The 222,807-nt window shown below is 66.1% G+C and carries 221 protein-coding genes, 6 tRNA genes and 5 pseudogenes (2 of these 232 cut by a window edge); 140 read left to right on the top strand and 92 right to left on the bottom strand.

Annotation, left to right across the window (positions count from 1 at the left end; translation table 11 throughout):
* The 3 genes from P4826_RS11620 to P4826_RS11610 all read left to right on the top strand — a co-directional run.
* Positions 1–391: the 3' portion of a helix-turn-helix domain-containing protein gene (locus tag P4826_RS11620; protein ID WP_317700550.1), read on the top strand. Its footprint begins 290 nt before the window's first position; the window shows 391 of its 681 coding nt (coding positions 291–681); its start codon lies off the left edge, out of view; its stop codon occupies positions 389–391.
* A 130-nt stretch (positions 392–521) separates the two neighbouring features.
* A complete protein-coding gene (locus tag P4826_RS11615; RefSeq protein ID WP_317700549.1) occupies positions 522–1,403 on the top strand; it encodes a DMT family transporter in 882 nt (293 codons plus the stop codon).
* A 10-nt stretch (positions 1,404–1,413) separates the two neighbouring features.
* Positions 1,414–2,271: a M48 family metallopeptidase gene (locus P4826_RS11610; RefSeq protein ID WP_317700548.1), complete on the top strand. Its 858-nt coding sequence runs from the start codon at positions 1,414–1,416 to the stop codon at positions 2,269–2,271.
* Positions 2,272–2,339: 68 nt separating this feature from the next.
* Here the strand turns inward: P4826_RS11610 and P4826_RS11605 are convergent, their stop codons facing one another.
* The 4 genes from P4826_RS11605 to P4826_RS11590 form a co-directional block, all read right to left on the bottom strand.
* Positions 2,340–3,308 (bottom strand): hypothetical protein, encoded by a 969-nt coding sequence (locus P4826_RS11605; RefSeq protein WP_317700547.1) that lies wholly within the window; start codon positions 3,306–3,308, stop codon positions 2,340–2,342.
* Positions 3,305–3,982: a hypothetical protein gene (locus P4826_RS11600; protein ID WP_317700546.1), complete on the bottom strand. Its 678-nt coding sequence runs from the start codon at positions 3,980–3,982 to the stop codon at positions 3,305–3,307. The genes P4826_RS11605 and P4826_RS11600 overlap by 4 nt, the downstream gene beginning before the upstream one ends.
* A 122-nt stretch (positions 3,983–4,104) precedes the next feature.
* Positions 4,105–4,743 (bottom strand): MBL fold metallo-hydrolase, encoded by a 639-nt coding sequence (locus P4826_RS11595; RefSeq protein ID WP_317700545.1) that lies wholly within the window; start codon positions 4,741–4,743, stop codon positions 4,105–4,107.
* 57 nt (positions 4,744–4,800) lie between these two features.
* Positions 4,801–5,580 (bottom strand): IclR family transcriptional regulator, encoded by a 780-nt coding sequence (locus P4826_RS11590; protein ID WP_317700544.1) that lies wholly within the window; start codon positions 5,578–5,580, stop codon positions 4,801–4,803.
* Between the two features lie 131 nt (positions 5,581–5,711).
* Here P4826_RS11590 and P4826_RS11585 point away from each other — a divergent pair, with 131 nt between their 5' ends.
* From P4826_RS11585 to P4826_RS11545, 9 genes are all read left to right on the top strand, one after another.
* Positions 5,712–6,713 (top strand): Bug family tripartite tricarboxylate transporter substrate binding protein, encoded by a 1,002-nt coding sequence (locus tag P4826_RS11585; RefSeq protein ID WP_317700543.1) that lies wholly within the window; start codon positions 5,712–5,714, stop codon positions 6,711–6,713.
* 98 nt (positions 6,714–6,811) lie between these two features.
* Positions 6,812–7,498, top strand: a complete 687-nt coding sequence (locus P4826_RS11580) for an RraA family protein (RefSeq protein ID WP_317700542.1) — start codon at positions 6,812–6,814, stop codon at positions 7,496–7,498.
* On the top strand, positions 7,495–8,424 hold the full coding sequence (locus P4826_RS11575; RefSeq protein ID WP_317700541.1) for an NAD(P)-dependent oxidoreductase: 930 nt from the start codon (positions 7,495–7,497) through the stop codon (positions 8,422–8,424). The genes P4826_RS11580 and P4826_RS11575 overlap by 4 nt, the downstream gene beginning before the upstream one ends.
* A 37-nt stretch (positions 8,425–8,461) precedes the next feature.
* Positions 8,462–9,430: a Bug family tripartite tricarboxylate transporter substrate binding protein gene (locus P4826_RS11570; protein WP_317700540.1), complete on the top strand. Its 969-nt coding sequence runs from the start codon at positions 8,462–8,464 to the stop codon at positions 9,428–9,430.
* 61 nt (positions 9,431–9,491) lie between these two features.
* Positions 9,492–10,481, top strand: a complete 990-nt coding sequence (locus tag P4826_RS11565; protein ID WP_317700539.1) for a Bug family tripartite tricarboxylate transporter substrate binding protein — start codon at positions 9,492–9,494, stop codon at positions 10,479–10,481.
* A gap of 22 nt (positions 10,482–10,503) precedes the next feature.
* Complete coding sequence (locus P4826_RS11560; protein ID WP_317700538.1) at positions 10,504–11,475, top strand: Bug family tripartite tricarboxylate transporter substrate binding protein; 972 nt, start codon at positions 10,504–10,506, stop codon at positions 11,473–11,475.
* Complete coding sequence (locus P4826_RS11555; RefSeq protein WP_317700537.1) at positions 11,472–12,335, top strand: amidohydrolase family protein; 864 nt, start codon at positions 11,472–11,474, stop codon at positions 12,333–12,335. Before P4826_RS11560 ends, P4826_RS11555 begins: the two co-directional genes overlap by 4 nt.
* 12 nt (positions 12,336–12,347) lie before the next feature.
* Positions 12,348–13,271, top strand: a complete 924-nt coding sequence (locus P4826_RS11550) for an SMP-30/gluconolactonase/LRE family protein (RefSeq protein WP_317700536.1) — start codon at positions 12,348–12,350, stop codon at positions 13,269–13,271.
* A 75-nt stretch (positions 13,272–13,346) separates the two neighbouring features.
* Entirely contained in the window at positions 13,347–14,546 is a 1,200-nt protein-coding gene (locus tag P4826_RS11545; RefSeq protein WP_317700535.1) for an acyl-CoA dehydrogenase family protein, read from the top strand.
* Between the two features lie 66 nt (positions 14,547–14,612).
* Here the strand turns inward: P4826_RS11545 and P4826_RS11540 are convergent, their stop codons facing one another.
* Genes P4826_RS11540 through P4826_RS11530 form a run of 3 tightly spaced genes read right to left on the bottom strand, consistent with a single transcriptional unit; the run spans position 14,613 to position 16,093 of the window.
* The gene (locus P4826_RS11540) at positions 14,613–15,077 is read right to left on the bottom strand and encodes an ABC transporter substrate-binding protein (protein WP_317700534.1); all 465 of its coding nucleotides are present in this window, start codon (positions 15,075–15,077) and stop codon (positions 14,613–14,615) included.
* Positions 15,078–15,120: 43 nt separating this feature from the next.
* Positions 15,121–15,399, bottom strand: a complete 279-nt coding sequence (locus tag P4826_RS11535) for a TFIIB-type zinc ribbon-containing protein (protein WP_317700533.1) — start codon at positions 15,397–15,399, stop codon at positions 15,121–15,123.
* A gap of 16 nt (positions 15,400–15,415) precedes the next feature.
* Positions 15,416–16,093 carry a Bax inhibitor-1/YccA family protein gene (locus P4826_RS11530; RefSeq protein WP_317700532.1) on the bottom strand — a complete coding sequence of 226 codons (678 nt, stop codon included), beginning with the start codon at positions 16,091–16,093 and terminating at the stop codon, positions 15,416–15,418.
* 98 nt (positions 16,094–16,191) lie between these two features.
* On the opposite strand from P4826_RS11530, the gene P4826_RS11525 reads away from it, so the two are divergent.
* Complete coding sequence (locus tag P4826_RS11525; protein ID WP_317700531.1) at positions 16,192–17,073, top strand: LysR family transcriptional regulator; 882 nt, start codon at positions 16,192–16,194, stop codon at positions 17,071–17,073.
* A gap of 21 nt (positions 17,074–17,094) precedes the next feature.
* Here the strand turns inward: P4826_RS11525 and P4826_RS11520 are convergent, their stop codons facing one another.
* A complete protein-coding gene (locus tag P4826_RS11520; protein WP_317703760.1) occupies positions 17,095–17,895 on the bottom strand; it encodes an exodeoxyribonuclease III in 801 nt (266 codons plus the stop codon).
* Between the two features lie 10 nt (positions 17,896–17,905).
* Here P4826_RS11520 and pyrE point away from each other — a divergent pair, with 10 nt between their 5' ends.
* Positions 17,906–18,604 (top strand): orotate phosphoribosyltransferase, encoded by a 699-nt coding sequence (gene pyrE / locus P4826_RS11515; RefSeq protein ID WP_317700530.1) that lies wholly within the window; start codon positions 17,906–17,908, stop codon positions 18,602–18,604.
* A 57-nt stretch (positions 18,605–18,661) separates the two neighbouring features.
* Complete coding sequence (locus tag P4826_RS11510; protein ID WP_317700529.1) at positions 18,662–19,318, top strand: DUF4124 domain-containing protein; 657 nt, start codon at positions 18,662–18,664, stop codon at positions 19,316–19,318.
* Between the two features lie 57 nt (positions 19,319–19,375).
* Here P4826_RS11510 and gatB read toward each other — a convergent pair whose 3' ends face one another.
* The 3 genes from gatB to gatC are packed head-to-tail and all read right to left on the bottom strand — an operon-like array spanning position 19,376 to position 22,627.
* Positions 19,376–20,821, bottom strand: coding sequence for an Asp-tRNA(Asn)/Glu-tRNA(Gln) amidotransferase subunit GatB (gene gatB, locus P4826_RS11505; protein ID WP_317700528.1), 1,446 nt, complete (start codon positions 20,819–20,821; stop codon positions 19,376–19,378).
* 2 nt (positions 20,822–20,823) lie between these two features.
* Positions 20,824–22,317 carry an Asp-tRNA(Asn)/Glu-tRNA(Gln) amidotransferase subunit GatA gene (gatA, locus tag P4826_RS11500; RefSeq protein WP_317700527.1) on the bottom strand — a complete coding sequence of 498 codons (1,494 nt, stop codon included), beginning with the start codon at positions 22,315–22,317 and terminating at the stop codon, positions 20,824–20,826.
* 10 nt (positions 22,318–22,327) lie between these two features.
* Entirely contained in the window at positions 22,328–22,627 is a 300-nt protein-coding gene (gene gatC / locus P4826_RS11495) for an Asp-tRNA(Asn)/Glu-tRNA(Gln) amidotransferase subunit GatC (RefSeq protein WP_317700526.1), read from the bottom strand.
* Between the two features lie 217 nt (positions 22,628–22,844).
* Between gatC and P4826_RS11490 the strand changes: the two genes are divergently transcribed.
* The 4 genes from P4826_RS11490 to mrdA are packed head-to-tail and all read left to right on the top strand — an operon-like array spanning position 22,845 to position 27,316.
* Positions 22,845–23,888, top strand: a complete 1,044-nt coding sequence (locus tag P4826_RS11490; RefSeq protein WP_317700525.1) for a rod shape-determining protein — start codon at positions 22,845–22,847, stop codon at positions 23,886–23,888.
* Positions 23,889–23,917: 29 nt separating this feature from the next.
* Positions 23,918–24,835, top strand: coding sequence for a rod shape-determining protein MreC (gene mreC / locus P4826_RS11485; protein ID WP_317700524.1), 918 nt, complete (start codon positions 23,918–23,920; stop codon positions 24,833–24,835).
* Positions 24,832–25,353 carry a rod shape-determining protein MreD gene (mreD, locus tag P4826_RS11480; RefSeq protein WP_317700523.1) on the top strand — a complete coding sequence of 174 codons (522 nt, stop codon included), beginning with the start codon at positions 24,832–24,834 and terminating at the stop codon, positions 25,351–25,353. Before mreC ends, mreD begins: the two co-directional genes overlap by 4 nt.
* A gap of 19 nt (positions 25,354–25,372) precedes the next feature.
* Complete coding sequence (mrdA, locus tag P4826_RS11475) at positions 25,373–27,316, top strand: penicillin-binding protein 2 (protein ID WP_317700522.1); 1,944 nt, start codon at positions 25,373–25,375, stop codon at positions 27,314–27,316.
* On the opposite strand, the gene P4826_RS11470 is transcribed toward mrdA, so the two are convergent.
* The 7 genes from P4826_RS11470 to P4826_RS11440 form a co-directional block, all read right to left on the bottom strand.
* Positions 27,317–28,207 (bottom strand): DMT family transporter, encoded by an 891-nt coding sequence (locus P4826_RS11470; protein ID WP_317700521.1) that lies wholly within the window; start codon positions 28,205–28,207, stop codon positions 27,317–27,319.
* A 104-nt stretch (positions 28,208–28,311) separates the two neighbouring features.
* A complete protein-coding gene (locus P4826_RS11465; RefSeq protein WP_317700520.1) occupies positions 28,312–29,049 on the bottom strand; it encodes an amino acid ABC transporter ATP-binding protein in 738 nt (245 codons plus the stop codon).
* Entirely contained in the window at positions 29,046–29,828 is a 783-nt protein-coding gene (locus P4826_RS11460) for an amino acid ABC transporter permease (RefSeq protein ID WP_317700519.1), read from the bottom strand. Before P4826_RS11460 ends, P4826_RS11465 begins: the two co-directional genes overlap by 4 nt.
* Before the next feature lie 39 nt (positions 29,829–29,867).
* Positions 29,868–30,629 (bottom strand): ABC transporter substrate-binding protein, encoded by a 762-nt coding sequence (locus P4826_RS11455; protein ID WP_317700518.1) that lies wholly within the window; start codon positions 30,627–30,629, stop codon positions 29,868–29,870.
* 196 nt (positions 30,630–30,825) lie between these two features.
* Entirely contained in the window at positions 30,826–31,737 is a 912-nt protein-coding gene (gene rocF, locus P4826_RS11450; protein WP_317700517.1) for an arginase, read from the bottom strand.
* Between the two features lie 14 nt (positions 31,738–31,751).
* The gene (locus P4826_RS11445) at positions 31,752–32,510 is read right to left on the bottom strand and encodes a sulfite exporter TauE/SafE family protein (RefSeq protein ID WP_317700516.1); all 759 of its coding nucleotides are present in this window, start codon (positions 32,508–32,510) and stop codon (positions 31,752–31,754) included.
* 255 nt (positions 32,511–32,765) lie between these two features.
* Positions 32,766–34,460: a GMC family oxidoreductase gene (locus P4826_RS11440; RefSeq protein WP_317700515.1), complete on the bottom strand. Its 1,695-nt coding sequence runs from the start codon at positions 34,458–34,460 to the stop codon at positions 32,766–32,768.
* 244 nt (positions 34,461–34,704) lie between these two features.
* On the opposite strand from P4826_RS11440, the gene P4826_RS11435 reads away from it, so the two are divergent.
* From P4826_RS11435 to P4826_RS11415, 5 genes are all read left to right on the top strand, one after another.
* Positions 34,705–35,823, top strand: coding sequence for an MlaE family ABC transporter permease (locus P4826_RS11435; protein WP_317700514.1), 1,119 nt, complete (start codon positions 34,705–34,707; stop codon positions 35,821–35,823).
* 2 nt (positions 35,824–35,825) lie between these two features.
* The gene (locus tag P4826_RS11430; RefSeq protein ID WP_317700513.1) at positions 35,826–36,629 is read left to right on the top strand and encodes an ABC transporter ATP-binding protein; all 804 of its coding nucleotides are present in this window, start codon (positions 35,826–35,828) and stop codon (positions 36,627–36,629) included.
* Entirely contained in the window at positions 36,629–37,606 is a 978-nt protein-coding gene (locus P4826_RS11425; protein WP_317700512.1) for an MlaD family protein, read from the top strand. Before P4826_RS11430 ends, P4826_RS11425 begins: the two co-directional genes overlap by 1 nt.
* Before the next feature lie 217 nt (positions 37,607–37,823).
* Positions 37,824–38,456 (top strand): ABC-type transport auxiliary lipoprotein family protein, encoded by a 633-nt coding sequence (locus P4826_RS11420; protein WP_317700511.1) that lies wholly within the window; start codon positions 37,824–37,826, stop codon positions 38,454–38,456.
* Between the two features lie 15 nt (positions 38,457–38,471).
* A complete protein-coding gene (locus P4826_RS11415; protein ID WP_317700510.1) occupies positions 38,472–39,011 on the top strand; it encodes a hemerythrin domain-containing protein in 540 nt (179 codons plus the stop codon).
* Between the two features lie 35 nt (positions 39,012–39,046).
* Here the strand turns inward: P4826_RS11415 and P4826_RS11410 are convergent, their stop codons facing one another.
* The 3 genes from P4826_RS11410 to hemB all read right to left on the bottom strand — a co-directional run bounded on the left by P4826_RS11410 (position 39,047) and on the right by hemB (position 42,719).
* A complete protein-coding gene (locus P4826_RS11410; protein ID WP_425605167.1) occupies positions 39,047–40,396 on the bottom strand; it encodes a ferredoxin reductase family protein in 1,350 nt (449 codons plus the stop codon).
* 102 nt (positions 40,397–40,498) lie between these two features.
* A complete protein-coding gene (locus P4826_RS11405; RefSeq protein WP_317700509.1) occupies positions 40,499–41,671 on the bottom strand; it encodes a magnesium transporter CorA family protein in 1,173 nt (390 codons plus the stop codon).
* A 22-nt stretch (positions 41,672–41,693) separates the two neighbouring features.
* Positions 41,694–42,719, bottom strand: coding sequence for a porphobilinogen synthase (hemB, locus tag P4826_RS11400; protein ID WP_317700508.1), 1,026 nt, complete (start codon positions 42,717–42,719; stop codon positions 41,694–41,696).
* 59 nt (positions 42,720–42,778) lie between these two features.
* Here hemB and P4826_RS11395 point away from each other — a divergent pair, with 59 nt between their 5' ends.
* The 22 genes from P4826_RS11395 to P4826_RS11290 all read left to right on the top strand — a co-directional run bounded on the left by P4826_RS11395 (position 42,779) and on the right by P4826_RS11290 (position 58,217).
* Positions 42,779–43,483: a lipoyl protein ligase domain-containing protein gene (locus tag P4826_RS11395; protein ID WP_317700507.1), complete on the top strand. Its 705-nt coding sequence runs from the start codon at positions 42,779–42,781 to the stop codon at positions 43,481–43,483.
* A gap of 168 nt (positions 43,484–43,651) precedes the next feature.
* On the top strand, positions 43,652–44,080 hold the full coding sequence (locus P4826_RS11390; RefSeq protein ID WP_317700506.1) for a CopD family protein: 429 nt from the start codon (positions 43,652–43,654) through the stop codon (positions 44,078–44,080).
* A gap of 16 nt (positions 44,081–44,096) precedes the next feature.
* Positions 44,097–45,194 carry a VanZ family protein gene (locus tag P4826_RS11385; protein WP_317700505.1) on the top strand — a complete coding sequence of 366 codons (1,098 nt, stop codon included), beginning with the start codon at positions 44,097–44,099 and terminating at the stop codon, positions 45,192–45,194.
* Between the two features lie 11 nt (positions 45,195–45,205).
* Complete coding sequence (locus tag P4826_RS11380; RefSeq protein ID WP_317700504.1) at positions 45,206–45,547, top strand: (2Fe-2S) ferredoxin domain-containing protein; 342 nt, start codon at positions 45,206–45,208, stop codon at positions 45,545–45,547.
* A 73-nt stretch (positions 45,548–45,620) separates the two neighbouring features.
* Complete coding sequence (locus tag P4826_RS11375) at positions 45,621–46,256, top strand: alpha/beta hydrolase (protein WP_317700503.1); 636 nt, start codon at positions 45,621–45,623, stop codon at positions 46,254–46,256.
* An 82-nt stretch (positions 46,257–46,338) separates the two neighbouring features.
* Positions 46,339–47,502, top strand: coding sequence for a D-alanyl-D-alanine carboxypeptidase family protein (locus P4826_RS11370; protein WP_317700502.1), 1,164 nt, complete (start codon positions 46,339–46,341; stop codon positions 47,500–47,502).
* 130 nt (positions 47,503–47,632) lie between these two features.
* Positions 47,633–48,010, top strand: coding sequence for a 30S ribosomal protein S12 (rpsL, locus tag P4826_RS11365; RefSeq protein WP_317700501.1), 378 nt, complete (start codon positions 47,633–47,635; stop codon positions 48,008–48,010).
* Positions 48,011–48,181: 171 nt separating this feature from the next.
* Complete coding sequence (gene rpsG, locus P4826_RS11360) at positions 48,182–48,655, top strand: 30S ribosomal protein S7 (protein WP_317700500.1); 474 nt, start codon at positions 48,182–48,184, stop codon at positions 48,653–48,655.
* Between the two features lie 81 nt (positions 48,656–48,736).
* The gene (fusA, locus tag P4826_RS11355) at positions 48,737–50,845 is read left to right on the top strand and encodes an elongation factor G (protein ID WP_317700499.1); all 2,109 of its coding nucleotides are present in this window, start codon (positions 48,737–48,739) and stop codon (positions 50,843–50,845) included.
* A gap of 172 nt (positions 50,846–51,017) precedes the next feature.
* Entirely contained in the window at positions 51,018–52,208 is a 1,191-nt protein-coding gene (tuf, locus tag P4826_RS11350) for an elongation factor Tu (RefSeq protein WP_317700467.1), read from the top strand.
* Between the two features lie 24 nt (positions 52,209–52,232).
* Entirely contained in the window at positions 52,233–52,544 is a 312-nt protein-coding gene (gene rpsJ, locus P4826_RS11345) for a 30S ribosomal protein S10 (protein ID WP_317700498.1), read from the top strand.
* 225 nt (positions 52,545–52,769) lie between these two features.
* Positions 52,770–53,444, top strand: coding sequence for a 50S ribosomal protein L3 (rplC, locus tag P4826_RS11340; RefSeq protein WP_317700497.1), 675 nt, complete (start codon positions 52,770–52,772; stop codon positions 53,442–53,444).
* Positions 53,444–54,064 carry a 50S ribosomal protein L4 gene (gene rplD, locus P4826_RS11335; RefSeq protein WP_317700496.1) on the top strand — a complete coding sequence of 207 codons (621 nt, stop codon included), beginning with the start codon at positions 53,444–53,446 and terminating at the stop codon, positions 54,062–54,064. Before rplC ends, rplD begins: the two co-directional genes overlap by 1 nt.
* The gene (gene rplW / locus P4826_RS11330; protein ID WP_011803744.1) at positions 54,061–54,375 is read left to right on the top strand and encodes a 50S ribosomal protein L23; all 315 of its coding nucleotides are present in this window, start codon (positions 54,061–54,063) and stop codon (positions 54,373–54,375) included. The genes rplD and rplW overlap by 4 nt, the downstream gene beginning before the upstream one ends.
* Positions 54,376–54,378: 3 nt before the next feature.
* Positions 54,379–55,203, top strand: a complete 825-nt coding sequence (gene rplB / locus P4826_RS11325) for a 50S ribosomal protein L2 (RefSeq protein ID WP_317700495.1) — start codon at positions 54,379–54,381, stop codon at positions 55,201–55,203.
* 10 nt (positions 55,204–55,213) lie between these two features.
* Complete coding sequence (gene rpsS / locus P4826_RS11320; protein ID WP_024813777.1) at positions 55,214–55,492, top strand: 30S ribosomal protein S19; 279 nt, start codon at positions 55,214–55,216, stop codon at positions 55,490–55,492.
* A 9-nt stretch (positions 55,493–55,501) separates the two neighbouring features.
* A complete protein-coding gene (rplV, locus tag P4826_RS11315) occupies positions 55,502–55,834 on the top strand; it encodes a 50S ribosomal protein L22 (protein ID WP_011803747.1) in 333 nt (110 codons plus the stop codon).
* Between the two features lie 16 nt (positions 55,835–55,850).
* Entirely contained in the window at positions 55,851–56,720 is an 870-nt protein-coding gene (gene rpsC / locus P4826_RS11310) for a 30S ribosomal protein S3 (RefSeq protein WP_317700494.1), read from the top strand.
* Positions 56,721–56,722: 2 nt separating this feature from the next.
* On the top strand, positions 56,723–57,139 hold the full coding sequence (gene rplP / locus P4826_RS11305; RefSeq protein ID WP_013517326.1) for a 50S ribosomal protein L16: 417 nt from the start codon (positions 56,723–56,725) through the stop codon (positions 57,137–57,139).
* A gap of 11 nt (positions 57,140–57,150) precedes the next feature.
* A complete protein-coding gene (gene rpmC / locus P4826_RS11300) occupies positions 57,151–57,348 on the top strand; it encodes a 50S ribosomal protein L29 (RefSeq protein WP_187735275.1) in 198 nt (65 codons plus the stop codon).
* A 13-nt stretch (positions 57,349–57,361) separates the two neighbouring features.
* Positions 57,362–57,631: a 30S ribosomal protein S17 gene (gene rpsQ / locus P4826_RS11295; RefSeq protein WP_317700493.1), complete on the top strand. Its 270-nt coding sequence runs from the start codon at positions 57,362–57,364 to the stop codon at positions 57,629–57,631.
* Between the two features lie 79 nt (positions 57,632–57,710).
* Positions 57,711–58,217: a peroxiredoxin gene (locus P4826_RS11290; RefSeq protein WP_317700492.1), complete on the top strand. Its 507-nt coding sequence runs from the start codon at positions 57,711–57,713 to the stop codon at positions 58,215–58,217.
* 117 nt (positions 58,218–58,334) lie between these two features.
* On the opposite strand, the gene P4826_RS11285 is transcribed toward P4826_RS11290, so the two are convergent.
* On the bottom strand, positions 58,335–58,778 hold the full coding sequence (locus tag P4826_RS11285; protein WP_317703758.1) for a GNAT family N-acetyltransferase: 444 nt from the start codon (positions 58,776–58,778) through the stop codon (positions 58,335–58,337).
* Positions 58,779–58,879: 101 nt separating this feature from the next.
* Positions 58,880–59,545 (bottom strand): cytochrome b/b6 domain-containing protein, encoded by a 666-nt coding sequence (locus P4826_RS11280; RefSeq protein WP_317700491.1) that lies wholly within the window; start codon positions 59,543–59,545, stop codon positions 58,880–58,882.
* Between the two features lie 172 nt (positions 59,546–59,717).
* Here P4826_RS11280 and P4826_RS11275 point away from each other — a divergent pair, with 172 nt between their 5' ends.
* Positions 59,718–60,179 carry a c-type cytochrome gene (locus tag P4826_RS11275; RefSeq protein WP_317700490.1) on the top strand — a complete coding sequence of 154 codons (462 nt, stop codon included), beginning with the start codon at positions 59,718–59,720 and terminating at the stop codon, positions 60,177–60,179.
* 87 nt (positions 60,180–60,266) lie between these two features.
* Here P4826_RS11275 and P4826_RS11270 read toward each other — a convergent pair whose 3' ends face one another.
* On the bottom strand, positions 60,267–60,770 hold the full coding sequence (locus tag P4826_RS11270) for a TlpA disulfide reductase family protein (RefSeq protein ID WP_317700489.1): 504 nt from the start codon (positions 60,768–60,770) through the stop codon (positions 60,267–60,269).
* Between the two features lie 221 nt (positions 60,771–60,991).
* Between P4826_RS11270 and P4826_RS11265 the strand changes: the two are divergent.
* The 3 genes and pseudogenes from P4826_RS11265 to ptsP all read left to right on the top strand — a co-directional run.
* Positions 60,992–61,439 (top strand): annotated as a pseudogene (locus P4826_RS11265) (PTS sugar transporter subunit IIA); the annotation flags it as partial.
* Positions 61,411–61,680: an HPr family phosphocarrier protein gene (locus P4826_RS11260; protein WP_317700488.1), complete on the top strand. Its 270-nt coding sequence runs from the start codon at positions 61,411–61,413 to the stop codon at positions 61,678–61,680. The pseudogene P4826_RS11265 and the gene P4826_RS11260, both read left to right, overlap by 29 nt.
* An 18-nt stretch (positions 61,681–61,698) precedes the next feature.
* The gene (gene ptsP / locus P4826_RS11255) at positions 61,699–63,468 is read left to right on the top strand and encodes a phosphoenolpyruvate--protein phosphotransferase (RefSeq protein WP_317700487.1); all 1,770 of its coding nucleotides are present in this window, start codon (positions 61,699–61,701) and stop codon (positions 63,466–63,468) included.
* Here ptsP and lipB read toward each other — a convergent pair.
* Entirely contained in the window at positions 63,465–64,172 is a 708-nt protein-coding gene (gene lipB, locus P4826_RS11250) for a lipoyl(octanoyl) transferase LipB (RefSeq protein WP_317700486.1), read from the bottom strand. The two genes, ptsP and lipB, sit on opposite strands and share 4 nt — an antisense overlap.
* Complete coding sequence (locus tag P4826_RS11245; protein WP_317700485.1) at positions 64,169–64,465, bottom strand: YbeD family protein; 297 nt, start codon at positions 64,463–64,465, stop codon at positions 64,169–64,171. The genes lipB and P4826_RS11245 overlap by 4 nt, the downstream gene beginning before the upstream one ends.
* Positions 64,466–64,676: 211 nt before the next feature.
* Between P4826_RS11245 and P4826_RS11240 the strand changes: the two genes are divergently transcribed.
* The 9 genes from P4826_RS11240 to P4826_RS11200 all read left to right on the top strand — a co-directional run bounded on the left by P4826_RS11240 (position 64,677) and on the right by P4826_RS11200 (position 71,845).
* Positions 64,677–65,165: an ATP synthase subunit I gene (locus P4826_RS11240; protein WP_317700484.1), complete on the top strand. Its 489-nt coding sequence runs from the start codon at positions 64,677–64,679 to the stop codon at positions 65,163–65,165.
* 22 nt (positions 65,166–65,187) lie between these two features.
* Entirely contained in the window at positions 65,188–66,051 is an 864-nt protein-coding gene (atpB, locus tag P4826_RS11235; protein WP_317700483.1) for a F0F1 ATP synthase subunit A, read from the top strand.
* Positions 66,052–66,108: 57 nt separating this feature from the next.
* A complete protein-coding gene (gene atpE, locus P4826_RS11230) occupies positions 66,109–66,357 on the top strand; it encodes a F0F1 ATP synthase subunit C (protein WP_011803767.1) in 249 nt (82 codons plus the stop codon).
* Between the two features lie 38 nt (positions 66,358–66,395).
* Positions 66,396–66,866: a F0F1 ATP synthase subunit B gene (locus P4826_RS11225; protein ID WP_317700482.1), complete on the top strand. Its 471-nt coding sequence runs from the start codon at positions 66,396–66,398 to the stop codon at positions 66,864–66,866.
* 10 nt (positions 66,867–66,876) lie between these two features.
* Positions 66,877–67,419 carry a F0F1 ATP synthase subunit delta gene (locus tag P4826_RS11220; protein ID WP_317700481.1) on the top strand — a complete coding sequence of 181 codons (543 nt, stop codon included), beginning with the start codon at positions 66,877–66,879 and terminating at the stop codon, positions 67,417–67,419.
* Between the two features lie 45 nt (positions 67,420–67,464).
* Positions 67,465–69,024, top strand: coding sequence for a F0F1 ATP synthase subunit alpha (gene atpA / locus P4826_RS11215; protein WP_317700480.1), 1,560 nt, complete (start codon positions 67,465–67,467; stop codon positions 69,022–69,024).
* 19 nt (positions 69,025–69,043) lie between these two features.
* Complete coding sequence (gene atpG, locus P4826_RS11210) at positions 69,044–69,910, top strand: F0F1 ATP synthase subunit gamma (protein WP_317700479.1); 867 nt, start codon at positions 69,044–69,046, stop codon at positions 69,908–69,910.
* A gap of 17 nt (positions 69,911–69,927) precedes the next feature.
* Complete coding sequence (gene atpD / locus P4826_RS11205; protein ID WP_317700478.1) at positions 69,928–71,334, top strand: F0F1 ATP synthase subunit beta; 1,407 nt, start codon at positions 69,928–69,930, stop codon at positions 71,332–71,334.
* A 94-nt stretch (positions 71,335–71,428) separates the two neighbouring features.
* Positions 71,429–71,845, top strand: a complete 417-nt coding sequence (locus P4826_RS11200) for a F0F1 ATP synthase subunit epsilon (RefSeq protein WP_317700477.1) — start codon at positions 71,429–71,431, stop codon at positions 71,843–71,845.
* A gap of 101 nt (positions 71,846–71,946) precedes the next feature.
* Here P4826_RS11200 and P4826_RS11195 read toward each other — a convergent pair whose 3' ends face one another.
* Genes P4826_RS11195 through P4826_RS11185 form a run of 3 tightly spaced genes read right to left on the bottom strand, consistent with a single transcriptional unit; the run spans position 71,947 to position 74,062 of the window.
* On the bottom strand, positions 71,947–72,498 hold the full coding sequence (locus tag P4826_RS11195; protein ID WP_317700476.1) for a TPM domain-containing protein: 552 nt from the start codon (positions 72,496–72,498) through the stop codon (positions 71,947–71,949).
* A 25-nt stretch (positions 72,499–72,523) separates the two neighbouring features.
* On the bottom strand, positions 72,524–73,435 hold the full coding sequence (locus tag P4826_RS11190) for a TPM domain-containing protein (RefSeq protein ID WP_317700475.1): 912 nt from the start codon (positions 73,433–73,435) through the stop codon (positions 72,524–72,526).
* A 21-nt stretch (positions 73,436–73,456) separates the two neighbouring features.
* Positions 73,457–74,062, bottom strand: a complete 606-nt coding sequence (locus P4826_RS11185) for a LemA family protein (protein WP_317700474.1) — start codon at positions 74,060–74,062, stop codon at positions 73,457–73,459.
* Positions 74,063–74,203: 141 nt separating this feature from the next.
* Here P4826_RS11185 and P4826_RS11180 point away from each other — a divergent pair, with 141 nt between their 5' ends.
* Positions 74,204–74,650: a YybH family protein gene (locus P4826_RS11180; protein WP_317700473.1), complete on the top strand. Its 447-nt coding sequence runs from the start codon at positions 74,204–74,206 to the stop codon at positions 74,648–74,650.
* Positions 74,651–74,659: 9 nt separating this feature from the next.
* Positions 74,660–75,220: a DUF2946 family protein gene (locus tag P4826_RS11175; protein ID WP_317700472.1), complete on the top strand. Its 561-nt coding sequence runs from the start codon at positions 74,660–74,662 to the stop codon at positions 75,218–75,220.
* A 48-nt stretch (positions 75,221–75,268) separates the two neighbouring features.
* Here P4826_RS11175 and P4826_RS11170 read toward each other — a convergent pair whose 3' ends face one another.
* The 4 genes from P4826_RS11170 to P4826_RS11155 all read right to left on the bottom strand — a co-directional run bounded on the left by P4826_RS11170 (position 75,269) and on the right by P4826_RS11155 (position 82,128).
* Entirely contained in the window at positions 75,269–76,096 is an 828-nt protein-coding gene (locus P4826_RS11170; protein WP_317700471.1) for a c-type cytochrome, read from the bottom strand.
* A gap of 109 nt (positions 76,097–76,205) precedes the next feature.
* Positions 76,206–77,648 (bottom strand): efflux transporter outer membrane subunit, encoded by a 1,443-nt coding sequence (locus P4826_RS11165; protein WP_317700470.1) that lies wholly within the window; start codon positions 77,646–77,648, stop codon positions 76,206–76,208.
* A 25-nt stretch (positions 77,649–77,673) separates the two neighbouring features.
* Positions 77,674–80,829, bottom strand: a complete 3,156-nt coding sequence (locus P4826_RS11160; protein WP_317700469.1) for an efflux RND transporter permease subunit — start codon at positions 80,827–80,829, stop codon at positions 77,674–77,676.
* Between the two features lie 18 nt (positions 80,830–80,847).
* The gene (locus P4826_RS11155; protein WP_201397077.1) at positions 80,848–82,128 is read right to left on the bottom strand and encodes an efflux RND transporter periplasmic adaptor subunit; all 1,281 of its coding nucleotides are present in this window, start codon (positions 82,126–82,128) and stop codon (positions 80,848–80,850) included.
* A gap of 191 nt (positions 82,129–82,319) precedes the next feature.
* On the opposite strand from P4826_RS11155, the gene P4826_RS11150 reads away from it, so the two are divergent.
* The 22 genes from P4826_RS11150 to P4826_RS11045 all read left to right on the top strand — a co-directional run bounded on the left by P4826_RS11150 (position 82,320) and on the right by P4826_RS11045 (position 104,664).
* A complete protein-coding gene (locus P4826_RS11150) occupies positions 82,320–82,940 on the top strand; it encodes a TetR family transcriptional regulator (protein ID WP_317700468.1) in 621 nt (206 codons plus the stop codon).
* Between the two features lie 33 nt (positions 82,941–82,973).
* Positions 82,974–83,049, top strand: a tRNA-Arg gene (locus tag P4826_RS11145).
* A gap of 78 nt (positions 83,050–83,127) precedes the next feature.
* Positions 83,128–83,213, top strand: a tRNA-Tyr gene (locus P4826_RS11140).
* A gap of 48 nt (positions 83,214–83,261) precedes the next feature.
* Positions 83,262–83,335 (top strand) — tRNA-Gly (locus P4826_RS11135).
* Positions 83,336–83,372: 37 nt separating this feature from the next.
* Positions 83,373–83,447: transfer RNA gene (locus P4826_RS11130), tRNA-Thr, on the top strand.
* 74 nt (positions 83,448–83,521) lie between these two features.
* Entirely contained in the window at positions 83,522–84,712 is a 1,191-nt protein-coding gene (gene tuf / locus P4826_RS11125) for an elongation factor Tu (protein WP_317700467.1), read from the top strand.
* A 12-nt stretch (positions 84,713–84,724) separates the two neighbouring features.
* Positions 84,725–84,800, top strand: a tRNA-Trp gene (locus P4826_RS11120).
* An 89-nt stretch (positions 84,801–84,889) separates the two neighbouring features.
* Entirely contained in the window at positions 84,890–85,273 is a 384-nt protein-coding gene (gene secE, locus P4826_RS11115) for a preprotein translocase subunit SecE (protein ID WP_317700466.1), read from the top strand.
* Positions 85,273–85,863: a transcription termination/antitermination protein NusG gene (nusG, locus tag P4826_RS11110; protein ID WP_317700465.1), complete on the top strand. Its 591-nt coding sequence runs from the start codon at positions 85,273–85,275 to the stop codon at positions 85,861–85,863. The genes secE and nusG overlap by 1 nt, the downstream gene beginning before the upstream one ends.
* A 131-nt stretch (positions 85,864–85,994) precedes the next feature.
* On the top strand, positions 85,995–86,426 hold the full coding sequence (gene rplK / locus P4826_RS11105; protein WP_317700464.1) for a 50S ribosomal protein L11: 432 nt from the start codon (positions 85,995–85,997) through the stop codon (positions 86,424–86,426).
* A gap of 1 nt (position 86,427) precedes the next feature.
* On the top strand, positions 86,428–87,123 hold the full coding sequence (rplA, locus tag P4826_RS11100; RefSeq protein ID WP_317700463.1) for a 50S ribosomal protein L1: 696 nt from the start codon (positions 86,428–86,430) through the stop codon (positions 87,121–87,123).
* Positions 87,124–87,354: 231 nt separating this feature from the next.
* Positions 87,355–87,861, top strand: coding sequence for a 50S ribosomal protein L10 (gene rplJ / locus P4826_RS11095; RefSeq protein WP_317700462.1), 507 nt, complete (start codon positions 87,355–87,357; stop codon positions 87,859–87,861).
* A 54-nt stretch (positions 87,862–87,915) separates the two neighbouring features.
* The gene (gene rplL, locus P4826_RS11090; RefSeq protein ID WP_317700461.1) at positions 87,916–88,293 is read left to right on the top strand and encodes a 50S ribosomal protein L7/L12; all 378 of its coding nucleotides are present in this window, start codon (positions 87,916–87,918) and stop codon (positions 88,291–88,293) included.
* A gap of 275 nt (positions 88,294–88,568) precedes the next feature.
* The gene (gene rpoB / locus P4826_RS11085; protein WP_317700460.1) at positions 88,569–92,693 is read left to right on the top strand and encodes a DNA-directed RNA polymerase subunit beta; all 4,125 of its coding nucleotides are present in this window, start codon (positions 88,569–88,571) and stop codon (positions 92,691–92,693) included.
* A 131-nt stretch (positions 92,694–92,824) separates the two neighbouring features.
* The gene (gene rpoC, locus P4826_RS11080; RefSeq protein WP_317700459.1) at positions 92,825–97,054 is read left to right on the top strand and encodes a DNA-directed RNA polymerase subunit beta'; all 4,230 of its coding nucleotides are present in this window, start codon (positions 92,825–92,827) and stop codon (positions 97,052–97,054) included.
* A 261-nt stretch (positions 97,055–97,315) separates the two neighbouring features.
* On the top strand, positions 97,316–97,867 hold the full coding sequence (locus P4826_RS11075; RefSeq protein WP_317703757.1) for a LemA family protein: 552 nt from the start codon (positions 97,316–97,318) through the stop codon (positions 97,865–97,867).
* Positions 97,864–99,234 (top strand): 16S rRNA (cytosine(967)-C(5))-methyltransferase RsmB, encoded by a 1,371-nt coding sequence (rsmB, locus tag P4826_RS11070; protein ID WP_317700458.1) that lies wholly within the window; start codon positions 97,864–97,866, stop codon positions 99,232–99,234. Before P4826_RS11075 ends, rsmB begins: the two co-directional genes overlap by 4 nt.
* A 19-nt stretch (positions 99,235–99,253) precedes the next feature.
* On the top strand, positions 99,254–99,850 hold the full coding sequence (locus P4826_RS11065) for a DUF4390 domain-containing protein (RefSeq protein ID WP_317700457.1): 597 nt from the start codon (positions 99,254–99,256) through the stop codon (positions 99,848–99,850).
* A gap of 2 nt (positions 99,851–99,852) precedes the next feature.
* On the top strand, positions 99,853–102,135 hold the full coding sequence (locus P4826_RS11060; protein WP_317703756.1) for a sensor histidine kinase: 2,283 nt from the start codon (positions 99,853–99,855) through the stop codon (positions 102,133–102,135).
* A gap of 39 nt (positions 102,136–102,174) precedes the next feature.
* A complete protein-coding gene (locus P4826_RS11055; RefSeq protein ID WP_317700456.1) occupies positions 102,175–102,861 on the top strand; it encodes a response regulator in 687 nt (228 codons plus the stop codon).
* A 63-nt stretch (positions 102,862–102,924) separates the two neighbouring features.
* Positions 102,925–103,000 (top strand) — tRNA-Phe (locus tag P4826_RS11050).
* Positions 103,001–103,233: 233 nt separating this feature from the next.
* The gene (locus tag P4826_RS11045) at positions 103,234–104,664 is read left to right on the top strand and encodes a tyrosine-type recombinase/integrase (RefSeq protein WP_317700455.1); all 1,431 of its coding nucleotides are present in this window, start codon (positions 103,234–103,236) and stop codon (positions 104,662–104,664) included.
* A 124-nt stretch (positions 104,665–104,788) separates the two neighbouring features.
* On the opposite strand, the gene P4826_RS11040 is transcribed toward P4826_RS11045, so the two are convergent.
* From P4826_RS11040 to P4826_RS11030, 3 genes are all read right to left on the bottom strand, one after another.
* Positions 104,789–105,874, bottom strand: coding sequence for an IS630 family transposase (locus P4826_RS11040; protein ID WP_317700454.1), 1,086 nt, complete (start codon positions 105,872–105,874; stop codon positions 104,789–104,791).
* 550 nt (positions 105,875–106,424) lie between these two features.
* Positions 106,425–106,649 carry a helix-turn-helix transcriptional regulator gene (locus P4826_RS11035; RefSeq protein WP_317700453.1) on the bottom strand — a complete coding sequence of 75 codons (225 nt, stop codon included), beginning with the start codon at positions 106,647–106,649 and terminating at the stop codon, positions 106,425–106,427.
* 182 nt (positions 106,650–106,831) lie between these two features.
* On the bottom strand, positions 106,832–107,146 hold the full coding sequence (locus P4826_RS11030; RefSeq protein ID WP_317700452.1) for a single-stranded DNA-binding protein: 315 nt from the start codon (positions 107,144–107,146) through the stop codon (positions 106,832–106,834).
* A gap of 103 nt (positions 107,147–107,249) precedes the next feature.
* Here P4826_RS11030 and P4826_RS11025 point away from each other — a divergent pair.
* A pseudogene (locus tag P4826_RS11025) lies at positions 107,250–107,459 on the top strand (hypothetical protein); the annotation flags it as partial.
* Here P4826_RS11025 and P4826_RS11020 read toward each other — a convergent pair.
* Positions 107,411–107,641, bottom strand: coding sequence for a hypothetical protein (locus P4826_RS11020; protein ID WP_317700451.1), 231 nt, complete (start codon positions 107,639–107,641; stop codon positions 107,411–107,413). The pseudogene P4826_RS11025 and the gene P4826_RS11020 overlap by 49 nt on opposite strands.
* On the opposite strand from P4826_RS11020, the gene P4826_RS11015 reads away from it, so the two are divergent.
* Positions 107,640–108,281 carry a DUF6441 family protein gene (locus P4826_RS11015; RefSeq protein ID WP_317700450.1) on the top strand — a complete coding sequence of 214 codons (642 nt, stop codon included), beginning with the start codon at positions 107,640–107,642 and terminating at the stop codon, positions 108,279–108,281. The genes P4826_RS11020 and P4826_RS11015 overlap by 2 nt on opposite strands.
* Before the next feature lie 9 nt (positions 108,282–108,290).
* Here P4826_RS11015 and P4826_RS11010 read toward each other — a convergent pair whose 3' ends face one another.
* Both P4826_RS11010 and P4826_RS11005 read right to left on the bottom strand, forming a co-directional pair.
* Positions 108,291–108,701, bottom strand: coding sequence for a type II toxin-antitoxin system VapC family toxin (locus P4826_RS11010; protein ID WP_317700449.1), 411 nt, complete (start codon positions 108,699–108,701; stop codon positions 108,291–108,293).
* Positions 108,698–108,949: a type II toxin-antitoxin system Phd/YefM family antitoxin gene (locus P4826_RS11005; protein ID WP_317700448.1), complete on the bottom strand. Its 252-nt coding sequence runs from the start codon at positions 108,947–108,949 to the stop codon at positions 108,698–108,700. Before P4826_RS11005 ends, P4826_RS11010 begins: the two co-directional genes overlap by 4 nt.
* Before the next feature lie 71 nt (positions 108,950–109,020).
* Between P4826_RS11005 and P4826_RS11000 the strand changes: the two genes are divergently transcribed.
* Entirely contained in the window at positions 109,021–112,995 is a 3,975-nt protein-coding gene (locus P4826_RS11000) for a tape measure protein (protein WP_317700447.1), read from the top strand.
* 15 nt (positions 112,996–113,010) lie between these two features.
* On the opposite strand, the gene P4826_RS10995 is transcribed toward P4826_RS11000, so the two are convergent.
* The 4 genes from P4826_RS10995 to P4826_RS10980 form a co-directional block, all read right to left on the bottom strand.
* On the bottom strand, positions 113,011–113,928 hold the full coding sequence (locus P4826_RS10995) for a plasmid partitioning protein RepB C-terminal domain-containing protein (protein ID WP_317700446.1): 918 nt from the start codon (positions 113,926–113,928) through the stop codon (positions 113,011–113,013).
* Positions 113,925–115,418: a recombinase family protein gene (locus P4826_RS10990; RefSeq protein WP_317703755.1), complete on the bottom strand. Its 1,494-nt coding sequence runs from the start codon at positions 115,416–115,418 to the stop codon at positions 113,925–113,927. The genes P4826_RS10995 and P4826_RS10990 overlap by 4 nt, the downstream gene beginning before the upstream one ends.
* A 242-nt stretch (positions 115,419–115,660) precedes the next feature.
* Complete coding sequence (locus P4826_RS10985; protein ID WP_317700445.1) at positions 115,661–116,095, bottom strand: hypothetical protein; 435 nt, start codon at positions 116,093–116,095, stop codon at positions 115,661–115,663.
* 254 nt (positions 116,096–116,349) lie between these two features.
* Positions 116,350–116,961 (bottom strand): type IV toxin-antitoxin system AbiEi family antitoxin domain-containing protein, encoded by a 612-nt coding sequence (locus tag P4826_RS10980; protein WP_317700444.1) that lies wholly within the window; start codon positions 116,959–116,961, stop codon positions 116,350–116,352.
* 347 nt (positions 116,962–117,308) lie between these two features.
* Between P4826_RS10980 and P4826_RS10975 the strand changes: the two genes are divergently transcribed.
* Complete coding sequence (locus tag P4826_RS10975; protein WP_317703754.1) at positions 117,309–118,424, top strand: Fic family protein; 1,116 nt, start codon at positions 117,309–117,311, stop codon at positions 118,422–118,424.
* On the opposite strand, the gene P4826_RS10970 is transcribed toward P4826_RS10975, so the two are convergent.
* From P4826_RS10970 to rsmI, 3 genes are all read right to left on the bottom strand, one after another.
* On the bottom strand, positions 118,406–118,963 hold the full coding sequence (locus P4826_RS10970; RefSeq protein ID WP_317700443.1) for a helix-turn-helix domain-containing protein: 558 nt from the start codon (positions 118,961–118,963) through the stop codon (positions 118,406–118,408). The genes P4826_RS10975 and P4826_RS10970 overlap by 19 nt on opposite strands.
* Positions 118,956–119,348, bottom strand: a complete 393-nt coding sequence (locus tag P4826_RS10965) for a helix-turn-helix domain-containing protein (protein ID WP_317700442.1) — start codon at positions 119,346–119,348, stop codon at positions 118,956–118,958. The genes P4826_RS10970 and P4826_RS10965 overlap by 8 nt, the downstream gene beginning before the upstream one ends.
* A 317-nt stretch (positions 119,349–119,665) precedes the next feature.
* Positions 119,666–120,589, bottom strand: a complete 924-nt coding sequence (rsmI, locus tag P4826_RS10960; RefSeq protein WP_317700441.1) for a 16S rRNA (cytidine(1402)-2'-O)-methyltransferase — start codon at positions 120,587–120,589, stop codon at positions 119,666–119,668.
* On the opposite strand from rsmI, the gene P4826_RS10955 reads away from it, so the two are divergent.
* Genes P4826_RS10955 through P4826_RS10945 form a run of 3 tightly spaced genes read left to right on the top strand, consistent with a single transcriptional unit; the run spans position 120,589 to position 122,303 of the window.
* Positions 120,589–120,987, top strand: a complete 399-nt coding sequence (locus P4826_RS10955; RefSeq protein ID WP_317700440.1) for a YraN family protein — start codon at positions 120,589–120,591, stop codon at positions 120,985–120,987. The two genes, rsmI and P4826_RS10955, sit on opposite strands and share 1 nt — an antisense overlap.
* Positions 120,988–121,047: 60 nt before the next feature.
* The gene (locus tag P4826_RS10950) at positions 121,048–121,650 is read left to right on the top strand and encodes an SIS domain-containing protein (protein ID WP_317700439.1); all 603 of its coding nucleotides are present in this window, start codon (positions 121,048–121,050) and stop codon (positions 121,648–121,650) included.
* Positions 121,647–122,303: a BON domain-containing protein gene (locus P4826_RS10945; protein ID WP_317700438.1), complete on the top strand. Its 657-nt coding sequence runs from the start codon at positions 121,647–121,649 to the stop codon at positions 122,301–122,303. The genes P4826_RS10950 and P4826_RS10945 overlap by 4 nt, the downstream gene beginning before the upstream one ends.
* Positions 122,304–122,306: 3 nt before the next feature.
* On the opposite strand, the gene P4826_RS10940 is transcribed toward P4826_RS10945, so the two are convergent.
* The 4 genes from P4826_RS10940 to P4826_RS10925 all read right to left on the bottom strand — a co-directional run bounded on the left by P4826_RS10940 (position 122,307) and on the right by P4826_RS10925 (position 126,216).
* Positions 122,307–123,233 carry an NAD(P)-dependent oxidoreductase gene (locus P4826_RS10940; RefSeq protein ID WP_317700437.1) on the bottom strand — a complete coding sequence of 309 codons (927 nt, stop codon included), beginning with the start codon at positions 123,231–123,233 and terminating at the stop codon, positions 122,307–122,309.
* Between the two features lie 79 nt (positions 123,234–123,312).
* Complete coding sequence (locus P4826_RS10935) at positions 123,313–124,449, bottom strand: PilT/PilU family type 4a pilus ATPase (RefSeq protein WP_317700436.1); 1,137 nt, start codon at positions 124,447–124,449, stop codon at positions 123,313–123,315.
* Positions 124,450–124,473: 24 nt separating this feature from the next.
* Complete coding sequence (locus P4826_RS10930) at positions 124,474–125,103, bottom strand: cyclic nucleotide-binding domain-containing protein (RefSeq protein ID WP_317700435.1); 630 nt, start codon at positions 125,101–125,103, stop codon at positions 124,474–124,476.
* Positions 125,104–125,172: 69 nt separating this feature from the next.
* On the bottom strand, positions 125,173–126,216 hold the full coding sequence (locus P4826_RS10925) for a type IV pilus twitching motility protein PilT (protein ID WP_317700434.1): 1,044 nt from the start codon (positions 126,214–126,216) through the stop codon (positions 125,173–125,175).
* 47 nt (positions 126,217–126,263) lie between these two features.
* Between P4826_RS10925 and P4826_RS10920 the strand changes: the two genes are divergently transcribed.
* Positions 126,264–126,992 carry a YggS family pyridoxal phosphate-dependent enzyme gene (locus P4826_RS10920; RefSeq protein WP_317700433.1) on the top strand — a complete coding sequence of 243 codons (729 nt, stop codon included), beginning with the start codon at positions 126,264–126,266 and terminating at the stop codon, positions 126,990–126,992.
* Between the two features lie 46 nt (positions 126,993–127,038).
* Complete coding sequence (locus tag P4826_RS10915; protein WP_317700432.1) at positions 127,039–128,175, top strand: aminotransferase class V-fold PLP-dependent enzyme; 1,137 nt, start codon at positions 127,039–127,041, stop codon at positions 128,173–128,175.
* Positions 128,176–128,184: 9 nt separating this feature from the next.
* Here P4826_RS10915 and P4826_RS10910 read toward each other — a convergent pair whose 3' ends face one another.
* The 4 genes from P4826_RS10910 to purU form a co-directional block, all read right to left on the bottom strand.
* Entirely contained in the window at positions 128,185–128,883 is a 699-nt protein-coding gene (locus tag P4826_RS10910) for a MarC family protein (RefSeq protein WP_317700431.1), read from the bottom strand.
* A 34-nt stretch (positions 128,884–128,917) separates the two neighbouring features.
* Positions 128,918–130,429: an FAD-linked oxidase C-terminal domain-containing protein gene (locus P4826_RS10905; RefSeq protein ID WP_317700430.1), complete on the bottom strand. Its 1,512-nt coding sequence runs from the start codon at positions 130,427–130,429 to the stop codon at positions 128,918–128,920.
* A gap of 116 nt (positions 130,430–130,545) precedes the next feature.
* Entirely contained in the window at positions 130,546–131,439 is an 894-nt protein-coding gene (locus tag P4826_RS10900; protein WP_317700429.1) for a LysR substrate-binding domain-containing protein, read from the bottom strand.
* Positions 131,440–131,460: 21 nt separating this feature from the next.
* A complete protein-coding gene (gene purU, locus P4826_RS10895; protein WP_317700428.1) occupies positions 131,461–132,309 on the bottom strand; it encodes a formyltetrahydrofolate deformylase in 849 nt (282 codons plus the stop codon).
* Positions 132,310–132,404: 95 nt separating this feature from the next.
* Between purU and P4826_RS10890 the strand changes: the two genes are divergently transcribed.
* On the top strand, positions 132,405–134,675 hold the full coding sequence (locus P4826_RS10890; protein WP_317700427.1) for a putative bifunctional diguanylate cyclase/phosphodiesterase: 2,271 nt from the start codon (positions 132,405–132,407) through the stop codon (positions 134,673–134,675).
* A 9-nt stretch (positions 134,676–134,684) separates the two neighbouring features.
* Here P4826_RS10890 and P4826_RS10885 read toward each other — a convergent pair whose 3' ends face one another.
* Complete coding sequence (locus tag P4826_RS10885; RefSeq protein WP_317700426.1) at positions 134,685–135,557, bottom strand: ChaN family lipoprotein; 873 nt, start codon at positions 135,555–135,557, stop codon at positions 134,685–134,687.
* A gap of 229 nt (positions 135,558–135,786) precedes the next feature.
* On the opposite strand from P4826_RS10885, the gene P4826_RS10880 reads away from it, so the two are divergent.
* Complete coding sequence (locus P4826_RS10880; RefSeq protein WP_317700425.1) at positions 135,787–138,225, top strand: adenosylcobalamin-dependent ribonucleoside-diphosphate reductase; 2,439 nt, start codon at positions 135,787–135,789, stop codon at positions 138,223–138,225.
* A gap of 180 nt (positions 138,226–138,405) precedes the next feature.
* Here P4826_RS10880 and P4826_RS10875 read toward each other — a convergent pair whose 3' ends face one another.
* Entirely contained in the window at positions 138,406–139,491 is a 1,086-nt protein-coding gene (locus tag P4826_RS10875) for an IS630 family transposase (RefSeq protein ID WP_317700424.1), read from the bottom strand.
* A 125-nt stretch (positions 139,492–139,616) separates the two neighbouring features.
* Between P4826_RS10875 and P4826_RS10870 the strand changes: the two genes are divergently transcribed.
* Positions 139,617–141,368: a histidine kinase gene (locus P4826_RS10870; RefSeq protein ID WP_425605166.1), complete on the top strand. Its 1,752-nt coding sequence runs from the start codon at positions 139,617–139,619 to the stop codon at positions 141,366–141,368.
* Positions 141,365–142,033, top strand: a complete 669-nt coding sequence (locus P4826_RS10865) for a response regulator (RefSeq protein ID WP_317700423.1) — start codon at positions 141,365–141,367, stop codon at positions 142,031–142,033. Before P4826_RS10870 ends, P4826_RS10865 begins: the two co-directional genes overlap by 4 nt.
* Positions 142,034–142,285: 252 nt before the next feature.
* On the opposite strand, the gene P4826_RS10860 is transcribed toward P4826_RS10865, so the two are convergent.
* The 3 genes from P4826_RS10860 to P4826_RS10850 are packed head-to-tail and all read right to left on the bottom strand — an operon-like array spanning position 142,286 to position 144,064.
* The gene (locus P4826_RS10860; protein WP_317700422.1) at positions 142,286–142,627 is read right to left on the bottom strand and encodes a hypothetical protein; all 342 of its coding nucleotides are present in this window, start codon (positions 142,625–142,627) and stop codon (positions 142,286–142,288) included.
* Entirely contained in the window at positions 142,624–143,049 is a 426-nt protein-coding gene (locus P4826_RS10855) for a hypothetical protein (RefSeq protein WP_317700421.1), read from the bottom strand. The genes P4826_RS10860 and P4826_RS10855 overlap by 4 nt, the downstream gene beginning before the upstream one ends.
* Before the next feature lie 49 nt (positions 143,050–143,098).
* The gene (locus tag P4826_RS10850) at positions 143,099–144,064 is read right to left on the bottom strand and encodes a Bug family tripartite tricarboxylate transporter substrate binding protein (RefSeq protein ID WP_317700420.1); all 966 of its coding nucleotides are present in this window, start codon (positions 144,062–144,064) and stop codon (positions 143,099–143,101) included.
* A gap of 159 nt (positions 144,065–144,223) precedes the next feature.
* Here P4826_RS10850 and P4826_RS10845 point away from each other — a divergent pair, with 159 nt between their 5' ends.
* The 3 genes from P4826_RS10845 to P4826_RS10835 are packed head-to-tail and all read left to right on the top strand — an operon-like array spanning position 144,224 to position 147,444.
* A complete protein-coding gene (locus P4826_RS10845; protein ID WP_317700419.1) occupies positions 144,224–145,237 on the top strand; it encodes an ABC transporter substrate-binding protein in 1,014 nt (337 codons plus the stop codon).
* Positions 145,215–146,258 carry a cache domain-containing protein gene (locus tag P4826_RS10840; protein ID WP_317700418.1) on the top strand — a complete coding sequence of 348 codons (1,044 nt, stop codon included), beginning with the start codon at positions 145,215–145,217 and terminating at the stop codon, positions 146,256–146,258. Before P4826_RS10845 ends, P4826_RS10840 begins: the two co-directional genes overlap by 23 nt.
* Positions 146,149–147,444, top strand: a complete 1,296-nt coding sequence (locus tag P4826_RS10835) for an ATP-binding response regulator (RefSeq protein ID WP_317703753.1) — start codon at positions 146,149–146,151, stop codon at positions 147,442–147,444. The genes P4826_RS10840 and P4826_RS10835 overlap by 110 nt, the downstream gene beginning before the upstream one ends.
* Here P4826_RS10835 and P4826_RS10830 read toward each other — a convergent pair.
* Complete coding sequence (locus tag P4826_RS10830) at positions 147,432–148,076, bottom strand: response regulator (protein WP_317700417.1); 645 nt, start codon at positions 148,074–148,076, stop codon at positions 147,432–147,434. The two genes, P4826_RS10835 and P4826_RS10830, sit on opposite strands and share 13 nt — an antisense overlap.
* Positions 148,077–148,327: 251 nt before the next feature.
* Between P4826_RS10830 and P4826_RS10825 the strand changes: the two genes are divergently transcribed.
* The 10 genes from P4826_RS10825 (at position 148,328) to P4826_RS10780 (ending at position 160,597) form a co-directional block, all read left to right on the top strand.
* Complete coding sequence (locus P4826_RS10825) at positions 148,328–149,623, top strand: MFS transporter (RefSeq protein WP_317703752.1); 1,296 nt, start codon at positions 148,328–148,330, stop codon at positions 149,621–149,623.
* Positions 149,624–149,643: 20 nt separating this feature from the next.
* The gene (locus tag P4826_RS10820; protein WP_317700416.1) at positions 149,644–151,089 is read left to right on the top strand and encodes an MFS transporter; all 1,446 of its coding nucleotides are present in this window, start codon (positions 149,644–149,646) and stop codon (positions 151,087–151,089) included.
* Positions 151,090–151,177: 88 nt separating this feature from the next.
* Positions 151,178–154,975, top strand: coding sequence for a nitrate reductase subunit alpha (locus P4826_RS10815; RefSeq protein WP_317700415.1), 3,798 nt, complete (start codon positions 151,178–151,180; stop codon positions 154,973–154,975).
* An 18-nt stretch (positions 154,976–154,993) separates the two neighbouring features.
* Positions 154,994–156,517: a nitrate reductase subunit beta gene (narH, locus tag P4826_RS10810; protein ID WP_317700414.1), complete on the top strand. Its 1,524-nt coding sequence runs from the start codon at positions 154,994–154,996 to the stop codon at positions 156,515–156,517.
* A gap of 11 nt (positions 156,518–156,528) precedes the next feature.
* The gene (gene narJ / locus P4826_RS10805; RefSeq protein WP_317700413.1) at positions 156,529–157,227 is read left to right on the top strand and encodes a nitrate reductase molybdenum cofactor assembly chaperone; all 699 of its coding nucleotides are present in this window, start codon (positions 156,529–156,531) and stop codon (positions 157,225–157,227) included.
* A complete protein-coding gene (gene narI, locus P4826_RS10800) occupies positions 157,224–157,952 on the top strand; it encodes a respiratory nitrate reductase subunit gamma (protein WP_317700412.1) in 729 nt (242 codons plus the stop codon). Before narJ ends, narI begins: the two co-directional genes overlap by 4 nt.
* A gap of 96 nt (positions 157,953–158,048) precedes the next feature.
* Positions 158,049–158,882: a peptidylprolyl isomerase gene (locus tag P4826_RS10795; RefSeq protein WP_317700411.1), complete on the top strand. Its 834-nt coding sequence runs from the start codon at positions 158,049–158,051 to the stop codon at positions 158,880–158,882.
* Positions 158,883–158,985: 103 nt separating this feature from the next.
* Positions 158,986–159,642, top strand: a complete 657-nt coding sequence (locus P4826_RS10790; RefSeq protein ID WP_317703751.1) for a nitroreductase family protein — start codon at positions 158,986–158,988, stop codon at positions 159,640–159,642.
* Complete coding sequence (locus P4826_RS10785; protein ID WP_317700410.1) at positions 159,617–160,036, top strand: ribonucleotide reductase subunit alpha; 420 nt, start codon at positions 159,617–159,619, stop codon at positions 160,034–160,036. Before P4826_RS10790 ends, P4826_RS10785 begins: the two co-directional genes overlap by 26 nt.
* Positions 160,037–160,042: 6 nt before the next feature.
* Entirely contained in the window at positions 160,043–160,597 is a 555-nt protein-coding gene (locus P4826_RS10780) for a hemerythrin domain-containing protein (protein ID WP_317700409.1), read from the top strand.
* A gap of 205 nt (positions 160,598–160,802) precedes the next feature.
* Here the strand turns inward: P4826_RS10780 and P4826_RS10775 are convergent, their stop codons facing one another.
* Positions 160,803–161,093 (bottom strand): BTH_I0359 family protein, encoded by a 291-nt coding sequence (locus tag P4826_RS10775; RefSeq protein ID WP_317700408.1) that lies wholly within the window; start codon positions 161,091–161,093, stop codon positions 160,803–160,805.
* 147 nt (positions 161,094–161,240) lie between these two features.
* Positions 161,241–162,428 carry a DUF3108 domain-containing protein gene (locus P4826_RS10770; protein WP_317700407.1) on the bottom strand — a complete coding sequence of 396 codons (1,188 nt, stop codon included), beginning with the start codon at positions 162,426–162,428 and terminating at the stop codon, positions 161,241–161,243.
* A 77-nt stretch (positions 162,429–162,505) separates the two neighbouring features.
* Here P4826_RS10770 and P4826_RS10765 point away from each other — a divergent pair, with 77 nt between their 5' ends.
* The 4 genes from P4826_RS10765 to P4826_RS10750 all read left to right on the top strand — a co-directional run bounded on the left by P4826_RS10765 (position 162,506) and on the right by P4826_RS10750 (position 165,207).
* The gene (locus P4826_RS10765; protein ID WP_317700406.1) at positions 162,506–163,489 is read left to right on the top strand and encodes a fumarylacetoacetate hydrolase family protein; all 984 of its coding nucleotides are present in this window, start codon (positions 162,506–162,508) and stop codon (positions 163,487–163,489) included.
* A gap of 220 nt (positions 163,490–163,709) precedes the next feature.
* Positions 163,710–164,216: an SNF2-related protein gene (locus P4826_RS10760; RefSeq protein WP_425605165.1), complete on the top strand. Its 507-nt coding sequence runs from the start codon at positions 163,710–163,712 to the stop codon at positions 164,214–164,216.
* Between the two features lie 152 nt (positions 164,217–164,368).
* Entirely contained in the window at positions 164,369–164,833 is a 465-nt protein-coding gene (locus P4826_RS19735) for a KilA-N domain-containing protein (protein WP_425605164.1), read from the top strand.
* Positions 164,758–165,207 (top strand): IS1595 family transposase, encoded by a 450-nt coding sequence (locus tag P4826_RS10750; RefSeq protein WP_425605263.1) that lies wholly within the window; start codon positions 164,758–164,760, stop codon positions 165,205–165,207. Before P4826_RS19735 ends, P4826_RS10750 begins: the two co-directional genes overlap by 76 nt.
* 112 nt (positions 165,208–165,319) lie before the next feature.
* Here P4826_RS10750 and P4826_RS10745 read toward each other — a convergent pair whose 3' ends face one another.
* Genes P4826_RS10745 through P4826_RS10735 form a run of 3 tightly spaced genes read right to left on the bottom strand, consistent with a single transcriptional unit; the run spans position 165,320 to position 168,815 of the window.
* Entirely contained in the window at positions 165,320–166,246 is a 927-nt protein-coding gene (locus tag P4826_RS10745; RefSeq protein ID WP_013722040.1) for a glutaminase, read from the bottom strand.
* Between the two features lie 3 nt (positions 166,247–166,249).
* Positions 166,250–167,437, bottom strand: a complete 1,188-nt coding sequence (locus P4826_RS10740) for a M20 aminoacylase family protein (RefSeq protein WP_317700405.1) — start codon at positions 167,435–167,437, stop codon at positions 166,250–166,252.
* Positions 167,438–167,474: 37 nt separating this feature from the next.
* A complete protein-coding gene (locus P4826_RS10735) occupies positions 167,475–168,815 on the bottom strand; it encodes an MFS transporter (RefSeq protein WP_317700404.1) in 1,341 nt (446 codons plus the stop codon).
* 126 nt (positions 168,816–168,941) lie between these two features.
* Here P4826_RS10735 and P4826_RS10730 point away from each other — a divergent pair, with 126 nt between their 5' ends.
* Entirely contained in the window at positions 168,942–169,844 is a 903-nt protein-coding gene (locus P4826_RS10730) for a LysR family transcriptional regulator (RefSeq protein WP_013518723.1), read from the top strand.
* 129 nt (positions 169,845–169,973) lie between these two features.
* On the opposite strand, the pseudogene P4826_RS10725 reads toward P4826_RS10730, so the two are convergent.
* Positions 169,974–170,183, bottom strand: a pseudogene (locus P4826_RS10725) (IS1595-like element ISAte2 family transposase); the annotation flags it as partial.
* Positions 170,184–170,290: 107 nt separating this feature from the next.
* Here P4826_RS10725 and P4826_RS10720 point away from each other — a divergent pair.
* Positions 170,291–170,479, top strand: coding sequence for a hypothetical protein (locus P4826_RS10720; protein ID WP_317703750.1), 189 nt, complete (start codon positions 170,291–170,293; stop codon positions 170,477–170,479).
* Positions 170,480–170,510: 31 nt separating this feature from the next.
* Here the strand turns inward: P4826_RS10720 and P4826_RS10715 are convergent, their stop codons facing one another.
* On the bottom strand, positions 170,511–172,550 hold the full coding sequence (locus tag P4826_RS10715; RefSeq protein WP_317700403.1) for a molybdopterin-containing oxidoreductase family protein: 2,040 nt from the start codon (positions 172,548–172,550) through the stop codon (positions 170,511–170,513).
* A gap of 151 nt (positions 172,551–172,701) precedes the next feature.
* On the opposite strand from P4826_RS10715, the gene P4826_RS10710 reads away from it, so the two are divergent.
* A complete protein-coding gene (locus P4826_RS10710; RefSeq protein ID WP_317700402.1) occupies positions 172,702–173,913 on the top strand; it encodes a M20 aminoacylase family protein in 1,212 nt (403 codons plus the stop codon).
* 122 nt (positions 173,914–174,035) lie between these two features.
* Positions 174,036–174,293 (top strand): acyl-CoA-binding protein, encoded by a 258-nt coding sequence (locus P4826_RS10705; RefSeq protein WP_317700401.1) that lies wholly within the window; start codon positions 174,036–174,038, stop codon positions 174,291–174,293.
* A 2-nt stretch (positions 174,294–174,295) separates the two neighbouring features.
* Here the strand turns inward: P4826_RS10705 and P4826_RS10700 are convergent, their stop codons facing one another.
* Positions 174,296–175,411 carry an aminopeptidase gene (locus P4826_RS10700; protein ID WP_317700400.1) on the bottom strand — a complete coding sequence of 372 codons (1,116 nt, stop codon included), beginning with the start codon at positions 175,409–175,411 and terminating at the stop codon, positions 174,296–174,298.
* Positions 175,412–175,451: 40 nt separating this feature from the next.
* Here P4826_RS10700 and P4826_RS10695 point away from each other — a divergent pair, with 40 nt between their 5' ends.
* Positions 175,452–176,102: a DNA-3-methyladenine glycosylase I gene (locus P4826_RS10695; RefSeq protein ID WP_317700399.1), complete on the top strand. Its 651-nt coding sequence runs from the start codon at positions 175,452–175,454 to the stop codon at positions 176,100–176,102.
* Between the two features lie 43 nt (positions 176,103–176,145).
* Here the strand turns inward: P4826_RS10695 and P4826_RS10690 are convergent, their stop codons facing one another.
* Positions 176,146–176,307: a hypothetical protein gene (locus P4826_RS10690; protein WP_317700398.1), complete on the bottom strand. Its 162-nt coding sequence runs from the start codon at positions 176,305–176,307 to the stop codon at positions 176,146–176,148.
* A 258-nt stretch (positions 176,308–176,565) separates the two neighbouring features.
* Between P4826_RS10690 and P4826_RS10685 the strand changes: the two genes are divergently transcribed.
* Together P4826_RS10685 and P4826_RS10680 are read left to right on the top strand one after the other, a co-directional pair.
* A complete protein-coding gene (locus P4826_RS10685; protein WP_317700397.1) occupies positions 176,566–177,876 on the top strand; it encodes a class I SAM-dependent methyltransferase in 1,311 nt (436 codons plus the stop codon).
* A gap of 13 nt (positions 177,877–177,889) precedes the next feature.
* On the top strand, positions 177,890–178,216 hold the full coding sequence (locus P4826_RS10680) for a DUF1840 domain-containing protein (protein ID WP_317700396.1): 327 nt from the start codon (positions 177,890–177,892) through the stop codon (positions 178,214–178,216).
* Positions 178,217–178,237: 21 nt separating this feature from the next.
* On the opposite strand, the gene P4826_RS10675 is transcribed toward P4826_RS10680, so the two are convergent.
* The 9 genes from P4826_RS10675 to P4826_RS10635 form a co-directional block, all read right to left on the bottom strand.
* Positions 178,238–179,254, bottom strand: coding sequence for a Bug family tripartite tricarboxylate transporter substrate binding protein (locus tag P4826_RS10675; protein WP_317700395.1), 1,017 nt, complete (start codon positions 179,252–179,254; stop codon positions 178,238–178,240).
* 142 nt (positions 179,255–179,396) lie between these two features.
* Positions 179,397–180,386, bottom strand: a complete 990-nt coding sequence (locus P4826_RS10670; protein WP_317700394.1) for a tripartite tricarboxylate transporter substrate-binding protein — start codon at positions 180,384–180,386, stop codon at positions 179,397–179,399.
* Between the two features lie 157 nt (positions 180,387–180,543).
* Entirely contained in the window at positions 180,544–181,791 is a 1,248-nt protein-coding gene (locus P4826_RS10665; RefSeq protein WP_317700393.1) for a phenylacetate--CoA ligase family protein, read from the bottom strand.
* An 86-nt stretch (positions 181,792–181,877) separates the two neighbouring features.
* Entirely contained in the window at positions 181,878–182,687 is an 810-nt protein-coding gene (locus P4826_RS10660; protein ID WP_317700392.1) for an ABC transporter ATP-binding protein, read from the bottom strand.
* A gap of 208 nt (positions 182,688–182,895) precedes the next feature.
* The gene (locus P4826_RS10655) at positions 182,896–184,224 is read right to left on the bottom strand and encodes an ABC transporter substrate-binding protein (RefSeq protein ID WP_317700391.1); all 1,329 of its coding nucleotides are present in this window, start codon (positions 184,222–184,224) and stop codon (positions 182,896–182,898) included.
* A 43-nt stretch (positions 184,225–184,267) separates the two neighbouring features.
* A complete protein-coding gene (locus P4826_RS10650; protein ID WP_317700390.1) occupies positions 184,268–185,344 on the bottom strand; it encodes a branched-chain amino acid ABC transporter permease in 1,077 nt (358 codons plus the stop codon).
* 12 nt (positions 185,345–185,356) lie between these two features.
* A complete protein-coding gene (locus P4826_RS10645; RefSeq protein ID WP_317700389.1) occupies positions 185,357–186,286 on the bottom strand; it encodes a branched-chain amino acid ABC transporter permease in 930 nt (309 codons plus the stop codon).
* Positions 186,287–186,304: 18 nt separating this feature from the next.
* The gene (locus P4826_RS10640; protein ID WP_317700388.1) at positions 186,305–187,090 is read right to left on the bottom strand and encodes an ABC transporter ATP-binding protein; all 786 of its coding nucleotides are present in this window, start codon (positions 187,088–187,090) and stop codon (positions 186,305–186,307) included.
* A 10-nt stretch (positions 187,091–187,100) separates the two neighbouring features.
* Positions 187,101–189,032, bottom strand: coding sequence for an AMP-dependent synthetase/ligase (locus tag P4826_RS10635; protein WP_317700387.1), 1,932 nt, complete (start codon positions 189,030–189,032; stop codon positions 187,101–187,103).
* Positions 189,033–189,250: 218 nt separating this feature from the next.
* Between P4826_RS10635 and P4826_RS10630 the strand changes: the two genes are divergently transcribed.
* From P4826_RS10630 to htpG, 4 genes are all read left to right on the top strand, one after another.
* The gene (locus P4826_RS10630) at positions 189,251–190,945 is read left to right on the top strand and encodes an AAA family ATPase (RefSeq protein WP_317700386.1); all 1,695 of its coding nucleotides are present in this window, start codon (positions 189,251–189,253) and stop codon (positions 190,943–190,945) included.
* Positions 190,946–190,950: 5 nt separating this feature from the next.
* Entirely contained in the window at positions 190,951–191,673 is a 723-nt protein-coding gene (locus P4826_RS10625) for a general secretion pathway protein GspB (RefSeq protein WP_317700385.1), read from the top strand.
* Between the two features lie 131 nt (positions 191,674–191,804).
* On the top strand, positions 191,805–192,557 hold the full coding sequence (locus P4826_RS10620) for a Crp/Fnr family transcriptional regulator (protein WP_317700384.1): 753 nt from the start codon (positions 191,805–191,807) through the stop codon (positions 192,555–192,557).
* Positions 192,558–192,673: 116 nt separating this feature from the next.
* Complete coding sequence (gene htpG / locus P4826_RS10615) at positions 192,674–194,635, top strand: molecular chaperone HtpG (protein WP_317700383.1); 1,962 nt, start codon at positions 192,674–192,676, stop codon at positions 194,633–194,635.
* A 63-nt stretch (positions 194,636–194,698) separates the two neighbouring features.
* On the opposite strand, the gene lldD is transcribed toward htpG, so the two are convergent.
* Genes lldD through lldP form a run of 3 tightly spaced genes read right to left on the bottom strand, consistent with a single transcriptional unit; the run spans position 194,699 to position 198,358 of the window.
* A complete protein-coding gene (gene lldD / locus P4826_RS10610) occupies positions 194,699–195,832 on the bottom strand; it encodes an FMN-dependent L-lactate dehydrogenase LldD (RefSeq protein ID WP_317700382.1) in 1,134 nt (377 codons plus the stop codon).
* 10 nt (positions 195,833–195,842) lie between these two features.
* Positions 195,843–196,631 carry a transcriptional regulator LldR gene (gene lldR, locus P4826_RS10605; protein WP_317700381.1) on the bottom strand — a complete coding sequence of 263 codons (789 nt, stop codon included), beginning with the start codon at positions 196,629–196,631 and terminating at the stop codon, positions 195,843–195,845.
* Between the two features lie 32 nt (positions 196,632–196,663).
* The gene (gene lldP / locus P4826_RS10600) at positions 196,664–198,358 is read right to left on the bottom strand and encodes an L-lactate permease (RefSeq protein WP_317700380.1); all 1,695 of its coding nucleotides are present in this window, start codon (positions 198,356–198,358) and stop codon (positions 196,664–196,666) included.
* Positions 198,359–198,898: 540 nt separating this feature from the next.
* Here lldP and P4826_RS10595 point away from each other — a divergent pair.
* On the top strand, positions 198,899–199,891 hold the full coding sequence (locus P4826_RS10595) for a Bug family tripartite tricarboxylate transporter substrate binding protein (protein WP_317700379.1): 993 nt from the start codon (positions 198,899–198,901) through the stop codon (positions 199,889–199,891).
* A gap of 25 nt (positions 199,892–199,916) precedes the next feature.
* Here P4826_RS10595 and P4826_RS10590 read toward each other — a convergent pair whose 3' ends face one another.
* Positions 199,917–200,960, bottom strand: a complete 1,044-nt coding sequence (locus tag P4826_RS10590; protein ID WP_425605163.1) for a serine/threonine protein kinase — start codon at positions 200,958–200,960, stop codon at positions 199,917–199,919.
* Between the two features lie 61 nt (positions 200,961–201,021).
* Here P4826_RS10590 and P4826_RS10585 point away from each other — a divergent pair, with 61 nt between their 5' ends.
* Positions 201,022–201,462: a hypothetical protein gene (locus P4826_RS10585; RefSeq protein WP_317700377.1), complete on the top strand. Its 441-nt coding sequence runs from the start codon at positions 201,022–201,024 to the stop codon at positions 201,460–201,462.
* A gap of 6 nt (positions 201,463–201,468) precedes the next feature.
* On the opposite strand, the gene P4826_RS10580 is transcribed toward P4826_RS10585, so the two are convergent.
* Complete coding sequence (locus P4826_RS10580; RefSeq protein WP_317700376.1) at positions 201,469–202,899, bottom strand: bifunctional serine/threonine-protein kinase/universal stress protein; 1,431 nt, start codon at positions 202,897–202,899, stop codon at positions 201,469–201,471.
* Between the two features lie 4 nt (positions 202,900–202,903).
* The gene (locus P4826_RS10575; protein ID WP_317700375.1) at positions 202,904–203,662 is read right to left on the bottom strand and encodes a metallophosphoesterase family protein; all 759 of its coding nucleotides are present in this window, start codon (positions 203,660–203,662) and stop codon (positions 202,904–202,906) included.
* 198 nt (positions 203,663–203,860) lie between these two features.
* Here P4826_RS10575 and P4826_RS10570 point away from each other — a divergent pair, with 198 nt between their 5' ends.
* The 12 genes from P4826_RS10570 to pqqD all read left to right on the top strand — a co-directional run bounded on the left by P4826_RS10570 (position 203,861) and on the right by pqqD (position 213,043).
* Complete coding sequence (locus P4826_RS10570; protein WP_317700374.1) at positions 203,861–205,066, top strand: CaiB/BaiF CoA transferase family protein; 1,206 nt, start codon at positions 203,861–203,863, stop codon at positions 205,064–205,066.
* Between the two features lie 14 nt (positions 205,067–205,080).
* On the top strand, positions 205,081–205,545 hold the full coding sequence (locus tag P4826_RS10565; protein ID WP_317703749.1) for a MaoC family dehydratase: 465 nt from the start codon (positions 205,081–205,083) through the stop codon (positions 205,543–205,545).
* A gap of 23 nt (positions 205,546–205,568) precedes the next feature.
* Positions 205,569–206,552: a tripartite tricarboxylate transporter substrate binding protein gene (locus P4826_RS10560; protein WP_317700373.1), complete on the top strand. Its 984-nt coding sequence runs from the start codon at positions 205,569–205,571 to the stop codon at positions 206,550–206,552.
* A 187-nt stretch (positions 206,553–206,739) separates the two neighbouring features.
* Complete coding sequence (locus P4826_RS10555) at positions 206,740–208,107, top strand: histidine kinase (protein ID WP_317700372.1); 1,368 nt, start codon at positions 206,740–206,742, stop codon at positions 208,105–208,107.
* Positions 208,104–208,751 carry a response regulator gene (locus P4826_RS10550; protein WP_317700371.1) on the top strand — a complete coding sequence of 216 codons (648 nt, stop codon included), beginning with the start codon at positions 208,104–208,106 and terminating at the stop codon, positions 208,749–208,751. The genes P4826_RS10555 and P4826_RS10550 overlap by 4 nt, the downstream gene beginning before the upstream one ends.
* A 114-nt stretch (positions 208,752–208,865) precedes the next feature.
* Positions 208,866–210,011 (top strand): pyrroloquinoline quinone biosynthesis protein PqqE, encoded by a 1,146-nt coding sequence (gene pqqE, locus P4826_RS10545; protein WP_317700370.1) that lies wholly within the window; start codon positions 208,866–208,868, stop codon positions 210,009–210,011.
* Between the two features lie 101 nt (positions 210,012–210,112).
* On the top strand, positions 210,113–210,619 hold the full coding sequence (locus tag P4826_RS10540) for a urate hydroxylase PuuD (RefSeq protein WP_317700369.1): 507 nt from the start codon (positions 210,113–210,115) through the stop codon (positions 210,617–210,619).
* 9 nt (positions 210,620–210,628) lie between these two features.
* Positions 210,629–210,784 (top strand): hypothetical protein, encoded by a 156-nt coding sequence (locus tag P4826_RS10535; RefSeq protein WP_317700368.1) that lies wholly within the window; start codon positions 210,629–210,631, stop codon positions 210,782–210,784.
* 24 nt (positions 210,785–210,808) lie between these two features.
* Positions 210,809–211,708 (top strand): 3-phosphoserine/phosphohydroxythreonine transaminase, encoded by a 900-nt coding sequence (gene serC / locus P4826_RS10530; RefSeq protein WP_317700367.1) that lies wholly within the window; start codon positions 210,809–210,811, stop codon positions 211,706–211,708.
* A complete protein-coding gene (locus P4826_RS10525) occupies positions 211,705–212,526 on the top strand; it encodes a hypothetical protein (protein ID WP_317700366.1) in 822 nt (273 codons plus the stop codon). The genes serC and P4826_RS10525 overlap by 4 nt, the downstream gene beginning before the upstream one ends.
* Positions 212,507–212,713, top strand: coding sequence for a pyrroloquinoline quinone precursor peptide PqqA (gene pqqA, locus P4826_RS19730; RefSeq protein WP_425605162.1), 207 nt, complete (start codon positions 212,507–212,509; stop codon positions 212,711–212,713). The genes P4826_RS10525 and pqqA overlap by 20 nt, the downstream gene beginning before the upstream one ends.
* Positions 212,714–212,767: 54 nt before the next feature.
* Positions 212,768–213,043 (top strand): pyrroloquinoline quinone biosynthesis peptide chaperone PqqD, encoded by a 276-nt coding sequence (gene pqqD, locus P4826_RS10520; protein ID WP_317700365.1) that lies wholly within the window; start codon positions 212,768–212,770, stop codon positions 213,041–213,043.
* A 51-nt stretch (positions 213,044–213,094) separates the two neighbouring features.
* Here pqqD and P4826_RS10515 read toward each other — a convergent pair whose 3' ends face one another.
* Positions 213,095–213,943, bottom strand: a complete 849-nt coding sequence (locus P4826_RS10515; RefSeq protein WP_317700364.1) for a 3-hydroxybutyryl-CoA dehydrogenase — start codon at positions 213,941–213,943, stop codon at positions 213,095–213,097.
* A 280-nt stretch (positions 213,944–214,223) separates the two neighbouring features.
* On the opposite strand from P4826_RS10515, the pseudogene P4826_RS10510 reads away from it, so the two are divergent.
* Positions 214,224–215,680 (top strand): annotated as a pseudogene (locus tag P4826_RS10510) (NCS1 family nucleobase:cation symporter-1).
* Between the two features lie 23 nt (positions 215,681–215,703).
* On the opposite strand, the gene P4826_RS10505 reads toward P4826_RS10510, so the two are convergent.
* Positions 215,704–216,789 carry an IS630 family transposase gene (locus tag P4826_RS10505; RefSeq protein WP_317700363.1) on the bottom strand — a complete coding sequence of 362 codons (1,086 nt, stop codon included), beginning with the start codon at positions 216,787–216,789 and terminating at the stop codon, positions 215,704–215,706.
* Between the two features lie 109 nt (positions 216,790–216,898).
* On the opposite strand from P4826_RS10505, the gene P4826_RS10500 reads away from it, so the two are divergent.
* Positions 216,899–217,627, top strand: a complete 729-nt coding sequence (locus P4826_RS10500) for a GntR family transcriptional regulator (protein ID WP_317700362.1) — start codon at positions 216,899–216,901, stop codon at positions 217,625–217,627.
* A 32-nt stretch (positions 217,628–217,659) separates the two neighbouring features.
* On the opposite strand, the pseudogene P4826_RS10495 reads toward P4826_RS10500, so the two are convergent.
* The 6 genes and pseudogenes from P4826_RS10495 to P4826_RS19725 form a co-directional block, all read right to left on the bottom strand.
* A pseudogene (locus P4826_RS10495) lies at positions 217,660–217,876 on the bottom strand (ABC transporter permease); the annotation flags it as partial.
* A gap of 68 nt (positions 217,877–217,944) precedes the next feature.
* Entirely contained in the window at positions 217,945–219,297 is a 1,353-nt protein-coding gene (gene dsdA, locus P4826_RS10490) for a D-serine ammonia-lyase (RefSeq protein WP_317703748.1), read from the bottom strand.
* A 44-nt stretch (positions 219,298–219,341) separates the two neighbouring features.
* Complete coding sequence (locus P4826_RS10485) at positions 219,342–220,685, bottom strand: GntT/GntP/DsdX family permease (RefSeq protein ID WP_317700361.1); 1,344 nt, start codon at positions 220,683–220,685, stop codon at positions 219,342–219,344.
* Between the two features lie 211 nt (positions 220,686–220,896).
* Positions 220,897–221,868: a DNA-binding transcriptional regulator DsdC gene (gene dsdC, locus P4826_RS10480; protein ID WP_317700360.1), complete on the bottom strand. Its 972-nt coding sequence runs from the start codon at positions 221,866–221,868 to the stop codon at positions 220,897–220,899.
* 10 nt (positions 221,869–221,878) lie between these two features.
* Complete coding sequence (locus P4826_RS10475; RefSeq protein ID WP_317700359.1) at positions 221,879–222,691, bottom strand: ABC transporter permease; 813 nt, start codon at positions 222,689–222,691, stop codon at positions 221,879–221,881.
* A gap of 1 nt (position 222,692) precedes the next feature.
* Positions 222,693–222,807 carry the 3' portion of an ATP-binding cassette domain-containing protein gene (locus P4826_RS19725; RefSeq protein WP_425605262.1) on the bottom strand. 392 nt of this gene lie beyond the right edge of the window, so the window shows 115 of its 507 coding nt (coding positions 393–507); its start codon lies off the right edge, out of view; its stop codon occupies positions 222,693–222,695.

The raw sequence follows: 222,807 nt of genomic DNA, 5'->3' as shown, positions 1-222,807 counted from the left end.
CGGCGCGCCGCCGGCGGACGCGGCGGCCCATCTGGCCCTGCTGCTGCAGGCGCCGCGCGTGCTGGCGCGCCGGGGGCTGGATCTGGACCTGCTGCGCGCCGCCGTGGAGGGCGCGCTGCACCAGGACTGGCCGACGGCGCGCATGGCGGCGCTGTTCCTGCTGAGCCCACAACGCTTTCACGTGCGCCTGCTGGAGCTGACCGGCCACACGCCCCAGCAATGGCTGCGCGCGCGCCGGCTGGATGTGGCCGAGCGCGCCCTGGCCCGCGGCCAGTCGCTCGAAGCCACGGCCCTGCGCACCGGCTACGCCAGCGCCAGCGCCCTGGCCTACGCGCTGCGGCGCGAGCGCGGCCTGGGGGCGCGGGTGCTGCGGCGCGGTGACGCTATTTAATATATAGCTGTTAGCGCTTGATTGGCGGATGCAAAGGCCGTATTTTGCTTGGATCTTCCGCCGCCCAGGCGGCCCGCACTACGCGCGTTGCTCGATAGTTGCCCGCCAATCCGGGCGCAGCATGGCAGGCATGAACGACACACGACATTCCGCCCGCGGCATGGCCCTGGTGCTGCTGGCCGCCATGCTCTGGGGCACGACCGGCACGGCGCAAAGCCTGGCGCCGGCCACGCTCTCGCCCTACTGGGTGGGGGCGCTGCGGCTGGTGATTGGCAGCGCCTTTTTTGCCGTCCTGGCCTGGCGCGCACCGGCGCGCAGTGGCCCCTGGCCCTGGGCGCAGATGGCCCTGGCCGGCGGCTGCATCGCCGTCTACAACCTGAGCTTTTTTGCCGGCGTCAAGCAAAGCGGCGTGGCCCTGGGCACGGCCCTTGCCATTGGCAGTGGCCCCATCTGGGCCGGGCTGCTGCAGACGCTGTTGGCGCGGCGCCTGCCGCCCGCGCTGTGGTGGCTGGGCATGCTGGTCAGCGTGGCCGGCGGCGCCGCCATGGCGCTGGGCCAGGGTGGGGAGCTGCGGCTGAACGCCACGGGCGTGGCGCTGTGCCTGCTGGCCGGACTGGCCTATGCCAGCTACACCCTGGTGAACAAGCCGCTGGTGCTGCGCCTGGGCCCGGCGCGCGCCAATCTGGCGGTGTTTGCCGGCGCGGCGCTGCTGTCGGTGCCGGTGGCCTGGGTGTTGGGCGGGCCATTGCAGGCGGGGGCTGCGGCCTGGGGCGTGGTGCTGTTTCTGGGGCTGGTCAGCACCGGGCTGTCGTATCTGTTGTTCTCCAGCGGGCTGCGCCATATCTCGGGCACCACCGGCGTGACGCTGGCGCTGGGCGAGCCGGTGACGGCCTTTGTGCTGGCGGTGTGGGTGGTGGGCGAGCGCCAGCAGCCACTGGCCTGGCTGGGACTGGCCGGGGTGATCGCCGGGCTGTTGCTGGTGGTGTGGGCGGAGCTGCGCGCCGCGCCGTAGACTTGCGCGCATGAGCATCTTTACCACCGCTTCACTCTTGGACAGCTGCGGCTGCTGCACCGGCCGCATCTGGCACGCGCGCCGCGCCTTCCTGCTGGCCGCCGCTGGCGCCGCCGCCCTGCCGGTAGCGGCCCAGGTGGACGTGGGCAAGTCGTCGGCCATGCGCCAGCTGGTGCCGGCAGAGCAGCTGGAGACCTCGGCCACCCAGCAGTACGACCAGATGCTGGCCCAGGCCAAGGCCAAGCGCGCGCTGGCGCCGGACAACCACCCGCAGCTCATCCAGCTGCGCGCCATCGCGCAGCGCATCATTCCCTACGCCCAGCAGTGGAACAGCCGCGCCGGCAGCTGGCGCTGGGAGGTGAACCTGATCGGTAGCAAGCAGATCAATGCCTTCTGCATGCCCGGCGGCAAGATCGCCTTCTACACCGGCATCCTGGATCAGCTGAAACTGACCGACGACGAGATCGCCATGGTCATGGGCCACGAGATGGCGCATGCCCTGCGCGAGCACGCGCGCGAGCGCATCGCCAAGAGCCAGGCCACCAGCATCGGCCTGTCGCTGGGCGCGCAGCTGCTGGGCCTGGGCGAGCTGGGCAATATGGCGGCCAACCTGGGCACGCAGCTGCTGACGCTGAAATTCAGCCGCTCCGACGAGAGCGAGGCCGACCTGGTGGGCCTGGAGCTGGCCGCGCGCGCCGGCTACGACCCGCAGGCCGCCGTGACCCTGTGGCAGAAGATGGGCCAGGCCACGGGCAACGGCGGCATAGGATTTCTGTCCACCCACCCCACGGGGCCAGACCGCATCCGCGAGTTGGAGCAGAACGTGCCGCGGGTGGAGGGGCTGTATCGCGCGGCGCGGGGCGGGTGAGAAATCAAGACTGATCGACCTTCGGCTTTATAGGGAAAGCGCTGGCAGCTATAAAAATAGGGGCTTTATCAGCTTGTCCTTAGCATGAGGAGCGAGTTTTGCTGCTCCTGCTCCAGTGCGTTGACATATTCATCACCGGCAATCCTGCGGGTGCGCAGGTAGTCGATCAGATAGGGTTTGCTGGCGGCGGAATCGCTGATGTCGCGCAAGACCTTGACGGTGTTCAGGCCGTTTTCGACGGTGCCCTCGAAAGACATGGGTGTTAGCGGGTTGAACAGGCGTTGGTATTCCGATCCCACCGTTTCCGCGGTGCGCAGGGCGTATTTGAGTTCATTGCTGCGCATGTCGCAGTCGATACGCACGTTGTTGCAGAGCATCAGCGATTGCACCAGTTGCCAGAAAAAATCTACCGGGATGCGGTCTTTGGTTGACAGCGTGATAGAGAGTTCACCGTCGAAATAGGCGGCCTGGTCGGCAAGTGCCGAAGCCACTTCCCGGTATTCGGGCTGTGGATTGGAGAGATCCTTGGCATGCTCGGCACGTTGGATCAGCCCTTTGGTTCGAGACATCCGCGCACGCAGGTCTGCCTTGCGCTGATCTTCAAAAGCAGTGTTCATGGTGTCGATGATCTGGTCGAGCCGCCCGTCCAGGGCATTGAAACGCTTGCGCATGTAGAGGAAGCCCGCAACGCTCGCGCCTACGCCTGCCAAGGACAGGCCCAGCGTTGCGACCTGCAGGGACTGTAGCGTCTCAACCATGGTTTTGAGCTGGTTTATCTGGGTGCCAATCTGCCCCACTTGGACTGCCGTATATACGCCGGTGCTCGCATTGATCAGGCCAGATACCAAGGAAAGCGGTGTGGGCGCGCCCGAAACAAGTGATGACAGCACGGACTGCGCCACCCCTGTTTCTTGCAAGTGGGCGACGATTTTCCCGGTGCCCACATCCTTCAGAAGGCCGCCGTAACGGACAAGCTCCCCGGTCGCCAACTGGGCCGACCATTTGGTGGGAATCTCGAAGGGGATGGCGCTCATCATGCGTGAGTTTCCTGGGTGAGCCGTTCGGCCATGTGGGTGGCTTGGTCACGGAACTCGGCAACGAGTCCCCGGGATCCCAGCATCCAAGTTTCAAGCTCTCGGAGTAGTGTTTTGTGCTCCGAAGGTTTGAACTTCAGCCCTCTTAGATGGGTGTGTTCTGCAATGAGGAGCTCCTTGCGAAAATGCAAGTGACCTGCTTGCGTAGGCGCTTGTTCTTTCGCAAGAGCTGTCAGCGATGTTTCCAGGCGGGATAGGCAAGAGTTCATGGTTTGTTGAAGCCGCAAGGTGAATTCATGCTGAAGAACTTCATCCGCGGGGCGGCCAAAAAACCTGCCGAGTGGGCCTGCTTCCTTGAGCCTGCGATCGATGTGATTTCTGAAGGTTTGGTGCAGCGTGGTCATGGTCAACGTTATGTCGACGTGAGCCTCGTCACGCCAGTCGAGGACTTTTCGCTGGAAGGCGAGGGGTGACAGGCGGCGGATATCCAGCAGTGGTTCCATTGGAGGCTCGGTGGCGGATGCGGCAACGGGCGGATCACTTATCTCGTCTGCAATGTGATCTTTCGGCGGCTTTGCGCCGAAGAGCGTTGACACGACGCGCTTCAGGAAGGAGATGAATCCATCCAGCGCACTGCCGGGCGCCGGTGCTTCATGCTTGGATAGATCGGCTGACACGATTGGCTGACTCCAAGAATCCGGTTTTAAGTGACGCTGGAAACCCATTGCTTTGAGCACTCACGATTTGGGAGAGTACCTGCGCCGTCTTCAAAGGGGGCAGTGGGGCGGTTCTGTATCGCTTAGGTACCGCCCACATAAGGGTTGCTGCGCCGCTCGCGCCCGAACGTGCTCTCCGGCCCGTGGCCCGGGATGAACACCGTCTGATCCCCCATAGGCCACAGGCGCCCGGTGATGCTGTCAATCAGTTGCTGGTGGTTGCCCTGCGGAAAGTCGGTGCGGCCAATGCTGCCGGCAAACAGCACGTCGCCGACAAAGCAGCGGTCGATCTGCGGCGCGTGGAACACCACATGGCCGGGCGTGTGGCCCGGGCAGTGGCGCACGTTCAGTGTCTCGTGGCCAATGGTGACCGTATCGCCATCGTGCAGCCAGCGCGTGGGCGTGAAATGCAGGGCCGGCGGAAAGCCGAACATCTGGCTTTGCTGGGGTAGGCCATCGATCCAGAACTGGTCGCCCGGATGCGGGCCGATGATGGGCAGGCCGAGCTTTTGCGCCAGCTCGCCCGTGCCGCCGGCGTGGTCGATGTGTGCGTGCGTGAGCCAGATGGCCTTCAGGTGCAGGCCCAGGCGCTGCGCTTCGGCCAGCAGCAGATCGAGGTCGCCGCCCGGGTCGATGACGGCCGCCTCCATGGTCTGGTCGCACCAGACGAGGGAGCTGTTTTGCTGGAAGGCGGTGACGGGAATGGTCAGGTAGTGGAGCATGGGGGCAAGGTCGGAGGCAAATGGCCGGGCGAGTGTATCGGCTGGCTGGGCGTCGCCTTACGGATGCCAGACGCCCGGCGCCTGCGCCGCCGTGCTGGCGGCCTTGCCGGCCAGCGCGTAGGACAGCTGGTTGGCCGTCCTGATGATGGTCTGGGCCAGCGCCTCCAGCTTCTCCTGCGGTAGCCGTGACTGTGGCCCCGAGATGCACACGCAGCCCAGCAGGCGCCAGTGGCGGCCGAACACGGGAGCGGACACCGTGGCCACGCCCTGCTCGCGCTCGCCGATCGACCAGTGGTAGCCGCGCCGGCGGATCTCCTCGTAGACCTCGCCCGGCTCGCCCGAGAACGCCAGGATCACGCGGCCCGGCGAGCCCTTGTCCAGCGGCAGACCCTCGCCCATGCGCGCATGGTGGCGCAGTGCCTGCGGGCCTTCCACGCGCACCAGGCAGGTGCGCATGTCGCCCTCGCGCACATAGAACGCCGCGCTTTCGCCGGTGGCCAGGGTGAGCTCGCGCAGCACCGGCTCCAGCACGTTCTGCACGTCAAAGCCGGCCTGGTAGCGCGCTCCCAGCCAGCCCGCGGCCGGGCCCAGGCGCCAGTCGCCGTCCTCGCGCTGCACCAGGTAGCCCGACTGCGCCAGCGTGCGTGCCAGGCGCAGCACCGTGGTCTTGTGCAGCTGGCAGCGCCGGCTTATCTCGGCCAGCGACAGCTGGGACTCGCCCACGGCGAAGGACTCGAGCAGCCGCAGCGCGCGCGTCACGGCAATGACGCCACCGTCGCGTGCGCCCGCAGGCGTTGATTCATCGGCGGAGAGGGGGGGATTAGCGGGACGACTCATGTTGCTTACCGTGGGATATGTTTCGTTGTGCGCAACTCTATTGTATAGGTTGAAACGCTTTCTTAAAGTTGCGTCCCGATGCCTGCGCCTGTCTGCCGGCAGCGGTTCATCACTTACACGGAGACAAACCCATGGCCTTCTCTCGACGCTTTTCCCTGACCGCATCCCTGGGTGCGACGTTTCTTGGCCTGCTCGCGGCCGCCGTGCCCGCGACCGGCGCAATGGCGCAGACCGCCTACCCGGCCAAGCCCATCCGCCTGATCGTGCCCTTCCCCCCGGGGGGCGGCACGGACATGATCGCGCGCACGGTGGCGCAAAAGCTCACCGACCAGAATCGCTGGACCATCGTCGTGGACAACCGCCCCGGCGCCGGCGGCAATCTGGGCGTGGACGCGGCGGCCAAGGCAGCCCCCGATGGCTACACCCTGGTCGTGGGCCAGACCAGCAACCTGGCGATCAACCCCTCGCTCTACCCCAAGCTGCCCTACAACCCGCTGAAGGACCTGGTGCCGGTGGCGCTGCTGTCGTCCTCGCCCATCGTCATGGCCGCGCCGGCGGGCTCGCCCTACAAGAGCTTTGCCGACGTCGTGGCCGCCGCCAAGGCCAACCCCGACGGCATCACGCTGGGCTATTCCGGCAACGGCACGGTGGCCCACCTGTCGGGCGAGTTGGTCGAGAACGCCGCCGGCATCCAGCTGCGCCATGTGCCCTACAAGGGCGCGGCCCAGGCCATGACGGACCTGGTGGGCGGCCAGATCGACCTGTACATGTCCTCCGTTCCCACGCTGCTGGGCCAGGTGCGCAACGGCAAGCTGCGCGCCATCGTGCTGACCTCGGCCAAGCGCTCGGATCAGCTGCCCGGCACCCCCACGCTGGAGGAATCGGGTTACAAGGGTTTCGAGTCCGTCACCTGGTTCGGCCTGCTGGCGCCTGCCGGTACCCCTGCGGCCATCGTGCAGCAGTTGAACAAGGCCATCAACCTGGCGCTGCAGCAACCCGACGTGGCCGAGAAGCTGCGCTCAGAGGGTGGCGAGGTGCTGGGCGGCAGCACCGAGAAGTTCGACCAGCTGCTGCGCGCCGAACTGCCGCGCTGGGCCAAGACCGTCAAGGCCTCGGGCGTTAGCTTGGACTGAAGCGCTCATTTCCTGATCCGTTCCATGCGGCACGGCCACCTGCATCCTGCGTGGTGGCGGTTGTGTCGCACCGTTTTACCTTCACTGCCGAGATTTCCATGAACCAACTCCCCGAAGTGATCCGCACCATCGAGCGCGTCAGCCCCGACGTCGTGCAACAGGCCGCCACCTTCCAGGCCGCCATCCTCGCCGACGTGGCGGGCCGCCGCGGCACCATGCACGCCCGCGTGGCGCCGGTGCATGAACGCATGCGGCTCGCCGGCCCGGCCTTCACCGTCGAGGTGCGCCCCGGCGACAACCTGATGATCCACGCTGCCATCGCGCTGGCGCAGCCGGGCGACATCCTGGTGATCGACGGCAAGGGCGACCAGACGGCGGCCCTCATGGGCACGCTGATGCTCAGCGCCTGCAAGAAGCGCGGCCTGGCGGGCGTGATCGTGGACGGCTGCATCCGCGACAAGCTGGAACTGCTGGAGCTGGACTTCCCCGTCTTCAGCGCCGGCTTCAACCCGGCGGGGCCGACCAAGTTCGTGCCCGGCCGCGTGAACCACCCCATCGCCTGCGGCGGTGCCATGGTGCACCCCGGCGACCTGGTGGTGGGCGATGCCGATGGCGTAGTGGTGATCGAACGCGCCAAGGCGCCCGCCATGCTGGCCCTGGCCGTGAAGAAGGTGGCCGACGAGGCCGCGCGCATCGAATCAATAGCCCGCGGCGACACGGCTGCCAAGTGGCTGCCCGCCGCGCTGCGCGCCGCCGGCGTGCTGAAAGAAGGAGAAACGCTGTGAGCCGCGCCGCCATCCTCGTCACGGCGGCCGACCTCGCCCCGCAGGCGCTGGCGCTGCTCGTCGATTACGACATCGTCTATGCCGGCAAGACGCCCACGGAGGACGAAGTAGTCGCCCTGTGCCGCCGGCACAACCCCGTGGCCATCATCGTGCGCTACAGCAAGGTGGGCGCGGCGGCCATGGACGCGGCGCCGTCGCTCAAGGTGATCTCCAAGCATGGCAGCGGCACCGACACCATCGACAAGGCAGCGGCCCAGGCGCGCGGCATCGAGGTGGTGGCCGCCGTGGGCGCCAACGCCGCCGCCGTGGCCGAGCAGGCGCTGGCGCTGCTGCTGGCCTGCGCCAAATCGGTGCCGCAGCTCAACGAACGCATGCACGCCGGCCACTGGGACAAGGCCACGCACAAGAGCGTGGAACTCGGCGGCCGCACCATCGGCCTCGTCGGCCTGGGCGCCATCGGCCTGCGCTTCGCGAAGATGGCCGACGCCTTGGGCATGCGCGTGCTCGGCTTCGACCCGTTCGCCAAGAACCTGCCGGACTTCGTGCAGGCCGCCGACCTGGAAACCATCTGGCGCGAGAGCGACGCGATTTCGCTGCACTGCCCGTTGACCGATGACAACCGTGACCTGCTGGACGCCGACACGCTGGCGCGCTGCAAAAAGGGCGTGATCGTGGTGAACACCGCGCGCGGCGGCCTGATCGACGAGGCAGCACTGCTTGCCGCCGTGCACAGCGGCCAGGTGCGCATGGCCGGGCTGGACAGTTTCGCCGTCGAGCCCATGGCCGCAGGCCACCCGTTCCAGCACCAGAGCGGCTTCATCCTGAGCCCGCACATCGGTGGCGTGACCAGCGACGCCTACGTGAACATGGGCCTGGGTGCGGCGCGCAATGCGCTGGCGGTGCTGAACCGCACGGCCACGGCCTGATTCCAGCCCGTTTCAATTCCAAAGGAGACAACACGTCATGAACCGTCGCAATTTCAACGTGCTGGCCGCTGCGCTGGCGGCGTTCACCGCGATTCCCGCCACCGCACAATCGACCTGGCCGAACAAGCCGATCACGCTGGTGGTGCCCTACGCGCCGGGCGGAACGGCCGATGCCCTGGCCCGGGTGCTTGCCCAGCACCTGGGGACACGGCTCAAGGTGTCCGTCGTCGTTCTGAACAAGGCGGGCGCTAGCGGCGTCATCGGCGCGGCATCGGTGGCGCAGGCGCCTGCGGACGGCTACACGGTGCTGTACGACGCGACGCCGCTGTCCATCAACCCCCATCTGCAGAAGCTACCTTTCGATGCCGCCAAAGACCTGCAGCCGGTGGCGCTGGTGGGCGTGACGCCCATGCTGGTCGTGGTGCCCAAGAATTCGCCCTACAACACGCTGCAGGAGTTGATCGCGGCAGCCGCCAAGGCGTCCGGCAACCTGACCTTCTGCTCGGGCGGCCAGGGCACCGTGCAGTACATGGGCGCCGAGCTGTTCAACCAAGGCGTGGGCATCAAGATGCTGCACGTGCCGTATCGCGCTGGCGGACTGGCGCTGCAGGCGATTCTTGCGGGTGAAGTGGACATGGGTTTCTTCAACCTGCCGGCGCTCAGCAGCCACATCAAGGGCGGGGCGCTCAAGCCCCTGGCCATCACCTCGGCCAAGCGCAACCCCTTGTTCCCCAACGTTCCCACCATCAGCGAAGCCGGTGTGAAGAACTACGAGGTCTACGAGTGGAACGGCATGTTCGTGCCCAGCACCACGCCCGCTGAGATCGTGACGCGGCTCAACACCGCGGTGCGCGAAGTGCTGGCCATGCCCGAGGTCAAGGCCCGCTTCGACGCGCTGGGCTCAGAGATCGTGGGCTCGCAGCCGGATGAGTTCCGCAAGCGCCTCGCGGCGGAGTCCGCGCGGTGGGCCGAGACCATCAAGGCCGCAGGCATCAAGAAGGAGTAGGCGCGTTGGTGCGGCCTCCGCGCCCGCGCCCCCGCATGGATTGACTGCAAGGAGACTCAAAATGCTGAAGCAAAATCGGCTTCTGGCGCTTGCTGAAAAAGCGCTTACAGCTATTTTATTGGTAGCATCCGGCGCCTGCTTCGCGCAGGCGGGCTACCCCTCCAAGCCCGTGAAGCTGGTGGTGGGCTTCGCCGCCGGCGGCCCCACCGACGTGGTGGCCCGCGCCTTTGCCGACCATGCAGCCCGCGCGCTGGGCCAGCCCTTCGTGGTGGAGAACAAGCCCGGCGCCAACACGATCCTGGCCGCGCAGGCCGTGGCCAGCGCGCCGGCCGACGGCTACACGCTGCTGTTCGGCGCCACCAACCACACCATGATTCCCGCGCTCTACGGCACCAGGGTGAAGTTCGACGCGGTGAAGTCCTTCCAGCCGCTGTGCACCGTCGCTACCAGCCCGACGGTGTTGGTGGTGGGGCCGGGCATGCCGGTGAAATCGCTGGCCGACTACATGGCCCGCGCGCGTAAGGAGCCCCGCCGCACCACCGCGGGCACGGCGGGCGTGGGCAGCTCGGGGCACTTCGCCACCGAGATGTTTGCCCGTGCCAACGGCCTGCAGCTGAACCACGTGCCGTACAAGGGCGCCGCGCCCGTGGTCACGGACCTGATGGGCGGCCAGCTCGACAGCTCCTTCGCCACGCTGGGCTCGGTGCTGCCGCAACTGCGAGCGGGCAAGCTCGCGGCCCTGGCCGTGGCGTCGCCCAAGCGCTCGCCGCTGCTGCCCGGCGTGCCCACCTTCGCCGAAGCGGGCGGCGGCAACTATTCGGCCGACGCCTGGTACGGCGTGCTGGCCCCGGCCGGGCTGCCCCAGCCCATCGCGCAGCAACTGGAGAAGGCGGCGGGCGACTTCGCCGCCAGCACCGCCGCCGCCGAGAAGCTGCGCGGCCTGGGGCTGGATGCCGACTCCACCTGCGGCCTGGCGTTCGCGCAGCAGGTCGAGCGCGAAGTCGCCACCTATATGCAGATCGCCAGGGATCTGAACCTGAAGGCCGAATGAGCCCCACAAGGAGACAACACCCATGAACCGTATGAACTTCCCTCTGTGCGCCGCCCTGGCGCTGGCCTGCGCCGCCGCTGGCGTGCAGGCGCAAACGGCCTACCCGGACAAGCCCGTCAAGATCGTCGTGCCCTACCCACCCGGCGGCGCCGTGGACCAGGTGACGCGCCGCATCGCGCAAAAGCTGACCGAGCAGACCGGCCAGAGTTTCTTCGTCGAGAACAAGGCCGGCGCCACCGGCACCATTGGCGCCACGCAGGTGGCGCGCGCGCCCGGCGACGGCTACACGCTGATGGCGAACGACACCACGTACTCCATCCTGCCGCAGGTCTTCAAGAAGCTGCCGTGGGATTACGCGCACGACCTGGTGCCCGTGGCCGGCTTCAACTTCGCGCCCACGACAGTGGTGGTGGCCGCCAACTCGCCGTTCAAGACGCTGGGCGACATGGTGGCGTATTCGCAGGCCCACACAGGCAAGCTGAACTACGGCACCGGCGGCGCGGGCACCATGCCGCACTTCGCCACCGTGGCGCTGGAAGGCGTCAGCGGCCTGAGGGCCACCCATGTGCCGTTCAAGGGCGCGGGCGAGGCCACGCTGGCGCTGCTGAGCGGCACCATCGACTTCCAGATCGCCTCCACCCCCGGCGTCATGGGCCAGGTGCGCGGCGGCAAGGTGCGCCTGCTGGCGGTGAGCGGCGAGCAGCGCCTGAAGGCGCTGCCCGACGTGCCCACCTTCGCGCAGGCGGGTGCGCCCGACTACAAGGTCGTCAACTTTACTGGCCTGTGGGCGCCCAAGGGCACGCCCGAGGCGGTGCTGGAGACGCTGCGCAAGAACATCGCCAAGGCCATGGCCAGCGCCGACGTGCAGTCGTTCGCCAACGACCTGGGCGCGGTGCCCGGCGTGGTGAGCGGCCAGGCGTTCGCCGACAGGCTCAAGAGCGATGCTCAGCTGTGGGAGGCCGTGGCGGCCAAGGTCGGCATCGACAAGCAATGACTGCGCACACCGTGCCGCATTCCGTGGGCCTGAACCGGCCCGCGCGCCCGCTGCCGCCGTTGGCCTGCGACAGCCACATGCACATCTTCGATCCGCGTTTCGCACCGTCGCCGCACTGGAAGCGAACGCCGCCAGACGCGCCCGTGGCCGCCTACCGGCGGCTGCAGCAGCGACTGGGCACGCAGCGCACGGTGGTCGTCACGCCTTCTACCTACGGCACCGACAACGCCTGCACGCTCGATGCGCTGGACCAGCTGGGCGACGGCGCGCGCGGCGTGGCCGTGGTGGCGCAGGACGTGGGCGATGCCGAACTCGACCGCCTGCACGCGCGCCGCGTGCGCGGGCTGCGCGTGAACTTCGTCACGCCGCAATCCTGGGGCGAGACCACGCCGCAGATGCTGGCCACGCTGGCGCGCAAGGCCGCGCGCCTGCCGCTCTGGCACATCCAGGTCTTCATGCACCCGGAGCAGATCGTGGCCCTGGAAAGCGTGCTGGCCGCGCTGCCCGTGCCGCTGGTGATCGACCACCTGGGCCGCATCGATCCGGACGGGGGGCCGTCCGCCGACGGCTACGGCGCGCTGCGCCGGCTGCTGGACGGCGGTAACACCTGGGTCAAGCTCTCGGGCGCGTACATGCGCTCGACCGCGCCCGCATATGCGGATACGCTGGTGCTGGCTCAGGCGCTGGTGCGGGCCGCGCCCGAGCGTCTGGTGTGGGGCAGCGACTGGCCGCACACCACCGCGACGCCGGGCACGGTGAACGATGCCGACCTGGTGGACCTGCTGCGGGCCTGGGCCGGGTCGGACGCGGCCATGGACCGCATCCTCGTGGACAACCCGGCGCGGCTCTACGGCTTTTGAAAGGAATTTTTCATGTTTCTGCTGCAATCCCCCCAGGTGTGTGAATTGGAGCCGTTCACCTCCATGCCCGAGCCGCTGCGCCGCCGCGAGCGCAGCGACTGGGCCGATGCCAACCGCGGCGGCGTGGTGACGGACTCCTTCCTCGAAGGCCCGGTGTGGGGCGATGACGGCAACCTCTACGTGACCGACATCCCCTGGGGCCGCGTTTTCCGCATCGACCCGCAGGGCGCCTGGACGCTGGCGGCCGAATACGACGGCGAGCCCAACGGCATGAAGTTCCTCGATGCCGGCACGCTGCTCATCACCGACTACAAGAACGGCCTGATGCGCCTGGATCTGGCCAGCGGCCAGGTCAGCCCTTTTCTGGAGCGGCGCAACAGCGAACGCTTCAAGGGCGTGAACGACCTGGTGTTCGACAGCCAGGGCAACCTGTACTTCACCGACCAGGGGCAGACCGGGCTGCACGACCCCAGCGGGCGCCTGTACCGCCTGCGCACCAACGGCCAGCTCGACCTGTTGCTCACCAACGTGCCCAGTCCCAATGGCGTGGCGCTGTCGCCCGACGAGCGCGTGCTGTACCTGGCCGTGACGCGCGGCAACTGCGTATGGCGCGTGCCGCTGCTGCCCGACGGCAGCGTGGCCAAGGTGGGCCAGTTCTTCACCTCCTACGGCCCCAGCGGCCCCGACGGCCTGGCCGTGGACGCCGAGGGCCGCCTGCTCGTCGCCAATCCGGGCCTGGGCTATGTCTGGGTGCTCAACGACCGCGCGGAGCCGGTGCAGGTGATGCGCGGTCTGCCGGGCAGCTCCATCACCAACCTGGCCTTCGGCGGCGCGGACCGGGATCAGATCTACGTGACCGACTCCACGCATGGGCGCATCCTGCGCGCCACGCTGGGGGTGCCTGGCTTGCCCTTGCACCGGGCGGCGCGTCACTGAAATTCGGTGGCGGCGGAGTGCGGTAGAAAGCTTCCTATGCCGGTCACCCTGCCGGGCCTTATCACGAGGTAGCGCATGAATTTCTCTTTGCCCCCCGAACTGCGCGCATTGCGCGACAAAACCAGACAATTCGTCGCCGAACAGGTGATTCCGCTGGAAAACGACGAGCGCCAGTCGCACCACGGCCCCAGCGAGGCGCTGCGCAACGAGCTGGTGGCGCGCGGCAGGGCGGCGGGGCTGCTCACGCCGCACGCGTCGCCCGAGATGGGCGGCCTGGGCCTGAGCCATGTGGAAAAGGCCGTAGTGTTCGAGGAGGCCGGCTACTCCTGGCTCGGCCCGACGGCGCTCAACATCCACGCACCCGACGAGGGCAACATCCATTTGATGGAGGCGGTGGCGACGCCCGTGCAAAAAGAGCGCTGGCTGCGCCCGCAGGTGGCAGGCGCGACACGCTCCTGCTTTGCCATGACCGAGCCCGCGCCCGGCGCCGGGGCTGATCCGTCGATGCTGGCGACCACGGCACGGCGCGACGGCGACGACTACGTCATCAACGGCCGCAAGTGGTTCATCACCGGCGCCGAGGGCGCGCACTACGCCATCATCATGGCGCGCATGGAGGACGGCTCGGCGACCATGTTTTTGTCCGACATGGACCGGCCCGGCATCACCCTGGAGCGCAACATGGACGCCATGGACAGCTGCTTTGCCGGCGGCCACGGCGTGCTGCGCTTTGACGATCTGCGTGTGCCGGCAACGGATGTGCTGGGCGAGGTCGGCCAGGGCTTTCGCTACGCCCAGGTGCGCCTGGCCCCCGCGCGCCTGACGCACTGCATGCGCTGGCTGGGCCAGGCCCGGCGTGCGCACGACCAGGCCCTGGCCTACGCGCGCCGGCGCCAGGCCTTCGGCCGGCCGCTGGCCGAGCACGAGGGGGTGGGCTTCATGCTGGCCGACAACGACATGGATCTGCACACCGCGCGCCTGCATATCTGGCACACGGCCTGGCTGCTGGATCAGGGCGAGAAATGCAACTTTGAATCCAGCCGCGCCAAGGTCGTGTGCTCCGAGGCCGAGTGGCGCGTGGTGGACCGCAGCGTGCAGATCCTGGGCGGCCAGGGCGTGACCGGCGAGACGCCGGTGATGCGCATCTTTACCGACATGCGCGCCTTTCGCATCTACGACGGCCCGAGCGAGGTGCACCGCTGGAGCATGGCCCGCAAGCTGGTGCACATGGCCGAGCGCGCCGAGGCCGAGCTGCTGCGCGAGGGTGGGTTGTGAGCCGGCCGGGCGCCATCGGCTCGGGATGGCGCCTCGACACGCTATAATAAATATAGCTGTTGGCGCTTATTTGGCGGCCGCACGGGCCGCTTCGGCCTTTGCTTTGGCTTCATCGGCCTTGCGCTGCAGCTCCTGGGCCTCCTTCTCTGCCGCCTGTGCCTGGGCTTCGGCCTCCTTGGCCTTGGCGTCCTTGTCCGAAGGCAGGGCGCCGGCCAGCGCATTGCCGGCCATGGTGCCGGCCACGGCGCCCACGGCGGCCGCGCCCATGGTGCCCATCAGGCCGGGGCCGCGGGCGGTCGGGGCGGCAGCTGGCGCTGCGGGTGCTGCTGCTGCCGGGGTTGCGGGTGCCGTGGGCGCCGGGCTGGCCTTGGGGGCAACCGGCGCCGCCGGGGCGGGTGCGGTCTTGGCCAGGCTGCTGCGCTGCATCGGCTTGCCGCCGCCCAGGCGCTTGGCATGGGCCAGCGAGGGGGCGGCCAGGGCGGCTGCGGTCAGGGCGATCACGGTAGCGGTGGAGCGAAAAGAAGCGTTCATGGAGTTTTCCTGAGAAGAATGGCAAGGGTGGGGGAGAGGCGGCTTAATCGAAGATCTCGCTGAGCCAGGACTTGTGCTTGCGCTGCTGGCCGTGCGAGCCGTGGTGGCGAAAGTCCGAGTCCTCGAAGTCGGGCCGGTGCGTGGGGCGCTGGTAGGCTGGCTGCGGCGCCGCTGCCGGGCTGGCGTGGGCGCTGCGCTCGATCAGCTTGTCCAGCTCGCCACGGTCCAGCCAGACGCCACGGCATTGCGTGCAGTAGTCGATCTCCACGCCCTGGCGCTCGGCCATGACCAGGGTGACGTCGTTGCACTGGGGGCATTTCATAGGCTTTTCCTTGTGATCAGTCGTTGCTGCCAAAGCCGAACAGGCTCAGCAGGCTGGTGAACAGGTTGAACAGCGACACGAACAGGCCCACCGTGGCCAGCACGTAGTTGGTCTCGCCGCCGTTCACGATGCGGCTGGTCTCGAACAAAATCATGCCGGCCGACAGCAGTGCCACCATGGCCGAGACGGCCAGCGACAGCGCCGGCAGCTGCAGAAACACGGCGCCCAGGCCGGCCAGCAGGGCAATCACCATGCCGGCGAAGAGAAAGCCGCCCATGAAGCTGAAGTCGCGCCGCGAGGCCAGCACCCAGGCCGACAGGGCCAGAAAGGTCGCGCCCGTCGCGCCCAGGGCCAGCGCAATCGTCTGCGCGCCGCCGGGCAGCGCCAGATGTTTGGCCAGCACCGGGCCCAGGGTGTAGCCCATGAAGCCCGTCAGGGCGAACACCACGGGAATCGCCCAGCCGCTGTGCTGCAGCTTGTGCACGAGAAACAGCAGGCCAAAGTAGCCGACCAGGGTGATGACCAGGCCGGCCGGCGGCGCCTGCAGCGCCACCGCCAGCCCCGCAATGGCCGCGCTGAACAGCAGCGTCATGGACAGCAGGGCATAGGTGTTGCGCAGCACCCGGTGCCGGGCAATGCTGGCGCCCCAGCCGGTGCTGGCGCTGGGTGTTGAGAGAGCAAGAGGTCGGTTCATGGTGAATCCCGGGTAACGGAGAAGGGCGCCAGAATAGGGTGTTGATACCTTGCGAAAAAGCAGACAATCAGTGATTGAAAATCCTGTAAAAACTGAATATGAGCCTGGCCTTCAACTACCGCCATCTGTACTACTTCTGGGTGGTCGCCAAGGAGGGCGGCATGTCGCGCGCCGCCACGCGCCTGGACATGGCCATCCAGACGGTGAGCGCCCAGGTGCGCGAGTTGGAGCGTGATCTGGGCTGCCAGCTGCTCAAGCCCGCCGGCCGTGGCCTGGCACTGACCGAGGCCGGGGTGGTGGCGCTGCAGCAGGCCGAGCAGATCTTCCAGCTCGGTGAATCGCTGCCGGAGCTGGTGCGCGGCGCAGCCCAGGTGCAGGCCGTGCGCCTGACGGTGGGGATTGCCGACGGCCTGCCCAAGCTGGTGGTGCAGCGCCTGCTGCAGCCGGTGCTGGCCACGCCCGGCCTGCGGCTGGTGTGTCACGAGGGCGAGATGGCGGACCTGCTGGCCGACCTGGCGCTGCACCGGATGGACGTGGTGCTGTCCGACCACCCGGCGCCCTTCAACCCGCACCTGAAGGTGCACAACCACCCCCTGGGTGCATCGGCCATGGGCTGGTACGCGGCGCCGTACTGGTGGGAGCAGGCGCAGGACGGGTTTCCGGCCTCGCTCAACCGGGTGCCGGTGCTGCTGCCCACCACCCATTCCACGGTGCGCCGCCCGCTCGACCAGTGGCTGATCCAGCACCGGCTGCGCCCGCGCGTGGTCGGCGAGTTTGAAGACAGCGCCCTGCTGGAGACCTTTGGCGGCAGCGGCCTGGGGGTGTTCCCGGCCGCGCTGTCGGTGCAGGACGATTTGCTGCAGCGCCACCAGGCCCGGCTGCTCGGCCCCTGCGAGGGGGTGGAAGACCACTACTACGCCATCAGCACCGAGCGCCGCGTCAAGCACCCGGTGGTGCAGCAGCTGCTGGCCCGGGGCTGAGCCGCGCGCCGGCTCGATGCGTCACAAGACCAGGTCGTAGCCGACGGTGATCGGCGCATGGTCGCTGAATTTCTCGCCCTTGTAGATCGCCTCGCTGCGCGCCAGTTCGGCAAGCTGCGGCGTGGCCAGGTGGTAGTCCAGCCGCCACCCCACATTGTTCGCATAGGCCTGGCCGCGGTTGCTCCACCATGTGTAGCAGGCGTCGGTGGTCTCGGGCTGCAGGCGGCGGTACACGTCCACCAGGCCGCCATCGGGTTCGGCGCCCAGCAGCTTCGTCATCCAGGCGCGCTCCTCGGGCAGGAAGCCGCTGTTCTTCTGGTTGCTGCGCCAGTTCTTCAGGTCCGCCTGCTGGTGCGCGATGTTGATGTCGCCGCAGAGGATGAACTCGCGTTCGGCCTTGAGCCGCATCAGGTGCGGGTGGAATTCATCGAGGAAGCGGAACTTGGCCTGCTGGCGCTCCTCGCCAGAGCTGCCGCTGGGGAAGTAGGCGCTGATCAGCGACAGCCGGCGCCCGGGCCGGTCAAAGCGCAGCTCCACATAGCGGCCTTCGGCGTCGAATTCGTCGGAGCCATAGCCGATGATCACGTCGCTGGGCGCGTGGCGTGTGTAGATGCCCACGCCGGAGTAGCCTTTTTTCTCGGCAAAATGAAAATGGCCCGAGAGCCCCGCCAGCTCTTCAAAGCGCCCCTGCATGTCGGCGGACTGGGCCTTGAGCTCCTGCACGCAAATACAATCCGGGCGGTTTTGCGCCATCCATTCCTCCACGCCCTTGGACGTGGCCGAGCGGATGCCGTTGAGGTTAAGACTGGTTAATTTGAACAAGGATGCATCCATGGTGACAGACAACGCGCCGGCGCCGTATCAGGACGTCCTGGCACAGGAATTCGTGCGTTTTGCGGTGGAATCCGGCGTGCTGCGCTTTGGTGAGTTCAAGACCAAGGCCGGGCGCATGAGTCCATATTTCTTCAACGCCGGCCTGTTTGACGATGGCGCCAAGCTCGGGCGCCTGGCGCAATTCTATGCACAGGCGCTGCTGGCCAGCGGCGTGGGGTTCGACATGGTCTTCGGCCCGGCCTACAAGGGCATCCCGCTGGCCGCCACGGTGGCCGTGGAGCTGGCGCGGCTGGGCAGGAACGTACCCTTTGCCTATAACCGCAAGGAGGCCAAGGACCATGGCGAGGGTGGCACCCTGGTGGGCGCGCCGCTGGCCGGCCGCGTGCTCATCATCGACGACGTGATGAGCGCCGGCACGGCCGCGCGAGAGTCCATCGCCCTGATCCAGGCCGCCGGCGCCACGCCACACGCCATGGCGATTGCGCTCGATCGCCAGGAGAAGGCCACCGAGAACGGCCAGGACGTGGAGCACAGCGCCGTGCAATATGTGCGCCGCGAGCTGGGTATGCAGGTTTGTGCCATCGCCAAGCTGGCCGACTTGCTGCAATACTTGGCGGCTGACGGTGGCGACGCGCAAATGCACGCCCACCACGAGCGCGTGTTGGCCTATCGCCAGCGCTATGGCGTCAATGACTGAGGCATGGGCCGTGAGAGGGGCAATGGCTTGAAAACAAAGGCAGTGACGGGAGGGCTGATGACATGCGTTGCGCTGGCCGCGGCAGCGCAGGCCTGGGCGCAGCAGGCCAGGCCGCCGCAAGAGGTCTACACCTGCATCGACAAGCATGGCCGGCGCATCACCTCCGACCGGCCGATTGCCGATTGCGTGGATCGTGAGCAGCGCGTGCTGGACCACACCGGTACCGAGCGCCGCCGCATCGGCCCCTCGCTGACCGAGCATGAACGCGCGGCGCAGGAGGTGCAGCGCCGCAAGCAGGCCGAGGAGAGCGCCCGCATCGCCGAGGAGCGCCGGCGCGAGCGCGCGCTCACGGCGCGCTACCCCGACGAGGCCACGCACCAGGCCGAGCGCAATGCGGCGCTGGATCAGGTGGAAGAGGTTGTCGTCGTGGCGCACAAACGCGTGCAGTCGCTGAAGGCCGAACGCAGGCGGCTGGACGTGGAGCTGGAGTTCTACCGCGGCGACGTGACCAAGGCCCCCGTACTGCTGCAGCGCCAGATTGCCGACAACGAGCAGGCCCTGGCCGACCAGCAGCGCTTTCTGGCCACCCAGGAGCTGGAGAAGCGCCGCATCCACCAACGCTTCGATGCCGAGCTGGCGCAGCTGCGCCAGCTGTGGGCGGCGCAGCGCGCCTCGTCCACCCAATGGGGGCAGCTGCCGGCGCCGCAAAAATAAAGGCTCCTGCAGGAGCCTTTATTTTTGATAGCTGTTTGCGCTTGTCTGGCGGGCGTTTCAGGCCAATTTGGCCTTTAACAGCTCATTGACCTGCTGCGGATTCGCCTTGCCCTTGCTGGCCTTCATCACCTGGCCGACCAGGGCGTTGAAGGCCTTGTCCTTGCCGGCGCGGTACTGCTCCACGTTGGCCGGGTTGGCGGCGATCACCTCGTCGATGATTTTCTCCAGCGCGCCGCTGTCATTCATTTGCTTCAGGCCCTTGGCCTCGATGATGGCGTCCACCTCGGTGGCCTCGCCGTTCCACAGCGCCTCGAAGACCTGCCTGGCCGCGTTGTTGCTGATGGTGCCGTCCTGTATGCGGCTGATCAACGTGGCCAGCTGGCTGCTGGTGACCTTGACTGCCTCCATGCCGATTTCCTCGGCGTTCAGGCGCCGCGAGATCTCGCCCATGATCCAGTTGCTGGCTAATTTTGCCTGGCCGCAGGCCTGGGCTGCCTGTTCGAAGTAGGCCGCCATGGTGCGGCTTTGCGTGAGCGTGGTGGCGTCGTACTCGGGCAGGCCGTATTGCGCCACGAAGCGCGCCGCCATGGCGCGCGGCAGCTCGGGCATGGCAGCCTTGACCTCGTCTATCCAGCTGGCGGCGATGCGCAGCGGTGGCAGATCCGGATCGGGGAAGTAGCGGTAGTCGGCCGCGTCCTCCTTGGTGCGCATGGCGCGCGTCTCGCCGGTGTCGGGGTTGAACAGCACGGTGGCCTGCTGGATTTTGTGGCCGTCCTCCAGTTGTTCGATCTGCCAGCGGATCTCGTAGTCGATCGCCTGCTGCATGTTCCTGAAGCTGTTCAGGTTCTTGATCTCGCGGCGCGTGCCCAGCGGCGCGCCGGGCTTGCGCACGCTGACGTTGGCGTCGCAGCGGAACGACCCCTCCTGCATGTTGCCGTCGCAAATGCCAATCCAGGTGACGATCTGGTGCAGCGCCTTGGCGTAGGCCACGGCTTCTTCGCTGCCGCGCATGTCGGGCTCGGTGACGATCTCCAACAGCGGCGTGCCGGCGCGGTTCAGATCGATGCCGCTCATGCCGTGGAACTCTTCGTGCAGGCTCTTGCCCGCGTCTTCCTCCAGGTGGGCGCGCACCAGGCGCACGGTTTTTTTCTCGTCACCCAGGTAGAAGCTGACCTCGCCGCCCTGCACCACCGGGATCTCGAACTGGCTGATCTGGTAGCCCTTGGGCAGATCCGGGTAGAAGTAGTTCTTGCGGGCAAAAATGCTCTCTGGCGCAATGTGGGAGCCAAGAGCAAGTCCTAATTTGATAGCGCAGGCGACGGCCTCGCGGTTCATCACCGGCAGGGTGCCGGGCAGGGCCAGATCGACGGCGCTGGCCTGGGTATTGGGCTCGGCGCCAAAGGCGGTGCTGGCGCGGCTGAAGATCTTGGATTGCGTGGCCAGCTGGGCGTGCGTCTCGAAGCCGATGACGACCTCGTAGCCCTGGATCAGTTGCGTGCTCATGGTCAGAAGCCCTCCGGGCGGCGCAGGTGGTGGTCGGTGGCCAGCTGCAGCTGGTGCGCGGCATTGAGCAAACGACCCTCCTGGAAGTAGTTGCCTATCAGCTGCAGGCCCACGGGCAGGCCCGCGCCGCCAAAGCCCGCCGGCACGCTCATGCCGGGCAGGCCGGCCAGCGACGCCGGCAGGGTGTAGATGTCGGCCAGGTAGCTGCTCACCGGGTCGGTCTGCGCGCCCAGCTGCGGCGCCACGCTGGGCGCCACCGGGCCGGCGATCAGGTCGCATTGCTGGAACGCGGCCTGGAAGTCGTCGGCGATCATGCGGCGGATCTTTTGCGCCTGCAGGTAGTAGGCGTCGTAGTAGCCCTCGGACAGCACATAGGTGCCGATCATGATGCGGCGCTTGACCTCGTCGCCAAAGCCCTCGGCGCGGGTCTTCTTGTACATGTCCAGCAGGTCGGCGTACTTTTCGGCGCGGTGGCCGTAGCGCACGCCGTCAAAGCGCGACAGGTTGGAGCTGGCCTCGGCCGGGGCCAGGATGTAGTACACCGGCACCGACAGCGCGGTGCGCGGCAGGCTGATGGGCACCAGCCTGGCGCCCAGCTTTTCGTATTCCTTCAGGGCCGCCTCGACTGCGGTGCGCACGTCGTCCTGCAGGCCATCGCTGAAAAATTCTGCCGGCACGCCTATGCGCAGGCCGGCGATGGAGCCCTGCAGGCCGCGCGTGAAATCCTCGGCCGGGTGATCCAGGCTGGTGGCGTCGCGCTCCGGGTCGGGGCCGCAGATCTGGCTCAGCAGCAGGGCGCAGTCCTCGGCGCTGCGTGCCATGGGGCCGGCCTGATCCAGGCTGGAGGCAAAGGCGATCATGCCGTAACGGCTGGCGCGGCCGTAGGTGGGTTTGATGCCGGTAATGCCGCAAAAGCTGGCCGGCTGGCGGATGGAGCCGCCCGTGTCGGTGCCGGTGGCCGCCGGTGCCAGGCGCGCCGCCACGGCCACGGCCGAGCCGCCGGATGAGCCGCCGGGCACATGCCGCGGGTTCCAGGGGTTATGCGCGGGCTGGGGCGCGTCCAGCCCAAGGGCGGCAATGGCGGCCTTTTCGTTGCTGGCGCCCATGGCGAACTCGTCGCAGCTGAGTTTGCCCAGCGTCACGCAGCCTGCCTGCGCCAGACGCGCGACCACCGTGGCATCAAACGGCGAGCGGTAGCCGGCCAGCATCTTGCTGGCGGCGGTGGTGGGAAAGTCGCGCGTGACGAACACGTCCTTGTGCGCGATTGGCAGGCCGGCCAGCGGCGCCGCCTGGCCCGTGGCCAGGGCGGCATCCTGAGCGCGCGCCTGGGCCAGCGTCACGTCCTCGTCGATGGCCAGGTAGGCGGCCAGGCCCTGGTGCGCCTTGGCGCGCGCCAGGAAATGCTGGGCGGCCTCGACGGCGCTCACCTGTTTGGCGCGCAGTGCGGCGGCCAGCTGGGTCACGCCCAGGTCGTGCAGATCGGTGTTGTTGTTCATGGCTGCGCCCTCACTCGATGACCCTGGGCACCAGGAACAGCCCGCGCTCGACGGCCGGGGCGCTGCGCTGGTTGGCCTCGCGCTGATTGGGCTCGCTGGCCACGTCGGCCGCCAGGCGCAGGTGCACGTCCTGGATCACTGCCGCAGGGTGGGGCAGGGGGGTGACGCCGCTGGTGTCCACCGCCTGCATTGCCTCGACGATGCTGAAAAAGTCGTTGAGCTGCGTGAGCATGCGCTCGCTTTCCTGGGGGGCGAGCTCGAGCCGGGCCAGATGGGCGATGCGGCCTATGTCCTGGGGTGTCAGTGCCATAAGGGGAAAAAAGGACGGCGGGGCGTGGGCAACGGTATGTAAACAAACATCCGAGTCACGCTCCTGGGAGAGTTATTCACAGGGGATGCGTTATTATCCCGCCTTTGCCGCAATGCCAGCACATTGCCGGCCATTGCGCGAAAAATACCCACAAATACCCTGTAAAACCCGGCGATGGCAGGCCGAAGTGCATGCCGTGCCTGATGAGGATTCCTGCATGTTCGGAGCTTTCCGTCGGTATTTCTCCACCGACCTGGCCATTGACCTTGGTACCGCCAACACCCTGATTTTTGCCCGCGACAAGGGCATCGTACTGGACGAGCCATCGGTCGTCGCCATCCGTCACGAGGGCGGGCCGCATGGCAAGAAGGTGATCCAGGCCGTGGGCCGTGAGGCCAAGGCCATGCTGGGCAAGGTGCCCGGCAACATCGAGGCCATCCGCCCGATGAAGGACGGCGTGATCGCCGATTTCGTCATCACCGAGCAGATGATCAAGCAGTTCATCAAGATGGTGCATCCGCGCTCGGTGCTCACGCCCAGCCCGCGCATCATCATCTGCGTGCCCTGCGGCTCGACCCAGGTCGAGCGCCGCGCCATCAAGGACGCGGCCGAGGCCGCCGGCGCCACGGCGGTGTACCTGATCGAGGAGCCCATGGCCGCCGGCATTGGCGCTGGCCTGCCGGTGTCCGAGGCCTCGGGCTCGATGGTCGTGGACATCGGCGGCGGCACCACCGAGGTGGGCGTGATCAGTCTGGGCGGCATGGTCTACAAGGGCAGCGTGCGCGTGGGCGGCGACAAGTTCGACGAATCCATCATCAACTACATCCGCCGCAACTACGGCATGCTGATCGGCGAGCCCACGGCCGAGTCCATCAAGAAGCATATTGGCTCGGCCTTTCCCGGCTCCGAGGTCAAGGAGATGGAGGTCAAGGGCCGCAACCTGTCCGAAGGCGTGCCGCGCAGCTTCACCATCTCCAGCAACGAAGTGCTGGAGGCGCTGACCGAGCCGCTGAACCAGATCGTCTCTGCCGTCAAGACGGCGCTGGAGCAGACGCCGCCCGAGCTCGGCGCCGACATCGCCGAGCGCGGCATGATGCTCACCGGCGGCGGCGCGCTCTTGCGCGACCTCGACCGCCTGCTGGCCGAGGAAACCGGCCTGCCCGTGCTGGTGGCCGAAGAGCCCCTGACCTGCGTGGTGCGTGGCTGCGGCATTGCGCTCGAGCGCATGGATCGCCAGGGCAGCATCTTCACCAGCGAATAAGTCCACGCCGCCGCTGGCGCGCTGTTCGCATGCCCCTGGGAACCCTGGACCGCTCGGCGCCCACGCTGTTCAAGCATGGGCCTTCGCCGCTGTCGCGCCTGGCCCTCTACAGCGCCCTGGCGCTGTTTTTGATGGTGGCCGATGCGCGTTTTCGCATCACCGAACCGCTGCGCAAGGTGGTGGCCACGGCGCTGTATCCGCTGCAATGGCTGATGCTGCAACCCGTGGAGCTGGCCGACAAGGGCCTGGGCTACCTGCAGTCGCTGCAGGCCGCGCAGCAGGCGGCGGACGCGGCGCAAAAGCAGATGGCGCAGATGTCGGTGCGCGCCGGCGAGACCGACCAGCTGCTGCGCGAGAACGCCGAGCTGCGCCAGCTGCTGGCGCTGCGTGCGCGCCTGGACACGCCGGCCCAGGCCGCCCAGGTGATTTATGACACGGCCGATCCGTACACCCGGCGCGTCATGGTCGATCGCGGCCAGCTTGCGGGCGTGCAGGCCGGCGCGCCCGTGGTCGATGCCTCCGGCGTGCTGGGGCAGGTGACGCGCGTCTATCCCATGCTCAGCGAGGTCACCTTGCTGATAGATCGCGACCAGGCCATTCCCGTGCTCAACGTGCGCACCGGCGCGCGCAGCGTGGCCTATGGCGACCCGGTAGCCGGGCTGGGCGGTGGCATGGAGCTGCGCTTCACGCCCGGCAACGCCGACGTGCAGGAGGGCGACCTGCTCACCACCAGCGGTGTCGATGGCCTGTACCCGCCGGGCCTGCCCGTGGCGCGCGTGGTGCGGGTGGAGCGCCGCGCCGACTCCACCTTTGCGCGCATCTACTGCGCGCCCCTGGCCCAGGTGTACGGCGCGCGCCATGTGATGCTGCTCGAGCCGCTGGCGAACGACCTGCCGCCCCGCCCCGCGCCCGAGCCGGCGACGCAAAAGCGCGGAGGGCACAAATGATCATGCCCAAGGGCCAGCAGCTGCTGCTGCCGGTGAATCCCGTCTTCATCGTCGCCAGCCTGGTGCTGGCGCTGGCGCTGAACCTGCTGCCGCTGGGCCGGGTAGTCTGGACGCCGGACTGGGTCATGGTGCTGCTGGTGTTCTGGGGCATACACCAGCCGCAGCGCGTCGGTCTGGGTGTGGCCTTTGCCATGGGCCTGTGCATCGATGTCGCCCAGTCGGCCCTGCTGGGTCAGCATGCGCTGGTGTACTGCGGCGTGATGTTCGGCGCGCAGCTGGCGCACCGGCGTCTGCTGTGGTTCGGGCCGCTGTGGCAGGCGCTGCAGCTGCTGCCGCTGTTCTTTGCTGGCCATGCCGTGGAGCTGGCGCTGCGCGTGGTCGCCGGCGGCGGCACCCTGCCCGGGCTGGAGGGCCTGGCAGCGCCGCTGCTGGAGGCCGTGATCTGGCCGCTGGCCAGCTGGGTTCTGCTGGCGCCGCAGCGCCGTCCGCCGGATCAGGACGACAATCGTCCTCTGTAACCGGGTTGGAGCACGAGCCATGACCGAGCTGCGCAATGTGGAGGCCGACGCCAGACGGTTTCGCCTGCGCGTGTTCGTGCTTGGCGTGGTGGTGCTGCTGGCCTTCCTGCTGATCGTGGCGCGCCTGCTGGTGCTGCAGGTCGAGCGCCACGACGACCTGGCCGAGCAGGCCGAGAGCAACCGCACGGCCATCGTCCCCATCGTGCCCAACCGCGGCCTGATCATGGATCGCAATGGCGTGGTGCTGGCCACCAACTATTCGGCCTACACGCTGGAGATCACGCCCTCGCGCGCGATCGACCTGGAGGGCACCATAGACCAGCTGGCGCAGATCGTGGACATACAACAGCGCGACCGGCGCCGCTTCAAGCGCCTGCGCGAAGAGTCGCGCAGCTTCGACTCGCTGCCGATACGCACGCGCCTGTCCGACGAGGAGGTGGCGCGCTTTGCCGCGCAGCGCTACCGCTTTCCCGGCGTGGAGATCAAGGCCCGGCTGTTTCGCACCTACCCCATGGGCGAGGTGGCGAGCCACGCCATCGGCTATATCGGCCGCATCAACCAGCGCGAGAAGGAGCGCATCGAGGACTCGGACGACGCCGCCAACTACCGCGGCACGGACTACATCGGCAAGCTGGGCGTGGAGCAGAGCTTCGAGCCGACGCTGCACGGTCAGACCGGTTTCGAGCGCATGGAGACCTCGGCCGGCGGCCACGCCGTGCGGCGCCTCAATAGCCACCCGGCGACGCCCGGCAACACGGTGATGCTGTCGCTGGACATCAAGCTGCAAAAGCTCATCGAGGAGATGTTTGGCGAGCGCCGCGGCGCGCTGGTGGCGCTGGATCCGCGCAATGGCGAGGTGCTGGCCCTGGTCTCCAAGCCCACCTTCGACCCGAACCTGTTCGTCGAGGGCATAGACCAGGAAAACTGGCAGGCGCTGAACGAGTCCATCAACAAGCCGCTGCTCAACCGCGCGCTGCGCGGCACCTACCCGCCGGGCTCGACCTACAAGCCCTTCATGGCGCTGGCGGCGCTGGAGCTGAAAAAACGCTCGGCCACCCAGGTCATCAGCGACCCGGGCTTCTACAACTACGGCGGGCGCACCTTCCGAAGCCATGAAGGCGGCCTGGGCGGCGTGGACATGCACCGCGCCATCCAGTATTCGAGCAACACCTACTTCTACTCGCTGGGCGTGGAGATGGGCGTGGACGCCATCCATGACTTCATGAAGCCGCTCTCCTTCGGCCAGATCACCGGCATCGACTTAGGGGGCGAGGTGCGCGGCGTGCTGCCCAGCATGGAGTGGAAGCGCAACACCTACAAGCGCCCCGAGATGAAGCGCTGGTACTCGGGCGAGACCGTGTCGCTGGGTATTGGCCAGGGCTACAACAACTTCACCATGCTGCAGCTGGCCGTGGCCGAGGCGACCCTGGCCAACGGCGGCACGCGCCACCGCCCGCATCTCATCAAGGCCGTCAAGGACCAGGTCACTGGCCAGGTGACCGAGGTGCAGCAGCCGCCCGGCGAGAACCTGGGCTACAACCCGAAGAACGTGGCCATCATCAACAACGCCCTGATGGCCGTGAACCAGGCCGGCACGGGGCGGCGCGTGTTCCTGGGTGCGCCCTATACCTCGGCCGGCAAGACCGGCACGGCCCAGGCCGTGGCCTGGGGCCAGAACACCAAGTACAACGCCCGGCTGCTGGAGGAGCACAAGCGCGACCATTCGCTGTTTGCCGCCTTCGCGCCCGTGGAAGACCCCAAGGTGGCGGTGGCCGTGATCGTGGAAAACGCCGGCTTTGGCGCCGCCGCAGCCGCCCCCATCGTGCGGCGCGTGTTCGACTACTGGCTGCTGGGCCAGTACCCCAGCGAGCAGGATCTGGCCGCCGTGTCCAAGGGCCAGGCCGCTGCGCCCATCGGCGTGCCGCGGCGCGCAGACGATGTACCGCTGACGCCCGAGCCCTGATCAGGCCAGCGTGGCCGCGCGCGGCGGCTGCAGCTGGCTGACGATGAGCGCGGCGACGATCAGCGCCGCGCCCAGCAGGCCCACCGCGCCCAGGCGCTCGCCGATCAAGAACCAGGCGGTGGCGGCGGCAAACACCGGCTCCAGGCCAAAGACGATGGCGCTGCGCATGGCGTCCACGCGCTGCTGGCCCCAGGCCTGCAGCGTGACGACGAGCACGCTGGCAATTACGCCCAGATAGGCCAGCGCCGTCAGCGCCGGGCCGGGCAGCGTGGCGATGGCGTCCCAGGTGCCGGCAAACTCGCCATGGCGTGCCAGCATCAGGGCGCCCGACGCCACGCACATCACCAGCGCCTGGCTGGCGGCCATGCGCGTGGCGCGCAGCGGAGCGCTGGCGGTGCGGCGCGCGCATTCTTCCAGGCCCAGGATGTAGACGGCGTAGAACAGCGTGCTGGCCAGCGTCAGTGTGTCGCCCAGGTTCCAGGGTGCGTCCTCGTGGAACATCAGCGTCATGCCGACCAGCGCCATGGCGCACGCGGCCCACAGCGCCAGCCCATAGCGCCGGCCCAGCGCCAGCATGGCCAAGAGCGGCACCACCAGCACGTTGAGCCCGGTGACGAAGGCGTTGCGGTTGCTGCTGGTGCGCGCCAGCCCCTCGGTCTGCAGCCAGAAGGCGATGAACAGCAGCGCGCCCAGCAGCAGGCCCCAGTGCAGCTCGGTGCGGCGCATGCCGCGCCACATGGGCAGCAGCACCAGCAAGGCGATGGCAAAGCGCGCCCAGATGATCTGCAACGCGTCCAGCTGCGCCGACAGCAGCTTCATGGTCGGGAAGGTGGTGCCCCAGACGGCCACCACGATGAGCAGGGCCATCAGCCCCTGGCGTTCGGAACGCATACGCTTACTATCAAAAAAGAAGCTGTTTGCGCTTTATTGGCAAGGGCTATGGCAACGATTCGTGCCACATTGCCCGCACATCAAGCGCAAGCAGCTATGTTTTTTCAGCCGCCTACGCGGCCAATGAAGGCGCGGATGCGCTCGTTGGCCGGATTGGCGAAAAACTCGGCCGGCGGCGCATCGTGCGCGATGCAGCCCTGGTCGAAGAACATCACGCGGTCGGCCACCTCGCGCGCAAAGCCCATCTCGTGCGTGACCACGATCATGGTCATGCCGCCGCGCGCCAGCTCGCGCATCACGTCCAGCACCTCCTGCACCATCTCGGGGTCGAGGGCGCTGGTCGGCTCGTCAAACAGCATCACTTTGGGCTGCATGGCCAGCGCGCGCGCAATCGCCACGCGCTGCTGCTGCCCGCCCGATAGCTGCCAGGGGTATTTGTGCGCATGGTCCTGCATGCCCACACGCTTGAGCAGCACCATGGCCTGCTCGTTGGCGGCGGTGCGCGGCGTGCGGCGGATGCGCCTTGGCGCCAGCGTCACGTTGTCGAGCACGCTCATGTGGCCAAACAGGTTGAACTGCTGGAACACCATGCCGACCTCGCTGCGCTGCTTTTGCAGCGTGCGCTGGTCGTCGCTGACCTCGACACCGTCGATGGTGATGCTGCCGCTGTCGTGCGGCTCCAGCCGGATGATGGCGCGCAAGAGCGTGCTCTTGCCCGAGCCCGAGGCGCCGATGATGACGGTGACCTGGCCGGTCTGGAACTCGGTCGAGACGCCCTTGAGCACCTCGTGCTCGCCAAAGCGCTTGCGCACGTCGCGGCAGACGATATAGGCCTTGCTCATTTGGCGCGCCCCTCGACGTCGAAGCGGTACTCGACCGCGTGCGTCACCTGCGTCACCAGCGTGGTCAGGATCAGATAGGTGATGGCCACCGTGGTCAGCGTGGCCACCGGCTGGAAGGTGGCCGACTGGATGCGGTTGCCGACGTTGGTCAGCTCGACCACGCCGATGGCGTAGGCCAGCGACGAGTCCTTGAGCAGCGCGACAAAGTTGCTTACCAGCGGTGGCAGGGCGATCTTGAAGGCCTGCGGGAACACCACGTCGAGGAACACATGGCCGTGGCCCAGGCCCAGCGCGCGCGCCGCCTCGGTCTGGCCGCGTGGCACGGCCAGCAGGCCGGCGCGAATGGCCTCGGCGTTGTAGGCGCCGACGTTCAGGCCCAGCGCCACCACGGCGGCGGCAAAGTCGGGCAGGTTCAGCCCCGGCACCAGCACCGGCAGGGCAAAGTAGACGAACAGAATCTGCACCAACAGCGGCGTGCCGCGTATGGCCCAGATGTAGAAGCTGGCCACATAGCGCAGCCAGGCCAGGCGCGAGGTGCGCGCCAGCGCCGCGCCCGTGCCCAGCACCAGGCCGGCGGCGCCGCTGACCAGGGTCAGGTACAGCGTGGTCAGCGCGCCATCGGCAAACAGCGCGGCGTTGGAGCCTATGGGTTCAGGAAAGAACGACAGCAGCTGGCCCAGCAGGGACAGTACCAGCGCCATCAAAACCAAAGCCGCCACCAGCGTCGCATTGCTGCGCTGGGAGCGGCTCCAGTGGTCGGGCCAGAGAGCGAGAAGCATGGGCAAGGCGGGCCGGGCGCGCAGGCCCGGCGCTGCGGGTTATTTGCAGGTGACGTCTTCTTGGAAGTACTTCTGGCTGATCTTGCCCACGGTGCCGTCGGCGATCAGCTCCTTGAGCGCCTTGTTCCAGGCGTCGGCCAGGCCCTGGTTGCCCTTGGTGACGGCGGAGGCGACCTGCTCGATGAACAGCATGTCGCCGATCTTGAAGCCGGCCTTGGGCAGCTTGGAGATCATCTCCTTGGCGACGAAACGGTCGGTCACCCAGGCGTCCACGCGCTTGCTGCCCAGGGCGTTGCGGGCGGCGTCATCGGTCGGGAAGTTCTTCACCTCCTTGACGCCGGGCACCTTCTTCACGGCGTCCAGGTAGGTCGTGCCGGTCTGCACGGCGACGGTCTTGCCGGCCAGGTCGGCGGCCTTGGCGATGGCCGGCGTCATGCTGACGATCTGGCCGCCCGAGCAGTAATGCGGGGCCGTGAAGGTCACGGCCTTGGCTCGCTCTTCGGTGATGGCGTGGCTGGCGATGACCAGATCCCAGCGGTCTTGCGCCAGGCCGGTCAGCAGGGCGTCAAAGCCCACCGTCTTCCACTCGAACTTCAGGCCCATCTTCTTGGCCACGGCCTCGCCGACCTCGATCTCGTAGCCGGTCAGCTGCTTGCCCTGGAAGAAGTTGAAGGGCGCGTACTGGCCTTCGGATGCGAGGATGATGGTGCCGCTCTTCTGGATGTCTTCCAGGGGGCGGGCCTGCACGGTGACGGCGGCGCAAACGGCCAGGGCGGCGGCCAGGGTCTTGAGCATCTTCATGAAGCGGTTCCTGCGTGGTATGGGAGCGTGACCACGCTCTCAGGTACAAAAAATCCGGCTGGTGATCCACAAGCCGGAAGTCGTTGGCCACGCTGGCGACCCGGGTCGGGGCCTGGCGAGGCGGCTGCATTATAGGTATGCATAAGGCCATGCATACATTGCAACAAACCCCTGTTGCGGCCGATGCCCGGCTGGTTCAGGCGCGCATCAGCGTGGACTTGCCGAACAGGCTCTCGAGTAGGTCTACCGCCAGCTCGGCGGTCTGGTTGCGCAGATCCAGCGCCGGGTTCAGCTCCATGATGTCCACCGAGCCTAAGGCGCCGCTGTCGGCCAGCATCTCCATGAACAGCTGTGTCTCGCGGTAGGTGGGGCCGCCGCGCACCGGCGTGCCCACGCCGGGGGCGATGGTGGGGTCCAGGCCGTCCATGTCGAAGCTCAGGTGCAGGTGGGTGTTCTCGTCCACGTCGGCCAGCGCCGCCTGCATCACCGCGCGCATGCCCAGCTCGTCGATGCTGCGCATGTCGTAGACCTCTATGCCCAGGGTGTTGACGAAGCTTTTCTCCGTCGCGTCCACGCTGCGCACGCCAACCAGCGTGATCTGCTGCGCCTGCAGGGCCGCTGCGGCGCCGGCCAGCTGCGTCAGCTGCGCCGGCCCATGGCCGAGCAGGCAGGCCACCGGCATGCCGTGCAGGTTGCCGCTGGGTGAGGACGCCGGCGTGTTCGCGTCGGCATGGGCGTCAAACCACAGCACCTTCAGCCGCCTGCCCCGCGCGCTGCAGTGGCGCGCCACGGCGCTGATGGAGCCGATCGCCAGGCAGTGGTCGCCCCCCATCAGCAGCGGCAGCCGCCCGGCCTGCAGCGCGGACAGCGTGGCGGCGAACACCGCCTCGTTCCAGCGGGTGACCTCGACGAGATGGCGAAACCCACCTTGCGGCGCCGCCTGTGGGTTACCCGGTCCGCTCAAATTGCCCAGGTCCTGCACCGCAAGGCCCAGGCCCTGCAGGGCGCGCGCTATGCCGGCGATGCGCAGCGCATCGGGCCCCATGCTGGCGCCCAGCACGCTGGCGCCGACGTCGGTGGGTGCGCCTATCAGGGTCAGCTCGGTCATGGGTGATTTCTCCTTCAGCGCAGAAAGGCGTCGTAGCCGGTCTTCAATATCAGCGCCCCCACCACCAGGATGAAGATGGCGCGCACAAAGCCCGTGCCGTGGCGCAGGGCCATGTAGGTGCCAAGCATGCTGCCGAGTACGTTGGCCACGGCCAGCGGCACCATGAAATGCCACCAGATATGGCCCTTCGCGGCAAACAGAATGAAGGCCGAGACATTGGTGGCCAGGTTCAGCAGCTTGGCCGAGACCGAGGCGTTCAAGAAGTCATAGCCCAGCAGGCGCACAAAGGCGAACACGAAAAAACTGCCGGTGCCGGGGCCGAAGAAACCGTCATACAGACCGATCACCAGGCCGATGGTGCCGACGATAAGGCGCTCGGTGCGGCCTCTGAAGCGCGGCGCATGCTGCAGGCCCAGGTCCTTCTTGGCCAGGGTGTAGGCCAGCACCGCCACCATCACCAGGGGCAGCAGCTTGCGCAGGAAGTCGGGCGACATCTGGGTCACGGCCCAGGCGCCGATGAATGAACCGACAAACCCCGCGGCGACGCCCGGCACCATGGCGCGCCACGGGATTTGCACCCGTTTGCTGTACTGCCAGGTGGCCATGGAGGTGCCCCAGAAGGCCGCCGCCTTGTTGGTGCCCAGCAGCGTGGCGGGCGGGGCGCTGGCAAAGGTGGCAAACAGTGCGGGCAGCAGGATCAGGCCGCCGCCGCCCACGATCGCATCTACAAAACCGGCCAGCAGCGAGGCCAGCGAGACGATGATCCATTCCATGGCGGCGATTGTCCTACGTGCGCAGAGGCTGCCGCGCCGGGCAATAAAAAAGGCACCTGGGTTGCAGGTGCCTTGAGAAATGGCATCTCATGGTGGATGCCTCAATGATGTGCGTGTTGTTGATTTCGGGGTTTGTCTCCTCGGTCCCCTCGTGCGGCGAGCCGAGGCACGCGTCGAGTGGCAAGACTGTACGGCAGCAGTCGCGCAAGAGACATTGGTGATTTCCCGCAAGCTGCCATCGTGGCTGCAGCGGGGTCACCTCTTGGCGCGCGAGGCCTCGATGATCCACTGCGCCGCCATCTCGGCCATCATCAGCGTGGGTGCGTTGGTGTTGCCGCTGGTGATGCTGGGCATGGCGCCCGCGTCCACCACGCGCAGGCCGGCGACCACGCCGCCGCGGCCGTCGCGCACGCGCATCCGTGCGTCGAGCACGGCCAGCGGGTCGTCGATGCGGCCCATGCGCGTGGTGCCCACGGGGTGGAAGATGGTGGTGGCGATGTCGCCGGCCAGGCGCGCCAGTTCCTCGTCGCTCTGGTACTGCGGGCCGGGCTTGTATTCCTCGGGGCGGTAGCGCGCCAGCGCCGGCTGGGCGACGATGTGGCGCGTGATGCGCAGGCTGTCGGCCGCCACCTGGCGATCCTCGGGGGTGGACAGGTAGTTGGGCGCGATCGCCGGCGCGCTGCGAAAGTCGGCGTTCTTGATGGTCACGCTGCCGCGGCTGGTCGGGTTCAGGTTGCAGACGCTGGCGGTGAAGGCCGGGAAGTCGTGCAACGGCTCGCCGAAGGCCTCCAGCGACAACGGCTGTACGTGGTATTCGATGTTGGGCCAGGGCAGATCAGGCCGGCTGCGCGTGAAGGCGCCCAGCTGCGACGGCGCCATGCTCATCGGCCCGCTACGCTTGAGCAGGTACTCCAGGCCAATTTTTGCCTTGCCCACCAGGCTATTGGCCAGGGTGTTCAGGGTGGCCACGTTCTGCACCTTGTACACGGCGCGGATCTGCAGGTGGTCCTGCAGGTTGGCGCCCACGCCGGGCAGGTCCAGCCGCACATCAATGCCATGCTGGCGCAGCAGCGCCGCCGGGCCCATGCCCGACAGCTGCAGGATCTGCGGCGAGTTCACGGCGCCGGCGCTCAGGATGACCTCCTGCTGGGCGTGGGCGGTGACCATCTCCTCGCCCGTCCACACCTGCACGCCGGTGCAGCGCAGGCTGCCGTCGGCCTGCTTTTCGGTGAGCACGCGCGTGGCCTGGGCCGATGTCCAGAGTTCGAAGTTGGGCCGGCCGTAGCAGGTCGGGCGCAGAAAGGCCTTGGCGGTGTTCCAGCGCCAGCCGTCCTTCTGGTTCACCTCGAAGTAGCCCACGCCCTCATTGGTGCCGCGGTTGAAGTCGTCGGTGGCAGGAATGCCGGCCTCGGTCGCGGCCTGGGCAAATGCATCCAGGATGTCCCAGCGCAGGCGCTGCTTGTCCACGCGCCATTCGCCCGTGCTGCCGGTGCGCTTGTTGCCGTGCAGCTGCTGGAAGGCCTCGCTGGCGCTGCCCGGCTCGTCCAGGCGCCAATGGTCCTCGTGGCGCCTGAAGGCGGGCAGCACGTTGCTCCAGCGCCAGGCGTCGTCGCCGGTGATGTCGGCCCATTGGTCGTAGTCGCGCGCCTGGCCGCGCATGTAGATCATGCCGTTGATGCTGCTGCAGCCGCCCAGCGTCTTGCCGCGCGGGTAGCGCAGGCTGCGGCCGTTCAGGCCGGCGTCGGGCTCGGTGTTGTAGAGCCAGTCGGTGCGCGGGTTGCCTATGCAGTACAGGTAGCCCACGGGAATGTGGATCCAGTGGTAGTCGTCCTTGCGCCCGGCCTCCACCAGCAGCACGCGGGCCTGGGGGTCGGCGCTCAGGCGGTTGGCGAGCAGGGCGCCGGCCGTGCCGCCGCCGATGATGATGTAGTCGAAAGTGGTGTCGCTCATGGGGGCCGTCGTCGGAGAGAATGCCGCGCAGGGATGGCGCGGTGCTGCGGCGGATTGTGCGGATCGGCGCTGAAGTGTCGAGAGGGGAACTCCTTCATGCTATGGTTTTGATTGCTTTTGGCGAACAGCCCATGGGCGTCATGGTCAGATTTTGATGTTTTTTCATGGCCCGCCACAGGCCCGTGTTAATCTGTGAAATGATGCGCCGCATCCCGTTCGCGTCTGCGGCCCCGTTACCACCACCATGCCCGTCCCGTCCCCTCCGACCATCGTGCAAGACAGCACCGCCACGCCCTGCGCCCTGCCGCAGGGTGACTGGGTGGCGGCGGCCTTTGCCGAGCGCCAGGCCTGGCGGCGCGTGGCCGGCGAGCTCAAGGCCTGCGGCCCCGGCCATGCCTGGAACCTGCGCGACTTGGCGCGGCTGGATCATGTGGGCGCGCAAATCCTGTGGAACCACTGGGGCCGCGCCTGGCCGGGGCAGATCGAACTGAGCGACACCCAGCGCCAGATGCTGGAGCGCGTGGCGCAGTTCTCCACACCCTGCGCGGCCCCCGCCCCCTGGCGCCTGTCCACGCAGATCGACCGCCTGGGCGAGCTGGTGCTGCACGCGCTGGACCACCTCACGGGCCTGGTGTTGCTGGTGGGCCAGCTGCTGCTGGACATGCTGCGCCTGGCGGCGAAGCCCTTGCGCGCGCCCTGGCGCGACATCTCGGGCCATCTCTACCAGATGGGCGCGCGGGCCCTGCCGATCACGGCGCTGGTGGGTTTTCTGATCGGCGTGGTGCTGGCCTATCTGATGAGCCTGCAGCTGCGCCAGTTTGGCGCCGAGGCCTTCATCGTCAACATCCTGGGCATCTCGCTGATCCGCGAGCTCGGGCCTATGCTGGGCGCCATTTTGGTGGCCGGGCGCTCGGGCTCGGCCATCACCGCGCAGATCGGCGTGATGCGCGTGACCGAGGAACTCGACGCCATGCGCGTCATGGGCATAGCGCATGGCTTTCGCCTGGTGCTGCCGCGTGCGCTGGCGCTGGGCCTGGCCATGCCGCTGATCGCGCTGTGGACCACGCTGGCGGCGCTGGCCGGCGGCATGCTGGCGGCGGATCTGACCATGGGCATCTCGGCGGCCTATTTCCTGCAGGTGCTACCGGCGGCGGTGCAAGTCTCCAACCTCTGGCTGGCCATGGCCAAGTCGGTGGTGTTCGGCGTGTTCATCGCCCTGATCGGCTGCCACTGGGGGCTGCGCGTCAAGCCCAACACGCAAAGCCTGGGCGAGGGCACGACGGCCTCGGTGGTCAGCGCCATCACCATGGTCATCATCGTGGACGCGGTGTTCGCCGTGGCCTTCCGCAGCGTGGGATTCTGATCATGGCGGATGCAGACACCATCATCGAGATCCGCGACTTGGCCACCGTCTTCGGCCAGGGCGACAGCGCCTTCACCGTGCATGACCAACTGCAGCTGACCGTGCGCCGCGGCGAAATCCTGGCGCTGGTGGGCGGCTCCGGCACCGGCAAGACGGTGCTGCTGCGCCATATCCTGGGCCTGACGCGGCCCACGCGCGGCAGCGTCACGGTGCTGGGCCGGCCCGCCGCCGAGCTCGGAGGCGAGGGCGCCAGCGCCCGCGTGGGCATGCTGTTCCAGCATGGCGCGCTGTACTCGGCCTTCAACGTGCTGGACAACATTGCCTTTGCGCTGCGCGAGCTGGGCACGCTGCCGCCCGCGCTGGTGCAGGACGTGGCCATGGTCAAGCTGCGCCTGGCGGGGCTGAAGGCCGAGCACGCCACGCGCATGCCGGCCGACCTCTCGGGCGGCATGATCAAGCGCGTGGCCCTGGCGCGCGCGCTGATCATGGACCCGCCGCTGCTGCTGCTGGACGAGCCCACGGCGGGGCTGGACCCGTTCAGCTCGGACGAATTCTGCGAACTGCTGCGCGAGCTGCACGCCGCGCTGGGCCTGACGGTGATCATGGTCACGCATGACCTGGACACGTTGTTTGCCCTGTCCACGCGCGTGGCCGTGCTGGCCGACCGGCATGTCATCACCAGCGGCACGGCGCAGCAGGTGGCGCAGTTCGACCATCCTTTCATTCACCATTACTTTGCCGGCGAACGCGGGCGCCGCGCCATGGCGCAGCCGCCTGACCCCGCCGCTGCGCCCCAGGAGGCCTGATGGAAAACAAAGCACATGCCCTGGCCGCGGGCATCTTCGTGATAGCGGTCGCCGCGCTGCTGGCGGGTCTGGCCATGTGGCTCACGCGCGACCAGACCGACTACCGGGTGTACGAGCTCTCCAGCAAGGAAAGCGTCAGCGGCCTGCAGCCCCAGGCCGCCGTGCGCTACAAGGGCGTGGCCGTGGGCAAGGTGCGCTCCATCGGCTTTGACCCGCAGGCCGTGGGCCATGTGCTGATCCGCATCGCCGTGAACACCGACGCGCCCATAGCCGACACCACCTTCGCCACCCTGGGCTACCAGGGCGTGACCGGCCTGGCCCATATCCAGCTGGACGACGCCGATGCGCCGCTGCCGCAGCCCGCGCCCGGCGCCAGCGGCCTGCCGCGCCTGCCGCTGCAGAGCTCGCCGCTGAGCCAGCTGGCCGAGCAGGGCCCGGCCATCCTGGGCCAGGTGCAGGACGTGATGGCGCGCCTGGGGACCTTGCTGGGCGAGGACAACCAGCAGCATTTTGGCCAGGCGCTGCAGCATCTGGGCGCCGCCGCCGCCAGCATAGACCAGCTGGTGCGGCGCCTGGATCACACCGTCAGCACGCGCCTGGATCCGGCCCTGGCCGGCATGCCCGCGCTGACGCAGGACGCGCAGCAGACCCTGCAGGCGCTGCGCCAGGCCGGTGCCAGCGCCGCCGGCGCGGCCGACGAGGTGAACCAGGCCGTGCGCGCCCTGCGGGCCGACGGCGGGCCGCTGACCGAGATCAGCAGCAGCGCCCGCTCGCTGGCCGTGGCCGTGGACCGCTTTGGCCGCGTGACCCTGCCGCGCGTGAACAACGCCGCCGACGAGACCGCCCAGGCCGCGCGCCGCCTGGGCCGCACCGTCAGCGGCATTGGCGACAACCCGCAGTCGCTCATCTACGGCCCGGGCCGCGGCGCCGCCGGGCCGGGCGAGCCGGGCTTTGTGGCGCCCGCGGCCCAGCCCTGATACCGCCCCAAGGATTGCCATGAAAACTATTAAAACAGTAGCTGTTGACGTTTACAAGTCGGGCGTTGGAGGCGTTTTTCGCCTGATAAATCACATGCCTCAAACTGGGCCGCTAGCCCTCACCCCCGCCCTCTCCCAGAGGGAGAGGGAGCAATACCGGCGCAACCGGTCGCCCTCGCCCCTCTGGGGAGAGGGAGGGGTGAGGGGCATAGGCGACATGTACATCGCCAGGGGGTTTTGCCTGCTGTTCGCCGCCCTGCTGGCGGGCTGCTCCGCCCTGCCCGAGCCGCCACCGCGCGCCACCGTCTACGACTTTGGCCCCGGCGCCGCCCAGGCCCAGCCGGCCCCGCCGGATGCGCCGCCGCTGGTGTTGCTGGACGTGGGCGGTGCAGCCGCGGCCGAGGGCAGCAGCGCCCTGCTGTACCGGCTGGCCTACGCCAACGCCCAGCAGCTGCTCCCCTACAGCCAGGCGCGCTGGAGCCAGCCGCCCGCGCAGCTTTTGCAGCAGGCGCTGCGCGAGCGCCTGGGGCGCGAGCGCATCGTGCTCTCGGCCAACCAGGCGGCGGTGCAGCAGCCCAGCCAGGGGCGCCTGCCCAGCGTGCTGCGCGTGCAGCTGGAGGAGTTCAGCCAGGTCTTCAGCAGCGCCCAGGACAGCGCCGGCGTGGTGCGCCTGCGCGCCGTGCTGGCCGATGCCGCCATGACCGGCGAAACGCTGGTGGCGCAGCAGGTGTTCGTGGCCCGGCGCCCGGCGCCCAGCGCCGACGCCGCCGGCGGCGCGCGCGCCCTGGCCGAGGCGACGGCCCAGCTGGCCGACGAGCTGGCCGCCTGGCTGCGCCAGCAGGGGCGATGAAGCATGGACAGCCGCATGACGACATTGCAATGGTCCGAGGACATGGGCGTCGAGATGGCCCAGATGGACGCCACGCACCAGGAATGCGTGGCGCTGCTGCAGGCCGTGCAGGGCGCCGACGACGCGCGGCTGATGGCCGCCTGGGAGCGGCTGCTGGCCCATACCGAGGCGCATTTCGCCGAGGAAGACCGCTGGATGCAGGCCACGCGCTTTGCCGCCGGCAACTGCCACAGCCAGCAACACCAGCAGGTGCTGAACATCATGCGTGACGGCACCGAGCGCGCGCGCAAGGGCCGCCTGGTGGAGCTGCGCCTCATGGCCGCCGAGCTGGCCGTATGGCTGCCGCAGCATATCGACGCCATGGACGCCGGCCTGGCCCACCACCTGCGCCAGGTGGGCTACGACCCCGCCACCGGCCATATCGCCCACCCCGAGGCGTTGCCGCATGAGCCCCTGCAGGGCTGGGGCGGCGCCAGCGGCCTGGGCGAGGGCGATGCGCCCGTGGCCGGTCAGGTGGCGGGGTGTTCTGATAAAAAAATGGGCTGTAACGCTTGATGGATAAGCGTTAGCAGCTATTAATTAAATAGTATTCAACGCATCTCGAACAGCTCGCGCTGGAAATGCCCGGGCGCCAGCCCATGCGCCACCAGGTCTTGCTGCAGCGCATCGCCAAAGTTCGCCGGGCCGCAGAACCAGACATCGGCCTGCAGCCAGTCCGGCACCTGGGCGCGCAGGCGCTCGCCGGTGAACAGGCTGTCCGTGTCGCCGCGCCGCGAGACGACGAGGTGCAGGCGCACGCCCGCGGCCTGGGCGTCGGCGCGCAGCAGGGCCAGGGCGCGCTCGTCCACCTCGGCCGTGACATGGAAGAAGTCCACCGAACGGCCGTCCGGCTGCGCCGCCAGCGCCTGCATGCGCGCCACGAAGGGCGTGACGCCAATGCCCGCGCCGATCCAGATCTGGCGCTGCGCGCTGCCCTCGAAATGAAAGCGCCCGTACGGGCCCTCGACGATCGCCGTGTCGCCCACGCGCAGCGCATGCCCGAGTGTGCGCGTGTAGTCGCCCAGCGCCTTGATGAGAAACAGCAGCCGCCCGTCGCCCGTCCAGGCCGATGACATGGTGAACGGGTGCGCGCCCTCGGCCTCGTCAAAGGTGACAAAGGCAAACTGCCCGGCCTCATGGCCGGCCCAGGGGGTCTTGAGCTGCAGGGTGACGGCATGCACTTGCACGGCGTCGAGGTAGTCGAGCCGCACGATCTCGCCCAGCGCCTTGCGCTGCGCGCCTATGCGTCGCAGCAGGCTGATGCCGGCGGCCACGCTGCCCGACGCCAGCAGCAGACCCATGGCCCAGCCCACGGGTTGGCGCCAGTAGGCAAAGTCCAGCAGCACCACGCTATGGAACACCAGCACCAGATACACCAGCGCCAGCCAGCGGTGGGTGCGAAAGAAATGGCGGTACGGAAAGCGCTTGATCAGCGCCAGTGCGATCAGGATCACGGCGATGTAGAAGGCCTTCTCGCCCAGGTTTTCGGCCAGGCCGCGCAGGCTGCGCAGCAGGCGCAGTATCTCCAGCGCCTCGGGTGCGCGCGGCCCGCGTCCCGGGCGGGTGAGCAGCCCGGCCTGCACCAGCCACTTCGGCCCCTGGGCCCACAGCCAATGCGTGATGGCCAGCACCAGGCCCGCCACGCCCAGCCATTTGTGCAGCCGGTACATCTTGTCCAGCCCATGCAGGCGCGGCTCCAGCCAGGCCGGGCGCACCGCCAGCAGCATGGCCACGGACATCGCCCCCATGGCCAGCAGGCCCGTGTACTGCACCAGCAGGTGGCGCCACTGAAATACCCCCTTGGCCGCGGCCAGCGCAGGCGCCTCGGCCACCAGCCACAGCGCGGTCATGCCCGCGAACAGGCCGAACAGACTGGTCTTGATGCGTTTCATGCCGGCCATGGTGGCATGCCTTGGTGCTCTCTGGAAGCCAGCCGCCGCCGGGGCTTGCGCTGCGTCAAGCCTGGGTGGCTTGCACCGACGGCGCGTGGCTGGGGCAGGGGATCAACCCTGGCCTGTGCGCGCCAGGTAGCGCTTGCGCCAGAACAGCGCCACCAGGGTGATAGAGATCAGCCCCATGGCCGCCATGGCCCACCAGAAGCCGTGCTGCTGGTGGATGAGCGGCAGGAACTCGAAGTTCATACCGAAGATGCCGGCGATCAGGTTCAGCGGCAGGAACACGGCGGTCAGCGCCGTGAGCGTGCGCATGATGTCGTTGGTGCGGTTGCTCTGCACCGAGAAGTGCATCTGCACGGCGGTCTCGGTGCTGTGCTCCAGGCGGCGCACATGGGTTACCACGCGCTCGATATGTTCCAGCACGTCGCGGCTGCGCACCTTGAGCAGATCCAGTTCGCGCAGGGCAGCGGCGCTGCCCTCGGGCTCGCTCCAGCTGTCCAGCGCTTCCAGCCAGGCGCGCACGGCGGTGCGCTGGTCTTCGCAGATTTCGTCCAGCTGGTGCAGGTTCAGGCGCGCATCCAGCAACGCCCCCCAGTTGCCAAAGCGCGTGCGCGGGCGCAGCAGCTCGGCCTGCCAGTGGTCGAGCTGGCGCGAGAGTTCGCGGCGCAGATCCAGGTAGTTGTCGACGATGTGGTTGACCACGCGCAGCATCAGGTCGGCCGGGCTGGGCGGCAGGCGCGTGCCGGCCACGGGGCCGCTGCGCAGCTCGTGCACCACGGCCTCGGCCGCGGTGGCGCTGATGGCCGCGGCGGCCATGGGTGTGACCAGGCGCGCGGCATAGGCGTCGCGCACGCCGCAGTCCTCGGGGTGTACCGACAGCAGCACCTGGTCGAACACGGCAAAGCCCACCGGGCTGGTGTCTATGCGCCGCAGCACGGGTGGGCCGCCACGGGCGCTGGTGCGCAGCGGCGCGGGGCCGGCGGCTTGTGCCTGGGCCAGGCGGCGCACCACCAGCAGGTCGTATTGCGCGGTGTAGTCGTAATGCGATGGCAGCTGGGCGTTGAGCAGGTCGGACACATGCAGATCCACCAGCTGCTGCCCGGCCAGTGTCTGCAGCGCGGCCTGCAGGCGCGGCAGCTCGGCGCTGAAGGCCGCGCGCGTGCAGGCGATCCAGTAAAAGCCCTGGGCCGGCGGCGCCTGGGGCAGGCCCGCCAGCTCTTGCGCGCCGCTGCCCGGCTGCAGATGGAAGACGCGGATCGGCTGTAGCGTGTTTTCAGTCAAATCGGCCTCCAGCGCTTTTGTATCAAGCGCGAGCAGCTATTATTTTTTTAAGCAGGCGTGCGGCGTCCAGCGCAAAGTAGGTCAGGATGCCGTCGGCCCCCGCGCGCTTGAAGGCCAAGAGCGCCTCCAGCATCACCTTGTCGTGGTCCAGCCAGCCGTTGGCTGCGGCGGCTTTCAGCATGGCGTATTCGCCACTCACCTGGTAGGCAAAGGTGGGCACCTTGAACTCGTCCTTCACGCGGCGCAGCACGTCCAGGTAGGGCATGCCGGGTTTCACCATGACCATGTCGGCGCCCTCGGCAATGTCCAGCGCCACCTCGCGCAGGGCCTCGTCGCTGTTGGCCGGGTCCATCTGATAGACGTCCTTGTTGCTCGCGCCCAGGTTGGCGCTGGAGCCCACGGCGTCGCGGAACGGCCCGTAGAAGGCGCTGGCGTACTTGGCGCTGTACGCCATGATGCGTGTGTGGATCAGGCCGTGCGCCTCCAGCGCCTCGCGAATGGCGCCGATGCGCCCGTCCATCATGTCGCTGGGCGCCACCATGTCCACGCCGGCCTGGGCGTGGGTGAGGGCCTGGCCGGTGAGGATCTCCACGGTCTCGTCATTCAGGATGTAGCCGGTGTCGTCCAGCACGCCGTCCTGGCCGTGGCTGGTGTAGGGGTCGAGCGCCACGTCGGTCATCACGCCGAGCTGCGGGAACTCCTTCTTCAAGGCGCGCACCACGCGTGGGATCAGGCCCTCGGGGTTCAGCGCCTCGCGGCCGTCGGGGGTTTTCAGTGCGCCGTCGATGGAGGGGAACAGCGCCAGGTAGGGAATGCCCAGGCGCACGCATTCCTCGGCCACGGGGAGCAGCAGGTCCAGGCTCAGGCGCTCCACGCCGGGCATGGAGGGCACGGCCACGCGCTGGTTCTGGCCCTCGTGCACGAACACCGGGTAGATGAAGTCGTGCGGCGTGAGCATGTTCTCGCGCACCAGGTTGCGGGTAAATGCGTCGCGGCGCAGGCGGCGCGGGCGGTTGGCGGGGAAGGGGGTGGGGCTGGACAGATGCATGGTGGGCATTGTCCCCCACATCCCAATGCGCCCCCCGGCAGGTGATAGCCTTCGCGCCCATGATCGCCCAAGAGAGCCCCCTTTCAACCATAGCCCAGGAGCAGGCCTGGAACCGCCAGCAAATGCTGGAGCCCGTGACCCGGCCGCGCTTTGCCGTGTGGCAGTACGAGGCGCCGGCCATCGTGCTCGGCTGCTCGCAGCGCAAGTTCGAGGACGGCGCCCGCGCGCGCCTGGGCGGCGCGGCCGAGCTGCTGCTGCGCCCCTCGGGCGGCGGCGCGGTGCTCACCGGGCCGTGGATGGTCAGCTGCTCGGTGGTGCTGCCACTGGATCACCCCTGGGTGCAGGGCCGCCTGCCAGACAGCTACCACGGCCTGGGCCAGCTGCATGTGGATCTGCTCTCAAACCTGGGCGTGCCCTCCACGGCCCTGCCGCCCGATCAGGTCGATGCCTGCAACGCGCGCACCGGCCCCACCGTGCCCTGGGCCTGCTACGGCAGCCTGGCGCCCTGGGAGGTGGTGGACGCCGCCGGCCGCAAGCTCGTCGGCCTGGCCCAGCGGCGCCAGCGCACCGGCGTGCTGCTGGTGGCCGGCACCCTGGTCACGCCGCCCGAATGGGCGCTGTTGTGCTCTGCCATGGGCCAGCCCCAGGACGAGGCCGCCATGCGGCGGCGCACGGTGGATTGCACCCAGCTCAGCGCTACGCCGCCCGATGTGCGCCAGCTGGCGCGGGCGTTGCAGCAGGCGCTGGATCAGGCGCTGGGCTAGTGCGCTTGCGCCCACCGCCCGCCAATGCTAGATTGCGCCCGGGCGGCCTGGCTGCCCCCCGCTTTACCTCCCTGAGCGGGGCCCTGCGGTGTTGATCGTCGCAAGGCTTTCCAGCCCGGCTCCGTCCGGGCCTCTTTTTTGGCCGAACCCGGCGCGTACACTGCGCCGATGCTCTGGGTCAAAACCTTTCACATCGTCTTCATCGCCAGCTGGTTTGCTGGCCTGTTCTACCTGCCGCGCATCTTCGTCAACCTGGCCATGGTGGCGCCGGGCTCGGTGGCCGAGCGCGACCGGCTGCTGCTCATGGCGCGCAAGTTGCTGCGCTTCACCACACTGCTGGCCGTGCCCGCCATTGGCCTGGGCCTGTGGCTGTGGCTGGGCTATGGCATAGGGCAGGGGGCCGGCAACGGCTGGCTGCATGCCAAGCTGGGCGTGGTGGTGCTCATCGTGCTGTACCACTGGATTTGCGCGCGCATGCTGCGTGCCCTGGCGGCGAACACTGACCAGCATAGCCACCGCTGGTTTCGCTGGTTCAATGAGGTTCCGGTGCTGCTGCTGGTCGTTGCCGTGGCGCTGGTGGTAGTCAAGCCTTTCTGAGGCTGGCCGCTGCGCCATGCACAAGACATCGGCCTGGCCCCTGGCGCTCATCTATGCCGCGCTGATCGTCTTTGCCAGCCTGTTTCCCTTCGAGGGCTGGCGCGAGCAGGGCGTGTCGCCCTGGGTGTTCCTCACGGCGCGCATGCCGCCGCCGTACTGGACCTGGTTTGACGTCAACCTGAATCTGGCTGGCTACGCGCCCCTGGGCTTTCTGCTGGCGCTGGCCCTGCTGCGCACGCACTGGCCGCGCGCGGCCGTGCCGGCGGCGGCGCTGGCCGGGGCGCTGCTGTCGCTCTCCATGGAGTTTTTGCAGATCTATCTGCCGCGGCGCGTGCCCTCCAACATGGATCTGGGGCTCAACGCCGCCGGCGCGCTGCTGGGCGCGCTGGTGGCGGCGCTGCTCGAGCGCCTGGGGGCGATCTCGCACTGGAGCCGGTTTCGCGAGCGCTGGTTCGTGCCGCAGGCGCGTGGCGCGCTGGTGCTGCTGGCGCTGTGGCCCTGGGCGCTGCTGTTTCCGGCGGCCCTGCCACTGGGCCTGGGGCAGGTGTGGGAGCGGCTGGAGGCGGCGCTGGCGGATGTGCTGGAGGGCACACCGTTCAGCGCCTGGCTGCCGGCCGTGGACTTGGCGCTGGAGCCGCTGTCGCCTGGGGGCGAGCTGCTGGCCGTGGCTCTGGGGCTGCTCATCCCCTGCCTGCTGGGTTTCTGCATCATGCGCCACATGGGGCGGCGCATGCTGCTGGCGCTGTCGGCGCTGGCCGTTGGCGTGGCGGCGACGGCGCTGTCCGCCTTGCTCAGCTACGGCCCGGCGCATGCCTGGGAGTGGCTCACGCCGGCCACGGCGATCGGCCTGGGCGTGGGCCTGGCGGCGGCCCTGGGGTTGGCCACGCTGCCCCGGCGCGGCTGCGCGGCGGTGCTGCTGCTGGTGCTGATGCTGCACCTGAACCTGCTCAACCAGGCGCCCACCAACGCCTACTTTGCGCAGACCCTGCAGGCCTGGGAGCAGGGGCGTTTCATCCGCTTCTATGGCCTGGGCCAGTGGCTGGGCTGGCTCTGGCCCTACGCCGCGCTGCTGTATGTACTGCTGCGCGTGTCGCGGCGCGACGTGCAATCCTAAAATTGCCACCCATGAGCGAAACCACCCCCCAGTACTACCAGCGCCACATCTTCTTTTGCCTGAATGAGCGCACCAATGGCGAGAACTGCTGCGCCCAGCACGGCGCGCAACAGGCGTTCGAGCATTGCAAGGCGCTGGTCAAGCAGCAGGGTCTGGCTGGCGCGGGCAAGGTGCGGGTGAACAAGTCCGGTTGCCTGGATCGCTGCGCCGGCGGCCCCATCGCCGTGGTCTACCCCGAGGGGATCTGGTACAGCTATGTGGACATCGCCGACATTGAGGAGATCGTCGAGTCGCACCTGAAGAACGGCGTGGTGGTGGAGCGTTTGCTCACGCCGCCGGAACTTGGGCGTTGATCATTATTCATAAAGATTTTGGCCTGTAACGCTGGATGGTAAAGTGCCATAAGCTCTTGATTAAATAGCAAACATGAATGCCCAGACCGAACGCCTGAGCCTGGCGGGCCCTGCCGGCGCCATCGAGGTAGCGCGCGACGCCGCGGCCGCCGGCGTGGCGCCGCGCGGCGTGGCCGTGATCGCCCACCCGCATCCGCTGTTTGGCGGCACCATGGACAACAAGGTCGTGCAGACCCTGGCGCGCGCCTTTGTCTCCGGCGGCTTTGCCGCTGTGCGCTTCAACTTCCGCGGCGTGGGCGCCTCGGCCGGCGTGCATGACGACGGCCAGGGCGAGCTCGACGACCTGCTGGCCGTGGTGCAGCACATGGCGCCCGAGGGGCCGATCGCCCTGGCCGGTTTTTCGTTTGGCGCCTTCGTCACCAGCCATGCGCTGGCGCGCCTGTGGAGCGAGCGCGAGGTGGTCGCAGCCGTGCTCGTGGGCACGGCCGCCAGCCGCTTCACGGTGGCGCCGGTGCCGCCCGAGGCGCATCTGCGCACCCTCGTCGTGCATGGCGAGCATGATGAAACCGTGCCGCTGACCAGCGTGATGGACTGGGCCCGGCCGCAGACACTGCCGGTTACGGTTGTGCCGGGGGGCGGACATTTCTTTCACGGACAATTGCCGCTGCTGCGCAGCCTGGCCACGCGCCACTTGCAGGCCGTGGCCTGACGCACCTCCCTCATTTCCACACGCATACCGGCCGCCGCGGCCGGTATGTCGCTTTCAGTTGTTTGAAGTACCCGCTCCCACCATGAAGTCTCTCCTGCCCTCATTGCGTTCCCTCGCCTGCGCCGCCCTGATGGCTCCGGCCATCCTCTGGGCCCAGGCGCCCCAGCCGCCGGAAATCGCCGCGCGCAACTACCTGCTGGTGGACGTGACGGCCGGCCAGGTGCTGGCCTCCAAGGACATCGACGCGCCGGTGGAGCAGGCCTCGCTCACCAAGCTGATGACCGGCTACCTGGTGTTCGACGCCCTGCGCGCCAAGAAGATCACGCTGGAGCAAAAGCTGCCGGTGAGCGAGCGCGCCTGGAAGATGCCCGGCTCGCGCATGTTCATCGACCCCAAGATGCAGGTGCCGGTCGATGACCTGCTCAAGGGCATGATCGTGCAGTCGGGCAACGACGCCACCATGGCCCTGGCCGAGGGCGTCGGTGGAACGGCGGAGAACTTCGTGCGCCTGATGAACGAGCAGGCCAAGGCCCTTGGCATGACGGGTACCAGCTACAAGAACCCCGAGGGCCTGACCGAACCCGGCCACACCACCACCGCCAAGGATCTGGCGACCCTGGCCACGCGGTTGATGCAGGACTTTCCACAGTACATGCATTACTACGCCACCAAGCAGTACCGCTACGAGGGCACGCCGGCCTCCAACAGCAGCAATCGCAATGCGCTGCTGTTTCGTGACCCGACGGTGGATGGCCTGAAGACCGGCCATACGGCGGCGGCGGGCTACTGCCTGGTGGCCACGGCCAAGCGCGACTTTCCCAATTTGGGCCAGCGCCGTTTGCTATCCATCGTGCTAGGCGCGGCCAGCGAGAACGCGCGCGCCAATGAAAGCCAGAAACTCCTGAACTGGGGCTACACGGCGTTCGACTCGGTCAAACTGTTCGACGCCGGCCAGGCCGCGGCCACGCCCGCCATCTGGAAGGGTACGCAGAGCACGCTCAAGATCGGCCGCGAGCAGGCCATCGTGATCACCGTGCCCTCGGGCAGCGCCGGCAAGGTCAGCACCGAGATCGTGCGCCAGGATCCGCTGCTGGCTCCCTTCACCAAGGGGCAGCCGGTGGGCACGCTGCGCGTCAAACTTGGCGAGCAGCAGGTCGCCGAGCTGCCCCTGGTGGCCCTGGAGGATGTGGGCCAGGCGGGCATCTTCGGCCGCACCTGGGACGCTATACGCCTCTGGATCAAGTAAGCCGGCGGCGCACGCGTGGGGCTTTTGACAAAGCCATTGCCTGCGCCTGGGCAAGCTGATACATTAGAAGGCTTTTCGGAATTTCCGAAGGGTTTCACGTTTTCGTTTTATCACGTTTAGGGACGTATTAATGCCAACCATTAACCAACTCGTGCGTCAGGGCCGCACGGTCGAAGTTGTCAAATCCAAGAGCCCTGCCATGGAAAACTGCCCTCAGCGCCGTGGCGTGTGCACCCGTGTGTACACCACGACGCCGAAGAAGCCCAACTCCGCTCTGCGTAAGGTCGCCAAGGTGCGCCTGACCAATGGCTTCGAGGTCATCTCCTGCATCGGCGGTGAAGGCCACAACCTGCAAGAGCACAGCGTGGTGCTGGTGCGCGGCGGCCGGGTCAAGGACTTGCCCGGTGTGCGTTACCACATCGTGCGTGGTTCGCTCGACCTGCAAGGCGTCAAGGATCGCAAGCAGTCGCGCTCCAAGTATGGTGCCAAGAAGCCCAAGGCCAAGTAAGCCCTGGTTCTTCAGGTTTGAATTTTTGGTGCTGCCTTGCCGCGTGGCGCGGTGTGCAGCGTAGTGACCCGAAGCGCAAAATGGTTTGCGTGGGTCGAGTAAGTGGGAGTCCATCATGGCTCTCGCGGTGTTCGGAAACGGCGCCAACTGAAGCAAAGATAGAGGTGAAAAATGCCACGTCGTCGCGAAGTCCCCAAACGTGAAATCCTGCCGGATCCCAAGTTCGGCAATGTAGAGCTGTCCAAATTCATGAACGTGATCATGGAAGGCGGCAAGAAGGCAGTTGCAGAGCGCATCATCTATGGCGCGCTGGAGCTGATCGAGAAGAAGCAGCCCGAGAAGAACGCCCTGGAGGTGTTCACCACGGCCATCAACAACGTCAAGCCCATGGTGGAAGTGAAGTCCCGCCGCGTGGGCGGCGCCAACTACCAGGTGCCCGTCGAAGTGCGCCCGGTGCGCCGTCTGGCGCTGTCGATGCGCTGGATCAAGGAAGCCGCGCGCAAGCGCAGCGAGAAGTCCATGGCCCAGCGCCTGGCCAACGAGCTGATGGAAGCCACCGAAGGCCGTGGCGGCGCGATGAAGCGCCGTGACGAAGTGCATCGCATGGCCGAAGCCAACAAGGCCTTCAGCCACTTCCGCTTCTAAGTCTCGTCCTTTGTCTCGAAGGCTGGGAGCCCGATTCGCCGCTTTGGCGGACGGGCTCTTGGCCGTTAACGAAAGTCCATCATGGCACGCAAAACACCCCTAGAGCGCTACCGCAACATCGGTATCTCGGCCCACATCGATGCGGGTAAAACCACCACCTCCGAACGTATCCTGTTCTACACCGGCGTGACCCACAAGCTGGGCGAAGTGCACGACGGCGCTGCCACCACCGACTGGATGGAGCAGGAGCAAGAGCGCGGCATCACGATCACCTCGTCGGCCGTGACCTGCTTCTGGAAGGGCATGGACCTGTCGCGCCCCGAGCACCGCATCAACATCATCGACACCCCCGGCCACGTGGACTTCACCATCGAGGTGGAGCGTTCCATGCGCGTGCTCGACGGCGCCGTGATGGTGTACTGCGCCGTGGGTGGCGTGCAGCCCCAGTCCGAAACCGTCTGGCGTCAGGCCAACAAGCACAAGGTGCCGCGCCTGGCCTTTGTGAACAAGATGGACCGAACCGGTGCCAACTTCTTCAAGGTCGTGGACCAGATGAAGCTGCGCCTGAAGGCCAACCCGGTGCCCATCGTGGTGCCGATCGGCGCGGAAGACAAGTTCCAGGGCGTGGTCGATCTGCTGAAGATGAAGGCCATCATCTGGGACGAAGCCTCCCAGGGCATGAAGTTCGAATACGGCGACATCCCCGCCGATCTGGTCGAGACCTGCAACAAGTGGCGCGAGAACATGGTCGAGGCAGCAGCCGAGGCCAGCGAAGAGCTGATGAACAAGTACCTGGAAGAGGGTGACCTGTCTGAAGCGGAAATCATCGCCGGCCTGCGCCAGCGCACCATCGCCACCGAAATCCAGCCCATGCTGTGCGGCTCGGCCTTCAAGAACAAGGGCGTGCAGCGCATGCTCGACGCCGTGCTGGATCTGCTGCCCTCGCCGGTGGACATCCCCGACGTGGCCGGCACGGACCCCGAAGACGAAGAGAAGAAGCTTTCGCGCAAGGCTGACGACAACGAGAAGTTCTCGGCCCTGGCCTTCAAGCTGATGACCGACCCCTTTGTCGGCCAGCTGACCTTTGTGCGTGTCTACTCGGGCGTGCTGACCAAGGGCGACACCGTCTACAACGCCGTCAAGGGCAAGAAGGAGCGCATCGGCCGTATCGTGCAGATGCACGCCAACGAGCGTCAGGAAATCGAAGAAATCCGCGCCGGCGACATCGCTGCCTGCGTGGGCCTGAAGGAAGTGACCACCGGTGACACGCTGTGTGATCTGGACAACCACATCATGCTCGAGAAGATGATCTTCCCCGAGCCCGTGATTGCCCAGGCCGTGGAACCCAAGTCCAAGGCTGACCAGGAAAAGATGGGCATCGCCCTGTCGCGTCTGGCCTCCGAAGACCCGTCCTTCCGCGTGCGTTCCGACGAAGAGTCGGGCCAGACCATCATCGCCGGCATGGGCGAGCTGCACCTGGAAATCATCGTCGACCGCATGAAGCGCGAGTTTGGCGTCGAAGCCAACGTCGGCAAGCCCCAGGTGGCCTACCGCGAAACCATCCGCAACACCGTCAAGGACGTGGATGGCAAGTTCGTGCGCCAGTCCGGTGGTAAGGGTCAGTACGGCCACGTCGTGTTCCGTCTGGAGCCCAACGAGCCGGGCAAGGGCTTTGAGTTCCTGGACGAAATCAAGGGCGGCGTGGTTCCGCGCGAGTACATCCCGGCGGTGGAAAAGGGTGTCGTCGAGGCCCTGACCTCGGGCGTGCTGGCCGGCTACCCGGTGGTTGACGTGAAGGTCGCTCTGACCTTCGGCTCGTACCACGACGTGGACTCGTCCGAGCAGGCGTTCAAGATGGCCGCCATCTTCGGCTTCAAGGAAGCCGCCAAGAAGGCCAGCCCCGTCATCCTCGAGCCCATGATGGCCGTGGAAGTCGAGACGCCGGAAGACTACGCCGGCACGGTGATGGGTGACCTGTCCAGCCGTCGCGGCATGGTGCAGGGCATGGACGACATGGTCGGCGGTGGCAAGGCCATCAAGGCCGAGGTGCCGCTGTCCGAAATGTTCGGCTACGCCACACAGCTGCGCTCCATGACGCAAGGTCGCGCCACCTACACGATGGAGTTCAAGCACTACGCCGAAGCTCCGCGCAACGTGGCCGAGGCCATCGTCGCCGCCCGCGCGAAATAAGAGTCAAAAGGGCTGTAAACGCTTGCCAAATAAGCGCGGACAGCTCTTTTTTTAGAAGCAGTTTCTGCAATCTGCGATCCGGTGCCCGTCCCGTTGTCCTGTGCGTGGCGGATCAGCAACCGGGTGCAGACGTTAAACCCTCACACAGGCATTGCTCTTTTGGAGTTTGAAAATGGCAAAAGGTAAATTCGAACGCACCAAGCCCCACGTGAACGTGGGCACGATCGGTCACGTGGACCATGGCAAGACGACGCTGACGGCGGCGATTGCCACGGTGCTGTCCAAGAAGTTTGGCGGCGAAGCCAAGGGCTACGACCAGATCGACAACGCGCCCGAAGAAAAGGCCCGCGGCATCACCATCAACACCTCGCACGTCGAGTACGAGACCGCCAACCGCCACTACGCCCACGTGGACTGCCCCGGCCACGCCGACTATGTGAAGAACATGATCACCGGCGCCGCCCAGATGGACGGCGCCATCCTGGTGTGCTCGGCCGCTGACGGCCCCATGCCCCAGACGCGCGAGCACATCCTGCTGGCCCGCCAGGTGGGCGTGCCCTACATCATCGTGTTCCTGAACAAGTGCGACATGGTGGACGACGAAGAGCTGCTCGAGCTGGTCGAAATGGAAGTGCGCGAACTGCTGGACAAGTACGATTTCCCCGGCGACGACACCCCCATCATCCGTGGCTCGGCCAAGCTGGCCCTCGAAGGCGACCAGTCCGACAAGGGTGAGCCCGCCATCCTGAAGCTCGCCGAAGCCCTGGACACCTACATCCCCACGCCCGAGCGCGCCGTGGACGGCGCCTTCCTGATGCCCGTGGAAGACGTGTTCTCCATCTCCGGCCGTGGCACCGTGGTGACCGGTCGCGTCGAGCGCGGCATCATCAAGGTCGGTGAAGAAATCGAAATCGTCGGCATCCGCGACACGCAAAAGACCACCTGCACCGGCGTGGAAATGTTCCGCAAGCTGCTGGATCAGGGCCAGGCTGGCGACAACGTCGGTCTGCTGCTGCGCGGCACCAAGCGTGAAGACGTCGAGCGCGGCCAGGTGCTGTGCAAGCCCGGCTCCATCAAGCCGCACACCCACTTCACGGCTGAGGTGTATGTTTTGAGCAAGGACGAAGGCGGCCGCCACACCCCGTTCTTCAACAACTACCGTCCGCAGTTCTACTTCCGCACGACCGACGTGACCGGCTCCATCGAGCTGCCCGCCGACAAGGAAATGGTCATGCCCGGCGACAACGTGTCGATCACCGTCAAGCTGATCGCCCCCATCGCCATGGAAGAAGGCCTGCGCTTCGCCATCCGCGAAGGCGGCCGCACCGTGGGTGCCGGCGTCGTTGCCAAGATCATTGCGTAATCCTGCAATCACAAGGAATACCCAATGTCCAAGCAAAAGATCCGTATCCGCCTGAAGGCGTTTGATTACAAGCTGATCGACCAGTCGGCTGCCGAGATCGTGGAAACCGCCAAGCGCACCGGCGCCATCGTCAAGGGCCCCGTGCCCCTGCCTACGCGCATGAAGCGTTTCGACATCCTGCGTTCGCCGCACGTCAACAAGACCAGCCGTGACCAGCTGGAGATCCGCACGCACCAGCGCCTGATGGACATCGTCGATCCCACGGACAAGACCGTGGACGCGCTGATGAAGCTCGACCTGCCGGCCGGCGTGGACGTAGAGATCAAGCTGCAGTAACCCCTGTCGCCGATCGGGCGTGGCCGTGAGGCCGCGTCACAACTAACGCGGACTTGCTTGAAAAGGCAGTCCGCGTTATACTTTGCGGCTTCGCGTTTTTGCGCCTCGGTTTCTGGGGTGCGGCCGCGGAGTTTTATCAACCTTCTTTCACGCACCCTGAAAGCCAGTCGGTGCAAACGCCTGGGCCAATTGCAGTCGAGGCGGTGGAAGTTTTGGAGAAAACCAATGAGTCTGTGCAACTCCCTCGGGTTGCTGGGCCGCAAGGTGGGCATGATGCGTCTGTTCACCGATGACGGGGACGCAGTGCCCGTCACGGTGGTGGATGTGTCCAACAACCGCGTGACCCAGGTGAAAACCCAAGAGAACGATGGCTACGTGGCCCTGCAGGTCACGTTCGGCGCACGCAAAGCTTCGCGTGTGACCAAGCCAGAAGCCGGCCACCTCGCCAAGGCGGGTGTCGAAGCCGGTGAAATCATCCGCGAATTCCCCGTGACCGCTGAAGTCGCTGGCAAGTACGCCGCAGGCGCTACTGTGCCCGTCGCCGACGTGTTCGCCGTGGGTCAGAAGGTGGACGTGCAAGGTACTTCCATCGGCAAGGGCTACGCCGGCACCATCAAGCGCCACAACTTCGGTTCGCAGCGCGCCTCGCACGGTAACAGCCGCTCGCACAATGTTCCTGGCTCCATCGGCATGGCGCAGGATCCGGGCCGCGTGTTCCCTGGCAAGAAGATGACCGGTCACCTCGGTGACGTGACGGTCACGACGCAAAACCTCGACGTGGTTCGCATCGACGAAGCACGCCAACTGCTCTTGATCAAGGGCGCTGTTCCGGGCTCCAAGAGTGGGTTCGTTACGGTGCGTCCGGCCATCAAGGCGCCAGCTTCCAAAGGAGCGAACTAATGCAGCTCGAACTCCTGAATGAACAAGGCCAGGCGGCATCCAAGGTGGATGTGCCCGAGACCGTGTTTGACCGCCAGTACAACGAAGACCTGATCCACCAGATCGTCGTCGCCTACCAGGCCAATGCCCGCCAAGGCACGCGTGCCCAGAAGGACCGCGAGCAGGTGCGTCACTCGACCAAGAAGCCCTTCAAGCAAAAGGGCACCGGCAACGCACGTGCTGGTATGACCTCCTCGCCACTGTGGCGTGGGGGCGGTCGCATCTTCCCGAACCTGCCTGATGAAAACTTCACGCAGAAGATCAACAAGAAGATGTACCGCGCCGGCATGGCCGCCATCCTGTCGCAGCTGGCCCGCGAAGGCCGCCTGGCCGTGGTGGACTCGCTGAAGCTGGAAAGCCCCAAGACCAAGGTGCTGGCCGACAAGTTCAAGGCCATGAACCTGCAGTCGGTGATGGTGATCGCCGATGAGGTCGATGAAAACCTGTACCTCGCCTCGCGCAATCTGAAGAACGTGTTCGTCGTCGAGCCGCGTTATGCAGACCCCGTGTCGCTGGTGCACTACAAGAAAGTGCTCGTCACCAAGGGCGCGATCGACAAACTCAAGGAGATGTTCGCATGAGCACGCTGAAGTTTGACGAAGGTCGTCTGATGCAGGTGTTGGTTGCTCCCATCGTGTCCGAAAAGGCCACCATGGTTGCCGAGAAGTCCAACGCCGTGACGTTCAAGGTACTGCAGAACGCAACCAAGCCCGAGATCAAGGCCGCCGTGGAACTGATGTTCAAGGTGGAAGTGAAGGGCGTTTCTGTGGTGAACACCAAAGGCAAGACCAAGCGCTTTGGCAAGACCATGGGCCGTCGCGACAACGTGCGCAAGGCCTATGTGCTGCTCAAGGAAGGTCAAGAGCTGAACCTGTCCGGGGAGGCTGCGTAAACCATGGCCGTTATCAAGATCAAACCGACTTCCCCGGGCCGTCGCGGCACGGTGAAGATCTCGCGTGACCACCTGCACAAGGGTGAGGCGTTCGCAGCCTTGCTGGAACCCCAGTTCCAGAAGGCCGGCCGCAACAACAACGGTCACATCACCACCCGTCACAAGGGCGGTGGCCACAAGCACCACTACCGCGTGGTGGACTTCCGTCGCAACAAGGACGCCATCCCCGCCAAGGTGGAGCGCATCGAGTACGACCCCAACCGCTCGGCCCATATCGCCCTGGTGTGCTATGCCGACGGCGAGCGTCGCTACATCATCGCCCCGCGCAACCTGGAAGTGGGCAGCTCCATCGTGAGCGGCTCCGAGGCCCCGATCCGCGTCGGCAATACGCTGCCGATCCGCAACATCCCGGTGGGCTCGACCATCCACTGCATCGAGCTGAAAGCCGGTGCCGGTGCCCAGATCGCCCGCTCGGCCGGTACCTCGGCCACGCTGCTGGCGCGCGAAGGCATGTACGCCCAGGTGCGCATGCGCTCCGGCGAAGTGCGCAAGATCCACATCGAGTGCCGCGCCACCATCGGTGAAGTGGCCAACGAAGAGCACAGCCTGCGCCAGTTGGGCAAGGCCGGTGTCAAGCGCTGGATGGGCATCCGCCCGACGGTGCGCGGTGTGGCCATGAACCCGATCGACCACCCGCACGGTGGTGGTGAGGGTCGTACCGGCGAAGGCCGTCACGCAGTTGACCCATGGGGCAACCTGACGAAGGGCTATCGCACCCGCAACAACAAGCGCACGCAGACCATGATCGTCTCGCGTCGCAAGAAGTAAGAGGTAGCAAATGACTCGTTCTCTCAAAAAGGGTCCGTTTGTTGACCATCACTTGCTGGCCAAGGTCGAGAAGGCCATCGCCACCAAGGACAAGAAGCCAGTCAAGACCTGGTCGCGTCGCTCCATGGTTCTGCCCGAGTTCATCGGTCTGACCATTGCCGTGCATAACGGCAAGCAGCATGTGCCGGTTTATGTCACCGACCAGATGGTGGGCCACAAGCTGGGCGAATTCGCCCTGACGCGCACCTTCAAGGGTCACCCCGCGGACAAAAAAGTCCAGAAGAAGTAAGGAACGACCATGTCTGAAACACGTGCAGTCCTCCGGGGCGTCCGTTTGTCGGTGGACAAGGGTCGCCTGGTCGCTGATCTGATCCGCGGCAAGAAGGTGGATCAGGCTCTGAACATCCTGGCTTTCACGCAGAAAAAAGCTGCCGTGATCGTCAAGAAGGTGCTGGAGTCCGCCATCGCCAACGCCGAGCACAACGACGGCGCCGACATCGACGATCTGAAGGTCAAGACCATCTTCGTCGAGCAGGGCACCACGCTCAAGCGCTTCACGGCGCGCGCCAAGGGCCGCGGCAACCGCATCAGCAAGCCGACGTGCCACATCTACGTGACCGTGGGCAACTAAAGGCCAGAGGAAGAATATGGGACAGAAAATCCATCCTACCGGCTTCCGCCTGTCGGTCAGCCGTAACTGGGCCAGCCGCTGGTACGCGAGCAACCGTGACTTCGCCGGCATGCTGGCCGAAGACATCAAGGTGCGCGAGTTCCTGAAGGCCAAGCTGAAGAACGCCGCGGTCTCGCGCATCCTGATCGAGCGCCCCGCCAAGAACGCCCGCATCACGATTTTCTCGGCACGTCCGGGCGTCGTGATCGGCAAGAAGGGCGAGGATATCGAGAACCTGAAGAAGGAACTCGCTACGCGTCTGGGCGTGCCCGTTGCTGTCAACATCGAGGAAGTGCGCAAGCCCGAAATCGATGCCAAGCTGATCGCCGACTCGATCACCCAGCAGCTGGAAAAGCGCATCATGTTCCGCCGCGCCATGAAGCGCGCCATGCAGAACGCCATGCGCCTGGGCGCCCAGGGCATCAAGATCATGTCCGCCGGTCGTCTGAACGGCATCGAAATCGCCCGTACCGAGTGGTACCGCGAAGGCCGTGTACCGCTGCACACCCTGCGCGCCGACATCGACTACGGCACCTCCGAAGCCAAGACCACCTATGGTGTGATCGGCGTGAAGGTCTGGGTCTACAAGGGCGACACACTGGGTCGTGGCGACCTGCCTGCTGCCGAGACGCCGCGCCCCGAAGAGGAGCGCCGCCCGCGTGGCCCGCGCCGCGACGGCCGTGGTGATGGCCGCCGTGACGGTGCCGGCCGTGGTGGCCGCCGCCCCATGGGCGCCAACGCAGCACCTGCCGACGGTAGCGACAAGCCCGCTGGCGCTGGTGCAGATTCCGTTAAGCGCGTTCGTAAAGACGCGCCCGCTTCAGCTGCGGACGGTAAAGGAGAATAAACATGCTGCAACCTGCTCGCCGCAAGTTCCGTAAGGAGCAAAAAGGCCGCAACACCGGTATCGCCACGCGTGGCAATTCGGTGGCATTCGGTGACTTCGGTCTGAAGTGCACGGATCGTGGCCGTCTGACGGCCCGCCAGATCGAGGCCGCACGTCGTGCGATCTCGCGTCACGTCAAGCGTGGCGGTCGTATCTGGATCCGCGTGTTCCCCGACAAGCCGATTTCCACCAAGCCCGCAGAAGTGCGTATGGGTAACGGCAAGGGCAACCCCGAGTACTACGTTGCCGAGATCCAGCCCGGCAAGGTGGTGTTCGAAATCGTTGGCGTTCCCGAAGAACTGGCCCGCGAAGCGTTCCGCCTGGCTGCCGCCAAGCTGCCGCTACGCACCACCTTCGTTGCCCGTCAGATTGGCGCCTAAGGAGAATCAACATGACCAAAGCTGCTGAACTCCGCCAAAAGGACGTGGCCGGCCTCGAAGCCGAAATCAAGTCGCTGCAAAAGGCCCATTTCGGCCTTCGCATGCAGAAGGCCACGCAACAGCTGGGCAACACCAACACGCTGCGTACCACGCGCCGTGACATTGCCCGCGCCAAGACCATTCTTGCTGAAAAGCAAGCCGCCAAGTAATCCAGGAGCGAACATGACGGAAGCCAAACCCTCCCTCAAGCGCACCTTGGTTGGCAAGGTGGTCAGCGACAAGCGTACCAAGACCGTGACCGTGCTCGTCGAGCGCCGCGTCAAGCACCCCATCTACGACAAGATCATGATCAAGTCGAGCAAGTACCACGCCCACGACGAGAACGGCGAGTACAAGATGGGCGACACCATCGAGATCACGGAAAGCCGTCCGCTTTCCAAGACCAAGAACTGGGTAGCGACCCGCCTGGTGCAAAAGGCCGCTCTGGTCTAAGCCTTATCGGCTCCCGGGCAGCAATGCCCATGGAAACGACCCACAATGTGGGTCGTTTTTTTATTCCAAGGAGTCGAGCATGATCAAAGTCGGTGACCAACTTCCCGCCACCACCCTGATGGAATACATCGAGGTCGAGGGCAATGGCTGCAGCATGGGCCCCAATGCCGTGGATGTGCACAAGGCTGCCGCAGGCAAGACCATTGCGCTGTTCGCCGTGCCGGGTGCCTTCACCCCCACCTGTTCCAACCAGCATGTGCCGGGCTATGTGGCGCAGGCCGATGCCCTGAAGGCTGCCGGCGTGGATGAGATCTGGTGCCTGTCGGTGAACGATGCCTTCGTGATGGGCGCCTGGGCACGGGATCAGAAGACGGCCAACAAGGTGCGCATGCTGGCCGACGGTGACGCTGCCTTTGCCAAGGCCACCGGCCTGACGCTGGACTTGAACGGCAAGGGCCTGGGCCTGCGCAGCAACCGCTATTCCATGCTGGTCAAGGATGGCAAGGTGGCCAGCCTGAACGTGGAAGCGCCCGGCAAGTTCGAGGTCAGCGACGCCGCAACCATGCTCGGTCAGCTCAAGGCCTGATAAGGTTCCACCAAGGTCAATGCCGCACCAGCCCGTGGGCTGGTGCGGCATTTACTATTATATGTATAGCTTCTCGCGCTTGATTGAAGCGCGCCAGAGGCCAAAATCATTCCAATTTCAACCGATATCCGCCTTCAGGTAATGCGACCCGCTCACCGGGTTGTGGTAATAGGGCGGTATCTCGGTAAAACCCAGTTCGGCATACAGCGCGCGCGCGGCCTCCATGCCGTCCAGCGTATCGAGCAGCACGCAGGCGTAGCCTGCCTGGTGTGCGGCATCCAGAATGGCCTCGGCCAGCTGGCGTCCCAGGCCGAAGCCGCGAAACGCCTTGCGCACGTACAGACGCTTCATCTCACCGGCATTGGCATAGTCCACGCTGTCCAGCGGCCTCAGGCCGCAGCAGCCGGCGATGCTGCCATCCACCTCGGCCAGCAGCAGCAGGCCGCGCGGGGCGCTGTACTCGCCGGGCAAATGGGCCAGCTCATCGGCGAAGTTCTGAAATTCCAGATCCACGTCCAGGCTGTCGGCATATTCTTGGAAGATGGCGCGCACGGCATCCATCTCGTGGGCTTGGCTGGGTATGAACAGGCGGATGGAGGGTGCGGGATCCACTGTGCGAAAACGGGGGCGGGTAGCGGAAGACGTTGCAGTTTAGCGGCAAGTCAGCCAGCGCCAAGCCCGGATATCCACCACGCCAGCGCGGCGCTCAGCACCGCCACCACGGCTGCACCGGTGCGCGCCGCCACATCGTCGCGCGATGCGGGTGCCTGGCGGGTCAGCAGCTTGTCGCCATGCAGCATGGGGCGCACCAGAGTCCGGCGCCGCACCAGCACGTAGTAGCCAATGGCCAGCAGGTGCAGCGCGACCAGGCCGATCAGCAGGTATTGCCCCAGGTCGGAATGAAACCAGGTGGCCAGGCCGACCCATTCGCCCGAAACGAAGCGCACCAGCGGCCCGGAAAATGAGATTTCGTCATCGCTCAGCAGGCCACTGCCGACCTGGGCCAGCAAAACGGCGAGCAGGGCGAAGACCGAGAGTGCGCCCAGCGGTGAATGTCCTGCCGTCTCCTCGCTGGCCTGACCGCGCAGATGGCGCCACAACCGCGTGGGTGAATGCACAAAGCTGGCAAAACGTGACCAATGCCCGCCCACCACGCCCCAGACCAGGCGAAACAACAGCAGGGCCAGCATCACATGCCCCAGCCGCAGGTGCCATTGCATGGCGTTGCCGCCGACCTTGGCGGTGATCACCAGTGCCACCACCGTGGCTGCCAGAAACCAATGAAACAAACGGGTGGGAAGATCCCAGACGCGAACCTTGTGCTGCATGAATTGCGAAACCTGAACTGGAAACCGGCGAATTGTGCCCAGCGGCAGATGGCGCCAAGAAAATCCGAGGAAACCCTGGGGTCATATACATGCGCTTTACGTTGCACGGTGATACTGCGCGCGGCCTGGCGCAGGCGCCGGCCATGCAGATGCCAACAACAACCGGATTCCCATGACCTTCAAGACCCTTGCCATTTCCGCCGCAGTCGCTGTAACCACCTTGCTCGCATTGCCTGCGCATGCCCAGTTCGCCAAGTCCGAAGAGGCCGTCAAGTACCGCCAGGGCAGCCTGTTCGTGATCGGTCAGCACTTTGGCCGCATCGGTGCCATGGTCAACGGCAAGCTGCCGTTTGATGCCAAGGCGGCGCAGGAAAACGCTGACATCGTGGCCGCCATGGCGGCGCTGCCCTGGACCGGCTTTGGCCCGGGAACCGACAAGGGCGCGCCGCACAAGGCCAAACCCAACGTGTGGACCGAGAAGGCCAAGTTCAATGAGCATGCCCAGACCTTCCAGGCCGAGGCGGCCAAGCTGGCCAGTGCGGCGAAGACCGGCAACCTGGAGCAGATCAAAACCGCCTTTGGCCCGGCAGCGCAGTCCTGCAAGTCTTGCCACGACGCCTTTCGCAATCGTTAAGCTATCAAAAATATAGCTTCAGGCGTACTGTCTATAAGCGCAAAAGGCCGGTTTCGTTAATGAAACCGGCCTTTTGCGTTGCATGCCTCAGGCCTCGGCCAGCAGCTTTTCAATCAAGCGGTGCAGTTCGGTGAAGTCGGGGGCGCCGACATAGCTCTTCACGATCTCCCCGCGCTTGTTGACGATGTAGGTGGTGGGAGTGAGCTTGACGTCGCCCCAGGCCTTGGCGACGGCACCGGTGTTGTCGATGGCCACCTTGAAGGGCAGCTTGCGCGTTTCGGTGAAGTTCACCACATAACTCGGCGGATCGTAGCTCATGGCCACGGCCAGGGTCTCGAAACCCTGGCCCTTGTACTTGTCGTAGGTGGCGACGATATCGGGCATCTCGGCGACACAGGTGGTGCAGCTGGTGGCCCAGAAGTTCACCAGGGTGACCTTGCCCCGGAGGTCGGCCGTGGTCTGCTGTGACCCATCGAGCAGCACAAAGGTCGATTGCGGCGCCACCGATGTCCCGGAGCCCAGCACCACCACGGCCCCGATGGCGACGCCTGCGGCCACCACGCCTGCCACCAGCCAATGCTTGATCTGCATACCCTGTTCCTCATGCCGGCCCGGTGCGGGCCCCAAATGCGTTGCGATTGTGCCGCAGCGCTGGATTCGCCGCCGCTGGCATGGGATTGCGCCAGGAGCGCGAAGTTTCATCCGGCCTTGGTCTGGCGCCCGGCAGTTTCATACCCCGTGGCTGGCCCGCCGCGCCGCAGACCGCTGGCATGGCATGGGCACGGTGATAATGCATGGCAAAGCCTTACGCCATGCATACCCGTCTTTTCATCATCGCCCACGCCCCCCTGGCCAGCGCGCTGCGCGAATGCGCCGTGCATGTGTTTCCTGATTGCGCGGCTGACCTGCTGGTGCTGGACGTGCCACCCCACGAGCCGCCGGAGCAGACCCTGGCGGCCGCGCGGGCCTTGCTGGAGCCACTGGGTGCGGCTTCGGTGCTGGTGCTGACCGATGTGGTTGGCGCCACGCCCTGCAATGTTGCGCAGCGCCTGGTCGATGATGTGCATTCACATCTGCTCGCCGGCGTGAACCTGCCCATGCTGCTGCGTGCCTGGTGCTACCGCGCCGAGCCGCTGGACGCCCTGGCCAAGCGCGCCCTGGCCGGCGCCACCCAGGGTGTGATGCGGGTCGAGGGCGTCAGCGCCGCAGCTCCAAAACCGATGTGCCATCCATGATCAAGAACAGCATCACCATCAGCAACAAGTTGGGTCTGCACGCCCGTGCCTCGGCCAAGCTCACCAAGCTTGCGGGCAGCTATCCCTGCGAGGTCTGGATGAGCAAGGGCGAGCGCCGCATCAACGCCAAGAGCATCATGGGCGTGATGATGCTGGCCGCAGGCCTGGGTACGCAGGTCGAGGTGGAGACCGATGGCGCGCAGGAGCAGGAGGCCATGAACGCGCTGCTGGCTCTGATAGACGACAAGTTTGGCGAAGGCGAATAAGTCACGAGCGAGGCGCACATGAGCTTCTCCATCCACGGCCTGTCCGTCGCGCGCGGCATTGCCATCGGGCGTGCGGTACTGGCCACGTCCAGTCGCATGGAGGTGGCGCATTACTTCATCGAACCAACGCAGGTGCAGGCCGAGATAGCGCGCGTGCGTAATGGCCGCAATGCCGTGGTCGATGAGTTGCAGCGTCTGCGTGCCGACCTGCCGCCGGATGCGCCGTCCGAACTCGCGGCGCTGCTGGATGTGCACCTGCTGCTGCTGCAGGACGAGATGCTGGTCAGCGGCGTGAAGCACTGGATCACCGACCGCCTGTACAACGCCGAATGGGCGCTGACCACGCAGCTGGAGATCATCAGCCGCCAGTTCGACGAGATGGAGGACGACTACCTGCGCGAGCGCAAGGCCGATCTGGAGCAGGTGGTCGAACGCATCCTGCGCCGCATGAAAGGCGTGGCCAGCCCCGTGGCGCCGCCGCCGCGCAGCCCGCGCCGCCAGGCCGAGGCCGGCGCCGAGGCCGAGTTCCTGCAGGGCGGCGCCGCCGACGTGCCACTGGTGCTGGTGGCACATGATCTGTCGCCGGCCGACATGCTGCAATTCAAGCAAAGCGTGTTCACGGGCTTCATTACCGATGTGGGCGGGAAGACCAGTCACACGGCCATCGTGGCGCGCAGCATGGACATTCCTGCCGTCGTTGGCGCACGCGGCGCCAGCCAGCTGGTGCGCCAGGACGACTGGGTGATCATCGACGGGGACGCGGGGGCGGTGATCGTCGACCCGTCGCCCATCATCCTGGCCGAGTATGGTTTCAAGCAGCGCCAGATCGCGCTGGAGCGCGAGCGCCTGACGCGCCTGCGGCACACGCCGGCGGTGACGCTGGATGCCCAGGCGATCGAACTGCTGGCGAACATCGAGCAACCCGGCGATGTCGCATCTGCGCTGCGCGCGGGGGCGGAAGGTGTCGGACTGTTTCGCAGCGAGTTTCTGTTCATGGGGCGCGCCGGACGCATGCCCGACGAGGAGGAGCAGTACCAGGCCTACCGTGAGGCGGTGGAGGGCATGCAGGGCCTGCCGGTCACCATACGCACCATCGATGTGGGCGCGGACAAGCCGCTGGACAAGTCGCACAAGGACAGTTCGCTCAACCCGGCGCTGGGCTTGCGCGCCATTCGCTGGAGCCTGGCTGACCCGGCCATGTTCCGCACCCAGCTACGTGCCGTGCTGCGCGCCGCAGTGCATGGGCCGGTCAAGCTGCTGTTTCCGATGCTGGCGCATGTGGGCGAGATCCGCCAGACGCTGGCCCAGGTTGACCTGGCGCGTGCCGAGCTGGACGCGCGCGGCATGGCCTACGGCCCGGTGCAGCTGGGCGCGATGATCGAGGTGCCTGCCGCGGCGCTGATGGTGCAGCAGTTCCTGCACTATTTCGACTACCTCTCGATAGGCACGAACGACCTCATCCAGTACACGCTGGCCATTGACCGCGCCGACGAGGCCGTGGCCGATCTGTACGACCCGCTGCACCCGGCCGTGCTGCGCCTCGTGGCCGATGTCATTGCCGCGGGCGCGCGCCAGGGCAAGAGCGTGAGCGTCTGCGGTGAGATGGCTGGCGACGTGGGCATGACCCGCTTGCTGCTGGGCCTGGGCCTGCGCAGCTTTTCCATGCAGCCGGCGCAGATCCTGGCCGTCAAGCAGGAGGTGCTGCGCGCCGATGCGCGCAAGCTTGCCGATTGGGCGCAACAGGTGCTGGCGGCCGATGACCCGGCAAGCTATATGAATGCTGCTTAGGGCGCGAGGCGCAGTGCAAGCTGTCGGCCTAGCACGGCTGCCGCGTCAGCCCAGTCGGTCTTGACGCCGATGCTCGCCAGGTCCACCGTTTGCAGGCCGGCATACCCGCAGGGATTGATGCGGGAGAACGGCTCCAGATCCATGGCCACATTCAGGGCCACGCCATGGTACGTGCAGTGGTGCGACACCTTGATGCCAATCGCGGCAATCTTGCCCAGGCCGGTGAAATCGGGTTGCGGGCGGGGGCTGCCAGGCGTGCGCCTTTGCGGGCGCTGCGCCAACATGGCGTGGCCACCGGGATCATCCAGGCGCACGTAGATGCCAGGCGCGCCGTCCACACGGTGGCCGGTCACGTCATAGTGCGCCAGGGTGCGGATCAAGGACTCCTCCAGCCGGTACACATATTCCTTTACGTAGTAGCCGGCGCGCTGCAGATCCAGCAGCGGATAGGCCACCACCTGTCCCGGGCCATGGTGCGTGACCTGCCCGCCGCGGTTGGTGGCCACGACAGGGATGTCACCTGGGGCAAGAATATGATTGTTTTTAGCGGCAAAGCCTTGCGTATAAACCGCGGCATGCTCACAAATCCATAGTTCATCCGGGGTGTCGGCGGTGCGCTGCACGGTGAAGCTCTGCATGGCGGCCACGGTTTCGCTGTAGTCCACCCGACCCAGAAGCCGAACCTGCACGGCCTGGTCGTTCATAACACGACCTTCACCATGGGGTGCGAGGACAGCGCGCGGTACAGGTCATCGAGCTGCTCGCGGCTGGTGGCCGTGATCGTGATGGTCACGCCCAGGTAGTTGCCGGCACGGCTGTCGCGCAACTCTATGGTGGAGGCATCGAAGCTCGGGTCATGGCGCCGTGCAAGCTCGACGATGGCGTGCACGAAACCATCTACCTTCGCGCCCATCACTTTGATGGGAAAGCGCGAGGGGTACTCGATGAGGGAGTCCTTGCGCGGGTCGGATGCGGGGATGTCGGCTGGGGTGGTCATGGTGGAGCTTTCGTGGTTATGCGCTGGCAGGTCAGGCGGGTGCGTACGTCGTCGGCTTCGACGCCGAGGCACTGGGTGTACGGCGGCCTTCGTTGGCGTGCAACCACACGGCAGCCCCTTGGCGTCTCGCTTTGTATGTGTGATGGTCACGCAATTGTGGCGCGGCCGGGGTTTTTACCTATAATGAAGGGCTTTGTGAGAATCTCGATCCGTGGCGCAGGCATCTACCCGCGAGAAAGTTACCGCCTCTGAGGCTGAATCTGAGGTTGAGGATTCGGACTTCAAGCCCCTGACTGCGCAGCAGGCCCAGGAATGGCGTGATCGCCAGCCGCCGTTGTCGGTGTGGCGCATCGTTGTCATGCAGGCTCTGGTGGGAGTGGTGGTGGCGCTGCTGGCGTGGTGGCTGACGGGGCGGTTGCAAGTGGCCTGGTCTGCTGGCTATGGCGCCTTGTCGGTGGTGTTGCCGGCGGCGCTGTTTGCGCGCGGCATGGCGCGCAAGCGCACATCCGCCGGGGCGGCCATGGCCGGGCTCATGGGTTGGGAGTTGGTGAAGATTGTTTTAACCGTTGCCATGTTGGCGGCGGCGCCCAGGCTGGTGCCGGGGCTCAGTTGGCTGGCGTTGCTGGCCGGCATGGTGATAACGATGAAAACGTACTGGATCGCGCTGCTGGCGCGGCCCGGTGTCCGACGAACCGATTGATATTTGAGAGAAGAGTTGTCCGATGGCCGCAGAAGCGCATGCACCAACCGCCAGTGAATACATCGTTCACCACTTGCAGCACCTGCAGAACGTCAAGCAGGGTTTCATTGTTGACTTTTCCGTCATCAACATCGATTCGATCTTTGTCAGTGCAGCGATCGGCATATTGATGTTGCTGGTCTTCTGGTCGGCGGCGCGCAAGGCCAGTTCCGGTGTTCCGGGCCGCTTCCAGGCGGCAGTCGAGATCCTGGTCGAGATGGTGGACAACCAGGCCAAGGCCAACATCCACAACGCGCAAAGCCGCAAGTTCATCGCCCCCCTGGCGCTGACCGTCTTCGTCTGGATCTTCCTGATGAACGCCATGGATATGTTGCCCGTCGACCTGCTGCCGGTGCTGTGGCAGGGCGCGACCGGTGACAGCCACGCCTATCTGCGCGTCGTGCCCACGGCCGACCTGTCCACCACGCTGGGCCTGTCCTCTGCCGTACTGCTGCTGTGCTTTTACTACAGCATCAAGATCAAGGGCCTGGGCGGCTGGATTCACGAGCTGTTCACGGCGCCGTTCGGCACCAGCAAGAACCCGCTGTTTGCCGCCATTCTGGGTGTGGTGAACCTGGCCATGCAGATCATTGAATACGTTGCCAAGACTGTCTCGCATGGCATGCGACTGTTTGGCAATATGTACGCTGGTGAGTTGGTGTTCTGCCTGATCGCCCTGATGGGTGGTGCGGCTGCCATGTCGCTCTCTGGTGTGTTGCTCCCCGTGGGGCACATCATTGCGGGCTCGATCTGGGCGATCTTCCACATACTGATCATCACCCTGCAGGCCTTCATTTTCATGATGCTGGCGCTGATTTACCTCGGCCAGGCGCATGACGCTCACTGAGCTTTCCCTTTCCCTTTCCTTTCTCAATCAACCTTTCTTTTCACACTAGGAGTCATCATGGAAAACATTCTCGGCCTCGTCGCTCTGGCTTGCGGTCTGATCGTTGGTCTTGGCGCCATTGGCGCCTCGATCGGTATCGCTCTGATGGGCGGCAAGTTCCTGGAATCGTCGGCCCGTCAGCCCGAGCTGATCAACGAGCTGCAAACCAAGATGTTCATCTTGGCCGGCCTGATCGACGCGGCCTTCCTGATCGGTGTGGCCATCGCCCTGCTGTTCGCTTTCGCCAACCCCTTCGTCCTGGCCTAAGCACTCCGATCAACGCCCACGAATAGAAAGGTGTTGCCGTGAGTATCAACGCGACCCTGTTCGTTCAGGCCATAGTCTTTCTGATCCTGGTGTGGTTCACGATGACCTTCGTGTGGCCCCCGATCGCCAAGGCTCTGGATGAGCGAGCCCAGAAAATCGCCGATGGTCTCGCTGCGGCTGACAAGGCCAAGACCGAACTCGCCGCTGCCGACCAGCGCGTGAAGAAGGAATTGGCTGCTGCCAGCAACGAAACCGCCACGCGCCTGGCTGACGCCGAGCGCCGCGCCCAGGCCATCATCGAAGAGGCCAAGGCACGCGCCACCGAGGAAGGCAACAAGATCGTCGCCGCCGCCCGTGCCGAGGCCGAGCAGCAGGCCATTGCCGCCCGTGAGACCCTGCGCGAGCAGGTGGCCGCACTGGCCGTCAAGGGTGCCGAGCAGATTCTCCGCAAGGAAGTCAATGCCGGCGTCCATGCTGATCTGCTGAACCGCCTCAAGACCGAGCTGTAAGGAACGCAACATGGCTGAACTCGCCACCATTGCCCGTCCTTACGCCGAGGCGCTATACAAGGCCTGCACCGGCAAAACCGGTGTCGATCTTGGCGGTGCCAGCGCCTGGGTGGACGAGCTGGCGGCGATTGCCGCCAACCCACAATTGCGCCAGCTGCTGGACAACCCCAAGGTGTCGGCCGAACAGTTGTTCGGCCTCATCACCGGTGTGGCCCGCACGGCGTTGCCGGACATGGCGCACAACTTCCTGCGCACCCTGCTCGACAACGGCCGTGTGCAGGCGCTGCCCGAGATTGCGGCACAGTTTCGCGCGCTGGTGAACCAAGGCAATGGCTCTTCGGATGCCGTCGTCTACAGCGCCTTCCCGCTGGATGCCAACGCACTGGCCGAGCTCGGCGCCAGGCTGCAAAAGCGCTTTGGCCGCCAGCTGAACCTCTCCGTGCAGACGGACGAGTCGCTCATCGGCGGCGTGCGCGTGGTGGTGGGCGACGAGGTGCTCGACACCTCCGTCAAGGCACGTCTGGAACAAATGAAAGCGGCCCTCATCGCCTGATCGGGTGCTGAGGTCTGGGCTTATTAAAGAAAGAAGGAAAGAGTCATGCAACTCAATCCCGCAGAAATTTCTGAACTGATCAAGAGCCGCATTGAAGGGCTGGCAGCCAGCAGCGACATCCGCAACCAGGGCACCGTGGTGTCCGTGACCGACGGTATCGTGCGCATCCATGGCCTGTCGGACGTGATGCAGGGCGAAATGCTGGAATTTCCCGCCGACGCGGACGGCCAGCCCAGCTACGGCCTGGCGCTGAACCTCGAGCGCGACTCCGTGGGCTCCGTGATTCTGGGCGGCTACGAGCATATCTCCGAAGGCGATACCGTCAAGTGCACGGGCCGCATTCTGGAAGTGCCCGTGGGCCCCGAACTGGTCGGCCGCGTGGTCAACGCCCTGGGTCAGCCCATCGACGGCAAGGGCCCGATCAACGCCAAGATGACGGACGTGATCGAAAAGGTCGCTCCGGGCGTGATCGCACGCCAGTCCGTGGACCAGCCCCTGGCCACCGGCCAGAAGTCCATCGATTCCATGGTGCCCGTCGGCCGCGGCCAGCGCGAGCTGATCATCGGCGACCGCCAGACCGGCAAGACGGCTGTGGCCATCGATGCCATCATCGCCCAGAAGGGCCAGGGCGTGACCTGCATCTACGTCGCCATCGGTCAGAAGGCTTCGTCGATCAAGAACGTGGTGCGCGCGCTGGAGCAGGCCGGCGCCATGGAATACACCATCGTCGTCGCCGCCTCGGCTTCTGAATCGGCTGCCATGCAGTATGTGTCGGCCTACTCCGGCTGCACCATGGGCGAGTACTTCCGCGACCGCGGCCAGGATGCGTTGATCGTCTATGACGATCTGTCCAAGCAGGCCGTGGCCTACCGCCAGGTCTCGCTGTTGCTGCGCCGCCCGCCGGGCCGCGAAGCCTTCCCTGGCGACGTTTTCTATCTCCACAGCCGCCTGCTCGAGCGCGCCGCGCGCGTGAACGCCGACTACGTCGAAGCCTTCACCAAGGGTGAAGTCAAGGGCAAGACGGGTTCGCTCACGGCCCTGCCGGTGATTGAAACCCAGGCCGGCGACGTGTCCGCCTTCGTGCCGACCAACGTGATCTCGATCACCGACGGCCAGATCTTCCTGGAAACCAGCCTGTTCAACGCCGGTATCCGCCCCGCCATCAACGCCGGTATCTCGGTGTCGCGCGTCGGTGGTGCCGCCCAGACCAAGCTGATCAAGGGCCTGTCCGGCGGTATCCGTACCGACCTGGCGCAGTACCGCGAACTGGCCGCCTTCGCGCAGTTTGCCTCTGACCTGGACGAGGCCACCCGCAAGCAGCTGGACCGCGGCGCGCGCGTCACCGAGCTCCTGAAGCAGCCCCAGTACAGCCCGCTGCCCATCAGCCTGATGGGTTCCTCGCTGTTCGCTGTGAACAAGGGCTTCCTGGACGATGTGGACGTGAAGAAGGTGCTGTCCTTCGAATCCGGTCTGCACCAGTTCCTGAAGACCAGCCACGCGGCCCTGCTGGAGCGCCTGGAAGCCAACCGTGCCTTCGACAAGGAAGGCAAGGACGAAGCCGAGCTGACGCAAGCCATCACTGCGTTCAAGAAGACCTTCGCCTAACGCGGCAGGAGGAGTCATCATGGCAGCAGGCAAGGAAATACGCGGCAAGATCAAATCGGTGGAGAACACCAAGAAGATCACCAAGGCCATGGAAATGGTGGCCGCGTCCAAGATGCGCAAGGCGCAGGATCGCATGCGCGCCGCCCGTCCCTATGCCGAGAAGGTGCGCAACATTGCGGCCCATCTCGGTCAGGCCAACCCCGAGTACGTTCACCCTTTCATGAAGGCGAACGAAGCAAAGGCGGCCGGCATCATCGTGGTCACCACGGACAAGGGGCTGTGCGGCGGCATGAATACCAACGTGCTGCGTGCCGTCACCGGCAAGCTGCGTGACCTGCAAACTGCAGGTGTGCAGGCGCAGGCGGTGGCCATTGGCAACAAGGGCCTGGCTTTTCTGAACCGCGTGGGCGCCAAGGTGGTTGCGCAGTCCGTTGGTCTGGGCGACACGCCGCATCTGGATAAGCTCATCGGCCCGGTCAAGGTGCTGCTGGACGCTTATGCCGAAGGCAAGATCAATGCGGTGTACCTGGCGTACACCAAATTCATCAACACCATGAAGCAGGAATCGGTGGTGGAGCAGTTGCTGCCCCTGTCCTCCGAGCAGCTGCAGGCCAACAAGTCCGGTCACGGTTGGGACTACATCTATGAGCCCGACGCTCAGAGCGTGATTGACGAGCTGCTGGTGCGTTATGTCGAGTCGCTGATCTACCAGGCCGTGGCAGAGAACATGGCTTCGGAGCAATCGGCGCGCATGGTGGCCATGAAGGCCGCCACCGACAACGCGGGCAACGTCATCAACGAGCTCAAGCTGGTCTACAACAAGACGCGCCAGGCCGCGATCACGAAAGAACTTTCGGAGATCGTCGCCGGTGCGGCGGCAGTTTAAATTTCTGGAGCAAACAAATGGCTCAAGTGCAAGGCAAGATTGTTCAATGTATTGGCGCCGTGGTGGACGTGGAGTTCCCGCGCGACCAGATGCCCAAGGTGTATGACGCCCTCAAGCTCGAAGGCTCGGCCCTGACGCTGGAAGTGCAGCAGCAGCTCGGTGACGGCATCGTGCGCACCATTGCCCTCGGCTCGTCCGACGGCCTGAAGCGCGGCATCATGGTGACCAATACCGGCAACCCCATCACCGTGCCCGTGGGTAAGGCGACGCTGGGCCGCATCATGGACGTGCTGGGTAACCCCATCGACGAGCGCGGCCCCGTCAGCCAGGAGCTGACGGCCTCCATCCACCGCAAGGCTCCCGCCTACGACGAACTGTCGCCGTCGCAAGAGCTGCTGGAAACCGGCATCAAGGTGATCGACCTGGTGTGCCCGTTCGCCAAGGGCGGCAAGGTGGGCCTGTTCGGTGGCGCCGGCGTGGGCAAGACCGTGAACATGATGGAGCTCATCAACAACATCGCCAAGGCGCACTCGGGTCTGTCCGTGTTTGCTGGAGTGGGTGAGCGTACCCGCGAGGGCAACGACTTCTATCACGAAATGTCCGACTCCAAGGTCGTGGTGCAGGAAGACCTGAGCCAGTCCAAGGTGGCCATGGTCTACGGCCAGATGAACGAGCCCCCGGGCAACCGTCTGCGCGTGGCCCTGACGGGTCTGACCATCGCCGAGTCCTTCCGTGACGAAGGCCGTGACGTGCTGTTCTTCGTGGACAACATCTACCGCTACACCCTGGCCGGTACCGAAGTGTCCGCCCTGCTGGGCCGTATGCCTTCCGCCGTGGGCTACCAGCCGACGCTGGCCGAGGAAATGGGCCGCCTGCAGGAGCGCATCACCTCCACCAAGGTGGGCTCGATCACCTCCATCCAGGCCGTGTACGTGCCTGCCGACGACTTGACCGACCCGTCGCCTGCCACCACCTTCGCCCACCTGGACTCCACCGTGGTGCTGTCGCGTGACATCGCAGCCCTGGGTATCTACCCGGCCGTGGATCCGCTCGATTCCACCAGCCGCCAGCTCGACCCCCATGTGGTGGGCGAGGAGCACTACCAGGTTGCCCGCCAGGTGCAGGGGACGCTGCAGCGCTACAAGGAACTGCGCGACATCATCGCGATTCTGGGTATGGACGAGCTGGCGCCGGAAGACAAGCTGACGGTGGCCCGCGCGCGCAAGATCCAGCGTTTCCTGTCGCAGCCCTTCCACGTGGCCGAGGTGTTCACGGGCTCGCCCGGCAAATATGTGCCCCTGTCCGAGACCATTCGTGGCTTCAAGATGATTGCGGCCGGTGAGTGCGATCACCTGCCCGAGCAGGCCTTCTACATGGTCGGCACCATCGACGAAGCCTTCGAGAAGGCCAAGAAGCTGGCGTGATGTGAAGTTGAGCGTTGAGCGTTGAGGGTCGAGCGTTAAGCCGTCCTTGGGTACGCCAACGCACAACACACAACGCACAACCGAAGGAGTTTTCATGAACACCATCCACGTTGATGTGGTCAGTGCCGAAGAGTCCATCTTCTCCGGCGAGGCACGCTTTGTCGCCTTGCCCGGCGAGGCGGGCGAACTGGGCATCTACCCGCGCCACACACCGCTGATTACCCGCATCAAGCCGGGGTCGGTGCGTATCGAGCTGCCCGATGGCAACGAAGAGTTTGTTTTCGTGGCCGGTGGCATCCTGGAAGTACAGCCCAACTGCGTGACCGTATTGTCCGATACCGCCATTCGCGGCCGCGACCTGGATGACCAGAAGGCACAAGAGGCCAAGGCCTCGGCCGAAGAAGCGCTGAAAAACGCGAAGAGCGAAATCGACCTGGCGCGTGCCCAGTCCGAGCTCGCCATCATGGCGGCACAGATCGCGGCGCTGCGCAAGTTCCGTCAGAAGCACTGACAAGCCGGGCCGTCAAGGCTCTGGCTGCCAACCTAAAGGAACGCCTGCCGCGTTCCTTTTTTTATGTCTTAGCGCGTTCCGACACGGATGTCGCTTAGCTCTCAGGGCGCGATTACCGGGTCGTTCGGCAACTCGTTGCCGCTGTCATCCATAGTCTGAAAGCCATCCCGGGGGAAATGCGCGACCAATAGCGCCGAAACCTCCGCCAGCGCCTGGGTCAGTCCATCCTCATAGTGTCCCGCGCGAAAGGCCTCGGTCATGGTGGCCACCGTCGTGCGCCAGGTTTGCGGGGCAACATGCTGGGTGAGGCCGCGATCGGCAACGATCTCGATGGCGTGATCGGCCAACAGCAGATAGATCAGCACGCCGTTGTTGCCCTCCGTGTCCCATACGCGCAGCTTGCCGAACTGGGTGATGGCGCGCTCGCGCGCGCCGGCGCCGCGCCAGATGTAGGACAGGGGCAGGCCGCCCTCGACGCAAATGCGGATCTGCCCGGTGTGGCGCTGTTCGCTGGCGGTGATGCGTTGCGCGAGGCGTTGCAGCATGTCAGGTGGCAGGGTCTGGTGCAGGGCACCGTCGGCCCAGCGGTGGCGTAGCAGCCGCATCAAGCCGCGCAGTGCAGAAGGTGGCGTGTTTGGCGTGGGGGAGACCATGGTGATTGTTAAGTCCTTGTCTTGTCTACCAGTCGCCCGAGGCACCGCCACCGCCAAAATCACCGCCGCCGCCGGAGCCAAAGCCGCCGCCCGGGCTGCCGCCGCTGCCCCAGCCACCCCCCCAGCCGCCACGGCCACCGCCGTGCTGGCCGCCATGACCTACGATGGGCATGTTGCGCCCGGCGAAGATCCAGGTGTAGAGCAGGGCCGCGACGGCTGCCGCGGCCGCCAGCAGCAGGCTGGAGGTGACAACAAAGGCCAGCAGGCCTGCGCCGCCGCCCATGGCCAGGCCGCCCAGGCGTTGCCCCAACAGGCGCCGCAACAAGGGGCCGGCCACCATGACACCAAAGAACAGGAAGATGGCCAGATCGGACAAACTGCCTTCGTCCTGCATCTGGCCACCCCTTCCCTGGCCGGGGCCCTGCGGAGCGGGGAGGCTTTCGCCGGCGATGCGTGCGTCTATCTGATCCACTGCCGCCAGCAGGCCACCGGCGAAGTCCCCCTCGCGAAAGCGTGGCTTCATGGCGCCGTCGATGATGCGGGCGGCGGCAATGTCGGGGATGGCTCCCTCCAGCGCCTTGGCCACTTCGATGCGCATGCGCCTGTCGTCCTTGGCGACGACGATCAGCACGCCGTCGCCCACCTCCTTGCGCCCGATCTTCCAGGCATTGCCGACGCGGTTGGCAAAGGCGGCAATGTCCTCAGGCGCCGTGGTGGGCACCATCAGCACCACCACCTGAGAGCCATGGCGCTGTTCCATGGCCGCCAGTCGGGCCTGCAGCGACTGCAACTCGGTTGCGCCGAGCGTGCCTGTCTCGTCAATCACGCGCGCGTTCAGCGCGGGGACGGCGCGCAGTGGCTGGGCGCCAGCCGGAGGAATGCCGATTGCTATTAATAATATAGCTATCAGCGCTTGAATGGCAAGCGCTACAGGCATATTTGGCTCAGATTGATATGGTCAGGGCTTGGCCGCCGGAGCGGGGTTGGAGAAGTCCACCTTGGGTGGGGTGCTGATCTCGGCTTCGTTCTGCACCGTGAAGCTGGGCTTGGCGGTATAGCTGAATACCATTGCCGTGAGGTTGGTGGGGAAGCTGCGCGCGAGCACGTTGTAGTCCTGAACCGACTGGATATAGCGGTTGCGTGCCACGGTGATGCGGTTTTCCGTGCCCTCCAGGGTCACGCGCAAATCACGGAAGGCCTGGTTGGCCTGGAGCTGCGGGTAGCGCTCGGCCACCACCATCAGGCGTGATAGCGCGCCGGACAGCTCGCCCTGGGCCTGCTGGAACTTGTTGAACGCCTCGGGGTTGTTCAGGGTCTCAGGCGTGACCTGGATCGATGTGGCCTTGGCGCGCGCCTCGATCACCTTGGTGAGAGTCTCCTGCTCGAAATTGGCCTCGCCCTTCACCGTTGCCACGATATTGGGTACCAGGTCGGCGCGCCGTTGGTACTGGTTCAGCACCTCGCTCCATGCGGCCTTGGACTGCTCGTCCAGGCGCTGGAAGTCGTTGTAGCCACAACCGGACAAAAGCAATGCGGCGGCAATGATGGCAAAGAGTCTTTGCATGATTTCAACGGTGTTGGTGATGGGGTGGGCGCAGTGGCGGCGCAGGGGGGTGCCGGCATTGTGCATGCATTGGCGCAACCCGTGACAAGAGGCGCCCTGGTGCCGACAATAGTTGACCGGAATGTTCTTCTCCATTGCCTGATGACCAGACCCTCCTTGCGTGCCGTATTGGCCGGCAGTCCCGATGAGCTCGAAGCCGCGTTCTATGACGCCCTGCAGCAGGGCGACCTGGAGCGCCTGATGGCCTGCTGGGCCGACGAGGATGAAATTGTCTGCCTGCACCCGGGTGGCGCCCGCCTCGTGGGTCCGGCTGCGATACGCGCGGCCTACACCGCCATGCTGGAGCATGGCGGCGTGCAGGTACGACCGGCCCAGGTGGTGCGGGTGCAGGCCCTGGCCAGCAGTGTGCACAGCGTGCTGGAGCAGGTGCGCGTGGTGCTGCCGGACGGCGCGTGCGAGGCGCTGGTCAACGCCACCAACGTCTATCACAAGACACCCAGGGGCTGGCGCCTGGTGGCGCATCATGCCAGTGTCGGAGAGGCGCATGAGGGCGGCCTGCCCACCTCGTCGGCGCATATGCTGCATTGAGGCGCGACCATGGATGACATCGTCAGGCAGGCCATCGCCAAATGGCCCAACGTGCCGCACTGCTATGGCTGGCTGGGGCTGGATGCACGCGGCCAGTGGTATCTGCGCGATGGTGCAACCCAGGCTCTGGGCGGCTTTGATGTGGCGCGCGGCAGCCAACTGCAGCATGCCAAGCTGATCGACTTCATACACCGCAACTATGAGGCCGATGCGCGCGGTTGCTGGTACTTTCAGAATGGACCGCAGCGAGTCTACGTAGAACTGGAGGCGGCACCCTGGGTCTGGCGCCTGCATGCCGATGGCAGGGTGATGTCGCACACCGGCAAAGTTGCTGAGGTTCGGGCGATGCGGGTGGATGAGTCTGGCCGGGTGTATTTGCAGACCGACATCGGCCCTGGCCTGGTGCACTCGATGGATGTGGGACTGGCTGCCGATGCGGTGGAGCAGGGGCGCTGGGTACCGATTCCGATAGAGGGAGCGGTGCTTGCGCAGGAGTTCGGCTTTGTTCGCAGTCCGTTCGCGCTCAGCCAGAGCAGATCCCAAGCCGGTGACCCAGCGCCGCAGGCATGAAAAAAGCCGATCAAGGATCGGCTTTTTTGTGATCTGTCTGTGGCGCGCTTACTTGGCGGAATTCACCAGGTATTCGACAGCGGCCTTGAACTCCGCATCCGAGGCGCTGGAGCCGCCCTTGGGAGGCATGGCGCCCTTGCCGGTGGTGGCGATCTTCAGCACCTCGTCAAAGCCGGCGGCAAGGCGGGGCGCCCAGGCGGCCTTGTCGCCAAACTTCGGCGCGCCTGCAACCCCTGCGCCATGGCAGGCCACGCAGGTGGATTCATAGAGCTTCTTGCCGGCTGCGACGTCGGTTTCTGCGGCTGGTGCGGCGGCGGCTGCCGGAGCTGCTGCGGGGGCGGCCGCTGCAGGAGCGGGCGCAGCGGCGGCGGCGTCGGCGCCGCCCGGTGCCGCAGGTTCAACGAACTTGGCGCCCGCGGCATTCGCCATGTAGGCCACGCCGCGCGCGATCTCGGTGTCGTTGAAGTCGCCGCCGCCTTGCGGTGCCATGGCCCCCTTGCCCTTGAGTGCGGACTGCACCAGAGCCTCGAAGCCGGTCTTGATGCGCGGACCCCAGGCGGCCGCATCGCCCAGCTTGGGAGCGCCGGCGGCGCCCGTGGCATGGCATGCGGCGCACTGGCCGTTGTACACCGCTTCGCCCGCACGCAGCGGACGGTTGGCGTCGCGCACCTCCACGTTGCCGACCTTTTGAATGCGCTGCGCAATCGCCATCTCGAGGTTGCCCACGCCGGCGTTGGGTTTGCTGCCCGAGGTCACAAACACCACCAAGCCGATGATGATGAAGATCGGCAACACGAAGGCCAGGATGGTGGAGGTCAGGAACTGCTTCGGGTTTTTGATGGCGCCGGTATGCGCTTCGTCATGGGTGTCGCTCATGGAATCCTCGGGTGATGTTTTTGTGCTGGCGGCGGAAGGAAAATCAGGCGCCGATTATAGGAGTCCACCTTGCGCCACGCCCGCCTGCGGGAAACGGGTCGGCACCCCATCAGGAGCGGGTTGCGGCGGTGGCTTCCGTCCAGCCGCCGCCCAGCACCTTGTACAGCGTGACCTGGTTTTGCAGCTGCTGCAACCTTGTCAGCACCAGCGCCTGTTCGGTGGCGAACAGTGAGCGCTGCGCGTCCAGCAGATCCAGGTAGCTGGCGACACCGTTGCGGTAGCGCAGGTCGGACAGCTGCAGGCGCTTGCTGTCGGCCTGTACCTGGGCGCGCTGGGCCTCGCTTTGCTGCTGCAGCGTGGCCTGGCCAGCGAGCGCATCCGACACCTCGCGGAAGGCCACCTGTATCGATTTTTCGTACTGGGCAACGGCGATCTGGCGCCCGGCCTGCGCGGCCTCCAGCCCGGCCTGGTTGCGGCCGGCATCGAAGATCGGCAGAGCCAGTTGCGGCGCCAGCGAGAAGGCCCAGGAGCCGCTCTTGAACAGGCCGGAGAGCTCGCTGCTCACGCTGCCCACCTGCGCGGTGAGGGCGATGCGCGGAAAGAAGGCCGCGCGTGCCGCGCCGATGTTGGCATTGGCGCCTATCAGCATTTGCTCGGCCTGGCGGATGTCGGGGCGGCGCTCCAGCAGATCCGAAGGCAGGCCCGGGGGCAGCGGTTGCATCGGGGCGGCATCGGCCAGACGTGACGAGGGCAGGCTGGCGCGGACCGCGTCGGGCAGGCTCTGGCCCAGCAGCAGGGCCAGGGCGTTTTCGTCCAGTTGGCGCTGGCGCAGTTGCTGCGCGTAGGTGGCACGGGCCGCCTGGGCCAGGCTCTCGGCCTGGTGGCTGTCCAGTTCGGAGCTCACGCCATGCTCCAGGCGCAGGCGTGTCAGCTTGACGGACTCTTCGCGCGTCTGCAGCGTGCGGCGCGAAATATCCAGCAACTCCTCGTCAGCCATGAGTGTCAGCCAGCCCGAGGCCACGGCCGCGACCAGGCTGATCTGTGCTGATTTGCGCGCCTCGGCTGTGGCCAGGTACTGGGCCAGGGCCTGCTCCTTGAGGGCAGCAATGCGCCCGAAGAAATCCATCTCCCAGGCCGAGATGCCCACTCCCGCCTGATACAGATTGCTGTAGCCGTCGCCCGAGGTCTTGGGTTGGCGCGTGCCGCTGGCGATCGCATTCACCGTCGGGTATTGGTTGGCACGCTGGATCTGGAACTGCGCGCGCGCCTGCTCCACGTTCAGCATGGCCACGCGCAGGTCGCGGTTGTTCTCCAGGGCGATGCCCAGCAGGGTTTGCAGGCGCGGGTCGGTGAAGTATTCCTTCCAGTCGATGTCGGCCGCCGCCTTGGCTGTGGTGGGCATCTCACTGCCGGGCTGGGCATAGGCCTGAGGCACGGGTGCCGCCGGCCGCTCATGGCTGGGGATGAAGCTGCAGCCTGCCAGCAATGCGATGGCTGCCAGCGGTGCCAGGGCGCGCGCGGCGCGCGTGCGGGGCGGTTGGTGCTTGTGCATGATGTTAGTTACTCCGGCGGCGGTATCAGGTTGCGCTTTCGCTGTTGTGTTTCAGCGCTTGCTTGCTGTCATGGTCGCGCTGGCGCTGGCTGCCCTTGAAGAAGCCGCGGATCAGTACAAAGAACAGCGGGACAAAGATCACTGCGAGTACGGTGCCGGTGATCATCCCTCCGACCACACCGGTGCCGATGGCGCGTTGGCTGGCCGAGCTGGCGCCCGATGCGAAAAACAACGGCAGCACGCCCAGCGTAAAGGCTAGCGAAGTCATGAGGATGGGGCGGAAGCGCAGGTGGGCCGCCTCCAGCGCCGCGTCGATGACGCTCTTGCCCTGGGCTTGCAGATCCTTGGCGAACTCGACGATCAGGATGGCGTTCTTTGCCGACAGGCCGATGATGGTCACGAGGCCGATCTGGAAGTACACGTCGTTGGACATACCGCGCAGCAGCGTCGCGAGCAGCACGCCCAGCACGCCCAGCGGCACGACCAGCAGCACCGAGAACGGGATCGACCAGCTCTCGTAGAGCGCCGCCAGGCACAGGAACACCGCGAGCAGCGAGAACGCGTACAGCACCATGGCCTGCGAGCCCGCGAGCTTTTCCTCGCGCGACTGGCCCGTCCACTCGAAGCCGAAGCCCTCGGGCAGCTGGGCGGCCAGGCGCTCCATCTCGGCCATCGCGTCGCCCGTACTGAAGCCGGGCGCGGCGTCGCCGGCGATCTTCATCGACGGGTAGCCGTTGTAGCGCACGGTCTGCATGGCGCCGGTCAGCCAGCGCGTGGTGGCGAACGTCGACAGCGGCACCACTTGGCCCTTGTTGTTGAGCACGGGGATGTCGAGCACTTCCTCGGGCTGCATGCGGGCGCGGGCATCGGCCTGCACCACCACGCGCTGCAGGCGGCCCTGGTTCGGGAAGTCGTTGACGTAGGTCGAGCCGAGCGCCGTCGAGAGCGCGCTGCCGATGGCGTCGAACGACACGCCCAGGGCGCTGGCCTTGTCGCGGTCGATGTCGATCTGCATCTGCGGCGCATCCTCCATGCCGTCGGGGCGCACGCCGGCCAGCACCTTGCTCTGCGCGGCCATGCCGAGCAGCTGGTTGCGCGCGGCGACCAGCGCCGCGTGGCCCTTGGAGCCGCGGTCCTGCAGGCGGAAGGTGAAGCCCGTGGCGGTGCCCAGCTCGGGGATGGGTGGAGGGCTCAGCGCGAAGATGAACGCGTCGCGGTAGCCCATGAGCGCGCCCATGGCGCGGCCTGCGATGGCAGCGGCCGAATGCTCGGGGCCGGGGCGCTCGCTCCAGTCCTTGAGCGTCACGAAGGCCAGGCCCGCGTTCTGCCCCTGGCCCGAGAACGAGAAGCCCGCCACCGTGACGATGTTGTTCACCTCGGGCTGCTTCAGCGCGAAATTCTCTACCTGGGTCAGCGCCGCGCGCGTGCGCTCCAGCGACGCGCCCGCCGGCAGCTGGACGTTGGTGATCAGGTAGCCCTGGTCTTCGTTGGGCAGGAACGAGGTGGGCAGGCGCGTGTAGACGATGGCCACGGCGCCGATCAGCGCGGCGTAGATGACGGCCATGCGTCCGCCGCGGCGCACCAGTCTGGCCAGGCCCGACTCGTAGCGGTGCGTGGTGCTCTTGAACGCGCGGTTGAACCAGCCGAAGAAGCCCTTCTTCTCCATGTGGTGGCCGGCATCGACGGGTTTGAGCAGCGTGCCACACAGCGCTGGCGTGAGCGACAGCGCCAGGAAGGCCGAGAACGCGATCGATGTCGCCATGGTGGCGGCGAACTGGCGGTAGATGTTGCCCGTGGAGCCCGCGAAGAACGCGAGCGGCACGAACACCGATACCAGCACCACCGTCACGCCGACGATGGCGCCCGAGATCTGGTCCATGGCCTTGCGCGTGGCCTGCAGTGGCGGCAGGCCTTCCTCGCTCATGATGCGCTCGACGTTCTCGACCACCACGATGGCGTCATCCACCACGATGCCGATCACCAGCACCATGCCGAACATGGTCAGCACGTTGATCGAGAAGCCCATCGCCAAGAGTGCGCCGAAGGTGCCCAGCAGCGCCACGGGCACCACGATGGTGGGGATGATGGTGTAGCGGAAGTTCTGCAGGAACAGGAACATCACCAGGAACACCAGCACCACGGCTTCGAGCAGCGTGTGCACCACCTTCTCGATCGAGACCGAGATGAAGGTGGAGGTGTCGTACGGGATGGTGTACTTCACGCCCTGGGGGAAGTACTGCTGCAGCTCGGCCAGCCTGGCCTTCACGGCCTTGGCCGTGGCCAGCGCGTTGGCGGTGGGCGTGAGCTGCACGCCCATGCCCACGGCGGGCGAGCCGTTCAGGCGCGCGCTGGTGCTGTAGCTCTGCGCGCCCAGCTCCAAGGTCGCCACGTCCCTCAGGCGCACGGTGGAGCCGTCGGTGTTGGCGCGCAGCACGATGTTGCCGAACTGCTCGGTGGTGGAGAGCTGGCCCTGCACCACGATGGTGGCCGTCGTGGTCTGTCCCTGGGCACTCGGCAGGTCGCCGAGGTTGCCCGCGGACACCTGCACGTTCTGCGCGCGGATGGCGGCGTTCACCTGGTCGAGCGAGAGGTTGAAGCCCTTGAGCTTGGCAGGGTCGATCCACACGCGCATGGCGCGCTCGGAGCCGAACTGCGTGACCGAGCCCACGCCGGGCAGGCGCTGCAGTTCGGGCACGATGTTGCGCGCCGCATAGTCGTTGAGTGCGTCGATGCTCACATTCGGGGTTTCCGACGTGAGCATGGAGAACAGCAGGAAGTTGGAGCGCGACTTCTCCACGCGCACCCCCTGCTGCGTCACGGCCGCCGGCAGGCGCGGCGTGGCGCGCGAGAGGCGGTTCTGCACGTCCACCTGCGCGAGGTCGTCGTTAGTGCCGGGCTCGAAGCTCAGCACGATCGAGCCCGTGCCGTTGGCCTGGGCCGTGGCCTCCATGTAGGCCAGGCCCGTGGCGCCGTTCATCTCTCGCTCGATGACGGCGAGCACCGAGTCCTCGAGCGTCTGCGCCGTGGCGCCGGGATAGGCGACGGACACCTGGATCGTGGGCGGCGCCACCGCAGGGTACTGGGCGATGGGCAACTGGGTGATCGAGACCGCGCCCGCCACCATGATGAAGATTGCGACGACCCACGCGAAGATGGGGCGCTCGATGAAGAACTTGGCCATGTGCCGCGCTCCTGGTTCTTATTGCTTGGCCGGCGTTGCGGCGGGCTGGCTGGCGGCGGCCGATGCGGCCTGTGCGGGCGCCTTGGCGGCGCCGTTGGCCTGCCACGGCACGGGCTGGACGACCATGGGGTCGCCGGGCTTGACGCGCGGCAATTTCTGAAAGCCGTCGACCATCACCTGCTCGCCGGCCTTCAGGCCGTCGAGCACCACCCAGTTGGTGCCCTGCGCGGGCCCGAGCTTGACCGGGCGCGGCGAGACCCTGCCGCCTTCGCCGACCACCATCACCGTGTCGGCAGCGCCCGTGCGCGTGACCGCCTGCTGCGGCAGCAGCACGCCGTTGTCCACCTGCGCCTGCTCCAGCCGCACGCGCACGTACAGGCCCGGCAGCAGCGAGCGGTCGGGGTTGGGCACCTCGGCGCGCAGCGTGACCTGGCCGCTGGTCGCATCCACCGTCAGGTCGGTGAACAGCAGGCGGCCCGGCTGCTTGTGCACGCTGCCGTCCTCCAGCACCACGCTCACGTTCGCGGCGTTGGCGCCGGCCTTCTTGTACTTGCCGCTGGCCATGGCCGCGCGCAGCTTGAGCGCTTCGGAAGCCGACTGCGTGAAGTTGATGTAGAGCGGGTCGATCTGCTGGATCACCGCCAGCTCGGTCGGCGTGCCCTGGCCGACCAGCGCGCCTTCGGTCACCAGCGCGCGGCCGATGCGGCCGGAGATCGGCGCGGTCACGGTGGCGTAGCCCAGGTTGATGCGGGCCGTGGTCACGGCCGCCTTGGCGGCGGCCACGTTGGCCTCGGCCGTCTTCTGCGCGGCCACGGCATTGTCGTATTCCTGCTTGCTGATGGCGTTCACGGCCACCAGCGGGCGGTAGCGTTCGGCTAGCGCGCGGCTCTGGGCCAGGCTGGCCTCGGCCTGCGCCACGCTGGCCTGCGCCTGCGCCAGCGCGGCCTCGTAGGGCGCGCTGTCGATCAGGAACAGCTTCTGGCCCGCCTTCACGTCGCTGCCTTCGGCGAACAGGCGCTTTTGCAGGATGCCTGCGGCGCGTGCGCGCACCTCGGCGATGCGCGACGCCTCCAGCCTGCCAGGCAGCTCGGTGACGAGCCCGATGTCGCCCGGCTGTACTGTCACCACCCCCACTTGCGGCGCCGGCGGCGGGCCACCTGCACCGGCGGGGGCGGCGTCCTTCTTGCCGCAGGCCGCCAGCGCGAGGGCGGCGGCCAGGGCGATCGACAGGGCCGCCGCCGGGCGGCGCACGAAGCGGCGAACGGGGCGGGCGTTCTTGTTGTTGTTCAGACGGGGCATGGAAGTCCTTTGGCTGGCGGGGTGCGTTGATGAGGTGCGGTGCCCGTGCAAGGCAAGCGCGGGATATTCGCACCATCGGATGGCAATTGCACGAAGGGGCGAATTATATATACATTCATGAATGTATAATCAAAAGCTAAGGCTCCGCCACCATCCGGTGGTGGCGCCCTTTTTTCGGAGGCCCACGATCCATGGCTCGACGCACCAAGGAAGACGCAGACGCCACGCGCAACGCACTGTTGGATGCGGCCGAACTCGTTTTCTATGAAAAGGGGGTGGCGCGCGCATCGCTGAGCGAGATCGCCCAGGCGGCCGGCGCCACGCGCGGTGCCATCTACTGGCACTTCAAGGACAAGGTGGATTTGTTCAACGCGATGATGGATCGCGCCACCCTGTCGCTCGAAGGCGTGTGCAACGCCGGCGAGGCCGCGTACGCCAAGGAGCCGCTCGTGCAGCTGCGCGGCATGGTGGAGCTGCTGCTGCGCAGCGTCGTGGGCGACGCTCACATGCGCCGCGTGTTCGAGATCGCCCTGTACCGCGTGGAATACGTGAGCGAACTCAGCGGCGTGCGCGAGCGCCACCTTGCTGCGCACGCACGCTTCCAGGCGCTGCTGGAACGCAATCTGTCGCTTGCGGCCGCTCAGGCATCGCTGGCGCTGCCGATGTCCGCGGCAATGGCGGCGGCCGGCCTGCATGCCCTGTTCAACGGCCTGCTGCAATCGTGGTTGCTGGACGAAGCCAGCTTCGACCTGCCGGCCACGGGCCGTGCGGCCGTGGACGCTTATCTGCGTGGATTGGGCTTTCACGTGTGACCTGCGTGCGATAATTGCCGATCTTTCACGAACGCGGCTGTAGCTCAGTGGATAGAGTATTGGCCTCCGAAGCCAAGGGTCGTGGGTTCGATCCCCGCCAGCCGCGCCAGTTTGTACCGATGGTGCGCGATCAGATGGTGAGTTTTGGCTCCGCGCGCAAAAAAGCTGATATACTTGCGAATTCCTCGGAGGGGTGCCCGAGTGGCTAAAGGGGGCAGACTGTAAATCTGTTGGCTTACGCCTACACTGGTTCGAATCCAGTCCCCTCCACCAAATTGTGAGTTGAAGGCGTTGGACCGCGATTGCGCAAACCTCGGTCTTGCGGGAGTAGTTCAATGGTAGAACCCTAGCCTTCCAAGCTAATGACGCGGGTTCGATTCCCGTCTCCCGCTCCATGATTTGGTTTGGTTTTTAGGCTTAGGCCTTGTGATTGCCCTTGTGGCTCAGTGGTAGAGCACTCCCTTGGTAAGGGAGAGGTCGCGGGTCCGATTCCCGCCAAGGGCACCAAAATTCAAAGACGCGCCCCGTTTGGGGTGTGTCTGTATTTATCGTGCTGGTATAGCTTTTTCGGAGTCGAAAAGATGGCAAAAGGTAAATTCGAACGCACCAAGCCCCACGTGAACGTGGGCACGATCGGTCACGTGGACCATGGCAAGACGACGCTGACGGCGGCGATTGCCACGGTGCTGTCCAAGAAGTTCGGCGGCGAAGCCAAGGGCTACGACCAGATCGACAACGCGCCCGAAGAAAAGGCCCGCGGCATCACCATCAACACCTCGCACGTCGAGTACGAGACCGCCAACCGCCACTACGCCCACGTGGACTGCCCCGGCCACGCCGACTATGTGAAAAACATGATCACCGGCGCCGCCCAGATGGACGGCGCCATCCTGGTGTGCTCGGCCGCTGACGGCCCCATGCCCCAGACGCGCGAGCACATCCTGCTGGCCCGCCAGGTGGGCGTGCCCTACATCATCGTGTTCCTGAACAAGTGCGACATGGTGGACGACGAAGAGCTGCTCGAGCTGGTCGAAATGGAAGTGCGCGAACTGCTGGACAAGTACGACTTCCCCGGCGACGACACCCCCATCATCCGTGGCTCGGCCAAGCTGGCCCTCGAAGGCGACCAGTCCGACAAGGGCGAACCCGCCATCCTGAAGCTCGCCGAAGCCCTGGACACCTACATCCCCACGCCCGAGCGCGCCGTGGACGGCGCCTTTCTGATGCCCGTGGAAGACGTGTTCTCCATCTCCGGCCGTGGCACCGTGGTGACCGGTCGCGTCGAGCGCGGCATCATCAAGGTCGGTGAAGAAATCGAAATCGTCGGCATCCGCGACACGCAAAAGACCACCTGCACCGGCGTGGAAATGTTCCGCAAGCTGCTGGACCAGGGCCAGGCTGGCGACAACGTCGGTCTGCTGCTGCGCGGCACCAAGCGTGAAGACGTCGAGCGCGGCCAGGTGCTGTGCAAGCCCGGCTCCATCAAGCCGCACACCCACTTCACGGCTGAGGTGTACGTTTTGAGCAAGGACGAAGGCGGCCGCCACACCCCGTTCTTCAACAACTACCGTCCGCAGTTCTACTTCCGCACGACCGACGTGACCGGCTCCATCGAGCTGCCAGCCGACAAGGAAATGGTCATGCCCGGCGACAACGTGTCGATCACCGTCAAGCTGATCGCCCCCATCGCCATGGAAGAAGGCCTGCGCTTCGCCATCCGCGAAGGCGGCCGCACCGTGGGTGCCGGCGTCGTTGCCAAGATCATTGCGTAATCAATGAGTCATAGGGGTATAGCTCAATTGGCAGAGCGTCGGTCTCCAAAACCGAAGGTTGTAGGTTCGATTCCTACTGCCCCTGCCACCTGAATACGGTGGTCAACAAGCCCGCCAGAGTCTGGCGGGCTTCGGTGTCTTGTGCGACACCAGATACAGAAGGCAAAAATTTCATCTATGGCCACTTCCCAGGTTGAAACGGTCACCACCGGTGCGGACAAGGCAAAGTTGTTCGCTGCGGTGGCGATCGTTCTTGCGTCTATCGCCGGTTTCTATCTGCTCGGCAAGCAGGGTCCGCTGATTCAGTGGGCGGCGCTGCTGCTTGGCTTGGCGCTGGCCGTGGTCATGTTCTTGGTTTCTGAGCATGGTCGTCAGTTCATTGCCTTCGCTCGTGATGCTTCGCGCGAGGTCAAGAAGGTGGTCTGGCCAACGCGTAAGGAATCGCTGCAGATGACGGGCTATGTGTTCGCGTTTGTGGTTCTGATGGCACTCTTCCTCTGGTTTACAGACAAAACCTTGGAGTGGGTTCTGTACGATTTGATCTTGGGTTGGAGGAAGTGATGGTGGATGCCATGCAAGCCGGTGGTGAGCAAACTTCCGCGGACGCGTCGGCCAATCCCGATTTGCGTTGGTACATCGTTCATGCCTATTCCGGCATGGAAAAGGCCGTAGAGCGCAACATTCAGGAGCGCATTGCCCGCGCCGGCATGCAGCAGAAGTTTGGCCGCATTCTTGTTCCGACCGAAGATGTCGTGGAAATGAAGAATGGTCAGCGCAAGACCACTGAGCGTCGCCTGTTCCCGGGTTATGTGTTTGTTGAGATGGTCATGGATGACGACACCTGGCACCTGGTGAAGCACACCAGCAAGGTGACCGGCTTCGTGGGCGGGGTCAAGAATCGTCCTGCGCCTATTTCCGAGGACGAGGTGCAGAAGATCGTCAACCAGATGCAACAGGGCACGGATAAGCCCCGCCACAAGATCGAGTTCATGGTGGGCGAACTGGTACGTGTCAAGGAAGGCCCCTTCACCGACTTCAACGGTTCGGTGGAAGAGGTCAACTACGAGAAGAGCCGCCTGCGGGTATCGGTCATGATTTTTGGTCGTTCAACCCCTGTCGAGTTGGAGTTTGCCCAGGTCGAGAAGACGTAAGCCTTTCTTCCGGCAACTTAATTCGCATCAAGTTTCGCGCCTTTCGACTCGGCGCGATAAAAAATTGAGTCGATAACCCCCGGGGAGCCTGACCCTTTGGATCGGGCGTCATCACCCGCAAGGAGCTATCAATGGCGAAGAAAATCGTCGGCTTCATCAAGCTGCAAGTGCCAGCTGGTAAGGCCAACCCATCCCCCCCGATCGGCCCCGCGCTCGGTCAGCGTGGTCTCAACATCATGGAATTCTGCAAGGCGTTCAACGCCCAGACCCAGGGTGTCGAGCCGGGCCTGCCGCTGCCCGTCGTCATCACCGCTTTTGCCGACAAGAGCTTCACCTTCATCATCAAGACGCCGCCCGCAACGGTGCTGATCAAGAAGGCCATCAAGCTGGACAAGGGCTCGTCCAATCCGCTGAGCACCAAGGTCGGCAAGATCACCCGCGCACAGCTGGAAGAGATCGCCAAGACCAAGCTCAAGGACATGAATGCCGCCGATGTGGACGCTGCCGTGCGTACGCTGGCAGGCTCTGCCCGTTCCATGGGCGTGACGGTGGAGGGCCTCTGACATGGCAAAGCTGACCAAGAAGCAAAAAGCCCTGCAGGGCAAGGTTGACAGCACCAAGCTGTATGCATTCGCTGACGCCGTGGCCCTGGTGAAGGATGCCGCCACCGCCAAGTTCGATGAATCGATCGACGTGGCCGTGCAGCTGGGCGTGGATGCCAAGAAGTCCGACCAGGTGGTGCGTGGCGCCGTCGTGCTGCCCAATGGCACTGGCAAAACCTCCCGCGTGGCCGTGTTTGCCCAGGGCGCCAAGGCCGAAGAAGCCAAGGCCGCCGGTGCCGACATCGTTGGCATGGACGACCTGGCCGCGATGGTCAAGGCCGGTGACATGCCCTTCGACGTGGTTATCGCCGCCCCTGATGCCATGCGCGTCGTGGGTACGCTGGGCCAGATCCTGGGCCCACGCGGCCTGATGCCCAACCCCAAGGTGGGTACGGTGACGCCCGACGTGGCCACGGCCGTGAAGAACGCCAAGGCCGGCCAGGTGCAGTTCCGTGTCGACAAGGCCGGCATCATCCACACGACCATTGGCCGTCGCTCGTTCGACAACGACAAGCTGCAAGGCAACCTGGTGGCGCTGATCGAAGCACTGAACAAGGCCAAGCCGGCTACCAGCAAGGGTGTTTACCTGCGCAAGGTGGCCGTATCTTCGACCATGGGTCTGGGCGTTCGCGTCGACACGCAAACCATCGCAGCCTGATTGCGATAAATCTTGAAGCGTTCGCAAGAGCGCTTCGGTGGTGGGCCGGCGCAGTGATGCGCCGGGCCATCCAAGACCGTTGGTGTGCAAGCAGGTTGCACTTAAACCCATGAGGGCCAACGCAGATGGCGATCCCGCTGCAGATGGAATTCTTCCGAAACAGTTGGTCGCTGCATACCAAGAGCGCGCATGGCTGGATTCGTCCGAAATGCGCATATGAAGGAGTAGACCTTGAGTCTTAATCGCAGTGAGAAAGAAGCGGTCATCAACGAAGTGACCAGCCTCGCCGCTAAAGCTCAAACGCTCGTGATCGCGGAGTACCGTGGCATCACGGTCGCCGACATGACCAAACTGCGCGTTGACGCCCGCAGCAAGGGTGTTTCCTTGAGTGTTCTGAAGAACACCTTGGCACGCCGTGCTGTGGCTGGCAGCCAGTTTGACGTGGTGGCCGACCAGATGACCGGTCCCCTGATCTATGGCTTCTCCGAAGACGCTGTGGCCGCCGCCAAGGTGGTGGCCGATTTCGCGAAGACCAACGACAAGCTGGTGATTCGTGGCGGCGCCTTCGCGGGCAAGGCCCTGGACGTGAACGGCGTGAAGCAACTGGCCAACATCCCTTCCAAGGAAGTGCTGCTGGCCCAGCTGTGTGGCTTGCTGATGTCGCCCATCTCCCGCACCGCTGTGGTGCTGGGTGCCCTGGCGACGAAAAAAGGCGACGGCGAAGCTGTGGCCGCCTGAGGCGGCAGTCGCAGTTTTTGCAACCCTCTGAAACCCAATTGTTAGGAAATCAAAATGGCATTCGATAAAGACGCATTTTTGACCGCGCTGGACAGCATGACGGTCATGGAACTCAATGACCTGGTCAAGGCCATTGAAGAGAAGTTTGGCGTGAGCGCTGCCGCCATGGCTGCTCCCGCTGCTGCCGGCGGTGGCGCTGCCGCTGCAGCCGCTGAAGAGAAGACCGAGTTCAACGTGGTGCTGACCGACGCTGGCGCCAACAAGGTCTCCGTCATCAAGGCAGTGCGCGAAATCACCGGCCTGGGCCTGAAGGAAGCCAAGGACCTGGTGGACGGCGCTCCCAAGAACGTCAAGGAAGCCATTGCCAAGGCCGACGCCGAAGCCGCTGTCAAGAAGCTGGTGGACGCCGGCGCCAAGGCCGAACTCAAGTAATCGACCTTGTCTCATGGGCTGGGGGTCTTGCAAAAGGCCTCCAGCCTTTGGTGCTTATGGGAATAGTCACCAGAGCGCACCAGCAAGCGGCCTGCAAGGCCGTTTGCTAGTGTCTTCTGACCCATCCGACAGCAGAAGACGCCTTGGTTCGGGCGATGTGCAACGCATCGCCGTCCGCCATGGTTGGTAGTGGCCAACCGCCAAGCCCGCAAGCCCTGCCTTGTGGGGCAGTAGTCGTCGAAGACCCCATCGTCATGTCTTTGCCCGGAGATCTCATGGCCCAAACATCCACGTACAGCTACACCGAACGCAAGCGCATCCGCAAGAGCTTCGGTAGCCGTGACAGCGTGCTCGAAGTCCCGTATCTGCTGCAGATGCAGCGCGATGCATATACCGCATTCCTGCAGGCCGATACCCCCGCGCAAAAGCGCGGCATCGAAGGCTTGCAGGCGGCATTCAACTCAGCCTTCCCCATCGTCTCGCACAACGGTTTTGTCGAGATGAAGTTTGTTGAGTACAACCTGGCCAAGCCGGCGTTCGACGTGCGCGAATGCCAGACCCGCGGCCTGACCTTTGCCTCGGCCGTGCGCGCCAAGGTGCAGCTCATCATTTACGACCGCGAGTCCTCCACGTCGCAGAACAAGGTGGTCAAGGAAGTGAAGGAGCAGGAGGTCTACATGGGCGAGGTGCCCCTGATGACCGACAAGGGCTCGTTCATCATCAACGGCACCGAGCGCGTCATCGTCTCGCAGCTGCACCGCTCGCCCGGCGTGTTCTTCGAGCACGACAAGGGCAAGACCCATAGCTCGGGCAAGCTGCTGTTCTCGGCGCGCATCATTCCCTACCGTGGCTCCTGGCTGGACTTCGAGTTCGACCCCAAGGACATCCTGTACTTCCGCGTGGACCGTCGCCGCAAGATGCCGGTCACCATACTGCTGAAGGCCATTGGCCTGAACCCCGAGTCCATCCTGGCGAACTTCTTCGTCAACGACAACTTCCGCCTGATGGACAGCGGCGCGCAACTGGAGTTTGTCTCCGAGCGCCTGCGTGGCGAGGTGGCACGCTTTGACATCACCGACAAGTCGGGCAAGGTCATCGTTGCCAAGGACAAGCGCGTCACGGCGCGCCATACGCGTGAACTGGAGCAGTCCGGCACGACCCATATCAGCGTGCCCGAGGACTTCCTGATCGGCCGCGTGGTGGCGCGCAACATCGTCGATCCCGACACCGGCGAGATCCTGGCCAAGGCCAACGAAGAACTGACCGAGGCCCTGCTCAAGAAGCTGCGCTCGGCCGGCGTGCAGGAGCTGCAGGCCATCTACACCAACGAGCTCGACCAGGGCGCCTACATCTCGCAGACGCTGCGCATCGATGAAACCGTGGACGAATTCGCCGCGCGCGTGGCCATCTACCGCATGATGCGCCCCGGCGAGCCGCCGACCGAAGACGCCGTGCAGGCCCTGTTCCAGCGCCTGTTCTACAACCCCGACACCTATGACCTGTCGCGCGTGGGGCGCATGAAGTTCAACGCCAAGGTCGGCCGCGACGAGGCCACCGGCCCCATGGTGCTGTCCAACGACGACATCCTCTCCGTGGTCAAGATCCTGGTCGATCTGCGCAACGGCAAGGGCGAGGTGGACGACATCGATCACCTGGGCAACCGCCGCGTGCGCTGCGTCGGCGAGCTGGCCGAGAACCAGTACCGCACCGGCCTGGCACGTATCGAAAAGGCCGTGAAGGAGCGTCTGGGCCAGGCCGAGCAAGAGCCTTTGATGCCGCACGACCTGATCAACTCCAAGCCGATTTCTGCGGCCTTGAAGGAGTTCTTCGGTGCCTCACAGCTCTCGCAGTTCATGGACCAGACCAACCCGCTGGCCGAAATCACGCACAAGCGCCGCGTCTCGGCCCTGGGCCCGGGCGGTCTGACGCGCGAGCGCGCCGGCTTCGAGGTGCGCGACGTGCACGTCACGCACTACGGCCGTGTCTGCCCCATTGAGACGCCCGAAGGCCCGAACATCGGCCTGATCAACTCGCTGGCCCTGTACGCGCGCCTGAACGAGTACGGCTTCATCGAAACCCCGTACCGCCGCGTGGTGGATGGCAAGGTGACGATGGAGATCGATTACCTGTCGGCCATCGAAGAGGGCAAGTACATCATTGCCCAGGCCAACGCCACGCTGGACAAGGACGGCAAGCTCACCGGCGACCTGGTGTCGGCGCGTGAGAAGGGTGAATCCACCCTGGTATCGGCCGAGCGCGTGGAGTACATGGACGTGTCGCCGGCGCAGATCGTTTCGGTGGCGGCATCGCTGGTGCCCTTCCTGGAGCATGACGACGCCAACCGCGCTCTGATGGGCGCCAACATGTCGCGTCAGGCCGTTCCCGTGCTGCGCCCGGAGAAGCCCATGGTGGGCACGGGTATCGAGCGCGTGGCCGCCGTCGACTCGGGCACCGTGGTCACGGCGCGCCGTGGCGGTGTGGTTGATTACGTCGATGCCACCCGCATCGTGATCCGCGTGAACGACTCCGAGGCCGTGGCCGGTGAAGTCGGTGTGGACATCTACAACCTGATCAAGTACCAGCGCTCCAACCAGAACACCAACATCCACCAGCGTCCCATCGTCAAGCGTGGCGACAAGCTGGCCAAGGGTGATGTGATCGCCGACGGCGCCTCCACCGACCTGGGCGAGATCGCCATCGGTCAGAACATGCTGATCGCCTTCATGCCCTGGAACGGCTACAACTTCGAGGACTCGATCCTGATCAGCGAGCGCGTGGTGGCCGAAGACCGCTACACCTCGATCCACATCGAGGAGCTGGTGGTGATGGCGCGCGACACCAAGCTGGGTGCCGAGGAAATCACGCGCGACATTCCCAACCTGTCGGAGCAGCAGCTGAACCGCCTGGACGAGTCCGGCATCATCTACGTCGGCGCCGAGGTGCAGCCCGGCGACACGCTGGTCGGCAAGGTCACGCCCAAGGGCGAGACCACGCTGACGCCCGAGGAAAAGCTGCTGCGCGCCATCTTCGGCGAGAAGGCCAGCGACGTGAAGGACACCTCGCTGCGCGTGGATCAGGGCTCGCAGGGCACGGTGATCGACGTGCAGGTGTTCACCCGCGAAGGCATTCAGCGCGACAAGCGCGCACAGCAGATCATCGACGATGAACTGAAGCGCTTCCGCCTGGACCTGAACGACCAGCTGCGCATCGTCGAGGCCGACGCCTTCGATCGTATCGAGAAGCTGCTGGTGGACAAGGTCGCCAACGGTGGCCCGCAGAAGCTCGCCAAGGGCACGAAGATCGACAAGGCCTATCTGGATGGCGTGGAGAAGTTCCACTGGTTCGATATCCGCCCCGCCGACGAGGCCGTGGCCGCACAGCTCGAATCCATGAAGAACGCCATGGAGCAGACGCGCCACAGCTTCGACCTGGCGTTTGAAGAAAAGCGCAAGAAGCTGACGCAGGGCGACGAACTGCCGGCCGGCGTGCTGAAGATGGTCAAGGTGTATCTGGCCGTCAAGCGCCGCCTGCAGCCCGGCGACAAGATGGCCGGCCGCCACGGCAACAAGGGCGTGGTGTCGAAGATCGTCCCGGTCGAGGACATGCCCTACATGGCCGACGGCACGCCTGCCGACATCGTGCTGAACCCGCTGGGCGTGCCATCGCGCATGAACATCGGTCAGGTGCTCGAGGTCCACCTGGGCTGGGCCGGCAAGGGCATGGGCCAGCGCATCGGCAACATGCTGCAGGAACAGGCCAAGGCGGCCGAGCTGCGCAAGTTCTTCGAGGAAATCTACAACTCGCGTGGCCGCAAGGAAGAACTGTCCCAGCTGAGCGACGACGAGGTCATGGCCATGGCGCGCGAGCTGACCACCGGCGTACCCTTTGCATCCCCCGTGTTCGACGGCGCCTCGGAAGCCGAGATCAAGGACATGCTCAAGATCGCCTACCCGGACGACATCAAGGAGCGCAAGGGCCTGACCGACACGCGCACCCAGGCCTATCTGTACGACGGCCGCACGGGTGAGCGCTTCGAGCGCCCGACGACCATCGGCTACATGCACTACCTGAAGCTGCACCACCTGGTGGACGACAAGATGCATGCCCGCTCCACCGGCCCGTACTCGCTGGTGACGCAGCAGCCGCTGGGCGGCAAGGCCCAGTTTGGCGGCCAGCGCTTCGGTGAGATGGAAGTGTGGGCGCTGGAAGCCTACGGCGCCGCCTACGTGCTGCAGGAAATGCTGACCGTGAAATCCGACGACGTGCAGGGCCGTACCAAGGTGTACGAGTCCATCGTCAAGGGCGAACACGCCATCGAGGCCGGCATGCCGGAGTCGTTCAATGTGCTGGTCAAGGAAATCCGTTCCCTGGGCCTGGACATCGAGTTGGAACGCTCCTGATCGGGGCCGATTAAATAGAAAAAGTGAGCTGCTCGCGCTTGTTTATCAAAAGATTCAATGTCATTTGATAACAAATTGACTGTCAATCAAGCGCGCACAGCTACGATTTTTGATGCAAGGGAAAGAGTCATATGAAATCGCTACTCGACCTGTTCAAGCAATTCACGCCGGATGAGCACTTTGATGCCATCAAGATCGGCATGGCCTCGCCCGAGAAGATCCGTTCCTGGTCTTTCGGCGAGGTGAAGAAGCCCGAGACCATCAACTACCGCACCTTCAAGCCCGAGCGCGACGGCTTGTTCTGCGCCAAGATCTTCGGGCCCATCAAGGACTATGAGTGCCTGTGCGGCAAGTACAAGCGCCTGAAGCACCGCGGCGTGATCTGCGAAAAGTGCGGCGTTGAAGTCACGCAGACCAAGGTGCGCCGCGAGCGCATGGGCCATATCGACCTGGCGGCGCCCTGCGCGCATATCTGGTTCCTGAAGAGCCTGCCGTCGCGTCTGGGCCTGGTGCTGGACATGACGCTGCGCGACATCGAGCGCGTGCTGTACTTCGAAGCCTATGTGGTCACCGACCCCGGCATGACGCCGCTGAAGAAGTTCAGCATCATGAGCGAGGACGACTACGACGCCAAGCGCAAGGAATATGGCGACGAGTTCATCGCCAAGATGGGCGCCGAGGGCATCAAGGAGCTGCTCGAGGGTATCGACCTCGAGATCGAGATCGAGCGCCTGCGCGGCGACCTGACGGGCTCCGAGGTCAAGGTCAAGAAGAACGCCAAGCGCCTGAAGGTGCTGGAAGCCTTCAAGAAGTCCGGCATCAAGCCCGAGTGGATGGTGCTCGAGGTGCTGCCCGTGCTGCCGCCGGATCTGCGTCCGCTGGTGCCGCTGGACGGTGGCCGCTTTGCCACCTCTGACCTGAACGACCTGTACCGCCGCGTCATCAACCGCAACTCGCGCCTGCGCCGCCTGCTGGAGCTCAAGGCCCCGGAGATCATCGCGCGCAACGAAAAGCGCATGCTGCAGGAGGCCGTGGACAGCCTGTTGGACAATGGCCGCCGCGGCAAGGCCATGACGGGCGCGAACAAGCGCGCCCTCAAGTCCCTGGCCGACATGATCAAGGGCAAGAGCGGCCGCTTCCGCCAGAACCTCTTGGGCAAGCGCGTGGACTACTCGGGCCGTTCGGTGATCACCGTGGGCCCGACGCTCAAGCTGCACCAGTGCGGCCTGCCGAAGCTGATGGCGCTGGAACTCTTCAAGCCCTTCATCTTCTCGCGCCTGGAGGCCATGGGCATCGCCACGACCATCAAGGCGGCGAAGAAGGAAGTCGAAGCCGGCACGCCGGTGGTCTGGGACATCCTGGAAGAGGTCATCAAGGAACACCCGGTCATGCTCAACCGTGCGCCCACGCTGCACCGTCTGGGCATCCAGGCCTTCGAGCCCATCCTGATCGAAGGCAAGGCCATCCAGCTGCACCCGCTGGTCTGCGCGGCCTTCAACGCCGACTTCGACGGTGACCAGATGGCCGTGCACGTGCCGCTGTCCGTCGAGGCGCAGCTGGAGGCGCGCACGCTGATGCTGGCGTCCAACAACGTGCTGTTCCCGGCCTCGGGCGAGCCCTCCATCGTGCCCTCGCAGGACGTGGTGCTGGGCCTGTACCACGCCACCCGCGAGAAGATCAACGGCAAGGGCGAGGGCATGGTCTTCACCGACATCGGTGAGGTGCAGCGCGCGCTGGACGCGGGTGAGGTTGAGCTGGCCACCAAGATCAGCGTGCGCCTGACCGAGTGGAACAAGAACAAGGACACGGGCGAGTTCGAGCCCGAGACCAAGTTGGTCGAGACCACCGTCGGCCGTGCCCTGCTGTCGGAGATCCTGCCCAAGGGCCTGGCGTTCAGCAACCTGAACAAGGCGCTGAAGAAGAAGGAAATCTCCAAGCTCATCAACGCCAGCTTCCGCAAGTGCGGCCTGAAGGAAACCGTGGTGTTTGCCGACAAGCTGCTGCAAAACGGCTTCCGCCTGGCCACGCGCGCCGGTATTTCCATCTGCGTGGACGACATGCTGGTGCCGGCGCAGAAGACCGACATCATCGGTCGCGCCGAGAAGGAAGTGAAGGAGATCGAGCAGCAGTATGTCTCCGGCCTGGTCACGGCCGGCGAGCGCTACAACAAGGTGGTGGACATCTGGGGCAAGGCCGGTGACGACATCTCCAAGGTCATGATGGACCACCTGAAGAAGGAAAAGACCATCGACCGCCACGGCAACGAGGTCGATCAAGAGTCCTTCAACTCCATCTACATGATGGCCGACTCGGGCGCCCGCGGCTCTGCTGCGCAGATCCGTCAGCTCGCCGGCATGCGCGGCCTGATGGCCAAGCCCGATGGCTCCATCATCGAGACGCCCATCACGGCCAACTTCCGCGAAGGCCTGAACGTGTTGCAGTACTTCATCTCCACGCACGGCGCCCGCAAGGGTCTGGCCGACACGGCGCTGAAGACGGCCAACTCGGGTTACCTGACGCGCCGTCTGGTGGACGTGACGCAGGACCTGGTGGTGACCGAGGACGACTGCGGCACCAGCAATGGCTCGCTGATGCGCGCCATCGTCGAGGGCGGTGAAGTCATCGAATCGCTGCGCGAACGAATCCTGGGCCGCGTCGTGGCCGAGGACGTGCTGCACCCCGAGACGCGCGACGTGCTGGTGGCCGCTGGCCGCATGCTGGACGAAGACACGATCGAGGAGATCGAGACCGTCGGCGTGGATGAGGTCAAGGTGCGCACGGCGCTGACCTGCGCAACCCGCTACGGCCTGTGCGCCAAGTGCTATGGCCGCGACCTGGGCCGCGGTGGCCTGATCAACCTGGGCGAAGCCGTCGGTGTGATCGCCGCCCAGTCGATTGGCGAGCCCGGCACGCAGCTGACCATGCGTACCTTCCACATCGGTGGCGCGGCCTCGCGTGCGGCGGTGGCCTCCAGCGTCGAGGCCAAGAGCAACGGCATCATCGGCTTCAACGCCACGATGCGCTATGTGACCAACACCAAGGGCGAGCTGGTGGTGATTGCCCGTTCCGGCGAGATCGTCATCCAGGACGAGCATGGCCGCGAGCGCGAGCGCCACAAGGTGCCCTATGGCGCGACGCTGTCGGTCAAGGCCGACCAGCAAATCAAGGCCGGCACCATCCTGGCCAACTGGGATCCGCTGACCCGCCCCATCATCACCGAGTTCGCCGGCACGACCAAGTTCGAGAACATCGAAGAAGGCCTGACGGTGGCCAAGCAGGTGGACGATGTCACCGGTCTGTCCACGCTGGTGGTGATCGACCCCAAGCGCCGTGGCTCCGCCAAGGTGGTGCGCCCGCTGGTCAAGCTGATCGACGCCAACGGCCAGGAGGTGAAGATCCCGGGCACCGACCATGCGGTGGCCATCGGCTTCCAGATCGGCGCGCTGATCCAGGTGCGCGACGGCCAGGACGTGGGCCCAGGCGAGGTGCTGGCGCGCATTCCGGTCGAAGGCCAGAAGACGCGCGACATCACCGGCGGTCTGCCGCGCGTGGCCGAGCTGTTCGAGGCCCGCAGCCCCAAGGACAAGGGCATGCTGGCCGAGATGACCGGCACCATCTCCTTCGGCAAGGAGACCAAGGGCAAGGTGCGCCTGCAGATCACCGACCCCGATGGCCATATCTGGGACGAACTGGTGCCCAAGGAGAAGAACGTGCTGGTGCACGAGGGCCAGGTGGTGAACAAGGGCGAGCTGATCGTCGATGGTTCGGCCGATCCGCAGGACATCCTGCGCCTGCTGGGCATCGAGGAGCTCTCGCGCTACATCGTTGATGAGGTGCAGGACGTGTACCGCCTGCAGGGCGTGAAGATCAACGACAAGCACATCGAGGTCATCGTGCGCCAGATGCTGCGCCGCGTCGTGGTCGAGAACCCGGGCGAGACCAGCTACATCCAGGGCGAGCAGGTCGAGCGCTCGGAGATCCTCAACACCAACGAGCAGGCGCAAAAGGACGGCAAGATCCCGGCCACCTACTCCAACGTGCTGCTGGGCATCACCAAGGCCTCGCTGTCGACAGACTCCTTCATCTCCGCGGCCTCGTTCCAGGAGACGACGCGCGTGCTCACCGAGGCTGCCATCATGGGCAAGCGCGACGAGCTGCGCGGCCTGAAGGAAAACGTCATCGTCGGTCGCCTGATCCCTGCCGGTACCGGTCTGGCCTACCACCAGGCGCGCAAGGTCAAGGACGCCATGGATGAGGCCGAGCGCCGCGCCATCGCCGAGGCCGAAGCGGCCGAGCTGGCCAGCGCCAATGCCGAAGGCGCTGCCGCTGAGCTCGACGGCAGTGCCGACCTGGCGGACTAAGCCCTGGTACGGCAACCCGGAAATATCGAAACATGAAAGCGCGCCTTCGCACCCACGGCGGCGTTGCAAATCCTCGCGATAGCTACGGCTATCGCTGCGGTTTGCGCCTTGCCCTGGGCGCGAATCCATCACTTTCATTGTGTTCCTCTACTTCCAGGTTGCCGCACTAGCCTCGCCGCTACCATGCTGCTCCCGGCTTGCCAATTGGCGGGCCGGGAGTTTCTTTTTTGGGGTTGTTTCGTGGCGCCGCAGCTTATGAACATGTGGATTTCCTGGGTGCTTCTGGCATTGCTGCTGTTTTGGGCCGTGGGCGCCTACAACCGCCTGATTCGCCTGCGCTCGGCCGCGCTGCAGGCCTTTGGCGCACTGGATGCGCACTGGCAGCGCTGGATAGCGTTGTTGGCGCAATATGCGGCTTCACGTATCGAAGCCACAGAGGACGATGCATCGGCGGGTGGCGCCGCCGACACCCAGGCCGCCCTGGACGCAGCGGCGGCGCAATTTGCCGCCTCTCTGGCAGTGGCCCGGGCCCGGCCGCTGGATGGCGACGCCGCTGCAACCCTGTCGGCAGCGGCCCAGGTGTTGGACACGGCCTGGCAGTCCCTGGCCCATGAGGCGGCCCGGGCGGGCGAGGGCGTGGCGCCACCGGCCCTGGCGCCATGGATACACCAGCGCGAACAGCTGGCGCTGCACGCGGGCGAGGCCAGGCGGCTGTTCAATGAAGCGGTTGGCCAATACAACCACGCTATCGGGCAGTTTCCGGCCAACCTGCTGGCCTGGCTGTTTGGCATGAAGAAGGGGCGCGCGCTGTGACCACCACCAAGCCATCCGCGCCAGGCGGCGCCGCATCGCCGCCCTTGAGCCGCTTGCTGGACGCCACCGCCACCGCCCTGCAGGCGATACGTGCGGGCCAGTCGGGCACGGCCGCGCTCGATGCCAGCGATGCGGCGCTGCGCCCGGCCGTGCAGGCGCTGTTGTTCCAGGTGCTGCGCAACCTGGGGCGCGCCCAGGCCTTGCGCCGGCAGCTGGCACCACGCAACCCGCCGGCGCGGGTGGATGCGCTGCTGTGCACGGCCCTAGCGCTGGCCTGGGACACTGAGGCCGCGCCCTACGAGCCGTTCACCCTGGTGAACCAGGCGGTGCAGGCTGCCAAGCACAGCGCGGCCACGCGCGCCCAGGCCGGCTTTGTCAACGCCTGCCTGCGGCGTTTCCTGCGCGAGCGCGAGGCACTGGTGGTGGCCACCCAGGGTGACGAGGTAGCGGTCTGGAACCACCCGGCATGGTGGATCAAGCGCCTGCGCCAAGACCACCCGGAGCGTTGGCAACAGATCCTGCAGGCCAGCAACCTGCCTGCACCCATGGTGCTCAGGGTTTCAAAGAAAAAAAGTAGTCCAGCGCTTTACCAGCAAGCGCTAACAGCTATCAAAATTGAATCAACATTGGTGGGTGATAGCGGCCTGGCACTGGCCCGTCCGGTGCCGGTGGGCCAGCTACCCGGCTTTGCCGATGGCGTGGTTTCGGTGCAGGACGGGGCCGCGCAGATGGCGGCGCCGCTGCTGCTGGCCGGGCTGGATGCCAGCCAGCCGCTGCGCCTGCTGGACGCCTGCGCCGCCCCTGGCGGCAAGACCGCGCACCTGCTGGAATGGGCTGCCGCGCTGCGCGCGCCATGGCAGGTCACCGCGCTGGAGGTGGACGCACAGCGCGCCGAGCGCATCCACGACAACCTGCGCCGCCTGGGCCTGAGCGCGCAGGTCGTGGTGGCCGACGCCGCACGCCCCGCAGACTGGTGGCAACAGGCCAGCGGCGGCGCCTTGTTCGACGCCATCTTGCTCGACGCGCCCTGCACGGCATCGGGCATCGTGCGCCGCCATCCCGACGTGCGCTGGCTGCGCCGCGAGAGCGACGTGGCGCAGCTGGCGGGCCAGCAGGCGCGCCTGCTGGCGGCGCTGTGGCCGCTGCTGCGCCCCGGTGGGCGCATGCTGTACTGCACCTGCTCGGTGTTCCGGGCCGAGGGCGACGAGCAGATCACGGCGTTTCTTGCGCACAACACCGATGCGCTTTTGCTGCCATCTCCGGGCCATTTATTCCCGGGCAACCCGGATATGCGCCACGCGCTCCCGGACAATGGGCCGGGTGAACACGACGGTTTCTTCTACGCCTTGCTACAAAAAAAGACCTGAATCCGGTGCGCGCGCCTGGGTGCGCTGGTGCGCAGCGCTGGCCTGCCTGCTGGCGCTGTGCTGGTACGCGCCGGCCGCGCAGGCGCAGCAGCATGGCGAGGTCAGCGATCTGCAGCTCGAGCGCGGCGCCGACGGCCTGTACCTCTCGGCCGCGCTGCGGCTGGAGCTGCCCACGATCGTGCAAGATGCCCTGTACAAAGGCATCTCCATGCATTTCATTGCCGACGCCGAGGTGCTGCGCCCGCGTTGGTACTGGACGGACAAGGTCGTGGCGCATGCCACGCGCTATGTGCGTCTGAGCTACCAGCCGCTCACGCGCCGCTGGCGCCTGGCCCAGTCTGCCGCGCCATTTGCGGCCACCGGCCTGGGGGTGTCGCTGGATCAGAGCTTTGATGACCTGCCAGAGGTGCTGGCCGCCCTGGAGCGCATCGCACGCTGGAAGATTGCGGAAGAGGGCGTCATCGACGAGGGCCAGTCCTATTTGGTGAACTTCCAGTTCCGCCTCGACATGTCGCAACTGCCCCGGCCGCTGCAGATAGGCGCCGTGGGCGGCTCCAGCTGGAACATTGCCCTCGCGCGCGGCGCGCGCCTGAGCGCCCAGGAGGCCACGCGGTGAAGATGGGCGAGCAGCGCCCCGCGGGCTCGGCACGCCGGGCGGCGAACCGGGCGCGGGCCCTGCGCTGGGCGGTGGGCCTGGGCGCCGGCGTGATGGGTGCCATAGGCCTGGTGCTGCTGTTTCTGCTCACCCTGGCCACCAACAATCGCGCGCTCTACGAGCGCAACTTTGCCTGGCTGCTGGGCGTGAACGTGCTTGTCGCCGTGGCGTTGTTGGCGGTGCTGGTCTGGGGCGCCGTGCGCCTGGGCGTGCGCGTGCGGCGCGGGCGATTCGGCAGCCACCTGCTGATCAAGCTGGCGGCCATATTCGGCCTGGTGGGGGTGGTGCCGGGGCTGCTGATCTATGTCGTGTCCTACCAGTTCGTCTCGCGCTCCATCGAGAGCTGGTTCGACGTGAAGGTGGAGGGTGCGTTGACGGCCGGGGTGAGCCTGGCGCGCGTCACGCTGGACACCATTGCCAGCGACCTGGCGACCAAGACCCGCGGCGCCAGCAGCCAGCTGGCGCAGGTGCCCGATGCCGCGGCCGGCGTGGTGCTTGAGCGCATGCGCGATCAGCTCGGGGCTTCGGACATGGTGTTGTGGAATGCCGCGGGCCAGCCCGTGGCCGGGGTCGGGCAATCGCGCTATTCGCTCAACCCCGATCGCCCCAGCGCGCAGCAACTGCGCGCCGCGCGCCAGGAGCGCATCAGCTTTCAGATCGAGGGGCTGGACGACATCAACGATCCCATGGCCGCGGAGAACGCACGCGTGCGCGTGCTGGTGCTGGTAGTCCATCCGGGGGTGGGGCTGTTGGCCGAGCCGCGCTACCTGCAGGCCACCCTGCCTCTGCCCCAGGCCCTGGTGGCCAACGCCATCGCCGTGCAGGAGGCCAACCGCGAATACCAGGAGCGCGCATTGGCCCGTGGTGGCCTGCGGCGCATGTACATAGGCACGCTGACCCTGGCGCTGTTTCTGGCGGTGTTCGGCGCGGTGCTGTTGGCGGTGGTGCTGGGCAATCAGCTGGCACGTCCCCTGATTGTGCTGGCAGACGGTGTGCGCGAGGTGGCGGCCGGCAACCTGGCGCCCAAGGCCGCGCTGCAAGGCAAGGATGAGCTCGGTGGCCTGACGCGATCCTTTGCCCTGATGACGCAACAGCTGGCCGATGCGCGCTCGGCCGTGGAGCGCAGCATGGAGCAGCTGGATGCGGCGCGCGGCAACCTGCAGACCATCCTAGACAACCTCACGGCGGGCGTCATCGTGCTCGATCAGCAGGGCGTGATCCAGTCCTCCAACCCGGGCGCCACGCGCATTCTGCGTGCACCACTGGCCGCTCACGAGGGCAAACCCCTGGCCGCCGTGCCCGGTCTGGCCGAATTTGCGGCCACGGTGCAGCAGCATTTCGACGCTTTCTCGCTGGACCATGGCCACCATAGTCTGGATCACTGGCAGCACCCGTTTGAGCTGCATGGCTCTGGCGGCGGCATGCACGCCCAGGGCACCAGCCTGGTCGCACGTGGCGCCGAGCTGCCTAACCACGCGCGTCTGCTGGTGTTTGACGACATCTCCGAAATCGTCTCGGCTCAGCGCGCCCAGGCCTGGGGCGAAGTGGCGCGCCGCCTGGCGCATGAGATCAAAAACCCGCTCACCCCCATACAGCTGTCGGCCGAGCGCCTGGAGCTCAAGCTCACGGGCAAGCTGCCCGACGCCGAGCAGGCCGTGCTCATCAAGTCGGTCAAGACCATCGTCGATCAGGTCGATGCCATGAAGCGCCTGGTCAACGAGTTTCGCGACTATGCGCGCCTGCCCGCCGCCGTGCTGCAGCCGCTGGACCTGAATGCATTGATTGCCGATGTGCTGCACCTGTATGGCGCCGAGACCGCGCAGGTGCCGGTGCAGGCCGAGCTGGACGTGCGTTGTCCGCGCATCCTGGGCGACGCGCAGCAACTGCGCCAGGTGGTGCACAACCTGCTGCAGAACGCGCAAGATGCCACCTTGCAAGCGGCCGAGCAGCAGAAGCTGCCGCCCGCACCTGTGGTCATCGCCACGCGCTGGAGTGAGTCGGCGCAGCGCGTGCGGCTCACGGTGTCCGATTGCGGGCCAGGCTTTCCGGCGTATATCCTGCAACGCGCCTTTGAGCCCTATGTCACCACCAAGGCGCGCGGCACCGGTTTGGGCCTGGCGGTGGTCAAGAAAATTGCCGATGAGCATGGTGCGCGCATCGACCTGGCCAACCGTATCGAGGGCGAGGAAATGAGGGGCGCGCAAGTATCGCTATCATTCGCTCCTGAAGCGGCGGTGGCGCTCTAACAACATCGCGGTACCGGCAGTAAGGATGCATTTACACACATGGCAAACATACTGGTAGTTGACGACGAGCTGGGGATCCGGGATCTGTTGTCGGAAATCCTGAACGATGAGGGGCATAGCGTGGATCTGGCCGAGAACGCCACGCAGGCCCGCAGCGCGCGGCAGGCGAACAGCTATGACCTGGTGCTGCTCGACATCTGGATGCCCGACACCGATGGCGTCTCGCTGCTCAAGGAATGGGCCATGGCCGGCACGCTGACCATGCCCGTCATCATGATGAGCGGCCACGCCACGATAGACACGGCCGTCGAGGCCACCCGCATCGGGGCGTTCTCTTTCCTGGAAAAGCCCATCACCCTGCAAAAATTGCTCAAGGCCGTGGAGCAAGGCCTGGCACGCAGCATTCCCAGTGCAGCGCAGAGTGCACCAACCCCTGACATCGCCGACTCGCCGGACATGGCAACTGCCGGCAACGGTGCACCACCTTTTGCGAGCGCCGTATCGGCGGCCGACCAGCTGCCCTTGTCGCACCAGGGCTTCAATCTGGATCGCCCGCTGCGCGAGGCGCGCGACGGTTTTGAGAAAGCCTACTTTGAGTTCCACCTGGCCCGCGAGGGCGGCTCCATGACGCGCGTGGCCGAAAAGACCGGCCTGGAACGCACCCACCTCTACCGCAAGCTGCGCCAGCTGGGTGTCGACCTGGGCCGCAACAAGCGCGCCGGCTAAGGGTCGCAAATTTTCAAGGTTTCAAATTGGATGCCATTTTTTTGCGCTAGAATCCGTGGCTCAGGCCCGGTAGCTCAGTCGGTAGAGCAGAGGATTGAAAATCCTTGTGTCGGCGGTTCGATTCCGTCCCAGGCCACCAAAAAAACTCCAAGTGTGACAAGCATTTAGAGAAAACGGCGACTCAGGAAGGGTCGCCGTTTTGCTTTGTGGAGTGGAATTGTGCAGCTCGCTGTACAAGTGGGCGATGCGGTCGGGTGCGGGTTATTGCGCAGCACTGCGCGACATGGCGACCCATCATGACCCCCCGGCCGTCCATTTCTGCAAATGGCTAAAGTTTCTTCCTGTACGTGACTCCTCATTTTTGGAGCCGTCATGACAGAGTCTTCCTCTTCCTCTTCCCCCGCTTCCGTTTCCTCGGCCAAATCCACCGGCGCACCGCGCGCTCCCTCCCAGCCCTATCGCCATGGCAAGGGCTGGGCCATCCGACGCTCCTACAAAGGGTACTCGCTGTTTCTGAGCGGTTATCGCAGCGCCGCAGGCGCCTCCAGGGCGATGCGCCAAAAACAGCAGGATATCGACGACCAGCAAAATCCCGCAGGCTATGGCCCCGAACGCACCACCCTGGCCCAGGCGATGCAGGACTACGCCATGGAGCGCCTGCCGTTCAAGAAAGGCGCCGTGCAGGAGGCGCGCCGCATCAATGTCTATCTGCGCAGTGCGGGGCTGAGCCTTCTGGACGTGCAGCCTGTCCCCTCGGCGAAAGAGACGCCATCGAGGCCGGCCGCCTCGACGTATTTTGAGGTGAGCCTGATGCCACACCAGCTCGAGCGCGAGATTCCCAAGGGCCTGGGGGCCCATCGCCGCGCGCAGCTGACGGCCAATGCCAAGACCGACCAGTTGCGGGCCGCGTTGGCCACCACCCCCATGGCGGACATCTCGCGCGAGCTGATTCAGCGCCTGGTGGACCAGATGAGAAAAGACGGGAACAGCGCGGCCACCATCGACCTGGAGCGCTCGGCGCTGCGCGTGCTGTTCAACCACGCTCGGAGCCACTGGCGTTGGGCGGCCCTGTGTGACAACCCGGCCACCCATCTGAAGATGCCTCGCCTGGACAACCAGCGCTCGCGGGTACCGTCGGACCAGCAGCTGTCGCGTCTCGCGCAGGAGTTGGCCCGCTGCAGAAATCGGCAACTGGCGCCCACCCTGGCCTTGCTGGCGGAGACCGCCATGCGTGCGTCAGAGCCACTGAGCCATGCCCGCTGGAAGGACGTGAACTGGACAGAGCGCATCCTGATGCTGGGAGACTCCAAAAACGGCAAACGTGCGGTGCCCCTGTCGGATGGAGCGTTGCAGGCCCTGAGAGCCCTGAGCGCACTCAATGGCCAGGAGCCCGAGGCGCCTATCACCACTGCGACCTACGATGCCCTGGCTGCGGCCTGGCGCCGGGCATGCAAGCGCGCGGGATTGGTGGACCTTCACATCCATGACCTGCGGCATATTTGCGCCACGCGCTGGGCCCGTGTGATGCCCAACGTCCTGCATGTGATGGCGCTGACTGGACATAAGACCTTTGTGTCGGTGCAGCGCTATGCCCACGTGGATGCGCAGGACGTCGTAGGCATCATGCGCAACGCATCGGCGATTTGCGGTCCTCTGGCTGCGACCTTGGTGCCCGCGGGAACGTCGGCGTCTCCAGCTTCGCAAGCCGCAGGGGCAGCGCCTGGCGCGGGGGCTGACGCATCGGCGCCGGAGCAAGCGATGGGCAGCAATGTGCTGGCTTTTCCACAGCGCTGGCGCGCCTAACGTGCGCAAGCTTCGATAGCCTCGCGCAGGGGCTCCTGCCAACCGTCCGCCCCACAGGAAAGCGGCCTTGGCATCCAGGCGCTGGCTTCAACTGTTGAGGCTGACCCGCTAGGCAGCTGAGCAGCTAGTGTAGTGTTCCATTCTGTTTGGAGCTTAATCGGCTATTGGCCCGAATGACCTTCTGCAGGATGTCGCGGGCGCTCTTGGTCCAGATGAACGGTTTGGGGTTGGTATTGTGATGTGCCACGTATTCATCAATGGCGGCCACCAGCTGCGGCACGCTGGTGAATACGCCGCGGCGCAGCCGTTCTGTGGTCAGGTCACGAAAGAAACGCTCGACCATGTTCAGCCACGACGCCGAGGTCGGCGTGAAGTGCATGTGAAAGCGCGGGTGCTTGGCCAGCCAGTCCTGCACCACCGGGTGCTTGTGCGTGGCGTAGTTGTCGGCGATCAGGTGCAGCGTTTTGTCCTTGGGTGTCTCGCGGTCGATCTGCTTGAGGAACTTCAACCACTGCACATGGGTGTGGCGCTGCTGGCATTGGCTGATGACTTGGCCATCGAGCACGTTGAGCGCCGCAAACAATGTGGTCGTGCCGTGGCGCTTGTAGTCGTGCGTCATCGTCTGCGCACGCCCCTTCTTCAGGGGCAGTCCCGGCTGCGTGCGATCGAGCGCCTGCACCTGGCTCTTCTCGTCGCAGCACAGCACCAGGGCATGCTCAGGCGGGGACATGTACAAGCCCACGATGTCTTCGAGCTTCTGGGCAAACTGGGGGTCACGCGAGACCTTGAAGCTGTGCACCAGATGCGGCTTGAGCCCGTGCGCATGCCAATGGCGCATCACGGTGCTGGCGCTGACGCCCAGCAGCGTGCCCATCTTGCGTGTGCTCCAGTGCGTGATCGCTTCGGGGCTGCTCTGGGTTGTCAACTGCACCAGCTGGGCCACGTCCACCTTTACCGGCGGCGCGCCGCGTGGCAAGTCGCGCTCGATAGCCTTGATGCCGCCTTGCAGGTAGCGCTCGCGCCAGCGCGCCGGCTGCATGCGACCGATGCCCAGTTGCGCGGCAATATCCTTGTTGTTCAGGCCCTGGTCTGCCAGCAAGATGATGCGTGCGCGCTGCGCCAGACGTACGCTCGTCAGGCCCGAGCGACAAAGCTTCGTCAACGCCGCACGCTCTTCATCCGTCAATTCGATCTTTGGCGCAACTCGCATGGATTGGCTCCCTTTCAAGCTCCAGTTGAGCATGGGATACCAGCCGACTTTTTAAGTTCAATCAAGAATCGAACACTACACTAGGCAGCAGATTCACCCTATGAAACTTCATGTTTTATAGGGCTTTTCTCTGCCGATGATTTTCTGGCAGGACATACGCGGATGGGTTTTGGCAGGATGCAGTCAGCGCATCAGTCTTGCGTTCATAAGACGCATTAGTCTTGTAACCATCGGGCGCAATAGTCTTGTGATGGCAAGGCGTCAAACTCTTGCCACCGTGCCTTCTCCGAATGAAAAGCCAGTCGAGCCCCCTGAAGTTCTGCGCGCACCAAAACCTGCAAGCGCCATCCCTGCGAAGGCGCTCACCCGAGTACATCGGGAACGGTTGAGGGGCTCAGGTTTTCTTGGGGAGGTGGTGAAAGGCTGGTACACGTAGCCCCCGCTTTCACGAAGGACCAGGACGGCACCGTCGCGAAGTTGGCTCGACGGCAGAGAGAGACTTGAGGGCTCGTCAGGTCTGTTGCCACCAGCCCGTGCGGGCTGGTGAGCCTCATCCGCGCCGGGATTTCAGTGGGTTCCAGTTTTCCTGGGCCGCGAATGCTCTCTCGGTAAAACGGTCCACCACGGTGCGACTCCAATAGCATTGGCGCCCTATGCGAACGCCAGGTGGAAGCTCGTGGCGTCTTACCAAATTGTCGATGGTGCGGGCGCTCATGCCCAGTTGCTGGGCAAGTTGCTCCTTGTTCAGGCGGTCGTGAACGGGTTGGTCAGTCATTGCAGTGCAGTGCCTAGAGATGTAGAAGTTACCTCTAGGCATTGGCTTTATATGGAGGCGTAATTCCTTTGAAAAGCCGTGCCTTTAGCGAAGGCCGCAGCGCGATGCGTCGCTCGAAAAAAGGCCTCCCCGGGGATGCGGAGAGGCCCAATCAGCTCAATGACCCATTTGCCTGTGGACTGTTACCCCGTTACCTCCGCAGCAACGGCAGAGGCTTTGCCAATCTTTGCTGCCTCAAAAGCGATGATGAGCAGCGTGCCCGTCGGCTTGCCTTCACGTGACAGATAGAAGTCCGTCTTGAGTTTGCCCGTGACCTTCACGAAATCGCCCCTGTCGAGCAACGGCTTGCTGTCCTTCATGACCCGCACCGTGTACCAGGTGGGCTCGGTATCAACGCCGCGCTGACTCTCAGCCAGGCGAAATTCGAAGTACGCCTTGCCGCTGGCCTTGCTCTTCTTGACCTCTGGCTGGGTGGCAACGTTTCCAAAAACTTGCATGCGATGTCCTTTGTGAACGCAGGGCGGATGCCCTGCCTTGTTCGTGTAGCAACCTGAGGAGGACGCATTGGACCGCGCCATGGCGCAAATGCTCGACGAAGCCTTGCTCTCGGCCATTGCCATCGCGGTGGGCAAGCCGCGCGCCTGGGTGGACGATCTGGCCGCCGATGAGGCGATTCTGCTGGCGGCCAAGGTGATCGAGGTGAACGCCGATTTTTTTACCCTCCAGGTGATCCCCAAGCTCGGGGGCTTATTCGAGAGCCTTCAGGTGCCGACGAACACGGCGGCTGGTTTGACACCGTCCAACACCTGATCACCCACGGGCATCGGCTGCCGGACATCCTCGACTACACCCTGGCGCAGCTGCGCGGCTTTGTGGCAGCCACGGTGCGCAGCGATGCAATGCGGGATGCGCGCCTGCTGTCCCTGGTGGCCACGGCCACGCGCGGTGACGCCCGCCATCTCGACCAGACGTTCGAGCGACTTCAAGACCATGCGCATCGCCATTCGCATCGATAGCAAGGCCGCCCAGGCACAGTTGCGCCGCTGGGGTGGCGAGTACCGGGACAAGGTCAAAAAAACCGTGGCGCGCGCCATGACCACCCAGGCCCGGGAGCTTAAGGATGACGTGCGCGCCCATGTCGCGGGCCAGGTGGCCGTGGTCAAGAAGTCATTCTTGAAAGGCTTTACCGCCAAGGTGCTGGACAAGAACCCGAGCCGCCTGCCAGCGCTCTACGTGGGTTCGCGCATTCCCTGGGCTGGCATGCACGAACGCGGTGGCTCCATTGGCGCGCGAATGTTGATCCCGTTGCATGGTCGCGTGGGCAGGAAGCGCTTCAAGGCGCAGATCGCCGAACTCATGCGCGGTGGCAACGCCTACTTCATCAAGAACAAGCGGGGCAATATCGTGCTGATGGCTGAGAACCTCAAAGAACACGACCGACCTCTGTCGGGCTTCAAGCGCCGTTATCGCAAGGCCGAAGGCATCAAGAAGTTGAAACGCGGCGCAGATATCCCGATTGCCGTGCTCGTGCCCAGGGTGGTGCTCAAAAAACGCCTGAACGTGGAGCGCCTGGTAGCCGGCCGCATTCCGCGCTTGGCGGCTGCTATGGAAAAATCCCTCTCGGCTCTGTGACCGCGGGCTTCAATCCCAGGGGTTGATGAGCGGCACATCGAGTCCCGCAAAGTCCTTGGTATTGCGCGTCACCAACGCCAGGTCGTTGTGCAACGCGGTGGCCGCCAGCAGCGCATCGATGGCGGGCAAGGGGCGTGCGGCCTGCGCCATCAAACGGCCCCAGCGGTCGGCGGTGGCGGCGTCGATGGCGAGCACCCGGCCGACGAAGTAGTTCGGCAGCTCCACCTCCAGCCAGTCCAGCAGGGCCTGCTTGCGGGCAGGCTCTGGCACCCGCTCCAGCCCCTCGCGGATCTCGCCCAGCGTCAGCACGCTCAGGAACAAGGACTGGCGCGGGCGCGCTTGCAACCAGGCCACGACCCGTGGGTCGGGCGCCTTGCGCCGCAGCTCGGACAGGACGTTGGTGTCGATCAGGTAGCTCACAAATCCACCTCGCGCGCTAGGCTGCGATCGCGCTCGAACGCGATGTCCTCGTCTCCAAAGAGCGGCGAGCGGCGCATGAAGTCCACCAGCGAGGCCTCGTTGCCGCTGAGGCGGTCAAACAGCTCCTTGGAGATGACCACTGCCACCGAGCGGCCATGCACGGTGATTTCTTGCGGGCCGTCATCGGCGGCTTGCTTGACCACCTCAGAAAACCGCGCCTTGGCGGTCTGCATTTGCCAGGTGTGCATGGGTGATCTCCTTTCCGTCGTGAATTCTGACTATACAAGTCAGATTCTGCACTCTAACCGATTCCAGGACTATGGCCAACCGCATCTCCGTGCTCGTCGCCCTTGAAGGGGCGGACGAAGGGCTCAAGCGCGCCGTCGCCTCGGCCGAAAAATCCCTGGGCGAACTCGCGCAGACCGCCAAGACCGCAGGCGACAAGGCTGCTGCCGGGATGGCCGAGGTCAAGGCCGGGGTGACGGCCTTTGGCGAACAAATCAACCGTGCCAAGACGCAGCTGCTGGCGTTTGTGACCATCAACTGGGCGGCGGGCAAGGTGCAGGAGGTCGTGCAGATCGCCGACGCCTGGAACATGATGGGCGCGCGCTTGAAGCTCGCCACCGCAGGCAGCCGCGAGTACGCCGTGGCGCAAAAGGAGCTGTTCGCCATCGCCCAGCGCATTGGCGTGCCGATCCAGGAAACCGCCACGCTCTACGGCAAGCTGCAGCAGGCCGTGCGGATGCTGGGCGGCGAGCAAAAGGATGCGCTGCAAATCACCGAGAGCATCTCGCAGGCGCTGCGCATCTCGGGCGCCTCGGCCACCGAATCGGAATCGGCGCTCTTGCAGTTCGGCCAGGCCCTGTCGGCGGGCGTGCTGCGCGGCGAGGAATTCAACTCCGTCGTCGAGAACAGCCCGCGTCTGGCCAAGGCGCTGGCCGATGGCCTGAACGTGCCGATTGGCCGCCTGCGCAAACTCGCCGAGGAAGGACGCCTCACCGCCGACGTGGTGGTCAACGCGCTGATGGGCCAGAAGGACAAGCTCGCTGCCGAGTACGCGCAGCTGCCGATGACGGTGAGCCAGTCCTTCACGCGCCTGAGTAACGCCTTCGGCCAGTGGATCAGCCGCCTCGACGAATCCACGGGCTTTACCAAGAAGCTGGCCGAGACCTTGACCTGGCTGTCGCAGAACCTGGACACGGTGATGCAGTGGCTGGGGCGCATTGCCGAGGTGGGTTTGGCGGTGCTGGTCTATCGCCTGATTCCGGCCTTGATCACCGCCTGGCAGACGGCGGGCGCGGCGGCGGTGACGGCGGCCAGCGCCACGTCCGCCGCCTGGGCTACGGCGAATTTGTCGGTGTCGGCAGCGGTGGCCAGTGTTGGTGTCCTCAAAACAGCCTTCGCCGTGCTGGGGGCCTTTCTGGTCGGCTGGGAGATCGGCACCTGGTTGTCAGAGAAGTTCGAGATCGTGCGCAAGGCGGGCATCTTCATGGTCGAGATGCTGGTCAAAGGGGTGGAACAGCTGCAATACCACTGGGAGGTATTCAAGGCCATCTTCACCTCGGACACCATTGCCGAGGCTACTGCCCGCCACCAGCAGCGCCTGGCCGAGATGAACCAGGTCTTCGCGCAGATGTACCAGGATGCTGGCAAAGGCACGGAGGCCGTCAAGGGCGCGATGAACACCGCCGCCACCGCCGCCGAAGAAATCGCCAAACGCTTAGAGGCCGTGCGCCAGGGCACGCAGGAAGCGGTAGCGCGTGGGGTGGAAGCCGTCCACGGCGCGTTGGAAAAACTCAAGACCCGCCTGGGCGAAGTCGAGCAGGCCGTGGGCAAGGCGCAGGGGGTGGTCAACGACACCACCGCCAAAATGGCCGAGGCCTACAAGGGCTTCACCGCCATTGTCGAAGCGAATGTGCAGCAGCAGCTCCTGGCCGTTAAAACCCGCTACGAGCAAGAAAAAACCGCGCTGGAACTCTCCAAACAATCCGAAGCCGCGCAGATCACCAAGTCCACGCAGCTGCTCACGGAGGCTTTGACGCAGCAAACCACGCTGCGCCGCCAGGCCACGACCGACACCCTGCAACTGATCGAGCAGGAAACCCAGGCGCGCAAGGGCGCCGCTGCCCGCCAGGGCCAGAATGAGGCCGAGCGCGCGGCCAATGTGCAGCGCGTGGAGAACGACATCCTCGCCACCAAGCGTCAGACCTTGACGCAGGCCTTGGGCGAATACCGCCAGCACATCGATGCGCTCAATGCCGAGGCTAACCGCCATCTGGCCGAAGTGCAGCGCATCGAAGAAGCCAAGCGGCAGCTGTCGATGAGCACCGAGGAGCGCGTGCGCGACATCCGCCGCCAGGGCATGACGGAGTTTGAGGCCACCGAAGACCGCAAGCGCCAGATTGCCGAGTACCAGACCAAGGCGCGCGAGGCGCTGGCCAGTGGTGAATTCGAGCAGGCCCGGCAACTGGCGCAAAAAGCCATGGATTTGGCGGCGCAGGTGGCCAGCAGCCAGACCAGCGAGGCCAAGCGTGGCGAGGACGCGCGCAAACAGTCCGAGCAGGCAGCGTCGCAAATCACGCAGCTCGAAGCCCAGTCGCGCGACGCCTACCGCAAGCAGGAATACCAGCAGGCTGCCGACCTGATGCGCCAGGCCGACCAGCTGCGCTCAGAGATGGCGCAAAAGACCAAGGACGCCGACGCGCAGATCGCCCAGGGCAAAGACGGCGTGAACCAGGCCATTGGGCGCATCCGCGAATCCGAAGAAATTCTCAACAAAACCCTGGACGCCGAAGCCAAGGCGCACCAGAACGCTGCCCAGGCAGCCCTTTCTGCGCGCGATCAGATCCGCCAGACCCTGGAGCAGACGCAAACCCAGATCGACCAGATCACCGCCAAGCTCCAGGATGGCCTCAAGGTCACGCTGGACGCAGACACCGCGCGTTTCGACAAAGCCCTCGCCGATCTGGACAAGGCGCTGGCCGAGAAGGAGTACCTGCTCAAGATCCAGGCCGATCTGCAGGAGGCCGAGAAAAAGCTCAAGGAATACGAGCAGCTCTTGAAGGAAGGCAAGCAGCTTCCGGTGGACGCCGACGTGACCAAAGCCAAGGCGGCGCTGGACAAGCTCAAAACCTACGCCGACCAGAGCGCGCAATTCGAACTGAAAGTCGCCACAGAAAAAGCCCAGGCCTCCATCACCAATGTCGAAGGGATGCTCAAGGCGCTCGATCGCATCCAGACCGAGTCGCGCCACCAGGTATCCAGCAATGCCGATGCGGTGCGCGCCGAGGTCATGAGCCTCAATGGTGCCAATACCAGCAGCACCCACACCATTTATGTCAAAAAGGTAGAAACCAATGCCACGGGCGGGCTGGTGGGACGTGGTACAGGCGGCGGCCTTCCTCACTTTGCCGAGGGCGGCGCGGTATCTCCCGCCTTTCCCCGGATGGGCGGCGGCACCGTCCCCGGTTCCGGCCACCACGACACCGTGCCGCGCACCTTGGATGCCGGTGCCTTCGTCATCCGCAAGGCTGCGGTTCGCAAATACGGCGGCGGTGCGCTGGCGCGCGTGGCCAACGGTGTCGCGCGCTTTGCCAGCGGCGGCTTCGTCGGCGACGGTCAGAGCAAGAAAAACCGCGAGGTCGCCCAGGCGCAGAAGATGATGGAGCTGGGCATGGAGAGCATCAACACCGGCAACTGGGGCGGGCCGATTGCCAACCAGGCCACGCGCAACTACTGGTCAAAGCTGTGGAATTTTGACAAACCGGTGCTCGAGCGCTTGCTGTCGATCAAAACCCTCACGGCCCGAGAGCGCGGCGCCTTGAACATCATTGCCGAGCGCTGGCAATGGGCCATGCACCAGAACAAAAACGACCTCGAACGCGAGCTGATCGAGTTCATGGAGCAGCACCAGGGCGAGTTCTACGCCCGAGGGGGCCTGGCCAAATCCGACACTGTGCCTGCGATGCTCACGCCCGGCGAGTACGTGGTCAACCGCTCGGCAGTCGCCCGCCTGGGCGTTGGCTTCTTCGATGCCATCAACAACCTGAGCGCTCCGGCGCAGGCGCTGGCCAGCAGCGCCATGGCGGGCATCCAGGGTTTTGCGTCGGGCGGCTTGGTGCGGCCTGCGGCGTCGAGTGTGCCGCGTCCACAACTGCCCGGCGACAGCGGCCCCGCGCGCACGGTGCGCGTGGAACTGGCCGCTGGCGGCAACAAGGTCAACGCCAGCGTGGATGCGCGCGACGAAGCGCGCCTCTTGCAACTGCTGGACTCCGCCCGCGCCCGCACGGCTTGACGAACTCTCCGAGATTCACCCATGCAACTGAAGAACCTCACCACCGGGGTGGCCCTGCCATTGCCGGGCGACCTGCTGTGGGCGGATGTCCAAGCCCTCAGCCCGCAGCAGATTTGAGAAATGCTCGTCGGAGAGCAACTGGCGCAGGGCCTCAATCACAAACAGCAGACGTTGCTGGGTGAACTCGGCCTTTCTGATCATCAGCTTCTGCCGCTCGACCTCATTTTGGTAGTTGCGCACCAGGCTGGATGACGAGACGGCGGCACGCTTGCGAGTAGGGTTGTGGACGATGGATTTGCCCAAGCTACTGCGATGCTGCAGCACCCGACGCGCTTGCATCAGTTGTCCACCGCGCAACTGGCCGCTTTCATAGGCGTCCTGTAATGCCGCCTGCACGGCATCTTCGCTGCCTGCGCCCGCGATGGTGATGGCCACGTTGAGGGGAATCCGGCCCACCTCGACGGCAGCCAGCAAGCGTTCTTCACCCTGCTCGAACAGAAGCAGGATGCCCTTGATGTAGTCGAGGCTCAGGCCGGTTTTCTGGGCGATGACCTTCTTGTCGTAACCCTGCTGGCTCAGCTGCTCGATGCTCATCAGCAGCTCCAGTGCGGTGTATTTGCGGCGAGCAATGTTCTCGGTCAGGCTCATGATGAAGGCGTCCTCATCATCGACCGCCACGACCAGCGCCGGAATCTGCGTCTCACCCAGCGCCTTGAACGCCTTGAGCCTACCTTCGCCGCAGATCAGCAGGTAACGCTTGCCATCCTCCAGCCCGTCGCGTGGCGTGACCGTGACCGGCTTCTTCAAACCAAGGCTCTTGATGTTGCCGACGATCTGCTCGAACACCCGGGCATTGCGGTCGCGCGGATTGAGGACGACGATCTGATCCACCGGGATCATCTGCAGATCGGCGGCGTTGCGTGCTTGGCTCATGCGACCCTCCGAATACGGCTACGCGCCGACATGCCGTACAGGTAGTCCAGGTTGTCGAAGCGGTAGCTTTCGAATTCAAGGCCGTTGTGATCGGCCAGATGGATGCGCGGTTGCCCGAAGTCCAGCCGTGGCAGCAGGTAGTAGTCCAGCGCCGCCTGATTGGTCTCATCAAGCCGAACGGCCACCGTGATGTCCGGCGCGAGGCTGGTGTCGAAGCGCACCTTCCAGCGGCGGCGACCATCGTCCAGCAACTGACAACGCGAGAGCACCAGCGACACGGTGAACTCGTCATTGACGGTGAGCAGGTCGGTGCTGGGGTCGCGCCGTACCGCACCGCCGATTCCGGTGATCATCTGCTCGGTCTGGCCGACAATTCGTGGGTGCAAGCGGCGCAGAAACCGGTTCACCTCCAGATACTGGTAGTCCCGATCCGGGGTGAAGCCCACAGCCTGGTAGGCACGGATCAGACTGCCAAAGCGATGTGCGTAGGCCGCCGCCGAGGGCATACCTTCGGCTTCGTCGATGACCAGGCCGGAGAGGTAGCCACGCTGCTGGTACAGGCGTCGCAGTTTTTCGACCAGTTCCTCGTCGCTGAAACGGTGCGCCCGTTCGCGCAGGATGCCCTGCGCGGTGTAGAACAGGTCGGGCGGTACGATGCTCTCGAACGCGCCTTCCTTCTTGATCCACATCTCCGGGCTGTTCACCACCCGGTGCTTCTTGAGCTTGAAGGAGCGCCGGTTGTAAACGTTGTTGCCGATGTACTTCTCGTTGGACAGCACCTCGCGCACCGTGGCGCGCGTCCAGCTTCGCCCCAGATCGGTGAGGACATCCTGGGCATTGAGCCGGTCGGCGATCTCGGATTCGAGCAGATTGCCCTCGACGAACCAGCGGTAGATCTGGTTGACGTTGGCGACTTCATTGTCCGGCCCCGGCTGCAAGATTACGCGGTCGGTTTGCAGGCTTTTATGCTCGCCGCGCGCCAGTTCGCCCTTGACCGAGCCGGACTGATCAATCAGCACGCGGCGCAGGCCGTAACCTGCTGGGCCGCCTTGCCGAAAACCCAACTCGATCAGGCGGCATTGCCCGGCGAACACCTTGGCCGACAATTCCCGGCTGTATTCACCGGCCATCGCGCGCTTGACGCCCTTGACGATGGTGGACACCGGCGAGCCGTCGTTTTCGAACTGCTCGGCGCAGTAGGCAACCTGAATCCCGGCACGGCGGCAGATGTATTCGTAGTAGGCGCTCTCGTCGGCATCCTGAAAACGGCCCCAGCGACTGATGTCGTAGACCAGGATGATCTGGAAATCGACCTTGCCCGACTGCACGTCCGCAATCAGCTGCTGCAGTGCCTGCCGCCCGTCGATGCGCAGCCCGCTCTTGCCCTCGTCGGCGTAGGTGCGGACGATTTCGATGTTGCGCCGGGTGGCGTACTCGCGGATTTTGTCGCCCTGGTTCTCGGTCGAGTACTGCTGATGCTCGGTGGACATCCGCACGTACTGCGCGGCGCGGAACCGGGGCGATGCCCCCGGCGGATCGTCAGGAAGGATTGTCTCTGGCATGGTTCCCGGTCGCCCTCGTTGATCTTGTTGACGCTATCGGGTCTGCCACTCCTTTCCTCTGGCACGGTGCGGTCGTCAAAAGGCGATGCGCACACGCGGATGCATTGCCATGTGAGGTGATCGAGAACCCATTTGGGAAAGACGATAACGACCGGGTGCAGGGACGTCGATCAAGTCATCTCTTTGCACACGTCCTTTTTGCAAGGGTGGATCGGTGCCAAGGGCGTGATTTCGACCAGCCAACCCTCTGTTTTCCCGGTGGATTCCGCGTCGATTCGGCGAAGCTGGTACAGACCGGACGGCAGGATTGACGCGTCCATTTTTGCAAAGTCATTGCCCACGCCGTTGCCGGTTAACGGTTGGGCGGGTTCCACCGGATCAGGATTGGCGGCACGATAGGCGCGCCAATAGCCGGGATGCCGGTCGAACCACGCACGCTGGGCGCTACGCTGGTTGTCGCGGTAGTCCGGGTCGGTACGCAGCTTGTCTTGCTGCCAGCGCAACTTGCGAGCCCGCTGGCAATCGGGTGAGGAGCAGAAGGTCTGGTTGGGAACTTGGGGGCGTGGCTCAAAGGGCTGGCCACAACATTCGCAGCGTCGGGTCATCGTCGGGGTCTCCATGCAAAATTCGCATGGATGCCACGACCGAATCACCGCAGCCGGGCGATTACTCAGACTCGATCAAGTGGATCGTCACCTTGCCGTAGATGCTGGGTGTGGGTAGGATTCGCGCAATGGCCCCACCGGAGATCGTATCTCCGGCCCAACGCCTCTTTTCACGAAGGCGTTTTCCTTTGCCCCGCCGAGGTGAGCAGCCTCGGCCCGACGCCTCCCGTGTGGAGGCGTTTCTATTTGCGCGATCACTCGTGGGCGACCACTTCCATATAGGGGCGCATCACGTTGGCGACTCGGCAAACCTGGGCGTAGCGCCATAGGTCGTCCACCGAAGCCTTACGCGTCCGCCACGCATCCTTCAGCGCCTCCATCGCCACATCCAGACCGATCTTGTTGCGGTGCTTGAAGCAGTCCACGACCGTCTTTGCCGCGCTGTAGACCCGCAGCGTCGCGCCGTCGCACGGGTGTTCCTCGATGCCCGCCGCGTGCGCGTCGCCCGTCATCTGCACCATCCGGATCGGTGGCCAGTCCATGCGGGGCGCGTGGCTGCCGCGCGGCATGGCGATCCAGATCTGGTGCGGCAGTTGCGTGGTCAGCCCGTGGAATTGCAGCGCCGTCAGCAGGCAGAACACGGCCTGCGGCACCTTGGCCGCGACCACCACGAGGCCTTCGTGCTCCGAGACTGGATGGTTGGGCGGGCGGTAGAGGCCGCGTCCAACCCTGTCCAGCAGACCGGCGGCGGTGAGGCGCGTCAGGACAACCCGTGGAGCACCGATGGCGTCCAGATCGACGGCGCGCAGCAGCCCTTGCTGGCGTGCCAGATCAAGGACGCGCTGGGTGTGGGTGTCGACAGGCATGATCGGCAAATGTTCCGTTTATTCTTTCAATGTAACATTAAGAAGATGAAACGGAACATCGGATTGCCGCTGATCCGCCTGCCTCGAAATTGTGTCGTCAGCGCCGACACAATTTCCAACGATCACCCGGCGAGTAGCGAATCTCCAGCCGGCGGTTGGAGAATTGCTTGCCTTTCATCTGTGCAACCCTGGTTGCACAGATTGATCGGCCTCCATGCCCGCTGCGTTTCAGGCTGAGGCCGTTGCCGTTCCTTTGGTCAGCCAATGCGGAGATTGGCGACGCCATTCGCCGCAATATGCGCGGTGAATGGCTTGCGCCTGCGGCGAATCGGGTGTTTAATCGCCGCATGAACTACGGAGAAAAACTCTACATCTGGCAGTCCGACGATTGGCCGAACTGGCGCTACGACCTGTCGGCGCTCGCTGGGCCGCTGACTGCGGTCAGCCACGCCCAAGGTGTGCTCCTGGGCCGCCTGGTCGATGTGGGCATGGCGCTGCGCGATCAGGCCAGTCTTGCGGCCTTGACCGAGGACGTGGTCAAGACCAGTGAAATTGAAGGCGAAGTGCTGAACGTGGAGTCCGTGCGCTCGTCCATCGCGCGGCGGCTGGGCGTGGACATCGGCGCGGTGGCCCCGGTGGATCGGCATGTCGAAGGTGTGGTCGAGATGGTGCTTGATGCCACGTCACGTGGTGCAGATCCGCTGACCGCCGAGCGTCTGTTTGGGTGGCACGCAGCGCTGTTCCCGACCGGGTACTCCGGCATGAACAAAATCGCCATCGGCCAGTGGCGCGATGATAGCGATGGGCCCATGCAAGTGGTATCGGGTCCGGTGGGGCGACGCAGGATTCACTTCCAGGCACCGCCCGCTAGTGCGCTGGCACACGAAACAGCACGTTTCCTGCAGTGGACGAACGAACAGGACGACTTGCCTGAACTGGTCAAAGCTGGCCTTGCGCATCTGTGGTTCGTCACGTTGCACCCCTTCGACGACGGCAATGGCCGCATCGCCCGCGCCGTGGGCGATCTGTTTCTGGCCCGTGCCGACGGCAGTCCGCAGCGTTTCTACAGTCTGTCGGCCCAGATCCAGCGCGAGCGCAAGGACTACTACGATGTGCTGGAGCGCACGCAAAAGGGCACCCTCGATGTCACCCGCTGGTTGTCGTGGTTCCTTGGAACGCTTGGGCGCGCCATCGCCAGCGCGCAGACCACGCTGGATTCCGTCTTGGCCAAGGCGCGTTTCTGGCAACGCTGGGCGGGCACGCCATTAAATGAGCGGCAGGTAAAACTACTGAACCGCCTGCTCGACGGCCTCGATGGCAAGCTCACCAGCAGCAAGTGGGCCCGCATCGCCAAGTGCTCGCCCGACACGGCGCTGCGCGACATCAACGCTTTGCTGGAGCTGGGCGTGCTCAAAAAGTCGCCGGGTGGCGGGCGCAGCACCGGTTACGAACTAGCGGACTGAAGCGCGCCGACGGGCGTGCCCGCATCGTTGTGGCATGGACGCAGGTGATGCGCCTCCCAGCGGAAGACTTCTTCGATACTGAAACGGATGACGCCTCCGTTGGTAAAGACGTAGCAAGGAATGCCACGCCGCTGGCGTTCCTGATCCTGTTGAAACCAGTAGACTGGCAGTCCAGTGATGTCGGCCACGGCTTTGCACGAGTAGAAAATTTGGTCACGCCGAGCCGGTCGCTGTTGCATCATCTGCTCGATGGCGTCTTCACGCGCCGTAGGCGAAGACACGGACAGGGCGCGTCCCGTACTGGATTTCCACGTCACCTGCGCCTTGCGCTCGAAGGCCTCAACTTCCATCAGGAGGTAGCGGACAGACCTGTTGATGTGCCATGCGGGTGGGCCGATGCCTTCCGAGCGCCAGCGTTGCAGCGTCTTGGGCGAGAGGTTCCACCTCGAACATAGCTGCGTTTCGTTGAGCACCGGATACTGGATGAGTGGTTCAGCCGTGCCGGGGTCTGCTTGGCGGTCGGCGGTGTTATCAGCCATGGGTTTCATCGTACGCCTCCGTCAGAGCGGCTTCGGCCGCCGCCAGGCTGCCGTGCTGCGCGATGAGCGCGAAGGCCTCGTTCAGGTAGTACCGCTTCGGATCCGATGCAACGGTCACGGGATGTTCGACGACCGGCGCGTCGACGATCAATGGCGGCAAGGCTGCGTCGTTGGGCATCCCCTGACGGTTCGCCCGTTCGTAGACGACAATTTCATCCACCGGATAGCGGACGGCCTTGGAGAGTTTGATGTATGGCGGGCCGACGCCATCGCTGCGCCAGCGTTGAAGGGTCTTGGCGCTGACGTTCCAGCGCAGGGCGAGTTCGGTTTCGGTGAAGGCGGGTTCGGGCAACATGGCGCTCCTTTCGTCGTTGGTGTCGGCCATTACGGCGACAAACGCGAAGGAAGCCAAGTTGTGCGCACGCAAGTGCCCAGCATCGACGATGGCTGCCTGTGCCAATCGGCCTCTCGAAATTGGCGATCATGGGTATGTGCGGGGGCGCGAAAACCTTCCCCGCAATGGCGCAAAGGCCGCAGGACTTCCGACCCGATCGGAGGGGCGCTTGAGACGTGGGTTTCGTTTGTTGATGAACTACACCACCAAATCGCAACGCCCAACCGTTCTCGGTTGGGCGTTTTTTTGTGGATCGGATGCACCCCTGCGGGCTGGCTATTGGGTGCGCGCGCCTGTCAGCAGGCGTTTCAGTCCTGTTCACTGCGTTTGATCTGCAGTGCTAGTTCGTACAGGGCATTTCGCGGCGCATTGGTGATGTCCGCCGTCAGCTTCACGGCGGTTTTGGTGGGTAGCTCGGCCAGCAGCAGGCGCAGCACGCGCTCGGCCGCAGCGTCATCGTCTTGCGGGACGGGCGCAGGGTGCAGCAGCACCACGAACTCGCCCTTGCTGCGCTGGGGTGCTCCCTGTAGCCAGGCGGCAAGATCCTGGGCCGCGTGGGTGGTGACTTCTTCGAACTGTTTGGTCAGTTCGCGTGCCAGTGTCACGCGGCGCTCTCCCAGCATGGCCAAGGCCTGTGCCAGTTCGAGTATGCGGTGCGGCGCCTCCAGCAGCAGCACGCAGCGCGGCTCGGCGGCCAGGCGCTGTATGGCGCTGTTGCGCTCCGCGCTCCTGCTGGGCAGGAATCCCGCGAATACGAAGCCCTGGTTTTCGCTGGCGTGGGCGATGGCACCGCTCACGCTCAGGGCACTGGTCACGCTGCTGGCGCCGGGCAGGGGCATGCAGCGCAGGCCGGCGGCCTGCACGGCTGCAACCAGGCGCGCGCCGGGGTCGCTAACTGCGGGTGTTCCGGCGTCGCTCACATAGGCCACGCGCTGTCCGGCCTGCAGGCGCTGGAGCACGGTCTGTGCGGCCTCCACCTCGTTGTGCTGGTGCAGCGCCAGCAGGCGTTCGCCGGGTTTGTCGATGCCGTAGGCACGCAGCAGTGCCTGGGTGTGGCGCGTGTCCTCGCAGGCGATGGAGTCGGCCAGTTGCAGCACATGCAGGGCGCGCAGGCTGATGTCGGCCAGGTTGCCAATGGGTGTGGCCACCACGTACAGGGCGCCCTGCGGATAATGCTGGGCAGCCGCAGCGTCGCGCGCGGCATGCAGGGCAGAGGCAAAGGATGCGCTCAATGGGGTTCCTCGGCAAAAAGATCATGGGTGGTGCGCCAAGGCACACCACGCGTGCCATAGGGCAGGTGGCTGAAGACCGGGCGCTGGCCTGTCTGGTTGCGGCGGGCCTGGTGCTGATCGAGCGCAATTATCGAACCCCGGGGCGCGGCGGCGGCGAGATTGACCTTGTCATGCGCGAGCGCGACGGCACGCTGGTGTTCGTGGAGGTGCGCAGCCGCGGTGCTGGCGATTTTGGTGGGGCAGCGGCCAGCATAGGCGCCACCAAGCGCCGGCGCATCATTCTGGCGGCGCAGCACTATCTGTTGCGCTGGTCTGTGCCGCCACCATGCCGTTTCGATGCCGTGCTCATCGACGATGGCCGGGTGCAGTGGTTGCGTGCTGCCTTCGATGCCGGGTAATGGGGCTGGTCTACCGTTTGCTACAGAAACTGCAACATCGGCGGGTATCATTCGCGGCCCATGCTCGAGCAACGCATTCAACAGCATTTCATCGACAGCGCCGACCTGAAGTACCAGGCTGCGCAAGCCCTCAGCCAGCCCATCACTGCCGCAGTGCAGGCGATATGGGCCTGTGTGACCAATGGCGCGAAGGTGCTCGCCTGCGGCAGTGGCCCATCGGCCGCGCAGGCGCAGCAGCTGGCGGCTTTTTGCGTGACCGGTTTTGAGCGCGAACGCCCGGAACTGGCAGCGCTGGCCCTGGTGCCCGACGCGCTGTGGCTGGCTGCGGCCACGACGGGTGCCGGTGCGGACATCGCAGCCCTGGCGCGCCAGGTGCGTGCTCTGGGCCAGGCCGGTGATCTGCTGCTGGCCATCACCATTGCCGGCAATGAGCCAGCCATGCTGGAGGCGGTGCAGGCTGCCCATGAGCGCGACATGACCGTGGTGGCCCTGACTGGCCGCGATGGCGGTGCCCTGGCGACCTTGCTGCGTGAGACCGATGTGCAGATCTGCGTGCCGCATGACCGCCCAGCGCGCGTGCGCGAGGTGCATGCCCTGGTGCTGCACTGCCTTTGCGATGGCGTGGACGCACAGTTACTTGGAGAACAGGAGAACCCCATATGAAGATGCAGTCGATGCGAACCCTTGGCGCCTTGCTGGCAGCGGCCTCCCTGGTCGGCAGTCTTGCCGCCTGTGTGCCGCTGGTGGTTGGCGGCGGTGCCGTGGTGGGCACCATGATGGCCGTCGATAGGCGCACCGCGGGCACGCAGGTCGAGGACGAGGGCATAGAGCTGCGCGCAGTGAACCGTATTCGCGAAGCAATGGGCGAACGCGCGCATGTGAACGTGACCAGCTACAACCGCCAGGTCTTGTTGACCGGCGAGGTGCCCACGGCGGCAGACAGCCAGAAGGTGGAGCAGATCGTGCTGGCGGTGGATAACGTGCGCTCGGTGGTGAACGACCTGGGCGTGATGGCCAACACCTCGCTGTCGCAGCGCTCCAAGGACACTTTCATCACCGGCAAGGTGCGCGCCAGCCTGGTGGACGCCAAGGATCTGACGGCCAATGCCTTCAAGGTGGTGACCGAGCGCGGCGTGGTCTATTTGATGGGCCGCGTCACGCAGCGCGAGGCCAAGCGTTCGGCCGAGATCGCGCGTGGCGTGGATGGTGTGCACAAGGTGGTGCGCGTGTTCGAGGTCATTTCCGAGGAGGAGCTGGCGCGCGGCGTGGCGGCGCAACCGGCGCCAGTTTCACAGGATCCGGCGGCCGCGCGTTGACTATCAGGGTCGGGGTGGCACCAGCCTGGTGATCAGGCTGGAGGTGTCCCAGCGGTTGCCGCCCGCGCGCTGCACGTCGGCATAGAACTGATCCACCAGCGCCGTCACCGGCAGGCGTGCGCCATTGCGTCTGGCTTCGTCGAGCACCAGTCCCAGATCCTTGCGCATCCAGTCCACGGCAAAGCCGAAGTCGAAGCGGCCTTGGACCATGGTCTTGCCGCGGTTGTCCAGCTGCCAGCTTTGCGCCGCGCCCTTGCCGATCACGTCCAGCACCAGCGGCATGTCCAGGCCCGCCTGCTGCCCGAAGGCAATCGCCTCGGACAGGCCCTGCACCAGGCCGGCGATGCAGATCTGGTTGACCATCTTCGCGAGCTGGCCGGCGCCGCTGTCGCCGATGCGCGTGCAGGCGCGTGAAAACGCCATCGCCGTGGGGCGCATGGCATCGAAGGCTGCCTGGTCGCCGCCGCACATTACGGTGAGCTGGCCATTCTGCGCGCCGGCCTGGCCGCCGGAGACGGGGGCGTCGATGAACTGCAGCCCCAGCTTCTTGGCGGCGGCGTAGAGTTCGCGCGCCACCTCGGCCGAGGCCGTGGTGTGATCCACGAAGGTTGCGCCCGGCCGCATGCCGGCAAAGGCGCCATCGGCCCCCAGCACCACGCTGCGCAGGTCTTCGTCATTGCCCACGCAGCAGAAGACGATCTCGGCATCCTGGGCCGCCTCGCGCGGAGTTTTGGCATGTTTTTGGCCTGTAACGCCCGCAAATTCAGCGCACCAAGCTTCTGATTTTGTAGCGGTACGGTTGTACACCGTGACCTGGTGCCCGGCCGTCGCCAGATGCCCGGCCATCGGATAGCCCATGACGCCCAGGCCCAGAAAGGCCACGCGGCGCGTGGGGCTTGGTTCATAGCTGCGTGGGTTGATGCTGCTCATGGTGGTTTGCGCTCCAGAAGAAAAAACAAGGCCCGCCCGGCATGGTAAGCCGGGCGGGCCGGGGTGTTGATCACGCGCTTCAGACGATGGCGAAATGCTCGGTGCCCGAAGACAGGTCGTTGGTCTTGGCGCGTTGGCTGGACAGCTTGATCTGCAGGCGCAGGTCGTTCACCGAGTCGGCGTTGCGCAGCGCGTCCTCGTAGCCGATGACGTTGGCCTCGAACAGGTCGAACAGCGACTGGTCGAAGGTCTGCATGCCCAGGTTGCGGCTCTTTTTCATGATCTCCTTGATCTCGGGGACATCGCCCTTGAAGATCAGGTCGGCGATCAGGGGGGTATTGAGCATGACCTCCACGGCGGCGGCGCGGCCCTTGCCGTCCTGCTTGGGCAACAGGCGCTGCGACACCATGGCCTTGAGGTTCAGCGACAGGTCCATCAGCAGCTGCGCGCGGCGCTCCTCGGGGAAGAAGTTGACGATGCGATCCAGCGCCTGGTTTGCGCTGTTGGCATGCAGCGTGGCCAGGCACAGGTGGCCGGTTTCGGCAAAGGCCACGGCATGTTCCATGGTCTCGCGGTCGCGGATTTCGCCCATCAGGATCACGTCCGGCGCCTGGCGCAGCGTGTTCTTCAGTGCGGCCTCCCAGGTGTCCGTGTCCAGGCCCACCTCGCGCTGCGTGACCACGCAGTTCTTGTGCGGGTGCACGAACTCGATCGGGTCTTCGACGGTGATGATGTGGCCGAAGGAGTTCTCGTTGCGCCAGTCCACCATGGCCGCCAGCGTGGTTGACTTGCCCGAACCCGTGGCGCCCACCAGGATGCACAGGCCGCGCTTGGCCAGGGCGATCTCCTTGAGCACCTGGGGCACGCCCAGGCCGTCTATGGTCGGCAGGGTCAGCGGAATCGTGCGCAGCACCATGCCCACGCGGCCCTGCTGGATGAAGGCGTTGGCGCGAAAGCGGCCAATGCCCGCGGGCGATATCGCAAAGTTGCACTCCTTGGTGCGCTCGAAGTCGGCGATCTGGCGGTCACTCATGATGGAGCGCGCCAGCGTCAGCGTATGCGCCGGCGTCAGCGGCTGTGGCGAGACCTTGGTGACCTTGCCATCGACCTTGATCGCCGGCGGAAACTCGGCCGTGATGAACAGGTCGCTGCCGCCGCGGCTGACCATCAGTTTGAGCAGGTCGTTGATGAATTTGCTGGCCTGATCGCGTTCCATTGCATTCCTCCCCGTGCCTTTGTTTCAGCGCTGGTTTTCGCTCAGGCGCGCGCTCACCACGCGCAGGCGCAGCGACAGCTTGCGTGCCAGCAGGGCCACCAGGCTGGCCGCCAGCTGCGGGTCTTGCGCCATCATCTCGTCCATGGCCTCGGCGCTGAGCACGGCCACTTCGCAGTCGGTCAGCGTGGTGCAGGCAGAAAAGCGCATGCCGCTGTCGAGCAGCGACATCTCGCCCAGGATGTCACCCGGGCGCGTCTCGGCCAGGCGCAGTTGCTCGCCCCAGGGTTGAATGCGATCGACGGCGATGGTGCCGCTGAGCAGCACCACCATGAAGTTGCCGTACTCGTCCTGGCGGATCACGTCCCGGTTGGGCGGGATGGAGGCGAACTGGAAGAAGCGCTCCATGCGCTCGACCGCGCCCTGGTCCAGATGCGCCATGTACTTGTCCTTGGCCCACAGCGACTGCAGCAGCTTGCCGCCGCGGTTTCTGGGCAGGCGCTTGGCGCCAACCTCGACGGCGCGCGCCTCCCAGGGGGCGAGCAGCGATTCATCCACCCCCAGGCTGGCAAATGCGGTGGTGAAGAGCACCGAGTCGTTCGCGTCTTCCCCGGGCTTTTGCACCTTGGATTTGAGCAGGCTGAGAATGCCTTTCATGGACGGACTCCGATACGAGAGAGGCGCGCGAACGCGGGCAAAACGGGCGAGCGGGCTGATGGCATGGCATCAACCCGGGAAGTTGTCCGGAATCTTGGCCTTGCTGCGCGCCTCGGCCGGGCTGATGATGTTGCGCCGCACCAGATCCGTCAGGTTCTGATCCAGCGTCTGCATGCCCACGCTGTTGCTGGTCTGTATGGTGGAGTACATCTGCGCCACCTTGGCCTCGCGGATCAGGTTGCGAATGGCGCTGGTGCCGGTCATGATCTCGTGCGCCGCCACGCGGCCCGAGCCGTCCTTGAGCTTGCACAGCGTCTGCGAAATCACGGCCACCAATGACTCCGACAGCATGGCGCGCACCATCTCCTTTTCCTCGGCGGGGAAGACGTCGATCACGCGGTCAATGGTCTTGGCGGCGCTGGACGTGTGCAGCGTGCCAAACACCAGGTGGCCGGTCTCCGCTGCCGTCATCGCCAGGCGTATGGTCTCCAGGTCGCGCAGCTCGCCCACCAGGATGGCGTCCGGGTCTTCGCGCAGGGCTGAACGCAGCGCGTTGGAAAACGATAGCGTCATCGGCCCGACCTCACGCTGGTTGATCAGGCATTTCTTCGATTCGTGCACGAATTCGATCGGGTCCTCGATGGTCAGGATATGGCCGTATTCGGATTCGTTCAGGTGGTTCACCATCGCCGCCAGCGTGGTGGACTTGCCCGAACCCGTGGGGCCCGTCACCAGCACCAGGCCACGGGGCTTGAGCGCCAGATCGGCAAATATCTTGGGCGTGTTCAGCTGCTCCAGCGTCAGAATCTTGCTGGGAATGGTACGGAACACGGCGCCCGCGCCACGGTTCTGGTTGAAGGCGTTGACGCGAAAGCGCGCCAGGCCGTCGATCTCGAAGGAAAAGTCCACCTCCAGGAACTCTTCATAGGCCTTGCGCTGGGCATCGCTCATGATGTCGTACACCATGGCGTGCACGGTCTTGTGGTCCAGCGCATCGACATTGATGCGCCGCACATCGCCGTGCACCCGGATCATGGGCGGCAGGCCGGCCGACAGATGCAGGTCAGAGGCCTTGTTCTTCACGCTGAAGGCGAGCAACTGGGTGATGTCCACGGGATCCCTTTGGGTCGTTTGATACGCTTGGTAAAAGATTACACATTATGACGACGATTGCAGACAAGCTCCAGAGCGTGCGTGCGCGCATCGCGCAGGCCTGCGCCGCGGCAGGGCGCGCGCCCGACTCCGTGGCCCTGCTGGCCGTGTCCAAGACCTTTGGCGCCGATGCGGTGCACGCGGCGGCGCTGGCCGGCCAGTGTTGTTTTGGCGAGAACTACATCCAGGAGGCGGTGGAAAAAATCGCCCAGGTGGCCGCGCTGGGCCTGCCCCAGCCGCTTGAATGGCACTGCATAGGCCCGGTGCAGAGCAACAAGACACGCCTGGTGGCCGAGCATTTCGACTGGGTGCACACGCTGGACAGGCTGAAGACGGCGCAGCGACTGTCAGAGCAGCGCCCGGCGCATCTGCCGCCGCTGCAGGTGTGCATACAGGTGAATGTGGACGGCGGCGCCAGCAAGTCCGGTGTGGCGCCCGTAGATGCGCTGCAGTTGGCGCGCGCCGTGGCGCAAATGCCACGTTTGTGCCTGCGCGGGGTGATGAGCATTCCCGACGAAGTACAGGGCGGGGCGGCGCAGCTGGCCGTGCATTTACGGGTGCGCCAGGTGTTCGATGCACTGCGCGCCCAGGGCGGTGCCGGGTTCGAGGCCTTCGACACCCTGTCGCTGGGTATGACCGCCGATCTGGAGGCCGCCGTGGCCGCTGGCAGCACCATGGTGCGCGTGGGCAGCGGCATCTTTGGGGCACGCCACTACCCTTCAAGCCCCACGGCCTGAGGTGCTAAGCTGCGCCGCTGTTGCTATTTTGCAAGGAGACACCCCCATGCCCGGCCTGCTGCCCGACATCGATCCCGATGGCCTGCTTGAATTCTCGGTGGTCTATACCGACCGCGCGCTCAACCACATGTCCAAGCGTTTCACCGGGGTGATGCAGGACATCCTGGCCGCGCTGAAAGAGGTCTACAACGCCCACACGGCCGTACTCGTGCCCGGCAGCGGCACCTTTGGCATGGAGGCCGTGGCGCGCCAGTTCGCCAACCGCGAGAAGGTGCTCATCGTGCGCAACGGCTGGTTCAGCTACCGCTGGAGCCAGATCTTCGACGCCGGCGGCCTGGGCGGTGGTGCCGTGGTGTGCAAAGCACGCCCGCAGGGTGCGGGCGCGCAGGCGCCCTGGGCGCCCTGCCCGGCGGCTGAAGTGGCGGCCGCCATCCGCGCCGAACGTCCGAAGGTGGTGTTCGCCCCGCATGTGGAGACGGCCAGCGGCATCATGCTCAGCGATGACTACATCCGCAGCGTTGCCCACGCCGCGCACGAGGTGGGCGCGCTCTTCGTGCTCGACTGCGTGGCCTCGGGCGCGATGTGGGTGGACATGGAAAAGACCGGCGTGGACGTGCTGATTTCCGCGCCGCAAAAGGGCTGGAGCAGTTCGCCTTGCTGCGCCATGGTGATGCTGTCCGAGCGTGCGCGCGCGGCCATCGAGGGCACGACCAGCAGCAGCTTCTCCTGCGATCTGAAGAAGTGGATGCAGATTGCCGAGGGCTACGAAAAAGGCCAGCATGCCTACCACGCCACCATGCCCACCGATGCCCTGGTGCGCCTGCGCGACGTGATGCTGGAGACGCGCGCCTATGGCTTTGACAAGGTGCGTGCCGAGCAGATGGAGCTGGGCGCCAAGGTGCGCGCGCTGCTGGAATCGCGCGGTTTTCCCAGCGTGGCGGCCGAGGGCTGGAAGGCCCCGGGGGTGGTGGTGAGCTACACCCAGGATGCCGGCATTCAGAGTGGCAAGAAATTCCTCGACGTGGGTCTGCAGACCGCCGCCGGCGTGCCGCTGCAGTGCGACGAGGGGCCGGACTTCAAGACCTTCCGCATCGGCCTGTTCGGCCTGGAGAAATGGCACAACGTCGATCGCACGGTGGGCCATCTGGCGGCGGCGCTGGACAAGGTGGCCGCCGCCGGCTGACGCGCCGGCCTACCCGCCTGTGGCCATGATGCCTATCAGCAGGGCGCGCGCGCCATCCCAGATGATCTCCACGCCCACGCACAGCAGCATGAAGGCCATCAGGCGCAGAAACACGATCTGCCCGGTCTCGCCCAGGCGCTGCAGCAGTCGGCTGGCGTAGCGAAAGGTCAGCGCCACCAGCATGCCCAGCAGCAGGGCGGCGGCCAGGCCGCCGGCGATGTTGGTCATGGTTTCCGTCACGCTGCGTTTGGTGTGCAGGCTGGCGCCAATGGCGATCGCCACGGCGATGGAGCCGGGGCCGCAGGTGAGCGGAAAGGTCAGCGGGTAGAAGGCCTTGATGCGCACCCGGTCCTCGTTCAGCGACTGGGCCATCTGTGTGGTGTCGTCGCTGGCGCCCTGCTGGGCGTGCAGCATGCGCCAGGCGATGGAGGCCACGACCATGCCGCCGGCCACGCGCACCACCGGCAGCGACACGCCAAAGAAGTTCAGCAGGTAGGAGCCGATCAGCATGGCGCCTGCCAGCAGCAGCGCGGCGTTCTTGCCAATGCGCCGCGCCAGCCGGGCGCGGCCGTCGTCGCTCAGGCCGCGCGTGAAGTCCACGAACACCGGTGCCGAGGCCAGTGGGTTGATGATGGGCAGCACGCCGGCCAGCGCAAACAGCAGACTTTTGCCGAAGGCGGCGAGCAAGAAGGGTGGGGATAAATCCATGGGCGCGTACTGTACGCGCCAGCGCCGACTTTGGTCAGAAGCGTGGCAAATCCGGGTGGCTGAGCCTGCCGCCGCGCACCAGCATCTTGCCGTACTCGGCGCAGCGGTTGTGCGTGGGGATCACCTTGCCGGGGTTGAGCAGCCCGGCCGGGTCGAAGGCCTTTTTCAGGGCCAGCATCTGCGCGTTCTCCTCGGCCGTGAACTGCACGCACATGCTGTTGAGCTTTTCCACGCCCACGCCATGCTCGCCCGTCACCGTGCCACCCATGGCCACGCTGGTCTCCAGGATGTCGGCGCCAAACAGCTCGCAGCGGTGCAGCTGGTCGGGGTCGTTGGCATCGAACAGGATCAGCGGGTGCAGGTTGCCGTCGCCGGCGTGGAACACGTTGCAGCAGCGCAGCTGGTACTTTTTCTCCATCTCGGCGATGGCGATCAAGATGTCGGCCAGGCGCTTCCTCGGAATGGTCGAATCCATGCACATGTAGTCGGGGCTGATGCGGCCGCTGGCCGGGAAGGCGTTCTTGCGCCCGCTCCAGAAGCGCGCGCGCTCCTGCTCGTCACGGCTCACGGCAATGGCGGTGGCGCCGGCGGCGCGCAGCACCTCGCTCATGCGCGCGATCTCTTCCTCGACTTCCTCGGGGGTGCCGTCGCTCTCGCACAGCAGGATGGCCGCGGCCGTCAGGTCGTAGCCGGCCTTGACAAAATCTTCCACGGCGGCGGTCATGGGCTTGTCCATCATCTCCAGGCCGGCCGGGATGATGCCGGCGGCGATCACCGCGGCCACGGCGTCGCCGGCCTTTCGCACATCGTCAAAGCTGGCCATGATGCAGCGCGCCAGCTGCGGGCTGGGGATCAGGCGCACCGTCACCTCCAGCGCCACGGCCAGCATGCCCTCGCTGCCGATCATGGCCGCCAGCAGGTCGTAGCCGGGCGCGTCCAGCGCCTGGCCGCCGAAGGTGATGGGCTCGCCCTCCATGGTGAAGCCGCGCACCGCGAGCACGTTGTGCACCGTCAGGCCGTATTTCAGGCAGTGCACGCCGCCAGAATTTTCGGCCACGTTGCCACCTATGGTGCAGGCGATCTGGCTGCTGGGGTCGGGCGCGTAGTACAGGCCATGGGGGGCGGCGGCCTCGCTGATGGCCAGGTTGCGCACGCCGCATTGCACGCGCGCCGTGCGCGCCACCGGATCGACATCGAGGATGCGGTTGAACTTGGCCAGCGACAGCGTCACGCCCATGGCGTGCGGCATGGCTCCGCCCGACAGGCCGGTGCCGGCGCCGCGCGCCACCACCGGCACCTGCAGCCGGTGGCAGGCCTTGAGCACGGCCTGCACCTGCTCTTCGGTCTCGGGCAGGCAGACCACCAGCGGGCGCTGGCGGTAGGCCGTCAGGCCATCGCATTCATAGGGCGTGGTGTCCTCGGCCTGCCAGAGCAGCGCATGGGCGGGCACGCATTGGGACAGGGCTTGCACAACGTCGCGCTGGCGCGCGGCGCGTTCGCTGGCGGGGGGGGCGGAGGTATCGACCATGGCGCGACTGTAGGCCATGGCATGGGGCCATGGCGTGAATCTTCTTGCAAGCCGCCGTGAAGCCGCCGATAGCTATAAGTATAATAGCTGTATGCGCTTGTTGGATAAGTGCTTGCGGCCGATTTTTGTTGAAATCACCCCATGGTCCGGCGTAGCCAGTCGGCAAAGGCCGCGCATTCCCAGCGATCCATGGTGCCGGTACGCCAGCACAGGTAATGCGCGTAGGGACTGGGTGCCAGGATGTCGAACAGGCGCACCAGCGTGCCCTGGTCCAGCCAGGGCGCGGCCAGCTTCAGGCGCACCGGTGCCACGCCCATGCCGGCGGCGGCGGCGTCGCACATCAGGCCAACGTCGTTGAATTGCGAGCCCTCGTTGGGCTCGGGCCAGCCCAGGCCGGCGGCGGCAAACCAGGTGCGCCAGGGCTCCAGCGGGCTGCGCAGCAGGGGCAGACCCTCCAGATCCTCGGGGCGCTCGAACGGCCCATGCTCGCGCACAAAGGCGGGCGAGGCCAGGGGCGTGAGCATGTCGCGCGCGATCTCCACATGCTCCATGTCGGCGTAGTGGCCGGGGCCGTAGCGCACCACCAGGTCGGCGTCCTCGGCCACCACGTCCAGGAGCGGAATCGACACCTGCAGCGCCAGGTCGATCTCGGGGTAGGCCTCGGTGAACTGGCGCAGGCGCGGAATCAGGATGGAGCGCGCAAAGGTCGGCGTGACGGCCAGCTTCAGCCGTCTGCGGCCAGGGTTGACGGCATGGCCCGGCAGGCGCTGCAGGGCCGACAGGCCCTCGCGCACCTGGGCCAGGTAGCCGCTGCCCTCGGTGGTCAGCGAAAAATCGGCGCGCCCGAACAGCCGCGTGCCCAGGATCTGCTCGAGCTGCTTGACGCGGTGGCTCACGGCGCTGGGCGTCACGCACAGCTCGTCGGCGGTCTGCGTCACGCTGCGCAGGCGCGCCAGCGCCTCGAAGGTCAGCAGGCACTGTATCGGCGGTATGCGCCGTGCGGCGCTGGCGTTGAAGGCGGTGGCCATGGGCGGCAATGCGGCAGGGGTTTAGCGGAAGACCACGGTCTTGTGGCCGTTGAGCAGCACGCGGTGTTCGCTGTGCCATTTCACGGCGCGCGCCAGCACCAGGCTTTCGGTGTCGCGCCCGCGCGACGTCAGGTCGTCCACGGTGTCCGTGTGTTCGGCTCTTGTAACGTCTTGTTCGATAATCGGCCCTTCGTCGAGGTCGGCGGTGACGTAGTGAGCGGTTGCTCCTATCAACTTCACGCCCCGGTCATGGGCCTGGTAATAGGGCTTGGCGCCCTTGAAGCTGGGCAGAAAGCTGTGGTGGATGTTGATGGCGCGGCCGGCCAATTTGGTGCACAGATCGTCGGACAAGACCTGCATGTAGCGCGCCAGTATGACCAGCTCAGCACCCTCGGCCTCGATGATTTCGTATTGCCGCGCCTCGGCCTGGGCCTTGGTGGCGGCGCTGACGGGTATGTGGTGAAAGGGAATGTTGTAGCTGGCGGCCAGTTGGTAGAAGTCGCGGTGGTTGCTGATGATGGCGCGCACATCTATCGGCAGCAGGCCGCTTTTGACGCGGAACAGCAGGTCGTTCAGGCAATGGCCCTCGCGGCTGACCATGAGCACGGTGGGCATGGCGGCGGACTTGGCGTGCAGGCTCCAGCGCATGGCAAAGGGCTCGGCAAAGCTGGCCAGGCGGGTCTTGAGCGCGGCGTGGTCATGCTGGCCGCAGGCGAACTGCACGCGCATGAAGAACAGACCAGTGGCGTCGTCGTTGTATTGCGCGGCTTCCTCGATGTTGCCGCCATGCTCGAGCAAAAAGCCCGAGACGGCGTGCACCAGCCCCAGGCGGTCAGGGCAGGACAGGGTAAGAATGTAAGCGGGGGTCATTGGCGCATTGTCGCAGCAGCCCTCGGAAGATAAGCAGAGTCATTGTGAAATCGATTGCATCGCGAATTGACACGGGAATCAGCCCCTGGTGGGGCATGGCCCTGTATTGGGTTCTGGGCGCGGCCTGGGTGGCCGCGGGCGACGCCTTGCTGGCCTATTGCGTCACCGAGCCGCAGCAGCTGGCCTATTGGCAGACCCTCAAGGGCTGGCTGTATGTGCTGCTGACCGGGGCGCTGGCCTGGTGGCTGCTGGCGCGCATGTCGCGCGGCCAGGGGGAGATTGGCGCCGCGCGCGCCGACCTGCTGCACAGCGAAAACGTGTTGCGCCTGGCGCTGGAAGGCAGCGGCAGCGGCCTGTGGGACTGGGACTTGCTGCGCCGCCGCTCCACCCATTCGCCCGGTTTGGTGCGCCTGCTGCGCTACCAGGGCGCCGAGCTGCCGCGCGGCATGAATCTGCTGCGCCGCCTGCACCCGGATGACTATCGGCGCGTGCACCGGGCCGTGCAGCGGGCAATGGCCACGGGCGAGCCGTTTGCCGAGACGGCGCGCCTGCGGCGCTTTGACGACAGCTATTGCTGGTTCCAGGCGCGCGGCATGTGCCACCGTGGCGCACAGGGGCAGGCCGAGCGTTTCTCCGGCATCCTCACCGACCTCACGGCCAGCCGTGCGCTGCAAGAGCGCCAGCGCCTGGCGGCGACCGTGGTGGACAACACCATCGAGGGCGTGGTGGTGACCGATGCGCAACCGTGCATCCTGTCCATCAACCCGGCGGTCACGCGCATGCTGGGCTACACAGAACAGGAGGTGCTGGGCCAGAACCCGCGCATCTTCCAGTCCGGCAGGCATGACAAGGGGTTTTACCAGGCCATGTGGGCCGCGGTGCAGCGCAGCGGCCATTGGCAGGGCGAGATCTGGAACAAGCGCAAGAACGGCGAGGTCTTCCCCGAGCGCATGTCGCTGTCGGCGGTGCATGACGAGGAGGGCCAGGTCACGCACTATGTATGCATGTTCAGCGACATCTCGCAGGAAAAGGCCCAGCACCAGCGGCTGGAATTCCTCACCCAGCGCGACAGCCTGACCGGCCTGCCCAACCGAGCCTGGTTCATCGAGCAGCTGGACGAGGCCATGAACCAGGCCCTGGCCGATGGCGAACAGCTGGCCGTGCTGCTGCTGAACCTGGATCGCTTCAAGGATGTGAACGACAGCTACGGCCATGCCGTCGGCGACGAGGTGCTGCGGCATGTCGCGCAGCAGGTGCGCCTGAGCCTGCGCCCGGGCGACCTGCTGGGGCGCATGGCGGGCGACGAGATCGCCGTGCTGGTGCGCCACCTGCGCAATACCGAAGGCGCGGCTGCCGTGGCCAGGCATTTGATAGCCGCGACGCGCAAGCCCTGGCGCACGCCGGACGGCATGGAGGTCGTCGCCGGGGTCAGCATCGGCGTCGCCATGTTCCCCAGGCATGCGTCCAAGGCCGAGCAGCTGCTGCAGGCGGCGCACAGCGCGGTGTATGGCGCCAAGGCCCATGGGCGCAGCGCGCATTGCTTCTTTGACGAGTCCATGATCCAGGCCGCGCGCGAGCGGCTGGAGATCGAGGCGCGCCTGCGCAGCGCCATGGCGCGCGGTCATCTGCTGCTGCACTACCAGCCGCAGCTGAGCGTGGCCACGGGGCGCATCGTGGGTGCCGAGGCGCTGCTGCGCTGGAACGACCCCGAGGAGGGGCTGATCTCGCCGGCGCGCTTCATCCCCGTGGCCGAGACCTCGGGCGTGATCGGCCCGCTGGGCCAGTGGGTCATGCAAGAGGCCTGCCGCCAGGGCCAGGCCTGGCGCGCGGCCGGCCTGCCGGCTGTTCGCCTGGCGGTGAATGTCTCGCCGCGCCAGTTCCAGCTGGACGACATGGCCGTCTGCGCGGCCCAGGCGCTGGCCGCCAGCGGCCTGCCGGCGCATTGCCTGGAGTTGGAGCTGACCGAGTCCGTGCTGGCCGAGCGGCCCGAGGAAATGCGCCAGGTGCTGCAGCGGCTGCGGGAGCTGGGCGTGCGTATCGCGGTGGACGACTTTGGCACCGGCTACTCCTCGCTGGTGCACCTCAAGCGCTTTCCCATCGATGTGCTGAAGATCGACCAGGGCTTCATGCGCGACATACCCGCCAGCGGCGACGACATGGCCATCAGCGCCACCATCATCGCCATGGGCCGCAGCCTGGGCCTGAACGTGCTGGCCGAGGGCGTGGAGACGCCCGAGCAGCTGGCCTTTCTGCGTGAACGTGGCTGCGACAGCTACCAGGGCTACCTGTTCAGCCGGCCTGTGCCGGCCGAGCAATTCGCCCGGCTGTTGCAGGCCCAGGCAGAAAAGCAGCCGGCCCAGGCTTGATCCGCAGTGCTACTTGGCGGCGGGCAGCCGGCCGGGTGGACGCGCGCGCAGCTCGGCGCAATGGTCGCGCGGCGCCAGCGCCGGCGTGGGGTGGATGTAGTTTGCTTCTGATTCAATAGCTGCTCGCGCTTGTCCAGCCTGCGCTATGGCCACTTTTGCGTTGAAGTTTGCTGGCAGCCAGGTGGGCACGCCCAGATCGCGCCGCACATGGCCCCAGCCGGCCGCCAGCAGCACCGTGCGGCCGTCCTGGCGCGCCTGCTGCACCGCCTGGGCCATGCTGGCGTCGCGCGCCAGCTGTATGCGCACCATGGGCATGACGCGGTCGGCGGGCAGCAGGCCGCAGTGGCCTTCCTCGATGGCGTTGCGCTGCAGCGCCAGCGCCGCTGGCGGCAGGTGGCCGTCCAGCGCCTCGTCCTGCATGGCGGCGCGCATGCGGCTGCGGGGCAGGTTGCCGCCGCGCACCGGCACGCCCGCCGCCACGGCGGCCATGATCACCGCGCGGTAGCGCTCCCAGGGCCAGGCGGCCTCGTTCCAGCGCAGTGCGGCATACACCTGGGCGGCGTTGGCGTCGGGCGGCAGGCCGTCGGTGCCGGTGCCGGCCTCGGCCATCTCGATCACCAGCGCCGCCAGGCGGCCGCGCTCGGCCAGCCAGCGCACGCTGTCGGCCTCCCAGCGCTGGTGCTCGGGTGCGTCATGCTGCTCGCCCAGCAGCAGGGCGTCGCTGGCTGGCCAGCGCTCCAGCTCCGCCTGCCAGGCGCTGTCGGCGGGCGTGGATGGGGGCTGCAGGGCGCATCCCGGCAATGCCAGCAGCACCAGCGACAGCCATGCCGGCGCGCAGGCACGTGCCCAGGGGGAGGGCACGGAGGGTTTGGAAGTACGCATCAAAATGAAACCAACTGTTAACTGAAATACACAATGGAGAAATCGCGCCGTCCCGCGTCTGCGGGCGCGCTGGTGCTACAGGAAGTGTATGGCATAGTGGCGACACGCTATATATAGCGTTTGTCAAGCCTTTTTGGTGAATGCAAGGTATGGCCTCTGGGTGCACAATCCAGCCCCTGACTGCCAACAATCCCTCCCCCCTTTGAACACCCCCAGGAGTTTCCTCGCCATGCAACGTGAGATCACAGACCTCGCCCCCAGCCTGCCCAGCCAGCCCATCAGCCTCGATGTGCTGCAAGAAAAATACTTCAAGCAGGGCGAGAGCGATGTCGAGGACCTGTACCGCCGCGTGGCGCGGGCCCTGGCATCGGTGGAGCGCGAGGACATCCGCGAGGCCATGCAGGCGCGCTTTCTGGACAACCTGCGCGCCGGCGCCATTGGCGCCGGCCGCATCATGAGCGCCGCCGGCACCGACATCCAGGCCACGCTGATCAACTGCTTCGTGCAACCCGTGGGCGACTGCATCCAGGGCGTGGACGACGCCGGCTACCCCGGCATCTACGAGGCCCTGCGCGAGGCCGCCGAGACCATGCGCCGCGGCGGCGGCGTGGGCTATGACTTCTCGCGCATCCGCCCGCGCGGCGCCATGGTCAAGGGCACGGCCTCCATGGCCTCGGGGCCCTGCAGCTACATCAACGTCTTCGACCAGTCCTGCTCCACCGTGGAGAGCGCCGGCGCCCGCCGCGGCGCGCAAATGGGCGTGCTGCGCATAGACCACCCGGACGTGCATGATTTCATCACCGCCAAGCGCACGCCGGGTCGCTGGAACAATTTCAACGTCTCGGTGGGCGTGCCCGACACCTTCATGCAGGCCGTGGAGAGCGATGGCGACTGGGAGCTGGTGCACGCCGCGGCCCCCGGCGCCGATGCCATGAAGGAGGGCGCCTACCAGCGCGCCGACGGCCAGTGGGTGTACCGCAAGCTGCGCGCGCGCGAACTGTGGGACACCATCATGAAGTCGGCCTACGACTTCGCCGAGCCCGGCATCCTGTTCCTTGACCAGATCAACACCGACAACAACCTCGGCTACACCGAGACCATCAGCGCCACCAACCCCTGCGGCGAGCAGCCGCTGCCGCCCTACGGCTGCTGCGATCTGGGGCCCATCATCCTGACGCGCTTCGTGCGCAACCCGTTTGGCCTGCATGGCGAGGCGGCCTTCGACTTCGACGCCTTCGAGCGCTCCGTCGCCACCCAGGTGCGCGCACTCGACAACGTGCTCGACGTCACTTTCTGGCCCCTGCCGCAGCAGCAGGCCGAGTCCGCGGCCAAGCGCCGCATCGGCGTGGGCTTTACCGGCATGGGCAACACCCTGGCCATGCTCAAGCTGCGCTATGACCGCCAGGACGGGCGCGACATGGCGGTGCAAATCGCCGAGCGCATGCGCAACGCCGCCTACCGCGCCTCCATCGAACTGGCCAAGGAGAAGGGCGCCTTCCCCAAGTTCAAGGCCGACGGCTACCTGGCCGAGGGCACCTTCGCCAGCCGCCTGCCCGAGGACATCAAGAAGCAGATCAAAAAGCACGGCATACGCAACAGCCACCTGCTGTCCATTGCCCCCACCGGCACGGTGAGCCTGGCCTTTGCCGACAACGCCTCCAACGGCATCGAGCCGCCGTTCTCCTGGACCTACACGCGCAGGAAGCGCGAGGCCGACGGCAGCAAGAGCGAATACGTGGTCGAGGACTATGCCTGGCGCCTGTACAAGACCCTGGGTGGTGATGTGAAGAAGCTGCCGGCGTACTTCGTCAGCGCCATGGACATGGCCGCCGCCGACCATGTGGCGATGATGGAGGCCGTCCAGCCCTATGTGGACACGGCCATCTCCAAGACCGTCAACGTGCCGGCCGACTACCCGTACGACGACTTCAAGAACCTCTACCTGCAAGCCTGGCACTCGGGCCTGAAGGGTCTGGCCACCTACCGCCCCAACAGCATCCTGGGCGCGGTGCTGGAAGTGCCCGCCGCCGAGGCCAAGCCCGAGCCCAAGGTGGAGCCCAAGCCCGAGCCGGCCGCGCCACTAGATCCGATGCGCATCGTCATCGAAAGCCGGCCCAAGGGCGGCCTGGACGCCGTGGCCGAGAAGATCGAGTACTGGACGCAGGAGGGCCAGCAGCGGCTGTACCTGATCGTCTCCTTCCTGCCCGTGCCGGACGGCCGCGGCGGCCAGGTGGACCGGGCCATCGAGTTCTTCATGCCCGTGGGCCAGAGCAGCGAGTCGCAGCAGTGGATCACGTCGAGCATGCGCCTGTTGTCACTGGCCGCGCGCGGCGGCTTCCTGGAGCGTGCCCTGTCCGACATGCGCAAGGTGGCCTGGGATCGCGGCCCGGTGCGCCTGGGCACCTTCACGCGCGCCGACGGCGCCCAGGTGCCGCTGTGGCACGACTCCGAGGTGGCGGCCGTGGCCTACGCCGTGCAAAGCATCCTGGCGCGCCGCGCCGAGGCGCCGCAGCAGCAGCTGCTGCCGCTGGACGAGCCCGAGATGCCCGCCGGCAACCCGCCCGCCATGGCCGGCAAGAAATGCGGCGAATGCGGCGCCCACGCCGTGATCCGCAAGGACGGCTGCGACTACTGCACGCAGTGCGGGGCCATTGGCAGCTGCGGCTGAGGGCGGCCAACAGCATCGTTGATACTATTAATTAAATAGCTGTTAGCGCTTGCTGTATAAGGGGTAGGGCGGTCAATGAATAAAAAACTGACCCTCTCCAACAAGCTGCTCACCATGGGCACGGCCTTCCTGCTGGTGGCCCTGGCGTCGATAGGCTTCACGCTCTGGGTCACCTGGGAACTAGTGTAGTGTTCCATTCTGTTTGGAGCTTAATCGGCTATTGGCCCGAATGACCTTCTGCAGGATGTCGCGGGCGCTCTTGGTCCAGATGAACGGTTTGGGGTTGGTATTGTGATGTGCCACGTATTCATCAATGGCGGCCACCAGCTGCGGCACGCTGGTGAATACGCCGCGGCGCAGCCGTTCTGTGGTCAGGTCACGAAAGAAACGCTCGACCATGTTCAGCCACGACGCCGAGGTCGGCGTGAAGTGCATGTGAAAGCGCGGGTGCTTGGCCAGCCAGTCCTGCACCACCGGGTGCTTGTGCGTGGCGTAGTTGTCGGCGATCAGGTGCAGCGTTTTGTCCTTGGGTGTCTCGCGGTCGATCTGCTTGAGGAACTTCAACCACTGCACATGGGTGTGGCGCTGCTGGCATTGGCTGATGACTTGGCCATCGAGCACGTTGAGCGCCGCAAACAATGTGGTCGTGCCGTGGCGCTTGTAGTCGTGCGTCATCGTCTGCGCACGCCCCTTCTTCAGGGGCAGTCCCGGCTGCGTGCGATCGAGCGCCTGCACCTGGCTCTTCTCGTCGCAGCACAGCACCAGGGCATGCTCAGGCGGGGACATGTACAAGCCCACGATGTCTTCGAGCTTCTGGGCAAACTGGGGGTCACGCGAGACCTTGAAGCTGTGCACCAGATGCGGCTTGAGCCCGTGCGCATGCCAATGGCGCATCACGGTGCTGGCGCTGACGCCCAGCAGCGTGCCCATCTTGCGTGTGCTCCAGTGCGTGATCGCTTCGGGGCTGCTCTGGGTTGTCAACTGCACCAGCTGGGCCACGTCCACCTTTACCGGCGGCGCGCCGCGTGGCAAGTCGCGCTCGATAGCCTTGATGCCGCCTTGCAGGTAGCGCTCGCGCCAGCGCGCCGGCTGCATGCGACCGATGCCCAGTTGCGCGGCAATATTCTTGTTGTTCAGGCCCTGGTCTGCCAGCAAGATGATGCGTGCGCGCTGCGCCAGACGTACGCTCGTCAGGCCCGAGCGCCAAAGCTTCGTCAACGCCGCACGCTCTTCATCCGTCAATTCGATCTTTGGCGCAACTCGCATGGATTGGCTCCCTTTCAAGCTCCAGTTGAGCATGGGATACCAGCCGACTTTTTAAGTTCAATCAAGAATCGAACACTACACTAGAGGGCGGCGCGGCCGCGGTGAACGAGGCCGGGCGCCTGCGCATGAATATGCTGCGCATGATCCTGGCGCAGCAAACCGAGTCGCCACAGGACTTTGCGCGCCTGGAGCAGCGCTTCGAGGCCGGCCTGGAGCTGTTGCGCACCGGCGACCCGGCGCGTCCGCTGTTCGTGACCTGGAGCAAGGACACGCGCGCGCGCTACGAACATATCCGCAGCGAATGGCGCGCCATCCGCGCCGAATGGGATGGAGGGCAGCGCCCCAGCAGCGCGCAGGCGGTGGCGCGCGGCGACGCCTTCGTGAGCGAGATCGACGCCTTTGTCGAGGCCATCGAGGTGCAGATCATGCGCTGGACGGCCGGGCTGCACCTGTTTCACCTGTTCCTGGTGGCACTCACCATCGCCGCGGCCGTGACCTTCATGGCGCTCAGCTACTGGCTGGTGGTCAACCCCGTGAACCAGCTGCGCCAGGCGCTGGCGGCGATGCGCCGTGGCGAGCTGGGCACGCGCCTGGAGGTGCAGACCGAGGACGAGTTCGGCCAGCTCACCGCCGGCTTCAACCTGATGGCGCATGCGCTGCAGACCTCGCACGAGGATCTGGAGGGCAAGGTGCGCGAGAAGACCGCCAGCATCGAGGAGCAGAACCAGCGCCTGGCCGCGCTGTACGCGGTGAGCGCTCTGACCGGCGAGGCCGGCAGCCTGGAGGTGCTGGCCCAGGGCTTTGCGCAGCAGATCCGCAGCGCCGCCGGGGCCGATGCCGCCGCCGTGCGCTGGTCCGACGAGGCCAATGAGCGTTATGTGCTGCTGGCCCATGACGGCCTGCCGAGCACCCTGGCCGAGACCGAGCATTGCCTGCTGGCCGGTGCCTGCGAATGCGGCCAGCCCGGGCCGCGCGCGCGCATGCGCGTGATCCCCATCGTGCCGGCCAGCGGCGGGCAGCTGCCCGATTGCGGCCAGGAGGGCTTCCAGACCGTGATCAACGTGCCTGTGCGCCTGCACCAGCGCCTGCTGGGCGAGGTGACGCTGCTGTACCGCGGCGCGCGCACCCTGCCCGATGGCCTGCGCGACCTGCTGGGCACCATGGCCCAGCATCTGGCCACGGCCATGGAGGGCCTGCGCGCCAGCGCCCTGGAGCGCGAGGCCGCCGTGGCGCAGGAGCGCGCCCTGATCGCACGCGAGCTGCACGACTCCATCGCCCAGTCACTGGCCTTCCTGAAGATCCAGGCGCAGCTGTTGCGCGACGCCATCGCCAAGGGCCGCGACGCCGCGCGCGACCAGAGCCTGGCCGAGCTGGACGCCGGGGTGCGCGAATGCTATGCCGATGTGCGCGAGCTGCTGGTGCACTTTCGCACGCGCACGCAGGACGAGGACATCGAGGAGGCGCTGCGCGTGACCCTGTCCAAGTTCGAGCACCAAAGCGGCCTGCCGGCCGAGCTGACGATGGCCGGCCAGGGCCTGCCGCTGGCGCCCGATGTGCAGATCCAGGTGCTGCACATCGTGCAGGAAGCCCTGTCCAACGTGCGCAAGCATGCCGGTGCGCGCTCCGTGCAGCTGGTGGTGCAGCGCCACCCGCAATGGCGCTTCGAGGTGCGCGACGACGGCCAGGGCTTCGACCCCGCGGCGGTGCCGCCGGATTCGCTGCATGTCGGCCTGGGCATCATGCGCGAGCGCGCCGAGCGCATAGGCGCGCGCATCAGCCTGGACACGCAGGCCGGCCAGGGCACCTGCGTGACGCTGGAGCTGCCGCCCGCGGGGCGCGAGGCCCCGGGCGCTGCGGCTACCATGGCGGCCGTATGAGCGCGCCCATCACCCTGTTCCTGATCGACGACCACACCCTGCTGCGCCGCGGCCTGGTGGCGCTCTTGGGCCAGCATGCCGACCTGCGCGTGGTGGGCGAGGCGGGCGACGCCGGTCAGGCGCTGCGCCTGCTGCCGGTCCTGCGCCCCGACGTGATCTTGCTGGACAACCACCTGCCCGGCGTGCGCGGCGTGGACGCCATTGCCGACCTGCGCGAGGCCTCGCCCGCGAGCCGCGTGATCATGCTCACGGTGAGCGAGGACGGCGAGGACCTGGCCAGCGCGCTGCGCCATGGCGCGCAGGGCTATCTGCTCAAGACCATAGACGGCGACCTGCTGGCCCAGGCCGTGCGCCGCGCGGCCAGCGGCGAGCCGGTGGTCAGCCCGGAGATGATGGGCAAGCTGGTGGCGGCCTTCCAGTCCCAGGGCGCGCCCGAGCCCGAACCCGCGCCCGAGGAGGCGGAGCCGGCGCCCCAGCTGTCGCTGCGCGAGGAAGAGGTGCTGCGCGAGATCGCGCGCGGCGCCAGCAACAAGGAGATCGCGCGTGCCCTGGACATCGCCGAGACCACGGTGAAGATCCATGTGCAGCACATCCTGCGCAAGCTGGGTCTCAGCTCGCGCGTGCAGGCGGCGGTCTATGCCTCGGACCGCCAGCGCGCCGAGTAACCACACTTTTTGATAGCTGCCAACGCTTGTCATACAAGGGTTTGTTCCGAATTTTTCCTGACTAGGCACATGTCTCAGGCTGGGCCGCGAGCCCCCACCCCACCCAGAGGGAGAGGGTGTAATGCCGGCACAACCGGTCGCCCTCGCCCCTTTGGGGAGAGGGAGGGGTGAGGGGTATCTGCGATATGTGCATAGTCAGGGGATTTTTTGACAAGCGCCCCTGTTTCCAAAGGATGGCCGTTGCGCCGTCCATCAGTGCCGGTAGAACGCCACCAGAGCCAGGATCACCAGGCACATCAGCGCGTTGCCGATGTTGACCACGATGGCGCGATTCAGCCGCCGCCCGTTGTCCTCGTAGAGCCAGGCCGCCATCGTCATGTTCGAGCTGGTCCAGATCGCCCAAGTGAGCAGCGAATGCTGCTGTGAACTGCCGCTTGCCAGGATGGCCCAGGCCGTGGGCAGGTAGCCGAGTATGCGCACCGAGCTGAACAGCGTGAACGCCCAGGCCAGCAGGCACAGGTAGTTTTCCCGCGCCCTGCTGGCACCCTCCACGGGACCCGGATCGCCTGCCCGCTGGCCCTGCGCCTGGCTCATGGCACGCTCACCAGGAACACCGGGGCAAAGCCCGCATCGGTCAGCCGGTCGGCCAGGCGCGCGGCCTGCTGCAGGTCGCTGCCCCGCACCAGCACGGGCATGTCCGACGGCGCGTCCAGGCTTGCGTGCTGGGCCCAGGCGGACACCATCGCATCGTCCAAGCCCCGGTCACCGCAGCAGCCAGCGAAGACGCTGATCGCCCCGCCAGGCAAGGTCTGCTCATGGGCGCGGGCCTGGGCCTCCGTGATGTACAGTCCGGCGCGCGTGCGGTGGGCAGGACTTGCGGGAATGGCAGCGGGCACATTGGCCGCTGGCCTACCTTCATCATCGAACAGCGGCGTGGATTGGCCGGATGGCTGTTGGGCGCAGGCGCCCATGCAGGCGGCCATGCCGAGGGTGGCGCAGAGCAGGATGCGGTTCATGGTGACTCTCCTTGCAAGTGATTGGGGACATGCGGCGACGGCATGGCCGTCACTCCTGGGCGATGCCGTAGTCGCGCACGAAGGTCGCCCACGCGGTGGAGGCGGCCTCGACGGCCTCGGCGAGCTGCTGTGGTGTGCTGCCCAGGGGCTCGGTGCCGCTGGCCCGCAGCGGTTCCTGCACGGCGGGGGCTTGCAGCGCCCGGGCCACCGCCGCCGACAGCCTGGCGGCCACCTCGGGCGGCGTGGCGGCGGGGGCGAACAAGGCATTCCAAAAGGACAGCGTGCCCGAGGAAACGCCGAGTTCGGCGAAGGTCGGCACGTCCGGCAGCAGCGGGCTTCTTTGCGGCAGGGCCGTGGCCAGCACCCGCAGCTTGCCCGCCTTGGCGTGCTGCAGGCCGCCCGCGATTGGGCCGAAGTTGATCTGCACCTGGCCGCTGATGAGGTCCGGCATCAGTTGCGCGCCGCCCTTGTACGGCACCCGCCGGGCCTGCACGCCTGCGGCCTTCAGCACGCGCTCGGCCAGCATGTATTCGCCCAGCGTGCCGGTGGCCAGGTGAAGCTGGCCTGGATGGGAACGCCCGTAGGCCACCAGGTCGGCGAAGTTCTGCACCGGCAGCTCGCGGTTGACGAACAGCGCGAACCCGAGTTCCACGACGTTGGCGACCGGCGTGAATTCGCTCAAGGCTTTGTAGGGAACACCCTTCTGCACCAGTGGCAGTCCCGCCATCGCCGACAGGCCCCAGAGCAGGGTGTAGCCGTCGGGCGGCGCGTCCATGACCGCCTGCGCGGCAATGGCGCCACCCGCGCCCGGACGGTTCACCACGACGACCGGCTGGCCCCAGGCGGCGCTGAGTGACGCGGCCACCAGCCGCGCGGCGCTGTCGGATGCGCCGCCGGCAGGCGTCGGCACGACGATGGTGATGGCGCGGCTCGGGTAATCGGCGGCGCGCGCCAGCGGGACGTTGCAGAGCGCGGCCATTGCGGCAAGGCACAGGGTGCGGCGATTCAGCGTCATGGCGGATTCCTCTTCGTGGTTGTCGATGGCGTCATCGTCGCCACCCAGCGCGCCCGGCGCATCGTCCAGTGGTCTTATTGGAGTACCGGGCCTGGTGCTTTGGTACCGGTACTTGCGCACAGTCCCCGGCACGGCCGTGGATGGCTAAGATGAACCGCCATGACGTCCGCGCACCACCTTTCCCCCATGGGCCGCCGCAGGTTGATGGCCGCAGCCGCGGGCATCGCGCTGCTGCCCCCACTGATACCCCCTGTCCAGGCCCAACCCTCGCGCACGGCCCGCATCGGCTGGCTGGGCTGGATCGGCGCGGCGGGAGCGGCGGCTTCCGCGCTGGCGCTGGCGGCCTTTCGCGCGGGGCTGGCCGATCGGGGGTGGGCCGAGGGGCGTGGCTACGAACTGCTGGTGCGCGACGGTGACCAGCCGCGCAGCGCCGATCTGGCTGCGGAGCTGGTGCGATCCGGCGTCGATCTGCTCGTCGCGCAGGGGCCGATGGTCTTCGGTGCCAGGAAGGTGTCGGGCGCGACGCCCGTGATCTTCAACATCGGCGGCGACCCCGTCGAGGCGGGGCTGGTCGCCAGTCTGTCGCACCCAGGCGGCCATCTGACGGGCGTCACCTCGCTATCGACCGAACTGGCGGGCAAGCGGCTCGAGTTGCTGAAGACGGCCATGCAGCGGGGCTCGCACATGGCGGCGATCGCCAACGCCCTGCACGCGGGCTTCACCATCGAGCGCGACGCGGTGCAGGCGGCGGCCCGGCGGCTCGGCCTCACGCTGTCCTGGCATCTGCTGAAGTCGATGGATGATTTCGATACCGCGCTGCCCCGCATCGCCAGCGAAGGTGCCCACGCACTGCTGGCGGTGCCCGACAACCTCATCAACGTTCGGGCGCAAACGCTGGCGCGCTTCTCCGCAGCTCAACGACTGCCCAGCATTTCGGGCTGGGCCGCGTTCGCCGAGGCGGGCAACCTGATGAGCTACGGTCCGAACGTGCATGGTTACTACCGGCAGATGGCGGCCATCGCAGACCGGCTGCTGCGCGGAGCGCGCGCCGCCGATATTGCCGTGGAGCAACCGCGCGACATCGAGCTGGTCGTCAACGCCAAGGTGGCGCGTGCGCTGGGCCTGGATCTTCCCGCCGAGTTGCAGCTCCGTGCCGACCGCTGGATCGAATGAGCCCCCTTGGCCGGGCTGGTGGCGCAGCGCGCTGGGGCGGCGCTATGCGGCGGTCTTCGCGCTGCTGGTGTCGCTGCCGCTGCTGGCCTACGCGGCCTGGAGCGCTGCGCAGGTGTACCGCCAGCAGCGCGACGCGCTGGCCGCCGTACAGACTGCGCAGGCCGATGCGGCCGCCGCGCGCATCCAGCGGTTCCTGCGCGAAATCGAGCTGCAACTGAGCTGGCTGACCGCCCTGCCCTGGACGCCCGACGGCGCCCCGCAGCGGCGGCTGGATGCGCTACGCGCGCTGCGGCAGACGCCTGCCATCGCCGACATAGCCCTCATCGACGGACAGGGCCGCGAGCGGGTGGCGGAATCACGGCTGGCGCTGGGCCGCGTGGATTCGATGGCCGACCGCATGGCCTCGCCCGCGTTCTCGGGGGCGCGCCAGGCGCGCGGCGCGTATTTCGGCGACGTCAGCTTCCGCAAGGGCAGCGAGCCGTTCATGACCGTGGCCGTCGCGGGGCCGCGCGGCGAGGCGGGCGTGGCCATCGCCGAGGTGAGCCTGAAGTACATCTGGGACGTGGTGTCGGAGATCCGCATCGGGGACGAAGGCATCGTCTATGTCCTCGATCCGGCGGGGCGGCTGATCGCCCATCCGGACATCAACCTCGTGCTGCGCAACACGGACTTGTCCGCCACGCTGCGCGCCTTCGAGAACCAGAAAGCCGCTGCCCCGCCACGCCCGGCATTGCGGCTGGTGGGCACACGGGGCGAACCGGTGCTGGCCAGCAGCGTGATGCTGGCCCCGCCGGGCTGGCGGGTCGTGGTCGAACAAGGCTTGCAAGAGGCCGACGCCCCCCCTGTGGGCCAACGTGCAGGGTGCGCTGTGGGTGGCGGCGGTGAGCCTGCTGCTGGCGCTGTCGGCGGCACTGTGGTCGGCCTGGCGCATCGCCCGGCCGCTGCGCGAGCTGGCCCAGGGCGCAGAGCGGATCGGCGCCGGGCAGTTGTCGCACCGCATCGCCCTGCATTCCGGCGATGAACTGGAGCGGTTGGGCGAGCGTTTCAACAGCATGGCCGCTGAGCTGCAGGCCAGCCACGACAACCTGGGGCGGCAGGTGGAAGAGCGCACGCGCGAGCTGTCGGATGCGAACCGTGCCAAGTCGCGCCTGCTGGCCGCCGCCAGCCACGACCTGCGCCAGCCACTGCACGCGCTGAACCTGATGGTGGCGCAATGGCGGCGTGACCCCGATGCCGCCGAGCGCCGGCGCCTGGGGCTGCGTGTGGAGCAGGCCATCGCCGCCATCAATGCGCTGTTCGACGGCCTGCTGGACGTGTCCAAGCTGGACGCGGGCGTCATCCGCCCGCAGGTGGAGGCGTTCCCGGTACAGCGCCTGCTCGACCGCATGGACGTGGCGCACGCGGCGGCCGCGCGGGACAAGGGGCTGGAGCTGCGCATTCGCCCTTGCGACGCCTGGGTGGCCAGCGATCCAGTGCTGCTCGAGCGCATCCTCGGCAACCTGGTCGCCAACGCGGTGCGCTACACGCGCAGCGGGGCCATGCTGCTGGGCTGCCGGCGCACGCGGGCCGGGCTGCGCATCGCCGTGTGGGATACCGGGATCGGCATCGCGCCCGACAAGCAGGAGCGCATCTTCGATGAGTTTTACCGGCTCGACGCCGAAGGCGGCGCGGCCGATGGCGGACTGGGGCTGGGCCTGTCCATCGTCGCGCGGCTGGCCGGTTTGCTTGGCCACCAGGTCAGCGTGCGCTCGGTTCCCGGACGGGGTTCATGCTTCGCGGTCACGGTGCCCGAAACCGCCAGCCAGCCGCACCTCCCCACGGCTGCGAACGACTCCGCCATCGATGCATTGCAGGGCCGCCGGGTGCTGGTCATCGACAACAACGCGCAGGTGCTGGCGAGCACGGCGCGGCTGCTCGAAGGCTGGGGGTGCTGCGTGCTGGCTGCGCACGGCGCGCCGGATCACGTGCATGGCCCGGTCGATCTGCTGCTGGTGGACATGCGCCTGGACCACGGCGATGACGGCGTTGCGGCCATCTCGCGCCTGCGCCGCCAGTGGGGGCGGGATGTGCCCGCGCTCATCCTGACGGGCGACACCGCCATTGGCACGCGCGAGCGCATCGCCGCCAGCGGCCTGCCCATGCTGGAAAAGCCGGTTTCGGCGTTGCGCCTGCGCTCGGCGCTGACGCGGCTGCTTCAGCGCGGTTGAGGCAACGCCCACCCCAGGCGCGTGACGGCCAGTACGGCCTCGGTGCGGCTGTCCACCCCCAGCGCCCGCAGGATGGCGGAGACGTGGTTCTTCACCGTGGGCTCGGCGAGCCCCAGGGCACGGCAGATCAGCTTGTTGTTCTTGCCCTGCATGAGCAGGGCCAGTACTTCGAGTTGGCGCCCGGTCAGGCCCAGCGCCTCGGGCGTTGCCGCTCGGGTGTCGAACGTGCGCGCTGCTGTCTGCAAGGCCACCGGCGGCACGTAAACGCCACCCGCCAGCACCAAGCCCAATGCGCCGGCAATGATTTCGCGAGGCTCGGTCTTGGGGACGTAGCCCACCGCGCCCGCCGCCAGCGCCTCTTGCACCGTCTGGCGATCCAGGTCGCCGGAGAGCATGACAACGGCGGTGCCGATGCTCGCCGCCCCGATCCTGCGCAGCAGGTCGAGCCCGGAGCCATCGGGCAGCCGCAAGTCCAGCAGCACCAGATCCACCGCCTGGCCGCAGCCCAGGGCCGTGATCGCCTCCGCGCCGCTCGCCGCCTGCTGCACCCTCGAGCCCGGCCTCAACTCCAGCAACAAGGATGCGAGCGCCTCGCGCACCAGGGGATGGTCATCGACGACCAGGAAGTTCATGGGTTGGTGGAGAAGGGCTTGGGATCGGGGCATCTTAGCAAACTATAAAAAATATAGCTAACTGCGCAATGTAGTTGAGCGATAAAGGCGAAAACACCGTTGGAAATCCTGGGGTGCGGACTAGTTCTTTCGGAGTAAGGAGCCGGCGCGGCCCATCGTTCTTTTGCCACGGCCCATGCGTTCCTTCGGGGTATGGGAAAACCCGGGGTGCCGGTGGAACATCCATGCACACAGCAACCAAGGACTACCGCATGGCACCCGCGTCGCATTCCGCGGCACAAGACCCCCGCCGCAACCGCCAGGCCTGGTCGGTGCTCATCGTCAGCACCCTGGCCTTCACCGTCTGCTTCATGGTCTGGATGATGTTCGGCATCATCGGCATCCCGATCAAGAAGATGCTGGACTTGAACGCCACGCAGTTCGGTCTGCTGACGGCCATGCCGGTGCTCACGGGGTCGCTGGTGCGCGTGCCGCTCGGTATCTGGACGGACAAATACGGTGGGCGCATCGTCATGGCCGTGCTGATGGCCATCACCGTGCCCGCCATCTGGGTCATGGGCTACGCCAGCGAGTATTGGCACTTTTTGGTCATAGGCCTGTTCGTGGGCCTGGCCGGCGGCGCGTTTTCGGTGGGCACGCCCTATGTGGCGCGCTGGTTCCCCAGACACCGCCAGGGCACGGCCATGGGCGTGTACGGCGCCGGCAACTCGGGCGCGGCGGTGAACAAGTTCGTCGCCCCGGTGATCCTGGTGGCCTTTGGCTGGGCGGCGGTGCCCCATGTCTACGCGGCCATCATGCTGGGGGCGCTGCTGCTGTTCTGGTTCTTCAGCCACAGCGACCCCAGCCACCTGGTGGCCAGCAACATCAGCTTCACCGACCAGCTCAAGGCGCTGAAAGATCCGCGCGTGCTCAAGTACTGCCAGTACTACAGCATCGTGTTCGGCGGCTATGTGGCGCTCAGCCTGTGGATGGTGCAGTACTACGTGGGCGAATATGGCCTGGACATCCGCGTCGCCGCGCTGCTGGCGGCCTGCTTCTCGCTGCCCGGCGGCGTGCTGCGGGCGATTGGCGGCGTCTTGAGCGACCGGTACGGCGCGCACAGCGTCACCTGGTGGGTGATGTGGGTGAGCTGGATCTGCCTGTTCCTGCTGTCCTACCCGCAGACCGCCTTCACCATCCAGACGGTGAACGGCCCCAGCACCTTCCACATCGGCCTGAACGTCTATGTGTTCACCGCGGTCATGGCCGTGCTTGGCGTGGCCTGGGCCTTCGGCAAGGCCAGCGTGTTCAAGTACATCAGTGACGACTACCCCGGCAACATCGGCGCCATCAGCGGCATCGTGGGTCTTGCCGGCGGCATGGGCGGCTTCATCCTGCCGATCATGTTTGGCGCGCTCATGGACTGGACGGGCATCCGCTCCAGCGCCTTCATGCTGATGTATGGCGTGGTCTGGGTGTCGCTGATCTGGATGTACTGGACCGAGGTGCGCCGCACCGATGTGATGACCGGCCAGGGTGTGGCAGCCGCCACGCCCGCCGCCCGCTGATCGACCGGAGAACCCACACCATGTCTGCCGATACCGTTGCACAAGAGGGCGCGCGCCAGGGGCGGCTGCTGCACATCTGGACGCCCGAGGACAAGCAGTTCTGGGAGCGCGAGGGCGAGGCTGTGGCCAAGCTCAATCTGTGGATCTCGGTGCCCGCGCTGTTCCTGGCGTTTGCCGTCTGGCAGGTCTGGAGCGTGGTCGCCGTGAACCTGCCGGCGCTGGGCTTCAAGTACTCGACCAACCAGCTGTTCTGGCTGGCCGCGGCGCCGGCGCTGTCGGGCGCCACGCTGCGTATCTTCTACTCCTTCATGGTGCCGGTGTTCGGCGGGCGGCGCTGGACGGCGCTGTCCACGGCCACGCTGCTCATTCCCATGCTGGGCATAGGCTTTGCCATACAGGACAACACCACCGGCTACCCGACCATGCTCATGCTGGCGCTCTTGTGCGGCCTGGGCGGGGGCAACTTCAGCTCCAGCATGGCCAACATCAGCTTCTTCTTCCCCAAGGAGCGCAAGGGCTCGGCGCTGGGCGTGAACGCGGGCCTGGGCAACCTGGGCGTGTCGGTCGTGCAGTTCCTGAGCCCGCTGGTGATCTCGCTGGGCATCTTCGGCATCTTTGGCGGCGACGCGCAGGTCATCGTGAGGAACGGCGAGCAGCAGCATGTCTGGGCGCAGAACGCGGCCTTCATCTGGGTGCCGTGGATCGCCATCACCGCCGTCGTGGCCTGGTTCGGCATGCACGACATCGCCGATGCGAAGGCCAGCTTTGCCGCCCAGGCGGCCATCTTCCGCGCCAAGCACAACTGGATCATGTGCCTGCTGTATCTGGGCACCTTCGGCTCCTTCATCGGCTTTGCCGCGGGCTTTCCGCTGCTGATGAAGGCGCTGTTCCCGGCCATCAACCCGCTGGCCTACGCCTGGCTGGGGCCGCTGGTGGGGGCGCTCACGCGGCCGTTTGGCGGCTGGCTGGCGGACAAGATCGGTGGCGGCGTGGTCACCTTCTGGAACTTCATCGTCATGGCGCTGGCGGTGCTGGGCGTGCTGTTCTTCCTGCCCAAGGGTGCGAGCGCCTATGCCCTGCCGTTCGGCCCGGCCGAGGGCAGCTTCACCGGCTTCTTCCTGATGTTCCTGGTGCTGTTTTGCACCACGGGCATAGGCAACGGCTCGACCTTCCGCATGATCCCGGTGATCTTTCTGACGCAAAAAATGCGCGCGCTGCGCGGCAACGACGAGGCCGCCCAGGCCCAGGCCATCAAGGACGGCAACACCGAGGGCGCGGCCGCCGTCGGCTTTGCCGGGGCGCTTGGCGCCTACGGCGGCTTCTTCATCCCCAAGAGCTATGGCAGCTCCATCGCCAGCACCGGCGGACCGGAGTTCGCGCTGTGGATGTTTGTCGTGTTCTACAGCCTGTGCGTCGTCGTCACCTGGTGGTACTACTCGCGCAGGAACGCCGAGATGCCTTGCTGACAAGAGGTTGAGCGTTGAGGGTTGAGCGTTTTGCGCAAACCCAACGCCCAACGCCCAACGCCCAACGATTGAACCAAGGAGCACCACGATGAGTCACTTTCTCGACCGTCTCTCGTATTTTTCGCAGCCGCGCGAAACCTTCTCCAACGGCCATGGCGAGACCAATGGCGAAGACCGCACCTGGGAGCGCGCCTACCGCGACCGCTGGGCGCATGACAAGATCGTGCGCTCCACCCATGGCGTGAACTGCACCGGCTCCTGCTCCTGGAAGATCTACGTCAAGGGCGGCATCGTCACCTGGGAAACCCAGCAGACCGACTACCCGCGCACGCGCGCCGACCTGCCCAACCACGAGCCGCGTGGCTGCGCGCGCGGCGCCAGCTACAGCTGGTACCTGTACAGCGCCAACCGCGTGAAATACCCGCTGGTGCGCGGGCGCCTCTTGAAGCACTGGCGCGCGGCGCTGGCCGTGGCCAAGAGCCCGGTCGATGCCTGGGCCGCCATCGTGCAGAACCAGGAGGCGCGCCGTGAATGGCAAAGGCAACGCGGCCTGGGCGGCTTTGTGCGCTCGAGCTGGGACGAGGTGAACCAGATGATTGCCGCGGCCAACGTCTACACCATCAAGCAGTACGGGCCGGACCGCGTCATCGGCTTCTCGCCGATTCCGGCCATGTCCATGATCTCGTACGCGGCGGGCGCGCGCTACCTGAGCCTGATCGGCGGCGTGCCGCTGTCGTTCTACGACTGGTACTGCGACCTGCCGCCGTCCAGCCCGCAGACCTGGGGCGAGCAGACCGACGTGCCCGAATCGGCCGACTGGTACAACTCCAACTTCATCATCGCCTGGGGCTCCAACGTGCCGCAGACGCGCACGCCCGACGCGCATTTCTTCACCGAGGTGCGCTACAAGGGCGCGAAGATCGTCGCCGTCACGCCCGACTATTCCGAGGTCGCCAAGCTCTCCGACCTGTGGCTGCACCCCAAGCAGGGCACGGATGCGGCCGTGGCCATGGCCATGGGCCATGTGATCCTCAAGGAGTTTTACTTCGACAGGCGCTCGGCCTACTTCGATGAGTACGCGCGCCGCTTCACCGACCTGCCGCTGCTGGTGGTGCTGAAGGAAAAGACCCTGGAGGACGGCCGCCGCGCCATGGTGCCGGACCGCTATGTGCGCGCCAGCGACTTCGCGGGCAACCTGGGCCAGGCCAACCACCCCGACTGGAAGACCGTGGCCTACGGCCTGGACGGCAAGGTGGCGCTGCCCAACGGCTCCATCGGCTTTCGCTGGGGCAAGGAGGGCCGTCCCGACGAGGGCCTGTGGAACCTGGAGGACAAGGATGCGCGCAGCGGCAACGACGTGAAGCTCAAGCTCTCGGTGCTGGAAGACGGTGCCCAGGCGCATGCGGTGGCCGACGTGGCCTTCCCCTACTTCGGTGGCGTGCAGACGCCGCATTTCCAGGCCAACGACCAGGGTGGTGACGTGATGCTGCGCCGCGTGCCCATCACCCACCTGGATCTGCACGGCGAGGACGCCCAGGGCCGCGTGGTCGTGGCCACGGTGTTCGACCTGCTGGCCGGCAACTACGGCATCGCGCGCGGCCTGGACGGCGAGGCCCTGGACGGCAGCTACGACGCCAATGCGCCCTACACCCCGGCCTGGCAGGAGAGCATCACCGGCGTGCCGCGCGAGCATGTGATCACCGTGGCGCGCCAGTTCGCCGACAACGCCGACAAGACCCAGGGCAGGAGCATGGTCATCATCGGCGCCGGCATGAACCACTGGTACCACTGCGACATGAACTACCGCAGCATCATCAACATGCTGATGCTGTGCGGCTGCATAGGCCAGTCGGGTGGCGGCTGGTCGCACTACGTGGGCCAGGAGAAGCTGCGCCCGCAGACCGGCTGGACGGCGCTGACCTTTGCGCTGGACTGGATACGCCCGCCGCGCCAGCAGAACGCCACCAGCTTCTTCTACGCCCACACCGACCAGTGGCGCTACGAGAAGCTGGGTGTCGATGAGGTGCTCTCGCCGCTGGCGGACAAGGCCGCCTACCAGGGCAGCATGATCGACTACAACGTGCGCGCCGAGCGCATGGGCTGGCTGCCCAGTGCGCCGCAGCTGCAGGCCAATCCGCTGCAGCTGGCCAGGGATGCGCAGGAGCGCGGCCTGGACCCCAAGGACTACGTGGTGCAGTCGCTGAAGAACGGCTCGCTGTCCTTGAGCTGCGAAGACCCGGACAACCCGCTGAACTGGCCGCGCAACCTGTTTGTCTGGCGCTCCAACCTGCTGGGCAGCTCGGGCAAGGGGCATGAGTATTTCTTGAAGCACCTGCTGGGCACGCAAAACGGCGTGCAGGGCAAGGATCTGGGCCCGCAGGATGCCAAGCCCGAGGAGGTGAAGTGGCATGCCAGCGCACCCGAGGGCAAGCTCGATCTGCTGGTGACGCTGGACTTCCGCATGAGCACCACCTGTCTGTACTCCGACATCGTGCTGCCCACGGCCACCTGGTACGAGAAGAACGACCTGAACACCTCGGACATGCACCCCTTCATCCACCCGCTGTCGGCCGCTGTCGATCCGGCCTGGCAGGCCAGAAGCGACTGGGAGATCTACAAGGGCTTCGCCAAGGCCTTCAGCGAGGTCTGCGTGGGCCACCTGGGGGTGGAAAAAGAGGTGGTGCTCACGCCCATCATGCACGACACCCCGGGCGAGCTGGCACAGCCGTTTGGCGTCAAGGACTGGAAGCGCGGCGAGATCGACCTGATCCCCGGCGTCACGGCGCCGCAGGTCACGGTGGTCGAGCGCGATTACCCCAACACCTATGCGCGCTTCACGGCCCTGGGCCCCTTGATGGACAGGCTGGGCAATGGCGGCAAGGGCATTGGCTGGAACACCCAGACCGAGGTCGAGCAACTGGGCGACCTGAACGGCCGCGTGCGCGAGGAGGGCGTGGCGCAGGGCAGGCCGCGCATCGTGAGCGACATCGACGCCACCGAGGTGGTGATGATGCTCGCGCCCGAGACCAACGGCCATGTGGCCTGCAAGGCCTGGGAGGCCTTGGGCAAGCAAACCGGGCGCGACCATGTGCACCTGGCGCTGCACCGCGAGGACGAGAAGATCCGCTTTCGCGACATCCAGGCGCAGCCACGCAAGATCATCAGCTCGCCCACCTGGTCGGGGCTGGAATCCGAGAAGGTCAGCTACAACGCCGGCTACACCAACGTGCACGAGCTGATCCCATGGCGCACCCTCACCGGCCGCCAGCAGTTCTACCAGGACCACCCCTGGATGCGCGACTTTGGCGAGGGCCTGTGCAGCTACCGCCCGCCTGTCGATCTGAAGACCCTGCACGAGGTGGCCGGCAAGAAACCCAATGGCCACCCCGAGCTGCAGCTGAACTTCATCACGCCGCACCAGAAATGGGGCATACACAGCACGTACAGCGACAACCTGCACATGCTCACGCTCAACCGCGGCGGCCCGGTGGTCTGGATCAGCGAGGAGGACGCCAAGCGCGGCGGCATCGTGGACAACGACTGGATAGAGCTGTTCAACGCCAATGGCGCGATCGCCGCGCGCGCGGTGGTCAGCCAGCGCGTCAAGCCCGGCATGGTGCTGAAATACCACGCGCAGGAAAAGACCATCAACACCCCCGGCTCGGAGATCACCGGCACGCGCGGCGGCATCCACAACTCGGTCACGCGCGTGGTCCTCAAGCCCACGCACATGATCGGCGGCTACGCGCAGTACAGCTACGGCTTCAACTACTACGGAACCATTGGCACCAACCGCGACGAGTTCGTGCTGGTGCGCAAGATGCGCCGCGTGGACTGGCTCGATGAACCTGCGGGCAGCACCTCCGCCGCCAGCGCCCATGCGTGAACGACAAGGAGAACGACAATGAAAATACGCGCCCAAATCGGCATGGTGCTGAACCTGGACAAGTGCATTGGCTGCCACACCTGTTCCGTCACCTGCAAGAACGTCTGGACCAGCCGGCCCGGCATGGAGTACGCCTGGTTCAACAACGTCGAGACCAAGCCCGGCATCGGCTACCCCAAGGAATGGGAGAACCAGGACAAGTGGAACGGCGGCTGGACGCGCCATGCCGACGGCAGCATCACGCCGCGCCAGGGCGGCAAGTGGAAGCTCTTGATGCGCATCTTCGCCAACCCGAACCTGCCGCAGATCGACGACTACTACGAACCCTTCACCTTCGACTACGACCACCTGCAGTCGGCGCCCGAGATGAAGAACACCCCGGTGGCGCGCCCGCGCAGCCTGATTACCGGCGAGCGGCTGGAGAAGATCGTCTGGGGCCCGAACTGGGAAGAAATCCTGGGCGGCGAGTTCTCCAGGCGCAGCGCCGACGTGAACTTCGAACAGGTGCAAAAGGACATGTACGCCCAGTTCGAGAACACCTTCATGATGTACCTGCCGCGCCTGTGCGAGCATTGCCTGAACCCGGCCTGCGTGGCCAGCTGCCCCAGCGGCTCGATCTACAAGCGCGAGGAAGACGGCATCGTGCTCATCGACCAGGACAAATGCCGCGGCTGGCGCATGTGCGTCTCGGGTTGCCCGTACAAGAAGATCTACTACAACTGGCAGACCGGCAAGGCCGAGAAATGCATCTTCTGCTATCCGCGCATCGAGGCCGGCCAGCCCACGGTCTGCTCCGAGACCTGCGTCGGCCGCATCCGCTATCTTGGCGTGCTGCTCTACGACGCCGACCGCATCCAGGAAGCGGCCAGCGTGGAGCGCGACAAGGACTTGTACCAGGCGCAGCTCGACATCTTCCTGGACCCGCATGACCCCGAGGTGATACGCCAGGCGCGGCTCGACGGCATTCCCGACAACTGGCTGGAGGCGGCGAAGAGCAGCCCAGTCTACAAGATGGCCGTGGACTGGAAGGTGGCCCTGCCGCTGCACCCCGAGTACCGCACCCTGCCCATGGTCTGGTATGTGCCGCCGCTCTCGCCCATCACCTCGGCGGCCAACGCCGGCCATGTGGGCGTGAATGGCGAGATCCCCGACGTCTCGGCGCTGCGCATCCCCGTGCAGTACCTGGCCAACCTGCTGACCGCCGGCGACACCGGCCCGGTGGTGCGCGCGCTCGAGCGCATGCTGGCCATGCGCGCCTACCAGCGCGGCGTGCATGTGGACAAGGTGCAGAACATGGCCGTGCTGCAGCAGACGGGCCTGACGGTGCACGACGTGGAGGACATGTACCAGGTGATGGCGATTGCCAACTACGAGGATCGCTTCGTGATCCCGTCCACCCACCGCGAGTACGCCGAGGACGCCTTTGACGTGCGCGGCGGCTGCGGCTTCTCCTTCGGCAACGGCTGCTCCGACGGCGCCACCGAGGTGAGCATCTTCGGCGGCAAGAAGCCGCGCACCATTCCCATCAAGGCCGTGGTCTGAGGAGCGCCACCATGTTCAAGAAGACACCCGAGACCATGCGCCTGACGCTGCGCGCGCTGGCGCGGCTGCTGGCCTACCCCGGCGCCGGGCTGCGCGCGCAGATGCCCGCATTGATCGACGCGCTGCAGACCGAGCAGGCCCTGCCCGCGGCCCGCATCGCCGAGCTGCAGGCCCTGGCCCAGCAGATCTGCGCCATGGACGCCTACGAGGCCGAGGGGCGCTATGTCGATACCTTCGACCGCGGCCACCGCACCTCGCTGCACCTGTTCGAGCATATCCATGGCGACTCGCGCGAACGCGGCCCGGCGCTGATCGACCTGACGCAGACCTACGAGCGCGCCGGCCTGTACCTGGACGCGCAGGAGCTGCCCGACCACCTGGGCGTGGTGCTGGAGTTCGCCTCGACCCAGCCGACCGCGGTGGCGCGCGAGTTTCTCGCCGAGATGGCGCATATCCTGAATGCGCTGTTCAGCGCGCTGCAGGCCAAGGCCAGCCCCTACGCCAGCGTGCTCGCCGCCGTGCTCGAGGCTGCCGGCGAGACCGCGCAGGCGGTCGCCATCGCCCCCGAGCCCGACATGGACGAGGCCTGGGCCGAGCCCGAGGCCTTCGACGGCTGCGCCACGCGCGGCCAGAACCGCCCCGACCAGCCCCAACCGATTCACATCGTGCGCAAGGCGCGCCCGCAATCTTCCCAAGGAGTCTCGCCATGACCGCCTGGATCGACCATTTCCTCTTCGGCCTGTATCCCTACATTTGCCTGGCCGTGTTCTTCATCGGCAGCTGGCTGCGCTTTGACCGCGACCAGTACACGTGGAAGAGCGACTCCTCGCAGCTGCTGCGCACCGGCAGCCTGCGCTGGGCCAGCAACCTGTTCCACGTCGGCGTGCTGTTCCTGTTCTTCGGCCACTTCGTCGGCATGCTCACGCCGCATGTCCTCTACGACTACGTCATCACCGCGCACGACAAGCAACTGCTGGCCATGGTCAGCGGTGGCATTGCCGGCCTGATGGCCTTCGTCGGCGTGACCCTGCTGCTGCACCGGCGCCTAACGGACGCTCGCATCCGGGCGACCTCCAAGACCAGCGACATCGCGCTGCTGTGGATCTTCTGGGTTCAGCTGGCGCTGGGCCTGGCCACCATCCCGCTGTCGGCCCAGCACCTGGACGGCTCGATGATGATGCGCCTGGCCGAATGGGGTCAGCGCATCGTCACCTTCCGTTCCGGCGCGGTGGAGATGCTGGCCGGCGCGGGCTGGGTCTTCAAGGCCCACCTGTTCCTGGGCATGACGGTGTTCCTGATCTTCCCGTTCACGCGCCTGGTGCATGTCTGGAGTGGCTTTGGCACGCTGGCCTATGTGCTGCGCCCCTATCAGCTGGTGCGCGCGCGGCGCCTGAACGTGCCGCCGGGCCAGAACGAGCCACGACGTTCACTGTAAAAATAATAGCTGTTTGCGCTTTGTAGATAAGCGCTGCAGGCCAATTTGGCTCCAAATGCCGCCGGCATGGCGCAAGGGGCCTGCCAGGAGAGACCCATGACCAGTACCTGTGGAACCCATGCCTGTGGCTGCGGCAGTGCCAGTGCCAGTGACAGTGCCAGCGACCAGGCAGAAGTGGCGCGCATCAACGGCGTCGCCCTGCACGCCGCGGGCGCGCAGCCGCCCGGCGATATGCTGCGCCAGCGCGCCTGCACCGAGTTGCTGCGCCAGCAGGCGCAGCGCCAGGGCCTGCTGGCCGAGGACGACGCGCCCGGCCTGGACGGCGCCACCAGCGCCGCCGCGGCCCAGGCGATAGAGCGGCTGCTGGAGCAGGCCCTGCAGGTGCCCGAGCCCTCCGAGGCCGCCTGCCGGCGCTACCACGCCGCCCATCCGGGTTTTGGCAGCCAGGGCGAGCGCGCCCACCTGCGCCATGTGCTGTTCGCCGTCACGCCCGGCGTCGACGTGAGCCTGCTGCGCCAGCGCGCCGAGCGCCTGCTGCTGGAGCTGCGCTGCGCCGACGACGGCGGCCCGCGCTTTGCCGAGGCGGCGGGCGAATGGTCCAACTGCCCCAGCGGCGCCCAGGGCGGCGACCTGGGCTGGCTCACGCCCGAGGACTGCGCGCCCGAGTTTGCGCGCGAGGTCTTTGGCTCGCAGGAGGTCGGCGTGCTCGCGCGCCTGGTGCACAGTCGCTTTGGCCTGCATGTGGTGCAGGTCTGCGCGCGCAAGCCGGCCCAGCCCCAGGCGTTTGACCAGGTGCAGGCCTCGATCGCGCTGGTGCTGCGCCAGCAGGCCTGGGTGAATGCGCTGCGCCAATACCTGCAGCTGCTGGCGGGCAGCGCCGAGGTCGAAGGCGTGCAGCTCGATGCCGCCGACAGCCCCTTGGTGCAATAGCGCAGCCAAAATGGGGTACCGGGCTGTGGCCCGCCCGATGTGGAACATGATGGACAAACGCTTGTGCAGTGATGAACAGGATGCCGCCACGCCATGGCCGGCGATGGGCGGCGCTTCGGCCGCCGATCTGGCCGCGGCCCTGCTGCAGTCGCGCCAGACCATATTGCCCAAGCGCCTGGGCGCACCCGGGCCCGATGCCGCGCAACTGCAGGCCATGCTGGCGGCGGCCGGCCATGCGCCGGATCATGGCCGACTGCTGCCCTGGCGCTTCGTGCTCGTGCCGCAAGAGGCGCGCGCGGCGCTGGCCGAGGTGTTTGCCCAGGCTTTGTGCGAGCGCGACAGCGCGGCCACGCCCGAGCAGCAGGAGCAGGCGCGCGAAAAGGCCTTTCGCGCCCCGCTGCTGCTGTTGCTGGCGGTCGATGAGCTGGGGGGCGACCCCGACATCGTGCCGGCCGAGCGCCTGGTATCGGCCGGCTGCGCGGTGCAGAACCTGCTGCTCATGGCCACGGCCCTGGGCTTTGGCTCGGCGCTGACCAGTGGCAAGGCGCTGCAGTCACAGGGGCTGCGCGCGCTGTTTGCGCTCGGGACTGGCGAGCGTGCCCTGTGTTTTGTCAGCGTCGGCACGGTGCTCGCGCGCAAGCCCGCGCGCGTGCGCCCGGTGCCGGCGCAGTACGTGTCCACGCTGGTGCCGGGCGTGGGCCTGCAGCCGTGGATGGACAAGGGAGGGCATGGCCATGAAGACCGAAATCAACCACTTTGACGACCTGCTGCACGCCGCGCGCGCGCAGCGCGAGCGCCAGCGCCTGCTGCTGGTGTTTGCCGGCACCGAGCTGCCCGAGGGCGCCACGCCCGGCCAACGCGAGCGCTTTGCGCAGGGCGATGGCGGTGTCCTGGTGCCCATGATGTGCCTGGACAGGCTGCCCGAGGAGCTGGAATCGTTTGCCGCGCTGCTGCGCGAGTCGCGGCAGTTCGAGCCGCCGGGCCAGCCCTGGCGCCTGGTATTCACCGCGGCGCTGTCGGGCACCCCCACCCGGGCGCCGTCCGAGGACGATGCCGAGCGCGTGCTCGGCCGCATGGTGGAGGGTGTGAAGACCGGCGCCTTTGACGCCTACCTGCCATTCAACCGGGAGGGCCAACCCGTGCGGCTAGGATAGTTGCCCATGACGACCAGAGTATCCCTGCCCGGCATGCGCAGCCCGGGCGCAGGCTTCGACCAGCCCTTTGAGATGCTGGACGCCTGCCATGACCGCGTGCGCCGCTCGCTGGATCTGCTGCGGCGCCTGCGCGACTACCTGCGCGGCCACGGCCACGGCTGCGACGACTCGGCGCGCCAGGCGGCGCGCGACGTGCTGCGCTACTTCGACATCGCCGCGCCGCTGCACCATGAGGACGAGGAGCTGCATGTCTTTCCGCCGCTGCTGGCCCAGGAGCATGACGCGCCCCTGGTGACCCTGGTGCGCCAGCTGCAGCGCGACCATGTGCGCATGGCCGAGCGCTGGGCCACCGCGCGCGGCCCGCTGCAGGCCATGGCCGATGGGCAGTTGCCGGCGTTCAGCGCCGAGCATGAGGCGGCGCTGGACGGATTTGCCGAGTGCTACGCCGACCATCTGCGCCATGAGGACGACAGCATCTACCCTGCGGCGCGCGCGCTGCTCGATCCGGGTGCCCAGAGCGCCATGGGCCAGGAGATGGCGCGGCGCCGTGGGGTGCGCTAAAGTTGTTTTGCTATTTAAACAATAGCTGTTGGCGCTTTATGCATGGGCGCTACGGGCATATTTGACTAAACAGCCTGGCGAGCCCGGCAAATTGGTTGGCGCCCAAAACGAAGGCGCCGTGGCGGTCGGCCACGGCGCGCTGTGCCCCTCGCGGGGCTGCGGCCTACCGGGGGTGGGCCGCAAAGGGGGTAAAGACCCCCGAAACTCAATGTACTACGACGGGATTCTGCGCCAGTCCGACGTAGCTGTCCAGCGTGTCTTCCACCTCCTCCTGGGTCGGCGTATCACGCTGCCAGGCCAGGATCTGCTGCTGGAACAGCTCGGCCCAGGAGCCGTCCAGGTACACCTCCTTGCCCGAGCGCTTGTCCACGATCTCGAAGCCGTGGCGCAGCAGCTGGGGCGGCAATGGGGCGGTTTTCGCGGCGCTGTCGCTCAGGTCGGCGTCTGGCAGCATGTGAACCACCACAAAAGAGTCAGAGTCGTAGAGCATTTTCATGGCGCGATCCCCCTATAAGTATGGCTATCAGATGGCAACGCCTGGCAAGAGTTCAAGGGCCACCGGATATGCGGCCAGTATTCCATGGAAACCCCCCTCGTGCCGTACCGCGCCCGGATTCGCGCCATGGCCCCAGGCCGGCTGTGGTCATGGCGCTTCGTGGCCGCTGAGCAGCAGGTCGGCAAAGTCGCCATTGCCCTGCGTCAGGCGTATGCGCACCGGCAGATAGTGCAGCGCCGTGCCCAGCCACAGCTCGGCCTTCTGGTCGCGCTGCTGATCCGCCTGCGGCAGGCGTTCGAGCTTCAGGGCCGGCGTGCTGCCGGCGGGCAGGTCCAGCGTCTCCGGCCCCTGGACGCTGAAAGTCCAGCGGTCGGCGTGGCGCGCGCCCACGGTGGTCAGCGTGATCTGCGTGCCTGGCGGGTAGCGCTCTGGCGCGGCGGCCAGCATGGCACCCAGCTGCAGGAACACGCTGAGCCTGTCCTGCGCCCCCGCGCCGATGGTGGCGCGCGGGGTGTTGGCGCTGAAGATGACCTCGTGGCGCTCGAAGTCGAAATGCGCCGCCCGCTCGCTGCGTGACTTGTCGCCAAAGCGCTCGGGCTGCAGGCCCTGGGGCGTGATGCTGCCCACGCTGGTCTGCGTGCGCGCGCCGAGCAGGAAGGCCTTGATCTGCTGGCGCGCCTCGTAGCGCTGGCCCTGCTGGCGCCACAGCAGCTCGGCGCTGGCGTTGTAGTGGAATTTTTTCACCTCGCCCACCACGTCGAACGACAGGCGCGTGGAGGGCGGCAGCAGCACCGGCGGCGGCTCGCTGCTGGCGCGCGCGCCCGGCTGGCCCGGGGGGCGGATCTCGACACCGGCGGTCTCGGCCGACTCTGGCGCGGCAGCCTTTTCGGGTTCGGCTGCGGCGGCCTTGTCGGGTTCGGCTGCTTCGGCGGTGGTTGGCGGCACCTGCGGCGCGGCCGGGCTATCGCTGCCTGGCATTGCCGCCTCGGTGGACGCAGGGGCGGCCTCGGCCTCCATGGGGGAGATGATCGGCGCAGGCGGGGCGGACTGCACCGGGCTGTCGGCCTGGCTGTCCTCGGTGGCGGCGGGTGGGGCCGCCGGCGCTGGCCGGGGCCTGGGTTTCACGGGCTTGCCCGGCTCGCGTGCCCGGGGGGCAGGCGCGGGGGCGGCCTGGGGCGCGGGTGGCGCGGCGGGCGGCGCTGACAGCATGCGCGTGTGAAACGCCGTCGGCTGCGGCGCCGCGCCGGCCCCGCCGCCCAGCGGCAGGCCGACCAGCACCAGCCAGTGCAGGATCAGCACCAGGGCAGTCAGCAGCAGCAGGGCGCGGCGTGGCATGGCTAGAATTTTCTGCTTTGTGCAATCAACCCGCTGCGCCACCATGGGCGCGGGCGGTCAGACGGAGGGCCTGGCCCATGAAACTGGCGACCTACAAGGACGGTTCGCGCGATGGTCAGCTGGTTGTGGTCGCGCGCGACCTGGGCGCGGCCCATTATGCGACCGGCATTGCCAGCCGCCTGCAGCAGGTGCTGGACGACTGGAACTTCCTCGCCCCCCAGCTGCAGGACTTGTACGAGCAGCTCAACGCCGGCCGCGCGCGCCACGCGTTTGCGTTCGACGCGCGCCAGTGCATGGCGCCGCTGCCGCGCGCCTACCAGTGGGCCGATGGTTCGGCCTACCTCAACCATGTCGAGCTGGTGCGCCGCGCGCGTGGCGCCGAGGTGCCGGCGAGCTTTTACACCGACCCGCTGATGTACCAGGGCGGCAGCGACGATTTTCTGGGCCCCTGCGACGATGTGGTCGTGCCCAGTGAGGCCATGGGCATCGACTTCGAGGCCGAGATCGCCGTCATCACCGGCGACGTGAAGATGGGCGCGAGCCCGGAGCAGGCGCTGGACGGCGTGCGCCTGCTGATGCTGGCCAACGACGTCAGCCTGCGCAACCTGATACCGGCGGAGCTAGCCAAGGGCTTCGGCTTCTTCCAGTCCAAGCCGGCCACTGCCTTCAGCCCGGTGGCCGTGACGCTGGACGAGCTCGGCGACGCCTGGCAGGGCGGGCGCGTGCACCTGACGCTGCAGTCCACCTGGAACGGCCGCAGGGTTGGCATGTGCGACGCCGGGGCGGAGATGAGCTTTCATTTCGGCCAGCTCATCGCCCATATTGCCAAGACGCGCAACGTGCGCGCCGGCGCCATCGTGGGCAGCGGCACGGTGAGCAACAAGGACTGGTCCAAGGGCTATAGCTGCATTGCCGAGAAGCGCTGCATCGAGACCATCGAGGACGGCCGGCCGAGTACGGAATTCATGAAGTACGGCGACACCATCCGCATCGAGATGAAGGGCCGGGACGGGCAGAGCCTGTTCGGCGCCATCGACCAGCAGATCGTGTCGCACGGTTGATTTTGAGGTGAGTATTCGCCCAGGCCTTGAAGTACAAGCGCAAGAAGCTATGGTTTTATGAGTAACTGGCGGCCGCCTCGACCTGCACCGCGCAGTCGTAGAACGTAGGCCCGGCGCCCAGGTCGGTCAGGGCCTGGCTGGTGAGTTGGTTGATGTTGCAACTGTCCAGCCCATACTTGTGTCTTCAGCTGCCACGCATAATCGTTAACGACATGTTTCGATGAATGCAGTGCCTCTTGTTCCCCATACGTCCTACCAGTCCCAATACATCGCCTGGCTGCTTTCAAGGCAGATCGGGCGTGACTCCCCCGATCTCCTGGCCTCCACCCTGGTTGATGCGCGGGTCGATCTGAATCCGCACCAGGTCGAGGCAGCACTGTTCGCGTTCCGAAGCCCGCTTTCGCAAGGCGTGATCCTGGCGGACAAGGTGGGCCTGGGCAAGACCATCGAGGCTGGCCTGGTGATTGTCCAGCGCTGGACAGAGCGCAAGCGCCGCATCCTCATCATCACCCCGGCCAACTTGCGCAAGCAGTGGCACCAGGAGCTGCAAGACAAGTTCAGCCTGCAAGCGCTGATTCTGGAAGCCAAAAGTTACAACGAGCAGCGCAAGGCGGGTTTGCCCAACCCCTTTGACCAAACCCAGGACCAAGCCAGCCAGATCGTCATCTGCTCCTACCAACCAAGGCCGATGACCTGTGCCGCGTGCCCTGCGATCAGGTGGTGGTGATCAATGAGCTGGAGGGGAGGCTCTGTTCGACATCGGCCCTCGAAGAGGTATTCAAACTCCAATGGGAGTTGGCATGAAGAACCGGATCATCAACGTCAAAGGAGCGGAGGTCTCCATTGCCACCCGGCATGATCAGGACTACATCTACCGATATGGCCAAGAGGTTCGGAGACGAAAGCATCCTGTACAACTGGATGCGCAACCGCAACACCATTGAGTTTCTGGGTATTTGGGAGCAAATCTACAACCCGCATTTCAAACCTCTCGAATTCGAGAGGTTTAGAAGGCAAGCTGGTCTGAACAGCTTCTCTATGTCACCCAAAAAATGGATTGAGGCAACAGGTGCCATCGGTCTGTACGCCAAAGCAGGGCGCGGAGGCGGCACCTATGCCCACAAAGACATTGCCTTCGAGTTTGGCTCCTGGCTCAGCCCGGAGTTCAAGCTCTACCTCAGCTGGCCGCGCTGCAAGCGCGCCAAGCCTCCATCGAAACCATCGAATCGCAAGCGCCCGGGTTCTGCCCCCATTGCGGCGCCGCCCACATCGTCAAGAACGGCTTTGCCCGCGGCCTGCAGCGCTTTTTGTGCCGTGGCTGCACATGCACCTTCAACGCGCTGACGGGCGCGCCGCTGAGTGGGCTGCATCAGCGGGGCAAATGGCTGGCGCACACCCAGGCGCTCAGCCAAGGCCTGAGCATTCCCCGGGTGGCCGAGCGGCTGGAGGTGGCCTGGAGCACGGCGTTCCGCTGGCGTCACCGCTTCCTGCAGCTGCCCAGTCAGCGCCAGGCCAGCGCATTGCGCGGCATTGCCGAGGCCGATGAGTCCTACTTCCTCGAATCGAGCAAAGGCCAGCGTGCATTGCTGCGCCAGGCGCGCCGGCGCGGCGGCAAGGCCAGCCAGCGCGGCGTCTCCAAGGAGCAGGTATCCGTGCTCATCGTGCGCGACCGTGCGGGCGCCACGGCCAACATCCTCGTCGCGCGTAAACGGTGTTAACTGTCTGGCGGCAACTCGCCAGCGAGGCAGTCACACCGACCTCAATTTAAACCAACCAGCCTCTTCGAAATCCGGGGCTGTTCATGTCGAGGCAAACGATAAAGCCTACACATCAGAACACCGACCAGCCGGTGAACTCCGATAACTCCTGCAGCGCGCGCGTGCCGAGCAGTGAATTGCCAAACGCATTCAGGCCAGGAGACCAGACCGCGATCGATGCATGTCCCGGAACGACCGCCAGAATGCCGCCTCCGACGCCACTCTTGCCGGGGAAGCCGACCGAATAGGCAAAGTCGCCTGAACCATCATAGTGCCCCGCGAGCAACATCAGGGCGTTGATGCTGCGTGCCTGAGCTGGGTTCAGCAGGTGGGCTGCGGAGTCGAAGCCGGCCAGGAACCGGCCGGCGCTGGCCAATTGCTCGCAGTTCATCGTGATCGCGCATTGGCGACAGTAAATCTGCAGCAGACGTTCGCATTCCATGTGCAGATTGCCGCACGAGCGTAGAAAGTACGCCAGAGAGAAGTTGCGGTAGGCCGTCCGGTATTCCGAGGCGGCAACCTGTTCATCAATCGAGATCCGGTCATCTCCAGCCGCCGTGCGAACGAAATCCATCAGTTCGTCGAGTCCGCAGCCTGCGTCAGGCGCATCGAGCATGGCGTCGGTGGTGACCAGTGCGCCCGCATTGACGAAAGGATTGCGCGGTTTGCCGCCTTCCTGCTCAAGCTCGATGACCGAGTTGAAGGTGTAGTTAGATGGTTCCTTGCCCACCCGCTTCCAGAGCCGGTCGCCGTGACGGCCCAATGCGATCGCCAGTGAGAAGACCTTTGAGATGCTCTGGATCGAAAACGGCGTCGCAGCGTCGCCCGCGCTCAGCCGCTCTCCGCTGGCCAGGCACACACTGATCCCGAACTGATGCACATCAACGCTGGCCAGTTGCGGAATGTAGTGCGCCACCCGGCCGCGCTTGTGTGCGCGCTTCATGCGCGCGTCGAGCCCTACCAGAAAGCCCTGGAGCGTTTCCAAAGCGGCGTGGCCCATCGTTCAGGCCAAGTAACGCCGCGCCAGCAGCACCCAGTATGCAGCGCCAATGGCCAGGTTGGCGTCGTTGAAGTCGTAACCCGGGTTGTGCACCATGCAGGCGCCCAGCTTGTCGCCATCCCCGTTTCCGATCAACAGGTAGCAGCCGGGGCGCTTCTCCAGCATGAAGGCGAAGTCTTCGCTGCCGGTGAGTGGCGGGGCCTGCGGCACGACGCGCTCGGCGCCAACCAATTCGGTGCCAATCTGACGGGCGAAGTCGGTTTCATCCTTGCTGTTGATCAGTGCCGCGTAGCCGCGCCGATAGTCGATTTCGGCCTTGACGCCAAAGCACTGCGCCTGTGCGTGAACGATTTCGGTAATGCGCTGCTGCAGCAGGCTGCGCACTTCGGGGTCGAGCGCGCGCACGCTCAGCTCAAGATATGCGCTGTCGGGGATGACGTTATTGGCGCGCCCGGACTGCAGCACCCCCACGGTAACCACTGCAGCTTGAAGTGGATCGACGTTGCGCGAGACTACTGTCTGCAACGCCATCACCAGGCTGGCTGCTGCCACTACCGGATCTGCTGCCTTGTGCGGCACAGCGCCGTGACCACCATGACCTACCAGCGTAATGTAGACCTTGTCAGAGGAGGCCATCATTGGGCCTTCGCGAAAGATCAAGTGCCCCTGTGGCCAGCCGGGCATGTTGTGCATGCTGAAGATAGCGTCGCATGGGTATTTGTCGAACAGGCCGTCGTTCATCATGCGTACGGCGCCACAGTCGCTGGTGCCGTATTCCTCCGCCGGCTGGAAGATCAGGTTGAGTGTCCCTGAGAAGTCACCCTGCTCTGCCAGCACCTTTGCTGCCGCCAGCAGCATGGCCGTATGTCCGTCGTGGCCGCAGGCGTGCATGACGCCCTGGTTGCGACTTGCGTACTGCAGCCCCGTGGTTTCCTGGATCGGCAGTGCGTCCATGTCCGCGCGCAGACCCAGCGTGCGCGTGCCGTCGCCACGCTTGAGTTGCCCGACCACACCGGTTCCGCCCAGGCCGCGCTCAACGTGGTAACCCCAGTCCCGCAGTCGCGCAGCCACTAAATCACTGGTGCGCAGCTCTTCGAATGGCAGCTCGGGGTGCTGATGGATATCACGGCGCAAAGCAATGAATTCGTCTTCGTGTGCGCGTACCGCCTGCAAGGTGTCTTGAACAGTCATGCTATGAACTCACAGTCTGGCAAAATTCGCCTAGTAATCATTTCTGTAGTTCCTTGTCACCGCCGGTTTCGCGCATGAGCAGAATGCCTACGATGGCGATCAAGCTGGTGATAAGGACGTAGAGCGCTGGCGCCGCCGGGTTGTCGGTCACCTTGATGAGCCAGGTGATCACCAGTTGCGCGGTGCCACCAAACAGCGCCACGCCAAAGGCATAGGCAATCGACAGCCCGAGCGCGCGTACATGGCCGGGGAACAGCTCCGGGATGGCCACCAGCGTTGGCGCGCCGCCAATGCCCGTGAGCAATGCCAGCAGCGCAGTCGCCAGTGCCAGAGTGGCAACGCTGGTGTGCTCGATGAGCAGCATGTAAGCCGGATAGACCAGCACGAACAATGCCACGCGAGCCCAGAGCATCACGGGTTTGCGCCCATACAGATCTGACAGCCAGCCCCCCAGCAGCGCACCCGCCCAGGTCGCCACGCCGAATACGATGGTCGCCGACATGGCGATCGTCGCGGAGAGCTTGAGCGTGGTCACGGCATAGGTGGTCATGTAAATCGCCGCATAGGTCGAGATCGTCACACCCAGGATGACCATGAGCGCCAGCATGATCGGTCGCAGATGGTGCCGGATATCGGCCAGCGGGCTCTTGATGGGTCCGCTATGCGTGGGCTGCTCGAGGCTCTCGGGCATGTGGCGGCGCAGAAAGACGGCAATGGGGATCAATGCCAGACCGAGCAAGAAAGGGATACGCCAACCCCACGCCAGCATTTGCTCCTTGCTTAGCGCCAGCGTGAGCACAATGCCGACGATGCCAGCCGCCAGCGAGGCTATGCCCTGGCTGGCAAGCTGCCAGCTGCCATACAGGCCGCGCCGGCCCTGGGGTGCGATCTCGATCAGATACGTGGTAGACGGCCCGACCTCGCCGCCCAGGGCCAGCCCCTGCACCAGCCGACAGGCAATGACGATGATGGGTGCCGCCAATCCGATGCTTGCGTACGAGGGGGTGAGCGCCATGCCGATCGTGCCGACCGTGATGAGCGCAATGGTCAACAGCATGGCCGGCTTGCGTCCTGCACGATCGGCAAAAGCGCCGATCAGCAGCCCGCCCAAAGGGCGCGTGATGAAGCCAACGCCAAAGACCGCTACCGACAGCATCACCGTGACCAGCGGTTCGTCAGCGGGAAAGAAGGTCTGGCCGATATAAACGGCGAAGAACGCGTAGGTGGTGAAATCGAAGAACTCAAGCGCGTTGCCAGCCACTGTTGCAGCCACGACGCGGGGCTGCACCTTACTCGTCGCGGCAGTTGAAATGTTCGATACGCCCTGGGATGTGGGCGACAACGCAACGTCGCCCATACTGGAATTTTGAATGCCCATGAATTCGTCTCCGTATGATTGCTGCTGCCCTGGAAGACAGCGCGCTGAATCATATGAATCATGATCAAATGCGTCTAATGCATAATTTATTCTGAATGCATTCAAAGAACTCATGCGACGAAGGAAATGAACCTGCGCCATCTGGAGTACCTGCTGGCCGTGGCGGACACCGGTTCGTTCAGCCGCGCCGCGGAACGTTGCCACATCACCCAGTCCGCCCTAAGTCGCAGCATCCAGACCCTCGAAGACGATTTCGGAGCACGTCTGATCGACCGAATGGGCAAGCGCAACGAGTTGACGCCGTTCGGCCAGACCGTTGCAAGCCGGGCGCGCCGCATGGTGCTGGATGCCGTTGAGCTAAAGCGCAGCGCACAGCTATTGCAAGATGGCTACTTGGGGGTCATTCGCATTGGGCTCGGCGCGGGGCCTACTGCACTGCTGATGCAGCCGTTTCTGCGTTATATGGCCTGCATGCATCCGGGAGTGCAGGTCAGCCTCGAATCAGGCCCCCCCGAGTTGCAGACCAGGCGCTTGCGCGAACGTGGATTCGACGCCCTGGTCGTGGATCTACGCAGCGTCACGCCTGCTGATGACCTGTTGATCGAAGATTTGGGCCAAATGCGCGGTGGTTTCATCTGTCGCGTGGGTCACCCCCTTACCAAATTCAACACCCCCATTACATTTGCACACCTCCAACGCTATCCGTTAGCGTCGACTTCACTCAATCCGGAGTTGGCACGTCTTCTGATCACCCGCTATGGGCCCGCAGCTGACCCCCAGGTCGCGGTGACCCTGCGCTGCAACGATATCAACAGTTTGCTACACGCGGTACACGGCAGTGACGCGGTGTTCCTCGGCCTCATCAGCCCCGCGCGTGAAGCCATCGCCAATGGTAGCTTGGTGGAGTTGCCCATCACTCCGGCGTTGAATGAGGGCGCACGCTTTGCGTTCGTTACCCTGGCCGACCGCACTGAAGCGCCTGCCATGGGAATTTTTCGCCAGTTTGTGGCCGAACATCTGCATGACTGAGAGTCTCTTGGGGACTACGCTGAGTTTCCAAAGCTTGGACTTGAAGTTGCCCCTTTTTCACGGACACCTTACCGTTTGGACAAAAGGAGCAGAAAAGTTAGGCTCTTTTCGCGAAACGTACGGATCAGCTCAAGCCCTGATAGCCAAAACCAGCACTGACGCGGGCTCCGGGGCAGATCCGGGCGCGCGATCCAGCATGCGAAACCAGCCCAGGTAAGACGCCGGGTACTTGGTGGCCACGCCCTTGAAGCGCCGCATCCAGCTGCGCAGGCGGCTGACGTAGGCGTTGACGTTCTGCACATGCCAAGGCCCGACCCGAACGCCAGCGTTGACGTTGACGCTGTGGTATTGCACGCCCAGCAGGTGGGCCGCAGCCGCCAGCGCTGCGCTGAGCTCGGCTGCAGTGGTATGGCAAGGCGCTGCTGGCGTCTTTGTCTGCCCGGCTGATGGCGGACTACGGGGACGGGTTTTCTGTGTCCGCGCTCAAGTACATGCGGCTTTTTTATGTGGCGTACCCAGAGCTTTTGCCGATGCAGAGTGCAAGAACGCGACAGACCATGCCCGGTCCGCGGGAGGCAAGCCCTGGAAGTACCTGCTGGTCTCCCATGAACAGGTCACTGCAGACAAAAGGCTGAGCGACTTTTTGAGGTTTGAAGTCGAGAGCCGTCAACCGCCCGCCGCCTCGACCTGCACGGCGCAGTCGTAGAACGTCGGCCCCGCGCCCATGTCCGTCAGCGCCTGGCTGGTGACCTCGTTGACATTCGTGCCGCCATGGCCCAGCTTGCGCCACCACACGCCCAGGCCGTTGACCACGCCGGGGCGGGCGCGGCCGTTGAGCGCGGCGTGGCATTCGTAGCTGCCGCGCTCGTTGAACACGCGCACCAGGGCGCCGTCGGCAATGCCGCGCACGGCGGCGTCCTCGGGGTGCATCTCCAGCAGCGGGCGGCCCTCGATGTCGCGCAGGCTTTGCAGGTTCACGAAGCTGGAGTTCAAAAAGTTGCGCGCCGGCGGCGAGATCATGGCCAGCGGGTACAGCGTCGATGCTCCCGCCGCCTCGTGATTCGGCACATGGCCGGGCAGCGGATCGAGCCCCTGGTCGGCCAGGCGCTGGCTGAAAAATTCGCACTTGCCCGAGGGCGTGGGAAAGCCGCCATCGGCAAACGGCGCGTCGGGGACGGGAAGCGGGGCAAAGCCTTGGTCGAGCAGCAGCGCGAAGTCCACCTTCTCGCCATAGGCCTGGCGGCACAGCGCTTCGTCGGTGTCGGCAAAGCAGGGCTCGGTGAACCCCATGCGCGCCGCCAGGTCGCGGAAGATCTGCGCGTTGCTGCGCGCCTGGCCCTGCGGCGCAATCGCCGGGCGGTTCAGCAGCACGTCGGTGTGGCCGTAGGCCAGGTGCACGTCCCAGTGCTCGAGCTGCGTGGTGGCGGGCAGTATGTAGTCGGCGTAATCGGCGGTGTCGGTTTGGAAATGCTCCAGCACCACGGTGAACAAATCCTCGCGCGCAAAGCCCTGCACCACCTTGGGCGAATCCGGCGCCACGGCCACGGGGTTGCTGTTGTAGACCACCAGGGCCTCGATCTTCGGGCCGAAGGCCGGGGATGAGGCGCGCAGCAGGTCGTCGCCAATGGTCACCATGTTGATGCTGCGCGGGCTGCGGCCGGCCAGCAAATCTGGGTGCTGCAGTGCCGCGCGCTGCACCGGAAAGGCGCCCGAGCTCGACAGCAGTACGCCGCCGGCGCGCTCGCGCCAGGCGCCGGTCAGCGCCGGCAGGCAGGCCACGGCGCGCACGGCATTGCCGCCGCCATGGGCGCGCTGCACGCCGTAGTTCAGGCGGATGGCGGCGGGCCGGGTGGTGCCGTAGTCGCGCGCCAGGCGCCGGATCTGCTCCACGGGCAGGCCGCAGACCTCGGCGGCGCGCTCGGGCGGCCATTCGAGGGCGCGTGCGCGCAAGGCCTCCCAGCCCAGCGTGTGGCGCGCGATGTAGTCGTGGTCCAGCCAGTCGTGCACTATGAGTTCGTGCATCAGCGCCAGGGCCAGCGCGGCGTCGGTGCCGGGGCGCAGCTGCAGGTGTTCGTGGCATTTCTCGGCGGTCTCGGTGCGGCGCGGGTCTATGCACACCAGGCGCGCGCCGTCGCGCTTGGCCTGCTGGGCGATGCGCCAGAAATGCAGGTTGCTGCCAATCGAATTGCTGCCCCAGATGAGGATGAGTTTGGACTCGGCAAAGAACTCGACCTTCATGCCCAGCTTGCCGCCCAGCGTGTGCACCAGGCCCTCGCCACCGGCGGTGGAGCAGATGCTGCGGTGCAGCAGGGATGCGCCCAGGCGGTGGAAGAAGCGCCGGTCCATGCTCTCGCCCTGCACCAGGCCCATGGTGCCGGCGTAGCTGTAGGGCAGGATGGCCTGCGGGTCGCGTGTGGCGATCTCTGTCAGGCGCCGGGCGATGTCGTCCAGGGCCTCGTCCCAGGACACGGGCGTGAACCGGCCGCTGCCCTTGGGGCCGCTGCGCCTGAGCGGGGTGAGGATGCGCTCGGCATGGTGCGTGCGCTCGGCATAGCGCGACACCTTGGCGCAGAGCACGCCGCCGGTGGCCGCATGCGCCGGGTTGCCCTGCACGCGGACGGCGCGCCCGTCCTCCACGGTGGTCAGCAGGGCGCAGGTGTCGGGGCAGTCGTGCGGGCAGGCGCCGCGTATGGTGGTCGTGGGCATGGCTGAGGGAGTCGCTGGGGCAACTGCGCATTTCACCATGAAGCAGCGCCGCGGACGAGACCATGGTTTCTGGCATACCCCGTGGTTTGGCAGGCTTGGCTGGCAGGGCTAGACTGTGACGCTTCCCAAGGAAACAAGCGCCGAGCACATCATGAAAATCCTAGACTCCATCGCCGCAGCGGCCTCCGGCATCGCCGCCGTGCGCCGAGACATCCATGCCCACCCCGAGCTGTGCTTCAAGGAAGAGCGCACCGCCGACGTGATCGCCGCCCAGCTCACCGCATGGGGCATTCCCATCCACCGCGGCCTGGGCACCACCGGCGTGGTGGGCATAGTCCATGGCCGCGACGGCGGCGCCTGCGGGCGCGCCGTAGGCCTGCGCGCCGACATCGACGCCCTGCCGATGCAGGAGTTCAACACCTTCGACCATGCCAGCAAGTACCCGGGCAAGATGCACGCCTGCGGCCACGACGGCCACACGGCCATGCTGCTGGCGGCGGCGCAGTATTTCTCCAAGCCCGAGCACCGCGACTTCGACGGCACCGTCTATCTGATCTTCCAGCCGGCCGAGGAGGGCGGCGGCGGCGCGCGCGAGATGATCAAGGAGGGCCTGTTCGAACGCTTCCCCATGCAGGCCGTGTTTGGCATGCACAACTGGCCCGGCATGGCCGCGGGCTGTTTTGCCGTCAGCCCCGGGCCGGTGATGGCGTCTTCCAACGAGTTCAAGATCACCATCCGCGGCAAGGGCAGCCATGGCGCCATGCCGCATCTGGGCATAGACCCGGTGCCGGTGGCCTGCCAGATGGTGCAGGCCTTCCAGACCATCATCAGTCGCAACAAGAAGCCCATCGAGGCCGGCGTGATCTCGGTGACCATGATCCAGGCCGGCGAGGCCACCAACGTGGTGCCTGATTTTTGCGTGCTGCAGGGCACTGTGCGCACCTTCTCGGTCGAGCTGCTGGACATGATCGAGCGGCGCATGCGCCAGGTGGCCGAGCACACCTGCGCGGCCTTCGAGGCGCGCTGCGAGTTCGAGTTCGTGCGCAACTACCCGCCGACCATCAACTCCGTGGCCGAGGCCGAGTTCGCGCGCCAGGTGATGATCGGCATCGTCGGCGAGCAGAACGTGCTGCCCCAGGAGCCCACCGGCGGCGCCGAGGACTTCGCCTTCATGCTGCAGGCCAAACCCGGCGCGTACGTATTCATCGCCAATGGCGACGGCGACCACCGCGACATGGGCCATGGCGGCGGCCCCTGCACGCTGCACAACCCGAGCTACGACTTCAACGACGCATTGATCCCGCTGGGCGGCACCTACTGGGTGGAGCTGGCGCGCCAGTGGTTGGCCAACCCGACCGCCTGACGCCTGCCGACTGGACAAAAAACTCCCACCCTGTGCGGTGGGTGTTTTTTTGCCTATAAAAAAGAACGATCGTTCGTATTTGCCGCTACACTGGCTTATTCACCACTACATCGGAGACCGCCATGTCCGACCTGAACGCCGCTTTTGAAGCCGCCGTCGCCAACTCCAAGCTGCTCACCGAGCGCCCCGACAACCCCACGCTGCTGAAGATCTACGCCCTGTACAAGCAGGCCACGGCCGGTGACAACGATGAGAAGAAGCCCAGCTTCTCCGACATCGTCGGCCGCGCCAAATGGGACGCCTGGGAAAAGCTCAAGGGCACCGAGGGCGACGCCGCCAGGCAGCAGTACATCGACCTGATCGAGTCGCTGCGCGGTTGAGGTCAATCGCCCGCGGGCGCCAGGGCCTTGAGCGCGGCATCGCGCGCATCCTGCGGTTGCTCTGCCAGTAGCCGCACGGCGGCATGAAAGCGCCGCCAGTCGCGGCCCTCGCGCTCGAACAGGGCGATGAAGGTTGGCACCAGATCGTCATAGGCACCCTGGGCGGCAAAACTGGCGTTGTTCGCTTCGCGCGCCCACAGATCCAGGCTCGCGAGCTGGGCCGGCGCGGTGCCGGCGGTCAGCCAGCGGGCGCGCAGCCGCGCATAGTCCGCGTGAAACTGCTGCATTGCTTCTGTTTTCATAGCTGACAGCGCTTTGTAGTCGGGCGCTTCATCGTTGTTTGATGCATAAATCTGGGCCAGCCGTGCGCGCGTGGCCCGGGTCAGGGTGCGGAACTGCGCGCGCCGCTCCTCGCTGGCGGCAAATTGGGCGCGCGCCGCGGCTGTGGAATGCTGCTGCAGCCAGCGGGCCACGCCCAGGCGCTCCACGGCCGTGGCGTAGGACTCATTGAACGCCGTGTCACCCGCGGCATAGACCTGCTGGTGCGCCAGCTCATGGAGCAGCAGGCGTACAAAGTCGCCCTCGGGCCAGGCAATGAAGGTAGACAACAGCGGGTCGCCGCCCAGCCAGTTGCTGTAGCCCAGCGTGGAATAGGCCGGCACGCCGTAGACGTTCACCTCCAGGCCGGTGGCGGCCAGCTGGGCGGCCTCGGTGCGTGCGTCGGCCTCGTCGAAGTAGCCGCGGTAGCCGATGCAGCCAGTGACGGGGAAACACCAGCGGTGCAGCTGCAGCGAGTACGGCCCGGCTGCCACCACGTTCCACACGGCGGCGCGGCGCTCCAAGCGGGCAAAGCGGTGGTAGCTGGCGTTGTCGGGCAGGGCCAGGTCGGTGACGGCAAAGGCGCGCGCCTGCTGCGCCAGTGCCAGCCGCGCGCGCAGCGGCGCCGGGGTGTCGGGCTTGTCCAGCCATTGCTGCACCGGCTCCGCGGCCTGCAGCAGCGCCAGGTGGCCGCGCAGCGACTGCCAGTAGTAGCCCAGACTGCCGCCCGACTGCGCGCAGCCACACAGCAGCAGGGCGGTGGCCAGCAAGGGCAGGGTGCGAAGCGGCGCGGCGATCATGGCCGGCCAGCATAGCAAGCGCGCCGGCGCACAATGCGGCATGCCTGAAGATGTTTTGGATAGCAGCGGCCTGTTCACCGACGAGGCCGGCCATGCGCGCTGCTTCTGGTGCCGCGCCTCGCCGCTGTACCGCCACTACCACGACCATGAGTGGGGCTTTCCTGTCGTGGACGAGCGCCGCCTGTTCGAGAAGCTGTGCCTGGAGGGCTTCCAGGCAGGCCTGTCCTGGCTCACCATCCTGAACAAGCGCGAGGCCTTTCGCGCCGCCATGGCGAATTTCGAGGCCGAGGAGCTGGCGCGCTTCGGCGCGACCGAGGTGGCTCAGCTGCTGGGCAATGCGGCCATCGTGCGCCACCGCGGCAAGATTGCCTCGGCCATCCAGAACGCGCGCCGCGTGCTGGAGCTCAAGCGTGAATTCGGCTCGCTGGCCGCCTATGTCTGGCGCTATGCGCCGCAGGCCGGCGAAGGCCGGCCCGCGCACATGACGCTGGCGGCCGTGCGCGCGCTCACCCAGTCGGCGGCGTCGGTGGCGCTGTCCCGGGATTTGAAGCGGCGCGGCTTCAGCTTTGTCGGCCCGACCACCATGTACGCCTTCATGCAGGCCATGGGCCTGGTCAACGACCATATCGAAGGCTGCGGCGCGCGCGCCGCGGCCCAGGCGGCGCGCGCCGCCTTTGTGCCACCCCAATGAAAACAGCCCTCCGAGGAGGGCTGTTTCACGGCGCGGGAACGGCTCAACCGTGGCGCTTGCCGGGGTTCTTCTTGCTGCGCGTGGCCACGCCGCGCTCCAGGCTCACGCGCTGGCCGCGGCCTTGCGTGGCCACGGGCATGCCGGGCATGGGGGTGGGACGGGGAGTGCGCTTGCGGTCGGCTTCGGTGACGATTTTGTTGCCCATGATGGCTCCTGCGATGAAATGGCGATGAAAACCCGCTATTAGGCCATATTTGCAAACATCCCTGGCCAGCTGGGGGCCGAAGCGCCTGAGTGGCTGCGGTCAAACCTGATTTTTGAACTATCAAATAAATAGCTGTTCGCGCTTACCAAGTATGGCTTGAAGCCGATTTGGCCTTGAAGCGTCCCATGGCTTGCGCCAATTGACGCGCCGGGGCCGCGGCGAGAAGAATCGCGTCTGTCGTTCAGGAAGGGGACATGCGTGAGGCATTTGCTCGATTCCCTGCAAGCCAGTCTGGCGCTGTCGCCGGTGGGCATTGCCGTGCAACTACCGGGCGGTCAGCGCCTGGGCGATGCGAACGCCGAGCTGCGCCTGCAGTTTCGCGACCGCATGGGCGTGGTGGCGCTGGCCATGGGCGAGATCGGCCATGTGGGCACGGCCATCGTCGAGGGCCGCGTGCTGCTGCAGGGCAGCATGCGCCAGCTCATGGCCGCGGCCGCGGCCCTGTTGCACTCCGACCCGGCGCGCGACGAGCAGACCCGCTGGTGGCGCCGCGTGTTGCTGCGCGCGCGCTCCATGGCGGCGCACACGCGATCGCGCGATGCGCGGCATATCGCGCGGCATTACGACCTGTCCGACGACTTCTACGCGCTGTGGCTGGATCCGCAGCGCGTCTATTCCTGCGCCTACTTTTCCGTCGATGGCATGACGCTGGCCCAGGCGCAGCAGGCCAAGCTTGACCATATCTGCAGGAAGCTGATGCTGCGCCCCGGCGAGCGTTTTCTGGACATGGGCGCGGGCTGGGGTGGTCTGATGCTGTGGGCGGCCGAGCATTACGGCGTGGACGCCACCGGCATCACCCTGTCGCGCAACCAGCATGCCCATGTGCAGCGCCTGATAGCGGCGCGCGGCCTGCAGGGCAGGGTGCGCATGCAGCTGCTGGACTACCGCGCGCTGCAGGTCGATGCGCCGTTCGACAAGATTGCCTCGGTCGGCATGTTCGAGCATGTGGGCCATGCGCAAATGGGGCAGTACTTTGCCACTCTGCAGCGCCTGCTGCGCCCCGGCGGCCTGGTGATGAACCACGGCATCACGGCCGGCGGGCTGGACAACGCCGCCGGCCTGGGCGCTGGCCTGGGCGACTTCATAGAGCGCTACATCTTCCCCGGTGGCGAGCTGCTGCATGTGAGCCAGGCGCTGCAGGAGCTGGCGCGCGCCGGCCTGGAAATGCTGGATGTGGAGAACCTGCGCCCGCACTACGCGCGCACGCTGTGGGCCTGGTCGGACGCGCTGGAGGCCAGGCTGGATCAGGCGCGGCGCATTCTGCACGCCCAGCAGGGGCCGGAGCAGGGCGAAAAGACGCTGCGTGCCTACCGCCTGTACCTGGCGGGCAGTGCCCTGGCCTTCGAGCATGGCTGGATTGCCCTGCACCAGATACTGGCGGCGCGGCCCACGGGGGTGGTCGAGGGGGCGGTGCTCAAGGGCGCGCAGTCAGACTATCCCTTCAACCGCGCCTACATGTACGAAGATAGGGCTGCGGCGCGCGCCGCACCTCCTGACATGCTGCCTTGAACTGGACTTTCACATGCTCTTCAAATTCAAATCCCGCGCCACCGCCGACCTCATCATGCTGGAGCCCAATGGCCGGCGGGTGCTGGAAATCATTGGCAAGAACCCCGACGACGCCCATGGCATCGTCACCGCAGAGCAGATCCCGGCCGCCATCGCCGCGCTGGAGGCGGCGGTGCGTGCCGATGATGCGGCGCGCACCGCCCCGGCCGATGACGAGGAGGGCGCGGACGACGAGGGCCAGGGCACGCAGCGCGACCCGGTGAGCCTGCGCCAGCGTGCCGCGCCCTTCATCGACATGCTGCGGCGCAGCGCCGCCGAAGCGCACGACGTGGTCTGGTGAGCCGCGCCGCTGGCGCGCGGGTCAATCGACCTTGGCGCCCGCGGCCTTGACCACCTGGGCCCACTTGCGGTGCTCGCTGTCGATCATCCGCACGAAATCGGCGCTGCTGTTGCCGCCGGGGATGGCGCCCTGGGCCAGCAGCCGCTCCTTGACGGCTGGCGAGGCCAGGGCCTTGGCCACCTCCTGCTGCAGGCGCTGCACCACCTCGGGCGGCGTGGCCGCCGGCGCCAGCAGGCCGAACCAGGAGCTGGCCTCATAGCCCTTGAGTGCGGCGCCGCCGGCCTCCTCCACCGTGGGCACGTCGGGCAGGGCGGCCGAGCGGCTGGCGCTGGTCACGGCCAGCGCCTTGAGCTTGCCGGCCTTGATGTGCACCATGGAGGAGGGCAGGTTGTCGAACATCACGTCCATGTTGCCGCCCACCATGTCCAGCAGCGCCGGGGCCGAGCCGCGGTAGGGCATGTGCAGCATGTAGGTGCCGGTCATGCTCTTGAACAGCTCGCCCGCCAGGTGGATGGAGGTACCGTTGCCGCTGGAGGCCATGTTCAGCCTGCCCGGGTTGGCGCGGGCGTAGCGGATGAAGTCCGGCACGCTGTTGATGCCCAGCTGGCGTGCCTTGTCGGCGTTCATGACCATGACGTTGGGCACCGACGCCACCAGCGTGATGGGCGCGAAGTCCTTGATCGGGTCGTAGGGCAGCTGCTGGTACAGCGCGCGGTTGATGCCATGCGTGCCCACCGTGCCCATCAGCAGGGTGTAGCCGTCGCCGGCCGACTTGGCCACCAGATCCGCGCCGATATTGCCGCCGGCGCCGCCGCGGTTGTCCACGATGAACTGCTGGCCCAGGGCCTTGCCCAGTTCGGGCGCGATGGCGCGCGCCAGGATGTCGGTGGTGCCGCCGGCGGCAAAGGGCACGACGATGCGCACCGGCTTGGCCGGCCAATGGCTTTGCGCCTGCGCCATGCCGGCCGCGCCCAGGGTCAGGGCGAGGGCGGCGGCCAGTGTGTTCAGGGCCCGGCGGCGTGGGGTGTTGATGGGCATGAGTCCTCCCTTGTATGGACGAAGAAACGCCGTTTGTATGCCCACAGGGGAAGGCCGTGTCAGCAGGGTAACCCGCAGGCGGCAAGAAAAAACGCCCGGTGCGGGCACACCGGGCGTTCCTTGTGTTGGCGCTGGCTGCGGGTCAGTCGGCGTAGGCGCCGGCGGCCTTGATGACCACGCCCCATTTCTCGATCTCGGCCTGCACGAACTTCTTGTGCTCGGCCGGCTCGACGCGCTTGTCGGCGACCACCACGGCGCCCAGGCCTTCCTGCTTCTTGATGAATTCAGGATCTTTCACGGCCACCTGCAGGGCGTCGTTGATGGCCTTGACCACGGCGGCGGGCGTGCCCTTGGGGGCGTACAGGCCATGCCAGACGGAGACGTTGAAGTCCTTCAGGCCGCCCTCCTGCAGCGTCGGCAGGTCTTTCAGTGCCGGCATCGTCAGGCGCTTGCTGGTGGTCACGGCAAAGGCCTTGACCTTCTTGCCCTCGATCTGCGACGTGGTGTTGGTGGTCTGGTCGCACATCAGGTCGATCTGGCCGCCGATCAGGTCGGTGATGGCCGGCGCCGCGCCCTTGTAGGCCACGGGCGTCATGTGCGACTGCAGCGCGTGCTGGAACATCAGCCCGCACAGGTGGCCGGCCGAGCCCAGGCCGGAATGGCCCAGGTTGACCTTTTCCTTGTTCTGCGCGATCCAGGAGGCCAGCTCCTTGTAGTTCTTCGCCTCCAGCGTGGGGCGCGAGATGATGGTCATGGGCACGTCGTTGACGATGCCCAGGAACTCGAAGTCGTTGAGCACGTTGAACGGCAGCTTGCGGTACAGCGTGGGGATGGTGGCCATGCCGATGTGGTTCAGCAGCAGGGTGTAGCCGTCGGGCTGGGCACGGGCCACCTTGGCCGCGCCAATGGTGCTGCCGGCGCCGGCCGAGTTGTCGATGACCACGGTGGCGCCGCCCAGGGGCTTGCGCAGGGCCTCGGCCAGGTCGCGCGCCACGCGGTCGGTGGGCCCGCCGGCCGAGAAGGGCACGACGATGGTGATGGACTTGCCCGCGGCCGGGAAGGTTTGGGCCGACGCGCCGAAGGCGGCCAGGATGGCGGCCGTGCCCAGGGCGAGCTTGAAGGTGGTGTGCATGGAGCTTCCTTGTAAAAGACGCGCAATGATAGGCAGGATGGGGTGGGCGGACGATGCAGAAAAACACCAAGTCCACCAGGCCGCTGCCCTCGCCGGCGCGCGCAGTCTATCCGCGCAGCTGACGCCGGGCTGACTCACGCCCGGCGCGTCGGGGCTCTCAGCGGTAGCTGCGGGCGTCCTCGATGACCTTGCCGTCGTTGGGCAGGCCGCCCGGGGCAAGCATCTCGACCTCGCCGCGCAGCTTGGTGACCTCGCGCAGCGCCTCTGCCAGCAGCTGGGCCAGGCCGGGTGCGGTCTCGGTGGTTTCCACCTGCAGCGTCATCTGGTCGTTGGCCATTTCGCCGCTGACCACCAGACGCGCCTTGGTGACCTGCGGGAAGCGCTTGACCACCTGGTCGATCTGGCCAGGGTGCACGAACATGCCGCGCACCTTGGTGGTCTGGTCGGCGCGGCCGAGCCAGCCCTTGATGCGGGTGTTGGTGCGGCCCGTGGGGCAGCTGCCGGGCAGCACGGCCGACAGGTCGCCGGTGCCAAAGCGGATCAGCGGGTAGTCGGGGTTCAGCGTGGTGATCACCAGCTCGCCGACCTCGCCCTCGGGCACCGGGTCGCCCGTGCCGGGGCGCACGATCTCCACGATCACGCCCTCGTCGAGCACCAGGCCTTCGCGGGCGGATGTTTCATAGGCGATCAGGCCCAGGTCGGCCGTGCCGTAGCACTGGTAGCCCTGCACGCCATGTTGCGCAAACCAGTCGCGCAGCGAGGGCGGGAAGGCCTCGGCCGAGAGCAGGGCCTTGGTCAGGCTGGGCAGCTGCACGCCCATCTCGGTGGCCTTTTCCAGGATGATTTTCAGGAAGCTGGGCGTGCCGATGTAGCCGGCGGGCCTGAGCTCGGCCATGGCCTGCACCTGCTGCTCGGTCTGGCCCGTGCCGCCGGGGAACACCGTGCAACCCAGCGCGTGCGCGCCCGATTCCATCATCGAGCCCGCGGGCACGAAGTGGTAGGAGAAGCAGTTGTGCGCCAGCTCGCCGGCGCGAAAGCCGGCCGCGTACAGCGCGCGCGCCATGCGCCAGTAGTCGGCGCGTGCGCCTTCGGGCTCATAGATGGGGCCGGGGCTGGCGAACACGCGCGGCATGGCGGCGCCAAAGCCTATGCTGGCAAAGCCGCCAAAGGCGTTGTGCGCGCGCTCGGCCTGCTGGCGCTCGTGCAGCTGGTACTTGCGTGTCACGGGCAGTTGCGCCAGTGCGGCGCGGCTGGTGATGCTGGCGGCATCCACGCCGGCCAGGATGCTGGCAAACGCCGGGCTGCTCTGCTGGGCGTGGGCAATCTGGCGCGGCAGCGCGGCCATGTGGGCGGCCTCGCGCTCGGCCGGGCTGCGGGTTTCCAGGGCGTCGTAGAACTGGCTCATGCAATGCTTTCGTCTGCGTTCGAGGGTTTGATGAAAATCAGCCGCCAGGGCATATGGAATAAGCGCTAGCAGCTATGAATATTGATTTAAGCCAGCCAGCGCTTGCGCCGCTTGTAGCTCTTGACGTCCTTGAAGCTCTTCCTTTCGCCGCCGCCCATGCCTAGGTAGAACTCCTTCACGTCCTCGTTGTTGGCCAGTTCCTGGGCCGGGCCGTCCATGACGATGCGCCCGCTCTCCATGATGTAGCCGTAGTCGGCGTATTTCAGCGCCATGTTGGTGTTCTGCTCTGCCAGCACGAAGGTGACCTTCTCCTTCTGGTTCAGGTCTTGCACGATGTTGAAGACCTCTTCCACGATTTGTGGCGCCAGGCCCATGGAGGGTTCGTCCAGCAGCACGATGTTGGGGTTGCACATGATGGCGCGGCCAATGGCGCACATCTGCTGCTCGCCGCCCGAGGTGTAGGCCGCCTGGCTGGTGCGCCGGGTCTTCAGGCGCGGGAAGTAGTTATAGACCTTTTCCAGGTTGGCGGAGATCTCGCCCTTGCTGGTGCGGGTGTAGCTGCCGGTCAGCAGGTTTTCTTCAATGGTCAGGTGGGCGAAGCAGTGGCGCCCCTCCATCACCTGCACCACGCCGCGCTTGACCAGGTCGGCGGGCGAGAGGTTCTCGATGCGCTCGCCGCGCAGCTCGATGCTGCCCTTGGTGACCTCGCCGCGCTCGGCCTTGAGCAGGTTGGAGATGGCGCGCAGCGTGGTGGTCTTGCCCGCGCCGTTGCCGCCCAGGATGGCGACGATGCGGCCTTCGGGCACCGAGAGCGATACCCCTTTGAGCACCAGGATCACGTGGTTGTAGATGACCTCGATGCCGTTGACGCTGAGAACGATTTTCTGGGAGTCCATGGTGTTGCCTTCGCTGTGCCAATCGGGAGGGCTGCGGGTGCAACCCTTTCGGTTGGCGGCTGTGAACACAGCCGCTAAAACGGGCGCTGCCCGCGCCAGCAGGCGCCGTGGAGCGGGCTTTGCCCGTCCACCGGGGCCGTCCCCCTTCCCGAATCGCGCAGCGATTCGAGAGAAGGGGGAAGGCGCGCAGCGCCTCAGGGGGATGCGCTCAAGACTGACAATCCGCCGGTTCGCGGCGCGTCATCTTCTTGTCGCCCAGGTATTTATCCGCGCCGGCCTTGACCATGGGTTTGAGAATCTGCTCGTCGGCCTGGTACCAGTCGGAGGAGAACTTCCACTGCTTGCCGTCCCAGGTGTGGACGCGCGCCCAGGTCGATCCCATGTGGTCGGTGCAGCTGGTGGACAGCGGACGCATGACGTCATTGAAGCCCAGTGCGTCCAGCTTTTTCTGGTCGAGCGCCAGGTTTTCAAGCCCCCAGCGCACTTGCTCGCCGGTCATGACCTTGCCCTTGCCGAAGCGCTCCTGCGCGCGGCGCACGGCCTCCACGCCCAGCATCTGGATGATGACGCCGCGGGTGTAGAGCACCGAGCCCACTTCATCCTTGGGGCCAGTGCCCTGGCCCTTGTCATGCACATGCTTGAGGATGTCCTGGATGACCTTGGACTGCGTGCCATGGCCGTTGAGTGCCAGCGCGTGGTAGCCCTTGGCACCGTCGCCCACGTCGCGGGTGTCGGGCTCGGCGCCGGCCCACCACACGCCGTACATCTTGTCGCGTGGGTAGCCGGTGGCCTGCGCTTCTTTCAGGGCGGTGGAGTTCATCACGCCCCAGCCCCACAACAGCACGTAGTCGGGGCGGCTCTGGCGCACCTGCAGCCAGGTGGCCTTCTGCTCCACGCCGGGCGCGGTCACGGGCAGCAGCTGCAGCTCAAAGCCGTGCATCTTGGCGCGCTCCTGCACCAGCGGGATGGGCTCCTTGCCGAACGGGCTGTCGTGATAGACCAGGGCGATCTTCTTGCCCTTGAGCTTGTCCAGGCCGCCGGCGTTCTTGCCGATGTGCTGGATCAGGATGTCGGCGCCGGTCCAGTAGCTGCCCATGAGCGGAAAGTTCCACTTGAAGGCCATGCCGTCCTGCGCGACCGACAGGCCGTAGCCCAGCGTCATCAGCGGGATCTTGTCCACGGGGGCCTTCTCGGTCAGGGCGAAGGTGATGCCGGTGGCTTGCGGGTCGAACAGGGTCACGCCGGGACGGCTCTTGAGGCGTTCGTAGCATTCCACGCCGCGGTCGGTCAGGTAGCCGGTTTCGCACTCTTCAAAGGTCAGCTTGACGCCATTGACGCCGCCGTCGCGAGCGTTGATGAGCTTGAGATAGTCCTGCTTGCCGTTGGCCCAGGGCGTGCCGTTGGGGGCGTAGGGGCCGGTGCGGTACGACAGCAGCGGGAAGAACTGCTCCTTGGCTTGCGCAAAGGCGCTCGTGGCCACGCCAGAGGCGCCGGCGGCCACGACGGCGGCCGCGATCACGATTTTGGAAAGCTTCATGGTTGTCTCCTGGTTAGAAGTAGGCGAAATGCCGGGACGGAAATCAATGCGGGAACGGCCACACGCGCAGCTTCTGCTTGGCGGTGGACCACAGTTTGGCCAGGCCGTGCGGCTCGACGATCAGGAACCAGACGATCAGGGCGCCGAAGATCATCAGTTCGGCGTGCGACAGGCCGGCGGTGGAAATCTCCATGCCGAACAGCCCCAGGAAGGACGGCAGGAACTGGTTCAGGAAGATGGGCAGCACCACGATGAAGGCAGCGCCGAAGAACGAGCCCATGATGGAACCCAGGCCGCCGATGATGACCATGAACAGCAGCTTGAACGAGATCTCGACCGAGAACGCTGCCGGCTCCCACGAGCTCAGATGCACGAAGGCCCACAGCGCGCCCGCCATGCCGACGATGAAGGAGCTGACGGCGAACGCGCTGAGCTTGGCGTACATGGGGCGGATGCCGATCACGCTGGCGGCCACGTCCATGTCGCGAATGGCCATCCATTCACGGCCGATGGCGCCGCGCACCAGGTTCTTGGCCAAGAGGGCCACCACCACCAGCAGGCCCAGGCAGAACAGGTATTTGCTCATGGCGCTGTCGATGGGCATGCCCAGGAATTGCAGGTTGCTCACCGACACCGAGCCCGAATCCGAGTTGTTGGTGAACCACTTGATGCGCAGGAACATCCAGTCGCTGAAGAACTGCGCCGCCAGCGTGGCCACGGCCAGGTACAGGCCCTTGACGCGCAGGCTGGGCAGGCCGAACAGAATGCCGAAGAACGTGGCGCACAGGCCGCCCAGAATTAGCGCCGGAATCAACGGCATGCCCGGAAAGCGCACGAAGAAGTTGAACGCACCGTAGGCCCCCACGGCCATGAAGGCGCCCGAGCCCAGCGAGATCTGGCCGCAGTAGCCCACCAGAATGTTCACGCCCAGGGCGGCCATCGACATGATGACCAGCGGGATCAGGATGGCGCGGTAGAAATAATCAGTGGCCAGCATGGGCACGAGCACAAAGGCCACGGCCAGGAAGGCCAGGATGACCATGCGATCCTGCGCGATCGGGAAGATCTGCTGGTCGGCGCGGTAGCTCGTCTTGAACTGGCCGTTTTCTCTGTAGAACATGTTCGACTCCCCTTACACGCGGTCGATGATTTTTTCCCCAAAGAGTCCTTGGGGTCGGAATAGCAGAAACACCAGGGCCAGCACGTAGGCGAACCAGATTTCGATGCCGCCGCCGACGAAGGGGCCCAGATAGACCTCGGACAGCTTCTCGCCCACGCCGATGATCAGGCCGCCGATGATGGCGCCGGGCACGGACGTGAGGCCGCCCAGGATCACCACCGGCAGCGCGCGCAGCGCCACGGTGGTGAGCGAGAACTGCACGCCCAGCTTGCTGCCCCAGATCATTCCGGCCACCAGCGCCACCACCCCGGCCACGCACCAGACGATGACCCAGATGCGGTTGAGCGGAATGCCGATGGATTGCGCGGCCTGGTGGTCGTCGGCCACGGCGCGCAGCGCGCGGCCAGTCTTGGTCTTTTGAAAGAAGATGCTCAGCAGCAGCACCAGTGCAGCGGCAATGCCGGCGGCGATCACGTCTTCCTTGTTCACCAGCACGCCGCCTTCAAACATCGACTCGAACAGGAACGCCGGCTCCTTGGGCATGCCCACGTCGATCTTGTAAATGTCGCTGCCGAAGATGGTCTGGCCCAGGCCTTCGAGGAAGTAGGTGATGCCCAGCGTGGCCATCAGCAGGGTGGCGCCCTCCTGGTTCACCAGGTGGCGCAGCACCAGGCGTTCGATCACCCAGGCGCAGACAAACATCACGGCCCCGGCCAGCACGAATGCCACCAGGTTGGCGAGGATCATGTTGTCCATGCCCGTCCATTTGGGGATCCATTCGGCAAAGCGTGCCATTGCCAGCGCGGCAAACAGCACCATTGCGCCCTGGGCAAAGTTGAACACGCCCGAGGCTTTGAAGATGAGCACAAAGCCCAGCGCGACGAGTGAGTACAGCATGCCCGCCATCAGGCCGCCGATCAGGGTTTCGAGAAAAAAGGCCATGGTTGTTCTCTCCTGCGCTCAATGCCCGGCGCCCAGATAGGCGCGGATCACGTCTTCGTTGTCGCGCACCTCGTCCGGCGCGCCGTCGCCGATCTTCTTGCCGTAGTCCAGCACCACCACGCGGTCGGAGATGTCCATCACCACGCCCATGTCGTGCTCGATGAGCACGATGGTGGTGCCGAACTCGTCGTTCACGTCCAGGATGAAGCGGCACATGTCCTGCTTTTCCTCCACGTTCATGCCGGCCATGGGCTCGTCCAGCAGCAGCACCTGCGGTTCCATGGCCAGGGCACGCCCTAAGTCCACGCGCTTTTGCAGGCCGTAGGGCAGCTGGCCCACGGGGGTCTTGCGCCAGGCCTGGATTTCGAGGAAGTCGATGATGTGCTCGACCTTCTCGCGGTGCGCGATCTCCTCGCGCTCGGCCGGGCCCCAGCGCAGCGCCTGCAGCAGCAGGTTGCTTCTGATCTTCATGTTGCGCCCGGTCATGATGTTGTCGATCACGCTCATGCCCTTGAACAGCGCCAGGTTCTGGAAGGTGCGCGCCACGCCCATCTCGGCCACCTGACGGCTGTTCATGTGGCTGAAGGTCTGGCCGCGGAAGGTGATGGAGCCCTCCTGCGGCGTGTAGACCCCGTTGATGCAGTTGAGCATGGAGCTCTTGCCGGCGCCGTTGGGGCCGATGATGGAGCGGATCTCATGCTCCTTGACGTTGAAGGAAATGTCCGTCAAGGCCTTCACCCCGCCAAAGCGCAGGCTGATGTTCTTGATGTCGAGAATGACATCGCCGATCTTCTTGCTGGTCATGCTGGGTCTTTCAGGCGGCGGCGCGGGCCGGGTGGGTCTTGGCGTCGATGATCTGGAGCGTGGCGCTGACCGCGCCCTTGCGCCCGTCCTCGAACTTCACCTGGGTTTCGATGAACTGCTCGCTCTTGCCGTCATACAGCGCGTCGATGAGCACGCCGTACTTGTCGGCGATGAAGTTGCGCCGCACCTTGCGCGTGCGCGTGAGCTCGTCGTCGTCCGGATCCAGCTCCTTGTGCAGCACCAGAAAGCGCGCCACCTGGGTTTCGGCCATGCCGGTTTCGCCCGCCAGGTCGGCGTTCACCTGGGCCACGCAGTCCGCGATCAGCTCCAGCACCTTGGCCTTGGAGGCCAGGTCCACATAGCCGGCGTAGGGCAGGTTCTGCCGCTCGGCCCAGTTGCCCACGGCGTCGAAGTCGATGTTGATGAAGGCGCACACCTTGTCCTTGTCGTGGCCGAAGCACACGGCCTCTTTGACGTGCGAGAAGAACTTGAGCTTGTTCTCGATGTAGTTGGGCGCGAACATGGCGCCGCCCTTGAGCTTGCCCACGTCCTTGGCACGGTCGATGATGCGCAGCTGGCCATGGGTGTCGATCACGCCGGCGTCGCCGGTGTGGAACCAGCCATCGGCGTCGATGACCTCCGCCGTGGCGTCGGGGCGCTTGTAGTATTCCTTGAGCACCGACACGCCCTTGACCAGCACCTCGCCGTTGTCCGCCAGTTTCAGTTCGATGCCGGGTGCCGCCTGGCCCACGCTGTTCAGATCCACCTGGCCGTCGCGCTGCAGGCAGACATAGGCGCAGGTCTCGGTCTGGCCGTAGAACTGCTTGAGGTTGATGCCGATGGAGCGGAAGAAGCGAAACAGCTCCGGCCCAATGGCCGCGCCCGCGGTGTAGGCCACGCGGATGCGGCTCAGTCCCATGGCGTTGCGCAGCGGGCCGTAGATCGTCAGGTCGGCCAGCTTGTACTTCAGGCGATCCAGGCTGCTCACGGGCTTGCCGTCCAGGATGTCCGAGCCCACGCGGCGCGCCAGCTCCATGGCCTTTTCGTACATGCGGCGCTTGAACGGGGCGGCGTCCTCCATGCGGATGGAGATGGTGGTCAGCATGCCCTCGAACACGCGCGGCGGCGCGAAGTAGTAGGTCGGGCCGATCTCGCGCATGTCGATGCTGATGGTGCTGGCCGACTCCGGGCAGTTGATGGTGTAGCCCGCCACCAGCCACTGCGCCAGCGAGAACAGGTGGTCGCCCACCCAGGCCGGCGGCAGGTAGGAGATGATGCTGTCGCCCGGGCCGAGCTTGTCCACCTCGGCAGCGCCGCTGGCCGAGCCGATGAAGCTGGCGTGCGTCTGGCACACGCCCTTGGGCTTGCCCGTGGTGCCCGACGTATAGAGGATGACCGACACATCCTGCGGGCCGACCTGTCCGACCATGGACTCCCACACGCCGGGGTGGTCACGATCCCACTCGGCGCCCTTGGCCACCAGCTCGGCGGTGCTGATCAGGCCGGGCTGGTCGTAGTTGCGCAGGCCGCGCGGGTCGTCATAGATGATGTACTGGATGCCGGGCAGGGACTCGCGCACCTCCAGCATCTTGTCCACCTGCTCCTGGTTCTCGACGAAGGCGAAATGGATGTCCGCGTCCTCGATGACGAAGACCATCTCGCCGGCCACCGCGTCCTGGTACAGCGGAATCGGCACCCCGCCAATGCTTTGCACGGCGACAAAACCCATGTACACATGCGGCCGGTTGTCGCTGACCAGTGCCAAGTTCTGCCCCCGGGCAAAGCCCAGCGCCAGCAGGCCGCAGGCCATGTGGCGCATCTCGGTGGCGGCGGCCTGCCAGCTCCAGGTCTGCCAGATGCCATATTCTTTTTCACGCAGGGCCGGCGCCTCGGGGCGCTGGGCGGCGTGCTGCAGCAGTAGATGGGGGAATGTGGTCTTCATCCCGGTTCCTGTTGGAATCTGTGGAAGGGGCTGGCAGGCCAGGGCATGCCATCAATTGCGAGCGATGGTAGGTGGCACTTTGACATCATTGTGTCTGCGCGGCGACAATTTGCGGGTTAATCCCTAAAGGTCAAACCCTGAGCCCATCCAGGCCGGCATGGACCAGCCCGCGTGGCGCCAGCCCTGGCGCATCCGGTGGGGGTTGTATCCTCGCCCCCATGTACGCCCCGTTCTTTGGCCTGCAGCACCCGCCGTTCTCCATCGCCCCCGATCCGCGCTACCTGTTCATGAGCGAGCGCCACCGCGAGGCGCTGGCGCATCTGCTCTACGGCCTGGACGCGGGCGGCGGCTTCGTGCTGCTCACCGGCGAGATCGGCACCGGCAAGACCACCGTCTGCCGCTGCTTTCTGGAGCAGATACCGGCGCACTGCAATGTGGCCTACATCTTCAACCCCAAGCTCACGGTGCCCGAACTGCTGCGCTCGATCTGCGACGAGTTCGGTGTGGCGCACCAGGCCGCCGCGCCCGGCGTCGAGACCGTCAAGGACTGCCTGGATCCGCTCAACGCCTTCTTGCTGCAGCAGCATGCCGCCGGGCGCAACAACGTGCTCATCATCGACGAGGCGCAGAACCTGGCGCCCGACGTGCTGGAGCAGCTGCGCCTGCTGACCAATCTGGAGACCAGCGAGCGCAAGCTGCTGCAGATCATCCTCATCGGCCAGCCCGAGCTGCGCGCCATGGTGGCTGCGCCCGAGCTGGAGCAGCTGGCGCAGCGCGTCATTGCGCGCTACCACCTGCAGGCGCTGAGCGCGGACGAGACGCGCCAGTACATCGCCCACCGCCTGGCCGTGGCCGGCCTGCAGGGGCCACTGCCTTTTGCGCGCCGGGCGCTGGCGCGCGTGCATGCGCTGACCGGCGGCGTGCCGCGGCGCATCAACCTGCTGTGCGACCGTGCGCTGCTGGGCGCCTATGCCGCGGGCCAGCGCGAGGTCGGCGAAGCCATCGTGCGCCAGGCCGCGCGCGAGGTGTTTGATGCGCCGGTCGCCGCCGGCCCCGGGCGCTGGTGGCCCGCTGCCCTGGGTGGGCTGGCGGGTGCGGCAGCGCTGGGCGCCCTGGGCTGGGCCATGGGCTGGTGGCCCGTTGCGGTCGTGGACGCCACGCGCAGGCAGGCGCCGGTCGCCGTGACCACGCCCGCGGCTGTGGCTGCGCCGGCCGGGCCTGCTACAGCGCCGCTTGCGCCCGTATCCAACCCCGAGGCCAAGGCCGGCGCCCAGCCACCGCTCACGCTGGCGGGCTTTCTGGCTGCCCAGGCTGAGGGGCCATCGCCAGACGGCTGGCAGCTGCTGGCCCAGGCCTGGCAGGCCAGTCTGCCGCCCGATGCCGCCGACCCCTGTGCCCAGCTGGCAAGCGAGGGCCTGCGCTGCTGGCGCCACCGCCGCGCCAGCCTGAACCTGCTGCGCCAGCTCGATCGCCCGGTGCTGCTCACGCTCCGGCCCCAGGATGGGAGTGCGGGCGAGGGTGGCGTCATGGTGCTGCTGCGCCAGCTTGATGGCGACAAGGCCACACTGGCCGGCGCCAACGGCAGCACGCTGCAGGTGGCCCTGGCCGATCTGGCGCCGCTGTGGCATGGTGAGGTCGCCACGCTGTGGAAGGCCCCCGCTAACCTGCCCACCGGGAGCAACGTGGCCGCCACTGTGGCCGGGGCTGCCTGGCTGGATCGGCAGCTGACCCTGGCCGGGCAGGCCAGAACCGACCAGCGCGGCATCAGCCCCGCCCAGCAGCGGCGCGCGCGCGTGCACCAGTTCCAGCTGGGCCAGGGCCTCACGCCCGATGGCCAGGCCGGCCCCTTGACCCTGATGATGCTCAACCGCGCCGCCGGTGTGCAAGAACCCAGTCTGCGCGCGGGAGGCTGAAGCTCATGTCCTACATTCTTGATGCCCTGCGGCGCGCCCAGGCCGAGCGCGGCAGGGGCAGCGTGCCCGACCTGCACACGCCTGCCACGCCGGTCACCGGCCTGCCCGTGGCCAGGGCCGGCGCGGCGCCCGGCATGGCCTGGCTGCTGGCGGGGCTGCTCATGGCCGCAGGCCTGGCGGGCGCCGCCTGGTGGCTGTGGCGCACGCCGACCGCGCCGGTTGCGCCTGCCGCACCTGTAGCCGCCCCCAAGGCCGAGAGCGCGGCGCCGGTCACTGCCAGCGTTGCCGAGGCAACCCAGGCGCCAGCAGCACCACCGCCACCGGCACCGGCACCGGCACCGACGCCAGTGCCAACGCCAGCGCCAGCACCGCAGCGTGTCGAGAAACGCGCGCCAGAGCCGCGGCAGCCGCGTCGCGCCGCCACGGCCCCCGAGTCCGCGCAGGCGCAGGCGCCCGAACCCAAGCCCGCGCGGCCGGCCCCGCAGGCCACCCAGGCGCCGGTATTCGCCCAGGCCGACCTGCCGCCCGCCGTGCGCGAGCAGCTACCCACGCTGCAGCTGGCCGGGGTGACCTATTCCACGAACCCGCTGTACCGCATGGTCATCGTCAACGGCCAGGTACTGCACGAGGGCGACCAGGCCGCACCCGGCCTGGTGCTCGAGCGCATTGAGCCAGGGCGCACGGTTTGGGCGTTTCGTGGCTACCGCTATGCGCTGCCATCCCAGTAGAGTTGTTGTATAAATTAGGCTCCAGCGCTTTTATGTAAAGCGTTAACAGCTATCAAAATAATACTAATCATTGGCGCTTTCGTGGTATTCCCGCTGCCGGTTCAGGCACTTTGCACGCATGCTTCGCAGGCATGAGCCAAGAACTCTCCCTGCACCAGCGGCGCCGCCCGCCCACCGCCCAGGAACTGGCCGGCATTCCCTGGCTGGCGCGGCTGCAGCCCTCCGAGCGCGAGCGTGCCGTGGCCGCCGTGGTGGTGGGCGACGCCGACCCCGGTGACTATGTCTGCCGCGTCGGCCGGCCCGTGACCTACTGGTTTGGCGTGGTGCAAGGCCTGTTGAAGATGAACACCGACACCGTGGACGGCGCCAGCATGACGCTGGCCGGCCTGCCGCCCAGCGGCTGGTTTGGCGAAGGCACGGCCGTCAAGCGCGAGCCCTACCGCTACAACGTGCAGGCCCTGCGCAAGAGCGTGGTCGCCGGCCTGCCCATGGACAGCTTCCATTGGCTGCTGGACCACTCCATCGGCTTCAACCGCTTTGTCATGGGTCAGCTCAACGAGCGCCTGGGCCAGTTCATCGCGGTGCGCGAGATCGACCGCCTCACCAACCCCGACCTGCGCGTGGCGCGCAGCCTGGCGGCGCTGTTCCACCCGGTGCTGTTTCCGGGCGTGGGCGAGGTGCTGCGCATCACCCAGCAAGAGCTGGCCAACCTGGTCGGCCTGTCGCGCCAGCGCGTCAACGAGGCCCTGGCCGTGCTGCAGGAGCAGGGCGCAATCCGCGTCGAATACGGCGGCCTGCGCGTGCTCGACCTGCCGGCGCTGCGCAGCAGCCCGTTTGTGCGTGCCACGGTGGTGGCGGGTGCGCTCAACCAGCCCGCACACTGACGCGCGGCAGCTGGCTGCGGCGCCCCCTTGAAGAGCGCCATTGCGCCCCCACATGCAGGGGCGTTCCGGCTGTGCCGGCACTCACTTTCTCTGACTCATTCGACGCCATAACACCCATGAGCAAGCACACCCATTCCTTCCAGGCCGAAGTCGCGCAACTGCTGCACCTGGTCACGCACTCGCTGTACTCCAACAAGGAAATCTTTCTGCGCGAGCTGGTCTCCAACGCGTCCGACGCCTGCGACAAGCTGCGCTTTGAGGCGCTGAACGACGCCACGCTGTATGAAGACCAGTCCAACCTGGAAGTGCGCGTGTCCTTCGACAAGGCCGCGCGCACCCTGACCATCCAGGACAACGGCATTGGCATGAGCACGCAGGAGGCCATAGACCACCTGGGCACCATCGCCAAGAGCGGCACCAAGGACTTCATGAGCCGCCTCTCGGGCGACCAGAAGCAGACCGCCAGCGAGCAGGGCCAGCTGATCGGCCAGTTCGGCGTGGGCTTCTACTCGGGCTTCATCGTCGCCGACAAGATCACCGTGGAAAGCCGCCGCGCGGGCCTGAAGGCCAATGAGGGCGTGCGCTGGACGAGCAGCGGCGCGGGCGACTTCGAGGTCGAGCAGATCGAGCGCGCGGCGCGCGGCACCAGCGTCATCCTGCACCTGCGGGGCGACGCGGAGGAGTACCTGAACGCCTGGCAGCTCAAGCAGATCATCGGCAAATACTCCGACCACATCAGCCTGCCCATCCTCATGGAAAAAGAGGAATGGAAGGAGGGCGAGAAAGAGGGCGAGCCGGGTTCAATGGTCAAGACCGGCGAATGGGAGACGGTGAACAAGGCCAGCGCCCTGTGGTCGCGCCCCAAGAAGGACATCACCACCGAGCAGTACCAGGACTTCTACAAATCCATCAGCCACGACCACGAGGCGCCGCTGTCCTGGAGCCACAACCGCGTCGAGGGCAACACCGAGTACACGCAGCTCTTGTACATCCCCGCCAAGGCCCCGTTCGACCTGTGGAACCGCGACAAGAAGGCCGGCGTGAAGCTGTACGTCAAGCGCGTCTTCATCATGGACGACGCCGAGGCGCTGATGCCGCAGTACCTGCGCTTCGTCAAGGGCGTGATCGACTCCGCCGACCTGCCGCTGAACGTCTCTAGAGAGCTGCTGCAGGAAAGCCGCGACGTGCGCCTGATCCGCGACGGCTCGGTCAAGCGCGTGCTGTCCATGCTGGAAGACCTGGCCAAGCATGACAAGCACGAGGCCAGCGAATCCGCCGACGGCGTGACCGATGTGGTGAGCGACGAGGACAAGGCCAAGGAAGGCAAGTACAGCCAGTTCTACGCCGAGTTCGGCGCCGTGCTCAAGGAAGGCCTGGGCGAGGACTTCGCCAACCGCGAGCGCCTGGCCAAGCTGCTGCGCTTTTCCAGCACCAGCAGCGACACGGCCAGCGTCAGCCTGCAGGACTACAAGGCGCGCATGAAGGAGGGCCAGGAGGCCATCTACTACATCACCGCCGACACCCTGGCCGCCGCCAAGAACAGCCCGCAGCTCGAAGTCTTCAAGAAGAAGGGCATCGAGGTGCTCCTGATGACCGACCGCGTGGACGAGTGGGCGCTGAACTACCTGCACGACTTCGACGGCACGCCGCTGCAGTCCGTCGCCAAGGGCGCGGTGGACCTGGGCAAGCTGCAGGACGAGGCCGAGAAAAAGGCCGCGGAAGAAGCGGCCGAGGCCTTCAAGCCCCTGCTCGCCAAGCTGAAGGAAGCGTTGAAAGACAAGGCCGAGGACGTGCGCGTGACCACGCGCCTGGTCGATTCGCCCGCCTGCCTGGTGGTGCAGGACGACGGCATGAGCCAGCAACTGGCCCGCATGCTCAAGCAGGCCGGCCAGAGCGCGCCCGAGTCCAAGCCGGTGCTGGAGGTGAACCCCGAGCATGCGCTGGTGAAGAAGCTCGACGGCAGCGTGCACTTCCACGACCTGGCGCACATCCTGTTCGACCAGGCGTTGCTGGCCGAGGGTGGCCTGCCGGAGGATCCGGCGGCTTACGTCAAACGGGTGAACGCGCTATTGGTGTGATGTGAGCCAAAGCCCGCTGGCGCTGGCCGCCATGCTGTAGGGCTGCGGGGCTGCAGCGCCAATTCAGGACGCCAGCAGTTCGCCCGTGATGTCCGCCACTTTGGCCACGCTGGTCAGGGTCATGGCCACGCGCATTTCCTTTTCCAGCAGCTCCAGCAGGTGCTTGACGCCGGCCTCGCCGGCCGTGGCCAGCGCGTAGATGTAGGCGCGGCCGATCATGGCGCAGTCGGCCCCCAGGGCGATGGCGCGCACCACGTCCAGCCCGTTGCGGATGCCCGAGTCGGCCAGGATCTTGATCTGGCCCTTCACCGCGTCGGCGATGGCCGGCAGCGCGCGCGCCGACGACAGCACGCCGTCGAGCTGGCGCCCGCCGTGGTTGGAGACGATGATGCCGTCGGCGCCGAAGCGCACCGCATCCTTCGCATCCTCAGGGTCGAGGATGCCCTTGATGACCATCGGCCCCTTCCAGAAGGCGCGGATCCACTCCAGATCCTTCCACGAGATCGAGGGGTCGAAGTTGGCGCTGAGGTAGCCCATGTAGTCCTGCAGGCCCGTGGGGCTGCCGCGGTAGGCCGAGATGTTGCCCAGGTCGTGCGGGCGGCCCAGCAGGCCCACGTCCCAGGCCCAGCGCGGGTGCGTCATGGCCTGCCAGTAGCGGCGCAGCGGGGCGTTGGGGCCGCTCATGCCGGAGTGGGCGTCGCGGTAGCGCGCGCCGGGCACGGGCATGTCCACGGTGAACACCAGGGTGGAGCAGCCGGCGGCCTGCGCGCGCTCCAGCGCGTTTTGCATGAAGCCCCGGTCTTTCAGGACGTAGAGCTGGAACCACATGGGGCGCTTGATCTTGGGCACGACCTCCTCGATGGGGCAGACCGAGACGCTGGACATGGTGAACGGGATGCCGTGTGCGTCGGCCGCGCGCGCGGCCTGCACCTCCCCCCGGCGGCGGTACATGCCGGTCAGGCCCACGGGCGACAGCGCCACGGGAATGGCGAGTTTCTCGCCGAACAGCTCGATGCCGGTGTCGAGCTGGCTCATGTCCTTGAGCACGCGCTGGCGCAGCGCCACGGAGGCCAGGTCGTCCACGTTGCGGCGCAGCGTCTGCTCGGCATAGGCGCCGCCGTCGATGTAGTGGAACAGGAAGGGCGGCAGGAATTTTTGTGCCGCTGTGCGGTAGTCGGCGCTGGAGGAAATGATCATGGCGAGAGGTTCAGGTGTGTGGGGACGTTTCGGGTAGCAGCGGTGGTACCAGATCCGGCGGCAGGCGTGTGGAACGTTCCTGCCGTGCGCGGTCTTCGTCCAGACGCTGGATGGTGACGCGCACATGCTCCAGATGTTCATCGATGCATTGGCGTGCACGCTGCGGGTCGCCGTCCAGGATGGCCTGCATCAGCGCCTGGTGTTGTTCCGTCAGCGCCTGCACGGTCACGGGCGCGCTGAGGTGGAACATGTCGTGACGGTTGCGCGCCACCGTGGACAGCACTGTGGTGAACAGGCTGTGCGTCACCTGAACCAGCACCAGGTTGTGCGAGGCCTCGGCAATGGCCAGGTGGAACTGTGCGTCGGCACGCGCGGCCAATTCGGCGTGGCCGTTTTGCTGATGGTCAAGCATCACCTCGAAGCAGTGCTGTATGCGCGCCTTGTCCTGGGCGGTGGCGCGCTGCGCGGCCAGCCAGGCGGCGCTGCTTTCCAGCGCCTGCCGGGCCTCCAGCACGTCGTAGCGGTAGTGCGGGTCGGCGTCGATCAGGCCGGCCAGCGGCTGCATGCCCTCCTGCAGCCATTCGGCCGTCGCGCGCGACTGCAGGTAGGTGCCGTCGCCGCGCCGCGCCGACAGCACGCCCTGGCTGGTCAGCTTCTGTATGGCTTCGCGCACCGAGGTGCGCGACACCCCCAGTTCCTCGGCCAGTTGCCGCTCCGCGGGCAGGCGCTGCCCGGGCTGCAGGCCGCGGGCCTGCACCAGGGCAAGCAGTTTCTCGACAACGTGATCGGCCAGGCGCATGGGGGCTCTCCAGTTGGGGGTTCAACCGTGGTTCAGTGGCCCGGAATCATCCACGTAAATACATAGGCCTGCAGCGTTGTGATGATGCCGATGATGACGGCGAAGATCAGGCTGTGCTTGACGGTGAAGCGGAACAGGTCCGATTCCTTGCCCGCCAGGCCCACAGCCGCGCAGGCAATGGCGATGGACTGGGGCGAAATCATCTTGCCGGTGACGCCGCCCGTGGTATTGGCCGCCACGGTGAGCACGGGCGACAGGCCCAGCTGGTTGGCCGTGGTGGCCTGCAGCGCGCCAAACAAGGCGTTGGCCGAGGTGTCCGAGCCCGTGAGGAACACGCCGATCCAGCCCAGGAAGGGCGAGAAGAACACAAACGCCTGGCCCGTGTGGGCCAGCGCCAGGGCCAGTGTGGCCGACAGGCCCGAGTAGTTGGCCACGAAGGCAAAGGCCAGCACCATGCCGATGGAGTAGATCGGGATGACCAGCTCGCGCACCGTCTCACCCAGTGTGGCCACGGCCTTGGCGGGGGAGAAGCGGGCAAAGGCAATGGTCAGGATGGCCGCAATCAGGATGGCCGTGCCGGTGGCCGACAGCCAGTTGAAGGTGTACACCGCGCCGTAGGGCGTGGCGGCGGCTACCACGGGCGGCATCTTGGCGACCAGCTTGTCGAGCATGGGCACGGGGATGCTGATGATGGTGGAAGCCAGCGGGCCGCCGGCAGCAAACAGCGCCTTGAAGGGCTTGAGGCTCCACAGCGTGACCATGGCGGTCAGGATGATGAAGGGCGACCAGGCCTTGATGATGGCGCCTGCGGTGAGGGGTGCTGCGGCTTGGGGTTTGGCTGCGCCGGCTGCTTTCGTGCCATTGGCCTTGCTGGGAGCGCTCTGTTCCGTATCAAAACGGAAGATGCGCTTGGGCTGCCACACCTTGAGGAAGGCTGTGAGCGCAATCAGCGAGACGATGGCCGAGGTGATGTCGGGCAGCTCGGGGCCGATGTAGTTGGCGGTGAGGAACTGCACCAGCGCGAAAGAGCCGCCACCCACCAGCACGGCAGGCCAGGTCTCCTTCACGCCGCGCCAGCCGTCCATGATCGCCATGATCCAGAACAGCACCAGGATGGTCATGAAGGGCAACTGGCGCCCGGCCATCTGGCCGATGAGGAAGGGATCAATGCCCGACACCTGACCGGCCACGATGACCGGAATGCCCATGGCGCCAAAGGCCACGGGGGCGGTGTTGGCGATCAGGCACAGGCCGGCAGCGTACAGCGGCTTGAAGCCCAGGCCCACCAGCAGCGCAGCGGTGATGGCCACGGGGGCACCAAAGCCGGCAGCGCCTTCCAGAAACGCGCCAAAGCAAAAGCCCACCAGGATGAGCTGCAGCCGCTGGTCGGGCGTGACGGACAGGATGGAGCTCCGGATCACATCAAACTGCCCGGTCTTGACCGACAGCTTGTACAGAAACACGGCCGCCACAATGATCCAGGCGATGGGCCACAGGCCGTAGAAGAAGCCATACACGGCCGAGGCCAGGGCTGCGCTCACGGGCATCTTGTAGAACAGTAGCGCCACGCCCAGGGCCAGCAGCACCGTGACGGTGCCTGCCTGGTAGCCCTTGAGGCGCAGCCGCGTCAGCGCAAGGAAGAAAAAGACGATGGGAATGAGGGCGACCAGGGCCGAGATCCAGATGTTCCCGGCGGGGTCGTAGTTCTGTTGCCAGAGGGTTTGCATGGCCGTTGTGCGAAATGCGTTGTGCGGGCCGCGGGGCCTGCGGTTTCAGTGGCTTCCCGCTGGCCTGCCGCTGGGGGGCGGGGTCAACGGGGAGGGTGGCATGCCTCGTGCCATGGCGTGAAAGTGAAATTGGTACTACCAATACGCATGAGATCCGAGGCGTGGCTATTTTCGGCGTGCGCATTTATCAATGCATACCGGGTAAATACCTAAATTCATAAACAATCAGGGTAAATTCAGTATTGGTCATACCAATATGCTTGCTAACGAAATACCGTGGAAAGCGCCCATTCTGTTGGCTGGGGCGCGCCGCAGGCTCGATGCATGCCCTTTTGGGATCGCTGTGAAGGCTTGCTGCCAAAGCGTTCAGGCTTGATCGGTTGAGGTTTTGGCCGGGTGCGCGACGAGCGCAAGGCAGGGGTTTGGCGCTTCCAGCGTGCCGTTGCTGCTGCTGATCGCGTTGTTTTACAGGTATCCCCTATTGGCGACTGGCCGGTTGTTCTCGCAGCATCCTTCCCTTTGACCACCGGGAGACGATGCATGAGGATCAAGACCGTACTGGCCACCATGGCCCTGGCCCTGGGCGCGGCAGGCTGGGCGCAGGCCCAGACCGCCAGCGCCGCCAAGGACTACCCCAACCGCCCCATCACCCTGGTGGTGCCCGCCGGCGCCGGCGGCGGTACGGATGTGGTGGCGCGGGTGCTGGCCGACCAGTTGGGCAAGCGCCTGGGCCAGGCGGTGGTGGTGGACAACAAGACGGGGGCCTCGGGCATGCTCGGCACGCAGGCCGTGGCGCGCGCCGCGCCGGATGGCTATACGCTGCTGGTGGCCTATTCCACGCCCGTGTTCTATGCCCACCACATCTTTGCCAAGGTGCCCTACGACATCCGCAAGGACTTCGAGTTCATCACCCAGCTGGCCTCCACCAGCCTGGTGATGATGGTCAACGCCAATGTGCCGGTCAAGAACATGAAGGAGTTCATGGCCTGGGCGCAGGCCAACAAGGGCAAGGTCAACTACGGGTCATACGGACAGGGTTCGGCCGGGCATTTGATGAGCGCCTACCTGAGCGACACGCGCAAGCTGGACATGACGCATGTGGCCTACAAGAGCGAGTCGCCGCATATCCAGGATCTGGCGGGCGGCGTGGTCTCGTGGGGTCTGGGGACGATTGCCGCGGCCCAGGGCGTGCTCAAGGACAACCGCGTGCGCCCCATCGCCATCTATGGCCCCAAGCGCCTGGCCGAACTGCCCGACGTGCCCACCATGGCCGAGCAGGGCTTTGCCGACCCGGAGTTCAACACGGTGGCCTGGTTCACCCTGCTGGCGCCCAAGGGCACGCCCAAGCCCATACTGCAGCGGCTGGAGAAGGAGTCGGTGGAGATCATCCACTCCACGGCCATGAAGGCGCGCTTCCAGGTCTTTGGCCTGGAGTCGGTGCCGGGCGGCGCGGCGCAGTTCCACAAGGACTTTGACGCCGTCGATCCCGTCATCCAGAAGCTGGTGAAGATCTCCGGCGTCAAGGCTGAATGATGCCGGGCCTGGCCGCCTGTGCTTTTCAGGCGGTCAGCGGCTCCTCGCGCATCGCCTCGATCTGCTCGCGCAGCATGCCCACCTGGCCGCGCCAGTAGTCGCTGCTGCCGAACCACGGGAAGTTGATGGGGAAGATCGGGTCGCTCCAGCGCCGCGCCAGCCAGGCGCTGTAGTGGATCAGGCGCAGCGTGCGCAGTGGCTCGATGAGCGCCAGCTCGCGCCGGTCGAAGGCGCGCAACTGCTCGTAGCCGTCCAGCAGCGTGGACAGCTGCAGCGCGCGCTGGCGCCGGTCGCCCGACAGCAGCATCCACAGGTCCTGCACCGCCGGGCCCATGCGCGCGTCATCCAGGTCCACGAAATGCGGGCCGCCCTGGCCTGCGTCGTCCACGGGTGTCCACAGCACATTGCCGGGATGGCAGTCGCCGTGCAGGCGGATGGCGTTTGCATCTTTCAAGACAAATTGGCCTGTAGCGCTTGATGGATAAGCGTCAGAAGCTATCAATTCAAGAGCTTCATCGCAGGCCGCGTGCCAGGCCGATTGCTGGTCCAGGGGGATGATTTGCTGGCTGAGCAGCCAGTCGCGCGGCTCCTGGCCAAAGCTTTGCGCATCCAGCCGCGGGCGTTGTTCGAACGGGCGCTGGGCCCCTACGTTGTGGATGCGCGCCAGGTAGCGCCCCAGCCATTCCAGCACCTCGAAGTCGTCCAGCTCCGGCATGCGCCCGCCGCGCCAGGGGCTGACGGCAAAGCCAAAGCCGGCGTGCTGGTGAAGGCTGCGGCCCTGCAGCATCAGGGGCGCGACCACGGGCACCTCGGCGGCGGCCAGCTCCAGCGCGAATGCATGCTCCTCCTCGATCTGCGCCTGGCTCCAGCGTCCGGGGCGGTAGAACTTGACGACCACGCGGCTGCCATCCTCTAGCGCCACCTGGTAGACGCGGTTCTCATACGAGCCCAGGGCCATCAGCCGGCCGTCGCCGTACAGGCCGACGCTGGCCAGGGCGTCCAGCACCAGGTCCGGCGTGAGGCTGGCGTAGGGGTGGGGCGGGGCGGTGTCTGAGGGCGTTGCGGTCATGGCGTGCATTGTCGCGCGCCGCTGTGGCGTGCCGGCCGCGCCGGGTTGGCTACCATGGGGCATGGCAAGGCAAATCAACGAGACAGGCTGGCGCGGCGCGGCCGCGCTCGCCATGGCGGCATTCCTGGCCGCATGCGCCAGCCCATCGGCGCATGTGGGCGTGGGGGTGCCAGTGGGCCCCGTCAGCATTGGCGTGGGGCTGGGTTCCGGCGGTGTGTCGGCGGGCGTGTCCACCGGCGTCGGGCCGCTTGGCGTCGGCGTGGGGGTGAATCAGCGCGGCCAGGTCACGGGTGGTGCCGGGGTGGGGGCATCGGTGCCCATGGGCAATGCCCGCGTGGGTGTGGGGGTGGGCAGCTCCACGGTGCTGCATGACCCGCAGCAGCCGGCGGCTACACCTGGCGCTGCGCCGCCGCCCGTGCCCGGGGCGCAGGGCGCACCCCTGCAGTGGCGCGATGCACAAGGCCGGCCGGTGCCCGAGTGCCGCGTGATGGGTGGTTGCTGATGGCGGCTACAGGTGCTCGAACGGCAGCTGCTGCTTGACCAGGATGACGGTGCAGGGCGCGTCGCGCGCCACGCGCATGGGTACGGTGGCCACAAAGCGCTGCAGCTGCAGGCCATGGGTGGCAGCGCCCAGGATCATCATGCTGACGCGGTTCGCCTCGGCGTAGCGCACCAGGGCCTGGGCCACGTCGCTGGACTCCAGCACATGGTAGCTGGCGCTGTGGCGTGACAGATCCAGCCCCGTCGCCCATTGCTTGAGCCGCGCCAGATGCTGGCGGCGCAGCGTGGTTTCGCTGCGCTCGCTGTCCGACGCGCTGCTGGCCGATGGCGAGATCACCGACACGCAGGCCAGGCGCGCGCCCGGGCGTATGCCCAGCGAGCGCGCCGCCGCCTCGCGCAGCGAGTACAGCGTGGCGTCGGTCACGTCGTCGTGCGGCACGGCGACCATGAGGATGGGCACTTCCTCGATCTGGCGCGTGGGTAGCGGGCTGGGCTGGTAGTGCATGCCGGCGGCCTTGATCCAGCGTTTGAAGTGCACGCGCAGGCCGGGCCCGCGCAGGCGCCGCCCGCGCTCGGTGAGTGGCACCTGCTCCGGGTTCGCCAGGTCGAAGGCCAGGTGTGCGGCCGAGGGGTAGCGCTGCGCGGCCTCGGGCTCCAGGCAGCGCAGGATGACCTCCTGCAGCCACTCGGGCAGGTCGGGGCGGTGCTGGCGCGGCGGGGCGGGCGTCATCCACAGGCGCTGGCGCAGGCCGGCGTCGGTGGTTGGCGAGCCGAAGGGCAGCTCGCCCGTGGCCATCTCGTACAGCATCACGCCGATGGCGAAGATGTCGCTGCGCAGATCACCGCGCACGCCCACCACCTGCTCGGGCGCGATCCAGGTGGGCGAGCCCACGGCCTTGCGCATCTCCTCGGCCAGCAGGTCGGGGTAATGCGCGTGGCAGGACAGGCCGAAGTCCAGCAGCACCACGCTGCCGTCCGGGCGCAGCAGCACGTTGGCCGGCTTCAGGTCCAGGTGGCAGACATTCTGCTGGTGGATGCTGTGCGCGGCGATGGCCAGCGCGCTGCCGATGCGGGCGATGTCGCGGGCGTCCTGCTCGGCGTCGCCGCGCTGGTGGCTGTCCAGCCAGTGCTGCAGCGTCTGGCCCTCCACATATTCCATGACCAGATAGGGCAGACGCATCAGGTCGCCCGCGGCCACGAAGCGCGGCGCGTGGTGGCCGGTGAGGGTGGGCAAGATGGTCAGCTCGACCTCGAAGCTGACGATGTTCTCGGCGCCATCGCCGGCCGTCATGCGCGGGATCTTCATGGCCAGCGGAAAGCCCGGATCACGCGCCGTATTCGCGTAGCCCGCATGGTAGATATGGGCCATGCCGCCGGCATGTATGCACTCGTGCACCACGAAGCCGTCGACCTCGGTGCCAGGCTCGAGCAGCTTCATGGCGCTAGCGCCCTTTTTCCAGCCGGTCGGCAAAGAAGGCCGGCAGGCCGCTGGCGCGCACCGCCGCCGCAGCCGCCATATGGTCGTAGCGCACGCGCTGGAAGGTGATGGTGGCGGCCCCGGCGTCGAACAGCGCATACATGGCGCGCGTGTCGCCATCGCGCGGCTGGCCGCAGGAGCCCACGATGGCCAGCCATTGCCGGTGCGGCGGCACGGGCACGGGCACGCCGGGCTGGGGGCTAAAGCGCATCAGCTTGGCCGTGGGCGTGAGGAAGTACAGCGCCTGCTCATGCACATGGCCGCTGAAGACATAGCGGATGGCCGGGTCTATCTGCGTGGCCGCGGCCATGGAACGCTCGGCGGCGTTGCTGTCGGCCACGTAGTGCCAGCGCTCGGGACCGTCGGCGCTGGCATGCACCAGCAGGGCGTCCGGCCCCATGCGCGCGGTCAGCGGCAGGCCGGCCAGAAAGGCGCGCTGTTCGGCGGACAGGTGCGGGTGCGTCCATTGCGCGCTCTGGTCGCCCAGGTTCTCCACCTGGGGCGGCGGGGCGACTGCGGCATCGTCATGGTTGCCGCGCACGCACAGCGCGCCATCGGCCACGAGCTGCATCACGCGGTCGAGCACCGGGCCCGGGTCGGCGCCGTAGCCCACCAGGTCGCCCAGCAGGGCAAATTGTTCTGCCCCCTGGGCGCGGGCATGTTCCAGGCAGGCATCGAGGGCGGGCAGGTTGGCGTGGAGGTCGGAGAGCAGGGCAATCTTCATGATCGGAACATCATCGCGCCATAAGCTGAGTGCTCGCTTGCATGGCGCCGCTTGTGTATCTAGGGAAAACACGTAGTTTTTTGGTCTCACGAGCGCCATTCGATACGCAGCAGGTATCGGACGGACGCCAATAAATATTAGACGCATGGGGGCCGAACCCGAATAATCGCCAGCAAGACAGCAGCAGGAGACATGCGAATGAAGCCCTTGCAAGGACTGCGGGTGCTGGATCTGTCCAGCGTCATCTTCGGCCCGCTGGCCAGCCAGGTGCTGGCCGACTATGGCGCCGAGGTCATCAAGGTGGAGCCGCCCGGGGGCGACTCCACGCGCCACACCGGGCCGGCGCCCGAACCCGGCATGGCGGCCATGTTCCTGGGCTCCAACCGCAGCAAGAAAAGCATTGCGCTGGACCTGAAGCGGCCCGAGGCGCGTCAGGCGCTGCAGGCGCTGATAGCGACCGCCGACGTCTTCATGCACAGCATGCGCCCGCAGAAGCTGGCCGGCCTGGGCGTCGATCCCGAGACGCTGCGCGCGCGCCACCCGCGGCTGGTGTACGCCAGCCTGCTGGGCTTTCTGCCCGGGCCGTACGCGGGCCGGCCGGCCTATGACGATGTGATCCAGGGCATGTCGGGCCTGGCTGACCTGATGGAGCAGCAGGGCGGCGAGGCGCGTTACCTGCCCACCATCGCCGCCGACAAGACCTGCGGCCATGTGGCGGCGCATGCCATCCTGGCGGCGCTGTGGCAGCGCGAGCGCACGGGCGAAGGGGCGTTCGTCGAGGTGCCGATGTTCGAGTCCATGGTGGGCTTCAACCTGGTCGAGCATTTCTACGGCCAGCACTTCGAGCCGCCGCGCTCTGCGCCCGGCTACCCGCGCGTGCTGGCGCCCTGGCGCAGGCCTTATCACACGGCGGATGGCCTGGTGGCCATGATGCCCTACACCAATCTGCACTGGCAGCGCTTCTTTGCCGAGGTGGGCGCGCCGCAGCATGCGGACGACCCGCGTTTCACCGACATTGCCAGCCGCACGGCGCATATCGCCGAGCTGCTGGAGCTGGCCTCCACCTACGTCCGGCGCCAGCCGACGGCCTATTGGCTGGCCACCTGCGAGCGGCTGGAGATTCCCGCCGCCCCGGTGGCGCGCCTGGCCGAGCTGCGCGCTGACGAGCATCTGCTGGCCACGGGCTTCTTCGAGGAACTGCAGGACGCGGCCATGGGCACGCTGCGCTTTCCCGGCGTGGCCGTGCGTTTTGACGGCCAGCGCCCGCCCGTGACCATGGCGCCGCGCCTGGGGGAGCACACACGCGCCCTGCTGGCCGAGGTGGGGCTGGATGCCGCGCAGGTGCAGGCGCTGATCGATCAAGGCGCCGCGATTGCGCCACAACACAAGGATGCAGACACATGAACGGCACGCACACCATGGACCACGCCGCTCCGCGCCTGGGCCAGGGCTTCGTCTGGCAGGACCTGCAGGTCGGCCAGCGCTTCAGAACCTTCCGCCGCACGGTCACCGAGAGCGACCTGGTGCAGTTCATCAACGTCACCGGCATGCTGGAGGCCATCTTCATCGAGGAGGGCTACGAGGGCGGCGCCATGCGCGGGCGGCCCGTGCCGGGCGCGCTGACCTACACGCTGATAGAGGGCTTCATCCTGCAGACCATGATCCAGGGCACGGGCCTGGCCATGCTGGAGCTGCACCAGAAGATATTGGCCCCCGTGCTGGTGGGCGACACTATCGAGGCCATGGTCGAGGTCACCGGGATACGCCCCACGTCGAAAAGCGGCCGCGCCGTGGTCACCTCGCGCATCGACGTGTTCAAGCAGGGCGGCGTGCAGGTCATGACCTACACCGCCACGCGGCTGCTGGCCGGGCGCACGCAATAACACACCACACCGAGGAGACAGACATGAACCCCATCCACCGCCGCGCCTGCCTGGCCCTGGCCGCCTGCGGCGCACTGGCGGCACTGGCCGCACCCGGCGCGCTGGCGCAGACCTATCCGGCCAAGCCCATCACCATGGTTGTGCCCTTCCCGCCCGGCGGCCCCACCGACATGGTGGCGCGCCTGCTGGCGCAAAAGCTGTCGGAGCAGATGGGCCAGCCGGTGGTGGTGGACAACAAGCCCGGCGCCAACGGCAACATCGGCGGCGCGCTGGTCAGCAAGGCGGCGGCCGACGGCCATACGCTGCTCTACAACACCTCGTCCATCACGCTCAGCCCGGCGCTGTACAAGAGCATGCAGTACGACGTGCTGCGCGACCTGGCGCCCGTGGCGCTGACGGCGGTGGTGCCGCTGGCGCTGGTGGTCAACCCCGCCGTGCCGGCCAACAGCGTGCAGGACTTCGTGGCCTACGCCAAGGCCAACCCGGGCAAGCTGTCCTACGGCTCGGCCGGCAACGGCAATGTGACGCACCTGGCGGCCTACCAGTTTGTCCGCGCCCAGGGCATAGAGGCCACGCATGTGCCCTACCGTGGCAGCGCGCCGGCCGACGTGGATCTGGCGGCGGGCCAGATCCAGTTCATGACCGACACCATCAACTCCGTCATGGCCTTCGTCAAGGACAGGCGCATGAAGCTGCTGGCCGTCACCACGGCCAAGCGCATGTCGCTATTTCCAGAGGTGCCGACGCTGGCCGAGACGGTGATGCCGGGCTTCGAGGCCGGCGCCTGGCAGGGTCTGATGGTGCCCGCCGGCACGCCCGCCGCCGTGGTGCAGCGCCTGAATGCCGAGGTCAACAAGGCGCTGCAAAGCGCCGATATGCGCGACAAACTGGCCGTGCAGGGGGCCGAGCCGCTGGGCTCCACCCCCGAGGAATACGGCGCCTATGTGCGCAAGGAGCTGGCCCGCTGGGCCACGGTGGTCAAGGCCACGGGCGTCACGCTGGAGTAAGGCCTGGTGCATGGCGTCCGAGTGTGTCACTTCGGCACACAACGGATTGCTCCACAAATCACCAGTTGTTGTATTGCGTCGCACCACAGCCGGTGGCTGGGTGCGCCCATGGGGACAGAGATCTTTGGCATGGTGATTGCGGTGCGGTATGCAATCCGAACCGGAGTATTTGAGCCAAGGAGAGGCGATGAGCATTCCGCCCCGCAGCCTGCATACACGCATCAGCCTTTTGCTGACCGGGCTGGCGGCCATCTTGCTGATGGTGCTGGCCTCACTGTGGGTGCATGGCATGCGCAGCAGCATCCACGAGGAAATCTCCGCAGCCAACCGGGTCAGCGTGCAGTGGCTCAAGGCCCTGGCTTCCGATGTGCAGTCGGCGCCTCCCGAGTTTGTCGCGCAGCGTGTGCTGTCCATGGTGCGACCCCTGGGGCGCATCCGCGCCAATGCCCTGGAGGTGTTCACTGAAGACGGCCGGCGCCTCTACGCCTCGCCGGCGCCCACCTATAAGGCCGACCGCACTGCACCGGGCTGGTTCACCGCGCTGGTGGCCCCGGTGTTTGCCGTGCACCGCGTGGGCGTGGGCAACCTGGAGCTGGTGATCTCGCCCGACCACTCGCGCGCCGTCGTCGATGCCTGGGACGACCTGCAGGTGCTGTGTCTCTGGACCGTGGCGCTGCTGGGTGCGCTGTTTGCATTGGTGCGCTGGGCATTGGGGCGCACCATGCGACCGCTGGAGCAAGTGATGGACGCGCTGGACTGTACCGGTGGCGGCCGGTTCGACGTTCGCCTGCCGGTCTTTCCGTTGCGCGAGCTGGGCCGCCTGTCGCTGGCCTTCAACGGCATGGCAGACCGCCTGGAGGAAGCTGTGGAGGACAACGTGCGCCTGAAAAGCGAACGCGAGGTGGCGTGTCTCGTTCAGGCGCGCCTGGAGGATGAGCGGCGCGCCATCGCCCGCGAGCTGCATGACACGCTGGCCCAGTGCATTACCGGCGTGCGCGCACTGGCCGGCGCCATTGCTCAGCGCACCTCTGATCAACCTGCGCTGCAGCAGCCCGCACAAACTATTGTGGCCGTCACCGGCGAGATGCAGGATGGCGTCAAGGCCATCCTGTACCGCCTGCGTTCGGCGCTGGAACATGACCTGGGCACCGATATTGCGCAGGCATGCACACGCTGGGAGCTGCTGCACCCCCATATTGCCCTGAACTGCCGCATGGACATCGGCACCACGCCGCTGGCTGCAGAGCTCACCCAGACCGCGGTGCGCGTGGTGCAGGAGGGCCTGACCAACATCGTGCGGCATGCAAAGGCCACGCAGGCCGACCTGTGCATAGAGCGCAGCGGCGGCTGGCTCAACATTCGGCTGAGCGACAACGGCTGTGGCCTGGGTAGCGGCACTGGCCATCCTGGCAGCGGGCTGGGCCTGACGGGCATGCGCGAGTGCATTGCTGCGCAGGGCGGTCAGCTGGAGCTCAACACCGCCGCCAGCGGCGGCTTGTGCGTGCTCGCACGGCTGCCGGACCATCTCCTGTCTGCTTTGGAGTCTGCCGCATGAGCCCCAATTTGCACGCGACGCGCATCATGCTGGCCGACGACCACGCGGTCGTGCGCCTGGGCCTGCGGCTGCTGCTCGAAGGCGCAGGCGCCACCGTGGTGGGCGAGGCCGAGTCTGGCGAAACGGCCTCGCGCATGTATGGCGCATTGGATCCCGATGTGCTGGTGATGGACATCTCCATGCCCGGCATCGGTGGCCTGGGGGCGTTGGAGCGCATCCTCAACCATGCCCCCAAGGCACGGGTTCTGATGCTCTCGGCACACAGCGACGACATCATGCCCACAAGGGCGCTGCGCATGGGTGCCCGGGGCTACCTGTGCAAGCGGGCGGCCCCCGACGAATTTTTGCGCGCAGTCGCTGCGGTGGCAAAAGACCAGCGCTATATCGACCCGGAACTGGCCGCGGCGCTGGCCCTGGCGCAGTTGTCGAAATCGTCCAGCCCCGTGGAGACGCTGTCCGAGAAGGAGCTGGCAGTCTTTCTGCAACTGGCCTCGGGGCGCTCCGTGCAGCAGGTGGCCGAAGACTTTCGCCTGAGCCCCAGCACCGTGGGCACCCACCTGTACCACATCAAGCAAAAGCTCAATGTCCAGAACGCCGCTGAACTGGCGCTGGTGGCCTTGCGCAACGGGATGATCGACGTTTGAGCCGTGTGTGGTTCTCGTGATTTTCGCGAGCTGCAAATGCAAATTTGCCGGTAGCCCACTGCAGGCAGGGCGGAAAGAATGAGGCATCTTGTCGCTGTTGCCGAAAGGAGCGCTATGCCGAAAGAAGAACAGGGTCTGAGCCTGGACGGCCAGGGCAAGCCGTTATGGCTGTCCCTGGAGCTGACCTACCGTTGCCCGCTCAAGTGCAGCTGGTGCAACAACCCGCTGAACTTCGATGACTACACCTCGCAGGAGCTGAGCACCCAGGAGTGGATGCGTGTGCTGCGCGAGGCGCGTGATCTGGGCGCGCTGCAGCTGGGATTCACGGGCGGTGAACCACTGATGCGCGACGATCTGGAGGAGCTGGTGGCCTATGCCGACAGCATCGGCTTCTACACCAACCTCATCACCTCTGGCGTGGGCCTGAACGAGGAGCGCCTGGTGGCGCTGAAGGCGGCGGGGCTCAAGCAGATTCAGCTCTCCGTCCAGTCCACCCGCGCCGAAATGACCGACGCCCTGGTTGGCGCCCGCGCCCATGCGCTGAAGATGGACGCTGCGCGCCGCATCAAGGCGCATGGCTTTCCCATGGTGCTGAACATGCCGGTGTTCAAGCAGAACATCGACCTGATCGGCGAGATGTGCGAATGGGCCGCGGACCTGGGCATCGAATACATCGAGTTTGCCAACATCCAGTACTACAACTGGGCCCTGCTCAACCGCGATGAGCTGCTGCCCAGCCTGGAGCAGATCCGCCAGGCCGAGGCCACGGTCAACGAGTGGCGCGCCAAGCTGGGCAAGCGCATGACGCTGTACTTTGTGGTGCCCGACTATTTCGAGGACCGCCCCAAGGCCTGCATGAATGGCTGGGGCGCCATCCACCTGACCATTGCGCCGGACGGCGTGGCCATGCCCTGCCAGGAATCAAGGGTCATTCCGGGGCTGGAGTTTGAGTCGGTCCGCGAACGCTCGCTCGCCTGGCTCTGGCACGAGTCGCCCTTGTTCCGCAAGTACCGTGGCCTGGACTGGCTGCCGGAGCCCTGCCAGTCCTGCAGCGAAAAGGAAAAGGATTTCGGCGGTTGCCGCTGCCAGGCGTTCCTGCTCACGGGTGATGCCGGCAACACCGACCCGGCCTGTAGCCGCTCGCCCTTCCGCCACCGCATCACCGAAGCCGTGAAGGAGGTGGTGCGCCCCCTGCGCTTCAAGAAACCGCTGGTCAAGCGTTCGGCGAGCGCCGTGTCCACCACGTTCATGGAGGAATGATGCGACACCCTTACGACAACGCACTCACCACCGTGGCGCTGGGCGTGGCCTTGACGGCCGTGCTGGCGGCGCTGCTACGCCTTCTGGCCTAGGAGAGCACCATGGACATGGCAATGCTGGACCTGCTGGCGCGCTGGCTGCATTTTCTGGCGGGCGTGATCTGGGTCGGCCACAACTACGCCAGCGTGGTGAACCGGCCCCGGTGGCGCCCTCTCGCCGCCAGCGACCTGAGCGACCCGGACAGCCCCAAGCTCAAGGAGGTGATCAACCGCGAACATGGCACCTTCCGCTGGGCCTCGGTGGTGACCTGGTGCGCCGGGATCTTCATGCTCTGGCACCGGGGCTGGCTCCCAGGTGCGCTGCAGCTGCAGGGCACCCTCGCACCGATCGGGGTGGGTGTCTACATCGGCACGCTGATGATGCTCAATGTCTGGTTCGTCCTCTGGCCGCACCAGAAGAAGGTGCTGGGCCTGGTTCCGGCGCCGGTGCACGAGCGCCTGCGCTGCTCGCGCATCACCCACCTCTCCTCGCGTACCAACACCATGCTGTCGATTCCGCTGCTGTTCTTCATGGCATCGGGCAGCCATGGCGGGTACCTGCTCAGATAGGGCCGCGCCATGCCCTACAGCTTTGCCGCCGGCCCGGCACGCCTGCCCGATGCCGTACTGGCGCAGGCCCGGGAGACGCTGTTCAGCCGGGGCGCCGATGGTGCCGCGCCCGTGGAGCGGCCGTTTTCCGCGCCACAGTTCCGTGCCGCACTGGCCCATGCCTAGGCCCGCCTGCGTGCGCTGCTGGGCGTGCCAGACGGCTACCGCATCCTGTTTCTGGCCGGTGGCGCCATGCACCAGTTCGCCATGGTGCCGGCCAACCTGGCCACTCCCGGGGGCACGGTGGCCTACGCCGATTCGGGCTACTGGGCCCAGCGCGCCATGGCCGAGGCGGCCAGGCAGCACCAGGTTTGCGTGGTGGCGCGGCATGAAGGCACACAGGCGCTGGCGGCGCCGCCGTTGCAGGGCTGGCAGTTGCCGCCCGGCAGCGCCTATTGCCACATCACACCCAACGAGACGGTCGAGGGCATCGCCTATCCCGGCCTGCCTGACGTGGGCGATGTGCCGCTGGTGGCTGACTGCACGTCGTCCTGTCTGACGGCGCCCCTGCCCATCGCGCGCTTTGGCCTGGTCTATGCCGGGGCACAGAAGAACCTGGGCATTGCCGGCCTGGCCGTGGTCGTCATCCAGGAGGCACTGCTGGCGCGCAGCTCCGCCAGCCTGGCATCCGTCGCCTCGTACCGCCTCCAGGCGCAAGCCGCCAGTTGCGTCAACACGCCGCCGGTGGCGGCCCTGCTGGTGACCGCCATGGTGCTCGACTGGATAGATGCACAAGGCGGTCTGCCTGCCATGGCCGAGGCCAATCAGCGCAAGGCGGCCACGCTGTACTGCGCCATCGACGCCAGCCAGGGGTTCTTTTGCGCACCGGTGGCGCTGGGCCATCGCTCCCTGGTCAACGTGCGGTTCTGCTGCGCCAATGCGGCGCTGGATACGGTGTTTGCCACCGAAGCCGAGGCCGCCGGCTTGCACCACTTGCGTGGCCACCCCCGCATTGGTGGTCTGCGCGCCAGTCTCTACAACGCCATGCCGCAGGCCGGGGTCGATGCGCTGGTGGATTTCATGGCCCATTTTCAAAGGCGCTACGGATGAATGCACGAATACCGCTGGCACCCAGTCCCGCCACCTGGCTCCAGCGTCCCGGTCTTGCCGGCGGTATCGACCAGGATGGGGGGCGCGCCGCAGAGCTGCTCGGCCATGGATTTGGCAGCGTGGAGTTTGGCAGCGTGACAGCACAACCGCTGCCCGGGCACAACGTCGGCGTGGCGGCGCTGGTTCAGGCCCTGAAGAACGCACTGGCAGCGGCCCCGCAGAGCGCGCCGCAGGGCAGGGCGCCGTGCGCCGTCGGCATTGGCCTGGGCGTGCCTGCCGCCGTGGCCCTGGAGCATGTGGCAGCGCAGTGGCTGGCTGGCTTTGCGGCAGTGGCAGAGGTTGCCCATTACGTCAGCCTGAACCTCAGTGCCCGTGCCCACCAGCGCCTGCTTGAGCCCGCTGGCCTGGCGGTGCTGGGTGCGGCGTTTGTTGCCGTGGCCACGCTGCGCGACCAAACACACCAGCTGGGCAGGGAAGGCCAGCATGGCGCGGTGCGCCTGGCGATCAAGCTGCCCGGCACCCACCCGGGGGCATCGACGGCGGCCGCGCTGGCGCTGGCGGCCGGCATCGACCAGCTGACCGTGGTGTTGCCCGACACCGGAGAGCGTTGGGCCTGCCTGTCCGCGCTGCGCCAGCAGGTTGGCGCCGGCCCCGACCTGGTCGCCGTTGGCGGCATTCGCTGCCGCGCCGACGTGGACCGCGCGCGGGCCTGCGGCGCCAGCGGCGTGCAGGTGCACCGCCTTTTTACCGCGCAGGGTGCGCAATGCCTGCAGGGGCTGATCCAGCCCACATGCAGCGATGGCGACGCAGATTCATGATTTTCTGGAGGTGCCGCCCCATAAAGCGCGGACGACCGCAACCACCGGCCCCGGAACAATATGCCCAGAAGCCGCGTGGTGCGGCGTCGCAACACCTCACGAGGAGACACCCATGACCTGGCATACCCCCGCCTATTGCGAAATCCGTCTTGGCTTTGAAGTGACCGCCTACGTTTACGTGCGCTAAGCCGGTACGCCCCAGCGGCTTCGGCCGCTAGCGCGCCGGCAGGCCCTGCACCCCATGGACAGCACCACCGCACCCCGTCCGCAGCTGCACCCGCGCTTCATCATGCGCTGGGAGGCGAGCCAGGACGCGCATGTCATCCTCTACCCCGAAGGGCTGATCAAGCTCAGCCCGTCGGCAGCAGAAATCCTCCAACGCTGCGACGGCACGCGAACCGACGACAAGATCATTGACGACCTGGCCCAGGCCTACCCGAGCCAGCGCGAGGCTATCGCCCAGGATACCGCGAGCTTTCTCGCCGTGGCGCGGGACAAGGGCTGGATTCTGGAGTGATTGAACAGCTCCTGCGACGCCCTTTCCCTTGCGCCGGCAGAGTAGCCGGCGTCAGTACTGGTAGACGCCGCGCCCGGTCTTGCGGCCCAGGCGGCCGGCGGCGACATATTCCTTGAGCAGCGGGCAGGCGCGGTATTTGCTGTCGCCAAACTCCTGCAGGTACACGTCCATCACCGCCAGGCACACGTCCAGGCCCACCATGTCGGCCAGGGCCAGCGGGCCTATGGGCTGGTTGCAGCCCAGCTTCATGCCGGCATCGATGTCCTCGGGCGTGGCCAGGCCCTCGGCCAGCACGAAGAAGGCCTCGTTGATCATCGGCACCAGGATGCGGTTGACCACGAAGCCGGGCGCGTTCTTCACCGTGATGGGCGACTTGCCCAGGCGCTCGGCCAGCTCCTTGACGGCGGCGTGCGTGGCGTCGGATGTCTGCAGGCCACGGATGATCTCCACCAGCGCCATCATCGGCACGGGGTTGAAGAAATGCATGCCGATGAAGCGCTCGGCACGGCCGGTGGCGGCGGCCAGCTTGGTGATCGAGATCGACGAGGTGTTGGAGGCGATGATGACCTCGGGCGCGACGATGGCGTCCACCTGCTTCAGGATCTTCAGCTTGAGCTCGTGGTTCTCGGTCGCGGCCTCGATGACGATCTGCGCGGCCTTCAGGTCGTCGTAGCTGGTCGAACCCTTGATGCGCGCCAGGGCCGCGTCCTTGTCGGCCGCCGTGATCTTGTCCTTCTTGATCAGCCGCTCCAGGCTGGCGGCCACGGTGGCCACGCCCTTTTGCACGGCGGCGTCGGAGATGTCCACCATGACCACGTTGATGCCAGAGACCGCGCAGGCCTGGGCAATGCCATTGCCCATGGTGCCCGCGCCGATGATGCCGACGGTAGAAATCGTCATAAAAGAGTCCTCGAAGGAGTGATGAGAAAAACGGATGCGCCGATGGTATCGGCAATCGCCGGGCCCTCTTTTCCGGGGCGTACCGGGCAGTATCGCCGGGGCGCGCACCGTGGCTGCCAGATCGGGCTGGATACAGGATGTTGCATGACGCATCCAGGCAAACCCTGATCATTCGGCCGGTGCGATTGCGTACCATTTTGTATACCAACTCACAAACATTGAGCACAACAAGGCGTGGCTGAGTTGTGCTTGGGACCCGCATCGACAACCGGCGACAAGCATGGAAATCCACAGTCCCTCCCCTGTGCTCTACAACGAGGATCTGGCCCCGGCCAGGAGCGCAACTGGGGCACCTTCAGCATCTTCAACGTCTGGACCTCGGACGTGCACAGCCTGTGGGGCTACTACCTGGCCGCCAGCCTGTTCCTGCTGTGTGGCAGCTTCACCAACTTTTTGCTGGCCATCGGCCTGGGCTCGCTGGTCATCTTCGTGCTGATGAACCTGATCGGCTGGGCCGGCGAGAAGACCGGTGTTCCGTACCCGGTGCTGGCGCGGGCCTCGTTCGGCATCTGGGGCGCCAACCTGCCGGCTATCGTGCGCGCCATCGTGGCCATCTTCTGGTATGGCGCGCAGACCGCGGCAGCCTCCAGCGCCCTGGTGGACCTGCTGATCCGCAGCGAAGGCATGCTGCAGTTCCACCAGAACTCGCACATGCTGGGCCATTCCACGCTGGAGGTCATCTGCTACGTGATCATGTGGGCCCTGCAGCTCTTGATCATCCAGCGCGGCATGGAGACCATGCACAAGTTCCAGGACTGGGCCGGCCCGGCGGTGTGGGTGGCGATGCTGGTGCTGGCGATTGGGCTGATGGTCAAGGCCGGTGGCTTTTCCTTCGAGCATGGCATTCCGATGGACGTGCTGGTGGAGAAGACCAAGGACGCCGGCATCAAGGGCGAGCCGGGTTCGTTCTGGGCACTGATGGCGGTGGGGGCCACCTGGGTCACTTACTTTGCCGCCCTGTACCTGAACTTCTGCGACTTCTCGCGTTACGCCAAGAACCGCGAGGCGGTCACGCGCGGCAACCTCTGGGGTCTGCCTGTGAACCTGATCGCGTTCTCGTTCGTCGCCGGCATCACCACCATCGCCGCCTTCCAGGTCTATGGCGAGGTGCTGCTGCACCCCGAGCAGATCTCCGCCAAGTTCGACAGCTGGTTCCTGGCCCTGCTGGCGGCCATGACTTTTGCCGTGGCGACCCTGGGCATCAACGTGGTGGCCAACTTCGTCTCCTCGGCGTTTGACATCTCCAACGTCTTTCCGCGCCAGATCAGCTTTAAGCGCGGCGGCTACATCGCCGCGGCCATTGCCCTGCTGCTCTATCCGTTCGCGCCCTGGGAGGGCGACGCCGCGCATTTCGTGAACGCCGTCGGCGCCACCATGGGGCCGCTGCTGGGCATCTTCGTCGTTGACTACTACCTGATTGCTCGCGGGCAGATCAATGTGCAGGCGCTGTACCAGGAGCTGGGCGAATACCGCTACCAGGGTGGCTGGAACGTCAACGCATTGATCGCCACCGGCGTCGGGGCGGTGTTCTCCACCATCCTGCCCAACTTCACGACGCTGCTGCCCGCGTGGTGGGGCACCTTTGGCTGGTTCATCGGCGTGGCGATCGGGGGCGTGGTGTATTACGTGTTGTCGCAGCTGCGACCGCGGGTGCGCGCCATAGGGGCGGCGGCCTGAGCCTTGAGCGCAGGGATCGGTGGCTAGTGTAGTGTTCCATTCTGTTTGGAGCTTAATCGGCTATTGGCCCGAATGACCTTCTGCAGGATGTCGCGGGCGCTCTTGGTCCAGATGAACGGTTTGGGGTTGGTATTGTGATGTGCCACGTATTCATCAATGGCGGCCACCAGCTGCGGCACGCTGGTGAATACGCCGCGGCGCAGCCGTTCTGTGGTCAGGTCACGAAAGAAACGCTCGACCATGTTCAGCCACGACGCCGAGGTCGGCGTGAAGTGCATGTGAAAGCGCGGGTGCTTGGCCAGCCAGTCCTGCACCACCGGGTGCTTGTGCGTGGCGTAGTTGTCGGCGATCAGGTGCAGCGTTTTGTCCTTGGGTGTCTCGCGGTCGATCTGCTTGAGGAACTTCAACCACTGCACATGGGTGTGGCGCTGCTGGCATTGGCTGATGACTTGGCCATCGAGCACGTTGAGCGCCGCAAACAATGTGGTCGTGCCGTGGCGCTTGTAGTCGTGCGTCATCGTCTGCGCACGCCCCTTCTTCAGGGGCAGTCCCGGCTGCGTGCGATCGAGCGCCTGCACCTGGCTCTTCTCGTCGCAGCACAGCACCAGGGCATGCTCAGGCGGGGACATGTACAAGCCCACGATGTCTTCGAGCTTCTGGGCAAACTGGGGGTCACGCGAGACCTTGAAGCTGTGCACCAGATGCGGCTTGAGCCCGTGCGCATGCCAATGGCGCATCACGGTGCTGGCGCTGACGCCCAGCAGCGTGCCCATCTTGCGTGTGCTCCAGTGCGTGATCGCTTCGGGGCTGCTCTGGGTTGTCAACTGCACCAGCTGGGCCACGTCCACCTTTACCGGCGGCGCGCCGCGTGGCAAGTCGCGCTCGATAGCCTTGATGCCGCCTTGCAGGTGGCGCTCGCGCCAGCGCGCCGGCTGCATGCGACCGATGCCCAGTTGCGCGGCAATATCCTTGTTGTTCAGGCCCTGGTCTGCCAGCAAGATGATGCGTGCGCGCTGCGCCAGACGTACGCTCGTCAGGCCCGAGCGCCAAAGCTTCGTCAACGCCGCACGCTCTTCATCCGTCAATTCGATCTTTGGCGCAACTCGCATGGATTGGCTCCCTTTCAAGCTCCAGTTGAGCATGGGATACCAGCCGACTTTTTAAGTTCAATCAAGAATCGAACACTACACTAGAATCAACTCCCCTCACGAGCCGCCCATGATCACCAAGGCCAGGATTGCCGAGCGCATCATCGAGTCCATTCTTGCCGGCAAGCTGCGCCCCGGCGAGCGACTGGGTGAGCAGGACATTGCAGACCTGTTCAGCATCAGCCGCACCCTGGTGCGCGAGGCGCTGATGCAATTGCAGGCGCGCGGCGTCGTGGAGGTGCGCTCGCGCGTTGGCTGGTATGTCATCGAACCCTCATTCGATGACGCCCTGGAAACCTACGCCGCCCGGCGCGTGATCGAGCCCGGCATGCTGCGCGATGCTGGCACGCCGCTGCAGACCAGCATCCGCCGGCTGCGCCAGCATGTCGCCGACGAGCGCAAGGCCATCGCCGCCGCTGACGCGGCCCAGCGCAGCTGGCTGCAGGCCGACTTTCACATCTGCCTGGCCGAATGCCTGGGCAACCGCTTTCTCACATCGATGCTGATCGACCTGTCGGCGCGCACCACGCTGGTGTCGGCGCTGTACCAGTCGCAAAGCGAGGCCCAGACCTCCAACGACGACCACGCGGCCATCGTTGCGGCGCTGGCCGATGGGGACAACGCGCTTGCCGAGCGCCTGATGCTGGAGCACATCGACACCCTTGCCGGGCGCCTGGACGAAACCCGCGCCGGCAGCGGCAGCGCGCGTGACCGGCTGCGCTCGGCCCTGGCGCCCGATGCGCCAGCGACTCGGCCACGATCCACCAGCAAAAATGCCGCAGGAGCTGGCGCGAAATAAGCAGCCGTCAGTGCTGCAGGCAATCCACTCGTCTACGCCCGAAAACGCCGGCGCGTGAGTGCCAGCGCCACCCAGTAGGCGCAAGCCGTGGCGCAAGAGGGGTGCGGGCCACTGATCCATGAACATGTGGCGCACCAGTTCCACGGCATTCATCAGCGGCAGCCAGTCCGATGCCACGCGCACGGCCCAGGGCAGCGGTTCGCGCGGGAAGAGCACGCCCGATTTTTCGGCGCCTTGACGAAGTACAAGTCAAAACCGGCTGTAACGCCGGTGGGGAAAGCGCCTTAAGCTCCTGAAAATCAAGCGAAAGTTCTGCGTCAGTCCTGCAGCAGCTGGCGGCCCTTGGCCAGATAGGCCTCCATCTCGGCCGGCGGCACCATGCCGCCGCCGGTGCCCCAGACCAGATGGGTGGACCGGGCCAGGCGCTCTGCGCTCAGGCCGGCACGGGCGCGGTAGCCCTGCTGCTCGCCCAGCACGCGCGCCATGCCCGGCACGCCGGCCAGCGCCGACGGCTCCAGGCGCAGGCCTTCGCTGCGCTCCATGAGCGCCAGCAGCCGGTACAGCTCCTCGTCGCTGACGGTGTAGTAGCCGTCCAGCAGGCGCTGCATGGCGCGGCCGACAAAGCCGGAGGCGCGGCCCACGGCCAGGCCGTCGGCGGCGGTGACGTTGTCGATGCCGAAGTCCTGCACCGACACGGCGTCGTGCAGGCCGGTATAGACACCGAGCAGCATGCACGGCGAGTGGGTGGGCTCGGCAAAGATGCAGTGCACGGCGTCGCCGAAGGCCAGCTTGAGCCCGAAGGCCACGCCGCCAGGGCCGCCGCCCACGCCGCAAGGCAGGTAGACGAACAGCGGGTGCTCGGCATCCACCGTGATATTGGCCGCGGCCAGCTGGCCTTTGAGCCGTTCCGCCGCCACCGCGTAGCCGAGGAACAGGCTGGTCGAGTTTTCGTCGTCGACAAAGTGGCAGCTGGGGTCGGACTCGGCCTGCTTGCGGCCCTCGGCCACCGCCACGCTGTAGTCGGAGGCGTACTCCACCACGGTGACGCCGTGCGAGCGCAGCTTGTCCTTCTTCCACTGGCGTGCGTCGGCCGACATGTGCACGGTCACCTGGAAGCCCAGGCGCGCGCTCATGATGCCGATCGACAGGCCCAGGTTGCCGGTGGAACCGACGGCAATCTTGTACTGGCCAAAGAAGGCGCGGGCCCGGTCGCTGTCCAGCACGGCGTAGTCGTCGCCGGCTTGCAGCAGGCCGCCGGCCAGCGCCAGGTCTTCCGCGTGCTTGAGCACTTCGTAGATGCCGCCACGGGCCTTGATGGAGCCGGAAATCGGCAAATGGCTGTCGGTCTTGAGCCACAAGGCGCCGCCGCCCGGCGCCAGGCCGTAGCGCTGGCTCAAGAGCGCTTGCAGGGCCGGCAGGGGCCGGATGCCCGATTCGATGATGCCGCCGCTGGCCGCCGTCTCGGGGAACGCCCGCATGATGTAGGGCGCAAAGCGCGACAGGCGGGCGCTGGCGTCGGCCACGTCAGCAGCGGTGAGGCCCACATCGCCCAGCGCCTGCGCCGTGGGGGCGGTGGCCGGGTTGAACCAGCTGGTTTCCTTCAGCTCCACCAGTTCGCGAATCAAAGGGTGGCTGGCGGTCCAGTCTTCCAGAGTTTTGCCCAAAATCATCATGTTCAGCTCCTTGATGGGTTGAGTGAGTTATCGGTGCAGGCTCAGACAAACTTCGCCAGCAGCAAGGTCAGCCCCAGGGCGACCAGCGAGGCCAGCACCGTGCCGGCGGTGAATTTTTTCAGCGCGTCGGTCAGCGAGGCGCCCAGGTATTCCTTCACCACCCAGAACGCGGAGTCGGTCACATGCGTCCAGCCTATGGCACCGGCGCCTATGGCAATGACCATGATTTCCCGGCTCACCCCGGGGTGGGTGTTCAGCATGGGCAACACCATGCCGGCGGCGCTGATCATGGCCACGGTGGCGGAGCCCACCGCGAAGTGCATCAGGCCGGCCACCAGCCAGGCCAGCACGATGGGGTTCATGTTCAGCTGCGCCAGCGAGTCGGCCAGCACCTTGCCGATGCCGCTGTCGATCAGCATGCCGTTGAAGGCGCCGCCTGCGCCAATGATCAGCAAGATGCTGGCCAGCGGCGGAAAGGATTTGTCGGTCAGCTTGAGCAGCTCGGCCATGTGCAGGCCGCGGCGCAATCCCAGCGACCAGTAGGCAAACAGCACGGCAATGGCCAGCGCGGTCAGCGGGTTGCCCAGAAAACTCACCACCCCGAAGGCCGCCGAACCCTTGCTCAGGCCCATCACGGCCAGGGTCTTGCCCACCATCAGCAACAGCGGCAGCAGGATGGTGAACAGGGTCAGGCCGAAGCCGGGTAAATCCTTGCTGGCACGGGTTTCGCAGCGCTCCTCCAGGAAGGCTTCCTGCGTGGCCGGCGCTTCGCTCTTGCAGGCCAGCTTGATCCACAGCGGCCCGCCGATCACGGCCGTGGGCAGGCCCACGATCAGGCCGTACAGAATCACCTTGCCCACGTCGGCGTCCAGCATGCCGGTGATCGCCATCGCGGCGGGATGCGGCGGCAGCATGCAATGCACCGTCATCAGCGAAATAGCCAGCGGCACGCCCAGGTACAGCAGGTTCAGGCGGGTGTCCTTGGCCACCACGTAGATCAGCGGAATCAGCAGCACGAAGCCGACCTCGAAGAAGACCGGAATCCCGGCGATGAAACCGACCAGCATCATGACCCAGGAGGCGCGCTGCTTGCCCAGCGTGTTCAGCAGGGTCTGGGCAATGCGCTCGGCCCCGCCGGACTCCTCCAGCATTTTGCCCAGGATGCTGCCCAGGCCGATGATCGCCGCCAGAAAGCCCAGCGTGCCGCCCACGCCCTTCTCGAAGGACCCGGCGATGTCGGCGAGCGGCATGCCCGAGCCTATGCCCACCACAAAACATGCCGCCATCAGGGCCAGAAAAGCGTGCACCCGAACCTTCACGATCAGCACCACGATCAGCACGATCGCGGCCAGCAAGACCAGTAATAAACCTGTACCACCCTGCATGACGTCTCCTGTTGAAATATTGGTGTTACGCAACGGCAGGAATCACCGCCGTGCCGGGCATTAGACGGCGGCGCCCACAGGCTGACAAGGGATGAAAACTCAAGGGATGGCTGACGCAGGATCACCTGTGCACGGCATGGCGGCCCAGGAATCCGTGCGGCGCACCCGTATCGCACACCGCGCCGGGCGTTCCAGGCCCGCGCTGAACAGGTCAGCCCAGTAACGGCTCCGCGCCGCCCGCCAGCGGTGACTGGCTGGCGCATTCGTGCAGCCAGTCCATGAGTGCGTGCAGCCGCCTGGGCATGGGGTCCAGGGGCGGGTGGACCAGGTAGTAGTCATAGTGGCCGGACTGGGTAAAGCCGCCAAAGGGCAAGACCAGCTCGCCGCGGTCTATGCGCTTTTGCACCAATTGTTGGCGGCCTATCGCAAGACCAGCGTGGTTCATCGCCGCCACCACGCACAGGTCGGAGCGGTCGAAGGTGATGCCGCGCTCGGGCAGCAGCGCCAGCATGCCGTGCGCCCTGGCCCACAGCGTCCATTCGGCATCGCTGGCGGCGTTGTTCCAGGCCAGCGCGTCGTGCAGCAGGGTGCAATGGCGCAGATTGCCGGGCTGCTCCAGCAGGCCCAGGCGGCGGGCGTATTCGGGGCTGCAGACCGGCGCCATTTTCTCGTCCATCAGCTTGTGGCTGACCAGGCCCGGGAAGTCGCCATTGGCGTAATACAGCGCCAGGTCGATATTGCCGCTGCGAAAGTCGGCGTTGTCGTTGCCCACCCGGATATCCAGCGCGACCAGCGGGTAGCGTTCAGCAAAGTCCGCCAGCCTGGGCACCAGCCAGCATTGCGCGACCGATGGCCGCGCGTACAGCGCAATGGCGCCGGCAATTTCGGCCTGGGAGCTGGGCTGCAGTGCTTCGGACAGCTCGCCCACCGCGTGCTGCAGGATCTCGAAAATGCGTTTGCCGTCCTCCGTCAGGCACACCTGGCGCGTCAGGCGCTGGAACAGGCGCATGGACAAGGCGCGCTCCAGCCGGCCAATGCGGTGGCTGACCGCGCTCGGGGTCAGGCACAGCTCATCGGCGGCGCAGGCAAAGCTGAGGTGGCGGGCGGCCACCAGAAAGGTATAGAGGTTGGAAAACTGGCTGCTGTTGAGCCGCGAACCGACGCGGGGAGGAAGATTCAGCATGGCCATTCCTTCAGCTGCGAAAACGCCGCCGCGTCAGCGCCAGCGCCAGCCAGTAGGCCAGCACCGTGGTCAGCGCCAGCACCAGGCCGTGGCGCAGTGGGTGTGCGGGCCACTGGTCCATGAACATGGGGCGCACCAGCTCCACGGCATTGGTCAGCGGCAGCCAGTCCGAGGCGATGCGCACCGCGGTCGGCAGCTGCTCGCGCGGGAAGAACACGCCCGACAGAAACATCATGGGCGTGAGCACCAGCGTGAAGTAGTAGGTGAAGAAGTCGTAGCCCGGTGCCAGCGCGTTGAAGATCAGCGCGATGCTGGCGAACATGATGCCCACGAACACCAGCACGGCCAGCGCCGCCAGCAGCTTCGGGCTGTGGCTGATGGACAGCGCCAGCATCACCCCCAGGATGGCCGTGGTCGTGAACAGCGCCTTGAAGGCGGCCCACAGCATCTCGGCCAGCAGCACGCTGTCCAGGCTGATGGGGGCGTTCATGATGCCGTCCCAGGTCTTTTGCACATGCATGCGCGAGAAGGCTGAGTACAGGGCCTCGAAGCTGGCGGCGTTCATGGCGCTCATGCAGATCGAGCCGCTGGCCAGGAACAGGATGTAGGGCACGCGCTGCCCGTCCACGGTCAGCTCGCCCACCAGCGCCCCCATGCCGTAGCCAAAGGCCACCAGCCACATCAGCGGCTCGGCGATGTTGCCCATCAGGCTGGGTATGGCCAGCTTGCGCCAGACCAGCAGGTTGCGCAAAAACACCGGCCACCAGCGCAGCGACAGGTCGGGGGCGCGCCAGGGGCTTGGATTCGTGTGGGGTGCGGGCATATCAACCATCCTCGCGGATCTGCCGGCCGGTGAGCTTGAGGAACAGATCTTCCAGGTTCGCCGGCCGGTGCAGGGTGCGCAGCTGCGGCTGGGCGGCCAGCGCCTGCAGCAGGGCG

Origin of the sequence: Diaphorobacter limosus (assembly GCF_033100095.1) — a bacterium.
Taxonomy (GTDB): Bacteria; Pseudomonadota; Gammaproteobacteria; order Burkholderiales; family Burkholderiaceae_C; genus Alicycliphilus; species Alicycliphilus limosus.
This window is presented reverse-complemented; position numbering and strand designations above follow the sequence as displayed.

Bases quoted from the DNA above. Each gene is read 5' to 3' on its own strand.
- P4826_RS10635 (WP_317700387.1), bottom strand. From the start codon at position 189,032: ATGAAGACCACATTCCCCCATCTACTGCTGCAGCACGCCGCCCAGCGC.
- P4826_RS10695 (WP_317700399.1), top strand. From the start codon at position 175,452: ATGCCTGAAGATGTTTTGGATAGCAGCGGCCTGTTCACCGACGAGGCC.
- P4826_RS10560 (WP_317700373.1), top strand. From the start codon at position 205,569: ATGAACCCCATCCACCGCCGCGCCTGCCTGGCCCTGGCCGCCTGCGGC.
- P4826_RS10565 (WP_317703749.1), top strand. From the start codon at position 205,081: ATGGACCACGCCGCTCCGCGCCTGGGCCAGGGCTTCGTCTGGCAGGAC.
- P4826_RS10485 (WP_317700361.1), bottom strand. From the start codon at position 220,685: ATGCAGGGTGGTACAGGTTTATTACTGGTCTTGCTGGCCGCGATCGTG.
- P4826_RS10475 (WP_317700359.1), bottom strand. From the start codon at position 222,691: ATGCCCGCACCCCACACGAATCCAAGCCCCTGGCGCGCCCCCGACCTG.
- P4826_RS11155 (WP_201397077.1), bottom strand. From the start codon at position 82,128: ATGCCCCGTCTGAACAACAACAAGAACGCCCGCCCCGTTCGCCGCTTC.
- P4826_RS10720 (WP_317703750.1), top strand. From the start codon at position 170,291: ATGGCGGACTACGGGGACGGGTTTTCTGTGTCCGCGCTCAAGTACATG.
- P4826_RS11535 (WP_317700533.1), bottom strand. From the start codon at position 15,399: ATGAAATGCCCCCAGTGCAACGACGTCACCCTGGTCATGGCCGAGCGC.
- htpG (WP_317700383.1), top strand. From the start codon at position 192,674: ATGAGCAAGCACACCCATTCCTTCCAGGCCGAAGTCGCGCAACTGCTG.
- P4826_RS10770 (WP_317700407.1), bottom strand. From the start codon at position 162,428: ATGCCACGCCGCGCCCTGCTGCTGCTGACTGCCCTGGTGCTGATCCTG.
- P4826_RS11190 (WP_317700475.1), bottom strand. From the start codon at position 73,435: ATGCCTGTAGCGCTTGCCATTCAAGCGCTGATAGCTATATTATTAATA.
- P4826_RS10880 (WP_317700425.1), top strand. From the start codon at position 135,787: ATGCAACGTGAGATCACAGACCTCGCCCCCAGCCTGCCCAGCCAGCCC.
- P4826_RS10715 (WP_317700403.1), bottom strand. From the start codon at position 172,550: ATGCCCACGACCACCATACGCGGCGCCTGCCCGCACGACTGCCCCGAC.
- P4826_RS10970 (WP_317700443.1), bottom strand. From the start codon at position 118,963: ATGGCTGATAACACCGCCGACCGCCAAGCAGACCCCGGCACGGCTGAA.
- P4826_RS11220 (WP_317700481.1), top strand. From the start codon at position 66,877: ATGGCTGAACTCGCCACCATTGCCCGTCCTTACGCCGAGGCGCTATAC.
- P4826_RS11605 (WP_317700547.1), bottom strand. From the start codon at position 3,308: ATGATGAGCGCCATCCCCTTCGAGATTCCCACCAAATGGTCGGCCCAG.
- P4826_RS10765 (WP_317700406.1), top strand. From the start codon at position 162,506: ATGAAACTGGCGACCTACAAGGACGGTTCGCGCGATGGTCAGCTGGTT.
- P4826_RS10790 (WP_317703751.1), top strand. From the start codon at position 158,986: ATGGGCGGCGCTTCGGCCGCCGATCTGGCCGCGGCCCTGCTGCAGTCG.
- lldD (WP_317700382.1), bottom strand. From the start codon at position 195,832: ATGATCATTTCCTCCAGCGCCGACTACCGCACAGCGGCACAAAAATTC.
- P4826_RS10865 (WP_317700423.1), top strand. From the start codon at position 141,365: ATGAGCGCGCCCATCACCCTGTTCCTGATCGACGACCACACCCTGCTG.
- P4826_RS11570 (WP_317700540.1), top strand. From the start codon at position 8,462: ATGAACCGTCGCAATTTCAACGTGCTGGCCGCTGCGCTGGCGGCGTTC.
- P4826_RS10535 (WP_317700368.1), top strand. From the start codon at position 210,629: ATGCCCTACAGCTTTGCCGCCGGCCCGGCACGCCTGCCCGATGCCGTA.
- P4826_RS11170 (WP_317700471.1), bottom strand. From the start codon at position 76,096: ATGAGCGACACCCATGACGAAGCGCATACCGGCGCCATCAAAAACCCG.
- P4826_RS10860 (WP_317700422.1), bottom strand. From the start codon at position 142,627: ATGAGCCAGGCGCAGGGCCAGCGGGCAGGCGATCCGGGTCCCGTGGAG.
- rpsJ (WP_317700498.1), top strand. From the start codon at position 52,233: ATGTCCAAGCAAAAGATCCGTATCCGCCTGAAGGCGTTTGATTACAAG.
- P4826_RS10900 (WP_317700429.1), bottom strand. From the start codon at position 131,439: ATGGCCACCGCCTTCAACGCCAGCGCCGCACGGCGCATACCGCCGATA.
- P4826_RS11150 (WP_317700468.1), top strand. From the start codon at position 82,320: ATGGCTCGACGCACCAAGGAAGACGCAGACGCCACGCGCAACGCACTG.
- P4826_RS11160 (WP_317700469.1), bottom strand. From the start codon at position 80,829: ATGGCCAAGTTCTTCATCGAGCGCCCCATCTTCGCGTGGGTCGTCGCA.
- P4826_RS11280 (WP_317700491.1), bottom strand. From the start codon at position 59,545: ATGCAGCACAAGGTTCGCGTCTGGGATCTTCCCACCCGTTTGTTTCAT.
- ptsP (WP_317700487.1), top strand. From the start codon at position 61,699: ATGAGCTTCTCCATCCACGGCCTGTCCGTCGCGCGCGGCATTGCCATC.
- lldP (WP_317700380.1), bottom strand. From the start codon at position 198,358: ATGCAAACCCTCTGGCAACAGAACTACGACCCCGCCGGGAACATCTGG.
- P4826_RS11385 (WP_317700505.1), top strand. From the start codon at position 44,097: ATGCACAAGACATCGGCCTGGCCCCTGGCGCTCATCTATGCCGCGCTG.
- pqqD (WP_317700365.1), top strand. From the start codon at position 212,768: ATGGACAGCACCACCGCACCCCGTCCGCAGCTGCACCCGCGCTTCATC.
- P4826_RS10585 (WP_317700377.1), top strand. From the start codon at position 201,022: ATGGCAAGGCAAATCAACGAGACAGGCTGGCGCGGCGCGGCCGCGCTC.
- P4826_RS11200 (WP_317700477.1), top strand. From the start codon at position 71,429: ATGAACACCATCCACGTTGATGTGGTCAGTGCCGAAGAGTCCATCTTC.
- P4826_RS10820 (WP_317700416.1), top strand. From the start codon at position 149,644: ATGTCTGCCGATACCGTTGCACAAGAGGGCGCGCGCCAGGGGCGGCTG.
- P4826_RS10830 (WP_317700417.1), bottom strand. From the start codon at position 148,076: ATGAACTTCCTGGTCGTCGATGACCATCCCCTGGTGCGCGAGGCGCTC.
- P4826_RS11465 (WP_317700520.1), bottom strand. From the start codon at position 29,049: ATGAGCAAGGCCTATATCGTCTGCCGCGACGTGCGCAAGCGCTTTGGC.
- hemB (WP_317700508.1), bottom strand. From the start codon at position 42,719: ATGCATCTGTCCAGCCCCACCCCCTTCCCCGCCAACCGCCCGCGCCGC.
- P4826_RS11245 (WP_317700485.1), bottom strand. From the start codon at position 64,465: ATGACCACCCCAGCCGACATCCCCGCATCCGACCCGCGCAAGGACTCC.
- P4826_RS11055 (WP_317700456.1), top strand. From the start codon at position 102,175: ATGGCAAACATACTGGTAGTTGACGACGAGCTGGGGATCCGGGATCTG.
- mrdA (WP_317700522.1), top strand. From the start codon at position 25,373: ATGACCGAGCTGCGCAATGTGGAGGCCGACGCCAGACGGTTTCGCCTG.
- P4826_RS11420 (WP_317700511.1), top strand. From the start codon at position 37,824: ATGTACATCGCCAGGGGGTTTTGCCTGCTGTTCGCCGCCCTGCTGGCG.
- P4826_RS10940 (WP_317700437.1), bottom strand. From the start codon at position 123,233: ATGAGCAGCATCAACCCACGCAGCTATGAACCAAGCCCCACGCGCCGC.
- P4826_RS11435 (WP_317700514.1), top strand. From the start codon at position 34,705: ATGCCCGTCCCGTCCCCTCCGACCATCGTGCAAGACAGCACCGCCACG.
- P4826_RS10640 (WP_317700388.1), bottom strand. From the start codon at position 187,090: ATGACCAGCAAGAAGATCGGCGATGTCATTCTCGACATCAAGAACATC.
- rplD (WP_317700496.1), top strand. From the start codon at position 53,444: ATGCAGCTCGAACTCCTGAATGAACAAGGCCAGGCGGCATCCAAGGTG.
- P4826_RS10945 (WP_317700438.1), top strand. From the start codon at position 121,647: ATGAAGATGCAGTCGATGCGAACCCTTGGCGCCTTGCTGGCAGCGGCC.
- rplW (WP_011803744.1), top strand. From the start codon at position 54,061: ATGAGCACGCTGAAGTTTGACGAAGGTCGTCTGATGCAGGTGTTGGTT.
- P4826_RS10815 (WP_317700415.1), top strand. From the start codon at position 151,178: ATGAGTCACTTTCTCGACCGTCTCTCGTATTTTTCGCAGCCGCGCGAA.
- P4826_RS10675 (WP_317700395.1), bottom strand. From the start codon at position 179,254: ATGCCCATCAACACCCCACGCCGCCGGGCCCTGAACACACTGGCCGCC.
- P4826_RS10580 (WP_317700376.1), bottom strand. From the start codon at position 202,899: ATGAAGCTGCTCGAGCCTGGCACCGAGGTCGACGGCTTCGTGGTGCAC.
- P4826_RS11410 (WP_425605167.1), bottom strand. From the start codon at position 40,396: ATGGCCGGCATGAAACGCATCAAGACCAGTCTGTTCGGCCTGTTCGCG.
- P4826_RS11590 (WP_317700544.1), bottom strand. From the start codon at position 5,580: ATGAGTCGTCCCGCTAATCCCCCCCTCTCCGCCGATGAATCAACGCCT.
- gatB (WP_317700528.1), bottom strand. From the start codon at position 20,821: ATGAGCACGCAACTGATCCAGGGCTACGAGGTCGTCATCGGCTTCGAG.
- P4826_RS10690 (WP_317700398.1), bottom strand. From the start codon at position 176,307: ATGGGCAACAAAATCGTCACCGAAGCCGACCGCAAGCGCACTCCCCGT.
- rocF (WP_317700517.1), bottom strand. From the start codon at position 31,737: ATGACCGAGCTGACCCTGATAGGCGCACCCACCGACGTCGGCGCCAGC.
- P4826_RS10885 (WP_317700426.1), bottom strand. From the start codon at position 135,557: ATGCGTACTTCCAAACCCTCCGTGCCCTCCCCCTGGGCACGTGCCTGC.
- P4826_RS11610 (WP_317700548.1), top strand. From the start codon at position 1,414: ATGAGCATCTTTACCACCGCTTCACTCTTGGACAGCTGCGGCTGCTGC.
- P4826_RS10595 (WP_317700379.1), top strand. From the start codon at position 198,899: ATGAGGATCAAGACCGTACTGGCCACCATGGCCCTGGCCCTGGGCGCG.
- lldR (WP_317700381.1), bottom strand. From the start codon at position 196,631: ATGCGCCTGGCCGATCACGTTGTCGAGAAACTGCTTGCCCTGGTGCAG.
- rpsL (WP_317700501.1), top strand. From the start codon at position 47,633: ATGCCAACCATTAACCAACTCGTGCGTCAGGGCCGCACGGTCGAAGTT.
- P4826_RS11035 (WP_317700453.1), bottom strand. From the start codon at position 106,649: ATGACTGACCAACCCGTTCACGACCGCCTGAACAAGGAGCAACTTGCC.
- P4826_RS11430 (WP_317700513.1), top strand. From the start codon at position 35,826: ATGGCGGATGCAGACACCATCATCGAGATCCGCGACTTGGCCACCGTC.
- P4826_RS10870 (WP_425605166.1), top strand. From the start codon at position 139,617: ATGAATATGCTGCGCATGATCCTGGCGCAGCAAACCGAGTCGCCACAG.
- P4826_RS11510 (WP_317700529.1), top strand. From the start codon at position 18,662: ATGACATGCGTTGCGCTGGCCGCGGCAGCGCAGGCCTGGGCGCAGCAG.
- rplA (WP_317700463.1), top strand. From the start codon at position 86,428: ATGGCAAAGCTGACCAAGAAGCAAAAAGCCCTGCAGGGCAAGGTTGAC.
- P4826_RS11005 (WP_317700448.1), bottom strand. From the start codon at position 108,949: ATGCACACCTGGCAAATGCAGACCGCCAAGGCGCGGTTTTCTGAGGTG.
- P4826_RS10590 (WP_425605163.1), bottom strand. From the start codon at position 200,960: ATGACCGCAACGCCCTCAGACACCGCCCCGCCCCACCCCTACGCCAGC.
- P4826_RS11560 (WP_317700538.1), top strand. From the start codon at position 10,504: ATGAACCGTATGAACTTCCCTCTGTGCGCCGCCCTGGCGCTGGCCTGC.
- P4826_RS11540 (WP_317700534.1), bottom strand. From the start codon at position 15,077: ATGAACGCTTCTTTTCGCTCCACCGCTACCGTGATCGCCCTGACCGCA.
- P4826_RS10845 (WP_317700419.1), top strand. From the start codon at position 144,224: ATGACGTCCGCGCACCACCTTTCCCCCATGGGCCGCCGCAGGTTGATG.
- P4826_RS11445 (WP_317700516.1), bottom strand. From the start codon at position 32,510: ATGGAATGGATCATCGTCTCGCTGGCCTCGCTGCTGGCCGGTTTTGTA.
- tuf (WP_317700467.1), top strand. From the start codon at position 83,522: ATGGCAAAAGGTAAATTCGAACGCACCAAGCCCCACGTGAACGTGGGC.
- P4826_RS10995 (WP_317700446.1), bottom strand. From the start codon at position 113,928: ATGAGCCAAGCACGCAACGCCGCCGATCTGCAGATGATCCCGGTGGAT.
- P4826_RS11000 (WP_317700447.1), top strand. From the start codon at position 109,021: ATGGCCAACCGCATCTCCGTGCTCGTCGCCCTTGAAGGGGCGGACGAA.
- P4826_RS11020 (WP_317700451.1), bottom strand. From the start codon at position 107,641: ATGGTCTTGAAGTCGCTCGAACGTCTGGTCGAGATGGCGGGCGTCACC.
- rplB (WP_317700495.1), top strand. From the start codon at position 54,379: ATGGCCGTTATCAAGATCAAACCGACTTCCCCGGGCCGTCGCGGCACG.
- gatC (WP_317700526.1), bottom strand. From the start codon at position 22,627: ATGGCACTGACACCCCAGGACATAGGCCGCATCGCCCATCTGGCCCGG.
- rpsC (WP_317700494.1), top strand. From the start codon at position 55,851: ATGGGACAGAAAATCCATCCTACCGGCTTCCGCCTGTCGGTCAGCCGT.
- P4826_RS10505 (WP_317700363.1), bottom strand. From the start codon at position 216,789: ATGCGAGTTGCGCCAAAGATCGAATTGACGGATGAAGAGCGTGCGGCG.
- P4826_RS11440 (WP_317700515.1), bottom strand. From the start codon at position 34,460: ATGAGCGACACCACTTTCGACTACATCATCATCGGCGGCGGCACGGCC.
- nusG (WP_317700465.1), top strand. From the start codon at position 85,273: ATGGTGGATGCCATGCAAGCCGGTGGTGAGCAAACTTCCGCGGACGCG.
- P4826_RS10760 (WP_425605165.1), top strand. From the start codon at position 163,710: ATGAATGCAGTGCCTCTTGTTCCCCATACGTCCTACCAGTCCCAATAC.
- P4826_RS10965 (WP_317700442.1), bottom strand. From the start codon at position 119,348: ATGGCCGACACCAACGACGAAAGGAGCGCCATGTTGCCCGAACCCGCC.
- P4826_RS10875 (WP_317700424.1), bottom strand. From the start codon at position 139,491: ATGCGAGTTGCGCCAAAGATCGAATTGACGGATGAAGAGCGTGCGGCG.
- P4826_RS10920 (WP_317700433.1), top strand. From the start codon at position 126,264: ATGACGACGATTGCAGACAAGCTCCAGAGCGTGCGTGCGCGCATCGCG.
- P4826_RS11525 (WP_317700531.1), top strand. From the start codon at position 16,192: ATGAGCCTGGCCTTCAACTACCGCCATCTGTACTACTTCTGGGTGGTC.
- P4826_RS10630 (WP_317700386.1), top strand. From the start codon at position 189,251: ATGTACGCCCCGTTCTTTGGCCTGCAGCACCCGCCGTTCTCCATCGCC.
- P4826_RS10775 (WP_317700408.1), bottom strand. From the start codon at position 161,093: ATGAAAATGCTCTACGACTCTGACTCTTTTGTGGTGGTTCACATGCTG.
- rpsG (WP_317700500.1), top strand. From the start codon at position 48,182: ATGCCACGTCGTCGCGAAGTCCCCAAACGTGAAATCCTGCCGGATCCC.
- P4826_RS11270 (WP_317700489.1), bottom strand. From the start codon at position 60,770: ATGCAGATCAAGCATTGGCTGGTGGCAGGCGTGGTGGCCGCAGGCGTC.
- P4826_RS10740 (WP_317700405.1), bottom strand. From the start codon at position 167,437: ATGACTGTTCAAGACACCTTGCAGGCGGTACGCGCACACGAAGACGAA.
- P4826_RS10660 (WP_317700392.1), bottom strand. From the start codon at position 182,687: ATGGACTCCCAGAAAATCGTTCTCAGCGTCAACGGCATCGAGGTCATC.
- P4826_RS11375 (WP_317700503.1), top strand. From the start codon at position 45,621: ATGAATGCCCAGACCGAACGCCTGAGCCTGGCGGGCCCTGCCGGCGCC.
- rplL (WP_317700461.1), top strand. From the start codon at position 87,916: ATGGCATTCGATAAAGACGCATTTTTGACCGCGCTGGACAGCATGACG.
- P4826_RS10650 (WP_317700390.1), bottom strand. From the start codon at position 185,344: ATGTTCTACAGAGAAAACGGCCAGTTCAAGACGAGCTACCGCGCCGAC.
- dsdC (WP_317700360.1), bottom strand. From the start codon at position 221,868: ATGCTGAATCTTCCTCCCCGCGTCGGTTCGCGGCTCAACAGCAGCCAG.
- P4826_RS11545 (WP_317700535.1), top strand. From the start codon at position 13,347: ATGAATTTCTCTTTGCCCCCCGAACTGCGCGCATTGCGCGACAAAACC.
- rpoB (WP_317700460.1), top strand. From the start codon at position 88,569: ATGGCCCAAACATCCACGTACAGCTACACCGAACGCAAGCGCATCCGC.
- P4826_RS11180 (WP_317700473.1), top strand. From the start codon at position 74,204: ATGACCAGACCCTCCTTGCGTGCCGTATTGGCCGGCAGTCCCGATGAG.
- rplV (WP_011803747.1), top strand. From the start codon at position 55,502: ATGTCTGAAACACGTGCAGTCCTCCGGGGCGTCCGTTTGTCGGTGGAC.
- P4826_RS10855 (WP_317700421.1), bottom strand. From the start codon at position 143,049: ATGAACCGCATCCTGCTCTGCGCCACCCTCGGCATGGCCGCCTGCATG.
- P4826_RS10665 (WP_317700393.1), bottom strand. From the start codon at position 181,791: ATGAGCCAGTTCTACGACGCCCTGGAAACCCGCAGCCCGGCCGAGCGC.
- P4826_RS10540 (WP_317700369.1), top strand. From the start codon at position 210,113: ATGGACATGGCAATGCTGGACCTGCTGGCGCGCTGGCTGCATTTTCTG.
- P4826_RS10890 (WP_317700427.1), top strand. From the start codon at position 132,405: ATGGCCCTGTATTGGGTTCTGGGCGCGGCCTGGGTGGCCGCGGGCGAC.
- P4826_RS11555 (WP_317700537.1), top strand. From the start codon at position 11,472: ATGACTGCGCACACCGTGCCGCATTCCGTGGGCCTGAACCGGCCCGCG.
- P4826_RS10785 (WP_317700410.1), top strand. From the start codon at position 159,617: ATGAAGACCGAAATCAACCACTTTGACGACCTGCTGCACGCCGCGCGC.
- P4826_RS10955 (WP_317700440.1), top strand. From the start codon at position 120,589: ATGGGGTTCCTCGGCAAAAAGATCATGGGTGGTGCGCCAAGGCACACC.
- atpB (WP_317700483.1), top strand. From the start codon at position 65,188: ATGGCCGCAGAAGCGCATGCACCAACCGCCAGTGAATACATCGTTCAC.
- P4826_RS10910 (WP_317700431.1), bottom strand. From the start codon at position 128,883: ATGGATTTATCCCCACCCTTCTTGCTCGCCGCCTTCGGCAAAAGTCTG.
- rplP (WP_013517326.1), top strand. From the start codon at position 56,723: ATGCTGCAACCTGCTCGCCGCAAGTTCCGTAAGGAGCAAAAAGGCCGC.
- P4826_RS10905 (WP_317700430.1), bottom strand. From the start codon at position 130,429: ATGGCCTACAGTCGCGCCATGGTCGATACCTCCGCCCCCCCCGCCAGC.
- P4826_RS10645 (WP_317700389.1), bottom strand. From the start codon at position 186,286: ATGGCCTTTTTTCTCGAAACCCTGATCGGCGGCCTGATGGCGGGCATG.
- P4826_RS11075 (WP_317703757.1), top strand. From the start codon at position 97,316: ATGTGGATTTCCTGGGTGCTTCTGGCATTGCTGCTGTTTTGGGCCGTG.
- P4826_RS11530 (WP_317700532.1), bottom strand. From the start codon at position 16,093: ATGAACCGACCTCTTGCTCTCTCAACACCCAGCGCCAGCACCGGCTGG.
- P4826_RS10850 (WP_317700420.1), bottom strand. From the start codon at position 144,064: ATGACGCTGAATCGCCGCACCCTGTGCCTTGCCGCAATGGCCGCGCTC.
- P4826_RS11470 (WP_317700521.1), bottom strand. From the start codon at position 28,207: ATGCGTTCCGAACGCCAGGGGCTGATGGCCCTGCTCATCGTGGTGGCC.
- atpD (WP_317700478.1), top strand. From the start codon at position 69,928: ATGGCTCAAGTGCAAGGCAAGATTGTTCAATGTATTGGCGCCGTGGTG.
- P4826_RS10625 (WP_317700385.1), top strand. From the start codon at position 190,951: ATGTCCTACATTCTTGATGCCCTGCGGCGCGCCCAGGCCGAGCGCGGC.
- mreC (WP_317700524.1), top strand. From the start codon at position 23,918: ATGCCCCTGGGAACCCTGGACCGCTCGGCGCCCACGCTGTTCAAGCAT.
- atpA (WP_317700480.1), top strand. From the start codon at position 67,465: ATGCAACTCAATCCCGCAGAAATTTCTGAACTGATCAAGAGCCGCATT.
- P4826_RS11395 (WP_317700507.1), top strand. From the start codon at position 42,779: ATGATCGCCCAAGAGAGCCCCCTTTCAACCATAGCCCAGGAGCAGGCC.
- P4826_RS10780 (WP_317700409.1), top strand. From the start codon at position 160,043: ATGACGACCAGAGTATCCCTGCCCGGCATGCGCAGCCCGGGCGCAGGC.
- P4826_RS10570 (WP_317700374.1), top strand. From the start codon at position 203,861: ATGAAGCCCTTGCAAGGACTGCGGGTGCTGGATCTGTCCAGCGTCATC.
- P4826_RS11565 (WP_317700539.1), top strand. From the start codon at position 9,492: ATGCTGAAGCAAAATCGGCTTCTGGCGCTTGCTGAAAAAGCGCTTACA.
- P4826_RS10950 (WP_317700439.1), top strand. From the start codon at position 121,048: ATGCTCGAGCAACGCATTCAACAGCATTTCATCGACAGCGCCGACCTG.
- narJ (WP_317700413.1), top strand. From the start codon at position 156,529: ATGTTCAAGAAGACACCCGAGACCATGCGCCTGACGCTGCGCGCGCTG.
- P4826_RS11060 (WP_317703756.1), top strand. From the start codon at position 99,853: ATGGGCGAGCAGCGCCCCGCGGGCTCGGCACGCCGGGCGGCGAACCGG.
- P4826_RS10705 (WP_317700401.1), top strand. From the start codon at position 174,036: ATGTCCGACCTGAACGCCGCTTTTGAAGCCGCCGTCGCCAACTCCAAG.
- P4826_RS10990 (WP_317703755.1), bottom strand. From the start codon at position 115,418: ATGTCCACCGAGCATCAGCAGTACTCGACCGAGAACCAGGGCGACAAA.
- P4826_RS11455 (WP_317700518.1), bottom strand. From the start codon at position 30,629: ATGAAGATGCTCAAGACCCTGGCCGCCGCCCTGGCCGTTTGCGCCGCC.
- P4826_RS10935 (WP_317700436.1), bottom strand. From the start codon at position 124,449: ATGGAACGCGATCAGGCCAGCAAATTCATCAACGACCTGCTCAAACTG.
- P4826_RS11580 (WP_317700542.1), top strand. From the start codon at position 6,812: ATGAACCAACTCCCCGAAGTGATCCGCACCATCGAGCGCGTCAGCCCC.
- rplK (WP_317700464.1), top strand. From the start codon at position 85,995: ATGGCGAAGAAAATCGTCGGCTTCATCAAGCTGCAAGTGCCAGCTGGT.
- P4826_RS11585 (WP_317700543.1), top strand. From the start codon at position 5,712: ATGGCCTTCTCTCGACGCTTTTCCCTGACCGCATCCCTGGGTGCGACG.
- P4826_RS11390 (WP_317700506.1), top strand. From the start codon at position 43,652: ATGCTCTGGGTCAAAACCTTTCACATCGTCTTCATCGCCAGCTGGTTT.
- rpmC (WP_187735275.1), top strand. From the start codon at position 57,151: ATGACCAAAGCTGCTGAACTCCGCCAAAAGGACGTGGCCGGCCTCGAA.
- P4826_RS10710 (WP_317700402.1), top strand. From the start codon at position 172,702: ATGAAAATCCTAGACTCCATCGCCGCAGCGGCCTCCGGCATCGCCGCC.
- fusA (WP_317700499.1), top strand. From the start codon at position 48,737: ATGGCACGCAAAACACCCCTAGAGCGCTACCGCAACATCGGTATCTCG.
- P4826_RS11275 (WP_317700490.1), top strand. From the start codon at position 59,718: ATGACCTTCAAGACCCTTGCCATTTCCGCCGCAGTCGCTGTAACCACC.
- P4826_RS10985 (WP_317700445.1), bottom strand. From the start codon at position 116,095: ATGACCCGACGCTGCGAATGTTGTGGCCAGCCCTTTGAGCCACGCCCC.
- mreD (WP_317700523.1), top strand. From the start codon at position 24,832: ATGATCATGCCCAAGGGCCAGCAGCTGCTGCTGCCGGTGAATCCCGTC.
- dsdA (WP_317703748.1), bottom strand. From the start codon at position 219,297: ATGATTTTGGGCAAAACTCTGGAAGACTGGACCGCCAGCCACCCTTTG.
- P4826_RS10735 (WP_317700404.1), bottom strand. From the start codon at position 168,815: ATGGGCATTCAAAATTCCAGTATGGGCGACGTTGCGTTGTCGCCCACA.
- P4826_RS10730 (WP_013518723.1), top strand. From the start codon at position 168,942: ATGAACCTGCGCCATCTGGAGTACCTGCTGGCCGTGGCGGACACCGGT.
- tuf (WP_317700467.1), top strand. From the start codon at position 51,018: ATGGCAAAAGGTAAATTCGAACGCACCAAGCCCCACGTGAACGTGGGC.
- rpoC (WP_317700459.1), top strand. From the start codon at position 92,825: ATGAAATCGCTACTCGACCTGTTCAAGCAATTCACGCCGGATGAGCAC.
- P4826_RS11260 (WP_317700488.1), top strand. From the start codon at position 61,411: ATGATCAAGAACAGCATCACCATCAGCAACAAGTTGGGTCTGCACGCC.
- P4826_RS10555 (WP_317700372.1), top strand. From the start codon at position 206,740: ATGAGCATTCCGCCCCGCAGCCTGCATACACGCATCAGCCTTTTGCTG.
- P4826_RS11195 (WP_317700476.1), bottom strand. From the start codon at position 72,498: ATGGTCTCCCCCACGCCAAACACGCCACCTTCTGCACTGCGCGGCTTG.
- P4826_RS11030 (WP_317700452.1), bottom strand. From the start codon at position 107,146: ATGCAAGTTTTTGGAAACGTTGCCACCCAGCCAGAGGTCAAGAAGAGC.
- P4826_RS10930 (WP_317700435.1), bottom strand. From the start codon at position 125,103: ATGAAAGGCATTCTCAGCCTGCTCAAATCCAAGGTGCAAAAGCCCGGG.
- P4826_RS11045 (WP_317700455.1), top strand. From the start codon at position 103,234: ATGACAGAGTCTTCCTCTTCCTCTTCCCCCGCTTCCGTTTCCTCGGCC.
- P4826_RS11595 (WP_317700545.1), bottom strand. From the start codon at position 4,743: ATGCTCCACTACCTGACCATTCCCGTCACCGCCTTCCAGCAAAACAGC.
- P4826_RS19735 (WP_425605164.1), top strand. From the start codon at position 164,369: ATGGCCAAGAGGTTCGGAGACGAAAGCATCCTGTACAACTGGATGCGC.
- narI (WP_317700412.1), top strand. From the start codon at position 157,224: ATGACCGCCTGGATCGACCATTTCCTCTTCGGCCTGTATCCCTACATT.
- atpE (WP_011803767.1), top strand. From the start codon at position 66,109: ATGGAAAACATTCTCGGCCTCGTCGCTCTGGCTTGCGGTCTGATCGTT.
- P4826_RS11285 (WP_317703758.1), bottom strand. From the start codon at position 58,778: ATGGATGCCGTGCGCGCCATCTTCCAAGAATATGCCGACAGCCTGGAC.
- P4826_RS11165 (WP_317700470.1), bottom strand. From the start codon at position 77,648: ATGCACAAGCACCAACCGCCCCGCACGCGCGCCGCGCGCGCCCTGGCA.
- narH (WP_317700414.1), top strand. From the start codon at position 154,994: ATGAAAATACGCGCCCAAATCGGCATGGTGCTGAACCTGGACAAGTGC.
- P4826_RS10980 (WP_317700444.1), bottom strand. From the start codon at position 116,961: ATGCCTGTCGACACCCACACCCAGCGCGTCCTTGATCTGGCACGCCAG.
- P4826_RS11290 (WP_317700492.1), top strand. From the start codon at position 57,711: ATGATCAAAGTCGGTGACCAACTTCCCGCCACCACCCTGATGGAATAC.
- P4826_RS10700 (WP_317700400.1), bottom strand. From the start codon at position 175,411: ATGATCGCCGCGCCGCTTCGCACCCTGCCCTTGCTGGCCACCGCCCTG.
- P4826_RS10975 (WP_317703754.1), top strand. From the start codon at position 117,309: ATGAACTACGGAGAAAAACTCTACATCTGGCAGTCCGACGATTGGCCG.
- P4826_RS10745 (WP_013722040.1), bottom strand. From the start codon at position 166,246: ATGGGCCACGCCGCTTTGGAAACGCTCCAGGGCTTTCTGGTAGGGCTC.
- P4826_RS10795 (WP_317700411.1), top strand. From the start codon at position 158,049: ATGACCAGTACCTGTGGAACCCATGCCTGTGGCTGCGGCAGTGCCAGT.
- P4826_RS11550 (WP_317700536.1), top strand. From the start codon at position 12,348: ATGTTTCTGCTGCAATCCCCCCAGGTGTGTGAATTGGAGCCGTTCACC.
- P4826_RS10550 (WP_317700371.1), top strand. From the start codon at position 208,104: ATGAGCCCCAATTTGCACGCGACGCGCATCATGCTGGCCGACGACCAC.
- P4826_RS11415 (WP_317700510.1), top strand. From the start codon at position 38,472: ATGACGACATTGCAATGGTCCGAGGACATGGGCGTCGAGATGGCCCAG.
- P4826_RS10915 (WP_317700432.1), top strand. From the start codon at position 127,039: ATGCCCGGCCTGCTGCCCGACATCGATCCCGATGGCCTGCTTGAATTC.
- P4826_RS11370 (WP_317700502.1), top strand. From the start codon at position 46,339: ATGAAGTCTCTCCTGCCCTCATTGCGTTCCCTCGCCTGCGCCGCCCTG.
- P4826_RS11040 (WP_317700454.1), bottom strand. From the start codon at position 105,874: ATGCGAGTTGCGCCAAAGATCGAATTGACGGATGAAGAGCGTGCGGCG.
- P4826_RS11460 (WP_317700519.1), bottom strand. From the start codon at position 29,828: ATGCTTCTCGCTCTCTGGCCCGACCACTGGAGCCGCTCCCAGCGCAGC.
- P4826_RS10575 (WP_317700375.1), bottom strand. From the start codon at position 203,662: ATGAAGATTGCCCTGCTCTCCGACCTCCACGCCAACCTGCCCGCCCTC.
- P4826_RS11380 (WP_317700504.1), top strand. From the start codon at position 45,206: ATGAGCGAAACCACCCCCCAGTACTACCAGCGCCACATCTTCTTTTGC.
- P4826_RS11490 (WP_317700525.1), top strand. From the start codon at position 22,845: ATGTTCGGAGCTTTCCGTCGGTATTTCTCCACCGACCTGGCCATTGAC.
- pyrE (WP_317700530.1), top strand. From the start codon at position 17,906: ATGGTGACAGACAACGCGCCGGCGCCGTATCAGGACGTCCTGGCACAG.
- atpG (WP_317700479.1), top strand. From the start codon at position 69,044: ATGGCAGCAGGCAAGGAAATACGCGGCAAGATCAAATCGGTGGAGAAC.
- P4826_RS10670 (WP_317700394.1), bottom strand. From the start codon at position 180,386: ATGCACACCACCTTCAAGCTCGCCCTGGGCACGGCCGCCATCCTGGCC.
- secE (WP_317700466.1), top strand. From the start codon at position 84,890: ATGGCCACTTCCCAGGTTGAAACGGTCACCACCGGTGCGGACAAGGCA.
- P4826_RS11425 (WP_317700512.1), top strand. From the start codon at position 36,629: ATGGAAAACAAAGCACATGCCCTGGCCGCGGGCATCTTCGTGATAGCG.
- P4826_RS10680 (WP_317700396.1), top strand. From the start codon at position 177,890: ATGCTCTTCAAATTCAAATCCCGCGCCACCGCCGACCTCATCATGCTG.
- pqqA (WP_425605162.1), top strand. From the start codon at position 212,507: ATGGCGACGCAGATTCATGATTTTCTGGAGGTGCCGCCCCATAAAGCG.
- P4826_RS10500 (WP_317700362.1), top strand. From the start codon at position 216,899: ATGATCACCAAGGCCAGGATTGCCGAGCGCATCATCGAGTCCATTCTT.
- P4826_RS10525 (WP_317700366.1), top strand. From the start codon at position 211,705: ATGAATGCACGAATACCGCTGGCACCCAGTCCCGCCACCTGGCTCCAG.
- rpsQ (WP_317700493.1), top strand. From the start codon at position 57,362: ATGACGGAAGCCAAACCCTCCCTCAAGCGCACCTTGGTTGGCAAGGTG.
- lipB (WP_317700486.1), bottom strand. From the start codon at position 64,172: ATGAACGACCAGGCCGTGCAGGTTCGGCTTCTGGGTCGGGTGGACTAC.
- P4826_RS10515 (WP_317700364.1), bottom strand. From the start codon at position 213,943: ATGACGATTTCTACCGTCGGCATCATCGGCGCGGGCACCATGGGCAAT.
- P4826_RS10825 (WP_317703752.1), top strand. From the start codon at position 148,328: ATGGCACCCGCGTCGCATTCCGCGGCACAAGACCCCCGCCGCAACCGC.
- rpsS (WP_024813777.1), top strand. From the start codon at position 55,214: ATGACTCGTTCTCTCAAAAAGGGTCCGTTTGTTGACCATCACTTGCTG.
- gatA (WP_317700527.1), bottom strand. From the start codon at position 22,317: ATGAACAACAACACCGATCTGCACGACCTGGGCGTGACCCAGCTGGCC.
- P4826_RS11615 (WP_317700549.1), top strand. From the start codon at position 522: ATGAACGACACACGACATTCCGCCCGCGGCATGGCCCTGGTGCTGCTG.
- P4826_RS11015 (WP_317700450.1), top strand. From the start codon at position 107,640: ATGCGCATCGCCATTCGCATCGATAGCAAGGCCGCCCAGGCACAGTTG.
- P4826_RS11185 (WP_317700474.1), bottom strand. From the start codon at position 74,062: ATGCAAAGACTCTTTGCCATCATTGCCGCCGCATTGCTTTTGTCCGGT.
- P4826_RS10655 (WP_317700391.1), bottom strand. From the start codon at position 184,224: ATGAAGCTTTCCAAAATCGTGATCGCGGCCGCCGTCGTGGCCGCCGGC.
- P4826_RS10620 (WP_317700384.1), top strand. From the start codon at position 191,805: ATGAGCCAAGAACTCTCCCTGCACCAGCGGCGCCGCCCGCCCACCGCC.
- rplC (WP_317700497.1), top strand. From the start codon at position 52,770: ATGAGTCTGTGCAACTCCCTCGGGTTGCTGGGCCGCAAGGTGGGCATG.
- pqqE (WP_317700370.1), top strand. From the start codon at position 208,866: ATGCCGAAAGAAGAACAGGGTCTGAGCCTGGACGGCCAGGGCAAGCCG.
- purU (WP_317700428.1), bottom strand. From the start codon at position 132,309: ATGACCCCCGCTTACATTCTTACCCTGTCCTGCCCTGACCGCCTGGGG.
- P4826_RS11175 (WP_317700472.1), top strand. From the start codon at position 74,660: ATGGATGACATCGTCAGGCAGGCCATCGCCAAATGGCCCAACGTGCCG.